Origin of the sequence: Bacillus sp. FSL L8-0358 (assembly GCF_038593095.1) — a bacterium.
GTDB classification, from domain to species: Bacteria; Bacillota; Bacilli; order Bacillales; family Bacillaceae; genus Bacillus; species Bacillus subtilis.
Map to the genome: position 1 here is coordinate 3,620,809 of NZ_CP151962.1, position 230,686 is coordinate 3,851,494.

A 230,686-nucleotide genomic window follows, 5' to 3' on the forward strand; every position below is an offset into this window, starting at 1 on the left:
CTTGGGAGTCCTGTTCGCTGGATACGGTAATTTTGTCATTCAGTTCTTGGGATGTCATCGACAGGCCCATTTCTTTAATGACTTCATCTAAGATGGCAGGGCTCTTAATGATGACATTGTACGTATTGATTAACTGAAGATTGGTTTGGACATCGTTAAATTGGACTTCTTTTCGTTCATTTTTCGATTGGTTGACCAGAATCTGAGTTGAATTTTCATAGATGGGTGTAAGTGCGAAGAAACTAATGAGTCCGCCGGCAGCAGTGGCAGCTGCGGTTACAATCATAATCAAAAGTATGCGTTTTGTTAACGTTGATAATATCTCTTTTAAGCTTGTAGATTCTCCCATGATACCTCCAAATCTCTTATAACATCCTTTTCCATCTACGATTATACAACGTTGAAACCGCATTTCTCCAGCTTTTCACGTGACATAATTCGACATTTTTTTACAATGCGTTATGTGAGTACTTTTTATGTAAGCGCTATATTTACTGTGTTGACAGCGCTGTCTCATTTTCTCTTATTCGTGCAGTCACGTCATCTCGCATAAAAAAATCCCGCTAAAGGCGTGCGGGATTTTTATGTTGCATATCCATTTTTAATATGAGAAATCAAATTTTCAAGCATTTCCTTCGTCGTCATCTCAGATGACTGCTCACCAATTTCATGTGCATGCATCAAAATTTTCAGAAATTCTTCTTGATTCAATTTCTTTTCACTCATCTTTTTTTTCCTTTCAGCTTCCATTAAGTTGAAAACACGATTATTATATGATGCTGGTTATCAATTTGCAATCTCTAATACATCATTCGACACATTCCATTTTTTATGTCCTTTTTTAGGAAAAACTTTTTAAGGCCGATGTGTTGCGATATAATAGAGAAATTGGATCTTTTTATTACGTGACTCGGTTAGGAGCGATAATCATGCTTCAGAATATGATTTCCAAAGACGATGTGCTGGCGTCTGCTGAACAGCTAAAAGAACTTCTTCCTTACAATGAGGAAAATGTTCAGCTGATCAAAAAAGCCCTTATTTTATATCGGCAGGATTCAGTCTATCGTTTACAAGCAGTGAGTCCGACGGAAGTTACGGCTTACGTGCAGGATGTTGTGCCTGTGCGGGTCACATTGAACTTGTTTGTCATAGTCAAAAGCGGCTGTTCATGTCCGTCCGGAAGAATCTGCCGCCATATGCTGGCTGTGTTTTTATATGTATATGCAATGTTCGAGCGAGTGGGTACTTTTACAGAGTATTGGCTGGAGAGGGAAAAGCTTGAGGAAAGCAAAGAGCTCGTCCGCCGCCAGTTTCAGGAAAAGGTGCTGCCTAATGAAGAATCGCTTTCAAGCTGGCTTGCTTTTTTTGATTCAGAGTTTTCTCTCTGGCAGGCACGTACGCCAGAAGGCAGCCAAAACATGCAGGGCCTCTATTACGGCTACCTGTCCGCATTAAAAAAACATGCGCCGAACAAGCCGGAGCTGAAAAGCCTATACCAGATTCATTCCGCGATTGCGGTTTGGCTTCGCATGTTCACATTGATTGAAGCGGGCAAGCTGAACCCCGAACAAGATTTTTATTCCCTCAATCCGTACGTTGAACAGCTGATGGATACAATCTACAGCTCTATTGATAAATTAAAAACATACGCGCTGTCTTTTGCGCTTGATCCGTTTTTGGATAAAACACCGGATGTTATCCGAAACTTGCTGTTGAAAGAAGAAATTTTTCAATATGAACGCATCCGCATCTTCGGTGAAATTTGGAGTGCACTTCTGCCACGGCCAAAATGGGTGGCGCGCGAACAGGAGATTTTGAAAAAAGAAGCCGGACGGCGTTTTTCTCCTGAATTACAATTCGGCCGCCTGCATTTGGAATTCCTGCAAAAGAATGATGACGTTATTTTTGCGGAAGCAGATCAATTCCCGCCAGAAGCGCTCCCTTATACATTCCAATGGCTGAGTGAAATGACTGCCAAGAAGGACTGGAAACGGCTTAAAACATGGTACCAGCAAATTGAGCCAATTGCGATGGGTTATACGAAGCTGGATAAGCCGTTTAAAGAGATTCGCGATGTGATCGGCGAGCTGTTCCTTCTGTTGAATGCCTATGTGAAGCAAACCAATGATCAAGCGCTGTTTGAGCGCTTTGCCGCGGGCTGTCTGCCGTATACGTTCACAGAATACAGCCATCATTTATATGAAAAAAAACGCTATGCCGAGTGGATTGAAATTCATAGCCTTGTCGGCTTTTCCATCAATGAAATGGATAAAATGATGCTCAAGGAAATTGCAGCGAGCGACCCTGAGGCGCTTATACCGGCTTACCATAGAGAAGTGGCTTTTTTCATTGATCAGAAGAACCGCAGCTCGTACAAGGAAGCCGCCCGGTATTTGAAAAAATTGCGCACCCTGTACAAAAAAGCGAAAAAGCAGAAGGTGTGGGAGCGGTATATTCAGCTGCTGAGCTCGCATTACAAGCGCCTGCGTGCGCTTCAAGAAGAACTGCAGAAAGGAAAGTTGATTGATGGCGAGTCTTAAAGAAATTCTCATCCACGTCGAACAAATGGAAGATGGGTCATTTACGCTCTCAGCCTTTGATGAAAATGAGCAGCCTCTTCCCTACAGCCATATGAAAAAGCATTTGTTCCAATGGCATGAATCCTCATTTTACGGAACCTTTCTAGAGGATGTCAGCTTCATCGGGACGACTGCTGTCCTGCTATCTCCATGGATGACTGTAGAGCTTCTCGGCAAAAACTCGTTCAACTCATTCAGCTCCGTGCAGCTTACAGAAGAAACGGAGCCGCTGATCGAGGCGGCATCGACCATCTATGAATTTATCGCGGACGGCGATTTTCTGCCTGACTATGACGCATGGACAAACGGTGTTTTTCGCTGGAAGGACCGCGATAATATACTGGAAGGCTTTACTGCGGAATGGTTTTCCGCTGCCGTACAGGATTACATCCAATACGACGATGACCTGCGGGAGAAATGGGAACATATCAAGGAGAAATCGCCTGCGGTTACGTCATTCCGCGGCCATTTTCTTGATGAAGAGGATTTTCTGGAAGGCATTGGCTGGATTGACGACCAATCTCCATTTACTGTCGGCTTGCGCTTAAATGAACCAGACTTTGACGGAGACGAATGGAAGATCGAGATGTTTTTACGCGATAAAAAGAGCGGCGCTGTAGAATTCTTTGACGGACTGAAAAGCCTCAAAAAATCGTGGCAGGCGTACAGCGATAAAATCGCGCGTGAGCAGGACCGCTTTCACAGAACGGTTCCATGGCTATCGTTTGATTCCGGGACAACGCTGATCTCAGAGGAAGAAGCCTGGATCTTCCTGTCAGAAGCAAGTGAGACGCTTGTCGATATGGGGGTAGAAATCCTCCTGCCGTCCTGGTGGCAGATTGTCAGAGACAGCAACATGATGCTGAAAGCAAAGGTGTCTTCCTCCCCGCGCGGCGAGTCATTTGTCGGCATGAATGCACTGCTTGATTTCAACTGGCGGTTTGCGACAAATGGAATTGAACTGACTGAGGCTGAATTTAATGAGCTTGTCGCCAGCAACAGGCGCCTTGTTAATATCCGCGGGCAATGGGTTAAAATCGATCCGCAGTTTATCAAACAGATGAAACGCCTGATGGAAAAAGCAGAATCAGAGGGACTCCACATGTCTGATATTCTGGCACGCGAGCTAATGGATCAGCAGGATGGCGGACTTGAGGATTCGGATCTGATTGATACATCCGCTTTTGCCGGCATTCAGTTTGATCTGTCTAAACAGCTCAGGTCACTGATTCGAAAGCTCACTGCCGCAGAAAACCTGCCGGAGCACGAAGTCAGTCCTTCTTTCAAAGGAACGCTCCGCCCTTATCAGAAATACGGCATGAACTGGCTGCTGTTTCTGCGGGAAAGCGGTTTTGGCGCCTGTCTGGCTGACGATATGGGGCTTGGGAAAACGATTCAAATGATCGCCTATTTCCTTCACGTGAAGGAAAGCGGCCGGCAAAAAACGCCTCATTTGATTATTGCGCCGACATCCGTACTTGGCAACTGGCAGCGGGAGCTTCAAACCTTTGCCCCTGATCTGTCTGTCGCGCTCCATTATGGGCCGCGACGGCCAAAGGGTGATGATTTCGCCGCGCATTATGAAAACGCAGACGTGGTGCTCACTTCATACGGTCTGTCACATGCCGATACTGAAGAGCTTTCTTCTGTGACATGGAACACGATCTGCCTTGATGAAGCGCAAAATATTAAAAACGCGCATACGAAGCAATCACGCGCAATCAGGAAGCTGAAGGGGCTTCACCATATCGCGCTGAGCGGCACGCCGATGGAAAACCGACTGACTGAGCTGTGGTCTATTTTTGACTTCATGAATAAAGGCTACCTCGGCAGTTTGACCGGCTTCCATAAACGCTATGTGCTGCCGATCGAAAAAGACCGGGACGAAAAGAGAATCGGACAGCTTCAGCAATTAATCCGGCCATTCCTTCTCCGCCGGACGAAACGGGATGAAGAGGTCGCGCTTAATCTTCCTGAGAAGCTGGAAGAAAAAGAATTTATCCCGCTGTCAGCCGAGCAGGCATCCCTTTATGAGCAGCTCGTCAAAGACACTTTTGACCATATGACATCCCTGACCGGCATGCAGCGAAAAGCGCTGATCCTCAGCATGCTTGGACGGCTCAAGCAAATATGCGATCATCCCGCGCTTTATTTAAAGGAAGAGCAAACCGAGCTGCTGGCCGGCAGATCAGTCAAGCTTGAAAAATTGCTGGAACTGATGACAGCGATCCGCGCCCAAAACGAAAGCTGCCTGATTTTCACGCAATACATTCAGATGGGGAACATGATGAAGCGGCTGCTTGAAAAAACGTTCGGGGAACCTGTGCAATTTTTAAATGGGAGTCTCTCCAAGCAAGAGCGGGATACACTTGTTGAGAAATTTCAGAGGAAAGAATATCCGACACTGATTCTTTCACTCAAAGCTGGAGGCACCGGACTTAATTTGACCGCCGCCAATCACGTCATCCATTATGACAGATGGTGGAACCCGGCGGTTGAAAATCAAGCGACTGACCGTGCATACCGCATAGGCCAGGAGCGCTTTGTCCACGTTCATAAAATGATTACGACGGGAACAATCGAAGAAAAAATTGATGTCATGCTTGAATCCAAGCAAACCCTGAACGATCAAATTATCCAAAGTGAAAACTGGATTACCGAGCTTTCCACACAGGAGCTCGAAGAACTGTTTACATTAAGCGCTACAGCGCAATAATCATGACTAAAAAAGCTGGCTCTAAAAGAGCCAGCTTTTTTCCGTTCATAGCCGTCACGCCGAACTTCCAAAAAATCCGTTACGCCGGTTATCAACAGGATGCGCTTTTGTGGCAGCACATATACTTACAACAAATGTTTCATCATATGTGCGACACCATGTTCGTCATTGGTTAAGGTGACAGCATCGGCTATCGATTTGATGTCTTCCCGGGCATTGCCCATCGCTACACCTTTTCCCGCAGCCTCCAGCATCGATTTGTCATTTAAACTATCACCTACAGCAGCGGTTTCCTCGAGCGGAATATTCAGCTGTTTTGCAAGCCTCTTCAGCGCCTGCCCCTTGGAAGCTTTGCGGGAAGAAAGCTCAAAGTTGTGCTCAGCCGAACTGACAAGCGTCAAATCTTCGGCATGCTCATATCTTTTCCAGCCTGCCTCAAGCTTTTCTTTAAAGAAAGAAAAGCCGAGAATATTATAAAAATCGATTGGCTGATCGGCTTCAAACAGCTCTTGAAAGGAGTTAATGTAAGCAAAGCCCGATTGGCTGTATTGCACCTCGGCCGCCTGCTTAAGGACAGAAAGATCCGCTTCCGGATTTGCGCTTCTGAATCTGTCCAGCTCAACATCAAGAAGTTCTCTGCCGTTTTGCGGAGTATAAATCGCTGAACCTGTGAATACCTCATAATAATAGTTTTCCGACTCAAGCCATGAGAGAATATCATACGCCCGTTTCTTATCAATCGTTTCGTGATGATAAAGCCTGCCGTCGGGATCGTGAATGACGGCGCCGTTTGCACTGATGACCCATGTTTTGATCCCCAGCGGTTCAAAAATTGACTTGACGTCAAAATGAGCGCGCCCAGTTGACACCACCACTTCAATGCCATCCCGCTGCGCCTGCCGCAGTGCGTTTTCATTTTCCAAGCTTACCTGATGCTTGCTGTTGAGTAAGGTTCCATCTAAGTCAATCGCAATTAATTTCACGTTTGTCAGTCCTTTCCTTCATCCTGCTCTGTCACGAGAAGCTCAACGCCGTTTCGGTCAAGCAAGTCACAAAATGCCTGATTCGGCAGCCTGTCTGTAATCAAGAGGTCGATTTCATTCAGTTCCGCATACTGATAAAAACTGGTGCTGCCCAGCTTCGAATGGTCTGCAAGCGCGATGACCTGCTTTGCCTGCTGTATCATTTTCCGCTTCACCATGCCATCCTCTTCATGCGCAATTGTAATGCCATGTTCGGAAATACCGACCACACCAATCAGCGCTTTATCAACATGGTAGCTTGAGAGTTTTTCAATCACAGAGGACCCGTACAGAAAGCGGTGCTCCTTTTCCAGCTTGCCTCCCAGCAGATAAATTTCAATTCCCTCTTTATCGGACAGCACATCCGCAAGATTAATCGAATTGGTGATTACCGTACAATCAACCGCATTCAAATGCTTTGCACATGCCTGAACAGTTGTAGAGGCGTCTAAAATCACCCGGTCACCATCATGAATAAGCGATGCTGCAAGCCTGCCGATTTTATTTTTTTCCTCAGACACTGTTTTCAGGCGGCCGGAATAGCTTTGAATTTTCTGATGCACAGTCGGCAAAATGGCGCCGCCTCTTGTGCGGATGATGGCATTCTGTTCCTCAAGTTTCACAAGATCTCGTCGCGCTGTATCCCTTGACACTTGCAGGAGCGTACAGATCTGCTCCGTTGTAATTCGGTTATGCTGTTTTAAAAAATCCAAAATCGCTACTAATCTTTCTTCTTGGTACACGCCCTCATTCCTTTTCTCAGCAATCATTTATAAGTGATTATAAGTTTTTATTTAATTTTATTCAACATTAATAAGTGATTTTAAGTAAAAATGCGTCGAGAGAACCAATTTTTCCTAAGTGGACAAAAAGAAAGAACCAGTCTGGTCGACTGGTCAATTTTGAGGGGATGATGCGAAGATCCGGATAATGGTGAATGGATAGATAACGGGAGGAGCAAGGGTTGTCAATCAGCAGCTTTTTCCCGGGGTTTAGGGTCCATAAAACGAACAGTGTCAGCCAACACTTCTGTTACATACACGTTAACGCCTTCCGCGTTTTCATAGCTTCTTGTCTGAATCCGTCCGCTTACGCCGATGAGAGAACCTTTTTGGCAATACAACGCCGTGTTTTCAGCTGTTTTTCTCCAAAGTGTGCAATTGACGTAATCAGCTTCGATTTCACCTGAAGCATTCTTGAAGCTGCGGTTCACCGCGAGCGTAACATGTGCAACTGCCGCACCGGCGGAAGTGTAGCGAAGATCAGGATCTTTTGTAAGACGTCCGACAAGCATGACCTGATTGAACATGCGATTCCTCCTCTCCTTGCGGTTGTATGTATTGTAAATGATGCAACAAGAAAAGAAAAACGCTTAAAAATGGCTTTCAGCCTCTGTTTTTATCTTTCGTTTTCATTTTTCCTTCAGCTAAAAACATCTTTTGCTTTTTTCCTTTGAAGAAATATGTACTTTTTAAAAATCGGAAAAAGATTTGCTTTGTCAGCCAGTTTTGCGTATTCATGCGCACATAGGAAGAGCCATCCCACGCAAACCACTGAAAGCTCAATTTTTTTTCCGGCATTGACAGCTTGATTTTATACTGCTCCATGCCATCTTGTGTTTCGTATAAAAAACTTATTCTTCCTTTTTTGTTCAGATGAACCTCAAACACTTCTTTACGGCTTAACATATATGTTACTTCCTTTTGAATCAAATGACTTTCAGAAGGAACGCCGTCAATATAAATTTCTTTTAAACGAAATTGATTCATACCACATCTCTCCGTAATCCATAGTCAGTTACAGTATAATGAAAAAATAGAAATTATTAAATGTTTCGCTCATACAAAATTCTTTAGCCCCAACATTGCAGGATTTTTTCCTCGAAAACGTTTATGTTATAATGGAAGGCAAGAAAACTTTGGAAGTAATCGGGGTGAGAAGAAATGAAAACCTTTAAACTGGTTGACCTGAATGTGGAACGAGTGGACAAGGAAGAACAATCAATTGAACAGTTTCCCCTTATTGACGGACTGATTATAAATAAAGAAGACGGTGAAAATCACTGGCTGATTGAGGCGCTTGTACAGAAAGAACATCTGTCTTTTTTTGAACAGCTTCAAAACAGCCAATCTGAAGCCAAAGTATTTGTAACGATCACGAAAAAAAGCAATCGCCCCGCCCAGCTGACAGCAGCAGTGAAAAATATCGTCAAGCTGGAAGAAAGCATCCAGGTTTTACTCTACGGACAAATGGTCACAAGAAAACAGCAGGGCACTGAAACCATTCTCGAGTCCCTTGTAAAAGAGGGCTATACAGGAACAAAACTCATTGAGGCATTTAAGCAAAAATTATAAATATGAGGGGGCATGTTCCCCAAAACAGACACAGAACCTAAGAGCATCACAACAGACATTTAGAATAGATATGTTCTGCATGAAAAAAGCTGCCGTTTTGAACGGCAGCTTTTCTCTTCCATATTTAATTTGTATGGCCAAAAGAATCAACCAATTCCCCTTTCACAACAAGGCGCCCTTCAGTTTTGACAGCCTTGTCACAGGTGATTAACGTAATCTCTTTTTTGTTTGTCTCCTCAATTACATCTGCATCCATTTCCGATATGATGTCTTTAGATGTTACAGAATAGATATAATCCTTTTTAAAATCCGTGATGACAATTTGGGCACCTGTTTTTATGTTTTCCAGAGGTCCGAACAGAAGACTCTTTTGCTTCAAATGATGGCCCGCCAACGGATAATTTCCCTCGCCCATTTTTTGATCCGGGCGCATCGTTGCCGCCCCTATCAAAAGATTTTCATTGGTTGTGCCTTTTACGATCGGAAGCTCCAGATCGACACTTTTAATTGTTATCCGACCGATAACCGCTTTTTGATCGTGATCAAAGCCGGCTTTTACAGCATCCATTAACTCAGGCGGCTCGATTGAATCAAATTGAAATTCCGCTTCTCTCTCATTATTTTTTTTCAGCTGCTCCACAGTTAAGGCCGATTCACTCTGGCTTTTGCTAAGATAAGCTATAATTCCACCTTTGATATAAGGAGAAGAGAGCAGCAGCAGTCCGAAAAGGATGAACACCGTAATGATCATTTTCTTGTACATGCAAAAAACCCTTTCTTATGCATCCTTCTAAAAACGCTTCGTATCACTTTTCAAAAAAGCACCTGATCGATTCTTCGATGATCAGGTGCCTTCAACTTTATCCTTTTCTTTGTTTCTTTCTTGAGGCAACAGCTAAGCCTCCGCCTGCCATAAGGAGCAGGATACCGATCATTGCTGTCAGCATGCTGTCTGTATCTCCGGTTTTTGGGAGGGTTTTGTCTGTGTTCGACTGACCATCCGAGCTGCCATCTGTACCATTGGTATTCGGATGATCTCCATCGTCTTTTCCATTTCCACCCGGTGCAGGTTTATCAGGATGATCATGCTTATCAGGCGTTGGTGTTTTCACTTTTTGATTAGAAACAACGATCTCAACAGCTTTTGACTGTCCTTTTTCAATTGTGAATTCAATCGGTGTTTCGTCAAGTTGGTAACCTTCGAGTGCCTTCGTTTCAATCAACTGGTAGCTTCCCGGCGCAAGGCCTTTTACAGTGAACTGCCCATTTTGATCTGTTTTCCAGAGTTTAGAAAGCTCTTTTCCATACCCGTCAGTTTTTACAGGCTTGCCGCTTTCATCCAATAACTTGAATTCAGCGCCCTCCAAAACGGTATTTTTATCGTCTTGATCCACTTTTTTCACATTTACGTCACCTGGTGCCAATATGTTTTCCGCAGTGATTTCGACTGGTTTCGTGTCTGTATTTGTGATCTTGAACGATATAGGAGTTTGGTCCAACTCATAATCCTTAGGCGCTTTTGTTTCGACAAACTGATAATCGCCAGCTTTGAGGCCATGCACTGTGATTTGTCCTTTGTCATCGGTAACCAAACCGGACTTCAGCACTTTGCCGTTGGCGTCTGTCAAATTGAACTCTGCGCCTTGCAGAACTTTATGTTGATCATGCTGATCCACTTTTGTGAGGACAACCCGGTTCTTCGTATTAACCGCTGTTACTTCAACTTGTTTAGGTTTGCCGCCGTTTTCTGCCTTAATGGTGAATGGCACAGGGATGGCGGATAATAGATACCCGTCTGGCGCCTGTTTTTCGATAAATTGATAGCTTCCCGGCGCTAACCCGTCAACTTCAATTTTGCCGCCTTCTTTTGAGACTAGATCGTCTCTCACTGTTTTCCCATTGCTGTCCGTGATTTTGAATACCGCGCCGGCTAAGCCTTTTCCATCTTGATCTTCCTTCGTCAGCTGAACCGATCCTTGATAGTTCACGACGATCCCGGCATCCGCGGATTTTGGCTTTCCTGCTGCTGATTCAGAAATGGTAAACTCTTTTTTCTCCGTGTTTAGCACATAACCGGATGGCGCTTTCGTTTCAACAAAGGCGTAACGTCCCGGCGCAAGGCCCGAAGCCTTTACTTTTCCATCTTTATCGGAAGTCAGCTCTTCTTGAACCGTATTTCCTTCCTCGTCGACAATGTTGAATACTGCACCTTCAAGCTTCTGGCCTTCAGCATTTTCCTTCGTCAACTCAACGGAGCCTTTATGATTAATGGCGATCCCGGCATCTGTAGCTTCAGGCTTTCCTTCAGAGGAATCAGAAATCTCAAACTCTATTTTCTCAGTGTTCAGCACATAACCGGATGGCGCTTTTGTTTCCACAAAAGCGTATTGTCCCGGTGCAAGGCCTGAAGCTGTGACTTTCCCGTTTTTATCTGAGGTCAGTCCTTCTTGAACCGTATTACCTTCCTTGTCGATAATCTTAAAGACGGCTCCTTCAAGCTTCTGGCCATCTGCATCTTCCTTCGTCAGCTCAACAGAGCCTTTATCGTTAACGGCGATTCCGGCATCTGCGGCTTCAGGCTTTCCTGCTGCTGATTCTGAGATGGTAAATTCTTTTTTCTTTGTATTCAGCACATAGCCGGCTGGCGCTTTTGTTTCCACAAAAGCGTAATGGCCCGGTGCAAGGCCCGAAGCCTCAATTTTTCCGTCTTTATCTGAAGTCAGCTTCTCTTGAACGATCTTTCCATCTTGATCGACAATGTTGAATACTGCGCCTTCAAGTTTCTGGCCTTCAGCATTTTCCTTCGTCAGAGAGACTTTTCCTTGATAATTGGTCATTGCCCCCAAATTGACGTCAGACACTTGATTCTTTTCATTCTTTGCGATTGAGAAGTGAATCGCTTTTGTATTTACGATAAAGCCTTCAGGAGCTTGTGTTTCTGTCAAGCGATAGTAGCCCGCCGGCAAACCGTTCATTTCTACTTTTCCGTCTTTATCAGATTTTATATCTGTTCGTATGAGAGTATAGGTGCCGTCATTTGACTTTTTCTCCAGCTTGAAAACAGCACCCGCCAAAGGATTGTTTTGTTCGTCTTGTTTGATAAGCGTCACCTTGTTCTGTTGATTTACGACTTTGTACAGCGCTTCTGGCTTGGAGGAGTTGCTGTCTATCTTTACAGAGACTCCTTTTGCATAAGCATCACTGATGGTATATCCGTCAGGCGCTTTTACTTCTTTTAATACATAGGAACCGTAGCGAATATTTCCGAATGTAAGCTTCCCGCCGGCATCCGTCGTACCAGTGCGGAGGAGCTGTTTGGAGTCCTCAGACCATAACTGGAATTCTGCTCCTTCAAGAGCTTTATCGTCCTCTCCAGTCTTAAAAATCGTCAGGCTTCCTTTTTCTCCGGATCCGGAACCGTCGCCGCTTGAAATGGCAACAAAGATCGAGCTGCTGTTTTCTTGAGTCTGCTCCTTCACATTTGTTCCTGAAATGGACACCTTATTTTTAACATGGCCGCTCGTGCCGGCTATGTTAATCAGAGACCGGTATTTGATCACATAAGCGCGGTCAATTTGTTTATAGCTGCCTATAAATGTCAGGACAAATGATTGTTCACCTGTTGTATTGTCCGTTTTGATGTCTAACGTGTAGTCTTTGTCTTTTTGAAGCTCGACATCTCCCGCGGTCAGATTTCCGCCGCTGTCTTTGACCACTCCGTTTTCATCATACTTTGCTTGATACACTTTAAAAGAATCCGCATCTAATATTTGATTTTCATCCGGCGTATCAGTAACTTTTACGTCATCCAGCGTTGATTGGCTGGAGTTGACATTGATGTTCCAATCGATGTAGCTTCCATTTTGTTTGCCGCCTTTAAAAACCAGGCTTCCTCCGTTCGTAACTGAAACAGAGCCTGTCAACGTGCGGTCTGCATAACCGTCATTATAGTATGTTGCCTTGTTTGTATACTGATTCTGATCAATGACCTGTCCTTTGAATGATGTCTTAAACTCAATCAGATATGGTACAGAATCGCCTGTTTTAAGGTGTACCGTCAGCGTGCGTTCATTTTTCGCAGAAGGCTCTTCGACATCATACTTGGAAGGATCAAGCGCGTCTCCTTCTGTGATCGAGCCGTTTTTATTGATCGTATAACTCTTAACGACAACGGAACCTGGCACAAATTGCTGAGGATCTGTTATGGCATCTTTGATATAAGGGTTTTTCGTCGGCTCGCCATTATAATTGACACCGATTTTCCACGTGATTTCCTTTGAAACCGCGTTGTATGAGCCGTTTTTGAAACCATTATTTGAAGTCTGATGATTCGGCGTAAAACCGCTTGATACCTTATTCGTGCGCTCAGTGCCGTTTTGATCAGTCCATGTCGACTGAGCTGTATTCTTAACGCTTTCGTTAGAATAATCGGCATTGAATGTTGTCGTATAAGTGATCTTAAATTGACTGTCTGTTTTTGCATAATCTCCGATCAATGCCAAAGTAAAGCCTTTATGATCAGGTTTTTTTGTTAACGTGTAGTCTTTGTCTTTCTGTAATGTTTTGTTGTTCGTTGTGTCTTGAAGCTTGAACGATTCATCAAGCAGAACCATTCCGCCGCTTTCAAATTGGTCATCTAAAGTCCAATTGTTCATCAAGTATTTATTTTTATTAACTGTAATCGTCCAATCAACCGTCTTCTTCTCATAATCAACGTTTGAATATCCTTTGATGAGATTCTGCTGAATGGCTATTCCAGAAGCCTCTTTTGAATCCCCTGTTCCGGTCACAACGCTATTGGTGTATGTTGTAGATTTATCAATGATCACTCCGCTGTTGACCTTTGTTTGATATATGATTTTGTAAGCGCTCGTTACGTTTTTATTAAATTTGACTTCAAATCCGCTTCCATTATCGATGAGCGTGTAGTCTTCGCCTTCCTTTAAAGGCGTGCCCGCTTGCTCACTGCCATTCTGACCAAAGGTAATAGGAATAACCTTCAAAGAATCTTTCACAAGATGCAAATCACCAGTTCCAAAAGAATCTTTAATACTGGCCTTGGATTGGTCGATCTGTTTCTCACCGTAGTTGTATGCAAGAGCCCAGCTGAATGTTTGAGATTCTCCATCATAGCCGGTCGATGATTTCGCGATCATTTTTCCATACTTGGCTGCAACAGTGGCTTCTGCAGAAATGGGTTCCAGGTTGTCTCCGCTGAATGCCGCCTTATTCGTCAGCGTTATATTTCCGCCTTCACTCGGCTTCGCACTATTGTCAATGTCGGTTTCGTATACAAGGCGGTAGGCTGAATCAATTGTCCCGTCAAATGTGACATTTCCTTTTGAATCAACACTGTAGCCGGAAGAAACTTCATTTCCTCTGCTGACAGAACCATCAATGTTCACATTGAGTTCATACACTTTAACTGAACGGTAGATTACGCCATCTGGAAGGCTTTCCGTGAGTTTGGCATTTTTGACTTGATCCAACTTTTTATTGACATCGACCGTCCATGTTACTTTACCAGGGTTGATGCCTTTATCCAGCACACCTGATTTATCAATGGTTTTACTCACATTGGGTTTAAAATAAACTGTTGTTTCAGGAGTATCGGAATTTACAGGGAATGGAATCTTTTGTGTTGTCGAACCCGTTATTTTTTTCTCGTTGAACTGCGTATTGATAACCAATGTGCCTTTGACATTAGAACTGTCTTTTACCTCGCCGTTAAATGTCATCACCACATGTCCGTTCGTATCAATAGAAAATGTCCCGTAGGTGGTGTCTCCGGCGCCTAACGGCAGGTTCACAATGTCATTATGCATAATAAATTCTTTAGGCAAATCAAATTCATATTTATCGCCGGCATTGATCGTTTTTCCTAAATCGTCAGGAATAGCCCAATCAATTGAAATTTTCACCGGAGAATTCGTATTGGCGCGATTGCCCTTGTCATATGGCTTTCCGTTTTCGTCCGTCAATGTCACGCCGGTTAAAATGTTTTGCGTGATTTGTTTTTCTTCAGTTTGCAAGCTTTTGAAAGCTGATTGACTTGAGGATGACACTTTTTTTGAATCATCACTCTTAGAGGATTCGCCGCTCTTAGAGTCTGACGGTTGCTGTTCTTCCTCTTTTTGATCCTTGCTGACTGAAGGTGCAGGTTTGTCATCTGTCCCTTCCTGATCACCCGCAGTATCAGAAGAGTCATTTTTTGGATCTTCCGCCTCGGCATCTGGTGTCTCCTCTTTCTTAACAGGGATGATCACCTGCTGGGTTTTGCCTCCCCCTAGCTGAAAAAGGGCTGCTGCTGTATGTTCATCGTCTTTTACATCTGCAGTAAATTTAGCTGACAATGTAATGGTCCCCTTGGCATCAGGAGAATCCGCAGATGCAGTTGTTAATTTTACCTTCATGGTGCTGCTGCCCGCCGGCACTTGATAGCTGCCGATGACCTGATCAGCAGATTTGATCTCACCTTCTGAACCTTTATCAAATGTAAAGCTTTTAGGTATCTCCACATTGATATCCTGTTCGCTATCTGCTTTTTTGTCTTTTTTCAATGACCATTCATATGTCAGTTTCACTTCGTCCCCCGGTGTTAGTGCCGGTTTGTTTCCTTTTGATCCGTCAACAATCTGGCCCTTGGCGTCCTTAACTGTTACCGAATCGAAGAATTGGCTGTCACTTGACGTTACGTCCACAGCCTGTGCTGTAAGAGTATAGCTGGCGATCTGGCTGAAGAAGAAAAAGATGGCAAGGCTTATGATCATAACGATCCGCCCGCTTTTTTTCAGCCCTAAGGGAAAACTCCTCGTTCTCAACTTTTCATTCCTCCCTTTCTTATCTATCTTTCACTTGCCGATTGATCCGCGAGACCATAACATCATGTCTCATCCCCCAAAAAGAACTGCTAATACCGAATGAGTTTCAAAACTAAGATTTGCCATCCGAACCAAACTACATTGTATGAAATGGAACTATACAATTTCTGTACAACTCAGAAATCATGTATGATTGAAGTGAATTGGAGAGAGTTGAAGTTTCACCCAGGAGACATATGGCGAGAGCCTTCCCTTTAAGTGCACAAAAAAACCAGTGTGCATCGAAAGGCAATCGACACATACTGGTTTGGAGTTCTTTAATTAATTTGATCCTTCATTTGTTTATAACGCTGATATTCTTTTATCGCCTCTTCTACCTTCCCGTTTTTGTTGAATAGCTGCAGCTTGTATTGCATAATTTTATGATCGCAAGGCTCAATTTTCTCCGCTTGCAGGCAAATGTCCATCGCTTGATGATCGTTCATTTCATGAATATGATAATCGATCAGTTCATAGGCCTTTCCAAGCCAAAGCTGGGAAAGACGCGTCTTTTCCGGTTCTGCCCAAAGATAACCGTGCTCCATTAGGTAATGATTTTGATAGGACATGAAAATATCCATGTGCAGAAGTAATGTAGCCGTATTGAGCGGCGGCGCCCCTTTTAGTGATTTTTCCCATTCGACAACATCGATTTTTGCGCCTGAAAGCCGAAGAATATATCCAGTATCAGTCTTCTCGATAGTTTGGCTGAAAGGGATCTGGCTGAATAATTTTCGTATTTGATAAATGGTTGAGTAAAGTTGGGTGCTTGCTTTTGAAACATCGTAATGAGGCCAAAAAAGATCGATTAGCATGTCTTTACTGACCACATGGCCTTGATTGTGAAGCAAAAATAAGTATATTTCACGTGCTTTCGACGTTCTCCACTTGACTGGAATGCTTGTTTTGACATCCTTTAAGGTTTGATGAAACTGCAAGCTCCCAAAACATTGGATGGAAAAATGCGCCTCGGTATTTTCTGCATTTTGTCTGAGCATATTATTCGTTTTGATTCGTTCAACAGTTGTCTCAAGCCGCTTGTATATGACAGGCTTCAGCAAATAATCAATGGCATTCAGCTCAAACGCTTTGATAGCAAACTCATTATAAGCCGTGATGAAAACGACTTGGATATTTTCATTCATCGATTGAATCGCCTCAGCAAGCTCAATGCCGTTTACCCCCGGCATTTCAATATCAAGAAACACCGCATCTACAGCAGGAGTCTCAGGATGCTCTAAGGCCTCAACCGGATCTTGATACGCCATAATAGATTGAAAGGCGTTTGTTCGTTCAAGCATTTTCTTAAAATGAAGCAATGCCAAGTGCTCATCATCAACAATTAACGCTTTCACAAAACATCCCACCCTATATGTAAAATCGAGATATCAGTAAATAACTTCTATTATATCATGACAAATAACCCCTTTATCTGGATTCTTTTTCTTTCTATTGTAGTTTTTGAAATTTTACACTTACAATATTTATAAAAAAGCAGGAATTTAGAATGATCCTATTTGAATAAAGGAGCCATGATATGAAAGAGAAATTGATCTTCACTTCGATTATTTTCGGTTATGCTGCATTCTTTATGGGCTTCATAGCCATTGACCATTTTTCCGGATCAACGCTTCCTGCGGCAAGGCATGGGGTCATGAACTTGGAGAATTGGGATTTTCAGAAGGATGGGAATGTACAGCTGAACGGAAAATGGACATTGTATCCAAATCAGATTCTGTCACCAAAAGAGATCGCTTCAGCAAAAGGAAAAGATTCTCTCTTCGTTGATGTCCCCAGCAATGTGAAGCTAGCCAAGCAGGGTATCAATGTGGATTACGGAACGTACAAGCTGACCATCAGATCAAAGCAAAACAATCAGGTTTTTGGGATCAGCACGTCGTTTATTTACAGTGCCAATCGCATCTATTTTAATGGACAATTCATTGGCCAAAGCGGCAGCCCTTCAGATAAACCTGATTTTGCGGCACAAAACCGCCCATATACGAGCTTTTTTACGCTTCACAAGGGTGACAATGAACTTGTCGTACAATTTTCGAACTTCGGAAAAACGCCGGGATGGGGAATCGCAAAGCCAATTACTTTTGGCACCCAGGAGCAAATAGTCCGGGAAAACAAAATTTCCTTTCTTAATGATACAATCATGATTACAGCTTTTTTCATTACCGGATTATATTTTCTGGGCTTTTTTCTGCAAAGAAAAAAAGATAAACATTTGTTGTTTTTTTCTGTTATGTGTCTTCTGTTTTCGTTCATTATTCTGATGATCGGAAAAGAGCGGATTATATTTCTCCTTTATCCGTCAATTTCATTTTCATTGCTAAATTCATTGAGGGCCATCTCTACAGTGCTTGTCAGCATTGCGGTTTTTCTTTATCTCTATTTTGCTTACAGAGAGATTGTTTCAAAGCGTTTTATTCGCATAGCCACCGTTTCTTCCGGGCTGGTCTTAGTCACAGATTTTTTAACTGTCGGTTTTATCGGCCATGCCTCGTACATCTTACATTCTGTGCTAGCCGTCTCGACCTTGGTTTATATTACATATATTTTTACGATTGCTGCGATCCGCAAAATGGAAGGAAGTCTGTATCTGACCATCGCCTCTATATCAATGAGTGCTTTTGTCATTTTAACCACCATTTCAGCTTACAGCGGCAAAACAGCCTTTTCTTTTAATTCGATTTATTCATTGCCAACAGTTATCGCTTTGCTGGCGATCGTTCTGCTGATGGCGCAGCAATTTGCCGGAGCATTCCGTGAAAATGAAGTGCTGTCGTGGAAATTGCTCAGAATTGACCGGCTAAAGGATGAATTTATTGCCAAAACATCACATGAATTTAAAACACCGCTGAACAGCATCATTAATATATGCCAGACCCTGCTGGCCGGCAAGGGAAAAAGAACGATAGAAGAAGAGAAAGAAAATATGCAGCTCGTCATCCGCATGGGCTACAGGCTGTCCAATCTGGTAAATGACATCCTGGATTTAGAAAAAATAAAGCAAGGCATGCTTCAAATCCACCCGGTTCCTGTTGATATTTATACTTTAGTTTGTTCGGAAATGAATTTCTACAACCTCTTATCGAGACATAAAAACTTAAATATCATGAACCATATCCCAGACGATCTTCCTTTGGTGCTCACAGATGAAAACCGCTTCCGCCAAATATTAACCAATTTAGTAGACAATGCAATCAAATATACAACAGAGGGCCAAATCACACTTTCTGCTTCAAGACTGAACGATAACATGATCAAAGTGACAGTAGCAGATACAGGAAGCGGCATTTCAGAAGCCGATCGCCAAACCATCTTTGAGTCTTTTCAGCAAGCCGAAAAGAATAAAGACGATGGTGCCGGTCTTGGCCTCAGCATTGTCAAACAGCTGGTTCAGCTCCAAAACGGAGATATTTGGGTCGAATCAGAAGAAGGAAAAGGTTCGGCATTCCATTTCACCTTCCCGATCGCCCAAAATGAATCACTCTCTGAAACAAAGAAACGTCTTCCTGAATTACAATCCGAGAGAGATCTATCAGATATCTCATTTAGCACGCCTTATTACTCTGAGAGTATTGACGCTCCAACCATTCTGATTGTCGATGATAACATTGACAGTTTAAAAATTTTAAACGATATGCTTGAAGGTGTGCCCTACAATGTGATTGCTGCGAAGAACGGAAAGGAAGCATTAGAAATCATCTCTTGCACGAAGCTTGATTTGGTTATTTTGGACTTGATGATGCCGGATATGACTGGTTTCGAAGTCTGTATGAAAATTCGCGAACGATTCAGCATGGTTGATCTTCCGGTTCTGATCATTACAGCTGCCATTATCGGCCATGACAAATACAAGGCTTTTCATGCCGGAGCGAATGACATTTTGCAAAAACCTTATCATTACTCTGAATTTATGGCGCGTATTCAAAATCTGATCATGATGAAACATACAGCAAATCAAGCCACAAGAATGGAAATGGCATTTCTCCAGTCGCAAATCAAGCCTCATTTTCTTTATAATGTATTAAACACAATTATTTCTCTCACTCATTTGGATATTGAAAAGGCCCGGGAGGTAACAGAGGAATTTACCAACTATTTAAGAATGAGTTTTGACTTTCAAAATACATCAGCCATCAGTTCCTTCAGACATGAGCTTTCGATTATCAATTCCTATCTTTCTATAGAAAAGACGCGATTCGGTAATCGGCTTGAGGTTCTTTTCGATATAGATGAAGATATTGACTTTATCCTTCCGCCTTTAATGATTCAGCCCTTGGTGGAAAATGCCGTTCTTCACGGTGTCAGCAAGAAAAGAGGCGGAGGATGGATCAAACTGACAGCTAAAAAACAATGCAAAAATGAGTATCACATCAAAGTAGAGGATAACGGTGCCGGGATGACTCCGGAAAAACAAAAAGACCTCTTATCAACGGATTTTGATCGCAGCGTCGGATTGAAAAATATCAATCAGCGGCTGAAACATTTTTGCGGCAGCGAGTTGATGATCAGCAGCACTCCGGATGCAGGCACCTCTGTCTCAATGCTCATTCATCTCGCTGAAACAACGGAAAGCCCCGCGGGACTGAAGGACATAGAACGAACTTAAACGAAAATTGAGATAAAAAAAGACGCCGTTTCTAACGGCATCTTTTTTATTCCGGCGACTTTGCTTGCTGCTTCAGCAGGTCTCTGATTTCTTTCAGCAGCTCCTCCTGCGCATCCACCGCTTCCTCCGCAGCCTCTTCTTCTGCTGCTTCTTTTTTGCGCCTTAACCCATTCAAAGTCCGAATGACGATAAAAATGGAGAACGATATAATTAAGAAGTTCACAATCGTCTGTATAAAGCTGCCATACTTCACTACAGCATCGCCAAACGTAAACGACAGGCCTGAAAAGTCAAGCCCTCCCAGCAGCAAACCGACCAAAGGCATAATGATATCATTTACTAGAGATGTGACGATCTTTCCGAAAGCGCCGCCTATCACAACACCAATCGCAAGGTCTACGATATTCCCCCGCATGGCAAAGGCTTTAAATTCATTCCACATACAATCACCTGCTTTTCTATATTTGTAAAGAAAAAAAGACAAATGTGCCGCTGGCCATCTGCCTTTTTTCAATTATTCTCCGAGGGCAAAAGTCAGTTCTACTTCGCAAACGACTTCGCCATCAACTGTGGCAACGCCTTTTCCGCGCCCGATTGTGCCGCGGGCACGAATGATTTCAACCTCAAGGTGAAGCTGGTCACCAGGCTTGACTTGTTTTTTAAAGCGGCAGTTATCAATTCCTGCAAAAAAAGCCAGTCTGCCGCGGTTTTCTTCTTTAATCAACATCGCAACAGCTCCGACTTGAGCGAGTGCTTCTACGATTAATACGCCGGGCATAACCGGGTACTGAGGAAAATGTCCGTTAAAGAACTCTTCATTAGCGGTTACATTTTTATAGCCTTTTGCCCGTTTGCCCTCTTCAACTTCCGTAATCCGATCCACAAGTAAAAACGGATAACGGTGAGGAATAATTTCTTTAATTTGCTGAGTATCAAGCATTGTCTTGACATCTCCTTCATCTGCATTAGTATGTATAGCAATCATCAAAGATCCAATCTGTACATTTGAAAAGTATATTATGAATTAATCTCTTTTTCAACCGCGCTAAAATGTAACCAACTGTCAATGAGAGCCGTCAAAAGTTATGATATGATAATTATAGATTTTACCAATAGCAAAGAGGTAGGAAAATGATTTCGAAGTTTATTGAAAAAAGAATGCTAAACATGTTAGACGAGTGGTATTCCGCAATGAGCAAACGCAAAATGAATCACGTTTGCACACTGAAAGAGAAAATTGATCAGCACCTTCCGAAGATCAAAAAGAACACAAAACTTTGGATGCGTTATCAATTGTTTCAGGCCCGCCATCAGCTGCTTTTTGAAAACCAGAACGGACTCGATTCATTGTTCGATGACCTATATGGCCTGGAAGACAAAATGGATGATGAATTGAAATATTATCTGTATTTTTTCTCTGGGTTATATGAGATGGTAAAAACAGCTCCGAAACATGCAGTACATCATTTTAAAAAAGCTGAACAGTACCTGGCCGCCATTCAAAATACGTTTGAAGCCGCTGATTTATATTATCAAACCGCCGGCGCCTATTACTTGATGAAATCACCGCCGCTTTCCATCCAATACGTCAAAAAAGCATTACACATCTATTTGCACCAATTCGGCTATATCAAAAAGGTAATCACCTGTAAGCTTTTGCTCGCCGTGAATTATATTGATCAAGAACGCTATGAAAAAGCTGAACAGCTTTTCAAAGAAATCATTAAGAAAACCCAGCAACTACATGACGAAAACCTGCTATGCCACGCTTATTATAACCTTGGCTTTTTAAAAGCGACCGAGAAAAAAGACCAGGAAGCGCTTCTTTACTTTAGAAAAGTATTAAAGAATCAAGAATTTGAAATGAATTCACCAGTCTCATATCTTCATTGTGTGTACGAGTCTGTCAGAGCGCTTTTTAAAACAGGAAACATCACAGAAGCTAAAGCCGTCCTTCAAAAAGGAAAAGAATTATCTGAAAAGGTAGACATTCAAACCATTTATTTAAAATTAAAAACGCTTGAAGCCCTCTACACATCAGCCGAAGACCCCTATGAGCAGCTGCTCGAATATGTGCTTGAATTAGAAAAAATCGAGGCGTGGGTGGATTTAGAAGTGCTGTTAGAAGATATTACGGAATACTACAAAAAAAAGGACGATTTCGAAAAAGCCGCTTTTTTTATCATGCGCGGCTGATTGAAAAACGCCCATTTTCTTATTATCTGACTGAATTGATTAAACCGAGCATTTGATCTCCCATTGTGATCGTTCTGCTGTTCAGCTGATATGAACGCTGGGACGTGATCAAATCTGTCATTTGTTCTGAAATATCGACATTGGACATCTCAAGTGAGCCCTGCTGCATGCCGATGTTTTGTCTATTAGCGCCGTTCAGCTCTTCAAAAGCTGCCGCATTATCAATAGAGAAAAGGTTATTCCCTTCGGATTTCAGCTCTTGAGGGTTATTCACTTGGACAACGCCAAGATTAAACCGCTGAACCGCGTTTCCGTCAGATGCGGTTAAGGTGCCGTTCTTATTGATGGTGATATTCTTCATTGAGCTGTTGATGTTCACTGTATTGCCGTTCTCATCAAGTACGGGATACCCATTTCCAGTGACGAGTTGCAGCTGGTTGGCATTCGCAGCGGACGGCGTTACATACAGCGCCCCGTCCCTCGTATACTGGCGGTTTCCATTTACATTTACCTGAAGATATTGGTATGGAGACGTAAATGCGATGTCCAGATCGCGATCCGTCTTCTGAATGCTCCCTTGATCAGAGACAAGGCGTGAATTCATCATCGCCCCGACGCCAAGGCGCAAGCCGGGCGGCGTTTTTCGGGCTTTTGCCACTTCCTCGTTTTTTTCATCAACCTGATCGAATTGCTGTCTGACAAGCTCAGAAAAATTCGTATCTTTTGCCTTATAGCCGGTTGTGTTGCTGTTTGAAAGGTTGCTGCTGATTGTGTCAATCTGCTGCTGCAGCTGGTTTAAGGTTGTTGATGCCGTTAGCATTGACCTGAGCATAGTTGATGTCCCCCGTTTTTTCTTCCGTTATCTTAAATTTTCCCAATTTCATTTGCTGCTTTATCCATACTTTTATCGTAAGCCTGAATAACCTTCTGATTCGCCTCAAACGATCTGTACGCTTCAGTCATTTCTGTATAGGCGCTTGTCACATCCACGTTTGAAAGCTCTGAGACGCCTTGTTTTAATGAATAGGATACCTGATTATTTCCGGCTGCGCTTGGCAGATCATTACCGTCCGCCGTGCTGTACAAATCATTTCCGTCCCGTTTGAGATTGCGGACATCTTCCGCCATTCTGACATCAATCTGGCCGGCTGTGCGTCCGTTCGTTGTCACAGTACCGTTTTCAGACACAGTGAAATTCTCATTATCAACAGTGATTGGCTGGCGATCCGTCGATAAAATAGGGCGTCCGTTGATCGTCAGCTGATTGTTCTCATTTAGTGAAAATGTGCTGCTTTTTGAATAACGGATTCCATCCGCTGTTTGAACCGGATAAAAAAGAGCAGCTTTTTCATTGGTTTCCGCATTCATCGGAACTTGATTTTCGATCAATGCAATGTCTGTAGGCTGGTCTGTGGACTTCAGGCTTCCCTGTGTAAAGAGAGGCTTGAGCTCCTGCATATATACTCCGGTATTCACGGAACCTATTTCCGTCCTTGATGTCCCGGCCGGAGATTTTGATTCTATTCTGCTGAGCAGCATCTCAGGGAACGCGCGCATAGAGCCTTGATCAGCTTTATATCCTGATGTATTTGCGTTAGCAATATTATTTGAAAGCATTTCCGTTCTTCGCTGCTGGGCAATCATTGCGGATGTTGCTGTATATAATCCTTTTAACAAATTTCCCACCTCTAAAAATGGCATTTTTTCCAGTTGTCATATAGGAACGTTCGTTCTATAATAAAAACTCAGTATTTTATCCTATTATCGTCATTTAACATCTTTTCGTGAAGGCTTTTTCATAAAAAAACCTCATTCTTTTTCAGAATGAGGTTTGTGAAATCAGCTTAGTTTGCGTTTAGGAAGCTTGTCCATATTATCAAGCATGACACCTGTGCCGATGGCTACGCAATCCATAGGATTTTCAGCAACGAGGACCGGTACCTTAAGCTCTTCGGCAAGCAGCTGGTCAAGGCCGTTTAAGAGTGCGCCTCCGCCGGTAATAATAACGCCGCGGTCAATAATATCAGCAGAAAGTTCAGGCGGTGTTCTTTCGAGCACTTGTTTCGCAGCCTGAACAATAACAGCGACAGACTCACGAAGGGCTTCTTCAACTTCTTTACTGTTGACTGTAATTGTTCTTGGAAGACCGGAAACCATATCCCGTCCGCGAATGGAAATTTCCTCGTGACGTGCGTCTGGGAAAACAGTTGCGACTTTAATCTTAATATCCTCCGCAGTACGTTCGCCGATCAGCAGCTTGTACTCGCGTTTGATATAATTTAAGATTTCCATATCAAACTTGTCCCCAGCCATTTTAATAGAAGAGGAGGTGACAATATCGCCCATTGAAATAACCGCGATATCCGTCGTCCCGCCTCCGATGTCTACAACCATGTTACCGCTTGGCTGGAATATTTCCATACCCGCGCCGATAGCGGCAACTTTAGGTTCTTCTTCAAGGTACACATGTTTCCCGCCGCTTTTTTCTGCAGCTTCTTTAATTGCTTTTTGCTCAACGGATGTAATATTCGTCGGGCAGCAAATGAGCATGCGCGGCTTTGAGAACAGGCCTTTTACATTCAGCTTGTTAATAAAATGTTTCAGCATTGCTTCTGTTACTTCAAAGTCAGCAATAACTCCGTCTTTCAGCGGGCGAATCGCAACAATATTCCCAGGTGTACGTCCAACCATTCGTCTTGCCTCTTCGCCAACCGCCAGCACTTTGCCGCTGTTTTTATCAAGTGCAACAACGGAAGGTTCATTCAGAACAATTCCTTTACCTTTAACATGGATCAGTACATTTGCAGTACCGAGGTCAATACCAATATCCCTTGCAAACATCTATTTATATCCTCCTTGAAAATCTGTTTCACAGTAAATATCCACATTGTGCCCTAATTATATATATTATCATAAAATATAGAAAAAAAGTTGGAAGCACAATAAGTTCTTTACAAATTTTTGCGGATGTTTTATGAACGATTTCAAGAAGGCAATGCCAGGTGATTACGATTGCTGAACAGGCTCTCCTTCGAGAATTTCATCTTTTTTATATTTGAGCTTTGTCGCTTCTCCTCCTCTTAAATGCCTGATGGATTTATGATAATCGAGTATTTCTTTCACTTCGTTTGCCAAGTCGGGGTTAATTTCAGGCAGACGCTCTGTTAAATCCTTGTGTACTGTACTTTTGGAAACACCAAATTCCTTCGCAATGACACGAACGGTTTTCTTTGTCTCCACGATGTACTTCCCTATCTTGATTGTTCGCTCTTTGATGTAATCGTGCACACCACTCGACCTCCCTAAAATGGATGTGAGAAGTGTGAAATGAGATCCGTATTCTGTAAAGAGTCGTTCATTATGCCGCTTCTTCGTTGTATGGTTTTAAAAGTAAGTTTGTGAAATATGCCCACGATCCCTCACCTCAAACACTCTCTTTGTTAGGTTTGTAACAGTGTATTAGCATTCTTTTGGGAATATGCTAAAAACTCAATAAGGACAAGGGGTGAAACGAACTTTTTCAGATTCAGCAAACTATTTCGCGTCACTAAATTTTCATCTTTACAACTATTGATCGCTCCTGTAAAATGAAATAAGCAATTAGTTACTTAGGTAAGTTTTTTAGAAGGAGACCGACATGTCCTACGTCAACAGACACCTCATTCATCAAATCAACCAAAGCGCCCGCCTGATTGCCAAGAAAGCCAATGAACAGCTAGAGCCATTCGGCCTTTATTCATCTCAATGGTCAGTTTTATATTGTTTGCGTACGATCGGACCAATGACTCAAAAAGAGATTTGGTCCTATTTAAATGTGGAAGCGCCGACTGTGACTCGGACGATCAAACGCCTGGAGGAGAACGGCTGGGTTCAGAGACGGCAAGGTGAAGACAAACGGGAAAAACTTGTTGTCCTCACAAAAGAAGCCGAGAAAAAATACGAAGAAATCAATGTGAAAATGCTGAAATTCGAGGAAGAGCTGCTTGCAGATTTCCGAGATGAAGATAAAGAAGCTTTTTCTCATTTATTCCGCATGTTTTTACAACAATGAAAATAAGGAAGTGACATACATTTGAAAAAAGCGGATGCGATATGGACCAAGGATTTTATTATGGTTCTGCTTGTCAATTTATTTGTGTTTGTGTTCTTTTATACATTTTTAACTGTATTGCCGATTTATACACTGCAAGAGCTTGGCGGCACAGAATCACAAGGCGGGCTTTTAATCAGCCTGTTCCTTCTGTCTGCGATCATTACACGGCCTTTCTCCGGAGCCATCGTTGAGCGTTTCGGGAAGAAAAGAATGGCGATTGTATCAATGGCGCTCTTCGCCCTATCATCTTTTCTGTATATGCCGATTCATAACTTTTCCCTGCTGCTCGGATTGCGGTTCTTCCAAGGGATTTGGTTCAGCATTTTAACGACTGTTACAGGTGCAATTGCCGCTGATATTATTCCAGCCAAACGGCGCGGTGAAGGGCTTGGATACTTTGCCATGTCTATGAACCTCGCTATGGCGATCGGGCCTTTCCTTGGTCTGAATTTGATGAGAGTGGTAAGCTTTCCTGTATTCTTTACAGCCTTTGCGCTGTTTATGGTTGCGGGCTTACTTGTTTCGTTCTTGATAAAAGTGCCGCAAAGTAAGGACAGCGGCACGACTGTATTCCGTTTTGCGTTCTCGGATATGTTTGAAAAGGGCGCACTCAAAATTGCGACGGTCGGTTTGTTTATTTCTTTCTGTTATTCAACTGTCACATCATATCTGTCTGTATTCGCCAAATCAGTTGACCTTTCGGATATCAGCGGATATTTCTTTGTTTGCTTTGCGGTGACAATGATGATTGCACGCCCGTTCACAGGGAAATTGTTCGACAAAGTCGGACCGGGCATTGTCATTTACCCATCAATCCTGATTTTCTCTGTTGGACTCTGCATGCTGTCCTTCACACATAGCGGCTTAATGCTTCTGCTTTCAGGGGCGGTTATCGGTCTTGGCTACGGATCAATCGTTCCTTGCATGCAAACATTGGCGATTCAAAAATCTCCGGCTCACCGCTCCGGTTTTGCAACGGCAACGTTCTTTACCTTCTTTGACAGCGGAATTGCTGTAGGATCGTATGTATTCGGATTGTTTGTAGCATCTGCCGGCTTCTCTGCCATTTATTTAACAGCGGGGCTGTTCGTTTTAATTGCCCTGCTTCTCTACACGTGGAGCCAGAAAAAACCTGCAGAGGCTGAAGGAAAAGTGTCTATTGCAGAATAAATTTCAGGCTGCCGGGAAATCCCGGCAGTCTTTTTTACATATAAAAAACGGCGTCCCTCTCGGTTGAACGAGAGAACGCCGCTTATGGCATATTATTCAATGACTTTCCGCGCAGGTGAATCAGGATCTAACGAAAAATCATAGGACGCTTCATCACGAAACATCGGATCGGCATAAATGGATTGCTGATCGTTTTTTGTTGCTTTTCGATACGAAGAAAATGAATCATATTCTTTCTTTTTCCACATCCATATGCCGTCTTGATCCGCTTCCTTGTGGTACACGTTATGATTGACCGTATTTCCTTCATTTTCTGTAAAATCGTTTCCGATAAATAATCTGGAATCACCGGCCGTCAATATATTCTTTTCAATTGTGTTGTTTTTCGTATCGTACTGCAGCAGCAGCTGTCCGCCGTACAGTCCCTTTGTGTCATTCCGGTACATAATATTACGGGCAATCAGAGAATTGCTGGTGCCGCCCCGCTTTTTGTCATATCCTCCGATTGAAATACCGGTGTAAGCATTGTTGTACACTTTGTTGTCTGTGATCTGAATGGCATTTGCATACTTTCCTTTGTGTTCAGACGTTGCTTCAATCCCAATATCGTTATCGTAAACTGTGTTGTTCTTAATTTCGATATCGTGTCCTCCATCGACATAAATCCCGCCCGCTGAGTATTCATCTCCATAAGCAGGATTGCCGTAAGTCGAGTTTTGATAAACTGTATTGTTTTCTACGACTCCGTTTCGTACATAATCGTTTTTATCCGCGGTTCCCTCATAACCAATAAGATCGATCCCGATGTTGTTATTGTTGCGGACCAGATTGCCTGCAACAGTGAACCCGTCGATATTACCGTTTAGCACAACTGCTTCACTCGCTCCAAGCGTCAGATTCTCAACTGTATTGTCCTCGATTTGGATGTCTTTCATGCTGCCAGTCCCATAAACTGCGATTCCGTGAGCATTTCCTTCATCCGCTGTTGTCTTAATACCCCGGATGTGATTATCCTTAATGGCGATATGACTGCTGGACCCTGATACATAAATCCCTATAGCAGTTGCTTCCTCAGATGAAACAGAAAGATCTTGAATTGTTAAACCGCTGATGGCAATGTCATGTTTATCGTGAATACGAATAAGAGGTGTTTCATATTCAGCGTCCGTAAGGGATTCACCGCTAATCACGACGTTTTCATTTTCATAGTTTCGGAATGTGATAGGCTTTCCGTCCCTACCGCTGTGCTTTACATCAAGGATTTCATGATACGTGCCCTCCCGAATCATGACAGTTGTGCCGGCAGCAGCCTTCTCAGATGCGTGTGCCAATGTACGAAACGGTTTTTCTTTTGTTCCTTCATTTTGATCACTGCCATTTGGAGAAACATATAAGCAGTCTTCGCATCCTTCCTCATTTGCCTTTGTCTTATCAAAAACACAAGCGAGGATGCCCAACGTTACAATACCTGCCAAAAGGATAAAATACCATTTTCTCATTTTCGATTCCCATTTCGTTTTAGAATAGATTTCTAAAACCATTATAAATGCTCTATTTATGGAAAACCATTTCAAAAATATGAAAATATACCGGCAGATACCTTATTCAGCCTGGCGGACCTGCGCGTGTTCAACCGTTTCAATCGCCGACGATGCAGGCGGGTGAACACGCATCAGAACAATATAGAAAAGAAAGGAAATCAGCACACCTACAAACCAAGAAATATCGTATAAGCTCTTCAATACAGGAACATACATGCCAATCAGCGAAATCAGCGCTCCTAACATTGTGGCTGCAAACGCACGGTAATTGTAGCCCTTCCAATACACATACCGTCCTGTTTCGGAATACAGGTCTTCTACCGAGAGCTCACGTTTGCGAATGATAAAATAGTCGGCCATCATCACGCCTGCCACCGGTCCAAGCATGCCGCCTATTAAGCCAAGAAACGCATACACGCTTGTCGCGCTCTCCATCAGCTTCCATGGAACCGTAAATAAAGCGAGCAACGCTGTGATAAAGCTGCCACGTTTGAAATTGATATATTTCGGAAGGGCATTCGCTATATCATAAGCGGGCGATACGATGTTCGCCGCGACATTTACAGAGATCGTGGCGATGCAGAGCGTGATCACGGACAAGACGATGACATAAGGATTATCAAACCGCGCCAAAATATCGACAACATCCCAAATCGGCTCTCCGAACGCGACCTGCGAGCCGGAGGTCACCGTAATACTTGCGAAGGCGAACAGCGCAAATGTTCCCGGCAAACCGTAAAATTGCCCTTTGATTTGCTCTTTTTGTGTTTCAGCAAACCGTGTAAAATCAGGTATATTTAAGATCAATGTCGCCCAGATGCCGATGATGCCAGTAACTCCGGCAGCAAACGGCCAGAATGTTTCTGAAAACGTATGAAACTTTCCTGGTTGAGAGTATATCGGGCCCAATCCTCCGGCAATATCAACGGCCCACCATACCATGCCGCCAAATACCAGATACACTAAAGGCCCTGCCCACACCTCAAAACGTTTAATCGACTCCATGCCGTGATGCAATACGAGTAAATGAATGGCCCAAAAGAATACAAAGGAAAGCAAACCAGATAAGTGAATGCCGAGAATGTTCCACTCGCCGCCAATTTCTCCCCAGCCCGGCCACATATTCAAAAGCAAAATGTTCAATGCCGTGCTACCCGCAAAGGTCTGGATGCCAAGCCACATGATAGCTGTAAACGCCCTTAGAAGCGCAGGGATATTCGCACCGTATATCCCGTAAGAAGCCCGAATGATCACTGGAAACGGCAGCCCGTATTTTGTCCCCGCATGGCCGTTTAAGGAAAGAGCGCCAAATAGGATAAGCGATGCCGTAATAATGATCGCCAGCACCTGCCAAGGCGAAAGGCCGATCGCAATTAATCCTCCCACCGTCGCGTAGGTCGGTATGTTATGTATACATCCCATCCAAATGGAGGCAAAGTTCATTGCTTTCCACGTCCGTTTTTCCTGTCCCAAAGGCACCAGATCTTCATTGCTCAGCCTGTTGGATTGCTGCTGACTCTCTTTTAATTTCATAGCCGGCTCCCCTTTCCATATTGTCTATATGTCGTCACACGTTATGTTTTTTGACATTAGATGTCACTTAATATAACTGAAGAGTCTGACAATAACACTGGCTATGATATACAATTTTCCCATTTGTATTTGAACAGCTTAAACAAGAAAAAGAGACAGACCTCAGAGTCTGTCTCTTTCTCAAGTTGCAGCTTTCATTAATGCAGCAAATCTAACAGCCATTAACAGGCTTGCTCCGCCCGCTATGATCATAATGATTCCCATCATATCAAAATGGGCTGCCGTGATTTCTTTACCAAAAAGAACGCCAAGGATCACCGAAGACAAAATCGATCCTAGGTAACGGCAGGTTTGAAACAGGCCTGAAGTCGTTCCTACCATGTTGGAAGGACTCGTTTCCAGCATCGCTGCCTGAAGCGCGACATTGCCCAGTCCGTAGCCTATACCCAAGAGCGACAGAATGAGGCCTTTACCGATGGTCTGGACATTGATAAAAAAGATGGTTAAGAGCACGGCTCCAGCCGTCATCAAAAGCGCTCCCGCAAAGATCGGCTTGACGACACCAGATCGGTCGATCCATTTGCCAGTTAAAGGTGACACAACGATGCTCATTCCAGACATAAACAGCATAAACAGGCCGCTCGTTTGAACAGAAAGATGCATTTCATCCTGAAAGTAACTTGGCAGACCAAAAAATAAACAATAGAAGAAAACATTCAATAAAATAAACTGAACATACACGGCTGACAGGTTACGTTGTGTTTTAAACAGACGGACATCAATAAATGGCTTATCCGTTTTCAGCTCGCGCCAGACAAACGCACAGAGCAGAAGCAAGCCAAGCACACCTTCAACCGCATGCGGCGACGTGCTGAACGACAGCAAAAAGGATAGAAGGAAAATGATTCCTCCGGCAAATAAAACAATTCCAAGAATGTCGAGCTGCCGAATAATGGTTTTGATTCCTGCCCCTTTTTTCTGATCTTTCGGGAACATATACAGGCCCAATAAGAAGCTGAGGATAATAAACGGCAAATTAACGATAAAGATCGCCGGCCAGCCTCCCCATACAATCAAAAACCCGCCGACTGTCGGCCCCAGCGCCGTCATGGCGGACGCAAAAATAGAGAGTACAGCCAAGGCTGAAGCTTGGCGCTCATGAATATGATTCCGAATCAAGCCAACACCTGACGGATAAATCGCACTGCTTCCCACCGATTGAAACAGCCGCATGACCAATAATGTCATAAACGTCGGCGCAAACGGCGCTCCGATGGCAGAAATCGCAACAAGAATAAGCCCGAATAAAAACAAGCGTTTCCGCCCAATCAAATCACCGAGCTTTCCCGTTACGGGCTGCGCTACGGCACTCGCCAAGTAAAACGAGGAAATCAGCCAGGAAACCGTTGTAAACGAGAGGTGAAACTCATGCTGGATGCTATGGAGCGCAAGAGAGATCATAGACGAGTTCAGCGGATTCAGCATTGTTCCCGAAGCCACCGCTGTTAAAAAAACAGCCCGGCTTTTTTTCGATAACATCATTTCACTTGTTCCAGAAACTCTTCCGTTGTCCGCGATTTACCGATTCTCGGGAAAATAAAGCGCAGTGTGGCTTCATGCTCTTCATCACTAAATGTGGACATGGCATCTGTAATAAAAATCTGCTGATAACCAAGCTGAAATGCCTCCCGTGCTGTGCTTTCCACCCCGATATTCGTTGCGATGCCGCACAATACAATCGTATCAATGCCGCGGCGTCTCAGCTGCAAGTCTAAATCTGTGCCAAAAAAAGCACCCCATTGCCGTTTTGTCACAGTATAATCGCCATCCTGCACACCGATTTCCGGAACAAATTCGGCCCAGTCCGCCGGCATTTCCCCTGAACCTCTCTGCGCAGGCTCATCCGTTTGCGGCTTCAGGGCGTCCGCTCCATCATGAAAGGCTACATTTACAAAGCTGATGAACCCGTTATGTTTCCGAAATTCATCTACGAGCTTTTTCGCGTTCGGGACAACCTGGCCGCTTTGATCAATCGGCACAATTCCCTTTTGTAAATCAATGATAATCAATGCTGTTTTTTGAAAATCAATGTTGAGTGTATTCATCATACGTCTCCTCCTGATACTGTTAGTGTTTCTCACATTGCATATTTTACTCTTCACACTGCCTAGGTTCTTTTATGATGCTTGTGAAATTCTCAGAAGGAGCGTTTTCTCATGATTTTTCTTTTATGTAGTAGTAACAGGTTGTGCATACGAACAAACCGGCCAGCACTGTAATCATAAGGGGCGTCATCGCTTCATCACCTGCCTGCTGTCTATCGGTTCCTGCCTGAAAATGCCTATGAATTTGCGGCGGTCCATCCAAAGCAGGATGAGACACATAACCATTAATATCGTGCTAAGATCCTGCACGCCAATATCAAAACAATAGTTAATCAAGACGATGTTCACAATAATGGGCATAAAAATAACCGCCCCTAATGCAGCTGTTCGCGGAATCAGTAATAAAACAGCTGCCAGGATTTCACCAAAACCTATAAACAGTTCATAGACATGAGAATAACCGAAAAATGTCCACGCGATCGTAAACCCCTTCCCGGCAGCCGCCTCGATTTCAGGCGTCACCTCGCCAAACTGGCCAATCACCACTTTCGCCAGACCGTACACGAAAAAATTAAAGGCTAAAAACAATCGGAACGTCGCGGGAATCGACTTGCGTACCGCTTTCCTCAGCCTGCCGCCTTTATTCATCTTACATCCCCCTCAGTGTATCATTTGATGTAGTACACTTAATACAGTATAGAGTATTCTAATTAATGTCAATTCCCTTTTCCGCTCATATGAATAGCTTCTTTTATAGATATAAAGTCTTATATCGTAAAAAATGCCGTTCTCCTTTCTTTCTATCCCTCGATAACACTCCTTAAAAACCATGTTAGGAAATCTTACATGAAAATGTTTTATCATTCTTTTTTCTCTATAATGAAGAAATATAATAATTGCTTTTTATTCTGAAAGATACGGAGGAATGAGACATGCAAATGGGCGATACAGTTTTTATGTTCTTTTGCGCTTTACTCGTGTGGCTGATGACCCCGGGATTAGCGTTATTTTATGGAGGAATGGTAAAGAGCAAAAATGTGCTGAGCACTGCCATGCACAGTTTCTCTTCCATTGCCATCGTTTCCATCGTTTGGGTGCTGTTCGGATATACACTTGCCTTCGCACCAGGCAATTCAATCATCGGCGGACTGGAGTGGGCCGGCCTCAAAGGGGTCGGATTTGATCCGGGAGATTACAGCGATACCATCCCCCACTCGTTATTTATGATGTTCCAAATGACGTTTGCCGTTCTGACTACAGCGATTATTTCCGGGGCTTTCGCAGAGCGGATGCGATTCGGCGCTTTTCTTTTATTCTCGGTTTTATGGGCCTCTTTGGTTTACACACCCGTAGCGCACTGGGTATGGGGCGGCGGCTGGATCGGCCAGCTTGGAGCGCTCGATTTCGCTGGCGGCAATGTTGTTCATATTTCCTCCGGTGTGGCAGGACTTGTTCTTGCTATTGTGCTTGGCAAACGGAAAGACGGCACAGCGTCTTCTCCGCATAACCTCATTTACACCTTCTTAGGAGGAGCTTTGATTTGGTTCGGCTGGTTCGGTTTTAACGTCGGCAGCGCTTTGACCTTAGATGGTGTAGCCATGTACGCCTTCATCAACACAAACACCGCGGCTGCAGCCGGGATCGCCGGCTGGATCTTAGTAGAATGGATCATTAACAAAAAACCGACAATGCTCGGAGCGGTATCTGGAGCAATCGCCGGGCTTGTCGCCATTACGCCGGCTGCCGGATTTGTCACACCGTTCGCTTCCATTATTATTGGCATCATCGGCGGGGCAGTTTGTTTCTGGGGAGTATTCTCGCTTAAAAAGAAATTCGGATACGACGACGCGCTTGACGCCTTTGGCCTGCACGGGATCGGAGGCACATGGGGCGGAATCGCAACAGGATTATTCGCAACAACCTCTGTTAACTCAGCGGGCGCAGATGGGTTATTTTACGGTGATGCAAGCTTAATCTGGAAACAAATCGTCGCCATCGCCGCCACTTATGTTTTTGTATTTATTGTCACTTTCGTTATTATTAAAATTGTAAGCCTCTTCCTTCCCCTTCGCGCAACTGAAGAAGAAGAGTCACTTGGGCTTGACTTAACGATGCACGGGGAAAAAGCATATCAAGATTCTATGTGAGGAGTGACGCTATGAGCGGTCAAATGTTCAAGGTAGAAATTGTAACGCGTCCGGCAAATTTTGAAAAGCTGAAGCAGGAACTCGGAAAAATCGGAGTGACCTCTCTGACTTTCTCCAATGTACACGGCTGCGGCCTTCAAAAAGCACATACGGAGCTCTATCGAGGGGTAAAAATAGAAAGCAATGTATACGAGCGTTTAAAAATAGAAATTGTGGTCAGCAAGGTTCCTGTTGATCAAGTGACTGAGACCGCTAAAAGGGTGCTGAAAACGGGATCACCGGGTGACGGTAAAATATTTGTCTATGAAATCAGCAATACGATCAACATCCGCACAGGCGAAGAAGGACCTGAAGCACTTTAATATCGGTACGAGATTCGGACACTCCGGATCTCTTTTTTTGTGCACAGAATCCCCCCAGAAACCGCGATTCCTCTTCGAATTCTCTTCAAGCGCCGTTATTTCAGACAATCTCTATTTTTATTTGAAACTTTTCATGAGTAAGATTAGTCTACTAAATATAAAAATGTAAAAGGTGATTATTTGAACTACGAAATTTTTAAAGCAATCCATGGACTATCTCATCACAATTCAGTTCTCGATTCCATTATGGTCTTCATCACGGAATATGCCATTGTCGCCTATGCCCTTATCCTATTGGCAATCTGGCTGTTCGGGAACACACAAAGCAGAAAACATGTGCTATACGCAGGCATCACAGGAATTGCAGGCCTTGTGATCAACTATTTGATTACGCTTGTTTATTTCGAACCGCGCCCGTTCGTTGCGCATACAGTGCATACACTGATTCCGCATGCTGCGGATGCTTCATTTCCAAGTGACCACACGACAGGTGCATTAGCGATTTCTATTGCGATGCTTTTCAGAAACCGCAAAATCGGCTGGCCGCTTGTCATTTTTGGGCTTTTGACAGGCTTTTCGAGAATTTGGGTGGGACATCACTATCCGGTAGATGTATTGGGCAGCCTCGTTGTCGCCATCATTATCGGGTTCCTTTTCTTTAGATTTTCAGATCTGCTTCGCCCGTTCGTCGATTTGGTCGTGAGGATCTATGAAGCCATTATCAATAAACTGACGAAAAAACCAACCGATCAAAATTTCTAAGAAAGACAAAAGCCGGCGTCTTTAACCAAGACAGCCGGCTTTAATATTTCTCATACATCTCTTGTTTTCTTCGCTTCGCCAACACATATAAACCATAAAACAACCCAATTCCAACAGCATCGATGAGCACATCCCGGATACAACCATTCCTGCTGAAGAAGAGCTGAAGAACTTCTGTGAAAAAAGCAAACGCGAATGAGCCGGCTGCAGCTGATCTTATGCTGCCCCGCTGTTTCCACAGCAAATATGTCAGCACAAAGAAGGAAAACGCATGTCCGATTTTTTGAATAAACGCTTCAGGTACAGTAAGCTCAGTAAAATCCATAACTAAAAATTGAGACAGATCAGGGTGCGGCTGAAAATGAAAAGCCACCGTTTGCGATACGACCATGCCGCTGAAGCTTTCCGTACAGACAGAAAGCAGGATAAAAAAGATCCAGCCTGCTAGCAATAGGCGGTTCATGACATAACCTCCTTTATAGCGGACGTGCCTACATGTAACTACATAGACGGTAAAACAAAGCAAAAAGTAACAGAAAAAAACGCCCATCACAAGGATAGACGTTTTCTTCATTAAGACTGTTCAGTGTCTTCTGTTGTGCTGCTTTCTTTGGAACCAGATTTGTCAGTTGAATCATCCTTTTTCTCACCGGATTTTTCTTCTGTTCCTTTTTCAGTTGATCCGTCCTTTTTCTCGGAAGATTGCTGAATGGATTCTTCTGTTTCTTGGGTGGCAGCTTTTTCTTCAGCAGCTGCTGCTTTTTCAATAGAAGAAACTGGTTTGTCCATAAAGTTTAACGGATTCATTGCGACCCCATCTTTACGGATTTCAAAGTGCACGTGGTTTCCGCTGTCTTCACTGTAAAGGTTCTTGCCAGATTTTCCGATCACTTGATTTTGTTTTACTTTGTCACCTTGCTCAACGCTTACTTCGGAAAGAGATTGATACACAGTCGATAAACCGTCGGCATGTTCTACTTCCACAACATATCCCAGCACTGGATCTTTTTCAGCTTTAACAACCGTACCGCTCAGAGAAGCAGAGACATCGAAATCTTTTCCGTCTTTCTCAGCTAAGTCAATTCCTTTGCTTAGGCTGTACGTGTTATTATAGGTAACGAGTGCTGCTTCTTTCTCTTCTTTTGCGGCATCGGTTTCATAGAACTTTTTCACAACAGAAACGTTTTCAGAATCAACAACCGGCATTGCGACATTTTCCATTGACTTTCCTACTTCAACTGCATCGTCGTTGTTGTCATATGCGGCGTTTCCGCCGTTATCAGCCAACTGATCCTTTACCTCATCATTTGATACTGATTGATACCAAAGGACAGCTGTTAAAATGACGGCCGCACTGACTAAGTAAATTGCAGGGAACACCCAGCGTTTACGAAAAAACTGCTGAAGTTTTTTGACTTGAGAAGTTTTCTTTTCTTCCTCTCTCATTGTTTCATCACCTCAGCAACATTCTGAACACTTTTCTGAAAATATATACACCTATCCAAAAAACTTTTTTAGATGTAGTTTGCGCAGACTGTTACGAAAATATGTCATTTTTTTTTGAGAGGAGTGCCAAAAACGTATGAACATGACATTGCGCCTTGCTGAAAATAAAGATCTGGAGGCTGTTGTTGCGATTTATAATTCAACGATTGCTTCTCGAATGGTAACAGCCGATACCGAACCGGTAACTCCTGAAGACCGGATGGAATGGTTTTTAGGACATACAGAGGCACGTCCGCTCTATGTGGCCGAGGACGAAAATGGAAACGTCGCTGCCTGGATCAGCTTTGAAACATTTTATGGAAGGCCAGCCTATAATAAAACAGCGGAGGTCAGCATATACATTGACGAAGCATGCCGCGGCAAAGGTGTTGGATCATATTTGCTTCAAGAAGCGCTCCGCATTGCCCCGAATCTTGGCATCCGCTCACTTATGGCCTTCATTTTCGGGCATAATAAACCAAGCCTGAAGCTGTTTGAAAAGCACGGGTTTGCAGAATGGGGACTATTCCCCGGCATCGCCGAAATGGACGGGAAAAGATACGATTTAAAAATTTTAGGGAGAGAGCTTTCATGATTAGTCTGGATAAAGATGAAAACGAAATTGAAAATCATAATGAAGAAAATAGCCTCGTTGAAGAGGAGACTGCACCTGTTGAGGAGACCCGCCAGCTGAGTGCCTCTGCTGTCAAGTCGCTATCCGACATTGCCAAGTGGGGCAAAATTTCTGGCATCTTGTTAATCATTATGGGATCGCTTGTCACTCTGACCGCCTTGATGACAGTGATTGGCGCCATCCCGGGCGTACTGCTCATTATATCAGGCGTATTTTTGATGCGCTCAGCAAAAGCAGCCGCGGAAGCCGAAGGAAATCTAGCCGGCAGCGCTGGCGAAAGCATGCTTGAAAATTACGGGACATTTATAAAAATGCAGCTGTTTTATGCAGCATCCAGTATCGTTACTGTCCTGATCGGGATTATTGTAGCCATTTTCGTGCTGGTGGTAATCGGCATTGCTGCTTTTGAGAACACGCCTTCGTATGATGATCCGGATTCTTATTATTATGAGGATGATCCGGTGTTTGAATAATGATGAAACAGGACAGGGCATGAGTTCCGGATCAAACGGAACCATGCCTTTTTTATTTGTCTATTTTCCGTAAAATTATCAGTCAAAGCAGGCTGGCATAAACACCAAGTCTTGAAGCAAGCATACAATCTATTAAAATGACTCGGTCTTTCAACTCGAAAGCGGCATCAGCAGGTTTGTCTCAATAAACATAAAGGAGTGGGACATTTGGAAAATAACAGCCCTTCGGAAAAAGTAAAAGTGATAGCTGAAATCGCAAACGCCCATCAAGGAAAAGAGGAGAACCTCAGAGCACTCATCAAGGCTGCAGCTGAAAGCGGAGCAGATGGTGTGAAATTTCAGTGGTTCAAATATGACTGTATTGCAACACCTTGTTTTTTTGCTTATGAGTCGTATATCGAGCTGTTTTTGAATGAAGACGTATGGAAAAATTGTGTCGCATATGGAAAAAGCCTTGGATTAGAAATATGGGTGGATATTTTCGATTTATGGGGAGCAGAGCTTTTTTCGCACCTTCAGCGTGACATTGACGGCATTAAGCTTCCAACAACCATCCTTCAATCCACGGAGATCATGAAAACGATAGGTATGACTGAGAAGCCTGTGCTCATCGGAGTTGGGGGATGGTATGAAGAAGAGATTGATCAGTTGATGCCGCTTGTAAAACAACATATGGACAATCAGCTCATACTCATGCACGGATTCCAAGGATATCCCACAACATTAGAGGATATTAACCTAAAACGGGTTCAACATCTAAAGGAAAGATACAAGGTTCAAATTGGATTTGCGGATCACATTGACGCAGAGCATCCGCTTGCAGCCGACCTTCCTGTCTATGCGTTTTTCTCAGGGGCCTCTGTTATTGAAAAACATATAACCCTAAACCGGGCAGCTAAAGGGTTTGATTATTATTCTTCACTAGAGCCAAACGAATTCAAACTAATGACAGAAAAGCTTAAGCAGGCCCAAATTGCAGCGGGGTCAACTGAAGTAAATGAATCTGAAAGAAAGTATTTGCACGATTCCTCTTTACGTGTGACTGCTAACCGGGATATAAAAAAAGGAGAAATTATAACGCTGGAAAAAACAAGTTACAAAAGATGCGGAAATGAAAATGCACTGATGCCTTTACAAGCCGAAGACGCTTTCCCTCAAGTCGCAACTGCTGATTTATCGTTAAACCAGCCTGTTACACCCAACGATATTAAAAAACCAAGAATTACGATTGCGGTAATATGCCGGCTAAAATCGACCCGTTTGCCAAAAAAAGCGTTGCTCCCGATTTATGGAATTCCATCTGTCGAGCGCTGTTTAATCAATTGTCTGGCTGTCCCTTCTGTTGACGAAGTTGTGTTGGCAACGTCAAATCTTCCTGATGACGATCCGCTTGAAGCTTTCACTCTAAATGGAAAGGTCAGAATCGTAAGGGGTTCCCCCGAAAATGTGGCAGAAAGAATGCTTGAAGCCGCGGCGTTAACAAAAGCCGATATCATTATCCGGGTGACCGGCGATTGCCCAGCGGTTTCACCTGAAGTGCTTCAATATTTAATTGAACAGCACTTGCAAAAAGGAGCAGATTATACTCAGGAACTTTCAAGTTCAGCAGGAATTTCCGGGAATATTATTACTGTTGAAGCTCTTCAGCGGCTTGTACAGCAGCCAAAACCGTTAACCCATACAGAATATCTTTCTTTTTATTTTGTAAACAATCCTTCCCTATTCACCATCAATCAAGTCAGCTTGCCGAAAGAACTCCATTATCCATCTTGGCGATTAACCCTAGATGAACCTAAAGACTTAGAATTGTTTGAACAAATATATCAAAACCTGGATGTCAAAAACGAACCGCTCTATTTCAGCCGGATAAGAGATTATTTAACAGAAAACCGGCACATTTCAAAGATCAATCAAGATGTGTCGACTAAATGGATCGATCAGGCATCATTAGTAGAGGAAATCAACAAAGCAACGCTGTTACCTTGAAATAAATAACAACTCGTGTCCGTATCCCAAGTCATACAAAAAAACACACCCGGATCGTCTGAAAAATCTCAACAATCCGGGTGCAGATCTTCTTTAATACATTTTTTTGCGTCTGTCTTCCTCAGTCAAAAATTCAACAAAACTCCGCATCGCAAAAGGCTCTTCCTTTATTTGTCGTGCGTAGGAGCTTTTCCGCTCTTCTGAAAGGATTTCGCTCTTTTTGATCCTGTTCAGCATATAGATGTGAACCGTTTTTTGGATTTGTTTATGCTGATAGCCTGCCTCTTTAAAAAATGCGAGCCCGAGCGCCGCCAAAAGGGCGAATATGCCTGCGCTGATCAGGGACTCCCTGTCAGCTGAAGCATGAAATAGAAAAGCAGCTAAATTAAAGAGAGAGAATGCAGCAAGCGGAATAGCAAGAAAACGGTAAATGACGGTTTTTTTCATGAAAGGCTGTACGGCCTTTTGAATTTTTTGCATTTCTGTTTTGATGAACCCCGGCATTTGTTCGACTCTGTAAAAGTTCATATAATCCTCCCCCTTTATTTGATGTTTCAAGCTTCACGAACGTTATCATATGTGTTTATTTTAACGCAGGTGCAAGCTGGTTTTAAAGAAATCTGCCCGTATTTTTCACGAAGAATCTGGATCGCCGCTCTTTATTCTTTTAAAATGTGAGTGTTATAATTTGTAATGGGAATCAGATCACTGTTATTCATGGAATACTAATGGCAATCTTCTTGATAAATATGAATGAGCGGGGTTACAAAGTGAGTATTTCTTCCATCCTTTTATCACTTTTTTTCATTTTAAATATTCTTTTGGCCATCATTGTCATCTTCAAAGAACGGCGCGATGCCAGTGCATCTTGGGCGTGGCTGCTTGTTCTTTTCTTTATTCCCGTTTTAGGCTTTATTTTATACTTATTATTCGGCCATAATCTCAGACGCAAGCATTTGTTTCAATGGGAAGACCGGAAAAAGATTGGAATTGAAAGGCTGCTGAAGCATCAGCTTGAAGATTTAGAAACCAAGCAATTTCAGTTTAACAACCGGGCAACCTTTGATAACAAAGATTTAATTTATATGCTGATTATGAATAACCATGCTGTGTTTACAGAGGATAATTCAGTTGACGTCATTACAGATGGACGGGATAAATTTCAGCGGCTGCTGAGTGACATTTCAAAGGCTAAGGATCATATCCATTTACAGTATTATATTTATAAAGGCGATGAATTAGGCAAAAAATTGCGCGACGCTCTCATCCAAAAGGCGAAAGAAGGTGTTCAGGTCAGAGTGCTTTATGATGAACTCGGGTCCAGAACGCTGAGAAAAAAGTTTTTTAAAGAGCTTCGCGAGGCTGGCGGGCATGTGGAGGTCTTTTTCCCGTCAAAGCTCAGGCCGATTAACCTGCGGCTGAATTACCGGAACCATCGAAAGCTTGTGATCATAGACGGTATGACCGGTTATGTCGGAGGTTTTAACGTCGGAGATGAGTATCTAGGGCTTAATCCGAAATTCGGTTATTGGCGGGATACGCATATCCGGCTGCAAGGAACGGCCGTGCACGCCATCCAAACACGGTTCATCCTTGACTGGAACCAAGCTTCTCATCACCATACGCTGACATATATTCCAAATCACTTTCCTGATTACGGCCCAAAAGGCAACGTCGGGATGCAGATTGTCACAAGCGGCCCTGATTCGGAATGGGAACAAATTAAAAATGGCTACATCAAAATGATTTCAAACGCCAAGCGTTCCATTTTGATACAAACACCTTATTTTATCCCAGATGCAAGCCTGCTGGATGCTTTAAGGATCGCTTGCCTTTCGGGCATTGACGTTAACATTATGATTCCGAACAAGCCCGATCACGCCTTTGTATACTGGGCGACACTTTCGTATATCGGCGATCTGCTGAAAGCCGGAGCCACTGTCTATATTTACGATAACGGCTTTATTCACGCGAAAACCATCGTGGTGGATGACGAAATCGCTTCAGTCGGCACAGCGAACATTGATGTCCGAAGCTTCAGGCTGAATTTTGAGGTTAATGCATTTATTTACGATATCACCATTGCTAAAAAACTGGTTTCAACTTTTAAAGAAGATTTGCTAGTATCCAGAAAATTCACCTATGAGGAGTATCTGCAGCGCCCGTTGTGGATTCGAATAAAAGAATCCGTCTCGCGGCTGTTGTCGCCGATCTTATAAGATGCGCCAAAAACCCCCGGCCTTTACGGCCGGGGGTTTTCCTGATGGTCACAGTAAATGATGATTGCCTCCCGCAAAAAAGCGGCAAGACCTTCTCCATATTGATTGATTGAATCGGTAAATCGCTCGTCAGTGATATACACTTCCCCGAGTCCTCTGAAAATGTCGAGTGTGCAATCGTAATGATATTGGCAAATATGATCGCGAAATGCCCCCACTGCGGCCTGAACCTCTGCATCATCGGGCCCATGCTTCATTCGCGCCGCAATTCGTCTGTAAATCGAATCAAATTCAGCCATGATCGTTCGCCAATCATCTGCCGAGTATGCAGATGTCCTTTTCTCTGTTTCTTCTGCGATTTCCTTTCCATACAGCTTTCTGACTTCATCAGCGTATGTCTGCTGGTGCTCTTCAATGTCTTTCATGCTTAATCCGGCAAATAAATCCCTCTTATTCATCGTTTCCCCTCCATCAACGGACAAAAGCGTCCTGTCAATTGTTTGAATCATCTCATCCATTCTTTGTTTTTTCTTCATCAATATCTCCTTTTGCGACTGAAGTGCCGCTTTCCGGTCAAAATTCGGATGATCCAGCATCTCTTTAATTTCATCCAAACGAAACCCGATTTCCTTGAAAAATAAAATCTGTTGCAGTCTTTCCAGGTCTGCGTCACTGTACAAACGATACCCAGCATCAGTAAGCGCTGAAGGATTCAGAAGCTCAATATTGTCATAGTGATGAAGCGTCCGAATGCTAACACCTGATATCTCCGCCACTTGTTTAACTTGATATTTCATACATAACACCTCCTCTTTTTTATCGTAAACAATCACGCAACGTTAGGGTCAATCCCCAAAATGTTATTTTCTATATACAAAACTTCTCACAAATAGTGTATAAAAGAAAAGTGAGTATTTTTTTGTAAAGGGGAGCCAGTATACATGAATCCTGAAACAATGAACAAAACCCTCATCAGCATTTCGAAATGGGGAAAAGCTACAGGCATTTTATTTATTATTATGGGCGCAATTACCGCGCTTTCAGGCGCGTTCATTTTTCTAATCGGTGCCGTGCCAGGCGTACTGCAAATTATTTCCGGTATCTTTTTGATGAGGTCAGCTAGGGAAGCAGGCCAAATGGCTGAACACAATAGCGGACAGTCTGAAGACTTAATGCTGGAGAATTACGCGAAATTCGTAAAGATGCAAGGGATTTATTTGATCGTAAGCATTGCTGTATCCATTCTTGCGATTATCGCCTTCTTCATCTTTTTAATGCTTGGGATTGCTGACGGCCTTTTCAGCGATACGTACAGCACTTATTAATGAGAAAAACCCGGAGCTGGCTCCGGGTTTTTTATTATTCCGCTTCGCTTACCACTGTGAAGCGTTCATTTTTGTGTTCAGGATGTTCAAGCTCATCCAACACGGCAATGGCATAATCTGCATAGCTGATATAGCTGTCGCCTTTTGCATTTACGATGACATTGTCTTTTCCTTTTTGGTAAGAGCCAGTCCGTTTTCCTGCTGGATCAAAAAATGCCGCAGGACTGAGGAACGTCCAGGAAATAGAGTCTGTCTGCTGCAAATCTTTCAGGTTCTCGCCTTGATTTGATGCAGTTGGCAAATATTCTTTTGGAAATTCCGGCGTATCCATTAAACGGGTTGTTTTGGCTTCATCAACAAACAGGCTTCCCGCTCCGCCAACAACAAGCAATCTTGTGTGCTTCGCGTCCTTTAAGATGCTGATGAGTGCTCTTCCTGCTTCAACATGAAGATGTTCTTGGCCGGGTGCTGCTCCAAAAGCGTTTACGACCGCGTCGAAAGACTTGATGTCTTCCGCAGTCAGTTCAAACACATCTTTTTCCAAAATCGCTACGTCCAGCTCCTGCACTTTTGAAGCGTTTCTGACGATGGCTGTCACTTCATGGCCTCTTGTTTTCGCTTCTTTCAAAATCTCGTTTCCCGCTTTCCCGCTTGCGCCTATAATACCAATTTTCATTTTTCATTTCCTCCTTATTTGTAACAATTTTAGTTACATGTTAGCGGTGAGAAGTCATCCCTTTTGATTAAAAGAGATGATTCATAACATCTTTTAATGACTTGCTTGCCAGTTCATTTTCCATCGCTCTTTGCACACTTTCAAACGTTTCATCCAGAGCGTTCTGAATTTTTTTCCCTACCGGACATTTCGGATTCGGGTTTTCATGAACCGCAAAGAGTTCTTCTTGCTTTTGGACAGCCCGATACACTTCTAAAAGAGAAATATCAGCAGGATCTTTTTTGAGGCTTGCACCCGGCACCCCGGCGCGTGATGTGAGAATATCAGCTTTTTTCAGCAGGCTGATCATTCTTCTCACAACTACCGGATTTGTGTTGACACTGTCAGCAATGATTTCTGAAGATGTTTTTTCATCCATCGAGATGAGGGATAAAATATGAATGGCAACAGCAAGACGGCTGTTAATCATGTTTTTTCACCACCGTTGTAACTATAATAGTTACATTTGATTCGTTTGTCAACATCTAATATACACTAAATACACTTGTTTTGTGCACCGTTTTTAGTCAATAGAACGGCCGGATGCACTCCGGCCGCGTCTTATCAGAATAAGAAATATCTTTGTCCAAGGGGGACATAATCGACAGGCTGGCAAGACAACTCCTCCCCGTCAGCAAAGACCTGATAGGTTTTTGGATCAATCTCAATCTTCGGCAAAGCCGAGTTCAGCTTCATATCCAGCTTGCTCAGCTTTCTGATATTTTTGACTGGAGAAATCCTTTTTTCCAGCCCTAAGCTTTCCGCTACACCACGCTCTATGCTTGCCTGAGACATAAATGTAATCGATGTTGAGCGGTTGGCTTTTCCGTAAGACGCATACATTTGGCGCATGAAAACCGGTTCAGGAGTCGGGATGGACGCGTTCGGATCTCCCATTTGCGCACGTGCAATCATGCCGCCCTTTAAGACCAGTTCCGGTTTTACGCCGAAAAATACCGGGTCCCACAGAACGAGATCAGCAAGCTTCCCTTTTTCCACCGAGCCGACCTCATGGCTGAGCCCGTGCGTAATTGCCGGATTAATCGTGTATTTGGCAATGTACCGTTTTGCGCGCACATTGTCATTCCCGTTTTCGCCGGCAAGAGCGCCGCGCTGTTTTTTCATTTTATCGGCTACCTGCCATGTTCGGATGATCACTTCACCGACCCGCCCCATCGCTTGGGAATCCGATGATGTCATGCTGATCGCACCGATATCATGGAGAATATCCTCCGCGGCAATCGTCGCCGCCCTGATTCTGGAATGGCTGAACGCCACATCTTCAGGCACTTTCGCATCTAAATGGTGGCAGACCATCATCATGTCAAGATGCTCATCCATCGTATTAACGGTATAAGGAATGGTTGGCGTTGTAGATGACGGCAGAATGTTCGCGTAAGAGGCGAGCTTCATAATATCCGGGGCATGGCCGCCGCCTGCCCCTTCTATGTGATAAGTATGAATGACCCGGTCCCCGATCGCGTCGAGCGTGTTTTCCAAAAAGCCCGCTTCGTTAATCGTATCGGTATGGATGGCAACTTGAATATCAGCCTCGTCCACAACTTCCATACACGTTTTAATGGCGCTTGGCGTCGTGCCCCAGTCTTCATGAAGCTTAAGGCCGATGGCGCCCGCTTCCACCTGCTCGATCAGCGGCGCTTTATCGGATGCATTCCCTTTTCCTAAGAAGCCGACATTGATCGGAAACTCCTCGGCCGCTTCCAGCATCCTCGCCATATACCACGCCCCGGACGTACATGTTGTCGCTTTGCTTCCTGTAGCGGGTCCTGTTCCGCCTCCCAAAAGGGTCGTCACACCTGAAGAAAGCGCAACTTCCATCTGCTGAGGACAAATAAAATGAATGTGCGTGTCCACTCCCCCAGCTGTTAAAATTTTGCCTTCACCGGAAATCACCTCTGTCCCCGCTCCGATGACCATGTGCGGATCGACTCCATCCATGATATCAGGATTTCCGCTTTTTCCGACACCGACAATCCGGCCGTCTTTCACACCGATATCCGCTTTGACAATGCCTGTGTAATCCAATAGCACGACGTTGGTGATAACCAAATCCAAAGCGCCGTCCTTCCCTGTGATTCTGCCGTTTTGGCCCATGCCGTCGCGGATTGTTTTTCCGCCGCCAAAGATCATTTCTTCACCATATACTGTGAAATCCTTTTCGACTTCGATCCATAAATCCGTGTCGCCCAATCTGATTTTATCGCCCGTTGTCGGGCCAAACAGTTCCGCATATTCCTCCCGTGACATTTTCATCGGATTACACCCTCCATCCAGCCTGCTTGTTTTAAGTTGGCCAACGTTTTTTCTTTGCCGCGTTCATCGATAAACGTGTCGGCCATTCCGTTCAGCCCTCTAATTGTCTTGCGCCCTCTAATTTCCACTAGTGAGACCGTTTTCTGCTCTCCCGGCTCAAAACGGACCGACGTGCCTGATGGAACATCAAGACGCATGCCAATCGCCAGCTCACGGTCAAATAATAAAGCCCCGTTGGCCTCCGCAAAATGAAAATGCGAACCGACTTGAATGGAGCGTGATCCGGTGTTTTTTACCGTTACCTCCCGTATCTCACGGCCTTCATTAATCGTAATGGTTCCCACAGCAATTTGAAATGCTCCCGGCTTCATGACTTCACCTCCGCAGAAATTGGCTGATGTACCGTAACAAGCTTTACTCCATCCGGAAATGTGGCCTCCACCTGAATGCTGTCCAGCATCTCAGGCACACCCTCCATCACATCTTTTTCCGTTAATACATGGCGGCCGGCTTCCATCAGCTCTGCTACTCCCTTCCCATCACGTGCGCCTTCCATAATAAAGCAGGTGATATAAGCAGCAGCCTCAGGATAGTTCAGCAGAACGCCCCGCGCCTTTCGCTGTTTGGCTAATTCCCCCGCTGCAAAAATGAGCAATTTTTCTTGTTCAACCGGTGTCAGTTTCATCTGTAATCCTCCTTCTTTTGTCATACAAAGCGGATGCGGTTACTACGAATTTGTGGAGCATGCAGGCGGGACATCACCTCCCTTTCTTCGAGAATGGGGGTCATACGGTAGGGTGCCTTTCAAAGCGGCATGCCGATTCTTCATCAGCCTTGCCATGGTCAACAACCGTTCCCCTGTCGATTACAGAAAGATAGTCAGCACAGATTAACGCGTTTTCCAGACTGTGCTCGACTAAGATAACAAATGTCTTTTTTTCTGGAAATTTCTATAATAACTTGTCTGACTAGTTCGACAATTGAAATCTGAATTCCTTCCAATGGTTAATCAAGTAAAATATTTTTCGGATTTACCATCAGCGCTCTGGCGATTGCAAGCTGCTGCTGTTGACCGCCTTTTCGTTTTGAACAAACGTTTGATTAAAACAAATAGCCCCCCTGTTTAGCCGGAAGCAGGCCTATGAAGTGGATTGGCCGACTCCATTTCGGCCTAATACAGCGACAATCTGCCCCGGGTGAACCTCCATGCTGAGGCTGTGCTAAACCATCGATTGATCATAACCAGACGTTACATTCCTGATGGCAGCCCGTTGTTTTGCTCCGCAACCGGAAGCATGGCATGGAGGCCAGTCTGAGGCGCCGTCCTCCACGATACCGAGAACCCGACTATTGCCATTTACTCCGCAGCATAGACGGTCACTTCGCTGATCGCCACCGTTCGGCTTAACGAGTGAAGAATCCCGACCTTCACTGAATCCCGCTTGTGTCGATATTAACTGTTTTTTCGCACTCCCGCTGGCTTCCGACACTTTCTTCGGTGCAGTACATTCCGTCATCAAAACCCCTTTGTTTGATTTCTCCAAATGATGTTATAAAACTTTACAACTTATGTCATTATTATATAGAAGAGGCCTATTAATTCAAAGAATATTTAAAAAATTTAGTTACCTTGACCAAATCAGTTTCTTTTTTTGTTATATTTATTCACATCAGAAAAAGCGAACAAAAAAAGACAAGAAACATTTCGTTTCCTGCCTCTTCCGTACGATTAATCTTTATCTGAAAATTTATCCTTGGCTTTCCCGATATCCTTTTGGATTTCGCCTTTCGCCTTATCTTTTTTGCCTTCAGCCTGCATGTCCGTTCTGTCAGCCATATCTCCGACTTTATCCTTCACTTCTCCTTTGGCTTTATTGAAGCCGCCCTTCATTTTGTCTTTTACACTATCGTTACCCATGTTAATTCTCCCCTCTCAATTATGTGTGTACTTGTTACCTTCCCGATCTGAGAGGCAATAAACATTCTAATGTTATTTATCGATTTCGTAGCGCTCTCCGTAACGGAGCACCTTGTATATCGCCAGCCCGTCTGATGACTTTTTCTCCGAATATCGGACCGGCAGCAGGGCAAAAAACACATAATACGTAGAAAAATAGACAAACTGATAGAAAAACACATTCGGCTTTAATACACTGTGTATAATCAGCAGATTGATTGCAAAAATCGTGATGAGGTTAAACAAGCAGCCCCCTGCATACACGAGTGCATGTGAGAATCGATTGTCAATTTTCAACTCCCCGTACCGGCAAAAAGAATCGATAAAATAAATCGTTCTGAACCGTATAGGTCCAATTTTAAGCAGCGTTTTTCCCATGCCTATATCCAACGATCCTTTTCCGCCAAAAATAAAAGCCATAAAGCTGTGCCCTGAAACATGTATAATCTGTACAAGCGGCAGAACAATGAGGAAAGACCACAGAAACTTCACCATATCATTAAAACCAAACATTGAATTCCCCCTCACGTGCAGATCTGCATCCCAAAACGGCTTTTGTTCAAAAAACAGTGCTGTAGCGATTTTTCCTGTTCTCCCCGGAAATAAACGTTCCGATGCTCCCCTTTTTTTGCATAAAAAAAACCATCTGCCAGCAGATGGTTTTGTCTCATACTTCATATAAGCAATCGTTCCTTTGAATCATCTCTCTCATGCTGACCGCTTTTTCATAAAAATACACCGCTTCTTTATATTGTTCGCGATGACTGAAATAGGAGGCAGCATCTAAAGCAAATTCTTCAATATATACGTACAGGCCCTTTTCTTCCATATAATTAAATACTTCTTGAATCATATCCAAATTGACAGATTCCACATATAAAGCCTGCAGAAATTTATATTTTGCCAGACTGAAGAAGTCGTTTCGTTTTTGGGCAATGGCAATCCCTTTTTCATAGTACCGCATCGCGGCTTCGCTATCTTGTTTTTTGAAAAGAACGCGAGTCAGGCTGAAGAGCGCTTTTGGAAGCTGTTCCAGCTGATAATCCTCGAAGACAGGAAGCGCTTTTTCAAAGGATTCGGCGGCCTGATCCAGCTCCCCCTTGTCATCATAGCAATTCCCAATATTATAAAGGGCTGATCCGATCAAACGGGGCTGTCCTTCCAATAAAGCAAGGCGATACGCGTCATCTAAATGTTCAAGCGCTTTTTCATAATTTCTGTAGTCAATGTAGTTTCCTGATATGACAAAATGACATTGAATTCTTCTGACTCTGTAAAAATCATTAGCCTTATACGTCTCCAGCGCCTGTACGGCGTGGTTCATGGAAAAGTGCGTCTGCTTCATAATATAAAAGACTTCCGCCACTTTAAAATGAAATTCCGCTCTTTCAATTTCATCTTCTACAAACGCAAGCATCTTCTCAGCTTTCCGATAAAAGGATATAGCCGAGATGTAATTGTTCTGTTCAAATTCGTACATTCCTCTAAACAAGTGAAAATAATACTCAGATAATCCGGAGATGCTGTCCTGATTGCTTTCCAGCGTTTTGATCAATTCACGATATTGAAGCTGAGATTCCTCGTGCAGGTCAGGCTTTACATAATCCAGCATAATTTGGTGCCGGTAGCTGATCAGCTGATAATACAGGAGAAGCAGCTGATCCTCTTCCATCTGTTCGATATCTAGATCAATTTCTTCTTTCAGCTTTACGGCATCAGCCACTTGAAATGCTAAAATGTGCTTATACCACTTATTGATTTTCACTCCTACTTGAGATGACGGGATCTCGTACGCGGCCATGCCCCTCCAACCCTTTCTATTTTCTAATTGGTTATATTTTATCATAATGTATGGCTTTGGAATTAAATTTTCTTACAATGATTCCTTCTTTATGCCTATCCTTATATATTTCGGTTTTTATACGTATTTTTTGCACTCGGATTCTAATAAAAAAAGCTTATCGGACAGTGCCGATAAGCTTTTGACTTCAAATTAACCGCCAATATAAGACATTTCCACTTTCTTTTTGCCAGATGCTTTTGATAGCGTACGATCGACTGAATACTGATCGATCCGATTTTTCCATACTGTCCCGATCATTTCTGATAGTTCGTCATCACTTAATTCCTGGCGAACCGGAGCTCTGAGGTCAAATCCGCTTGAAGCGAATAAGCAGGTAAACAGCTCTCCTCTCGCAGAAAGACGGGCTCTGTTGCAAGATCCGCAGAACGCATCAGATACAGATGATATGACGCCGATTTCTCCGGAGCCGTCCAAGTAGCGGAATCTGGAAGCCACTTCGCCTATATAATTAGGCGCTATCGGCTCAACCGGCATGTGTTCATTGATCAAATCTATGATTTCCGCCTTTGTCATGACGTCTTTCTTTTCCCATTGGTTGGTGTTGCCTACGTCCATAAATTCTATGAATCTCAGGATATGCCCTTTTTCTTTAAAATAACGGGCCATAGGCAGTATATCTTTTTCATTGACGCCCTTTTGAACGACCATATTGATTTTAACACCGAGCCCCGCTTGCTTCGCCGCTTCAATGCCTTCCAGCACCTTGCTGACAGAAACACCGCGCCCGTTTATCTTCTTAAAACGCTCGTCTTCTAAAGAATCAAGGCTGATCGTAACCCTTTTCAGCCCAGCCTCCTTGAGCCTCTTTGCATAAACAGGCAGCAGTGATCCGTTTGTCGTCATCGCGATGTCACGAATACCCGGTATGCGGGCCAGTTTTTTGATTAACTCCGGCATATCCTTTCTCATGAGGGGCTCTCCGCCGGTCAGGCGGATTTTTTCAACGCCAAATCTTGTGACAAACAATGTCGCAAGCCGTTCCAGCTCCTCAAATGAAAGCAGCTCCTCTTTCTTTAAAAAAGGATAATCCGGACCGAATAATTCGGCGGGCATACAGTACGTGCATCGGAAGTTGCAGCGGTCTGTAACAGAAATGCGAAGGTCTCTCAGCGGTCTGTTTCTTTTATCCAACATCTGACGCGACTCTGTAATCATAGCTACAGCCCCTTCCTATCCCCTGATTCTCTCAGGGTGTGTATATACATTAAATGATCCGTTTCTGACAAATCCAATCGCTGTGATATTCAATTCTTCAGCCATTTGAACCGCAAGCTCCGTCGGGGCCGATTTGGAAATGACAATCGACACGCCGATTTTGGCCGCTTTTAACAGGACCTCTGATGAGATTCTGCCGCTGAACACAATCAGTTTGTCACGTACGGACATCCCGTTTAGAAGGCAGTGTCCGTATAGTTTATCAAGTGCGTTGTGCCGACCGATATCTGTGCGCATCAACAGAAGCTTCTCTGTGTCGCAAAGCGCCGCATTATGGACGCCTCCCGTATCCTGAAACGTCCCGCTCCCTTGCTGCATGTCTTTCATAAGCGCCAAACATGCCTCAGGCGATATCTTGATTTGGCTGACAGCCGTCTTGGCTGTTTTGACATCCTGCTGAAAATAAAAATGACGGCCCTTTCCGCAACATGAGCCGATCACCCGTTTCGTATAATCCTTTTGATCCAATGTCTCAGGGTGAACGAGGTCGACATATACAAAACCGAGACTTTCATCTATTGTAAACCTTTTAATTTCTTTTTGAAATCGTATAACACCCTCTGATGCGAGAAATCCGATGACAAGCTCTTCGATATGCTCAGGCGTACAAACGAGCGTCACAAATTCACTGCCATTCAGTATCACTGTCAAAGGGAATTCCGTCACCATCCGGTCTTCTACTTTGCTTATTTCCCCTTGTTCATAGCGCCATACATCCCTGACCGCAGTTACTTTATCGTTCAATGTCTCTTCCCCTCCGCAATGTTCCTGCCTTTATATTTTTTCACACTCCTCGGATTTTGTCGAATTCTGAGACACAAAAAGAGCCCTCTATATAAAGGGCTTTCACAGGATGTGATGACGGCGGTGTTTAGGCAGGGCGCCTAAGCATTTAGCCGCCGTTCCTTTTATAACACGTGAGCACCAATGTGCATTGACAACGAACGCGGGGTTTGTCGACACGCTGAGACACCTCTGTATAAAGGACTCTATGTTTGATTATGCTGATTCTTTTTCAGAACCGTAAACAGCACAATAGCTGCGATCAAGGTGAGAATGCTGACAAAAAAGAAGGCTGCCAGTTTTAGAAGAACACCAAGCAATATGAATGCAACGGTGGCTATAAGAAAAATCATTCCGAATAATTTCATATGTTCAACCCCTTTTTAGGGTATCATTCCCGCCCAAACTGTTTTTAAACCAATAAAAAAAGGCGCCTGGGGGAGCGCCTGATCTTTAGGTTCCTTACTCAGTAAATTTTTGTGCTTCTTTTTCCCAAGCCTGTTCGAACTCATCCGCACTGTTCGCTGAAATATATTCTCCGCCGCCAGCGACAGCTGCTTGTTTCATCTCTTCATTACCCTTGACATCAAAGTTGAAGCCAATGATGTTTACAATCGTATCCACATTTGATGCACGGAGCTTTTCGATTTCTGCCGCAGGGTCTCCGCCGCACGTTTCTTCACCGTCAGTGATTAAATACACCACGTTTTTCCCGTCTGCGTCAAATGCTTCAAATTCTTTTCTTGTGTCTGCAAGTGCTTTGGCAATCGGTGTCCATCCAGTCGGCTTGAGCTCACTCAATGAATTGTCAAACAGAGACCCTTCATATGGATGAAGGCCGTAAATGGTTTCCGTCGTACTGCACGAAAGGGCTTTACCGGACAGTTTATTGTTCCCTGCATGCCCGAAAACGCGAAGCATAAGATTTGTATCCTTCGGAAGAAGTTCGGCAAAAGATTTTACTGATTTTTTGGCAATGTCTATTTTGCGCTCTCCTCCTGTTTTTTGAACCATGCTTCCGCTTCCGTCAAACAAAACAGCTACATTTGTATCAGCCTGTTTCTCAGCGGCAAAAGACGGGGAGGCAATGGAAACAGTCAACAATCCAATGATACCGGCAGCCAGCAACTTTTTCATATGATTACTTCCTTTCTTTTTCATATTTTCCAACTATATGTTGGATTCTTCTTTATGCTAGAATACGAAAATGCAAAAAGATATAGGACATGCTGCCTTTTGTGCTGCTTTCACGATCTGTCCAAAATCGCTTGAAATGCCGTTCATTTTTAGACATTTCCACCCAGAAAGCATAAACAGATTGTGTGATCATTCATTCTTTTTTCGCCTTGATTATGACAGAAAAACGGAAATCTGCTACTATGCTACAGGCTGACAGCTAATTAGTTTTGAAGTTTTTGTTACATACAAAAAGAGGCTGACCATCACCAGCCTCTTTTTTCTTATTTAGATAACATTAGTGATTGCTGAGTGAAAATTTTCTCAACATCTTTTTGGGTATAAGCCGGGAAGTATTCACCGCCGCCTACTTTCGCAATTGCGTTCAGCTGGCCTTTGTATCCCTCTTTATAATCAAAGCCGATCACATTAACAGTGATATTGTCTTTTTGCAGTTCCTTTGCTGTTTTAATCGGGTTTCCTCCGCACGTTTCCTCACCGTCTGTCAACAGATACACCACTTTTTCCCCTTTTGCATCAAGCTGGTCAAAAGAAGATTTCGCCTCGTTCAGCGCTTTGGCAATTGGCGTCCAGCCAGTCGGCCCAATTGTATTGAGAGAATTGAGGAAGCTTTGCTCGTTAAAGCTTTGGAAGCCGTATACGTTGCGAATGGCTTCACATGACTGAACTTTTCCGGAATTTTTATTGTTTCCTTCAGAGCCAAACACGCTCATTTTCACCTGAGTTCCTTCTGGCAGTGAGCTCGCAAACTTTGAAATTTCTTTTTTGGCTGAATTAAATTTAGATACACCGTCTATTCTTTTCGCCATACTTCCGCTGGCATCAAGCAAGACCGCCACGTTCGCCGGCGCTTTAGCCTCCGTTTCTGTCTTTTCAGCTGCAAAAGCAGGTGAAGTTAATCCAAAAAGCAATCCTGTCATCATGATCAGTGAAAATCTTTTCTTCATGTTCGTACCCCTTTACCAATTTGTTTCTGCGTGCAGATGTTCAACGCTGAACATAATCTATCGTAATCAACAAAAACCGAGAAATAAATAGGGCGGGCTTCCCCATTGCTGTTGTTTACTTTTGCATAGAAACCTATGTTTTTATTAGTGATTTCCACCCAACGCCCCTATGAAAAGAGAAGATTGTCCGCCTTTCGGCTTTCGTTATATGAGTCTGTCGAAGTCTGTCGACAAATGTGGATGACTTTACCACAATCTCAAAGCCTGAAATCAGGAAAAAAGGACTGATCCTTAAAGACGGTCAGAAGCTCCTCTAAACCGTTTCAGCTGCTCTTAGATAAAAGACATTCAGGAACAGAAAAAGACGCCCAAAGAGCGTCTTTTTCTATTTTTTCGCCATATATTTATTCAAAAACGCATCTGCCTCAGAAATTTGTGTGCCTTGGTAATAGTACTTTACAATGTCATCAACCGTTTTGCCTTCTTTGGCCATAAAATTCGCTCCGTATTGGCTCATCCCCACACCGTGGCCAAATCCTCTCGTCGTGACTGTAATTGTGTCTCCATTCCGCTTCCATTCAAAATCGGCGGAGTTGAGACCCAGCTTTTCACGTATGTCTCTTCCTTTCAGCGTCTTGCCGTTAATGACGGCAGTTGCGACCTGGTGGCCCGGTGTCTCGCCGGTAATCTTCCCTACTGCGCTAGATCCATCCAGCTTGACGCCAAGTTTTTGCTGAAATTCTGCCGCTGTAAAGGTTTTCGTTGCCATATATTTCGGAGACTTTTTATCCCAAGGGCTTTTGACGCTTTTTAAATATGGGATAGCACTTGTCCAATAAGCTTCTGCATTCTCTGTGTAGCCGTTGCTTGTGGAGAAAAAGGAGGCTTCAATCGGCTGGTTGTTGTACGTTAAGATTTTGCCTTGCGTACTGGCTACCGCAGCTGTGATTTTCTTCAGTTTTGTCTCATAGCTTGTGCCCCACTGTTTTTTCAGCTCCGCTTTGTTTTTATACACCTGGAACATCTGTGTATCATCCACCAATGAGCCTTTAGGAGCCTCAACCGCTGAATTCGACACCATCAGTCTGACAATAAATGTTCTGGCGGCGAGGGCCTGGGCTTTCAGTGCTTCAGATTCAAAGGTTGCCGGCATTTCGGAGGCGACGACTCCAATCACATACTCTTCAAGCGGAATGTCTTCTACGGATTGATTTGCGGTTCGATAGACGGGAATAGAAACAGGTGATGCTTTCAATGTTTCTGCTCCTTTCGATGCTGGTTTCGTGCTGACTGCTGTCTTTTCTGATTCTACGCTGGCCCCCGCTTCCTTATTATGCTGGAATGGTATAACCAAGAGTGTGGGAACCAAGAGAATCAATGCACATAGTACGGATAGTGTGATTGCGAATTGTTTCATATTCAGCTGCCTCCTGCTCGGGATTCGACTCTAGTCTAGTCTATGGGCAGGGACAAGCTAATATGACTCTCGTTTTGGACAGAAACTTTATTTGTCATTTACGTATTCTTTTTTGCTATTTTGCGCATAATGATGATAATACACAAAAAATAAAAAACCAGTATGCCAGAGTGACATACTGATTTTCAAGTAAGTTTATGCATTTAAGTCAGAAACGACTTCTTTATTCTCTTGCTCAGAAGCAGACTCATCATTTACACGTTCGATGTCTGCGCCCAGAGCGGCAAGCTTCTGATGGAAATCAACGTAACCGCGGTCTAAGTGCTTCAATTCAGTAACACGTGTGTGACCTTCAGCCACTAACCCCGCAAGAATCAGCGCTGCACCTGCACGCAAATCAGTCGCTGCAACTTCAGCTCCCTGAAGCTGTACAGGACCGTTAATGATGACAGAACGTCCTTCAATCTTGATATCACCATTCATACGGCGGAATTCTTCCGCATGCATAAAACGGTTTTCAAAAACGGTTTCTGTAATCATGCTTGTGCCGCTTGCACGAAGCAGAAGCGCCATCATTTGTGACTGCATATCAGTCGGGAAGCCCGGGTGAGGCATTGTTTTGATGTCAATCGGTTTAAGTTCTTTCGGGCCGATGACACGCAGACCTTCACCTTCATCCTTAATTGTTACACCCATCTCTTCCATTTTTGCAATTAAAGAGGTGAGGTGCTCAGGAACCGCTCCTTTTACTAATACGTTTCCTTCAGTGATTGCAGCAGCAACCATAAATGTGCCCGCTTCAATACGGTCAGGAATAATATGGTGTTTTACACCGTGAAGCTTTTCGACTCCTTCAATTTTGATGGTGCCGGTGCCAGCTCCGCGGATTTTTCCGCCCATGCCGTTGATATAGTTTGCTAAATCAACGATTTCGGGTTCTTTTGCCACGTTTTCCAGCGTTGTTGTTCCTTCAGCTAGAGCGGCTGCCATAATCAGGTTCTCTGTAGCTCCTACACTTGGGAAGTCCAGATAAATTTTTGCGCCTTGCAGTCGGCCTTTTACTTCAGCTTCAATGAAGCCATTACCGACTTTGATTTCTGCGCCCATTGCTTCAAAACCTTTTAAATGCTGATCAATCGGTCTGGAACCAATTGCGCATCCGCCCGGAAGTGCAACTCTTGCATGACCTGTACGCGCAAGAAGCGGCCCCATGACAAGCACAGACGCACGCATTTTACGAACATATTCAAAAGGTGCTTCAGTTTGCAAAGCGTATGAAGCATTTACAGTCACTTCATTATTTTCAAAATGCACATCTGCTCCTAAATGACGCAACACTTCGTTAATTGTATATACATCGGAGAGCGTAGGTACATCACAAATTACGCTTTTTTCTTCACTTGCTAATAAAGATGCAGCGATAACAGGTAAAACGGCATTTTTAGCGCCTTCAACTTTGACTGTGCCGTTTAACTTCTGACCGCCGCGGACGATGATTTTTTCCAAGGTATTCCCCTCCGCGTCCCTAAATTCTCTATATTAATATTCAGTCGTAACGATTGGTGTGCCAACCGTAACGGTATGTTTTCCGCCCATTCCTGCACTTCTAAGTGCAATTTGCAAATTCATTTTATGTTTCGAGGTCATAATGTACTCTTCCCACTCATCTGTAAACGCAGAAATAGAAACGAAATTTGGCTCAACTACATGTTCTACTGATCTTGCTTGAAATTCATTTAATAACTGATTTGCTTTTTTTTGCAAAACAATATTCATATTATCATCTAAGTGACCATTTAGACAAGTAAAAATAACTACTTTTTCTTGGAATATCCCAAGTGTCTCCCGTTCAAACTGTTCATATGTATCATTCCAGCTATCCGGTGTCTCTAGACTCATTTGCTCATATAATAAATACGAAGTTGGATTGTGTTTTTTGAGGGTTGTGACAAGCTGCAGTCTAAAAGAAGTACGATTTTTTTTGTCAGTATATGTGCCAATTGCCTTTACGACTTTATCTTCCTGTGCAATCGTCCAATCATATTGACGATACTCTGATTTTAAACGTTGCACTTTTTGATAAAATTCTTTTTCGGTCAGTGACATGTTTTGTTTTGCATGCAATGTCCACTTATCTATTGACACATCTTGGCGTTCCATCCCCTCTGCCATTTGTGCTAACGGCGTTAATTCACTCGCATGAATGGTATGGAAAACAGCAATGACGAAGCTTAACATGACGGAAATGATAATAGCGTGGCTTACTTGTTTTTTCTTCATGTTCATCTCTCCCCCTTATCCCCAGTTTTACCGGAGGCAAGAGGCGCCATACGTAAAAATCTTCGTCAAAACTCGAGCTATTCGCTTCAACCCGCTTCTCCCAACCATTTAATGATAATAATGTTCAAAACCTATTAAAATAGATAGGGAAGCTGCTGTGAATAATTGAGATAATCTAAAAAGAAATTGGCAACGGCCGTTCCAATGGCAATTGTCAGCAAAATCATCAGGAGTCTTGCCTGCACGACTTTGCCTTTTTTGATTAACGGATCTATATTGACGGCTTGCAACGCCCACCAAGTCACTGCTATAAAAATCAGGTGAACGACAATGCCGATTGCAGCCTGCTGTCCCAATACACTCATCTATTACACTCCTTTCTCTGCGTTCATACCCTTTCTTATTATATAAGAAGCACAGATAAAGATGATACATTTTATACAGAACGGAATAATCACCCAAATCTAGGGCTAATCCCCGCTTAAAGTGCGATTCTTTTACATGGTATACTTTATTGGAAAGGAGCTGGCAAATGTGAATCATTCTTTTTTTCAGCCTGAAAAGCAATATGGTGAGGACCTGCCAATTTTTGATCAGGAATGGGAAGCAATTGCATTCTATTATGATTATAGACAGTCACAGATTGAAGAACTGAATGAATTGTGTCAGTTTTTTAACATTTCTCTTACCTATACGAGAGAAAGCCTTGAAGAGCTTGAAAACCTTTATTTTCAAAGTATACAAGAGCTTTTGCTTGCTGATTGGAATCTTCCTATTGAAGAATTCGAGAAAATGATCAGTGTTTATCTTATAGATTGCGTGATTGCCCGCCATGAAGATGCTGAATGGGTTGTAAAACCTTATCCCTATAAAGACGGCGCTTATACACTTGGCTTTAGAAGACATCGCAAATCGTGGCATACAATGAATGCCTGTGATGGTTTATACCTGCGTCCAAAAGAGGATCGCCCGCTGTTATCGCTGTTTGATTCTCTTGTGCGTTCATAAAAAAATCCTTCTCATAAAGAGAAGGATTTTTTCTTATTTCCCTGCTACATCCAATCTGTTCAAAGCCCGCTGTAACGCAAGCTCAGCCCGACGAATGTCAGTATCATCTGATTGAGTATTCAAACGCTCCTGCGCCCGCTGGCGTGCAGCTTCAGCGCGCTCTTTATCGATGCCTTCTGCTGTCTCGGCAGCCTGGGCAAGGATGGTGACCTGATCAGGACGGACTTCGACAAATCCGCCGCTGACGGCAACCATTTCAGTCTGCCCGTCTTTTTTCAGACGGACAGCGCCGATTTTAAGAGGAGCCACGGTTGGAATATGGCCTGGCAAAATACCGAGATCGCCGCTTTCGGCTCTCACACTCACCATTTCGATATCCGCATCGTATACTGGGCCGTCGGGAGTAACGATATTGACTTTAACGGTCTTCATGCTTTTACCCTCCTAGGACCAGATTAAACTTCTACACCCATTTCTTTTGCTTTCTCAACAACTTCTTCGATACGGCCTACAAGACGGAACGCATCTTCTGGAAGATGGTCGTATTTACCGGCTAAGATTTCTTTGAAGCCTTGTACCGTCTCTTTTACAGGCACGTAAGAACCTTTTTGTCCAGTGAACTGTTCAGCCACGTGGAAGTTCTGAGAAAGGAAGAACTGGATACGGCGAGCGCGGTGAACGACAAGTTTGTCTTCCTCGCCTAATTCATCCATACCGAGAATCGCAATGATATCTTGAAGCTCTTTGTAACGCTGAAGCGTTGACTGTACTTCACGTGCAACCGCATAATGCTCTTCTCCGACAATTTCAGGAGCAAGGGCGCGTGATGTAGATGCCAACGGATCAACCGCAGGGTAAATACCCATTTCAGTTAATTTACGCTCAAGGTTTGTTGTCGCATCCAAGTGAGCGAACGTTGTCGCCGGCGCCGGGTCAGTGTAGTCATCGGCAGGCACGTAGATCGCCTGGATAGATGTAACTGATCCAACGTTCGTAGACGTGATACGCTCTTGGAGCTGACCCATCTCAGTTGCAAGCGTCGGCTGATAACCAACCGCTGAAGGCATACGGCCAAGAAGGGCTGAAACCTCTGAACCCGCTTGTGTGAAACGGAAAATGTTATCGATGAAGAACAGTACGTCCTGTCCTTGTACATCACGGAAGTGCTCAGCCATTGTAAGGCCTGTCAAAGCAACACGCATACGTGCGCCCGGCGGCTCGTTCATTTGTCCGAATACCATGGCTGTTTTGTTGATTACACCAGAGTCACTCATTTCGTAGAAAAGGTCGTTCCCTTCACGAGTACGCTCTCCTACGCCGGCGAATACAGAGATACCGCCGTGCTCTTGCGCGATGTTATTGATTAATTCCTGGATCAATACGGTTTTACCTACACCGGCACCACCGAACAATCCGATTTTACCGCCCTTAATGTAAGGAGCAAGCAAATCAACAACTTTAATACCTGTTTCAAGAATTTCAACTTCTGTTGAAAGCTGATCGAATGAAGGCGCCTGTCTGTGAATCGGATCCTTTTTCGCATCCGCAGGAACCGGCTCATTCAAATCAATATTTTCTCCGAGAACGTTAAATACACGTCCAAGTGTTACATCACCAACCGGTACTGAGATTGGCGCTCCTGTATCTACAGCTTCCATACCGCGCTGAACACCATCCGTAGATGCCATTGCGATTGTACGGACTGTATCATCACCTAAATGAAGAGCGACCTCAAGCGTCAAATCAATACCTACTTCGTTTTCACTTGCAGCTGGCTGTGAAATTTTAATCGCATTATAAATTTCAGGCAAGTGACCGTCTTCAAAACGCACATCGACGACCGGTCCTAATACCTGGCTAACGCGTCCTTTCTTCATCGCTATCCCTCCTGACAAAATCTTTCTATTCTAAAGCGGCTGCTCCGCCGACAATTTCCGTAATTTCTTGTGTGATGGCTGCTTGGCGAGCGCGGTTGTAAGAAAGCGAAAGTGAATCGATAAGTTCCTTCGCGTTGTCTGTCGCATTTTTCATCGCCGTCATTCTTGCAGCGTGCTCACTTGCTTTACTGTCAAGAAGCGCACCGAAGATTAAGCTTTCTGCATATTGAGGAAGCAAAACCTCCAGAACCTCCTCTTCAGATGGTTCAAATTCATAAGACGCCGTTCTTTTTCCGCCGCCGCTGCCCAAATCAGATAACGGCAGAAGTTTTTTCTCCGTTACTTCTTGAGTTATGGCGCTGACAAAATGGTTATAAACAAGGTGCAATTCATCAAACGCACCGTCTATAAACATTTGGATCGTTTGACGGGCAAGATCTTTAATTTCTGTAAACGTTACTTCATCCCCAAGTCCTGTTAACTCGGAAATGATCGGAATCTCACGTTTTTTAAAGAAATCACGGCCCACTCTTCCGATGGCAATCACCGCATACTCATCCTTAGACTGATGGCGTTCTTGCATGGCCTGATAAGCACTCCGTAAAACCGAACTGTTAAAAGCGCCGGCAAGACCGCGGTCAGACGTAATGACAAGGTATGCCGTTTTTTTCACTTCTCTGCTGAGAAGCATCGGGTGCTTCACGTTGCCGGAAACTCTTCCGACGTTTGACACAACCTCTTGGATTTTATCCATATATGGCACAAATGATTTTGCATTGTTTTCAGCACGATTCAGCTTAGCCGCAGATACCATCTGCATGGCTTTTGTAATCTGACTTGTTTTTTTCGTTGACGTGATCCTTGACTTAATATCGCGTAATGAGGCCAAAGATTTCACCACCTTTTCTCTTCATCTGCGTAAAAAGAGAGAAAAAGAGAACCTTTTTCTCTCATCAGCATTCGAGTTAGTTGCTTGGTGCAAATGTGCGTTTGAAGCCTTCGAGTGCAGCTTTGAAGTCTTCATCAGCAGGAAGGTTTCCTGTTTTCGCAATTCCGTCAAGCAGGTCTTTATGGTTTTGGTCAAGGTACATGTAGTACTCTTCTTCAAAACGTCTGATATCCGCCACAGGAATATCATCGAGATATCCTTTTGTCAGCGCATAAAGAATGGCTACTTGCTTTTCAACCGGAAGCGGCTTGTTCAGATCCTGCTTCAGCACTTCAACTGTACGCGCACCGCGGTTCAGTTTTGCCTGAGTCGCTTGGTCGAGGTCAGAACCGAATTGAGCGAATGCTTCCAGCTCACGGTATGACGCAAGGTCAAGACGCAAAGTACCTGATACTTTTTTCATCGCTTTGATTTGCGCTGAGCCGCCGACACGGGATACAGACAATCCGGCGTTGATCGCTGGACGTACGCCTGAGAAGAACAAATCAGATTGCAGGAAGATCTGTCCGTCAGTGATGGAAATGACGTTCGTCGGAATATAAGCAGAGATATCTCCGGCTTGTGTTTCTACGAACGGCAGAGCTGTAATTGATCCTGCGCCTTTCGCGTCGCTAAGCTTTGCTGCACGCTCAAGCAGACGGGAATGAAGATAGAATACATCCCCAGGGAACGCTTCACGGCCTGGCGGACGGCGAAGAAGCAAGGACAGCTCACGGTAAGCAGCCGCTTGTTTAGAAAGATCATCGTATACAACAAGAACGTGCTTGCCGCTGTACATAAATTCTTCTGCCATTGTAACCCCAGCATACGGTGCCAGGTACAGAAGCGGTGCCGGCTGTGACGCAGACGCCGTTACAACAATTGTATAATCAAGCGCGCCGTGTTTACGCAATGTTTCTACTACGCCGCGGACTGTTGATTCTTTTTGACCGATCGCAACATATACGCAGATCATGTCTTGGTCTTTTTGGTTCAGGATCGCATCGATCGCAACAGATGTTTTACCTGTTTGACGGTCACCGATGATCAGCTCACGCTGGCCGCGGCCGATTGGAATCAGTGCATCAATTGCTTTGATACCGGTTTGAAGCGGTTCATGAACGGATTTACGGTCCATAACGCCTGGTGCAGGGCTTTCAATCGGGCGAGTTTTGCTTGTAAGGATCGGGCCAAGTCCGTCTACCGGCTGGCCTAACGGATTTACAATACGGCCGATTAACTCTTCACCAACAGGAACCTCCATGATGCGGCCTGTTCTTTTTACTTCGTCTCCCTCACGGATCTCACTGAAAGGTCCTAAGATGACGATACCTACGTTTGATTCTTCAAGGTTTTGAGCCATACCCAAAACACCGTTTGAAAATTCGACAAGTTCACCGGCCATACAGTTGTCAAGGCCGTGCACACGAGCAATACCGTCACCGACTTGGATGACTGTACCTACGTCTTGAACTTCAATATCAGATTGATAATTTTGTATTTGCTGTTTTATCAGCGTGCTAATCTCTTCAGCTTTGATGCTCACTTAGGTTTCACCCCTTCTATCGATTTTCCCCGGCTAATTGACGTTCAATGCGCTGAAGCTTCCCGCTTACGCTGCCGTCATAAATCCGGTTTCCAATGCGGACTTTAATGCCGCCTATTAAATCCGTCTGCACTTCATTTCTGATTCTCAGTGAAGCGACTCCGGCTTTTTTGGCAAACACTTGTGATAATGGTAACATTTCCGCATCCGTCAGCGGTTTCACTGAATATACGATTGCGTCTTCTGTTTGACGGGCCTCGTTTGCGAGTTTGATAAACTCATCTGTGAGCTCAGGCACAATCGCGGCACGATGGCGGTCAATCAAAAGAAAAATCGTATTAAGGACGGGCTGTGACAAAGAGCCAAATGCATTTTGAATCAGCTCTTTTTTCTTCGCAGCCGGCACCTTCGGATGGTTCAACACATCATTAAGCGCTTTTTCATTTTGAAATACTTGTTTTACAACAGTTAGCTCTTCTTCTACTTGATTCAGCTGAGCGGACTCATTGGCTATATCAAAAAGAGCTGATGCATATCGTTTAGAGACAGCTGATCCACTCATCGGCTTTCTCCTACCTCTTTAAGATAGTCCTGGATCAATTTCTCTTGAGCTTGTTCATCCAGTTCTTTTTCGATCACTTTCGACGCAATCATGACAGAAAGAGACGCTACTTGCTCACGGAGAGCAGAAACCGCCTGTTCTTTTTCCTTCACGATTTCAGTTCTTGCTGCTTCTTTCAGACGTTCAGATTCTGCACGTGCAGCCTGAATAATCTCTTCTTTTTGCTTCTCTCCCAGTTTCTTTGCGTTTTCGATAAGAGTTTGGGATTCCTGTCTTGCTTCTTTTAAAAGAACGCGCTGCTCTTCAATCAGCTGCTGCGCTTCTTTATTTTTTTCTTCAGCAGACGTAATTTCTCCAGCGATGTGGTCTTCACGCTGTTTCATTATGTTTAATAGCGGCCCTAAAGCGTATTTCTTCAGAAGCGCTAATAAGATTAACATAGCTAACAGTTGGAACAGGATATCTCCGCCGTTAAACGACAATCCTAGTTCAAGTGGTAATTGAGACATCTACTACGGCAACTCCCTTCTGCAGGTTTTTCTTTGCTGATCCAGCAGCCGCACTTGTCTCTTTTCAGCCGGCAAGGCGGGGTGCTTATCAGACATAAAGCAATGGCGAAGGTTCTCTTGGAATGATCTTCGCCATTTTTAGTTCATATAAGGCTTTTATGCTTAGCCAAAGAACGCTAAGAATGCGATAACGACAGCGATAATAGGAAGGGCTTCAACTAATGCGATACCCATGAACATAAGAGTTCTCAGTTCTTTACCTGCTTCCGGCTGACGGGCAATCCCCTCTACCGTACGTGAAACAATCAAACCGTTACCAATACCTGCACCAAGTGCGCCTAAACCAATTGCAATCGCAGCTGCTATTAAATTCATGAAAAAGTTCCTCCTTTAAAATGTTATCCGTTTGGATATAATGTTTTAATGATCATGACTGATTTTATGAGACATGTACACCATCGTCAGCATTGTAAAGATAAATGCCTGGATAGCACCAATAAATAAACTGAATGCTTGCCATGCCAGCATCGGCAGAATGGCACCGATTGTACCGACAAGACCGAGAGCCACGCTTTGCGAATAATGGCTTGTTGCTAATCCCGCAAGCAGGCCGAGAAGAATCTCACCGGCGAAGATGTTACCATACAGCCGCAAACCTAGAGTCAGCGTATTCGCAAACTCTTCGATGATTTTCATCGGGAGCATGAATGGAACAGGTCTTAAATAGTCTTTGGAATATTCCTTGAGCCCTTTCATCTTCACACCATAGTAGTGGGTTAAAGCAACAACCATCACGGCTAGCGTTAATGTAATGGCAGGATCGGCTGTCGGAGACTTCCACCAGAGCTCATGTCCGATTGTAATAGAGAACGGCAGCCCCAGCATATTCGACACAAATATGTACATCAGCAATGTGACACCAAGTGCCAAGAAGTTAGCCCCTGTTTTTAAATCCATTGTACTGCCAATAATATTGCGGACGAAATCAACAATCCATTCCATAAAGTTCTGGGCTTTTCCGGGACGGATCGAAAGCGTTCTTGTCGTCAATATAGCAATCAATAAAACAATCACACTCGCCACAGTAATCATCAGAATGTTTGTCAGATTAAAAGTAAGACCTAGAAATTCTATAGTTCTGTAACCATGATTCAAAGGGTTTTCACCTCTCTTCCATTGATGAACGTTTAAGCTGGATAAAGGAATCTATCATAATGACAGGGTATATTGTCATTAATCCAATAACTGTACTTGCCATATGAAAGTATTCGGGATTTTTATAGGCAACAGCCACAGCAAGAATCGCATTGCACCACCGCGCTGCGCTCCCGAGAGATCGTATGGACTTTCCTTTCTCAACAGCTCTGTCAAAAGCATTCATTCTTCTGACGAGCAGTAAAAAATTAAACAAACTGAAAACAGTTCCCAGAATAAGGCCTAAAAAAACGGTTTTATACGCTGTTAAACCATAACCCAGTACATACACTGCCAAAATGAACAATAAATATTTGCGTTGTCTGCTAAATGTAAGCTTGGGATCGTCCATCAATTATCTGTCTCCTGATGAAAAAATAATGTATAGCTTGGATACGGCAAAAATCAGCGGTTAACCCTTAGTAGAAGACCTTTTTTGACCGGCAAAACGGGCCTGTTCGAAAAAATCATTCATCCGCAAGCCTTGCAGGGATGCTGTTTCATTCGCTTAAATAAATCCTCATAATACGGGTTTGCTGAGAGGATTTACATTGAGGATGAGGACTATAATGAAAGCTATGAAAACCTTCTCATAATACCCTCGTTTAGCATACAATAGCCCCTAACATGTGTCAATCTGTTTAAAGTTAAAAAACTTTTTATACTTTACGTCTCCACAGAATGTTCACATTTTCACCTATAATTGTATACAGATTCACCGAATAGCAAAAAACTGGATAAAAAAATGAAACCCCCTTTTGGGGATTTCATTTTTTATTTTGTTCCAAACATGCGGTCACCCGCATCTCCGAGACCTGGAACAATATAACCTTTTTCGTTTAATTTTTCATCTAGCGCCGCAATGTAAATATCAACGTCTGAATGATGCTTCTGCAATTCTTCCACACCCTCCGGCGCTGCTACAAGACACATGAAACGTATATTTTTCGCACCGCGTTTTTTAAGGCTGTGAATGGCTTCAACTGCGGAACCGCCTGTAGCGAGCATCGGGTCAACCACGATGAATTCACGCTCTTCCACATCAGAAGGAAGCTTGACATAGTATTCCACGGGTTTTAAGGTTTCTGGATCACGGTAAAGGCCGACATGTCCCACTTTTGCCGCAGGAATCAGCTTTAAAATGCCGTCAACCATTCCCAGTCCTGCTCTGAGGATAGGAACCACTCCGAGTTTTTTCCCCGAGATGACTTTCGATTTCGCAGCCTGAACCGGTGTATTGATATCCACTTCTTCCAGAGGAAGATCGCGGGTAATTTCAAATGCCATGAGTGTAGCCACTTCATCTACTAACTCTCTAAAATCCTTCGTACCTGTATTTTCATTCCGTATATATGTCAGCTTGTGCTGAATTAAAGGATGATCAAATACATAAACCTTTCCCATACTGTGTTTCAGCTCCTTTTTTATTGTCCCATCAACAATTACACACTTCTATTGATTCTACAAAAAAAGACATTGAGTTTCAAGAACATCGTCAAAAAACCCGCCGGGCATAAGCCCAAGCGGGTTTTAGGATCTTAATAATCTAATTCTTTATATAAAGGAAACTTATCAGTCAGAGCAGCTACACGCTGTCTTGCTTCTTCAAGTTTTCCTTCATCTTCGTGGTTTTTCAATGCAAGCGCAATGATAGCACCGACTTCTTCTAATGCGTCTCCGTCAAAACCGCGGCTAGTTACAGCAGCTGTACCAAGACGGATGCCGCTTGTTACGAAAGGTTTTTCAGGATCATATGGAATCGCGTTTTTGTTAGACGTAATACCGATTTCATCAAGTACATGCTCCGCAACCTTACCAGTCAGTCCGAGCGAACGAAGGTCAACAAGGATAAGGTGGTTGTCTGTTCCGCCTGAAACGAGCTGGATGCCCTCTTTCGTTAAAGCTTCAGCCAGACGCTTCGCATTTGAAATGACGTTTTGTGCATATGTTTTGAAATCGTCCTGCAATACTTCACCGAATGAAACAGCTTTTGCGGCAATAACGTGCATCAGCGGGCCGCCTTGAATTCCAGGGAAGATCGATTTATCAATTTTCTTGCCAAACTCTTCACGGCAAAGGATCATACCGCCTCGAGGACCGCGAAGTGTTTTATGTGTTGTTGTTGTAACGAAATCAGCGTAAGGAACCGGGTTTGGATGAAGGCCTGCCGCAACAAGTCCTGCGATATGTGCCATATCCACCATGAAGTAAGCGCCGACTTCATCAGCAATTTCACGGAATTTCTTAAAGTCGATTGTACGAGGATACGCACTTGCTCCTGCTACGATAAGCTTCGGTTTATGAGCGAGGGCTTTTTCACGCACGTCATCGTAATCAATATATTGAGTTTCTTTATCTACGCCGTACTCAACAAAGTTATATTGAACACCGCTGAAGTTGACTGGGCTTCCGTGTGTTAAATGGCCGCCGTGGGAGAGGTTCATCCCAAGTACAGTATCGCCTTGCTCCAAAATCGTGAAGTACACGGCCATGTTTGCTTGTGCGCCTGAATGAGGCTGAACGTTTACATGCTCCGCTCCAAAGATTTCCTTCGCGCGGTCACGGGCGATATCTTCAACGACATCGACGTGCTCGCATCCGCCGTAGTAGCGTTTGCCCGGATATCCTTCTGCGTACTTATTTGTCAAAACAGATCCTTGTGCTTCCATAACCGCTTCACTTACAAAGTTCTCAGAAGCAATCAATTCGATCTTAGTCTGTTGGCGTTCACGCTCATTTTTAATGGCGTTAAACACTTGTTCGTCTTGCGCAGGTAAATGTTTCATCAGCGAGATCCTCTCCTATCCGTATCCTGTTCTTTGTTTTTACCATCACTATTGTACATGGTTTTTAAGGCCGATGTAAAAGATTATTTTTAAAAAATCTAAATTTTTATTGGTAAAAACGAATATTAATAACTTAAATTTAATTTAAAGTTCGGAATTTATTTCACTGTCTTAAAATAAAAGAAAAGACTGGCTATGCAGTCCTTTCATTCGCACTCATAAACCGCCCGCACTCCGCCGATTAGTTTCGGCCGTGTACGCGCCAATGTCACATGAGCTGAACCGAGGCTGTTTTGAGAGACACGCACAGGGACAGCCACCGGCTTCAGATGCATGCCGATAAACGTATCGCCTATATCAATTCCAGCGTCAGCCTGAATGGTTTCAACAAGAACAGGAGACTTCATCTGCTTAAACGCATAAGACGCCATCGCGCCGCCCGCTTTTGGAACGGGCACGGCAGAAACGGTTGGAAGCCTGAACAGCTTGGCTGTTTCTGCTTCGACGACAAGCGCTCTGTTCAAATGCTCGCAGCATTGAAACGCCAGATGGATTCCCGTTTTTTCCCGAAGCTCGGCAAGTCCGCTGTAGATGCTTTCAGCGATATCTACACTGCCCGATGTGCCGATCCGGCTGCCGGCCACTTCGCTCGTGCTGCATCCAAGGACGAAGAGCTGATCTTGTTTCAATTCCGCTTGGTCCTGAAACTCAGACAGCATCGTCTTCCACGTTTGTTTCAACTCATTCATTAAACAGCACCCCTACAGGTTTTTCTCTTCATAATCTGAGATTTTTCCAATACGCGTTTGGTGTCTTCCCCCGGTAAACTCAGTAGTCAGCCAGATTTTTGCGATTTCCCGAGCCAAACCAGGTCCGATCACCCGTTCACCCATCGCAAGGATGTTTGTGTCATTATGCTCCCGCGTCGCCTTCGCGCTGAAGGTATCGTGCGCCAGCGCGCAGCGAATCCCTTTTACTTTATTAGCGGAAATGCTCATGCCGATGCCTGTCCCGCAAATTAAAATGCCTCTGTCAACTTCGCCGCTAACCACTTTTTCGGCCACCGGAAAAGCATAATCCGGATAATCGACAGAGCCGCTGCCGCAGTCACAGCCCATATCAATATATTCAATTTGCAATTCGTCCATTAACTCTTTGATTTCATTTCGAATGTGAACGCCGCCATGATCCGATGCAATGGCTACTTTCATCTGCTTTTCCTCCCAGCGTGTGTGATGCGGCCCGCCCGCTTTATTGACCGCGCAGCCTGTCCGCTCTTTGATTCACACCATATGATGTGCTTTTCACTATATTCTACTCCTTCACGCAGGATTTGCAAATGACCTGTTTGCAGATTTTCTGACAACTTATCTGCGGTCTTTTTTCAGCTGTTTTGCCAGCTGCCGAAGAAGCTCTTCAAGCTCATCTCGCGTTTGTTTATAGATGTCAATTGAGCCGCCGAACGGATCGATGACATCACCATGGCTGCCTGTGACATATTCTTTTAACGTAAACACTTTATCACGATAACGTCCAAATTGGCTGGCAATGATCTGTTTGTGCTGATGGGTCATAGCCAGAACCAAATCAGCGGATTCCATATGTTCTTCAGTTAATGGAGAAGACACATGATTAAGGGCAATGTGTTTTTCAAACAGCGCTTCGACTGCATGAGGCGTCGCTTTCCCATTAGGCGAAGCAAACAAGCCTGCCGAGCGGACATTGACATTCAACCCTTCCATTTCTGCAATTGATTTAAAAAGCGCCTCAGCCATTGGGCTGCGGCACGTATTTCCAGTACAGACAAAAATAATATCCATGTCAGTCACCCCTTATTTTTCTCTATTATATATGAAGAAAAAAGAAACGGCGACTTCGTTTCTTTTATTGGTATATTAAATTGGCAAAAGCAGCTTTAGTCCAAACACGATTAATATGATGCCCCCGAGCGCTTCGCTGTATGTGCCAAGCCAAGACTGCACTTGTTTTCCGACCAGCAGGCCCAGCCATGTCAACATCATGCTGAACAGCCCGAACAGGGTAATTGTGAGGAGCGGATGCGAGCCGTATATCCCCAAACTCAAGCCGACGGAAAAGCTGTCAAGGCTGACGCCGATGGCAAACAGCAATAAGCCCGGCCCTGCCGGTGACATGAATCGTTCTTCTGACTGTTTAAAAGAGGCCATAAGCATTTGAACCCCAAGAACAAAAAGCAGCGCCCCACCGATATAAACCGCTAACACGCCGAGGAGCCCTGACAGCATGTTACCGGCCGCCATCCCTGCAAGAGGCATGATGACGTGAAAGAGGCCGATGATGAAACCAATATAGAATATCTGCTTCTTTCTAAGTTTGACCATGCCCATTCCAAGGCCGACAGAAAAAGCATCCATCCCTAAAGCAAACGCCATGATGCTTAATGTAATCAGTTCGCCTATAAACAAATCCGACATACATAAATAACCCCCTTGGACACGCCCCGCTTTTTTAGCCTATGCGTGTCCAAAAAGGGTTAGAACATCTGACTGCTTTCAGCGAATCACTCTTCCTCCGGCGGCTTTCATCAGCCTGTTCATAATAGCAAGACCGACACCTGTATCCGGAAAGGATTCCGCTATAATGAAATCCACCTTATTCTCATCAAAGCTGCGCAAAGCATCATACAGCCCTGCCGCAACAGTCTCAAGCTGAGCCCGTCTTCCGCAGCTCTTCACATAATCAGCGGAATAAACGCCCGCGTTTTCTTCTGTCGTCAGGACACCGACCCGTCTTCCGCCCTGTTGATATTCTTGAATGAGGTGCTGAATGCGCTCTGGGCTGCCTTCGCAAATGGCAAGAGGCGCTGTCGGCGCATAATGTGTATATTTCATCCCTGGAGAAATCGGCTTCTCGTTTTGGTCGCTGAGCCCTTTATCCACATGGATCGGCCCGATCACCGCTTCAATTTGTTCCTTCGTAATGCCGCCAGGACGCAAGAGAACAGGGATGTCGTCCGCACATGAAAGCACGGTTGATTCGACCCCGATTCCGGTAGGGCCTCCATCCATAATACCGGCTATGCGGCCATCCAAGTCGTGAGCCACATGCTCTGCTTTTGTGGGACTTGGCTTGCCTGATAGATTGGCGCTCGGTGCTGCAATCGGCAGTCCCGATTCGCGAATCAATGCAAGGGCAAGCGGATGATCCGGCATTCTAATGGCAACCGTTTCAAGACCTGCCGTTACACGAGGTGAAAGCGCATCAGGTTTGCAAGGCAGAATGAGCGTAAGTGCTCCCGGCCAAAACCGTTTCATCAATGTTTTCGCCTTTTCCGGCGCTGGGCCCGTTAAATCCTCAAGCTGGCTGATATCCGCAATGTGGACAATCAGGGGATTATCGCTCGGCCGCCCTTTCGCCTCATATATTTTTTTGACGGCATCCGTATTTTTTGCGTTTGCGCCTAGGCCATATACTGTTTCTGTCGGAAAGGCAACGACCTCATTTTCTCGGAGCAAAGCGGCTGCTTGTGCAATTTGTGGATCATTTGTGGATAACTCGTCAGTTACATCCACAAACCATCTTTTCGTTTTCATTTCTGACCAAACTCCTTATTCACAACAATAAAACGATTGTTTTACGCGTGTAATCCTTTTGAAAGTATAAAAGATGTCCTGTAATAAAACAAGCGTTATCCACAAATTGTGGACAACGCTAATAAAGAAGTGGATAAGTATGTGTATAAACTGCACTTATCCAGACGCTTTTTTCATCAAAACGGCTCCTTCTGTTTGCCGCGATTCACAGAAGTGATCAGAAGAAAACAGCTCCTCCGGTACACTCTCAGCTCTTTCAAAACCCATGGCCGTCAGAAAGTCCGCAGAGGAATGCTGATTTGCTACTAGGTACACGGTTTTGATCTGATGCTTTTCGCACAGCACCTCCATGCTTTGAAAAAGCGTGACAATGTGGCCTTGGTGAAGCTTGTCCGATATGACAAGTGATCGCAGCAGCCCCTGGTCACAGCTTATTTTTTCAATACCGAGGCATCCGGCAATGTTTTTCTCACTGTCCTCCAGCATAAGAAATTGAGTGAAGCCTTCTTTCACGCCTTCATAGCTGGTTTTTGCCTGTTTTAAAAATGCCTCGAGCACATCTCCGTCTTTTTCCCTTGCCACCCGCAGTTGATAAAACATCCGTTCACCCCGTTTTTGCGTTCTTTCTTCCAATCTATGAGGCAAATCTATTTTTAGACCAGATGATTAGGAAAAAAGGTCGGAAATCCATTCGACTAAAAAGAATTTCACTTCTGTGCCGTCGTCTTCTTTTTCTTCGTTCTCTTCTTTTTTGGCTTTTTCCGCTTTAGCGGTTACGTCCTCAAGCACTTTTTCAGTCTGCTTTTTTGAGGCTTCTTTATCTTCTTGTTCTTTGACGGCTTCCCCGTTAGAAAAATCGAGAAAGCAGAGGGGCGGGAACAGCACACACCACCAGTTGGCGCCGTCTCCGTTTCCAAGCGTAATCAAAATCGCTTCATACTCACCGGCAGGATATACCATGTTGCCGTAAAGCTTTGTCGGAAACGAGATTTTGTCAAAATCAACGGATATCGACTGATTCGCTCCTTCTTTCTCCATTGTTTCCTTTGCAATTGCTTTGATTTCAGGCAGCTTTGAACGAATCACGCGACGCGCTTCTTCAATAGAAGTAATATCCTTTACCCAAGTTGTGATTTCTTTATTCACCGCGTCTCTTATATGACGTTTTAATTGCTGGTCTTGATCACTATCGCTGTTTGCCAATATTCTCAAACGAATCGCCTGATCCGGTATGACCACCGGCTGATTTTCCGATTTTTGTGCCGTCTCTTCTTTTGCCAGCCCTACGAGCGCTCCAGATAATAAAAGAAAGATATATATACAAATGATTACTGTTTTTTTCATCGGTCCCCACCGTTCCTCTCCGTGCTTTGTTTCTAGCCCTATTATGGACAAGGAGAGCCGGGGGTAAACGTGCAGGGTGAAAAAAATCTAGCAAGCTGTTAATCTTATTTATGGTACGATAGTGTTTTAGGAGGTTTAAGATGAAATACAATTATACAGTGCTGTTATCAGCATTCACGATGTCCGTTCTTTATTCAGTAATTTATATTCATTCATTTATCATTGCCGCTCTCATCACAATGGCATTTTATTTTCTGTTTCCTTATTTGATCTTCGCACTGCCGCTTCAAATCATGATGAATAAAAAGCCGAAACGGTTCAGCCCTTTGTATCTGCTGTATTACCTTGCCGCTGCTTTTATTGCCAACGCGATCATTTTCGGCGTGCTTCAGCCTTCGGGACAATCTTTGTTTCAAAATACAGCCTTCTATCTTTTCGCTGTATTAACAGCTCTTATCTATTGGATATGGGACTCTGTTTTACTGCAAAAAAAGGAAGCCTAAGAGGCTTCCTTTTTTATTAAAACAAAATCGTCAGCAAATAACATAGAATGGAAGGTATCGCCGCAACAAAGAAAGCGGCCGCCATTTTCATGCGAGATGTACGGCCTTCTTTGGTTTCTGAATGGTAGTTTGCCCGCTGATCGCTTCCGCTTACAGCCAAACCCGATGTAATGATCGCGAGCCCCACTAAAACGAGAGACGCAACGCCAAAAATCGCTTCATATGAAAGAGCCTGCGGAAAAATGGTGCCAATCATGCTCTCAATCGCAATGAGCAGGATTCCTGCTGTCAGGGCCTTTTTCATGTTTACATCCCCTTTGCTGGTGTTAAACAGCTTGATCCATTCACTCGCCAGCAAGCTGCTTATTTATTTTTATGAATCAGAGCGCATATGGTTCTGTCTTTTCCATTAATATCTTTCAGCACTTCCACTTCCGCTCCCTTAAACGCCTTGAGGATCAGGTCTTTGACCGCCGCTCCCTGTTTCCACCCGATTTCAAAAACGACAAATACTTTATCCTTCATGACAAGCGGAATGTCTTCCATAAACCGCTTATAAAATTTCAGCCCGTCTCCGCCATCGGTGAGCGCGTGCAGCGGCTCATGAAAACGGACAATTTCCGATAGATCAGCCATTTCTTCCTCTGATATATATGGCGGGTTTGAGACAATGATATCCGCTTTTTTTCCCGCCTTAATAAAAGGCTCAAGCAGATCGCCCTGATAAAAGCGCACATTTGCTCCGAGTTTTTCTGCATTGGCAGAGGCGACTTGCAGCGCCTCTTTCGAAATATCGACCGCCGACACAGAAAAGTTTTGGTTTTCAAGCGCAAGCGTGACGGCTATTGCGCCGCTCCCTGTACCAACGTCAACAACTTCGAGCTTGCCGTCTTCAGAAAAGACACTCCGATATTTTTCAAGCAAATGAAAGACAACTTCTTCAGTTTCCGGCCGCGGGATCAGCACATCATCATTCACCATAAATTCCCGTCCATAAAAAAACTCTTTTCCTATAATGTATTGAACCGGCACGCCCTCTTTATGCATCTCAACGTGACGCTTAAAGCGATACAGCTCGTCTTCACCAATCGGTTCCTGTAAGCTTGCGAGCAGTTTGCTTCTCTCCATTCCGGTATCATAAAGCAATAGGAGCTCGGCAGCATTTTCTTCTCTTCCCGCTTCGGTTAAATAAGAAGAAGCCCATTTCAGGGCTTCGAATATCGTCTTCATCTTAACCTTCCGACTGCTGAAGCTTGCTTGCCTGATCTTCAACAATCAGCGCTTCAACCACTTCGTCAAGTTTTCCTTCAAGAATCTGATCAAGCTTTTGAATCGTCAAACCGATTCTGTGATCCGTCACACGGTTTTGCGGGAAGTTGTATGTGCGGATACGTTCAGAGCGGTCACCAGATCCGACTGCTGATTTCCGTGTTTGATCATATTCAGCCTGGGCTTCCTGCTGAAATTTATCATAGATTCTGGCACGGAGAACCTTCATTGCTTTTTCTTTGTTCTTAATTTGAGATTTTTCATCCTGGCATGATACAACTACACCTGTCGGCAAGTGAGTCAGACGAACCGCAGACATTGTTGTGTTAACGCTTTGTCCGCCCGGTCCGCTTGAAGCAAACGTATCGACACGGATATCCTTCTCATGGATGTCAACCTCTACCTCTTCTGCCTCAGGAAGACATGCTACTGTTGCAGTGGATGTATGGATGCGTCCGCCTGATTCTGTTTCCGGAACACGCTGTACGCGGTGGGCGCCGTTTTCATATTTGAGTTTAGAATACGCGCCGCTTCCCGTAATCATAAAGATGATCTCTTTGTAGCCGCCTGTTCCGGTTACATTCGCTTCCATGACCTCTGTTTTCCAGCCCTGAAGCTCGGCATAACGGGAATACATTCTGTACAGGTTGCCCGCGAATAAAGCGGCTTCCTCGCCTCCCGCGGCTCCGCGGATCTCCATAATAACGTTTTTATCATCATTAGGATCTTTCGGGATCAAGAGCACTTTCAGCCGTTCTGACAGTGTTTCCGTTTCCTTCTGAAGTTCAGAAATCTCTTCCTTCACCATGTCGCGCATCTCAGCGTCCAGCTTCTCTTCAAGCATCGCTTTTGCATCAGCCAGCTGTTCTGACGCATCTCTGTATTGTCTATATACGTCAACTGTTTCTTGTATATCAGATTGCTCTTTTGAATATTCTCTTAGCTTTTTCGGATCGTTGACTACTTCTGGATCGCTCAAAAGCTCATTTAATTTCTCGTATCGTTCTTCAATTGATTTTAAACGGTCTAACACGGTCTTCACCTCTGTTTTCCTGTGCGTAACATTCTCATTATAGTATAGTGATTAACCCCAGTCAAAAGCATTTCAATCCCAGCTGGAAAAGCCCCCTCTGCTATACTGGAATTCGAGGAGGGATGATGTTGCTGAAATCCATACATCATATTGCAATCATATGTTCAGATTACGAAAAGTCGAAAGCTTTCTACGTACATAAGCTTGGTTTTCAGGTGATTCAAGAAACGTACCGCGAAGAGCGCGGCTCCTATAAGCTTGATTTGTCGCTTAACGGCTCGTATGTCATTGAGCTGTTCTCGTTTCCCGATCCGCCCGAACGACAAACCCGGCCTGAAGCCGCAGGCCTGCGCCACCTCGCCTTTACAGTCAGCAGCTTGGATAAGGCGGTTCAGGAGCTTCATGAAAAAGGAATCGAAACAGAGCCAATCAGAACAGACCCGCTGACCGGCAAACGTTTCACCTTCTTTTTTGATCCTGACCAGCTTCCATTAGAACTGTATGAACAATAACAGTTTTTGAAGAAAAAAAGGAGATACCCACTTTCTTTGCCGAATCTTTTCTTGTTTTGTCTAACGGGAAGGGAACCGCATTCTATGGTCGAATACCTAGCTTAAAAGGAGGTATGGGATCATGAATACAAATATGGTAGCAAGTGAACTCGGCGTCTCCGCAAAAACGGTGCAGCGGTGGGTGAAGCAGCTGAATCTTCCAGCCGAACGCAATGAGCTCGGACACTATTCGTTCACGGCAGAAGACGTGAAGGTTCTAAAATCCGTTCAAAAACAAATCTCTGAAGGCACGGCGATTCAGGATATTCATCTGCCGAAAAGCGCTAAAAAGCGCACAGGCTTCCTTGTCCAAAAAACAAATAGCGACACAGAACGAAGAATCGAGCAGCTTGAACAAAAGCTGGACACCCTTTTACAGCAAAGGCAGGACGAAAGTGAATTGATGGCAAGAATGTCGGAACTGGAACGCCAGCTGAAACAAAAAGCCGATGAAGGTGTATCTTACCAGCTGCTTCAGCACCGCAGAGAAATCGATGATATTCTTGCAGATCTGCAATCACTGACCTCACAAATGAAAGAATTCACCGCTCAGCCGATCCCCGAGACTGCTGCTGCTTCTGAAAAAACCAAAACAAGAAAAAAACCGCTGCTGTCACTGTTCAAATTTCAAACCTAAAGCAAAAAGCTCCCGTAAAGGGAGCTTTTTTTGTTACGCAGTAAGCGCGATAATGATTGGAAGTGAAATCAATGACAGAATCGCACTGACCACAAACGCAGTTGCAGTTTCTTCTTCTTGTTTCTCAAAACGAGTCGCAATCATGGCTGCAACGGCAGAACCAGGGAATGCAACAAGAAGGATTGCTTTTGTTGTTTGGTCAGCCGGAAGTCCGATAGCAAGAGCAATCAGGAACATTAATGCAGGCTGAACCGCAACTTTTAGTAACGCAATACCGATAGCCGGCATACTGAGTTTAATTTTACGAATACCAACGGTAACACCGACAGCAAAGAGAGCAACACCAGATGTTGTGCTTCCAAGCTGATCAAGCATTTTAACACCCAGCTCAGGAAGAGTGAAATTGAAAACCAGCACTAAGATCATACTGATTAACGGAGCAGCTGCAAGCGGCTCACAAAGACCATGCAGGATTGATTTTCCTGTCATCTTCCAGAAGCTGTCGCCACTCTCTTCGTTTTTCTTAGAAGACTCACCAACAGTAGCGATAATGATCGCGAGCGGATCAAGAATCGCGTTAACCACGATACCTGTGACCGCGATCGGAATCGCAACTTCATTCGCTCCGAATAAGCTTCCCAATACCGGGATACCCATAAATGCGAATGTCGGCTGTGCAGAGTTCAAAGAAAATACAGATGAGTTCGTTAAATCATACTTGAAAATAAATCTGCAAACCAAAAGAATGATGATATAGAAACCAACAATCCCAATAATTAAAGAAATCATTAAAGGTACTTGTGATAAAAATTCACTTCTGGAAGTTGTCAAAATACCAGCGATAAAGTGAGCTGGAAGTGCGTATTTCGTTACTAACGTACTTACCCCTTTTGCCGACTTGGCATCATAACTTCCAAAATGTCCTGCAAACCAACCCAGCACGATAACAAAGAAAATCGGCGCCAGGAGGATTAAGATATCTAAGATGCTCAAAATATTCTCCTCCAAATCCTATGTCCGTATACTTTAGCTTTACAAAAAGCTTTCCCTCGGACGAAAAAATTTACTCGCTAATTATTTCGCGATGACTTTTTTGTATTCAGGTGTCCACATTGCATCAAGTACCGCTTGTTTCACATCTTCAGGCTGACGATTTGCCACGCCATCTTTAATTGCTGCTTCAGCAACGGCAATCGCAACTTGGATAGAAACCTCTTGAAGCTTATCAATGCTTGGAAGCAATCCTGCTCCAGGTGTTTCAAGATCAACCATTTCAGCAATCGCATCAGCAGTTGCAGCAAACATAGCAGGCGTAATGATACGCGCTTCAGCTACAATTGAACCAAGTCCAAGACCAGGGAACGCGAATGCGTTATTAGATTGTCCGATTTCATAAGAAACACCGTTGTATTCTACATTGTCAAATGGGCTTCCTGTTGCAATAAGCACTTTTCCGTCAGTCCATTTGAACAGATCTTCAGGAACAGCTTCAGCAAGGTGAGTCGGGTTAGACATCGGCATGATAACCGGACGGTCTACGTGAGATGCCATTTCTTTTACAATTTCCTCTGTGAATGCACCTGAAACCCCTGAAGTACCAATCAAGATCGTTGGTTTCGCTTGACGAACAACTTCATCGAATGGAATTTGACCTTTTTCATCGCGCTTCCAGTCTTTCACTTCATCCGCATTGCGAAGGTAAGGTTTTTGGAAATCAAGGATGCCTTCGATGTCTTCAGTCAGCAAGCCTCTGTAATCAAGTGTGTAGAAACGTTTGTTAGCTTCTTCTTCAGATAATCCGGCTAGCACCATTGTGTCACGGATTTGGTCAGCAATACCGATACCAGCAGAACCAGCACCGAAGATAACAACACGCTGATCTTTAATAGAAGCGCCGGTTTTCTTCATAGCGGCAAGCACACCTGCAAGTGTAATCGCGCCAGTACCTTGAATATCATCATTAAATGTCAGGATTTCATGATTGTATTTTTTCATGATGTTGCGTGCATTTTTGTTGCCAAGGTCTTCCCAGTGAAGAAGCGCTTTAGGGAAGAATTTCAATGCAGCTTTTACATAAGCGTCAATGAAAGCTTCGTAGCGTTCACCTTGAACACGTTCATGCTTGTTACCAATATATAAAGGATCGTTTAGAAGTTTTTCGTTGTTCGTACCGACATCAAGCACAACCGGGATAACACGGCTAGGGTCAATACCAGCTGCAGCAGTGTAAACAGCCAATTTACCGATTGCGATATTAATACCGCCTACACCCCAGTCACCGATACCGAGAATGCTTTCGGAGTCAGTAGCAACGATAAGATCAATATCGCCTGCTGTAGCATGAAGGTTTTCAAACGCTTTTTCAATACCGTCAATGTTATCGATTGACAAGTAGATTCCTTGAGGTCTTCTATATTCATGGCTGTATTCCTGAATCGCTTCACCAACTGTTGGCGTGTACACAACAGGAAGCATTTCGCGAAGATGGCTTTTCAGCAATTTATAGAAAAGAACTTCGTTACGGTTTGCAAGATCACTTAAGTAAACATTTTGACGAAGGCGGTCAGGCTGCGCTTGGAACTGCTCGTACGCGCGTTGTGCTTGTTGATCAAGAGAGAGTACAGTTGGCGGGAGAAGCCCTTCTAAGCCAAGTTCTTGTCTTTCTTCTAGTGAAAAAGCAACGCCTTTATTTAAAGTAGGAATAGATAAAACTTCTTTTCCTCTAAGAGTTGTTTCTAAGTGGCCTTCTTTGGTTTTTTTTATGTTATTCAAGCAAATCTCCTTCTTTCTTGAAATAGTTAACCAAGTTAAGTAATAACCCATCTAAAATATGACCGATCATAATCTTTATGCGACTTTGTGACAATTATTCGAACAATGTCTCAAAACTATTTACATTACGTAAGCTATTGTATGCCTGTCAAAATCAAAATTCAAGGGAAGAAAATTACTTAATTTTTTAATATACTTAATTAAATTTTTTAATTGGATATTATCAGAATATAAAAAAAACACCGGTGTTTTAGCCGGTGCATTCTATCTTTATACCCTTGTTTTGGACTATTTTTTAGATTTTCCTGGGACTTCGTGATGATGTCTGCATCTTGCTTCATATGATTCAGATGCACCAACCAAAATGACCGGATCATCGTAAGAAGCAGGTTTGCCGTCAATGAGGCGCTGTGTTCTGCTCGCCGGTGATCCGCAAACAGAACAGACGGCTTGCAGCTTTGTCACACTTTCCGCAATCGCCATGATATTCGGGACGACACCGAACGGCTCTCCCCTAAAATCCATATCAAGGCCTGCTGCTATCACACGGTAGCCTTTATCGGCAAGAGATGATAAAACCTCAACTATTTCCTGATCAAAAAACTGCACTTCATCAACCGCAATCACATCTGTACTTTCACTGATGTGATCCCAAATGTCCGCAGCAGACGAAATGGCATAGCTCGTCATCGATGTTCCATTATGGGAGACAACAGCAGCTTCGCTGTATCGGTTATCAATTACAGGCTTAAATACCCTGACTTCCTGCTTGGCGTAAGTTGCTCTCTTCACTCTTCTGATCAGCTCTTCAGATTTCCCCGAGAACATGCTGCCGCAAATCAGCTCAAGCCACCCGCTTTGTTTCATTATGTACATAGGCTTCGCTCCCCTCTCTCTGCCAGCTGTGTTTTAGACAATATAAAAAACAGGCAAGACTGCTGCTTGCCTGTTGAGAAATCTATTATTACTTAAGACCGTATTTTTTGTTAAAGCGATCAACACGACCATCAGCAGAAGCGAATTTTTGACGGCCAGTGTAGAATGGGTGGCATTCAGAGCAAATCTCAACGCGTACCTCTTCTTTTACTGAGCCTGTTTCAAATTCATTTCCGCAAGCGCATTTAACTGTTGCTTTTTTGAAATTAGGATGAATTCCTGCTTTCATTGTATCCATCTCCTTCCGCCCTGAATCCCGTGTGGAAACAGAGTTATTATTTCGGAGCATTGTCCGAAACGCATATGAGAAAATTATATCAGTGATTTACTTCTTTTGCAAATACAATTTACCTTCTTGCAGATGATAGATTTGCCTGTTTCCATTCTTGATTGAGAATATCGAAAAATTCCTGGTTTGTTTTGGTTTTTTTCATTTTTCTCATGAACTTTTCGGCGAAATCAGGTGAATCAGACATCGTTTTGCGGATAGACCATAAACGATCAAGATGCTCTTTAGGCACAAGCAGCTCTTCTTTGCGCGTTCCTGAACGGCGGATATCGATGGCAGGGAAGATGCGGCGCTCGGCAAGAGAGCGGTCAAGATGGAGTTCCATGTTGCCTGTTCCCTTGAATTCTTCATAAATGACATCATCCATACGTGAACCTGTATCGACCAGAGCCGTAGCAAGGATGGTTAAGCTGCCGCCTTCTTCGATATTTCTCGCAGCCCCGAAGAAGCGTTTCGGACGGTGGAACGCCGCTGGGTCAATCCCCCCGGAAAGCGTTCTTCCACTTGGCGGAATCACTAAGTTGTAGGCGCGGGCAAGCCGTGTGATGCTGTCCATCAGGATAATGACGTCTTTTTTGTGTTCCACGAGACGCATCGCACGTTCAAGCACAAGCTCGGCCACTTTGATATGGTTTTCCGGCACTTCATCAAACGTTGAGCTGACGACATCCCCAGCTACAGAGCGCTCGATATCGGTTACTTCCTCAGGTCTTTCGTCAATTAAAAGCACGATCAGCTCTGCTTCAGGCTGGTTCGCTGTAATGCTGTTGGCAATTTCCTTCAGCAGCATCGTTTTTCCGGCTTTCGGCGGCGCAACAATCAATCCGCGCTGTCCAAATCCAACCGGCGCCATCATGTCCATAATTCTTGTAGACAAGAAGTTCGGCTTTGTTTCAAGCACCATTTGGCGATCTGGATAAAGTGGCGTAAGAGCCGGGAAATGCACACGCTCTTTTGCAGATTCGGGATCATCCCCATTTACTGCTTCAACGTGCAAAAGTCCATAGTAACGCTCATTTTCTTTTGGCGGGCGAACCTTGCCTGATACTTTGTCTCCGTTCCGCAAATCGAAACGGCGGATTTGTGAAGCTGAGATGTAAATGTCTTCTGAGCTTGGAGAGTAGTTGATCGGTCTCAGGAAGCCGAAACCTTCAGACTGGATGATCTCGAGAACGCCTTCCATAAACAGCAGATCTTCCTGTTCTGCATTCGCTTTCAGAATGGCGAAAATGAGTTCTTTTTTTGTCAGTTTGCTGTAATAGGAGATTTTATAATGTCTTGCAAGTTCATAAAGCTCTTTCAATTTCATATTTTCCAAAGAGGAAATAGATACGTCTTTCATAAAAACACCACGCTTTTCATAGTCAATATCTTACTCTGAACATGTCATCTGCTGCTTTTGCACAACATCCGCCAAAGCACATTCTTTTTTTAACATAAAGGAACTTCTATCGGTAACACTTCCACCCATGATCGGCGCTTTTGTTAAAAGGATTGTCTTAATGAGTTTTGAAGGAAGCGAGGACAAAAACATGAGAAGATCAATACTTATATCGTCTGTATGCGGTAGAAATTGAAACTTTCCTAGTGCTTAAAAGAAGGTATTACGCAGTAAAATTCGCAGCACTCTTTATTTTTACCTTATTTCAAAAAATTATTCAACTGAAATAAGGTTTTGACACGGAATTGATAGAGTTGACGCTTTTCTGCAAAAGTTAAAGCGGGCTCACACCCGCTTTTTCTGTTTGTTATGGACGGATTACAAGATTTGGTTTCTTTTTCAAGCTGTGTCTGCCGTCAACGAAACGAACAGTGCCCGATTTTGCACGGATAACTAAGCTTTCAGTTGTACCGACAGAGCCTTTGAATTGAACTCCTTTTAACAGCTCGCCGTCAGTAACCCCTGTAGCTGCAAAAATCGCGTCATCACCCTTCACAAGGTCTTCCATGCGAAGGACTTTGCTTAAATCAAGGCCCATTTTGTGACAGCGAGTGATTTCTTCTTCGCTTTGCGGAAGAAGTTTACCAATGATTTCTCCGCCGAGTGCTTTTAGCGCAACAGCGGAAAGCACACCCTCAGGAGCGCCGCCTGATCCGAACAGGATATCAACGCCCGTGTGGTCGAAAGCCGTGTTGATGGCGCCTGCGACATCGCCGTCATTGATCAATTTGATTCTGGCGCCGGCCTCACGAAGCTCGGAAATGATTTTTTCGTGTCTTTCACGATTTAAAATTGTGGCAACGACGTCCTCAACGTCCTTGTTTTTCGCTTTTGCCACCGCTTTAAGGTTGTCAATGACAGGTGCTTCGATGTCAATGCAGCCCACCGCTTCCGGACCGACTGCGATTTTTTGCATATACATGTCAGGAGCATTCAGAAGCGTGCCATGGTCTGCGACCGCGATCACCGTCAGCGCGTTCCAGCCGCCGCTTGCTAAGATGTTTGTGCCTTCAAGAGGGTCAACTGCGACATCAACGCGAGGGCCGTACCCGTTTCCGAGTTTTTCCCCGATATACAGCATCGGCGCTTCGTCCATTTCCCCTTCACCGATTACAACGGTCCCTTTCATCGGCACTGTATCAAAAACGTCTCTCATTGCACTTGTTGCCGCTTCATCAGCCTCATCTTTTTTTCCCCGGCCCATCCATCTTGCTGATGCCAATGCCGCAGCCTCGGTTACACGTACCAATTCCATTGATAAACTTCTTTCCATTTCAACACGATCTCCTCTCACAAGAAACCATTATGAATTTTGAAGCTGTTCTATTTCTTCGTCAGTCATTCTTTCACGCCAAATTGTCGCTCCAAGCCCCTCAAGCTTCTTCTCAAGGCTGCTGTATCCGCGGTCAATATGCTCCAGTCCCGTAATTTCCGTGACGCCATCAGCCATCAGTCCGGCTACCACCAAGCAGGCTCCGGCACGCAGATCACTCGCCTTCACTTTTGCGCCTTGAAGCTCGACAGGACCTGTGATGATGGCAGATCTGCCTTCCACTTTCATATTGGCACCCATTCGTCTCAGCTCATCAATGTGCTTGAATCTTGCCGAGTAGATGGTGTCTGTGACGACACTCGTCCCTTTCGCCCTTGTCAGGAGCGCCGTCATCGGCTGCTGTAAATCAGTCGGAAACCCCGGGTATACGAGGGTTTTGACGTCAACCGGCTTTAAGTTCTTCTGCCCGCCGACAATGAGGAGCTGGTCGTCACTTGTTTCGATATGATAGCCCATTTCTCTCAGCTTTGCCGTTAACGACTCAAGATGAGTGGGAATGACGTTATCGATAATGACTTCCTTGCCCATTGCAGCCCCTGCAATCATAAATGTCCCGGCTTCAATTCTGTCCGGAATGATCGTATGCTTGCAGCCGTGCAGTTCCTTCACGCCGTCGATTCGAATCACATTGGTGCCCGCACCTTTGATTTTGGCGCCCATGCTGGTAAGCAATGTCGCGACGTCAATGATCTCAGGCTCCTTGGCAGCGTTTTCGATGATCGTTTTCCCTTCTGCCAAAACAGCGGCGAGCATAATGTTAATCGTTGCCCCAACGCTTACGACATCTAAATAAATCCTTGCGCCTCTCAGCCTTTCAGCTCGCAAATAAATGGCGCCTTGTTCATTGGTTACTTCAGCTCCGAGTGCTTCAAAGCCTTTGATATGCTGATCAATCGGACGGGGCCCTAAGTGACAGCCGCCAGGCAATCCAATGACCGCCTGCTTGAAGCGGCCGAGCATCGCCCCCATTAAATAATATGACGCGCGAAGCTTTTTTACTTTCCCGTTAGGAAGCGGCATGCTGATCATCGACGTAGGGTCAACAACCATTTCCCCATTCTCAAAATGCACGTTGCCGCCAATTTCCTTTAACAGGTCACGCAGCGTTTCAATATCTGAAATCTCTGGAAGCCCTTCAATTGTCACCTCGGAATTTGCCAAAATGGTTGCAGGTATTAACGCAACAGCGCTGTTTTTAGCGCCGCTGATATGTACTGTACCGTTTAACGAGTCACCGCCGGCAATATTCAACTTTTCCATGATAGTCTCCTTCCATAAGAAGATAGCTGCGGAGCTAAATAAAATGTCATTTTATTCTGTCTCTGCAAATAAAGCTCATGTCCAAAATCTAGCCAATTCGAAGAGAAAGAATACAACACATTGTAAAATATCAGGAAGAAAATAGCGAAGCTTTGGGGGGTACAGGTTTCAAAAGATGCACAGAGACCCGCCGGCTCGAGAGACATCGTCGTCATCCGGCAAAAGCAGTACGCATACCCTTCATTCCGATATCAGCTTCTGCAGCCCAATGATTCCTTCTCTGTAAAGCGGCGTCAGCATCTGAAGATCCGCTGTATCAGGTCGGTGAAATACAAAGGCCGCGGCAAACAGGCATAAAGCTGTTTGCCGCCCCTTTTATTATTTGTTCCAGTCTGCCAGGAATTGTTCGATTCCTTTGTCTGTTAACGGGTGTTTAGTGAGCGCATGAATGACTTTCAGCGGCATTGTGCCGATATGAGCCCCTCTAAGAGCGGCTTCTGTCACGTGCTGCGGATGGCGGATTGACGCTGCAATGATTTGCGTGTCAAGGCCGTGAATGTCAAAAATCTGTTTAACTTCTGAAATCAGGTCAAGCCCGTTGTGGCCGATGTCATCTAAACGTCCCAGGAATGGAGATACATATGTTGCACCCGCTCTGGCAGCAAGAAGCGCCTGGTTGGCATTGAAGATCAATGTAACGTTTGTTTTGATGCCTAAGTCAGTAAGTGCTCTTACCGCTTTTAAACCGTCAGACGTCATTGGGATTTTCACCGTGATGTTCGGAGCGATCTTCGCCAGTTCTTTTCCTTCCTCGATCATTTCCTCAGCTTTCAAAGAAATAACCTCTGCGCTTACAGACCCTTTCACGACGTCTGTGATCTCGCGAAGACGGTCGTGGAATGATACGTTAGCTTCCTTTGCTACTAAACTAGGATTCGTCGTTACACCGGCGAGAATTCCTAATTCATTCGCTTCTCTAATTTCATCGATATTGGCTGTATCAACAAAGAATAACATTTTCAAAAAGCCTCCCTGATTAAGAAATTTTCTGAACTGCGAATATGATTGCGCTTTCTAAAGATAGACGGAAAACCGCCTGTCAAGCTGTCAGGCGGCTATAAAAAGTTCCAATTGAATTAAGCTTGGTTTGAAGAACCAAATTCACGCATTTTACCGATAACTGTTTCTTTGATCGCTTCACGAGCTGGTCCAAGGTATTTACGTGGATCGTACTCGTCAGGCTTAGCTGCCAATGTTTCGCGAACAGCTTTTGCAGAAGAAATTTGGTTTTCAGTATTCACGTTGATTTTAGCTGTACCAAGTGAAATTGATTTTTTGATGTCAGCAGTCGGAATTCCAGTACCGCCGTGAAGAACTAATGGAAGACCAGTTGATTTTCCGATCTCTTCCATTTCTTTGAAGCCAAGGTTTGGCTCACCTTTGTAAGGGCCGTGAACAGAACCTAATGCAGGTGCAAGGCAGTCGATGCCAGTGCGCTCAACAAGCTCTTGGCACTCTTTAGGATCAGCGTAGATTACGCCTTCAGCGATAACGTCATCTTCTTGTCCGCCTACTGTTCCAAGCTCAGCTTCTACAGATACTCCGTGGAAATGAGCAAGCTCAACAACTTTAGCAGTTGTTGCTACGTTTTCTTCAAATGGATGGTGAGAAGCGTCGATCATTACAGATGTGAAACCTGCATGAATCGCTTTCGCACAAGATTCAAAGCTTGAACCGTGGTCTAAGTGAATCGCAACAGGAACTGTCACTTTGTACTCTTCCATAAGTGCTTTTACCATAGCAACGACTGTTTTGAAGCCGCCCATGTAGCGTCCCGCACCTTCGGAAACACCAAGGATCACTGGAGATTTTTCTTCTTCAGCTGCTTGTAAAATCGCTTGAGTAAACTCAAGGTTGTTTAAGTTAAATTGTCCTACAGCGTACCCTTTTTCTTTAGCTGTATTCAACATTTCCGTCATAGAAACTAAAGGCATGTCGAATGTCCTCCTTATGTAGCCTGATTGTCTTCTAGCGAAAAAAGCTTTCCACCCTAGCATGACCCATATATTGCTGTCATATGTAAATACTCAGATCGCTTTTTCTCCATAACTAGGATACCAACTTTTCGACAAATCGGCAACATAATGACATGATTCATTTGTTTCTTCTTTTTGTCAGTTAGACTTCAGGGGCAGATATTTTTTGACGGCGTCTCTGATTTCGTCGATGTCAAACGGCTTGGCAAAGTGCGTCAGAGCGCCCAATTCCTTCGATTCTTGGATCATGTCGAGCTCTCCGTATGCCGTCATGATAATGACCCGGATGTTTTCGTCAATGACCTTCATCCGTTTTAAGATTTCGATTCCGTCCATGCCGGGAATTTTCATGTCCAAAAGCACAAGGTCGGGCCGTTCTTTTGTCACAATGTCAAGCGCCTGCAGGCCGTTCGCAGCCTGAAACGTCTGGTAGCCTTCTTTATTGAACACTTCATTTAGCAAAATACGAATGCCGTATTGATCATCAACGATTAAAATTTTTTCATTCATCATTTTACACCCCAATATTATGATTTTCGTCAAAAGTAAGCAGTATTGTATGTATTCTGTTTGATTTTCCTATTTCCTTTAATTATAATAGTCTACTTTACGACATTTTCTGAGCATTTTCTCTTTTGTTGTATACTGATATTGTACGTTATAAAGGAGGATTCACTTATGTTGAAAATATTCACGACGCAGTTAACAGGTATTTTTTCCCGCATTCAGGATAAGGAATCTGACGCGATTGAAGATGGGGCGCGGCTGCTTGCTCAAGCGGTGATCAGCGGGCATTCGATTTATTTATACGGAGCGAATGAGCTTCAGGGCGTCTTTTTTGAGGCCACTGAAAGCAAAGAACCCTTCCCATCTGTCAAAGCCTTTCCAGAAAGCGCTGAGGAAGTGACAGAAAGCGACAGGGTGCTGATGTTTTGCTCAGGGACGGGCACAGCCGAAGAGCAGGCGCTCGCAAAAGAGCTGTATGAAAAAGGTGCGGGAGTCGTATGCGTATCGCCCGCAGCCAAAGACAGTGCGGGAATAGAACAGTATTGTGATGTGCATATTGATTCTAAATTAAAAATGCCGCTTGTTCCCGATGAAGACGGCACCCGTTACGGGTTTCCCTCTTTAATGACAGCACTGTATGTCTATCACGCTTTATCGTTTACACTAAAAGAAATTCTGCAAGAGTATGCATAATATCTTATTGTACATGCTGGAACTTGCCGGAAACAAATAAAAAAGACTTGCCCGCTTTTGACAAACGGCAAGTCTTTTTTATTACTTCTGATTTGCAGCTTCGACAGACGCTCCGATAAAGCCTTTGAATAGAGGCTGAGGTCTTGTCGGTCTTGACTTGAACTCTGGGTGGAACTGAGAAGCCACGAACCAAGGGTGGTCTTTCAGCTCGATGATTTCAACAAGGCGTCCATCAGGGCTTGTGCCTGAGAATACGAAGCCTTGCTCTTCCATTTGCTGTCTGAATTCATTGTTAAACTCATAGCGGTGGCGGTGGCGCTCGTACACCACTTCATCCTGATACACTTCAAAGGCTTTCGTGCCTTCTTCAAGCTTACAAGGGTAAAGGCCGAGACGAAGCGTTCCTCCGAGATCCTCCACATCCTTCTGTTCAGGAAGAAGATCAATGATCGGGTATTGAGTTGACGGATCAATTTCCGCTGAGTGAGCGCCTTTTAAGCCCAATACATTTCGTGCGTATTCAATAGACGCCACCTGCATGCCCAAGCAAATGCCCAAGAACGGAATGTTGTTTTCGCGCGCGTATTTTGTCGCGACGATTTTGCCTTCAACACCGCGGTCTCCGAATCCGCCCGGCACAATGATGCCGTCTGTTCCGCTTGTGAGTTCTGCGATATTGTTTTCTGTCACTTCTTCCGCGTTGATCCACTTCACTTTTACATCTGTGTCAAACGCATAGCCCGCATGGCGGAGAGACTCGACAACAGAAATGTATGCGTCAGGAAGCTCAACGTATTTGCCGACAAGGCCGATTGTAATCGTTTGAGACAGGTTGCTGACTTTGTTAACAAGCTCTTTCCACTCGGACATTTCCGCTTCTTTGCATGCCAATTTCATGTGCTCGCAAACAAGCTTATCAAGCCCTTGTTTTTGAAGCTCCAGCGGAATGGAGTAAAGGTTGTCCGCATCTTCACATTCAATAACCGCTTTTGTATCGATGTCGCAGAAAAGCGCGATTTTATCTTTCATATCTTGAGAAATCGGCATTTCTGTACGAACGACGATGATGTTTGGCTGAATGCCCAAGCTGCGCAATTCTTTTACGCTGTGCTGTGTCGGTTTTGTTTTTAATTCGCCAGCAGCTTTAATGTAAGGTACAAGCGTACAGTGGATGTACATTACGTTTTCACGGCCGATATCGCTCTTCATTTGGCGGATCGCTTCAAGGAATGGCAGTGATTCGATGTCTCCGACAGTACCGCCGATTTCTGTAATGACAACATCTGCGTTTGTCTCTTTCCCTGCGCGGTAAACACGGTCTTTCAATTCGTTTGTGATGTGCGGAATGACCTGTACGGTTCCGCCAAGGTAATCTCCGCGGCGTTCTTTTTTAAGAACTGTTGAATAGATTTTACCTGTTGTCACGTTGCTGAATTTATTCAGGTTAATGTCGATAAAACGCTCATAGTGACCAAGGTCCAAGTCTGTTTCAGCGCCGTCATCCGTTACGAATACTTCACCGTGCTGGTACGGGCTCATTGTTCCCGGGTCAACGTTGATGTATGGATCGAATTTCTGAATCGTTACGTTCAGTCCGCGGTTTTTCAGCAAACGTCCTAATGAAGCTGCTACAATACCCTTTCCAAGTGAGGATACAACTCCCCCGGTTACAAAAATATATTTCGTCATTTCGTTTGCTCCTCTCTTCGCTCTTAGCTACATTTTTAAAATGTACTATTTTATAAAAAATCATTTAGCCTTTTAAATGATTTATAAGAAAAATGAGGGGTGAAAATAAGAAAGCTCCCTTTCAATTTCTTGAAAGGGAGCATAACGTACTATGTTCTCTCTTCGTTTTTGAAGAGCCCAAAATACATACTACATAGTTCGACTATGAAAGTCAAGATCGTTTTGAAGATGAAATCTGATACTATTTAATTTCCTCTTCTTCATCATCATAGTCTTCATCATCTTCATCAATAATATCTTCTTCGATCTCAAGATCATCGTCGTCTTCATCAAGATCTTCATCGTCAAAATCGTCTGCTTCAAGATCGAGTTCTTCCTCAACTTCATCCAAATCAAGGTCGTCTTCGTCGATCTCTTCAAACTCGTCAAGATCAAGATCTTCTTCGACTGCTTTCTTCGCTTTTTTCTTTTTCGCCTTGACTGTCGGCTGAGTTTCTTCATCAAGCTGATCATACGGATACCAGCTGCGAAGCCCCCACGTCTGGTCAGAAAGCGCCAGGAAGCGGCCGTCAATGTTTAAATCTGTATAAAATTGAGCGATGCGGTCTCCAAGCTCTTCTTTTTTCACGCCGAGCAAAGATGCGATTTCATTTAAAAGCTCCTGAAAAGGAACTGGTTTTTTATGTTCTTCAAATAATTCGTGAGCGATTTCAACTAAAGCCATTTCCTTTAGCTCTTCCTGTGAATATTGTTTGATACCCAAGGTCGGACACTCCCTTTCTATTACTTATATGTATCTGTTTTATCAATAATGAAAGCGATTTTGTATCGTTCTTATACAAACCATACCTCTCATTATAAACAAAATAAAACAGAATATGCTACCCTTAACAGCGTTAATTTAAATAATTTTACAAGAGTGATCCGACTGAGAGATGTTTTCCGTTAATCCGCGAGCATTCTGGAGATGACCAGTCTTTGAATTTCTTGAGTGCCTTCATAGATTTGCGTGATTTTTGCATCACGCATATAGCGTTCTACCGGATAATCTTTTGTATAGCCGTAGCCGCCGAAGATCTGCACGGCTTCGGTCGTCACCTTCATCGCCGTATCCCCAGCCACCAGTTTGGACATGGCGGAAGCTTTTCCATATGGAAGGCCCGATGATTCTAACCACGCAGCCTGATAGGTCAATAGCCTTGAAGCTTCTATCATTGTCGCCATATCCGCGAGTTTAAAAGCGATGCCCTGCTGCTCGGCGATCGATTTTCCGAATTGCTTTCGCTCTTTTGCATATTGAAGCGCCGCATCAAGCGCTCCTTGGGCGATGCCTACGGCTTGTGCAGCTATGCCGTTTCTGCCTCCGTCAAGCGTCTTCATCGCGATTTTGAAGCCTTCTCCTTCTTCTCCGAGACGCTTTGATGCGGGCACCACACAATCTTCGAACATGATTTCCGTTGTCGGTGAAGAACGGATGCCCAGCTTCTTTTCTTTCTTGCCTGTAAAAAATCCTTCAAAATCCTTTTCTACTATAAAAGCGGTAATGCCTTTTTTCTTTTTCTCGGGATCGGTGACGGCAAAAACAATGTAAATATCAGCAACGCCGCCGTTTGTGATAAACACTTTGGAACCATTTAACACATAGTCATCGCCGATTCGTTCAGCAGTTGTTTTCATGCTGCCGGCGTCAGAGCCAGACCCTGCTTCGGTCAAAGCGAATGCGCCGATTTTCTCTCCGAGGGCCAGCTGTGTTAAGTACTCTGTCTTCTGCTCCTCCGTCCCAAAGGCAAACAGCGGCCAGCTGCAAAGAGAGATATGGGCGGAAAGCGTAACACCGGTGGAGGCGCACACTTTTGACAGCTCCTCCACCGCGATGACATAGGCTAAATAGTCACTTCCGATTCCGCCGTAATCTTCAGGCCACGGAATTCCCGTCAGCCCCAGATTTGCCATTTCCCGAAACAGCTCGCGATCGAAGCGTTCTTGTTCGTCTCGTTCTGCCGCTGTCGGGGCCACCTCATGCTTCGCAAAATCGCGCACCAATTTTCGTATCATCTCATGTTCTTCTGATAATGAAAAATTCATTGCTTCTCCCCCATTTTCAGATCAGCGCCTAAAACGGATTGAGCCAGAAGCTCGACGACGTCATACGTTTTGACTTGGTCTTCGGCTTCCTTCGCCTTTGTGCCGTCCCCAAGCATTGTGAGACAGTACGGACAGCCGGAACTGATCACCGATGGGTTGACTGCGAGCGCTTGCTCTGTCCTGGCGACGTTAATCCTGTTTCCTGTTTCTTCCTCCATCCACATTAATCCCCCGCCAGCTCCGCAGCACATGCCGGTTTCCCGGTTTCTCTCCATTTCAACAAGCTGCACGCCCGGAATGGCTTTCAAAATCTCTCTCGGCGGATCATAGACTTCATTGTACCGGCCCAAATAGCACGAATCATGGAAGGTAATCGTCTCATGAAGCGGGTGCTGCGGCTTTAATTTTCCGTTTTTCACAAGCTCGGCCAGCACTTCTGTATGATGATAAACCGCGCCTTCAAATCCGAAATCCGGATATTCGTTTTTAAATAAATTGTATGCATGGGGATCGATTGTAACGATTTTTTTGACATCATTTTTTTCAAATTCAGAAATATTCTTCTCAGCCAGCTCTTGGAACAAAAATTCATTTCCGAGGCGGCGCGGCGTGTCTCCTGAATTTTTTTCTTTATTGCCGAGAATCGCGAAGGACACGCCTGCGTGATTGAGCAGCTTGGCAAAGGAAATCGCGATTTTCTGGCTTCTGTTGTCGTAGGACCCCATTGAGCCTACCCAGAAAAGGTACTCAAATTCTTTTCCTTCTTTTTTCATTTCTTTTACAGTCGGAATCTCAGCATCCGGCGCCTCGTCACGCCAGTTTTCGCGTTCCTTGCGGTTGAGTCCCCACGGATTCCCCTGCCGCTCAATACTTGTCATTGCGCGCTGGGCGTCACTGTCCATTTTTCCTTCTGTCAGTACGAGGTAGCGGCGGAGATCGATGATTTTATCCACGTGCTCATTCATGACCGGGCATTGATCCTCACAGTTCCGGCAAGTGGTGCATGCCCAAATTTCTTCCTCTGTGATGACGTCGCCGATCAAGCTTGGATTGTAATCAAGCGCCGCTGCGGCTTCCTGCGATCCGCTGCCCGCTGACGCCGCAGCCAGCTGATTGCCTCTCGTATGCCGAAACGCTGCTGCGGGCACCCATGGGGAGCGCGAGGTGACGGCAGCGCCTTTTTCCGTGAGATGGTCTCTGAGACGCAAAATCAAGTCCATCGGAGAAAGCATTTTTCCGGTGCCTGTTGCAGGACACATATTGGTACAGCGGCCGCACTCGACACACGCGTACAGATCAAGCAGCTGAGACTGTCTGAAATCCTCAATTTTTCCCGCTCCGTAGCTTTCTTTCGTTTCGTCGGTAAAATCAATTTTTTCAAGTTTTCCGGCAGATTCCATTCTATTGAAAAAGACGTTTGCCGGGCCGGCGATTAAATGGGCATGCTTCGACTGAGGCACGTACACTAAAAAGCTAAGCAAGAATAGGAGATGGATCCACCATGCGATATAGAAAATCACCGCCGCGCCTGTTTTCCCGACACCGCTAAGCATAAACGCAATACATGAGGCAATTGGCTCGCTCCAAGAAAGCCCATGCTCATGCCAAATCAGATTCATCCCGTTCCCAAGCAGAACGGTCAGCATTAATCCTCCGATAAAAATGAGAACGAGTCCGGCTTTGAAACCGCGTTTCAGCCTCACGAGCTTTTCGATATAACGTCTGTAGAATGCCCACCCAACAGCAATTAAAATGAGAAACGTAACAATTTCCTGAAAAAAGGTGAAGGCGGGATAGACCGGGCCAAGCGGCAGATTCCGGCCGGGAGCCAGTCCTTTGATGATAAAGTCAATTGCTCCGAACTGAACCAATATAAATCCGTAGAAAAACATGACGTGAATGATTCCGCTTTTCTTGTCCTTGAGCAGTTTTTTCTGTCCGAATACATTCACCCATATGGCGTGAAGCCGTTCCTTGAACCGTTGATCAAATTGTTCTTTCTGGCCGAGCTTGATGTAGGCCAGTCTCGTTTTGACCAAGTACACAAACAAATAGACAGCGTAAGCGGTTACAATCAGAAATAATAATGCATTTGCGATGAGAAAGCCGCTCATTCCAATTCCCCCTTTTTACTGATAAAGACCGCGATCCCCTACCCCCGAATCTGTATAAGATTATCTTTATGATAAATAATGAATGAGTGTTCAGTCAATAATTAAATTCCTGCTGTTCGGGCACACTACCTTTACTACGGAAAGGAGTGCCGGTATGAAGGTATTTATCGTGATTATGATCATTGTCGTTATTTTCTTTGCCTTGATTCTGCTTGATATCTTCATGGGCCGTGCCGGATACAGAAAAAAGGCGTACGAGCCTGTTTTTTCAAAAAAGAAGAGTGACATCGAATTGATCCACTGCGGCGCTGATCTCGTTGAGCGGATGATGAATGATATTCGCCAGGCCGCCTCTTCTGTTCACATGATGTTTTTTATTATGAAAAATGATGAGGTCAGCCACAATATGTATACCTTGCTGAAAACAAAAGCCCAAGCTGGCGTCTCCGTTTATTTGCTTCTGGATTGGGCGGGCTGCCGGGCAATTAAAAAAACGGCGCTGCAGACGATGAAAAATGCCGGCGTCCATGTCCATGTGATGAATCGTCCCCGTTTTCCTTTTTTCTTTTTTCACATGCAAAAACGGAATCACCGGAAGATTACGGTGATAGACGGAAAAATCGGTTATATCGGCGGGTTTAACATCGCCGAAGAATATCTTGGAAAGAAGGCGAAGTTCGGCAATTGGGAGGATTATCATCTGCGCATGATGGGAGAAGGCGTACATGATCTTCAAACGCTTTTTGCTTCTGATCTAAAACGAAATACCGGAATCGTTCTGGGTTCGGATGTTTGGCCAAAGCTTCAGCAAGGGACTATTTCTCACAAGATATATGCGACTGACGGTTATTCCCTTGAAAACATATACTTGGCCAACATTGCCCAAGCGAAGAATCGCCTTACGGTTTGCACGCCTTATTACATTCCATCAAAACCGCTTCAAGAGGCCCTTATTAACGCAAGAAAAAACGGCGTATCCGTGAGAATCATTGTACCGATGAAATCAGACCATCCGCTGGTACGAGAAGCGGCTTTTACGTATTATTCGGAGCTCTTGGATGCCGGCTGTCTTATTTATCGTTATTATCAAGGGTTTTATCATGTAAAAGCCCTCATCATAGACGACCATCTTAGCATTATCGGAACAGCCAACTTCGATAAACGAAGCCTGTTTTTAAATGAAGAGGTGAATGTCGAAATTGATGACGAAGCGTTTACAAGTGAAGTCTATGCCACGATTGAGGAGGATATGAAAAAGTCGGAGCGGCTGACCATGGAGGATTTCAGCAAGCGCACATTCAGGCAGCGTCCGGCGGAATGGCTCGGCAAGGCATTATCTTATTTCTTATAAAGGAGAGTTCCTATGATTTTCAGATTCGGGTTCGTTTCAAATGCGATGAGCCTTTGGGATGCGTCTCCCGCTAAAACATTGACATTTGCGCGTTATTCAAAGCTTTCAAAGACTGAAAGAAAAGAAGCGCTTCTGACTGTGACAAAAGCCAATTTGCGCAATACGATGAGAACCCTTCACTATATCATCGGCCACGGCATTCCTTTGTACCGTTTTTCCAGTTCGATTGTGCCGCTGGCTACGCATCCCGACGTGATGTGGGATTTTGTAACACCGTTTCAAAAAGAGTTTCGGGAGATTGGAGAGCTTGTTAAAACACATCAACTGCGAACAAGCTTTCATCCAAATCAATTCACTCTGTTTACGAGCCCGAAGGAATCCCTCACAAAAAATGCGGTAACCGATATGGCGTATCACTACCGCATGCTTGAAGCCATGGGCATTGCTGATCGCTCCGTTATCAACATTCATATTGGCGGCGCTTACGGAAATAAAGACACCGCCACTGCACAATTTCATCAAAATATAAAACAGCTGCCGCAGGAGATCAAAGAGCGGATGACACTTGAAAATGATGATAAAACATATACAACGGAAGAAACGCTTCAGGTCTGTGAGCAGGAGGATGTTCCGTTTGTCTTTGACTTTCATCATTTTTACGCCAATCCAGACGATCACGCCGACCTGAATGTAGCACTGCCCCGCATGATCAAAACGTGGGAGCGGATCGGCCTTCAGCCAAAGGTTCACTTGTCTTCCCCAAAATCGGAGCAAGCGATACGCAGCCACGCCGATTATGTTGACGCCAACTTTTTGCTGCCGCTGTTGGAACGCTTTAGGCAATGGGGAACGAATATTGATTTCATGATTGAAGCAAAGCAGAAAGACAAGGCGCTTCTCCGCTTGATGGATGAATTAAGCTCCATCCGCGGTGTCAAACGCATCGGGGGCGGTGCGCTGCAATGGAAGTCATAAATGTGCAAAAATAGGTTTACGACTTGTCAGCTTTGGGAACTTAGGCTATATAAGACAACAATCGATGGAGGAGAAAGATCATGAAAAATATCAAGTCTCTGAAAGTAGCCGCACAGGCCTTTACTTTAAGAAATTTGATTCATCTTTATAAAATGTGCCATTCCGGAAGCCACGAGGTTTATATTTATTCAAAGAAAACGATGTGCAAAATCAAAAGCTTAATTGAGCTTGAAACATTCCGCATGGCTCATAATGAAAAGGAATATTTGATCGTAGTTGAAGGAACAAAAGCATCACAGCTCATTGAAAAATTCCAAAATCTCATCGAGCCTGTTGAGAGAGAAGCGCTCTAACTTACATACAAAAAAGGATAGACATCTGTCTATCCTTTTTCTTATGCTCTTACATAATGGAGCTGAACCGCTTGTCCAAATTGTTTTGTCCCTTTTAACCGCAGTTTTGTTTCATTTGTTAGTTCGTGAAACAGCGGGATGCCGCTTCCTAAAACGACGGGAATAACAGTGATGATGAATTCATCGATGGCATCTTCTTTCATAAAGGCATTCACCAGCTCTGCCCCGCCAGCTATCCAGATGTTTGAGCCTTTTTCCTGTTTCAAACGGGCAGTGAAGGCTCTGGCTCCCTCATTGATAAACGTCACATGTTCACCTTGATAACTGTCGGGCGATCCTGTAAAAACATAGCAGGTTTTATCCTGATACGGGAAAACCGGTGTTAGCACTTTAACGTGCTCATATGTGCTCCGCCCTAAAATGACTGTATCAACAGTCTGATAAAAATCACTGTAGCCGTTGTCACCTTCACCTTCAAATTCATCCAGCCAATCGATGCTTCCATCTTCTTTTGCGATCATCCCGTCCAATGAAACAGCAATGTACAGCACAGTTTTTCTTTCCATGTTCTCCTCCTATCGATGCACCATTTGCCCGAATTGCGCTTGATGCAGCCTGCTGTATAGGCCTCCGGCTTCGATCAGGTCTTGATGACGGCCTTGTTCTTCAATACCGTTGTTTGTGACGACTACAATTCTGTCCGCGTCTTTGATCGTCGCCAGCCTGTGGGCGATGACAAGCGTCGTACGCCCCTCAGACAACTCTTGAAGCGCCTTTTGGATCGCCGCTTCCGTCTCTGTATCAAGGGCTGAGGTGGCTTCGTCGAGAATCAAGATCGACGGATTTTTCAAGAACATCCTTGCAATTGACAGACGCTGTTTTTGCCCGCCGGAAAGCTTCACGCCGCGTTCGCCAATCATAGTATCCAACCCATCGGACATGTTATGGACGAGCTCTTCCAGATGCGCCTGCTTCACAGCTTGCCAAATGTCTTCTTCTGATGCGCCTAATCGGCCGTAGGCGATATTTTCTCTAAGCGTGCCCGAGAATAAGAAAACGTCCTGCTGCACGACGCCAATCTGCCCGCGCAACGAAGAAAGCGTCATGTCTTTTATACTGATGCCGTCAATCGTAATGTCACCCTCCGATGCTTCATAAAAACGCGGAAGCAGACTGCAAAGCGTTGATTTCCCCGCACCTGACGGACCGACGAACGCCACCGTTTCCCCCGCTTGAATGGATAGGTTGATGTCATTGAGGACATTGTGATGGCCATCATAGCCAAACGAAACATGTTTATAGCGGATATTGCCCTTCAGGCCGGAAACATCTCTCGCATCAGGTGAATCCTGAATGTCCGGCTCTGTCTCCATGAGCTCCATATAGCTTTTGAAACCCGCGATCCCCCTCGGATACATTTCAATAATGGCATTAATTTTGTCAATAGGCCTGAACAGCACATTTGTCAGGAGCACAAACGCCACGAATTCCCCGTACGATAAGGAGCCGCGAATGACAAACCACGTCCCGCACAAAAGGACAAACAGCGTGACAAACCGGGTCAGCATATAGCTGATTGAACCGTTTTTCGCCATGATTTTGTAGGAAGAAAGCTTTGTGACACGAAAACGCTGGTTGTTGACGGCGAAGCGTTCTTTTTCAAACGCTTCATTTCCGAACGCCTGCACAAGCCGGATGCCGCCGATGTTATTTTCTACACGCGCGCTGAAGTCTCCGATATCCTTGTTCAGCGTGGTAAATGCTTTGGTCATTTTTTTGTTGAAATAAAGCGCTAGCCAAATGACGATCGGCATAATGATAAACGTTAATAAAGCAAGCTGCCAGTTAATAAACAGCATCACTCCGAACGCCCCGAGAATGGTCATGACCGCAATGAATAAGTCTTCCGGACCGTGATGGGCGACTTCACCGATATACATTAAATCGTTCGTGAGCTTCGACATCAGCGTTCCCGTCTTGTTGTTGTCGTAAAATTTGAACGAGAGCTTTTGCAAATGGTCAAAAAGCGACTTTCTCATATCAGTCTCAATATTGATACCAAGCATGTGTCCCCAGTAGGTCACGATATACTGAAGAGCCGAGCTGAGCGCGTACACCGCAAATAACCCGATTGAGGTCGCGATGATCAGTCCCCAGTCCCTGCTCGGCAGCAAGGTATCAATAAAATAATTGACGATCAAAGGAAAACTCAGCTCCATTAAACCTCCCGCGATCGCTGAGAAAAAGTCGAGAAAGAACAACGTTTTATATGGTTTATAATATGAAAAAAATTGCCGCAGCACCCTATCTTCCCCCAATGTATAAATAACTGATAATATTTCTCAATTATACTATACACGGGCTGTTTTGAAAGATCAGATTTCTTTTTTCTTACAGAACACCTGAAAACAGGCGGGCAAATGACTCTTTTGTCCGGTCAGCCACGCCTCTTTTATAAAAGCCGACAGGGCTGAGCTTTTCACTTTCCTGCATATCCTCTTCAAAATGGGCCTCAAGGGTTCGGATCGCTTCGGCATCCGTGAAGAACACATTCACTTCAAAGTTGAGCTGAAAGCTGCGCATGTCCATATTCGCGGTACCGACGGAGGCGAGATCGCCATCAATGATCATGACTTTTTGATGCATGAAGCCTTTTTGGTAGGAGTACACTTCAATGCCCTCAAGGAGCAGCTCCGGGAAATAGGACCTCGACGCGTATTGGGTCAAAAAGCTGTCGTTCTTCTCCGGCACCATAACCCTTACCTCTACCCCCTTTGTCGCCGCTGCTTTTAGCGCCGTGCGAATGGATTCATTGGGGACAAAATAGGGCGTGGCGATCCATATTGATTTCTGTGCTGAAGAAATCATTTCATAATAAAGGTCGCTCATGCTTTCTTTCATGTCAGGGCCTGTCGCGACAATTTGATAAATGCCTCCTCCTTCCACGGGAACCGGGGTATTGTACTCCTCTTGATCAATTAGCACTTCATTGGAGACGTATTCCCAATCCAGCATAAAGATAGCGTGGAGCGTTTGCACAATTTCCCCCTCAAGCCGCAGGTGTGTATCTCTCCAAAATCCGATGTGCGGATCTCTGCTGATATATTCCTTCCCAACATTTAATCCGCCCACAAAACCGGTTTTCCCATCGATGATCACGATTTTTCGGTGATTTCTGAAATTCAGCTTCTGGTTGAAAAACCCGTATTTCAGCGGAGAAAACGGGACGATGTCCACCCCCGCTTGTTTCATTCTCATAATATCTCTTCTTGCCAGCTTCATGCTTCCTGCCGCATCGTATAAAAACCTCACCTCGACACCCTGGCGCGCTTTCTCCATCATAATATCCATCATGCCGCGTCCGAGCATGTCTGATTTAAACATGTAGTATTCAATATGTATGTAAGATTCCGCTTTTCTCATTGCTTTGAAAATGTCCGGGAAGGTTTCTTCGCCGTTTTTCAGCACTTTGATGTTGCTTTTCGTATTGATATTCATATGGGCAGCCCTGATGGAATATGTAAAGAACCTCTCTTGATTGTCCTTCAGCCCTGTTACTTCGGGCGTTTCCTCCTTGTCAAACAGCTTCCTGAGCTTTTCCCTGTTGTACATTCGTTTTGTCTTAAATAGCTTTCCCTTTACATAAAGCTGTCCCGAAAACAGATAAAACACGTAGCCGGCGATTGGAAAAAAGACAAGAATATGGATCCATAGCAGCGTGTGCTGCGAGGTGCGGTTTTCAAGAATTAATGAATAGATGCTGAACAAAATAATGCTTATATAGCAAAGCAATCCTCCGTAAAACTCAAGCCTGGAAACCGGAAAAAACCAGATGACATATGCCCCGATGAGCATCATATATAAAAAGAAAAATTCCAGTCTCCTTTTCAGCATCCTGATTCTCTCCAATCTGATTCAATTACCTCTGTATTACCTCTTTTTTCTAATCGATAAACCTTGTAAGTAAAAAACCTCTCCGCCAAAGGAGGAGAGGTTTAGAGAAAACTAACTGTCACGGAATTCATCCGCATCGTTTCTGCAGAAATAAAGCAAGACTATTGGCAACGCCGAGTGACAACATGAGCGGCAGGCCGAACCCGCTCAGCACTCCGGCAAGCGCCGAAAAAGAGGCGGCGCTGTGACTGCAAATACGGTGGATAGAGTGAATTTGATGCCCACTCTGATGAGAGAAAATATATAAAACGGGATATTGATCAGAAAGATATAAGGAGTTAGTCAGGCTGAGTCATAATCTGCTGTTCCGCCGGTTTAAAATGAGTAAAATCCGTTTTATTCTTGATGTTATTTCCAAATACAAACACAACAGGATTCCCGGCCGCCCAGCCATTACCTTGGCAGAAGATATCTTATGTTTTCATCAAGATAAAAAAATCCCCCTCTTTCAAGGGGGATTTTCACGAGCGTTTCCGATATACAACGTAGCTGCGGGTCAGATACTTGAGCGGCAGACTGAACACATGAACCAATCTCGTAAACGGCCACAGGATAAAAACGACGTATCCTATCACAATATGAAACTTAAACCATAGCGGGACACTCTCCATCAAAGAGGCGTCAGGCCTGAACAAAACGATTTCCCTGAACCAGGGCCCGACTGTGGTCCGGTAATCAAATCCTTTCGAATCAATGTTGAGAAACGTGGCCGCAACGCCTGACAGCATCATGAACAGCAGCAGGAGGAGCGTCAGGATATCGGATGGCGAGCTCGTTTTGCGGATTCTTTTGTCAAACAGCCTTCTGTACGTCAGGATGACAAGTCCGGTACATGCCGCAATGCCCGCCGGCAAGCCAGCGCCAATCGCCATTTTGTGATACATATGCTCTGAAATGCCAAGGGAAGCATACACGCCTTCTGGGATCAGAATCCCCATGACATGCCCGCCGACAACGCACAGCAGTCCCCAGTGAAAAAGTGTGCTGCCCGCCGCAAGTTTTTTCTTTTCTAACAGCTCGCTTGATTTCGCCGTCCAGCCAAATTGGTCATGCTGGTAGCGGTAAATATGGCCGCCGATAAAGATCGTCAATACAATGTATGGCATAATACCCCAGAGGATCTGCCCGCTCATGCCTGAACAGCCCCTTCAACGCTTTCACGTACGCCGATGGTTTCAAGCGCGGCCAGCAGCACGTGCAGCAGTTCAGCGTATATACTGTCATTTTTTTCGAGACGGGATGCCAGCTCCCTCACATTGGACAGATATTTCTCAAACACGCTTCTCGCTGCTTCAATTTCTGCAGCCGCAGCAAATTCCAGCATCAGCGGCAGATAATCAGGCAGCTCTTTCTCTGTCGGCAGAAAACCGGATTGCTCGTATGTGTTTTTTAAATGCAGCAATTCAATGCCGCGTTCCCTTTGCTCACCCGAGTTAAAGTAGGTGACATACATATTTGTTTTTTTTCCAAAGTCGAACGTATAGACATAGTGTTCAATCAGCGCTTCCGGTGAAAAGCTGGCTGACGCCTCGAAAAAGTGCAGCAGCTTCTCCCGGATTTGCCGGTTGCTGATTTCATGGATAAGAGCCTTCCATTCGGGAATCTCGGCTCTCCACTCTTCATCTGGATAAGAGAGAAGAGAAGAAAGAGCGGAGAACGTAATTTGCCGGTCTGTGGTGTTCATCTTGTTACACCTCATTTATCAAAAGTTAGAAACAGGAGCCGGGGCCGCCTGAAAATGATAAGCCGCAGCTCCCTTGTTCAGCATATAAATCTGAAACTTCTTCTCGATGACTGCTCGGTATCACAAAGCGGTCATCATATTTGGCAATCGCAAGCAGCCGATACATATCTTCAATTTGCTGTTCTGTTAAGCCGACACTGGAGATCAGTTCCGGGTCGATTGATTTATTCGTCTGGATCGCTCTCATATACTGGCGCATGACAGACATTTTCTTTAACGTTGACCGAATATGATCCGTATCACCGGCCGTTAACAGCTGCGCCAAATAGTCTATCGGTATTCTCATTTGGTCGATAGCCGGAAAAATATCTTCCGCGGATTGCCGGCTGCCTTTTCCTTCAAAGAGATTCATAATCGGACTGAGCGGCGGAATGTACCACACCATTGGCAGCGTGCGGTACTCAGGATGAAGCGGCAGCGCAATCTTCCAGTCAATGATCATTTTATAGATCGGCGATTGCTGCGCAGCCTCTATCCATTCAGCCGGAATGCCTTGTTCTTTTGCCAGTTTGGCAACCTCAGGATCATTTGGATCAAGAAAAACGTCCAATTGGGAATGGTAGAGATCCTTTTCATTTTCAACAGATGCCGCTTCCTCCACTTTGTCCGCGTCGTACAGCATGACGCCGAGGTAGCGAATTCTGCCAACACACGTCTCAGAGCAGATGGTCGGCAGTCCCGCCTCCAAACGCGGAAAGCAGAGTGTGCATTTTTCCGCTTTGTTCGTTTGCCAGTTAAAATAGACTTTTTTATAAGGACAGGATGAGACGCAATATCTCCATGAACGGCATGCGTTTTGATCCACAAGCACAATGCCGTCCTCCTCGCGTTTGTACATGGCGCCGGATGGACAGGATGAGACGCACGCCGGGTTGATGCAGTGCTCGCAAATACGGGGCAAATACATCATAAAGACCTCATCGAATTCTGTTTTGATCGATTCCTCCATCTTTTGTACGTTGGGATCTTCAAGTCCCGTTATGTGGCCGCCCGCGAGATCGTCCTCCCAGTTCGGTCCCCATTCGATATTCATGAAATCCCCCGTCAAGGACGATTTCGGGCGTGCTACCGGCTGGTGTTTTTTCTGCGGGCTGTTCGTTAATGTTTCATAATCATAGTTCCAGGGCTCATAGTAATCATCAATCGACGGCTGATTCGGATTATAGAAAAGGCCTGCAAGCCGATTGGTTTTCGAGCCCGATTTCAGCTCGAGCTTTCCTTTTTTCAATGTCCAGCCGCCTTTATATTTGTCCTGGTCCTCCCATTGCTTCGGGTAGCCGATGCCCGGCTTTGTTTCTACATTATTGAAGTACATATATTCCGCACCGGAACGGTTTGTCCACGTGTTTTTGCAGGTGACGCTGCACGTGTGGCAGCCGATGCATTTATCCAAGTTCATGACCATACCGATTTGCGCTTTAATCTTCAAGCCAATCGACCTCCTTCAGCTTGCGGATGACGACGTTCAGGTCGCGCTGATTCCCTGTTGGCCCATAATAATTAAAGCCGTAGCTGAGCTGGGCATAGCCCCCAATCATCTGGGTCGGCTTGACGTGTATCCTTGTCGGGCTGTTATGGGTGCCTCCGCGGTTATTTGTCAGCTTTGTGCCGGGCACGTTGATGTGGCGGTCCTGGGCATGGTGCATAAACGCCATTCCTTTAGGAATCCGATGAGACAAAACGGCTCTCGCGACGACAACACCGTTTCGGTTAAAGCATTCAATCCAATCGTTGTCTTTGATATCCGTGTCCTCTGCATCATCTTTATTCATCCACACGGTCGGCCCGCCGCGGAACAGCGTCAGCATCGGCAGAGAATCAAAATACATGCTGTGGACAGACCATTTATTATGCGGCGTCAAATAATTGAGGACGATTTCTTTTCCCTCTTGATCAGGCCGCTTGCTCAGAAACGGGCGATGCTGGAGGATCGGTTTGAATGTCGCCATCGTTTCACCGAATTCCATCATCAGTTCATGATCGACATAATAGGATTGTCTGCCGGTCAGCGTCCGCCACGGGATTAATTTTTCAACATTCGTCGTAAACGGCGAATACCTGCGCCCTCCTTTTTCAGAGCCGGAAAACGCTGGAGACGTGATCACCGTTTTCGGCTGGGCTGTAATTTGTTCGAACGTAAAGCATTCTTCCTCGCGTTCTTCCGCCAGGTCTTTCAGCTTCAGGTTCGTAATGTTTTCAAGTGATTCCCATGCTTTGACGGCGACCTTTCCATTCGAAGTGGATGATAGGGTTAAAATCGCTTCTGCTGCCTGCTTTGCTTCACTTATATTTGGACATCCCTTTGCGACACTGTCCGAGGTGATTTCTCCCAATCTCTGTTTGAGTGATTCATATTCATCGGCTATTGACCAGCTCATCCCTTTTGTTCCGCTCGGCTTTAAAGCAACGTTCGGACCAAGTGCAGTCATTTTATGAAAAATGTGTTTGTAATCCCGTTCAACGACTTGGATGTTCGGCATCGTTTTTCCCGGAATGGCTTCACATTCGCCTTTGCTCCAGTCATTGATTTTGCCGAATGGCTGGGCCAATTCCTGCATGGTGTCATGGAGGAGCGGCGTCGCAACCACTTCTTTCACCGGCTCCATATCGACTTCTTCTGCCAGATCGGAAACGGCTTTTGACAGCGCCTTGAAAATATCCCAGTCTGACTTCGATTCCCACGGAGCCGAGATCGCAGGAGCAAATGGATGAATGAACGGATGCATATCTGTGCTGCTGAGATCGTGTTTTTCATACCATGTCGCCGCCGGCAGCACGATATCGGAATACAGCGCCGTACCGGCCATTCGGAAGTCCAGATTGATTAACAAGTCGAGCTTTCCTTCCGGGGCCTGCTCCCGCCATTTGATTTCTTCAGGGCGGATGCTGTCGCTATCGTCATTCATTAAACCGTTCGTCGTCCCCAGCAAATGCTTGAGAAAATATTCATGCCCTTTTCCTGAGCTTGAGATCAGATTTGCGCGCCATACGAAAAGATTTCTTGGGAAATTCACTTCATTATCAGGATCTTCAATCGCGAATTTCAGTTTTTTCTCTTGGAGCTGTGAGGCCACGTACGCACCTACGTCTTCGGGTGTTACGGCCCCTGCTTTTTCAGCTTCTTTATACAGATCGATGCCATTTTGATTGAAAGTCGGGTAAGACGGAAGCCACCCCAGCCGTGCCGCCAGCACATTGTAATCAGCGTGGTGCTTGTAGCGGGATGACGCAGCAATCGGTGATGCCAAATCACTGATCGGCTGGTCCTCATAACGCCACTGATCTGTCGCAAAGTAGAAAAATGAGGTGCCGTTTTGCAGCTTGGGCACGCCTTCCCAGTCCTTTGCAGTTGCAATCGTCTGCCACCCTTCAGCAGGTCTGAGCTTTTCCTGCCCCACGTAATGGGCCCAGCCTCCGCCGTTTACGCCTTGGGCGCCTACAAGCAAAACAAGATTTAACACCGCTCGGTAGATCGTGTCGGAGTTGAACCAGTGGTTAATGCCGGCCCCTACGATAATCATGGACCGGCCGTCTGTATCGATCGCATTTTGGGCAAACTCTCTGGCAATCTTAACAACAGCTTCTTTTTTGATTCCTGTCATTTGTTCCTGCCAGGCAGGCGTAAACGGCTCAGGATCATCATAGGAGACAGCCGATCGTTCGCCGATACCCCGGTTCACGCCGTAGTTAGCCAGTATCAAGTCAAACACGGTCGTGATGTACGTTTCTTCACCGTTCAGGTTCATTTTTTTAATAGGTAGATCCCGCTCGAGCACTTTGTTTCCGTCATTTGAAAAATACGGGATGCGCACCGTGCCGATTTCGTCCTCTATTCCCAGCACAGAGAGACGGGGTTCAATCGGTTCCCCGGTTTCTTCATCAATCATGTGCAGGTTCCATTTCTGCTGCCCGTCCCAGCGCGAGCCCATTGTCCCTTGGGGTATGGCAAATGAACTTGTTTGTTCATCCCAAACCGCAGGCTTCCACTGATCATGCTTTGTCTGCCGCCCGATGTCCTTCGCATGCAGAAACCGTCCCGCTGTGTATACGCCATTTTCTTTTGACAGGGTGACGAGAAATGGAAAATCAGTGTATTGCTTCGCGTACTCAATAAAACGTTCAGTTTCTTGGTTCACGTAAAATTCCTGCAGAATGACGTGACCCATCGCCATCGCAAGCGCCCCGTCAGTCCCTTGGCGAATACTCAGCCAGTCATCCGCGAACTTTGAGGATTCCGCAAAATCCGGACTGATCGAAATGACCTTAGCGCCTTTATAGCGGGCCTCCGCCAAAAAATGCGCGTCAGGCGTTCTCGTTAACGGAACGTTGGAGCCCCATGTGATAATATAGCCGGAATTGTACCAATCACTGCTTTCCGGAACGTCCGTCTGGTCACCCCAAATTTGCGGGGATGCTGGTGGAAGATCCGCATACCAGTCATAAAAACTGAGCATAGGGCCTCCGATTAACGACATAAACCGGGAGCCTGATGCATGGCTGATCATGGACATGGCCGGAATCGGAGAAAAACCGACGTTTCTGTCAGGCCCGTATTTCATCACTGTATACAGCAGAGAGGCTGAAATCAGCTTCAGCACCTCCGGCCATTCAGCACGCACAAAACCGCCTTTCCCTCTCGCCTGTTTATAGGACTTCGCTTTTTCAGGGTTTTCGACGATCGATTTCCAGGCTTCCAATGGATTTTGATGTTCTTGCAGTGCCTCCCGCCATAAATTAATCAGTACACCGCGCACGTATGGATATTTCACACGCAGCGGGCTGTAGATATACCATGAAAAACTGGCCCCCCGCGGGCAGCCTCTCGGTTCAAAATCAGGCATATCCGGGCCTGTTGAAGGATAATTCAAATTTTGCCCTTCCCACGTGACAATTCCGTTTTTCACATAAATATTCCAGCTGCAAGACCCTGTACAGTTAACGCCGTGGGTGGAGCGAACGACTTTGTCGTACTGCCATCTGTTTCTGTATACATTCTCCCAATCGCGATCTTCGCGGGTGGTTTGGCTATGTTTATTTGAATGGTGTTCGATAGGAGAGAAATAATTCAATCTCCTAAACAACGGACTCCTTTTCTTTTTCTTCATGAGAGTTCACTCCTTCCGAGTCAGGTGATGCTAAGTTCACTATAAACAGAGACAGCGTGTTTCCTTGTGAACTATGTCACACACTCTGCTTTTTTCACAAAATGTTCACACAAAGGAGAAGGAAGGCTTTTCACAGGATGTGAGGAAGGCTGCGTTCAGGCAGAACGCTTGGGTCATTAGCTGCCTTTCATTCAAAGATCAAAAAAAACCGGCTCTATTTAAGAACCGGGCTCGGCGTTTTCATCCTGTGATGTATGCAGATACCGCAAAAATAATTGATAGGAACAAAAAACATTTTGCTGAAGCATAGCCAAAAAATTCATTTGCAGCTGCGGATGATAAGACATCATTTTCTTAAATATGTAATATGGGATGTTGAGAATCAGAATGTCTGAAGTGGCATTGACTGAGATAAAGGGCGATAAATAAAGCCCGCCTTTTTCATCAATCGGAAACACATCGCCTTTTTCCCACAGCGCAACGGTTTTCGACCCTTCAGGGAGCCTGCTGTCCATGAAACGGACACTGCCTTTTAATACAATATAAACAGATTGAGAATGAAGAAAAGATGGAGACTGATCACATGAGCCGCGGATAAACGTGCCGTTTTTCAGCAAGGTTTCGACAATGGATAGAGGCACTTCATTAAACATAGGAAGTTGTTTCAAAAATAATAAATAGTCACACTGATTCATAGGAAAACCTCCTGTGCTAAGGATAGCTTTAGTGTAGCTCGACTGAGCCTGTACAGCAGTGATGTATTTCACAGCCTGTATGATGAATGTCACTTATCAGGAGGGTGACTGCATTTATAATGAAAGAAAAAAGGAGGATTTCGATGAAGGCGCTGATTCCGAAGCAACACGGCGCGTGGGCGATGCTGCTGATCCCATTTTTACTCGGCATGGTCAAGGGAGGCCCCGTTATTTGGCATATTCCGCTCTTCCTAGGCTGGCTTTTCCTATACTTAGCGGTTTATCCCGTTACGCTTGCCTTAAAAAAGAAACAAAGCAAACCATATCAAAAATGGATGTGTTATTACGGTTTTCCCGCCTGCTGCTTTTTGATGATCTCGGTCTTTCATAAACCGCCTCTCATCTGGGTGGGCGTTTCTTTACTGCCGCTGTTTTTCATACATATGTATTTTGCCCGCCGAAAAAACGAACGGGCCCTATTGAATGATGTTGCAGGTGTCTTGTTCTTTTGTTCGGGCGGGTTTGCGAGCTGCTGGCTGGGGATGGGAACCCTCGACGGCTGGGCTTGGTTTATTTTCTTGCAGTCTGCTTTATTTTTTATCGGGAGTTCCTTTTATGTGAAATCGGTGATTCGTGAAAGAAAAAACAGGACATTTGCATACTGGTCATGGGGATATCACCTGCTGCTCCCCTTTTTATCCGCTCTTTTCGGAGCAGGATGGGCGTTTCTCGCTTTTATCCCGAGCAGCTTGCGGGCATGGTTTTTTCATGGAAGGGATTGGCCCGTAAAAACGATTGGCATTCTGGAAATCGTGAATGCCTGCTTCTTTTTTGCCGTCATGTGCCTGTTTATCACAAGGTAAAAAAAACAAGGACACCGCTGTCCTTGTTTTTTTCAGTCAATATTGCAAATCTCCAGCGGGCAATTTTCACACTCAATCTCACATCGTAAATAGTCCCGCTTGTGTAAAATAATTTTTCCGGATTCGTCTATCGAAATAACCCCTTTTTTGCGGAGATCTCCGAGCATACGATTGACGCTTTCCCGTGCAGCCGCGCAAAACTTTGCCAAATCCTGATTTGTCAGGACAATGTTAATCAGAATGCCGTCGCTTCGCTCCACTCCGTAGCTGTTTGATAAGCGGATAAGGGTGGAATAGAGCGCCCCCTTTTTGCCATGAAGAAGCAGATCCCTGATTTTGGACTGAATCTTCCGGAGGTGCGTGCTCATCCATTTCATGAACTCAAATGTCAAAGCGCCGTTTTGGATTAATTCTTTTTCCAGCTTATTTTTATTAATGACGAGCACCTCGCCATCCTCTAGCACTTTTGCACTGAGCATATACCTCGGTTCTTCAGTGAAAAGTGTTAATTCACCGACGATATCATGCTTTTGACAGATTCTAAGCGTCAGGTCTTTTCCGTCAGATGTCAGCTTGCCGATTTCAATGAGTCCTGATTGAATCAGATAAAGCTCTTCTGCATCCATTCCTTCTCGAAACAAATACGTGTGTTTTTCCATTTTTCTTTTCGTGCTGATCGATTCCAGCAATTCATGCAGATCGCTGGAAATAAGATCACTATCAGATGGTCGAACAGAGAGAAAATTCATGAGCTCACCTCGAAGAAAGTCACGTTGTGTGTTTATTGTAACGTGAATTGATTTGTACCCATCGAGAAAAAACTAACAATCTTGTGAATGCCCCAGTGTTAGTTGATGCTCTGGCTGTTTCTCTCCGTGTGTGTTTTCATTCTTTCCTGCCAATACATCCATATGACAAGGACAAAACTGGCTAATGCCACCTCTGAAAGCGCCATAAACCCGATCGCGTACTGGCCTGTTGCCTGAAATACACTCGCCAATATGAGCGGAGGAAAAAAGCCGCCTAATCCGCCCATGGCAGACACAATCCCATTGGCAATCCCCGCTTGCTTCGAAAAATAGAAAGGCACCAGTTTAAAAACAGTCCCGTTTCCTATGCCTGAGCAGACGGCCACGGTTAATGATCCAAACGTATAAAGCCCGATTGTCGGCGAGAACGATAGGATAATGCCTGATAATGTAAGCCCGGCAAAAACAAACATCAAGATGCGGAGCGGGCTCATTTTATCAGCCAGGAATCCGCCCGCAGGCCTGAGCAGCGTAGAAACCGCAATAAAGCCAGCCGTCCGCAAGCCGGCATCTGCAGGATTCAGCCCAAAATGCTCCACCAGAAAGTTCGGCAGATAGATAGTGAAGGCGACAAAGGCACCGAACGTAATAAAATAAAATAGGCTCAGAAACCATAGCACATGATTTCGGTAAACGGCTTTGATTTGAGTCTTAACAGAAACTTTGACCTTCTTCTCATGCCTGTCGCCAAACAAAACGTGCAGTAAGGCAAAGACAGCCAGCAAAACCAGATACATCTGCACGGTTGATTTCCACCCGACGGCTTGAGCGATAACCGGCGCTGCAAATGTCGTAACGGCTGTCCCGATATTTCCTGCACCGTAAATCCCATTGACGACACCGTGCTTTTCTTTCGGGTAATATTTCGGGAGGGAGGTCACTCCAATGGAAAACACCGCTCCCCCGATCCCTAAGAAAAAGCCCCCTGCGATTAAATCAAACAGAGAATCCGCGATACTGATCCAAAATACAGGAAATAAAAGCAGGATGAAGCTGACCATAAACATGAGCCGCGCGCCAAACCTGTTCGTTAAATACCCTAAAGGAATGCGGAGAAGCGATCCGAGGATCACAGGAATCGCCGTCACCAAAGAAATCTCACCCTTGCTTAAATGAATATCTAATGTGATTTGGGAAATGAGTGATGAAATCAGCACCCAAACCATAAACCCTGCCACCAAGCTTAATGACTGTAACGATAATTGAATGTGTTGACGGTTGATCATTTGGCTTGCCCCTTTCAATGATTCAATAATCAGTCTTATCATACAAAAACTCGGCAAACAGGATTGTGAATTACATCACACGTTTTTCTCATAAAAAAAGGACAAAGCCCGAAGACTTTGTCCTTTTGATCGTGATTACATTTTTTCCGGAGCCGATACGCCGATCAGCTGAAGCGCATTGTTCAGCGTAATTTGCGTTGCCTTCATTAAAGCCAGGCGCGCGCGGCTCTTCTCTTCATTTTCAGGGTCGATGACTTTCTCTGCGTTGTAGAAGCTGTGCAGAGCAGAAGCCAGATCATAAATATAGTTTGTGACACGGTGCGGAATTCGTTTTTCCGCTGCTTCCGCCACTGCCTCTGGGAAGCCGCCGATCGTTTTCAGCAGATCGTATTCTTTTTCTGATTGAATATGGCTGAAATCAAGATCTGCCGCCGGTTTAAGTCCCTGCTCTTCCCCTTGGCGAAGCATGCTGCAAATACGGGCATGCGCGTATTGTGCATAATACACAGGGTTTTCGTTAGATGTTGATACAGCAAGATCTAAGTCAAAATCCATATGGGTGTCCGCACTGCGCATCGCAAAGAAGTAACGAACGGCATCCAAGCCGACTTCTTCAATCAGGTCACGCATCGTTACGGCTTTACCGGTCCGTTTGCTCATTTTCATTTTCTCGCCGTTTTTGTAAAGGTGAACGAGCTGAATGATTTCTACTTCAAGCGTTCCTTTTTCATAGCCCAGCGCTTCGATTGCCGCTTTCATACGCGGGATGTAGCCGTGGTGATCGGCACCCCAAACGTTGATCAGCTTATCAAAGCCGCGGTCAAGCTTGTCCTTATGATACGCGATATCAGGAAGCAGGTACGTGTACGTGCCGTCCTTCTTGATCAATACGCGGTCTTTATCATCGCCGAACGTCGTGGAACGGAACCAAGTTGCGCCGTCTTCTTCATAGACGTGGCCTTTTTCACGGAGCGCTTCAAGCGCCTTGTCGATTTTTCCATTTTGGTACAGTGAAGTTTCTGAATACCACACATCAAACGGCACACGGAAGTTTTCCAAGTCCTTACGAAGCTTTTCCAGCTCGTATTTCAGGCCGTATTCACGGAAAAACGCGAGGCGTTCACTTTCCTCTTCGTTAACGAAACGATCACCGTATTCCTCAGCGAGACGCTTTCCGATCGCAATGATATCCTCGCCGCGGTAGCCATCCTCCGGCATCGGTTTTTCCAATCCGAGTGCTTCAAAGTAACGGACTTCAACAGAAAGCGCCAGATTGTTGATTTGGTTTCCCGCATCGTTAATGTAGTATTCGCGGCTTACATCGTAACCCGCTTTTGAAAGCACGTTGCACAAGGAATCGCCGACAGCCGCCCCGCGCGCATGCCCGAGGTGAAGGTCTCCCGTCGGATTCGCTGATACGAATTCTACCTGAACTCGTTCACCGTTTCCGATGTTCGTTTCCCCGTATGCTTCCCCTGCTTCCAGTACAGACGGAATCAGCTTTGTTAAATATTGATTGTTCATATAGAAATTGATAAAACCCGGGCCGGCGATATCCAGTTTTTCAATCGAAGCCTTTCCTTTATCAAAATGAGCGACAATCTCTTCAGCGATTTGACGCGGCGCTTTTTTTGCCACTCTTGCCAGCTGCATCGCCATATTCGTTGAGTAGTCTCCATGTGTTTTATCTTTCGGTGTTTCTAAAACAACATTGGGAATCTGGCTTTCTTCAGCCAGTCCCGCTTTCAGAACGGCCGCTTTAATTTCTTCTTTCAGCACGTCCTTCATTTGTTCCGCAATGTTCATGCGTGAGTTCCTCCCTCATACGTGATCGTCATATTATGTAAATGCTCCTGCTCGTCTCCGACATGCATGTCATATGCGATGCTGATACGGCCTTTTTCTTCATCGAGATCAGATTGAATCGATTTTGTGCTTGTTTTCAGCTCAAGCTCACCAAATGACATTTTATATTTAGCAATTGTGGAAGCTCCCGTTACGAAACGCTGATTCATTTTGACAGCGCCTGACCTCATGACCAGGACTTCGCCTTCGCTTACTTTCACAATCGTTTTGACTTTGCCTAAGTCGTGTTCTTCATAATAAGATAGATACACTTTATTTTGTTTTACATAGTAAAATCCGGTGGTGCGGAATTCGATGACTTCTTGGTTTCCGTCATCCTCGATCACAGACTTCACATGGAGTGTTATCGGTGTCTCTTGCTTCATTCTGACACGTCCTTTTCATCATTCCACTTTGACTTGAATAGTATAATCATTCGGTTTGTAAACTTCAACTGCTTCTATCTTACCATCATTGCTCATCAGATTTGAAGATAAACCTCATAAAAAGCATTTCCTTATATAGAAGAGAAAATCATATCACTAATTACCTTTAGTAAATGTTACATTTTTCCGAAATCTATCATTTCCTTTTCACATTTTTTTCAAAATATATGTATTGAATTAGTAATTTGATAGTTTTAAGATAAAAGTACAACATAGATCTGCTAGAAAAACAAAAAAAGGGAGGATTCAATTATGAAAAAAGCTGTCATTGTAGAAAACAAAGGTTGTGCAACATGCTCGATCGGAGCCGCTTGTCTAGTGGACGGTCCTATCCCTGATTTTGAAATTGCCGGTGCAACAGGTCTATTCGGTCTATGGGGGTAAGGATCTCCCAAAAGGGCATAGTCATTCTACTATGCCCTTTTTAAGTAAATTACAATTTTTAACTAAAATCTACCTCTTGGATATACATACACAATCGCTTTTCATTTGAATCATATGTATAGGGGATGGTATTTTGTTTATAGAGCAGATGTTTCCATTTATTAATGAAAGTGTAAGAGTTCACCAGCTTCCTGAGGGCGGCGTGTTAGAAATCGACTACTTGCGCGATAATGTCTCCATTTCTGACTTTGAGTACTTGGATCTCAACAAAACGGCTTACGAGCTTTGCATGCGCATGGATGGCCAAAAAACAGCTGAGCAGATTTTAGCTGAGCAATGTGCAGTGTATGATGAATCACCGGAAGACCATAAAGATTGGTATTACGACATGCTCAACATGCTCCAGAACAAGCAGGTTATCCAGCTTGGAAACCGGGCCAGCCACCATACAATCACCACGAGCGGAAGCAATGAATTTCCGATGCCCCTGCACGCCACCTTTGAACTGACGCACCGCTGTAATTTGAAATGCGCCCACTGTTATTTGGAAAGCTCACCTGAAGCGCTCGGCACCGTGTCGATTGAGCAATTCAAAAAAACGGCTGATATGCTGTTTGATAATGGTGTATTGACATGCGAAATCACGGGCGGGGAAATTTTTGTCCATCCAAATGCCAATGAGATTCTTGACTATGTGTGTAAAAAGTTCAAAAAAGTCGCTGTCTTAACAAACGGAACACTCATGCGAAAAGAGAGCCTGGAGCTTTTGAAGACTTACAAGCAAAAAATCATCGTCGGCATTTCTCTTGATAGTGTCAATTCCGAGGTCCATGACTCCTTTAGAGGGAGAAAAGGCTCTTTTGCCCAAACTTGTAAAACGATAAAATTGTTGAGTGACCACGGTATATTTGTCAGAGTCGCCATGTCTGTCTTCGAAAAAAACATGTGGGAAATCCACGATATGGCCCAAAAGGTTCGGGATCTCGGGGCGAAGGCGTTTTCTTACAATTGGGTTGACGATTTCGGAAGAGGCAGGGATATTGTCCATCCAACGAAAGACGCCGAGCAGCACCGCAAGTTTATGGAATACGAGCAAAATGTGATTGATGAGTTTAAAGACCTGATTCCGATTATTCCCTATGAGAGAAAACGCGCGGCAAATTGCGGCGCTGGCTGGAAGTCCATTGTGATCAGCCCGTTCGGCGAAGTACGTCCTTGCGCCCTCTTTCCAAAGGAATTTTCATTGGGAAATATTTTTCAAGATTCCTATGAAAGCATCTTTAACTCCCCTCTCGTCCATAAACTGTGGCAAGCGCAAGCGCCGCGGTTCAGCGAACATTGCATGAAAGACAAATGCCCGTTCAGCGGCTATTGCGGAGGCTGTTACTTAAAAGGGCTGAACTCTAACAAATATCACCGAAAAAACATTTGCTCTTGGGCGAAAAATGAACAATTAGAAGACGTGGTCCAGCTTATTTAGGAGGGAAACGATTTGTCACCAGCACAAAGAAGAATTTTACTGTATATCCTTTCATTTATCTTTGTCATCGGCGCAGTCGTCTATTTTGTCAAAAGCGATTATCTGTTTACGCTGATTTTCATTGCCATTGCCATTCTGTTCGGGATGCGCGCGCGGAAGGCTGACTCGCGATGAGCATTTTGGATATACACGATGTATCCGTTTGGTATGAACGGGACAACGTCATCTTAGAACAAGTGGATTTACATTTAGAAAAAGGCGCCGTTTACGGGCTGCTTGGGGTAAACGGCGCCGGAAAAACGACACTGATTAATACGCTGACAGGCGTGAACCGCAATTTCAGCGGGCGCTTTACACTGTGCGGAATTGAAGCGGAGGCCGGCATGCCGCAGAAAACATCAGATCAGCTGAAGACTCACCGTTACTTCGCCGCCGATTACCCGCTGCTATTTACAGAAATTACGGCGAAGGACTATGTGTCTTTCGTCCATTCGCTTTATCAAAAGGATTTTTCAGAGCAGCAGTTTGCCAGTTTGGCCGAGGCCTTTCATTTTTCGAAATACATCAACAGGAGAATTTCAGAGCTGTCCTTGGGGAACAGGCAAAAGGTTGTATTGATGACAGGCTTATTGCTGCGCGCTCCCCTGTTTATTTTGGATGAGCCGCTCGTCGGTTTGGATGTGGAATCGATAGAGGTCTTTTATCAAAAAATGCGTGAGTACTGTGAAGAAGGCGGGACCATTTTGTTTTCTTCTCATCTGCTCGATGTCGTGCAAAGATTTTGTGATTATGCGGCCATTCTTCACAACAAACAGATCCAAAAGGTCATTCCGATTGGAGAGGAGACCGATCTGCGGCGGGAATTTTTCGAGGTGATCGGCCATGAATAACATAATCCCCATCATGTCTTTGCTGTTCAAACAGCTTTACAGCCGGCAAGGGAAAAAGGACGCCATCCGCATTGCCGCAGGCCTTGTCATTCTCGCCGTGTTTGAAATCGGGCTGATCCGCCAGGCCGGCATTGATGAATCGGTGTTGCGCAAAACGTATATCATACTCGCGCTTCTCTTAATGAACGCATATATGGTGTTTCTTTCTGTGACATCTCAATGGAAGGAATCTTATATGAAACTGAGCTGCCTGCTGCCGATTTCTTCACGGAGCTTTTGGCTCGCCCAGAGTGTCGTTTTGTTTGTCGATACCTGTTTGAGAAGAACTTTATTCTTTTTTATTTTACCGCTGTTCTTATTTGGAAACGGAACGCTGTTAGGGGCGCAAACATTGTTTTGGCTCGGCAGGTTTTCGTTTTTTACCGTTTACTCCATTATTTTCGGAGTTGTGCTAAGCAACCATTTCGTCAAAAAGAAAAACTTGATGTTTCTGCTGCATGCGGCGATATTCGCCTGTGTATGTCTCAGCGCCGCTTTGATGCCGGCCGCCACGCTTCCGCTTTGCGCGGTGCATATGCTGTGGGCGGTGATCATTGACTTTCCTGTCTTTCTACAGGCGCCTCCGCAGCAGAGCAAGATGCATTCATTTATGCGGCGATCTAAATTTTCGTTTTACAAAAGAGAATGGAACCGATTTATCTCTTCTAAAGCGATGCTGTTAAATTACGCGGTAATGGCGGCGTTCAGCGGCTTCTTTTCGTTCCAGATGATGAATACCGGCATCTTCAATCAGCAAGTGATTTATATCGTGATTTCCGCGCTTTTGCTCATCTGCTCGCCGATCGCCCTTTTGTACTCGATTGAAAAAAATGACCGGATGCTGCTCATCACGCTTCCGATCAAGCGGAAAACGATGTTTTGGGCGAAATATCGCTTTTATTCAGGCCTATTGGCAGGCGGATTTCTCCTTGTCGTGATGATTGTGGGTTTCATCAGCGGCCGTCCGATTTCAGTTCTCACTTTTTTGCAGTGCATTGAGTTGCTGCTGGCGGGAGCGTATATCAGGTTAACTGCGGATGAAAAAAGGCCCTCCTTCAGCTGGCAGACGGAGCAGCAGCTATGGAGCGGTTTCTCAAAATATCGGTCTTATCTGTTTTGTCTTCCCCTATTCTTAGCCACATTAGCCGGCACCGCTGTATCCTTGGCGGTCATTCCGATAGCCGGTCTGGTCATAGTCTATTACCTGCAAAAACAGGATGGTGGTTTCTTTGATACAAGCAAAAGAGAACGGCTTGGAAGTTAACCTGCTGAAGACTCATCAATTTTCAACTATTTCAATCGCCGCGAGCTTTCTGAAACCAATCGAAAGCGCGGCGGAACCTGAGGAAGAAACGATTTATTTTTACGGCGCCGCTGCATACCTGAAGGAGCAGATGATTGACGCTTTTGGTTATGCTGCCGGCAGCCGTTTCATGTACTCAGCGAATCTCTTTTTTGATCAGCAGCTGAAAACCTGCGGGACCCGTTTGATTCACCCATTATATAACGGGAATCTTCATGTTGACGCCCTGATGAAAACTTTTGCAGACTTGTCTTTCCCTTCTTCTCTTTCATTCGAAGCAGTTGAAAAGGCCAGGAATGAGCTGCTGCTGAGAATCGAAAAGAAATTCACTGATCCCTTCTCCTACTCGGCGGCGCGCTTGGCTGAGGAGGTCTTCGGAAACCCGATGTACGGCACAGGCATGTTTGGCCGGAGAGACAGGATAAAGGCGATTCATCCTAAACGGTTTCTCGACGCAACGGACTTTATCGTTGATTTAGGGTCCCAGCAAAAACAGCTGAACATATTGGGACAAGCACAAGCATGTGATGTTCGGGGACATGCCCCGCAAACGTCCGCTGTAACGTCCGGAAGAATACCCGTAAACCGGCATGTTTTTGAAACAGAGACACGCAGCGCTGCAGGTCCTTCCGTCTTGACACTCGGATTTGACTGCGGAGAGATGAAAGATGCCAGCGATTATATCAAAATACAGCTAATAGACGGATTACTGGGAAAGTACGGCCATTCCGCTTTATTCAAGCACTTCAGAGAGAAGGATCTGGCAGTCTATCACGTTATCACCCGTTACGATGTCATGAACAATTTGCTGCTTGTTTCAATATGTACAGATCAGCTTCATGAGAAAGACATTCCCCCGCGCGTTTTGGAAGCTGTTTCAGCTTTTCATACAGATGAGAGGGAACTAGAACAGGCAAAGCAGTTTTTACGCAATGAATTGCTGCTGCAATTCGATTCTCCCGAAGGTCTATTGGCCTATATGGGGATCCTGCGCCGCTTCTCCTGCACGAAAGAAGCCTTGCTGGATGGCATCTCAGCGGTTACATGCGGTGATGTATTGCAATTCATAGCGACCATCAATTATATCGGAGCTCATGTAGTAAGGGGATGAAGAGATGGAAAAGAAAGCCTTTTTTCAACAGCTGGATGAACGAACCGATATCAGATACACAGACAGCGGACTAAAAATATTCAGATTGAAATTCCCCCGCGCCCACCTGCGGCTGTGCAATGTAAAAATCAATTTTGGAAGCCGGGATGTATGTATACGGGCAGAATCCGGTGATACACTGCTTCCGTATGGCACAGCGCATTTTTTAGAGCATCTTCTCTTCTGGCATAACGGCCGCAATCTGTACAGTGATTTTTTTGCGCATGGCGCGCTTTTAAACGCATTCACTACCTACACCGATACCAATTTCATGTTTACCTCATTACCGGATCGGCTCAGACAAACGATCCCCATCCTGCTTGATGCTTTATGGAACCACTCATTTGACAAGAAGATTATCGCTCAGGAAAAAGCTGTGATTACAAGCGAAATTCAAACAGCACACCTTAACCATCAGCTCTCATATCATTATCAGCTGATCAGCATGCTTTCTCCCTCATCACCAGCTGCCGTTTTCCCCGCAGGCAGAATCGAAGATATTGAGGCGCTGGACATCAGTGATTTACAAAAAGCCTATAAGGCTGCCTACCAAGCCCATCGGATGACGCTGTTTTTGATTGGGGGCTCAGAAAATACAGAAACGCTTTTGCCTCCTCACCTCCAGCTGGAAAAGCGTCCGGATTATCATGCTGAAAGAAAAATCATCCCGGCATGCCCTCCAGCCCTCTCACAAAAAATGGTGCTGGGTGATGAGGAGCGGATGAATGATACATGGACCGGATTACAGATCGGCGCACTTCCCGGGCAAAACGATCTGTTGTCGATAAAGCTTTATTGGGATATCGCGGCTCGTATTCTATTTCAATTAGATTCACCGTTTTTTCAAGAGATTCAGCAAACGTACCGTCTGGAAATCGATCGCTTGTCCGCCGAGACTTATATATATGAGGATGGCGGTTTCTTGATCCTTCACAGTCAAGGGACCCATTCTTCAGCTTATATCGATGTGGCTTCATACTATGTCACACAGAAGAAAGAACAGGTTGCCGCCTGGCTTCAATACGGCAAGGACTCTTTGACTTACGCGATCATTTATGACAGCGATTATGTGCGTAAATGCTTCGAGTGGGCAGCCGAGTGTGACAGGTGCGATTGCTCGTTTCTTGACATGTACCACATCATTCAAGATATGGATACGCAGGTTTTCTTGTCTCTCATTGATGCAATGGCATCTTCTAACAAAGCGATCATTCACGTTTCTCAGAAAGAGGCGATCAGACAATGAAGAAAAACACTGTCTTTACCCTTTCATTGCTGCTTATAGGTATGGCGGCTTATTCCTTCGGCTGGGTTCAGGCCGTTGCCGAAGCCGCCGCCCAATATGTACAGATGATCAACAATGATGCTGTGCGGCTCGGACTGCTGGCTTGTACCGCTGCCCTCCTGATGCTGCCTGCTTTTCTCTATCTTCATTATGTCACCCAATCCGTGAAAAACATGACAGCAGCTTTTCAGAAACTCACACAGTCTCATCAAAGCTGCTGTGACTTTCAGCAACACAACTTGTGCAGCCGATATGCAGAAGACGTCAAATCGCTGCGTGACAGCTATAAAAACGTCCGCCAAACATACGTGATGGCTGCCGTGTTGTGCCAAGTCATCATATTCGGCTGCATGTTCGAAATCGTTAAAGCCGTCCCTTTCCGCCTTCACACGCCCCCTGCCCTTTCAATGGGACTTGCGATGCTACTGATCCTGTATTTATTGTTTTGCATGCGAACGTATTTGCGGCAGCTTTTCCGGCACGGCAGCCTGTTCAGAAAAGTGTTTGCGGGAGTGCTGGCAGCAGCCGGGCTTTGGTGGATGCTCAGTTTCTCTATAAGTGAACTGCTGTTTCTGATTATCCTGGCTGCCATCCAGCAAATCGGATCATTTATTTATAAACGATTCTCTTATCGCAGCACCGCTTCTCTTGATCTATAAAATAGCTACATCGCAATCGCAGACGGACCCGCGCCAACCGGAATCACCGTCACGGCTGTATAATCACTTGTGCGGTACACGGTCACAGCATTGTCGTTGGGCTGTGCCGCATAAATATACTGTTTGTCCGGCGTTACGGCGAGGTCAAAAGCGCCGGGGAGAGACACGTTTGCAATGATCCTCTGTCTGGCCGTATTAACTACGTATAAGTTATTAATGAGAAACGGTTCACTATATGGCTCTAGAAAATAAGCTCTAGTACTATCGAGAGAAAATACAATCGTCCTCAGCGTTTCAAATAAACGGCTGAAGTCCCCTCCCCTGCTTAATGGTGACAAACTAATCTCCGTTACACCTTTCGGCCACAGCTCACCATTCAACACGTACGCAAAATTTCCAGCGTAAGGAGTTGCAATTAAACTGGGAAATTCAAATGTATCTATGATACTTTCTACCAACTGCCCAGTATTTACATCATATTTATCAACCGACCAACTGCTTCCATTAGCGGTATAGACATACTGTCCATTCGGATCAAGAGCAAAGTCTAAAGCGCCGGGTATCGGAATGACATCAATGACCGATTGAGAGGCCGTGTTAATCATATATATAGATCCGGCTGCCATCACGTACGCGAACTCATCTGTTGGATCAAATTCAATCTTTCTCGGCCCTCCTCCAACAGTGATAGTATTTATGATGGTTAATGTTTTATTATCAATCACTGAGACAAGGTTGGTATTCCCATGGAGAACATACGTGAATGCTTTATCGAAAGTAACGCCTAGATTAGTTGGCACAGCAGAAAACGGGATTGTTTTTACAATAGTGTTTAAATCTGCATCAATGACCGAAACCATGCTGTCTCCAGTATTGGCAGTAAACACATACGATTGAGGGTCTGGCGATGGCGGTAAAACAAGTGTCCCGGCCACCGTGAGCGGACTGCCGTAGAAAGGCGGCACGATGAGAAGATCTTCCACTGTCATTTGATTAAAATCAGGACAGCGGTCAGACTGTGCTGCATAATAAACAACTTGATCAATCTCTTCAGTATGAATCACAGAAACAGCCCCGTCCCCTTGTCCATATTGATTTCGTACAGGCGACACACTGACAAGAAGCGTAATGGTCCCTTGTACTCTCACGGCATATCGAACACCGATATCTGGTTCCGGCCCAGTCTGGATTAAGCAAGGCTCACTGATACAGGACAAATTGTCTGTACTCCATGTAACAGCCGCTGACGCTTCGGCCGAATCAACCTTGAAGCCCTCAGGGATATCTATCGGCACTTGAAACGGCGCTTCCCGGCTAATTTCCTCATCACAAAAACAGAAACAATTTTCCTGTAAAGCAGAAAGATCATTCTTTTTCATGATTTCACGTCCTTTTAGAAATGCACCACACATAGTTGATTAAATCGCAATAGCTCCCGGTGAAACCCCAAGAGATATGACAGTCTCCACGGAGTAATCCTCCGTGTTGTAAACAGTGATGCTCTGTTCTAGAACATGAGTTGCATACAGAAATTCGCCATTCGGGGTAAACGCAAAGTCTCTTGCCGACTGCGGAACATTTCCTATAACGCCTGCTCCATTTGGACTGACAGAATATAAATTGCCAGTGAAGCCGTCATATAAATACACCTCTGCTCCACTCGTAAACATTCGATATTCCCCTTCATACTCCAGCTCTTGGGTGCTGCTGATGGTAAACGTATTTAAATCAATAACCGTCAAATAATTAAAAAAGAATTCTTGTTCTAATACATAGGCATACCGCTCCGGCCAATTTGTTTCTATGGTTGATACGATAAGCTCTCGTTCAATTGTCCCTGTGACTTCACCGGTAGTTAGGTCCACTTTTTGCACAATGCCAAAATTTAGAACATAGGCGAATAACCCATTGGGATCGATTGCAACATCATACCCTTCTACAGGAATCGACCTATCCACAGTTAACGTATCAATTCCAATCACATAAACCGCAGTACCGGTGAAAACATAAGCAAACTCATGATTAGGGATAAATCTAATCAATCGAGGCGGCTGATCCAGCAATATAGTTGCTGTCACTGTTAATGTGTCATAATCGATGACAGAAATCACATTATTGTTGGGATGTAAGACAAACACAGCGCTTTTATCTGGCGTAATTTCAATACCTGCCGGATTGTACGGAAGAGCAATCGTTTTCACAACAGTATGGGTGTTTGTATCAATCACAGAAACTGATTGATCATTTGGATTCGCTGTAAACGCGTAGACGGGTTCCGGCTCCGGTACAAGCACAATCGTCCCCGTCACCGATAAAGGACTACCGTAAAACGGCGGAACAACAACAAGGTTCTCAATCGTGATGTCACTGATATCCGGGCAATCATCCGGTTCATCGGAATAATAGACGACTTGATCGATTTCTGCATTGTGAATGACGGAAACAGCCCCGTCCCCTTGTCCATATTGATTTCGCACAGGTGAGACACTGACGAGTAGCGTAACGGTTCCCTGCAGGCGCACTGCAAATTGAACACCGACCTCATCAGGCTCTGGCCCCGTTTGAATTAAGCAACGGTCACTGACACAAGAAAGGCTGTCTGCATTCCACGTCACGTTTGCAACAGCTTCAGCCGGATCAACGACAAATCCTTCAGGTAATTCAATCGGCGCTTGAAACATGGCTTCTCGGCTTGCTTCTCCCTCACAAAAACATAAGCACTCTTCTTGTTCTGCTCCTGCTTTTTCTTTAAAGGAAAGCTTATTTTTTCTCATTCCTTCACTTCCTTTTCAGACATACACTGCTCACGCAGATATAACAGAATATGGAAGAGTAACGTGTTTGCTTGTACAAATTACTGAGGGTAAAAGCTTCTTTTTGAAAATATATCTCCAAACATGCGGTGTAACGAAAGAAAAAATTGCGGTTTTTTTGCGCTTCTCACAAGAATGTTGATGATAAAATATGACATATATAGAATTATGAAGGGAGGGATTTGCAAACGTGACAGGTGTCATATCTTCTTCTTCCATCGGAGAAAAGATTAACGAATGGTATATGTACATACGCCGATTTAGCATACCCGATGCAGAATATTTGCGACGAGAAATCAAGCAAGAGCTGGATCACATGGAAGAAGATCAAGACCTTCATTTGTACTATTCACTGATGGAGTTTCGGCACAACCTGATGCTTGAGTACCTTGAACCGTTAGAAAAAATGAGGATTGAGGAACAGCCGAGACTGTCTGATCTGCTGCTTGAGATTGATAAAAAACAGGCTCGTTTAACTGGTCTGCTTGAGTACTATTTTAATTTCTTCAGAGGCATGTATGAGCTGGACCAGCGGGAATATCTGTCGGCTATTAAATTTTTCAAAAAGGCCGAAAGCAAGCTGATATTCGTTAAGGATCTGATAGAGAAAGCTGAGTTTTTCTTTAAGATGTCTGAATCTTATTACTATATGAAACAAACGTATTTTTCAATGGACTATGCACGGCAAGCATATGAAATATACAAAGAACATGAAGCTTATAATATAAGATTGCTGCAGTGTCATTCTTTATTTGCCACCAATTTTTTAGATTTAAAACAGTATGAGGATGCCATCTCACATTTTCAAAAAGCTTATTCTATGGCAGAAGCTGAAAAGCAGCCCCAATTAATGGGAAGAACTTTGTACAATATCGGGCTTTGTAAAAACAGCCAAAGCCAATATGAGGATGCCATAACTTATTTCAAAAGAGCAATAGCTGTTTTTGAAGAATCAAATATTCTTCCTTCCTTACCTCAAGCGTATTTTTTAATTACACAGATCCATTATAAATTAGGAAAAATGGATAAAGCTCATGAATATCATAGTAAGGGAATGGCTTATTCACAAAAGGCCGGAGATGTAATATATTTATCAGAGTTTGAATTTTTGAAATCTTTATACTTATCAGGCCCGGATGAAGAAGCAATTCAAGGATTTTTTAATTTTCTCGAAAGTAAAATGTTGTATGCTGATCTTGAAGATTTCGCTATTGATGTGGCAAAATATTATCATGAACGTAAAAATTTTCAAAAAGCTTCTGCTTATTTTTTGAAGGTGGAACAAGTAAGGCAACTTATTCAAGGAGGAGTGAGTTTGTATGAAATTGAAGTCTAAACTATTACTCTCTTGTCTGGCTCTAAGCACTGTGTTCGTGGCAACAACTATTGCAAATGCACCTACACACCAAATTGAAGTTGCACAACGAGGAATGATCTAAACCGCCGTCCATCGGCGGTTTTTTTGTCCCCTCTTACCCAATCTCCCAATTCATGCTACGATTTTTTCAATAATCTTGAAGATAGTGGAAATGCATCATATTTCTGGAAAGTGTGAGAACCCACTTTACACAGTGGAATCGAGAAAATGATGTGACGGAGTTCGAAACGTCGAGCGCGACAGTGTTGAACAGGCAGCTGAGACGATTGGCGTAAGCCCGACTAGAATCGCCAAGACCCTGTCCTTCAGAGGGGAAGGAGATCAGGCGATTCTGATTGTGGCAGCCGGCGATGCCAATTAATAACAAAAAGTTCAGGCAAACATTTGGCTTTAAAGCAAAAATGCTCTCTCCTAATGAGGTACTGGAGCAGACAGGCCATGAAATTGGAGGTGTTTGCCCATTTGGGTTGGCTCATGATCTTGAGGTTTATCTAGATGTATCGCTGAAACGGTTTGAGACTGTTTTCCCCGCATGCGGCAGCAGAAACTCCGCTATTGAGGAGAATTATCCGAATTTTCTTTCTCAAAAGCATGGATTGATGTTTGTAAAGACTGAGAATAAAAAAACATCCAGACATCGTCTGGATGTTTACTTATTTCACAAACCCAAGCAGCATTTCACGGATGATTTTGCTGGCTGTGTTTGCCGTTTGCTCTGAGTGGTCATACACCGGTGCGACTTCCACTAAATCAGCGCCCTTTACGTTTACCTCTGAACGCGCAATTTCATGGACGGATGCAAGCAGTTCTTTAGACGTGATGCCGCCGGCGTCAACCGTTCCTGTACCCGGTGCGTGTGCAGGGTCTAATACGTCAATGTCAATTGTGACATAAACCGGACGGCCCGCCAGCTTCGGAAGCACCTCTTTCAGCGGTTCAAGCACTTCAAATTTTGAGATGTGCATGCCGTTTTCCTTCGCCCATTCAAACTCTTCTTTCATGCCGGAACGGATTCCGAATGAATACACATTGTGCGGTCCGATCAATTCTGCCGCCTTACGGATCGGCGTGGAGTGAGAAAGCGGTTCTCCCTCATAATCAACACGAAGATCTGTATGTGCGTCAAAATGGATAATCGCAAGGTCTGGGTATTTCTTGTACATTGCTTTAATGACAGGCCATGACACGAGGTGCTCCCCGCCCATACCCATTGGGAACTTCCCTTTTTCTAAAATGCTGTCCACGTACTCTTCAATCATATCCAGGCTTCGCTGCGGATTTCCGAACGGCAGCGGAATGTCGCCGGCGTCAAAGAAGTTCAAGTCAGCCAGATCGCGGTCTAAATATGGGCTGTATTCCTCAAGGCCGATTGACACCTCACGGATTCTGCTTGGACCAAAGCGTGAGCCCGGGCGATAGCTGACTGTCCAGTCCATCGGCATGCCGTAAAGAATGGCGTCCGCCTCTTCCCACTCGGGACGGCTCGCGATAAATACTTTTCCTGAATAAGCTTCATCAAATCTCATCTATAATACCCTCGCTTTCCTGTAAAAAAGCGCAAGATTCGCTCCTGCGCCATACCTTCATTATTTAATCAGGTCACTCACAAATTTCGGCAGAACAAACGCCGCTTTATGAATATCTTTTGTGTAATATTTCGTCTCAATATCGAAGAAACGGCTGTCTTCCACTGCAAGCGGATCATATTTTTTCGAGCCAATTGTAAATGTCCACAAACCGCTTGGATATGTCGGAATGTTCGCCGTATACAGCTTCGTAATCGGGAAGATTTCCTTCACGTCGCGCTGTACATTTGTGATTAATTCCGGTGTAAACCATGGGTTGTCCGTCTGCGCAACGAAAATACCGTCTTCTTTCAGCGCTTTTGCGATTCCTGCGTAGAATCCTTTTGTAAACAGGTTTACAGCCGGTCCGACTGGTTCAGTTGAATCTACCATAATGACGTCGTATTGATTTTCAGATTTTGCAATGTGCATAAATCCGTCATCTACCTGCACGTCAACGCGCGGATCATCCAGTTTGCCTGCGATAGAAGGAAGGAACTTTTTAGAGTATTCGATCACCTTGCCGTCAATATCTACAAGTGTCGCTTTTTTCACGCTTGGATGCTTCAGGATTTCTCTGATAACGCCGCCATCACCGCCGCCGACTACAAGAACGTGCTCCGGATTTGGGTGCGTAAATAATGGCACATGCGCCACCATTTCGTGATAAACGAATTCGTCTTTTTCAGATGTCATCACCATGCCGTCCAAAAACAGCATGTTGCCGAACTCTTCTGTTTCCACCATTTCTAAATGCTGAAACTCCGTTTGTTCTGTATGTAACGTCTTGTTAACCTTCATCGTAATGCCAAAGTTTTTCGTCTGCTTCTCTGTGTACCAAAGTTCGCTCAATTGTCATCTCCCTTTCGAGGCTGTATTCATTTATTGTAAGCGTCTTATCAGCTTTTATTCTCGGTTGAAATCTCATTTTCACCTAAGGAAAAAGTATAGAGGATGGCGGGGAAAAAGTAAAGATGCGTCCTGTTCTGCGATGTTTAAAAACGATCTTTTTTTCTCATAATAGTAGAAACATAAAAAAAGGGGGAACCCGTTGTGGATGCAATGACAAATAAACGGCTGAGACTGACGCTGAAAACCGTTCGCGCCTTTATCTTTTTAGGGGCTTTTGCGGCCTTGGCGGCAGCTGCCGTGTTTATGACTGTCATTTTGATAGCCAAATACCAGGGCGCTCCCTCGGTGCAAGTGCCGCAATCCACGATTTTGTATGCGAGTGACGGCTCAAAGCTCGGGGAAACGAACTACGGCGAAAAGCGCTATTGGGTCCCCTTAAAGGACATGAATCCGACGATCGTAAAAGCGACAGTGGCGATTGAAGACCAGAATTTCTACGATCATCACGGCTTTGATTATAAACGCATGGCCGGCGCGGCGCTTGCTGACCTGAAAGCATTTGCCAAGGTTCAGGGTGCAAGCACCATCACCCAGCAATATGCGAGAAACTTATACCTTGAACACGACAAAACGTGGAAACGGAAATGGAATGAGGCGTTCTACACGATCCGTCTGGAACAAAACTATTCTAAGGACGAGATATTAGAAGGCTATTTAAATACGATTTACTACGGACACGGCGCCTACGGCATTGAAGCAGCTTCCCGCCTGTATTTCGGCAAGCATGCCAAAAACCTGACGGATGCGGAGGCGGCGCTTTTGGCAGGAATCCCGAAAGGCCCTTCCGGCTATTCACCGTATGTAAATGAGACGAAGGCCAAGGAACGCCAGAAAACGATTGTGCGGATGATGGAAAAGCAGCAGATGATCAGTCAAAAGAAAGCGGATGAATTGATCAAGGAACCTCTTTCCTATCAGCCTTTGAATAAGCAAGTTTCCAAGAGAAAGGCTCCTTACTTCTATGACAATGCGATGAGAGAGCTGGAAAAAAAGCTCGGCATGACACGGGAGCAAATTGAAACGAGCGGGTTAAACGTCTATACAACGGTAGATAAACGGATGCAGCGCATCGCCGAGGAGACCATTACCGAAACGGTTAACGCGGGATCTGATATTCAAGTCGGGTTTTCAGCCATTGATCCCCGCACCGGAAACGTTCTCGCCCTTGTCGGCGGCAGGGATTATCAAAAAAGCCCGTTTGACCGGACGACACAGGCGAAGCGCCAGCCTGCTTCGACGATCAAGCCGCTGCTGTACTATAAAGCGATTCAGAGCGGATTTACGCCAGTCACTTTGATGAAAAGCGAAGAAACCGAGTTTCAAATTGACGCAAAGGGAGAAACCTATTCTCCAAGCAACTATAACGGATACTATGCCAACAAGCCGATTACGCTTCTGCAGGCGCTGGCGCTTTCCGACAATATCTACGCTGTGAAAACGCATCTTTTTCTCGGCACGAACAAACTTGTAAAGACGGCAAAGGAATTTGGCATTACCGCCCATCTTCAAGCACTGCCGTCTCTGGCACTCGGCACCGAACCCGTACGCCCGATTGAGATGGTCAACGCCTATGCCATGCTCGCAAATGGCGGAAAGAAAATCGAACCGACTTTTATTTCAAGGGTAACGGACGCAGCCGGCCACGTGCTGTACGAAAACCCGAATCAGCATAAACAGGTGCTTGATGAAAAAGCCGCTTTTGTCACAGCGAGTATGATGACAGGCATGTTTGATACCGATTTAAATGGATATACGTCGGTTACGGGGCGAACGATAGCCAACCGCCTGACAAGAACGTATGCCGGAAAATCAGGAACCACCAGCGCAGACAGCTGGATGATCGGCTTCAATCCGAAGCTGGCCGCAGGTGTTTGGACCGGCTATGACAAAAACAGCACCATCGACTCGGTCGAAGAAAAAAGCTATGCTAAAACCATTTGGGCGGACTTCATGGAGGACGCGCTCAAAGGCGAACCGGAAACCGCGTTCAAGCCGCCAAAAGGCGTAACCGGTGTGTACATTGATCCGGAAACAGGCTACTCATCAGGTCCCGGCTGCGCCGCTAAGCATTACACATATTTTGTGAAAGGCACAGAACCAGCAAACGTGTGCTACGGGGCAGAACCCGCAAAACAAACAAAAGGCCGGCTTCCATCCAAAGAAAAGCCCGCTTCCGAGAAAAAGTGGTGGGACAAATGGCTGGGGCGACATCATTGAAAATAACCCGGCTCCTCGGAGGCCGGGTTATTCGTATGGTTGGTCAATGACCCATGGAAGAAGCGTAACACAATCGAGCTGAATAATTGGTTTTGGAAAACCCTTAGGAATGTAAATTTGGTATTGCGGCACTGAAAATGAAATATGCCACGAGAAATCAATCTTTTTCGGATTCCATTCTTGTTTTCCTTCAACAATACGGCCTACTATAAAATAACTCGCTATATAAAAGTGCAGATGAACTTTTACCCCATGATAATTTATATCTGTGCATTTGGACGGAATGAGGCCGAAACTTTCTAATACTTGTGCTTTTTGGACTGGCAGTTCATTCACTGCCTCGTAATAGTTAAGACAGTTACCGCATTCACACATTTCCTCTATATCTTTCTCATATTGCTTTCTCGTTTCTTCCACATCGGCTTTTATCAACCAATCGCCGACTCGAATGGTTTCGTACATCATATCCCCCTAAAAATGAAAAACCCCGAGTCTTGTTTCGGCTCGGGATTTTCCATGTCCTATTTCTGTATCACCAGTTTACTCAATGTTTACGAAAAATATCTCAAATACTTTAAAAGTTCACAGAAAATTCACAAATTAATTATCTTCCGGAAGCAGGCTTGTTTTTAATTCATCTGATGAACGGTCCCATAGGCCCTGATCATGCTTTTTCAGAAATTCGCCTAGTACACGCTTCGAGCTGTCGTCCATTTTATCAACGATGATTTTCCGTTTCATGGATTTATCCATCAAATTCACATGCTCAGGCAGCGACTTGTAGCCTCTTCTGATGCTTCTGTCGACCGTCATTTCACAGGCTGTCACACCAGCGTAATAAGGCCCCTCTTCTTTTCTGTCAATCGTTACCCACACAAGCCAGTATGGTTTTCCGTTCGGAACTTCTTCTTTATTCGGGAGAAATTTAATTCCTTTTTCAACGGTGCTGCGGGCATGCATGGCGCCGATGTCTACGAACGCTTCTTTTTCCTCTACATCAACGAATACGGGAGAAATGTTATCAAGGCTGAGTGCCCCTACGCCAAAACCGCCGTGTCCGTCTGTCGGATCACTTTTGATAATATTAAACCCGATTGATTTTTTCTTTTTTTCTTCCATGAAGTTCTACCTCCTACAAAAGCGGTTGAAATATCGCTGAAAACAGCTTTAAAATCGAATCTCTTCCTGCATTGAGCATCGGCCACAGCACGTAAGATCCGAGCGGTGTCACAAACAGCACCAAAAATACGATAAAGCCGTAGCTCTCCGCCTGCGTCATTTTGGCACGCACGCCTGACGGAACGAGATCTTCTATAATTCGATAGCCATCGAGTGGAGGAAGCGGCAGCAGATTAAATAAAAACAAGACAAGATTCAGCTGTATCCAAATAGAAAAAAACTGATCCAGCCCCGTGCTGAACGCCGCAAGCATTTCCATTCCGTACGCATGCATCAACACTAACAAAAAGAAACCAATAAACGCAAGAATCAGGTTACTGACGGGCCCGGCTATAGATACGAGCACACCGGCAAGCCGGGGTTTCTTAAAGAAGCGGCGATTCACGGGAATGGGGCGCGCCCACCCGAAGCCGGCCACCAAAATCAAAATGGTTCCGAACGGATCAAGGTGTTTAATGGGATTCAGCGTCAGTCTTCCTTGTTTTTTCGCCGTATCGTCACCGAATTTGTATGCGACATAAGCGTGGGCAAGCTCGTGCATCGTAAACGACACAATTAGCGTGATGACGAGGTATGGCATTAAAGATAACGGATAATATAAAAAACGGTCCAAGTGAGATATCCCTCTTTCTCAAAATGCAAGAATTTACTTTATTCAGTATACTATAAGAAGCCTCTTTTTCTAAAGAGAGGAAACGAGATAAAGGAGGATTCAGCACCCATGCCATACGTAACTGTCAAAATGCTCGAAGGCCGTACAGACGAGCAAAAACGCAATCTTGTCGAGAAAGTAACAGAAGCCGTAAAGGAAACAACCGGTGCTTCTGAAGAAAAAATTGTTGTCTTTATAGAAGAAATGAGAAAAGACCATTATGCCGTCGCAGGCAAACGCCTGAGCGATATGGAATAATCTCTATAAAGCCGGCGCTTCGCGCACCGGCTTTTATTATCCCTATTGAGCCAACTTCGCAATAATCGCCAAGAACGTCTCTTTCTCTTCGGCTGTTAAACGTTCAAACATGCCGTCAATCAGCTGCTGGCGGTTTTCGATCATTTGTTCAGCCGCTCCCCGGCCCGATTCAGAAAGCGTAATCCATACAGTGCGGCGGTCATTGTTATTTCTGGATCTCTCAATAAACCCTTCCTGCTCTAAATGATTCAGAGCTGTGGTCGTGGCAGAGGGAGACAGTGTGACCTCCTTCAAAATATCCTTTATGGTGCAGCTCCCATGTCTGTATATGATCCGCAGAATAAAACCTCTTACATTATTCACGTGTTTCGGAACGGTGGCTTCATCTAATTGCTTCGTGCTTTTCAAATATTTTGTAAGTGCGTGATCCAGCAAATTTGCTTCCAGTTTGTCATGGTCCATGTCAATTTCCCCATTTCGAGATGCATTCATAACATACGAACGATATGATTTACTTATTATTTTACTGATTCCGAATAGGGAAAGTCAAAAAAGCAAAATGTGAATTCACAGCTTTTATCCTACATGCCTCGATTTTCCACCTGTTTCACAAGCTCATCTTTAAATGTCTGAAAAGGAACGTGTTCATTCTGCTGATGTCCGAATCGGCGGACGTTTACCGCATCCTCCTGCTCCTCATGATCTCCAAGCACCAGCACGTACGGGATTTTCTGCACCTGCGATTCTCTGATTTTATAGCCCAGCTTCTCATTGCGATCATCAATGCCGGCTCTTATCCCCACCTGCTTCAGCTCCGCCTGCACTTTTCTGCAATAGTCTAAGTGAACGTGCGAAACCGGTATGATTTGAACCTGGATCGGTGCGAGCCAGACTGGAAAAGCCCCGCCGTAATGCTCGATCAAAATGCCGAAGAAACGGTCGATTGAGCCGAAAACCGCTCTGTGGATGACAACGGGACGAACCTTCTCATTGAGTTCGTTGATATATGTTAAATCAAATTTTTCCGGCATTTGAAAATCAAGCTGAATTGTCGCGCATTGGTGGCTCCGTTTCAGGGCATCTTTTATGTGGAAATCAATTTTCGGCCCGTAAAACGCCCCATCACCTTCATTGATCTCATAAGAGAGGCCAAGCTCCTCAAGGACGCGTGCTAAGGCACATTCCGACGCTTCCCAAAGGCTGTCATCGCCTAATGAATCCTCCGGGCGAGTCGAAAGCTCAACTGAATACTCGAAACCAAATGTCCGATATACCTCATCAATCAGCCGAATCGCTTCTTTGATCTCACTCTCAATCTGATCCTCCCGAACGAAAATATGGGCGTCATCCTGACAGAACGTCCGAACGCGAAGCATTCCGTTTAAAGCGCCGCTGTATTCATGGCGGTGCACCTGTCCGAATTCCGCCATGCGAATCGGCAGATCCCGATAAGAATACAGGCTGTTTTTAAAGATGAGCATGTGGCCGGGACAATTCATCGGCTTCATTGCGAACCTTGTATCATCCACTTCTGAAAAGTACATATTGTCGCGATAATGGTCCCAATGGCCTGACTGCTCCCATAACCGCTGATTCATCATAAACGGCGTACGCACCTCATCGTAGCCGGCATTTGTTTGCAGCTCACGCGAGAAGCGCTCCAGCTCATTGCGGACAATCTGCCCTTTCGGCAAATAAAACGGCATCCCCGGCGCTTCTTCAGAAAACATAAACAGCCCTAACTGTTTGCCGAGCTTGCGATGGTCTCGTTTTGCCGCTTCTTCCAGCATATGCAGGTGCGCATCCAAATCTTTTTTCTTTTGAAACGCAACCCCGTACACCCGCTGCAGGACTTCATTTTTGCTGTCTCCGCGCCAATAAGCGCCTGATACTCTTGTCAGTTTGAACGCCTTGATCATTCCTGTAGAAGGGAGGTGCGGCCCGCGGCACAGGTCAACGAATTCCCCTTGCTGGTACAGTGTGATATCCTCCCCACGCGGAATATCCTTTAAAATCTCAAGCTTGAGCCGCTCGTTTTTTTGTGCAAACAGCTCTTCAGCCTCTTCGTAAGAAACCTCCATACGTTTGATTTCAAGGTTTTCATTTATTATGTTTTTCATTTCTTTTTCGATGGCCTCTAAGTCTCCTGATGCCAAGCTTTTCCCCAGCTTCATGTCATAGTAGAAGCCGTCTAAAATCACAGGCCCTACCCCCAATGACACTTCGCCGTACAGCCGTTTTACTGCTTGGGCCAGCACGTGCGCTGTTGTGTGGCGAAGCACCTGCAAGCCTTCTTGTGAATCGAGTGTGACAATCGAAAGCTCAGCATCTTCCTCCAGCTTGAAACTGAGATCAACAAGCTTGCCGTTGACCTGACCTGCGGCCGCTTTCTTTTGCAGACTGGAACTGATAGAACCAGCCGCTTCTTTGATTGTGATGCCTTTCGGATATTCCTGGATCTGTCCGTCCGGAAGCTGAATGTGTACATGTTTACTCATTTTAGAACACTCCTTATTCATTGTTGTATATAAAAAAACACACCCGTCCCGCAGATAGGGACGAGTGTGTGATTAACCCGTGGTTCCACCCAAGTTCCCGACAAATACTATGTTGTCGGCTCGGTGCTGTAACGCAGCATAGACGGCATTGGTTACTTCAGTTCCCCAATGCTGCTCCAAGGCGGTAAATGATATTCCTAAGCTGGGAAGCTCTCACCTTTCCTTCCCTCTCTGAAAACCGTAACTATCATTCGTGTCCTTTTCATCGCATGTATTCAATTCATAAAAAAACACACCCGTCCCACAGATAGGGACGAGTGTGTGATTAACCCGTGGTTCCACCCAAGTTCCCGACAAATACTATATTGTCGGCTCGGTGCTGTAACGCAGCATAGACGGCATTGGATACTTCAGTTCCCCAATGCTGCTCCAAGGCGGTAAATGATATTCCTAAGCTGGGAAGCTCTCACCTTTCCTTCCCTCTCTGAAAACCGTAACTATCATTCGTGTCCTTTTCAACGCATTTATGTAGTTCATATAAAAAAACACACCCGTCCCTCTAAAAGGGACGAATGTGTTGATTATCCGTGGTTCCACCCAAATTCCCGATCAATTACACATGGTGATCGGCTTGAAGATGCTGTAACGCAGCATGACGGTATCAGATACTTGTTTTCCCCGATACGGCTCAAAGGCGGTAAGCTGCTTTCCCTGCGTTAGGAAGATCTCAGCTGTCCTTCCCTCTCTGGAAACCGTAAAAAGCATCTCGTGTCCTTATCAGTGCCTGTTGTTTCAATAATTTTTTATATCTTACTATATATTCCCACAAAGCGCAATCAGTGATTTACATTTTTTTCTGACGCAGCAGTTCCGTTATGGGCAGCCAGAAACAGCCATACAAGCAATGCAGCGAGGCTGTATGCCGCTCCCATCATCAAAAACGTAAACCCGGCACCGGCATACCAAGTGGCGGACAGATGAATGATCACCCCGGTTATCGCTACGCCGACCAAGGCTCCGATTTGCCGGTTTGCATTTAACGCCGCACCGGCGATATTCGCATGTCTTTGCCCGGCAGCCTGCATGATCACAGTTGTCATGGCAGGAACTGTAATACCGGTACAGAGGTTCATAACAGACATCAATACCGCCAGCTGCCAATAAGGAAAATCCGGGGAAATCAGCACAAACAACAGCAATGCAATGATACAGCTGACCGCCATTGATACAAACATAAGCTGCCCGGCTTCAAACCGATTCGCCAGACGGGCAAACAGCAGATTGCCGATCACGAAGACCGCCATCATCGGCAGCAGCTCCACTCCAGCCATAAAGGAACTTGCATCTCCTGCTTCCTGCAAAAAAAGGCTGAGCATAAACATGCCGCCAAAAAGGGCGAAATTCAGCAAAAACCCGATAAATTGGGCAGCTGAGAAGCGGCCGTTTTTGTATAAGGACGCCGGCAGGATGGGTGCTTTTGCAGAAATTTCCCGCAGCAAAAACAGCACAAATGCCAAAATCGCTGCAGTAAATGCTACAAGAATCACTGGCGAGCGCCAGCCCGCTGAAGGCCCCTGTATCAAAGCATAGGAAAGAAACCCGAGAGCCATCATGCCAAGCAGATGCCCAACGATGTTCACGCGGCTGCTTTTTCCCGGAACGCGGCTAAGGATTCGGTAAGCTGAAATGAGCGCAGCAGCCCCTATTGGCACATTGATCAGAAAAATACTCTGCCAGCCCGCCAACTGTACCAGCACTCCCCCGATAAAGGGCCCAAGGCCTGAAGCGGCGGAAACAAGCGCGGCCCACAGCCCAAACATTCTCGCCCGCACCCGCTCATCAGGATAAGAGGCAGCCAAAAGGCTGAGTGAGCTTGGCATAAACAAAGCTGCTCCAATTCCCTGTATGAGACGTCCGGCAATCAGCATCTGCCCATTTATAGATGCAGCGCATACACAGGAGGCCAGAACAAAAACGGCTAGACCTAAGATATAGATCGTCTTCGAGCCGAAACGGTCAGCCAAGGCTCCGCCCGCCAGCAGAAGCGACGCAAAAGTAAGAATGTACCCGTCCACAACCCACGTTACACCTGAAAGTGACATTGAAAGAGTGTTTTTCATATCCGCCATCGCCACATTCACAACGGTCACATCAAGAGTTGCCATGAGGAAACCAAGTGCGAGCACGATCAGCACGGATATGCCTGTTGATGATGTTGATTCTTGTATAGACCCGCTATTTTTCATTACAATTGCCCTTTCACTTGCTTGATTACCCAATCATCTATTTTTTCAAGATCATACAATTCCCCGACTCTGTCCATGACATGCTGCAAGGATTCTTCTCTCATGAGATTGGCCCATTTATCCTCGATTTCCCCCATGACTGTCTCCAGCACACAGTGACTTTCTCCCTCAAATACAGATTGCAGCAGGCCTTTCCCCTGATACATCGAACCTCTGCCTTCGACCGCTTGATAAACATCATAAAGCGTAATGTCAGCCAAAGGCTTCGTCAGGGTAAAACCGCCCTTCGTCCCTGGTAAGGATTCTGCCAAACCGGCTTGAACTAATGTTCTCATCAGCTTCTTCAAGTAAGACGGAGACACACGCAATCGCTGGCTTATAGCCTCTGACGTCAAAGAAGCCTGTACCGGCAGCCGTGACAGTAACAGCAGCACAGAAACCGCCTGCTCCATTCCTGATTTCATTTTCATCCTATTCACTCCTGATTCATTATGGATAACTATTATCCATAATGAATCTCTTAGCAGATTTTGTCAATAAAAAAAGCAAAAGAAACGGATCATTTCTTTTGCTTGGTATGGTTAACAAATCTGCTTCAGTTCCTCTATGTATTGAAGCGCTTCGTCATATTCTTCATTTGTATATTTTTGCTTGCTTTTGATTGTAAAGACTTTTTCTTTCTTTTCCTCATCCTCAAGCCCGTCAAAGTAAAGGATCGTGGAAACAAGCTCTAAAAACCGTGATGAACGGCTGTTTACACTGTCAATGTAGCCTTTCATATCCGGCATGTCCAGATCAGCATGGTCTAAAAATGCGGAGCCTGTCTCAGTCAGCGAATACCGGTATTGAAAGTAGCCGCCCTTTTTTTCCTTCACCTCATGCAGAAATCCAAGGTTGCACAGCTCTTCAATCTGGAGCGTCAGTTCCTCTGAATATGGTCCGTAAAAGTGAAAATCATATTTCTCATAGAAAGGAAACTGCATTTTCTTGGCGATATAAATCATTTTCTGCAGCTTCTTTCGCCCGATGATTTCTCCAGAATCCGAGAACACCTTCATCAGTTTTGCATGTTCTTTCAACAAATTCCCGACATCTCCTTTTTCCTTCTTTCCAATTTCTATGTCAGTCCCAGCAGCTGCCGGATTTTCATTTTCGCTTCCGGATGTTTAGAGCCGTCACAAATCAAGTCCTTCGGATAGTACAGCTTGTGGTCCGTCCGCCGTTTACCTGAGATGGATTCCACAATAGCCGACTGCCTGGACAGCTCTTTAATTTGGCCGTTTTGCGTCAAGAGATGGATCGGCAGACGCTCCTCTTCCTCTCCCGGCCGGTAAAAATCGTATGGCAGATCTGATGAAGAATCAACGACCAAATAATAGCTCGGATCGATCCCCGCCTCTTTGAACAATGAAGTCAGCTCAAAATAAGCCGACATTTCTTCATTCGGATTGAATTCAACGTATTGGAACAGCTGGCGGTTAATGAATCTGCGGCACAAGTCGGATAAAATCGCGTCTTCTTCCTCCTCCCAGGCCTGGAAGTAATACAAAATAATAGATTCATCCAGCTTTACATAATCCTCCAGTGTCAATTTCCCTTCAAAAATAGAATAGAAATGAACCGGAGCGTGAGTGAAGACATAGCCTTCATCGTGCAGCTGCTTCGCCCTGTGAAGAATCTTCGTTAAAATGACCTCTGCACTTCTAGTCACAGGATGGAAGTAGACCTGCCAGTACATTTGGTAACGGCTCATGATATAGTCTTCGACAGCGTGCATTCCGCTTTCTTTAATGACGATCTGATCCTCGCGCGGCCGCATCACCCGAAGAATCCGCTCCATATCAAAATGGCCGTAGCTGACGCCCGTATAATATGCGTCGCGCTGGAGGTAATCCATGCGGTCTGCGTCAATCTGACTCGAAATCAGGCTGACCACTTGCTTGTTTTTATATGTTTTGGCAATGACTTCAGCAACATCCTGAGGGAAACCCGGGCTCACCTTTCTGAGCACCTGATTAACCTCCGTGTCTCCCAAAATGATATCTCTTGTAAAATCCTCGTGGTCAAGGTGAAAGACCTTTTCAAATGAATGCGAGAACGGCCCGTGCCCGAGGTCATGAAGCAGCGCCGCGGCCAAACAGAGTTCGCGCTCACTGTCATCCCATTCAGGGCGGCCTTTAAAGACGTCATCAACCATTCTTCTGACAATTTCATAGACACCGAGAGAATGGTTGAACCGGCTGTGCTCAGCCCCATGGAACGTCAAATAGGTCGTGCCGAGCTGCTTAATTCTGCGGAGACGCTGAAATTCACGGGTTCCGATTAAATCCCATATCAGCTTGTCCCGAACATGAACATAGCGGTGCACCGGATCTTTAAACACTTTTTCTTCTGATAATTTTCCATTTGGATACGCCATCGTCATTCCCTCTTTTTTTTAGCCGTGTTTCTATTATATCGACTCTATTCTTTGAAAACATCCTTGAATTTGCCCGGCGATTTGTTCCATCTTCATGAAAAACACATCTTGTGAAGCAAAAAAGCCTGACCTGATGGCCGAGGCTAAGAAAAAATATGTTTTACTTTTTTATTTTCTTTTTTACTTTGTCAATCAGCTCATCCTCTGTCGGAGCTGACAGCGGGCGATTGTTCACAAAAGCAAATGATTTTTTCCGTCCGGGCCCGCAATAAGATTGGCATCCTACCTCAACCTTTGCGTCCGGGTCCACTTCTTTCAAACGCGGCAGCAATGTTTTGATATTAGTGGCTTGGCAATCATCACACACTCGAAATTCATTAGCCATGACGTACGCTTCCCTTCATTTCTATGTTCATCTATGTGAATAACCTAAAATCGCTTTTAAAAAAAAATCACATCACTCTTCATTTTACAAGGATTCGACTGTTCCTGCAAGCCGCTCCATCCTTCGTATCTCCTATTCTTTCAGCCGATTTGTATAAATATTTTCCAACCTGGACATTCTAATACCATGAAAAGAAAAATGGGAGTTGAGATAAATGACAAAACAGCGACAAGACGCTTGGTCAGAGGAAAACGATCTGCTTTTAGCCGAAACAGTGCTTCGGCATGTGAGAGAGGGCAGCACTCAGCTGAACGCCTTTGAAGAAGTCGGCGATAAATTAAACCGGACATCCGCAGCCTGCGGATTCAGATGGAACGCAGTGGTCCGCCATCAATATGAAAAAGCGCTTCAGCTTGCAAAAAAACAACGAAAGCAGCGGATGAGAGCGCTCGGAAACGGGCAGCCTGCGAAAAAAAGATTATTATATCAGCCTCCTGCCGTTGATCCTGAAATCACTCAAGAAACCGCTGGAGAAGAGCCGGTTAAAACGGAAACACCATCTGTCGAAAATGAGCAACCTTTAATGTCTGGCGAACATATGCCTTTTGTCGATGAAAGCTTTAAGGAAGAGTTAGCTAGTCTATCACACTTATTGTCTCCTCAAACGCCTGCAGCTGCGCCTGAGATGACGATGAATGATGTGATCCGCTTCCTGCAGAATTACGAAGGCAATAACGAGCAATCATCAGCATTAAAAATGGAAAACGAGCGTTTAAAGAAAGAAAATCAGGAATTGCAAAACAAAACAGAGCAGCTTGAGGCAGAAGTTAAAAAGCTTGAAAAAGACCAAAAAACGATCCAAGAAGATTATGAAACCTTGGTGAAAATTATGAACAGAGCCAGAAAGCTAGTTTTATTTGAAGAAGATGAACATGCCTCTCCGTCCTTCAAAATGGACCGGAACGGCAATTTAGAAAAATTAGCGGAATGACATAGAAAAATCCCAAAACGGGCAGCTGTTTTGGGATTTTCGCCATGTGCAAAATTCCCTTTTCTATTGAGAAAAGAGAATTCCCTCATTTTGCAGCCGGATCAGCTATTCTTGTAAAATGAGGCCAAGCTTATGTGAATCTATTAAGACATGTGAGCTGCCTCGGCCGTTTTTTGTTTCCGAGGCGCAGCAGAAATGACCAAAAGACCCAGCATCATAAGCGCAATGCCCAGCCACGAGGAAGGCGAAAGCATTTCCCCTATGAAAAACACGCCAAGCAATGAAGCCGTCAGCGGTTCAGCTAAAGACAGCGTGACCGCCGCCGAAGCCGGAACCCCTGTAAGCCCTTTCGCAAACAAAAAGTATGCGGAGCATGTTGCAATTAACCCGATGTAAAGGCTTGTTCCCAGTCCTCTAGGGGTCAATATCCACGAGATATCTGACTGCCATAGTAGCGGCGTCAGCAAGATGGCGCTGATCATAAAGACAACAGCGGAGGTCGCTCGCGGAGGCTGGGTTATCATCATCGCTTTACTGATGAGCGTATAGCCCGCAAAAGAAGCACCAGCTCCAAGCGCCATAAGAACACCAGCCACATCAATCCGAACATTGGAACTGTCGGAAAACAGAAGCCAGCAACCCGCTAAAGCCAGCACAGTCGCAATCCACCAGGAGTTTCGCGGGCGTTTCTTCAATACGGCCCACTCGAGGGTCCCGGCAATGATAGGCGCACTGCCGATGGCAATCACAGTTCCCACCGCAATTCCCGTTTCTTTAACAGCTGTGAAAAACAGCGGCTGGTAACACGCCATACAAACAGCGGCTAAAAATACGAGCGGCCATGACCAATTTTTCACGTGAAGCTCCCGGCTGATCCAAACCGCAAGCAGCATGGCGCTTCCTCCTATTAATAACCTGAACGCTCCAAATGCCAGCGGTGTGGCGCTTTCTGGAGCCAACGCCTGAACGGTTCCCGTGGTCCCCCAGAAAAAAGCCGCAATCAATACAAAAAGGCTGTAAATATTCCCTTTCATCTGCCTCTCCCCTTTAATATGGATGCTGATGTCATTTTATCGTTTTTCTTTTTGTCGTGGTTATCTTTATGTAAGAAGGATTTATCTGAAAATAAGATTATTGGGGTAAATGCCGCTTGAAATAAAAAATGCATGCCGGCATATACAGCCGGCATGCGAAGAACGTTCACCCAAATACCTTTGCATTCCGCTCAGCCATCCGCACGAGGTTTTTCTCAAATTCCATTTCCTCATCAATGGACAGTCCAGCTGAATAAAGATGGGTGCTTAACACTTTTAATTCCGTCAATAAAGCGAACATTAAGTCTTGTACGGAGATGTCTTTTTGCAGAAGCTCACTTAAGGACGCCATCGTTTCCGGACGTATTTCAGGATAGACGCCTTTTTTATCGTTTTGTTTGTCTTTCAGCGCCGCTTGATAGAATCGTCTGATCAAGTCGGCCCTTTCACTGCCGCTTTTATCCGCACAGAGATAAATTTGAACAGCGACTCCGCCGCGAACGCGTCTCTGAGAGATGCCGGCGAACTTTTTGCCATTTATACTGAGGTCATAGCTGCCGGGACAATAAGACCCTTCAATTTCATAGGCTTCGATCTTTGCGTTGTACGGTCTCAGCATTCGCCTCATCAGCTCAACCATCGCTTCATATCCTTTGTCTATATCGATGCCTTTCTTTTCGTCCTCGAATATGAGAGAGATATTTAAAACACCGTCATCCAATACGACGGCAAGACCGCCGGAATTGCGTACGATCACACGGTATCCTTCACTCTCCAGCAAGGAGATGCCATCCTGCAAAAACGGGAGGCGTGTATCCTGTATTCCAAGGACAATTGTATCGTGGTGCACCCATGAGCGCGCTGTCGCCGGCGACACGCCTTTTCCGACGGACATGCACAGCGTATCATCCATTGCGAAGGATTGCTTCGCATCAAATAAAGGGCCGAGGCTGGATTGGTCAATGACTCTCCATTTCGGCTGCATCAGTAAATCAATCGGTTGGTTTGCCATCTATGTAAAACCCTTTCATGTTAGGCTTATTGAACGAAAACTATTATATCATTTCAGCAGCTGTGATTGATAATTGCTTTTCAGCATCGTAATAAAAATTTCTTTATTTTTTGTATTCTCCATGAGAGGAGAATGAATGTAAGACAGCTTGCGCTTTAACGAGAAATCTTTAATATGCAGAATTGAAATTTCGCGGTGGATCAAATCCTTATGCAGCACGCTTCTGGATAGAACCGAAAGTCCCATGCCGTTGATCACCGCTTCCTTTACACCTTGATTGCTGCTGATGGTGAACATTGATTTCGGCCGAAGTCCATTTGAACTGAGTACATGATCGAGATATTCTCTCGTCCCGGAGCCTTTCTCTCTTGTCACCCACGCTTCGTTCTGCAAATCGCTGATCGAAATCTCTTTCCGCCCGGCGAGCGGATGCTGATTTGGAGCGGCAATGCACATTTCATCCTCCATGAACGGTTCAATTTCCAGCTCATTCTCGTTTGTATGTCCTTCAATCAGCCCGATATCAGCCTGAAGCATCCGCACACGCTCGCTGACCTCCTCTGTATTGCCAATCATGACATCTAGATTCAGCTCTGGATACAGCTTTTGCAGCTGGGCCAATAGCGGCGGAAGAATATACTCACCGATTGTAAAGCTTGCAGCTATTTTCAATTCGCCCTTCACATAGTGATGATGCGCATAGATTTCAGCCTTGGCTTGTTCGTAGAGAAACACCATTTGCTTTGCTCTTTGATATAAAATGTCTCCTGTCGGCGTTGTCGTAAAGTGTTTTGGCGACCTGTTCAGAAGAGCCGTTTGAAATTCTTTCTCAAGATTTTTGATATGCAGACTGACGCTGGGCTGGGAGATCATCAGCTTTTCTGCCGCTTTTGTGAAGTTTTTTTCTTCTACCACCGCTATAAACGTTTTCAGCACGTCGTAATACAAAAACCCCACCCCTGTCATTAATGAAATATATGGTTATGATTAGTTTTCTTTATTGTACTCATATCATCCGTCTTGGTAAAGAAGGCTATACGGAAGCGCAAAAAAGGCAGCCCTCGGTCGAGAGCTGCCATCGTCTTCATTTTTATTACAGTGCTTGCGCCGCTGTAATTAATGCGAGATTGTAAACATCTTCAGCGTTACATCCTCTTGAAAGGTCGTTTACAGGCATATTTAAACCTTGCAGGATTGGTCCTACCGCTTCAAAGTTGCCCAAACGCTGAGCGATTTTATAGCCGATGTTTCCTGCTTCAAGGCTTGGGAATACGAATACGTTAGCGTCCCCTTTGATCTCGGAATCCGGCGCTTTTTTCTCAGCTACAGATGGAACAAATGCAGCATCAAATTGGAATTCGCCGTCAAGTGTCAGTTCAGGCGCTTTTTCTTTCGCGATTTTCACTGCATCCGCTACTTTTTCTGTTTCATCAGATTTTGCTGAGCCTTTTGTAGAGAAGCTGAGCATTGCCACGCGAGGCTCAATGTCGAACATTTTTGCCGTATTGGCACTTTCGATCGCAATCTCGGCAAGGTCTTGGCTGTCAGGCGCAATGTTGATCGCGCAATCTGCGAATACGTATTGCTCTTCCCCGCGAGCCATGATGAACACGCCTGAAGTCTTTTTCACGCCTTCTTTTGTTTTGATGATTTGAAGAGCCGGGCGGACAGTGTCAGCTGTCGAGTGAGCAGCTCCGCTTACGAGTCCGTCTGCAAGGCCTTTATACACCAGCATTGTACCGAAGTAGTTCTCGTCTAATAACGCTTTGCGAGCCTGTTCTTCTGTCGCTTTGCCTTTGCGGCGTTCTACGAATGCTTGTACAAGGTCTTCCATGCCTTCATATGTATGAGGATCATAAATCTTAACGCCATCCAGCGTAAGGTTCAATTCTTTTGCTTTTGCTTGGATCTCATTTTCATTGCCGATCACAATCGGATTCAGCACTTTGTTTCCTGCAAGCTTGCTGACCGCTTCTAAAATACGCTCGTCTAAGCCTTCAGGAAATACAATTTTAACGTCTTTTCCAGCTACTTTTTCTTGCACTGTTGAAAATAAATCTGCCACAATAAAACCTCCTCAAAAAGTTACAAAAACGCTTTCTTTTACTAGCATACTCTTCTTCCAATCAAATTCAAACAGCCAACTTTCATTATAGCGCTTTCATAAAAAAATCTTATTTTTCTAACTAATTTAAGTGACTCAATCTACCCTTATAGGTTCTTCTATTTTGATGGAGTTATACGGAAGGGATGTTCAAGGTTTCTCCACAGTAGAATCGGATAAACTATGGTATAGTGAAGGCAATCATGAAAAGATAATGGGAGTGAAGATAAATGAGTGAACAGCAAATGACAAATGAAGCGGCAAAAACGCTTGACGGCTGGTATGCGCTTCATGATTTCCGCACAATGGATTGGACTTCCTGGAAGCTGCTGTCCAGTGATGAGCGCCAATCTATCATACATGAATTCACCGGGTTGCTTGAAAAATGGGGCGTAGCCCAAAAAGAAGGAAAAGGATCGCAAACTCTTTACAGCATCGTCGGCCAAAAAGCTGATTTTATGCTGATGATCCTTCGTCCTACAATGGAAGAATTAAATCAAATTGAGCTTGAATTCAACAAATCAAGACTTGCTGAGTTCACCATTCCGGCATACTCCTACGTTTCAGTGGTAGAGCTGAGCAACTACTTGGCAAGCGGTGACGGCGATCCTTATGAAAATCCGCATGTGCGCGCTCGCCTTTACCCTGAACTGCCCGAATCAAAATATGTATGCTTCTATCCAATGGATAAAAGAAGATCCGGCAATGACAACTGGTACATGCTTTCAATGGAAGAACGCAGAAACTTGATGAGAAGCCACGGTTTAATCGGCCGCAGCTATGCGGGCAAAGTCAAACAGATCATCACCGGCTCTGTCGGCTTTGACGATTACGAGTGGGGCGTTACATTATTCAGCGATGATGTCCTTCAATTCAAGAAGTTAGTGTATGAAATGCGTTTTGACGAAGTCAGCGCTCGCTATGGCGAATTTGGTTCATTCTTTGTCGGCAATCACCTTTCGCTTGATACACTTCCTCAATTCCTATATGTATAATATCCCCTCCCGCCCTATCCGGCGGGAGTTTTTCAAACCCCATTTATCAGAATTTAAATAAAATTTGCTATTTTCTTCGTTTTTTCTTACGATGTAGATAATAATCCAATTTTTTCAAAGGGGTGCAGTTATTTGTCAAAACGAACCGCATTTGTTATGGGAGCCAGTCAAGGGATCGGGAAAGCAATCGCTCTGAAATTAGCAGACCAGCATTTTTCCCTCGTCATTAATTCGCGAAATTTGGATAATATTGAATCTGTCAAAGAAGACATTTTGGCCAAGCATCCTGAGGCGAGCGTCATTGTCCTTGCGGGAGATATGTCTGACCGGCATACGAGAGCGGGCATTTTTCAGGAAATCGAATCTCAATGCGGACGGCTTGATGTTCTGATTAATAATATCCCGGGCGGCGCGCCTGATACATTTGATAACTGCAATATAGACGATATGACGGCCACGTTCACTCAAAAGACCGTTGCCTATATTGACGCAATCAAGCGTGCTTCCTCACTGATGAAACAAAACGAGTTTGGCAGAATCATCAACATTGTCGGAAATCTGTGGAAGGAACCCGGCGCCAACATGTTCACAAACAGTATGATGAATGCCGCTTTAATTAACGCCAGTAAAAATATTTCCATCCAGCTTGCTCCTCACAACATTACTGTCAACTGTCTGAATCCTGGTTTTATCGCTACAGACCGTTATCATCAATTTGTGGAAAATGTGATGAAAAAGAACAGCATATCCAAACAGAAAGCAGAGGAACAGATTGCTTCCGGGATTCCGATGAAACGGGTCGGATCAGCCGAAGAAACCGCAGCGCTCGCCGCGTTTCTTGCCTCTGAGGAAGCCTCCTACATCACGGGACAGCAAATTTCCGCTGATGGCGGCAGCATGAAAAGCATATAAAAAACATCCCGCTTTTTAGCGGGATGTTTCTTGTAATGACCCGAACGGCAGGTTCAGCTTTTGAATCCGCATGACAAATTTCCTCAGATCCTCCTGCTTCGACACCATTGATATTCTGACATGTCTTTTTCCGTTGCTTCCAAAAATTTCGCCCGGTGTGACTACGACATGGGCATGCTCCAGCAAGTAATCGGAAAATTGGTGAGATGTCTCAAACGTATTCGGAATTTCAGCCCATACGTAAAAGGTTCCTTTTGGCTTTTCCATCTTCCAGCCCAGTTCCTTTTCGCAAAGCTCCGTAAAAAAGTCAATTCGTTCCTTATAAATTCGTTTCAACGATTCCGTATGCTCCGGATCTCCAGAAAGCGCCACACTCGCTGCCTGCTGCAGCCCGCCGAACATGCCGACAAATACATGATCCTGAAATTCATTGACGGCCTGAATGATCTTTTCGTTCCCAACCGCAAACGCCATTCTCCAGCCGGCCATGTTAAATGTTTTTGAAAATGAATAAAGCTCTGCTCCGACAATTTTGGCATCCTCTGCCTCAAGAAAGCTGGCCGGTTTTTGATCGAATTCAAACGCTCCGTATGCAAAATCATGAATCAAATGGATGTTATGCTCTTTCGCAAAAGCAGCAGCTCTTGCATAAAAAGCCGCATCAGCCACAGCTCCAGTGGGGTTGTTCGGATAGTTTAAAAACATAAGCTTCGCTTTTTCCAGCACGGCTGGATCAATCTTTTCAAAATCCGGCAGATAGCCATTTTCTTCATACAGCGGCATTTCGTAAAGCTCAGCTCGCGCCATCGTAATCCCTGATAAATATTCAGGGTAGCCTGGATTCGGGACTAAAGCGATGTCTCCCGGATTGAGCAGGCATTGTGTCAGCACATACAAGCCTGCTTTCCCGCCTCCGAAAAGCGCGACCTCCGTTTCAGGATTGATTGTCACTCCGTATTCCCTTTTATAGAAAGCAGCGATCGCTTCCTTTAAAAAAGGATAGCCCCTGAAAGGGCCGTATCCATGAAACGAAGGATTCAGAGAAGCCTCCCGCAAAGCCTCCACAATATGCGGCGGAGTGGGAAGGTCAGAGTTCCCCTGTCCGAGATTAATGATGTGGGCCCCCGTTTTTTCCAATTCCTTTACCTTTTGAAAAACGAGAGAAAACTCCTGCCTTGGAAGTGTCTTGATGACATCGGACGGTGTTATTTCCATCTAAAAGACTCCTTTTTGCTCCGTTTTGTTATCCCGTTCCAAAAACGATTTGTTGACGAGCTTCGTATGCAGAAACAAACCGCATACGATCACGACAATCAGCCCCATAATGACCGGAGCGCTTAGGATGTTAATGAACATTGAACCAATAGAAATGCATAATCCGATAGACGCTTCGGCCACTGAAAAAATACGCCCTTGAATCTGGTTTGCCGCATTTTCCTGAACCTTCACTTTTGCAAGCACTTCCCCGTATTCCATCGCGATGAAAAAGAGGATCGCCGCGATGACAGAAACAGCGAAAATCGGCGTGAATAAAAACAGCGCCAGTGAGACAATGGATAAAACGGTAAAGTACGTAAGGCCTCTATTGTTGTTAAAGCCCCATTTGCTGACAAGCGCCGCTCCGATGAACCCGCCGAAGCCGATGCAGAATGTGAGGATAAAGTTGCCGATTTCCCCGTCACCCAGAAAGCGGCTGACAATCGGAAAATAGCTGTACACGACTCCCCACAGCAAAGCCATTGTAATCATCGTAAACATGGCGTTTAATACGAATGCATTGGTTTTGATTTCCTTGAGCCCTTCCTTAAAAGACTGAAAGGCCTCTTTTATGTTTTCAGGTTGAATCGGCACAAATTGCAGCTTGATACGGCTGATAAAAAATGCCGAAACCAGGTATGTCACACCGTTAAAGGCAACAGCCAGCTCTACAGATCCGCCTAACAGAAAGAGCCCTCCGGCAGCCGCCCCGACGATAATGGAGATGGTTGTCGCTTTTGCAAATAACGTGTTGATGCTTTTAATATCTGATTCCAAGGACGACATGACAGCGAGACGGGCGGGATTAAAAAACACGCCGCTTCCATAAGAAATAAACAGCAGGGCCAGAAAAATCAGCGGATACTCGCCTTTTGGAAGAAATGTGAGCCCCAAAAAGATGATACCTCTGATGATATCCGTCCACAGCATGATCTTAATTCTGTCTAACCGGTCGACCAGAACCCCCAAAAACGGCTGAAACACCATCGGAATGCTTCTGACCACAATGACCCCGGACGTCACCCAATAATCGTGATAATATGTAGACAAAATGAGCAGGGCAGGGAGAACACAATAGTCTCCCATGAACGATAGCGCCTGCCCGTAAAGCAAGTATTTAGAGTTGGGTTTCAGCTGTTTCATACTGGCAGCACATACTTTGCCGTCAGCTTCGCATGCTGCTGAATTTGTCTGATTGATTCAGCCACATCCTGTGAATTACTGCCTTTCAGTTCAAATGCAGCAATGGAATTGAAAGCTTCAAACAATGTCAAATCAACTGAAGTGCCTGGTGCTGCGGCCGAAAAAGAAACGATTTCAGTATTCCCTTTTAAAAGTCCGTCCGGAATATCGATCGCTTCAATGACCAAATCCTCAGCAGTTTCAGGAATCTGGCCATTTTGTTTGAAATGCTGCGGGTACAAATGGCAGTCGGCAACATAGTAAGGCTCTTGATCCAATAATCCGTCCGGCAGATCGGCGTCTTTTCCGAAACAGAGGACATCTAATAATAATTGCGCCATATCAAGGCCGAAAACCTTTTTAATGTTAGGGATCATATTCCAGCCTGCGAATCTGGCTGCCGACTCTATTAAACCCGGTTCTCTGTTTTTCATTAGCTTGATCTCTGTATGTGTTGCGCAATTTTGCAGTCCAAGCCCTTCATTTGCCTTTTTGGCAGCTTCGACAATTTTCTTTTTTGCCTCTTCATCCAGAATGGACGGCGTAATGTGGGATGTCTCTGTAAACCCGATTTGCGGCGTTTTATCATGAATGGCGATCGGGAAATACTCACCGTCAGCCATGATGCCTTCTATACTGATATAGTCGGAGTACCCTTCTGTTTGATACCAGTCTCCGTACTCACCCTGTAAAAATTCTTCAGCGATAAACGGCGCTTCAAACGTAACCGCCTTTGGCACGTTAATTGATTTCAGATAGTCATTGACTCTGTTAAATTCATCTTCTGCCGTCTCAGTGTCCGTAATCAGCGTTACACCGATTGAACTCGCTAAGTATGTAGGCTTTAAGATAAGAGGTGTGCCGATCTCTTCAAGAGCAGCACGGAAATCTTCAAGAGTTGTGACTCGTTTGTTTTTGATCGATTTGACTCCGGCCTTATTAAAAGCGTCCCTCATTTTATTTTTATCTCTGGCATTTTCGGCTGCCTGCACGCCGGCACCTCTCAGGCCCAGACGTTCACAGGCTTTCGCCATCGGAGCAATGAATAATTCATTGTTTGTTGTGATGGCATCCGCCCCAAACATTTCGGCAACCTTGACGATTTGCTCGACGACCTCTTCCTCAGGCTTGTTATGATCCTCATGCGCCCAATAAATGGAATCAGGATGCTCAAAATCAGCTAAACTCTTAAAATAGTCTTTATCTTTTATGACCGCGACCGAGTATTTTTCAATTAATGCTGCATGAGAGGCTGTAATTGCAAAAGGTCTTGGAATAAAGCTGACCAGGTTATATTTTTCAGCAGCGCTTTTATAAAACATGTGCGGCGGGCAGCCTCCAAGATCAGCGATGACCAATACTGTTTTTCTCTCCATATGTAAAACACTCCTTCTCTATTGTGCGGTGTATCCTCCGTCTGCGGTGATGGCGCTTCCGGTCATATAGCTTGATAAATCCGAGGCTAAAAACAGCATCACGTTTGCGATTTCTTCAGGTTTCCCAAGCCTCAGCAGCGGATTTACCTTCGCCTTTTCTTTTTTGATCTCTTCAAGTGTGCCTTCGTTATTTTCAAGGAATGATTTTTCATTCAGCGGTGTGTCGATGATCCCCGGGCATACGCAGTTCACGCGAATTTGATGCTTCGCATAATCAACGGCCATTGATTTAGTCAGCTGCAAAACCCCGCCTTTGCTGGCGTTATAGGCAGGAATATCAGGCCATGCCACGAGTCCGCCGACAGAGCACGTATTAATGATGTTGCCCTTGCCGGCAGCCAGCATATGCTTGAGTGCATGTTTGCTCATTAAAAACATGCCGGTCAAATTGACTTGCAGCACCTTGTTCCAATCGCTGAGCTCCATCTCGTGAATGGGCGCCACGATTTCGATGCCTGCATTATTAATCAAGACATCGAGTCCGCCAAATGTATGAACCGCCGATTCAACTGCGTGCCGGCAGGCAGCTTCGTCTGTGATGTCCGTTTGCACAAAGTGCAACCTGTCATTATTTTCTTTTCTTACCATTGCTTCTCCCTGCGCTTCATCAATATCCGCCACAACCACATTGGCCTGCTGGCCCAAAAAAGCCTGAACCGCAGCATAACCAATGCCTGATGCGCCTCCTGTTATGAGGACGGTTTTATCGGTGAGGTTCATGATCATTCATTCGCCTTCATTTTTTTTGCTTTTGCTCTGTTGTAGCGCGGCGGGAAGAAGATATTAATCGATTTTGATTCTTTTTCCGAACGGTTGATGGCACCGTGATCTTCACGAGGCTCACAGAAATAGGCTGTGCCGAATTTCATCTCGACTGTGCAGCCTTCGACCGTCATGTCATAGCCGCCGCCGATGCAGATGCCGATTTGTTCATTCCGATGTTTATGGAAAGGCATTTCTCCGCCATTTCCAGGGATTTTGGCAAGCATAATTTCTACCCAATCCTCAACAAAGAACGTGACTTCCATGCCTGGCAGCAGGTCTCTTGTTTTGAAAATATCCAAAAAGTAGTCCTCAGGACTTGTATATGTTTCATCAGCTTTCAGCCGCTTGATATCAATAGCAATCACTTCTTGGTCTGTGTCGTTTCTTGCCCCGTGAGGCACATGCGGCGGCGCGATATAGGCAGATTCCAAGGCTGTCATTTTTCTTGTCACATCTCCGACAGTCATCATCAGCTCGCCAGAAACGACCATGCCGATTTGGACCTCCTTATGCTGATGGGGTTCAACATTGGTATGCGGCGGGACGTAAGACATTAATACTTCAGTATCCCCTCGTACGGTTGAATACTGCCTCACTCCGTTTTCCCATTCAATTAATTTCGGTGTCGGGAAATAAAGCTCCTGCATATCTTCTTTAGTTTTCATCATCAACGTCTCCTTTTCCAAATAATGACCAGCTCATTGGAATGCTTTTGAATGTTTTTACAAAGGTTAGCCCGTACTTTTGCCGTGCAAGCTCATTGGTTAAGGCAATGTCATACAAACCTACTTTTACTTTTCTTGCGGCTTGACTGGTTGAATTGACTAGTTTGAAACGAACATCTTTGCGGGTAAAATATTTGATTAAATTAATAGGTGAAGGATGTGAAACAATAACAGATGTATCAAGCATATCGTCTCTGAATTCAAAATCAGGACGAACAGCCAGGCCGTACATCGGTGTATCGCACCTGAAGATCTGCAATAGCTGCAAATCCGGCCTCATGTAGAAATGCTTAATACCATCGTAAGCATGTGGGACGATGGTATATTCCAGCGGGCTTTGGAGCGTCCTTTCGATGCATGATTCAAAAGTATCATGCAAGGACAATTTACTGTTCAGCCCTTGTAGAAGAGTAAAATTGGAAATGAAATGCTTTGCTGCGTACTCACTGCTTGTCCCCTCAGGGCCGAGCGTGTTGACTGTAATGAGTTTGGATAGTGAATCAGTTCTTTTTTTTGTCTGAATGCTATTATCCAATATAATCATGAGCACCAACCAATCTTTTAAAATTTTAAGTAAATTTTATCCAGCGGCAATTGAACTGTCAATGTTTTTTGAAAATATTGATAATTATTCCCATACAAACAAAAAAAACCCTTTATAAAGGGTTTTTAATTATAGGAATTTAGAAACTTTGTTTATTGAGATAAGGACTGATCGGCCTTCTGCTCAAGTTTGCCGTACTTTTTATATGCGAATATACTGAGCACAAATCCGAGGACTGTGATGGCTGCGCAAATCAATCCGACAGCTGCATAGCCGTATGCCACATAGACGGGTCCCATTAAAGCAGAACCTAATGTCACGGCCAGATTCGAGGCGAGGCTGTAAAACACCATGACTTTTCCGCGATGACGCTCTGAGCAGTCACTCAAAATGGTGCTGAGCAGCGTCACCGTCAAACTTTGCATTAATCCCCAAATAAATAGGCTGACGATTAACAGAAACATTGACGCCGGCGCATATGGTAAACACGCCAGCAGAACGCTGATGACCCCCAGCGCAATCAAAAGGGAGCGCATTTTTCCGATGCGGTCGGCTATCTTTCCTGTAATCACACTCATGGAAAACCCGATTCCATAAATCATGATAAATAAGCCCGCAGCCGTGTTTCCTCCGGTAAAAACGTCCTGAAGATAGGTGCCTAAAAAGGAATACATACCGTAAAAACCAATCATATTACAAAAGGTTATCGTGATATAAACAGGTACACGAGGGACTTTCAGCGCATCCCGGAATGTTCCTGCCGGCTCTTCTATTTCTTCCTTGCCGCTGTTTTTATGTTGGGCATGGCGGCGCATTTCAAGGAGAATCAGCAGGACAACTAAAACGCCCATCAAGGCGAAAATCCAAAACGTCCATCTCCAATGCAGGACGCCGCCGGTAAATGATCCGAGCGGCACTCCCAAAATCAGCGCCAGCGACCAGCTTGAAACGATCAGTCCCATCACCTTGCCCCGGTATGTATAAGGAACACGATCACCGACAACTGCGTAAGCGGTCGGAACAAACGCTCCCGCAGCCAATCCCGAAAGCGCCCGGCCTAAAAAGAAGAAAAAAATATTTTGAGCCAAAGCGCATATCACCGTTCCTATGATAAAGATCATAAGCCCGGCCAATAAGCTCAGTTCTCTGGAGTATTTATCGCCTAATGGAACCAAAAGCGGCGCACCGATAAAAATCATAATGCCGTAAATACTGATAGATAATGCAAGGACACTGACATCTGAGCTGAAGGCTTTTGCTAAATCCGGCAGCAGCGGTGAGATCACAAGCTCTTCAGATCCGGCTGCAAATACCCCCATCGTTAAAGCCAGTGCCAACAATAACGGAAAATGATGTTTTGTTTTGATGTCATTGTTTTGATTGCTGTTCATTCTTTCTCAAACACCTCTTCCATAATCTTCTTATCATAAAAGTTGTATTATAGTTTAGCATTGTTTTTTCACTATTTACAATTCGAACGAAATATTTATAAGTTTTATTATTTTCATTTAAATCCCATTATATATTTCTATATTTCATTCTAAAAATACACGAGGATGTAACGCGTAAAAAAGCTCTCCGGCCTCCCGGAGAGCTTTTTCTATTGCGCCTCTGTCTGCTTTTTTTCAATAAGTTCATGATTTATACGCTTTTTGATGCTTAGATGATAGTATGCATAGCAGAAAATAATGATCGGCACACCGCAGTACAAGCCGATTCTTTGATCCGGAATGAAAATAAGGCTGATCAACACGCAGCCATATAAACAAAATCCGAGAATCGGGACTAGCGGATAAAGCGGCGTTCTGAACTCCAGATCATTCACATTTCCGCCTTCAGCAAGGAAACGTCTGCGAAAGAAAAATTGCGACGCACAAATGGACATCCACGCGACAACTGTCACCATGCCCGAGATTGAGATACACCATAAATACACTGTTTCTGCGGCCATGACACTTGTCAGCAGCGAACAGCCTGAAATGCCTAGCGTAATCAGCAGGGCATTCATCGGCACGCCTTTTTTTGTCAGTCTGGTGAGAAAGGATGGACCCATTTGATTTGATGAAAGTGACCACATCATACGAGACGCCGCATACAATCCCGAATTAGCAACAGATAAAATGGCCGTTAAGATGACAAAGTTCATGATATCTGCCGAAAATGGGATGCCGATTTGATCGAGTACCGCTACAAACGGGCTTTCAATCACCCCCGCCGTTTTGTACGGAAGGATGGCAACCAAGACGAACATAGCGAGCACAAAGAAAAACAGCGTGCGCCAAATGACATTTCGAATGGACTTTGGCAGTGTTTTTTCCGGGCTTTCACTTTCCCCTGCCGCAATGCCGACAAGCTCCGTTCCCTGGAACGAGAAGTTCACCATGACCAGCGTAAACATAACGGCCAGCACCCCATTAGGGAAAAGTCCTCTATCAGTCATAAAGTTAGACAAAAAGGGTGTCTCCTGTCCGCCTTTAAAGTCAATCAAGCCAAACACAGCGGCTCCGCCAATCACAATAAATAATATGATCGCCGCCACTTTGATGCTTGAAAACCAAAATTCCATTTCTGCAAAGCTTCTGACAGAGAGCGCATTAATCAAAAAGATAACGATGCCGAACACGAGGCACCATATCCAGATCGGAACGGAGGGCAGCCATCTTTGCATCAAAATGCCTGCTGACGTCAACTCTAATCCCACTGTATTCGCCCAGCTGAACCAATACAGCCAGCCAATCATAAAGCCTGTCGACGGTCCCAGAAATTTAGTGGCGTAGGCCTGAAACGATCCGGCCACCGGCATGGCAACAGCCAATTCTCCTAAACAAAGCATGACGAGATACATTAAAAATCCGCCGATGATATACGCGGCAATGGCGCCGAGCGGTCCCGCCTGGCTAATGGTAAAGCCAGAGCCTAGAAACAGCCCAGTGCCAATCACCCCTCCCAAAGCAATCATAAACAAATGCCTGCTTTTCATGCTGCGCTGCAATTCATTTTTATGATTCTGCATCATCCTTCCCCCTTTGGTTCTTTTGCCGTGATGGTCATCCGGTAGCTCTGCAAAAGGTGAACGGTGGTTTGCTGTATGAGGAGAGGCAACACATGAAATGTGTACGGTTTATAGACTCGTTCTGTACATTTATGGCCGTCTTTTCCGTACACACCCATATTAATGGATGGAATATTCAGCTTGCGTATGTCTTTGAACGGAATGGTCCCAATCCTATTCCACCCAGGGAAGTTCCTGATAAAAGAATCAATTTCGCCATCGGTTTCGTGCAGTGATAAAAAACTGCCGTCTGCCAAGTAGGGGAAAAACTTTTTGAAGACAAATGTTTCGCCTGTCGATTCAGCGGTTTTGTCAGCCGCTTCTTTAATCACATGCTGCAAAAGCTGATCTCTTGCGCTATCTTCTTTCAAATAGTTATGCGGCAGGTAAGGAGGTGCGTAAAATAGAATGACTTTTGCGCCTTGATCGGGGTCAAGCTTTTGAAGCTCTTCGATTGCCTGAAAGCATCTCATGCGAAGTTCAAGGTGCTCGTTGGCTTTGAATGTCTGCTCGATACACTGCTCAGGATCTATCCCCCGGTTTCTCAGCTTTTCTAAGTATTGTTCCAGGCTATACACTTGAATGCCCCATGATAAATGTTTCTTTGGCAGGTTGGCTCTTTTTACATATTCTTCATAATAATCTGATAATTTTCGTTCTGTCTCTCGGCATGCTTCCTCAGTGACTGCAATAAGCAAATCCATCATTTCTTTTGCTGTTCTTTCATAAATAAAACAATTGAAATACAAGCTGGTGCTGACAGCCGTTTGCACATTATAGGATTCCTTGTTATCACGCTGATACAAACAGGATGGTGGCAGAACCAACTCCCCTTCAACCTTTTCTGCCAGATGGATGTTATTGTGGAGACGGCTTGTGATTTCAGATGAAATGAAATTTGGGTCAATCCCTGCCAGTGTATCGCCAACATGGACTTCACGCCCGTAAATGTAAAAGCAAGGCAGCAGTTTTCCCGCGGCTCCGGTATAGATATATCTTGTCTGATCACCATCGTAAAGCGGGGTAATAAAATCCGTATTAATAGCAGCCAAATAGTGAAGCTGTTTTTCTTTTTTTAGCCGGTTCAGCTCTGAAATGCTGGCGAGAATGCCCGAATGCTGGCTCTCCTCATCGGGATTGGCCATAAACAATACATTTCCCGGCAACGTCTCAAGGTTCTCCGAAAAATGCAGGAGATTGGCTAAATGCACGGCGATGCCGCTTTGCATATCGACAGATCCTCTTCCGAACATCCAATCGCCTGATTCGGCATCCCGCTGAACCTCCTGATCGAACTCATAGCGGCTGAAATACTCGGCCAATTTCTCACAATCAAAAGCGAAATCCTTTAAAGGGCCGAAATCTTCAATTCCAACTGTATCCAGATGGGCATGGTAAATGACTGTATTACGGCTTTCTCCATGTCCTTTAATAAACGCAAAAATATTTTTGCGATTGTATGGGTCATTGGGAATGGCCTGTTCCCACACATGACTGGGGTTTTCCTGAAAATAAGGATAGCTCGTGATCACTTCTTTGATGAAATCTGCTTTTGTCCCTTCTCCAACAGTACCGTTCACGCTGCTGAGGCTGACCAGAGATGCTGTCAGCGCCTCCACTCTTTCAGCCGGATTCATGTGACTGATTTTTGTATACTGCATAAATTGTCCTCCTGATCAAAAAGTTGAAATCGTGCGATCCGCTAAAGAATCGCACGATTTTATTTCTCTCAAATCAAAAAGCTTCGGACGTTGTTTTGGCTTGCATATGAAGAATTAAGTAATCGGGACCGCCTGCTTTTGAGTCTGTTCCTGACATATTAAAACCGCCGAACGGCTGATAGCCGACAATTGCTCCGGTACATCCTCTGTTAAAATATAGGTTTCCGACATGGAAATCCTCGCGCGCCCGTTCAATGTGCGCACGGTTTTTCGTCAGAAGCGCACCTGTTAATCCGTATTCCGTGTTATTTGCAATCTCCAGCATATGATCGAAATCACGCCCTTTGCAAATCGCAACAACCGGGCCGAAAATTTCTTCCTGCATCAAGCGGGCGTTTTCATCAACATCTGCAAAGATCGTCGGCTGAATAAAGTAGCCTTTTGAATCATCGCCTTCTCCGCCGGCCAATAGCTTGCCTTCAGATTTGCCGATTTCAATGTATTTCATCACTTTGTTGTAGGATGCTTCATGAATCACGGGACCCATATACGTATCTGGATCTTCTGGATTGCCGACAGTCAGCGTTTTGGTCAGCGCCACAGCTTTTTCCACCACTTCATCATAAACATCCTGATGGATAACCGCGCGGGAGCCCGCAGAACACTTCTGTCCTGAATATCCAAATGCTGAGTACACGATAGAGGATGCAGCAAGGTCAAGATCAGCGTCCTTGTCAACAAGCACTGTGTCTTTTCCGCCCATCTCAGCAATTACCCGTTTGAGCCATTTTTGGCCCGGCTGCACTTTGGCGGCTCGCTCATAAATCCGGCAGCCGACTGCACGGGAACCTGTAAATGAGACAAACCGTGTTTTCGGATGCTCAACTAAGAAATCACCGATCTCCGCTCCATCTCCCGGAATGTAATTCAGAACGCCGTTTGGCAGACCCGCTTCCTCCATGACCTCGACAAATTTTGCTGCCACTACCGGGGCTGCGTCAGCCGGTTTTAAGAGAATCGTATTTCCTGTCACAATCGCTGCCGCCGCTGTTCCCGCCATAATCGCGAGCGGGAAGTTAAATGGAGAAATGACGATGCCGACGCCAAGCGCTTCGTAATGATATTGATTGAACTCGCCAGCACGGCTCTTCACCGGAGCCCCTTCCTTGAGCTTTAACATTTGGCGCGCATAGAACTCTAAAAAGTCTATCGCTTCAGCCGTGTCCGCATCTGCTTCCTTCCACGGTTTTCCCGCTTCCTTCACAAGATAGCTTGAAAATTCATGCTTTCTTCTGCGCAAAATAGCCGCTGCCTTAAAGAGAATATTCGCGCGGTGCTCCGGTCTTTGTTTTTTCCAGGAATCAAATGCCTGCAATGCGGCTTGCATCGCTTTTTCAGCAAGCTCTTGATCCGCTGTAGACGCGTACCCAATGATCTCTTCTTTATTTGCCGGGTTAATAGAAATGATTTTGCGGTCCGTTTCAATTTTTTCTCCATTTATGACAAGCGGATAATGCTTGCCGAGCTGAGTGTTTACAAAGGCCAATGACTCCCCAAATGCAGTTTTATTCTTTGCTTCCGTAAAATCGGTAAATGGTTCGTGCGCGTATGTGACTGTCATATGTAGTCCCCCTCGTGTTATGAAATATATCTTCGCATATGAATAAAAATGCAAGAATCATGCCATTTTCTTGTCTTTTACTGAAAAAACTTGTTGAATCGAACAGAAATTTGTCTAACAGGTGATCACCTGTCTCTTTTTCCGATCTTGAACGCAAATTTTTTTTGCGATTTTTGCTCTTTAGGCAAAAAACAAACGCAAAATTATTTTGCGGAGGCTTCTCAAATTAGACCCATCCGCGGAATCGCGATGCTTCTGCCGATTTTCTGATGCCCGTCATGTAAGCCGCCAAACGCATATCCACTTTATGTGTTGCCGCTGTTTGATAAATTGTTTCGAACGAGCTGACCATGACGCTTCTCAGTTTTTCTGCAACCTCTTCTTCCGACCAATAATATCCTTGGTTGTTTTGCACCCATTCAAAATAAGAAACCGTGACGCCGCCAGCACTCGCCAGGATATCCGGCACAAGCAGCACGCCTCTTTCATTCAGGATCTTAGTGGCATCAATGGTTGTCGGTCCGTTCGCCGCTTCAACGACGATTGACGCCTGAATGTTATGTGCGTTTTTGGCTGTGATTTGATTGGAGATCGCGGCAGGCACTAAAATATCGCAATCCTTTTCAAGCAGCTCCTCATTTGTGATGACGTCAGTAAATAAATTGGTGACCATACCGAAGCTGTCCCGTTTATCGAGCAAATAAGGGATATCAAGGCCGTCTGGGTTGTAGAGCCCGCCATTGGCATCAGAAATCCCGATCACCTTCGCGCCCGCATCGTGCATGAATTTGGCCAGGAAGCTACCCGCGTTTCCAAAGCCCAGTATGATGATGCGCGCGTTTTGCAGCTTGATCCCTTTTTTCTTCACCGCCTCTTCAATACAAATCGTGACGCCCTGTGCCGTCGCCGTTTCCCGTCCTTGCGATCCTCCCAAAACAAGCGGTTTACCTGTAATAAAGCCCGGAGAATCGAATTCCCGCAGCCGGCTGTACTCATCCATCATCCACGCCATAATCTGCGAATTTGTGTATACATCTGGAGCTGGAATATCCTTTGTCGGACCGACGATCTGGCTGATGGCACGGACATACCCCCTGCTCAGCCTTTCCAGTTCTCCAAATGACATTGTCCGCGGATCACAAATAATACCGCCCTTCCCGCCGCCGTAAGGAAGATTGGCAATCCCGCATTTGAGTGTCATCCAAATGGATAATGCCTTTACTTCCTCTTCATTAACTTCTGGATGGAAGCGAACGCCCCCCTTTGTCGGACCGACAGCATCATTGTGCTGTGACCGGTAGCCTGTGAACACTTTGACGCTCCCATTGTCCATTTTGACCGGAATGCGGACAGTGAGCATTCTCTGCGGTTCTTTCATGAGTTCATACATATCTCCCGGATAACCCAGCTTCCGAAGGGCTTCCTTAATGATTGTTTGGGTAGACAGAAATAAGTTAAGAGCTTCTTTTTCTTCATCTTTCGAGACTTGCTTTGCTGACATCTTTTTCACCTCATTGTTTTTTTGACCGGCTGCAATGTAAGCGCTTTAAAAAATCAGCCCGCCAATTCCTTTCTGCATTGGATTCACCCTTATCATCATGCAAGATCCGTACCAGCTTTTGAATCCACAAAAAAAGAGACTGAAAACATCTCAGTCTCTGACTACAAATCTATTGATTAACGGGGATCAATCACCAGCTGCGTTTCAGCATAAAAACTGCCGATTCCCAAACCGTTTACTACATCGCCTTTAATCGTGTAAGTGCCTGCGCGAGGAAGCGTTTTGCGCACCATGACGAGGTCAAATTCGGATGCGCCTAACAAATCAAGCGTAAGCGGGAGTCTGACTGTTTTTCCATCGTTTAAAATCTGTGTTTCTTTCAGTGTTCTTCCATTCACTGAATCTCTTGTCGTAGCATGAAACCCGTCAGGAAATTGAAATTCTACCGCTCCGAGAGAAAGCACCGCATTTGGTTTATATGTCACTTCAATATCAGAAGTGGTCCACTCTTTCGTGCTGTTAATTGTTTTTGCCTCGATTGATGCAGACTGTGCATGAGCTTGGCCCGAAGGAAGTAAGATTGATAGTAAAACAGCTGAACTGATGAATAATGAAGATACGAATGAAGTTCTTTTTAGCATGACATTTCCCCCTAATTGATTGTTGAAATTTGGCCAGAGCGTCCTCTGCAGAAAAAGCGCTTTTTCATAATTCGCGAATTACCAGTTCTTTTTCTTAAAAATTAATCTATCATCATTTTCCATGGAAGTAAATGTTTTTTAAGGAATATTAACACTTGGAATTCAATGAGAATTCCTTCCTGTTTATACAAGGTTCAAATGGACGATTTCTCTCTCTTTTTCTAGTAACATCCGCCTGGCATTTTCTATCTTTTATCCTATTTTAAAAAAGGGCAAAAAAAGTCGAAGATGCCTCTGCTCTTCGATTGATCACGTTCCTATTTTTATCTGAATTCAGTGTTCCAGTTAAAACCGATCGTCTCATCATTCCACGGAATTCTTTTTTCATCAGGCTGATCCGGGTTATACGACATGGTGGTAAAATAGATAATTGTCAGCGGCGTCTCTCCCAGCACTCTATATCCGTGAGCCACCCCTTTTGGGATTAATAACAGCATCGGGTTGTCTTCGCCCATATAATAGACGTCCGTTTCTCCTTTTGTCTTTGAATCCTCTCGAAGATCGTATAGGACAACCTGAGCGTGGCCGGTTGGGAAGAACCAGAGATCATCCTGCTTCTCATGATAATGAAATGCCTTAATCACACCCGGATAGCTTTTCGACCAAGAAGCCTGCCCAAAATGCTCAAGGAGATTCTCATCGTCCCGGACCAGCTCAGCAAAAAAGCCTCTGTCATCGCTATGCTTCGTCAATTTTTTCACCTTGACTCCATCAATCACATGCACTGCTCCTTTCCTGCAAATACTCTCGTAACGCTTCCCGCCAGTGGCGGGGGCGGATGCCGGCTTCTTCAATGGCCCGATGGCTCAGCACAGAGTATGCCGGGCGGGGCGTTTTGTTCCCGTATTCCTCTGTCGTTACAGGCAAAATGGCTGTTTCCAGCCCGCTTTCTTCCATAATTGCCGTCGCAAACTCATACCAGCTGCATATGCCTGAATTGCTGACATGATAGATGCCCGGCGGATGGCTGAACAGCTTGATGACCGCTTCTGCTAAATCCTTCGTATAAGTCGGCGAACCAATTTGATCGCTGACAACCCGAAGCTCTTGTTTCGTTTCAGCAAACTTCAGCATGGTTTCAACGAAATTACTGCCGCCATGTCCGTACACCCACGATGTTCTGATGATCGTGCTGTCTTTTGTCGTTAATCGTATCAGTTCTTCTCCGAGCCTTTTGCTTTTGCCATAAATGGTTTTCGGATCGAGGGGATCGTCTTCCCTATATGGCTGGGTTCCTTTCCCATTGAATACATAGTCCGTGCTGATATGAACATATTGAGCTCCGATGCGGGTTGACTCAAGCGCTGTATAATAAGCGCCGATTCCGTTAATCAAGTACGCTTTATCAAGCTCTTTCTCGCATTGATCAACCGACGTAAACGCGGCGCTATTGACCACGATATCCGGCTGATAATGGCCAAACGAATGCCGTACTGAGCGCTGGTCAGTAATGTTCATCATCTTCTTTGTTAACGCAATGACCTCATATCCGGATTGCTTCAGCTGGCGGCATAGTTCCAAGCCAAGCTGTCCTCCCGCCCCAGTCACCAATACCTTTGTCAATCAGATCACCTTCTCATCGGTCATTGTCTGTATACCACTGAATCGTACGCGCAATGCCTTCTTCAAACGTCACTTCCTGCCGCCAGCCCAGTTCGTTTTTCAGCTTTGATGCATTGATCGCATAGCGCCGGTCATGCCCTTTTCGGTCTTCCACGTGGGCGAACAATTCCTCACAGCCCAGATGCTTCAAAATGGCACTCGCCAGCTCTTTATTCGTGCGTTCATTTCCGCCGCCGATGTTATACACCTCGCCGTCGGTTCCTTTTTCTAAAATCAGCTTGATCGCGCGGCAATGATCCTCCGCAAACAGCCAGTCTCGGATCTGGAGTCCATCGCCATACAGCGGAACAGGCAGGCCCTGCTTCGCATGACGGATAATCGTCGGAATCATTTTTTCGCTGTGCTGATAAGGTCCGTAATTGTTGCTGCATCGTGTAATGATGGCCGGAAGCTTGTGGGTTTTCACATAAGACAACACGAGCAAATCTGAGCTTGCTTTGCTGGCTGAGTATGGGTTATTAGGAGAAAGCGGCGTCGTTTCTGTAAACGCGGGATCATCCGCTTTTAAATCCCCGTATACCTCATCTGTTGAAATATGAATCAGCTTCATGGCTTTTCCTTTCAAGACCGCTTCCGCCAATCGGTATGTCCCCATGACATTTGTGGTGATAAACGGCTCCGCTTGGGAAATGCTTCTGTCCACATGCGATTCTGCTGCGAAGTGAATGACGCCATCGTAGGTCTCGTCAAACGCCCGGTCGATATCCTCCTGAACGCTGATGTCCCCTTTTACAAAGCGAAATCGGCTGTTTCGATTTAATTTTTCCATTTCCTCCGGGTGGCTGGCGTACGTCAGTTTATCTAAAACGGTAATGCGCGCATCGGTTTCCCTTAGCATGAGCTTTGTAAACGTGAGCCCGATGAAGCCGGCCCCGCCTGTAATTAAATATGATTTTGCCATCACTTTTCGTCCTGTCCTTTCCGTAAAGCCTGGTGTACAAGCTGGGAAGCGAGATAAAGCGATTCGTGAGTTCCGGCATCTACCCACCAGCCTGATAACACATCATACGTAAGCTGGCTGTTTTCGATGTATAGATTATTCACATCGGTGATTTCCAGCTCGCCGCGCTTTGATGGTGATATTTGTTCAATATACGAAAACACCTCTGCATCATACATATAAATGCCGGTAACACAAAGGTTAGTCGGTGGCTGTTCGGGCTTTTCGATGATGGAACGAATCCGCTTGTTTTTCTCATCAATCTCAGCAATCCCGAAACGTTCCGGGTCATCAACTTCTTTCAGAAGCACTTTTGCTCCTTTCCCCTGCTGTTCAAAGCGTTCTGTATAAGGCTTTAATGAATCTTCAAATATATTATCACCTAATAATAAAATGAAAGACTCTTTTTTCGTAAAGCGCTTTGCATAAGACAGCCCATCCGAAATGCCCGATGCTGCCGGCTGTACTTGATAAGTGATAGTAACGCCAAGCTCTTCCCCGTTCCCAAGCAGTTTGTAAAATTGCGGCATATGCTCCTTTTGGCTGATGAGTAAAATGTCTTTTATTCCGGCTTCCTCCAGCTTCATAATCGACCAGTATATCATCGGGTACGGGCCTACAGGAAGCAAATGCTTGTTGACGGCTTTCGTTAAGGGCATAAGGCGTGAGCCGTTTCCTCCGGCTAAAATAACACCTTTCACATTAACACTTCCTTACATGCATTTTTATATCTCTTGTTCATATAAATCTTGAAGAATAGCTGTTACCCGTATAATGCCTTTGCCATCCACGAGCGGCCTTCCTCCCTTGTGCAAAGAAAGGCGAAGAGGATAGCTGCTCATAATGCGCGACATCTGATAGATGAGTGTTTCATCCGGTACAAGCTCACCCAAACCAAGATCAAGAGCGGCGCCTTGGCCAGCAAATGTTTTTGCTGTTGCCGTTTGATGCTCAACCTGAGAAAGAACAAGGCACGGCACGCCGATGCAAATGGCTTCATATAGAGAGATGCCGCCGGCGACAATGGCTGCGTCCGCTTGTTTCATCAAACCTGCCATATCATTTGTCTGTTCGATCATCTTGTACTGCGGCTTCTTTTCGATCCGCCTTCGGACTGCCTCCTGATGCGGTGAAGCGCTCCCCATCACAAACATCATGTTTTTGTCTTTTATGTCGGGGACTTGATCAGCGGCAGCCAGCACTTTAAAAATAAGCTGCTTCGGATCACTTCCTCCTAATGCAACAAGGATATTGCGGCAGTCTTTCTTAAGTGTGTAATCCTCTCTTGCGGCCTGAAAGGCGGGGTGAAGAATAAGATAGTCCGGACCTTCATAGATGCGTGTGTTTCCCTGAACGTACACCCTGCTTCTGATGTCACTGTAAATTCCGTTAATGACTGCGTCACTATATTGAATCGATTTACCGTTTTTCTCTTCAAAAAGAACAATTTTCGCATCTGTCTCCGTCTTTATTTTCTTTAACAGCTCTGCAGGCGCGCCTAGAATATCAAACAAAAGCAAATCAAGCTTCTTGCTTTTTATTTCCCGGAGAATAAATTCGTGCTGCTGCAGCTCCGGCTTTACGATGACACGCCAATGCTCTTCATGAAGAAACGCTTCAGACTCCTGATTCGTGTAAAACGTAATCAAGCAGCTCTGTTTGAGTTCTTCCGCAAGTCTCTTCATCCGGACAACATGGCCCATTCCCTTTTCATAGCCGCCGTCTGCGAAGATCCCAACATGCATGGCTAGTCAGCCTCTCGTTCGGTTGCCGCATCGGGGTTCCGGTTCAGAAGGGTGATAAGCTCTGAGGCGGATACATCGGGGCGCTCGCCTGCTTTTTGATAGAGGGCCTTTATCGATTCATAGTCTTCCTTTGTATCAATGGTCAGCCGATATTGAGGGGCGCGAAATCGTTCCGGCGCCTCTAAAAACTGAACACGATAAAGAGCTGGATGATTCCTTATATATAACGTGACATGCTCCTGATATTGATCCTCCAAAGCCTGAATACGGCTGATGTCAATTAACAGGTTGGCGTTGACCACTTCGCCGCAAATCCCTAATGGGGCATTCAGGATATACGTATAATCCGAGCCTTGATCAAAATGCGCCTTAATCATTACATCGAGCAGCTCCGGATCGACAAACGGGTTATCACCCGTTAACCGGATGATGACTGACGGTTTAACAGCTTCTATGACCTTCACAAACCTATCGAGGACACGTTCTTCGCTCCCGCGGAAAACACGAAAGCCTTGTTTGATACAGTGCGCCTCTAATATGTCGTCAGTTTCTTTGTCAGACGTGGCGATGACAAGATTATCCCGATTCTTTTGGTAAAACGCGCTTTGCCGGACACGGTGAACGAGAATGTCAAGTAAACGATTCGATCCGAGCGGCCGAAGCACTTTTCCCGGAAGCCTTGTTGAACCCATTCTCGCTTGGATGATAAAGAGAATATCATTCATGAAACGGGCTGTCCTTCATTAAAATGTCATCCCAGACAATGCCTGTGTCGGCCGGAATGTCTCTTACAGCCCGAACCCCGCTGGTCAGCAGTTCAAAAAATCTCGGGTGCAGCCCCTGCGGCTTTTGTCCGGGCCGAAGCACTGCGATATTGTCTTCACTAAAGGCTTCACCTTTTTGAATCGGAACTGTTGTAAAAATGCCTCTGTATGCAAAATTTCTGATTTCTCCTTCGATGGAGGTTGTTGTTTTGTATGAACTGCCAAGCAGTTTTTCAGAGACCGGCTTTGTGATCCCCTGTTTCAGCTCAGCTTCCGTTTTCCTGATGCCATCGACCATTTCTTTCAATTCATACGGATTTAATGCAAACGAGTGGTCGGCACCCGGCAGATTTTTATCGATCGTAAAATGCTTTTCTATCAGTTTTGCTCCGAGCCGAACCGCGGCACACGGCGCTTCTGTCGGATGCTCGCTATGATCGGAGAAGCCGATTACCGCCTCAGGAAAAGCGGCGGCAAGCATCGGAATGACGCTGAGGTTGCTGTACTCCGGCGGTGCTGGGTATTTCGCCACACAATGCATTATGGCAATTTGATTGTTTCCCTCTGCCCTGATGGTGCGCCAAGCTTCGTGAACATCAGAGATTTCAGCTCCGGCTGTAGAGAAAATCATCGGCCTGTTCAGCCGGGCGACATATTTGAGCAGCGGGAGATGGTTAATTTCATAGGATGCGATTTTAAAAGCGCTCGGCGAGGTAGACTGAAGCAGATCAGCTGACCCCTCGTCACATACCGTACTTAAAAAGATCACCTGCTTTTCGCGGCAGTAATCCAATAGCGGTAAAATCCACTCAGCAGGCATTTCCATAGATTGAACCAAAGAAAAAATAGAGACGTCCTTGCCCGCTGCCGTCTTGTACAAACCAGGATCCTTCTGGTACATCCTATCAGCTTGGAACATTTGAAATTTCACGGCATCCGCTCCCGCTTCCGCCGCGGCGTCTATCAGCGCAAAAGCCTGATCAAGCTTCCCGTCATGATTAATCCCCGCCTCAGCAATAATAAAAACAGGAGCGTCTTTGCCTACAGTTTTATTCGCGATCTGAAACGCTGCCATTATTTCGCCTCCTTGCCCGGCCAAATATGATAATAGTAATACGATTGTTCAGCGGTGAAGCCCATTCGTTCATAAAGGCGGATCGCCCTTACATTGTGAAGCTGCGTCCCCGCTGTTACCGTTCTATGCTTCTGGGTCTCCGGTTGTTCTATGAGATTCGCCAATAAATGAAACGCAATACGTTTCCCTTCAAATCCCGGCTTTACAGCCATCAAATCGAGAATGCATTCATCATCTCTTGATAAGCCCTGAAGATAGCCGATGACCTCGCCATTGTGTTTAGCGACAATATTGACCGCCGCCCTTCCATTCAGATTGTTTCGTGTCCACTCCTGAAATATTTTGTTTGCTGCATCGCGGCTGAGATGAGGATCCTGAAAATATCTGCTTTTTGTAAACGAGTCTCGGGCCAGCTCACATATCGCTTCTGTGTCTCCGGGCTCAGGCGGGCCCAGTTCAAAAAATGGCGGTGTTTTGTCATAAAAAGACGGAGGCATCGCCAGCTTCAGCAAACTCCCGACAAAGTAAGAGGATGGCTGCTGTTGTATCACATGCGCGGCTCCGATATCTTCAGCCGGAACACGGACAAAGATAAAATCCGTTTCATCCATTTGGCGTACAGTATAAAAAGCTTCAAACAGCCTCTTTAGCTGCCCGGTACTATTTGCCGCCAGAAGTTTGACGTTCATGACTTTCTTCTGAAGCACCTTACTTTCCCACAAAGAATCTTCGTAAAGCAATACGCCTTGGAGCCTGCTGTTTTCAAAAAGGCCGAGGGAAAATTGATACGGAACATCCAGTGTAAGCTTTCTGCTTTGGAGAAATTCCTCAATCAACTCTTTGGAGACATTTTCTTTTACCGTATACACTTAATCAGCCCCTTTTACGATATCCCGCACAGCTTCAATGACATCATCTACATCGTCGTCAGACATTGATGGATAGAGCGGGAGAGAAAGGGTTCGTTTATAGTAATTCATGGCATTCGGAAAGTCCGCTTCCTTATATCCAAATTGCTTTTGATAATACGGATGAATGTGTACTGGAATAAAATGAACGCTAGTGCCGATATTGTACTCATCCTTTAAAGCCGTAATCATTTCATTGCGCGTAACCCCGGCCTTTTTTTCATCAACTTGCAGAACATATAGATGCCAGGCGTGCCTGCCGTCATCATGGACAAACGGCGTGATCAGCCCAGGAATCTGCTGAAAAGCGGTTTGATAACGGCTGGCAATCTTTTCTCTCCGTTTCTGCATATCATCCAGCCGTTTCAGCTGATGAAGTCCGAGGGCCGCCTGCAAATCAAACATATTCATCTTATAGCCGGGCGATTCGACTTCATAGTACCAGCTGCCATTTGAAGAATAACGGTTCCATGCGGCTTTACTCATGCCGTGAAGGCTTAGCACCCGGATCTTATCGGCAAGCTCCTCATCATCAGTCGTCAGCATGCCGCCTTCCCCTGTCGCGAGGTTTTTGGTGGCGTAAAAGCTGAATGCCGTTGCATCCCCGATAGAACCGATCATTCTTTGCTTATAAGTCGTATATACCGCATGCGCCGCATCCTCCAGCACGAATAAACCATGATTTTGGGCAATAGCCAATATTGCATCCATATCGCAGGACTGCCCGCCAAAGTGGACGGGCACAACTGCTTTCGTTCGCGGTGTGACGGCCGCCTCAAGCTTTACCGGGTCAATATTGAGCGTGTTTTCGTCAATATCCGCAAACACAGGCGTCGCTCCCGTATGAATAATCGTATTGGCGGTCGAGCTGAACGTAAGCGGAGAGGTAATGACCTCGTCCCCGGGCCCGATCCCTTTTGCTTTCAAAGCCAAAAATAAAGCTGCGGTACATGAATTCACCGCCACGGCGTGCTTCGCCCCGACAAACGCGGCAAACTCTTTTTCAAACTGCTGAACCTTCGGGCCTTTAGAGAGCCATCCCGATTCAAGCGTTTCTGTAACCTCCTGAATTTCTTCCTTACCGATTAACGGCAATGAGTAAGGGAGAAAATGATTTCTCTTTTGCACCATTTCTTTGCGCTCCTATCATTTTATTCAGTATCTTCCCGCCTGTAATCAACTCCTGTTTTGGCTTTCAGTTCCGCAAATAAAGCATTTGTTGATTCTGCCACCGGATAATTAGCCGCTATGAATGCCAAGCGCGCCTCTTCTGCTTTTTGATGCACGTCTGGACTTCGAAGAACCTCAACCAAGGTCTGCGCAAGTTCATCCGGCTGGTCAAACATAAAATCGCCAAGAGACTCATAATACGGATACGAGCGATTTCCGGACGATTTTCCGATCAGCACAGGCTTTTGAAACAGCATGGCTTCAAGACCGACTGTCGAGGTTTGCGTCACTGCGGCATCAGCATACGGCAGCAAATCATAAAGCTCCAGCTCCTTTTTGATGACTCTGCATGCTTTATGTTTTTTCGCCGCCTCGTGATACAGATCAAGCTTGTTTTTTCCGATTTCCCACGGGTGGGGTTTGATAATAATCTGCAGCTGCTTCTGATCAGAAAGCCCCTGCAGCACACCGGAATAAAAATCTTCTGAAAAGGGCTGAGTGGCAATGAGCACAATTTTTTTAGTCGGCTGAAAAGCAAGTTTTCGATAGAATATGGACATATCCATAGGCGTTCTGTTAAAAATCTGATCGAAGCGGGGATGTCCCGTTACGAGAATCTGCTCGGGTTTACAGCCTTTTCGCATGAACCACTCTGCTTCATAAGCACCAAAAACAGCTTGATAGCTTGTAAAAACAGGAATGAAGGCTTCATCTCCCATCAATGCGCCATGCTGAAGACAAATACTGACGGCCCCTTTTCTTTGACACATGAGAGCGAGCACCCTGCTGTAAATGTCTTCTGCCGTTCCGACAATAACAGCTGAAATCTTTTCCTGTTCAAACAGCGCATCAACTGTATCAATGGCCTCTATAAATAAAGGAATATCTTTGAAAAGCCGGTCGCGAAACGCTTGATCACCAAATGCCGGGTGATCATCATAAGGGGCAAGAAGCGAACAGGCTGTTTCGAGATACTGCTTCGAATCGCCTTTTTGGCATGAATCCGCAATCTCCCGCTTGCTAATTACAGGCAGATCACAATAATCCGGCAAACTCCATCTGGCCAAAACAGCCGTTTTTTCAGGATCAAATTGATAGTAATTTTCGTTTGAAAAACGCAGGTAATCAAAGTGCAAAATGACTTTCCCTTTAACAGGTTCGTCATTTGTTTTTACGATTTTTTGGATTCTTTCTTCAAAAAACGGCTGAATCTGTCCCTCATCGATATGCTGATCCACCGATCCGAATAATTCCGGTTCTTCTTCCATCATCACCCTCAGCTCAGGACTGATGTATTGATAAAAATTACTGATAAGCCCAAGCGGAATCCCTTTGTAGCGAAGTTTGTCAAAAAGCTCCACGTACTTCCGGTACAGCACCCAATAATTGCTTAAATAGGCCGACAAGCTCTCACCCCATTCCAAGCTTTTTTAATGATTCACGCAGTTCTCGGCAATTTCGCTGCGGAGGAAGGTTCCTGACAAATTCATTTTTTTCTGATTCAAACAGCTGAAAGTGAATCGATTGGTCGGTAATATAATTCAGGTCCAGCTCCTCATCCAGCGGGTAAAACGGATAAAAATGATTGACTCTCCAAAAGAACCGGGCATCTCCTATACGGTAAAACGCCGGGCTTTCATCCCAATAGGAGCCAAACTTCTCCTTTACCTTCTCAAGCACCGAATACCTGTGCATAACCGAGCAATGATCGATTGCGCACGGCGCGTTCCATGTCACTTGAGCGGCAGGCCTGACAGTTTCTTTTACAATGTCGCGATTCTCGTTTAAATGATAGGTTTTGGAGGCTGAGTAAATCACAGCCTTTTCAGGATGGGTATCGAGCTCCCGCACCATTTTCAGGAGGCGGTCCGGCATATAGATGTTGTCATCCGTCGCATAGGTGATATATTCACCCTCCGCCATATCAATCGCCTGATTGATCAGTGCAGCGTATCTCGTTTTTTCTGTTCTTTCCTTCACTCCAGATACATCGCTTTGATAAAAACGCACTCGGTTATCATTCAAAAAAGGACGGATTACATTCAGCGTCTCTTCATTGGAGTTGTCATCCATAATAAACAATTCAAAATCTGAAAACGTTTGTGAGAGTATGCTAGAAATGGACTTTGCCACATAATCGCTTTTGTTATAGCTCGTCATAATGACTGATACTTTAGGCAAATCCTACACCTCCTTCTTGGAACTTCACACCTGAAACTATCGTTATCTTATGTTGCTTATGCTCGAGTTGCGCTAGGGATACAAACCAATATGCGAAAAGTTTGTGTATGTCTCTGAAAAACAGCGGCTGCCCAGAGCGAAATCTGATCGGTCCGCTGTTCTTTTTCAGCATAATCCAAGCATCAGCCTCATAAGGTGAAAGAGATAAAAATCGCACCAGCGACTAAGATCGTTTTCCATCGGAGGTGAGTCATCGCGGAGCGTTCACCTATACATCCAGAACATGTTTTGAATGGTTTTCATAAAAAGGAGGAACGATATGAAACCGAAAAAAAATCAATATCAGCAAATGCAGGGATTTGATAATATGCAGGGGTATCAGCCTCAGTTTGGCGCCAACCCGTACCCGCAGCAAGGCCAAGGCTCACAAATGCAGACAATGGGGATGCAGCCAATGATGCCAATGCAGCAGGGACAGCAAGGACAACAAGGACAGCAGGGATTTGGATTCCCGGGCCAGCAGCAGGGCGGCGGTTTTCAAATTCCATCGGGGCCTACACCGTCAGGACCGGGCCAAAGCGTTCCCGGCATGCTGCCTGTTGAGGAATCTTACATCGAGAATATTTTGCGCCTGAATCGGGGAAAAACGGCCACCATTTATATGACATTTGAAAACAGCAAGGAATGGGGCTCGAAGATTTTTCGCGGCGTCATCGAAGCTGCGGGCCGGGATCACATTATTATCAGCGACCCGAAATCAGGAACACGCTACCTGCTCCTGACAATCTACCTCGATTACATTACATTTGATGAAGAAATTGCTTATACGTATCCATATTCCATGGCGTCCTATTCGCCAAGATAAGAAAAAAGCCAATCACTCATATGATGAGGATTGGCTTTTTTGTTTATAGATATTTGACGGCTGCGACAACGATCATAATCCAAGAAATAATAAACGCCACACCGCCGAGCGGGGTGATCGCTCCAAGAATGGAGATTTGCGTCACACTTAGAATATATAAGCTTCCGGAAAACAGCACAATTCCCGCAAACATCAGCCAGCCGGCTGTCGTGACACTGCCTATGCCGGATAATTTATCAGCCAGAAACGCGACAACGAATAGCCCAAGGGCGTGATACATATGATACTGCACGCCTGTGTGCCAAACCTGAAGATATTTATCAGGTATTTTCCCTTCTAATCCGTGAGCGCCGAATGCTCCGAGTCCCACGGCAAGCAGGGCGTTAATGGCCCCTAATATGATAAAAACTTTCATCTATCTCTCCCGCCTTTTCGTTAAACTCATATCATTTATCTTATCGCACCTGCACCAAAATTCAATGTTTGTTCTCTGTTGACACGAGATTGTCGGATTTTCTCCTGCGCCAAAGCTGGAACTGGTCAGCTGCTATTGCAGCAAGCGTCCCTAATACGAGCCCGTTGCTTAATAGAGAAATAAATACCGGATGCAATCCCTTTAACGCAGTTTCAGGAACAAACATGATACCGACCCCTGTCAGCAGCGAGATGCCGATGATAGACCTCACCCTTTTTGATTCTTCTTTCTCATATGAATCAAATTCGGCAAAGGCCAGACCGCCCATTGCGGAGAACACAACAAAATTCACCGCAAATCCAACGGGTGACGGCAGGCTCGCAAACGTATTCATAAAAAACGGGATCACGCTGATCACGATAACCAGAATACTGCCGAGCATAAACGGTTTTTTAGAAGGCATTTTGGTCGTTTCAATAAAACCCGCGGCTCCCGAAATCGGAACAGGCGCAATAGCTCCCGTCAAACCGCTAAGCAGATGGCTGAATGAAGCGGCAAAACCGGCATGGCGTTCATGATGCTTTCCATCAGGCTGTTTGCTGAATTTTTTCACGGCGATGTCCACGACCTTCATGCTCGCCAGCATATTCACGATCAGCAAGATGGTAATAAAAATAGAAGTGATGATCAGGCCACTGTTAAATAACGGGGTCCCAAAAGGAAACAGGGAAGGCAGCTGAAACAGCCGGTCCGGCATTTCAATCGGCTTTGCCGCTCCGGCAGCCGCAAACAGCACCCACCCGCCGAACAAGGCTAATAAAATAGAATATTGCTTAAAAAACATGATGTTCGAATTTGTCATTATAAAGGCGGCAGCGATCACAACAAGCGCCAGGCCAAATACAAGACCGTCCACCCCGTCCTGTCGATAACCGATTCCGAGAATTCCTTTTATAATGGGCTGACTCAGCTGCATGACAAGAAGCAATAAATAGACGCCCGTTACAACCGGAGTAAACAATTTTGCAAGTCTGTCAATGACCTTGAAAACACTTAACAAAAAGAAACATACAGCGCTTACAAGAAGAGCTCCCTGCAACCCCCGCAGTGTGTCTCCATATGTCGCAAACACAGTTCCCGTCAGCCCTGCGTAGATCGTATACACTCCCCACCACAAGCCGGCTGGGCTTTCATTAATCGGCAGTCTGTGGCCTTTCAAACACTGAATGACGGCGGCAATTCCCAGTACAAAAAAAGTGCTTTGAATCAATCTTGCAGAATCTGAGTGATTCAGATGGAACGACTGGGCAACCGCCACCGGAACAACTATCGCCGCAGCAATAATAAACGCTGTCCATTGCAGCGCGCCAAGAACCAATTTCACGTAAGCTCAACCTCTCTCTTTAAAAATCAAATAAAGACTCTCCGTTTCCATCCTCTTCCTGCTTCTCTTTTTCTTGCTTTCGATATTTGTTTAATCCCGCGCTCCCCATCATTTTTTCCATCATCAGCTGGTCTGTCGATGGCGGCGCGGCAGGACTTGTCGTAACGCTCGGCTGTATGCGAGGCCCGCTCGCGTTCTCCGGCTGATCAAGCACGACATCACACAGAGAACGGACAACCGCTACATAACGCTTCAGCTCCTCATCCCGTTCAGCTGTTTTTGCTTTTTTCAGCTCCTCTTCCATCTTTTGAATTAATGCAGATATATGAATGTTCATGAAGCACCCTCCAAAAAAATAAATGTTGTCTTCCTGCATTTTATCAAATTCCTGCTGTAAACGCAGATATGAGTTTGTTATTTTTTCTGACAAACCTTGCGATTGACAAGCAGAAGAGATTTTTCACATAATAAATCACCATACCTTACAAAAAGGAGAGACGGAATGAACAGCATCCCCTCTATCATCAGCAAGCATAAAGCCTATTTTGCGGCGGGACATACGAGACCGCTTGAATCGAGACTGAACATTTTGCGGAAGCTGAAACAAGCCGTCAGAACTCATGAAGCCGATCTCATAGCCGCTCTCTACCAGGATCTCCACAAATCCGAGCAAGAAGCATACTCAACAGAAATCGGAATCGTCTTGGAGGAAATCAGCTTTGTCATGAAACGGCTGAGAAAATGGTCCATGCCGAAACGAGTCAAAACGCCGCTGACTCATCTAGGCTCTAAAAGCATCATCATTCCTGAGCCGTATGGAACCGTTTTGGTGATTGCGCCTTGGAACTATCCCTTGCAGCTGGCGCTTTCTCCGTTGATTGGAGCCATTGCGGCGGGGAACACGGTCGTTCTCAAGCCATCAGAATATACGCCGGCTGTTTCTGCTATTCTTTCCAAACTCATCAGCAGCGTTTTTCCGACCGATTATGTCGCTATGGCAGAAGGCGGGCCCGACGTCAGCACAGCATTATTACAGCAGCCCTTTGACTACATTTTCTTTACAGGCAGTGTAGCTGTAGGAAAAATCGTCATGGAGGCCGCCGCTAAACAATTAATTCCCGTAACCTTGGAGCTCGGCGGCAAAAGCCCCTGCATCGTCCATAAAGATGCTGACATTCAGCTTGCCGCCAAACGCATCGTCTTCGGGAAATTTACAAATGCGGGACAAACCTGCATCGCACCGGATTATTTATTTGTACACGAGGACATCAAAACGAAGCTCACAGAAGAAATGAAGCGTGCGATCATAGAATTTTACGGCCCTCAGCCGGAACAGAATCCGCAGTATGGCAAAATCGTCAGTGAGCGCCACTATCAGCGGCTGCTCAGCTTTCTGAATGACGGCATCCCACTCACAGGCGGACAATCTGATCCCAATCATCACAAAATTGCGCCGACCATTCTCGAACAAGTGAGAGATGACTCTCCAGTGATGCAGGAGGAGATTTTCGGGCCGATTCTTCCGCTCTTTACATACCGCAATATCGGGGAAGTCATTGAAAAAGTCCAATCGCGCCCTAAGCCGCTCGCCCTGTATCTCTTCACCATAAACAAAGAAATTGAGCGCGCTGTTTTAGGAAATCTGTCGTTTGGCGGGGGCTGTGTCAATGATACTTTAATGCATGTGGCGACGCCGTATTTGCCATTCGGCGGCGTCGGGGAAAGCGGCATCGGCAGCTATCACGGGTTTGACAGTTTTAACACATTCACGCACAAAAAAAGCGTCGTCAAACAAACGAACCGCTTCGACTTCGCATTTCGTTATCCTTCCTCCAAAAACGGGCTACGAATGATTCGAAAAATACTCAAATAAAAAAGCGCAGATAACCTGCGCTTTTTACAAATCCTTAATACACCAATCAATCGGCGCCTCTCCCATTTTCTCCAAATAGGCATTCGCCCGGGAAAACGGTCTGCTCCCGAAAAATCCGTCTCTCGCCGAAAACGGGCTGGGATGCGTCGATTCAATGATAAAATGCTTGGAGGTGTCGATCCGTTCTTTTTTCATTTGAGCATGCCGTCCCCATAAAATAAAGATAACCGGCCGCTCCCTTTCATTCAGCACGTCAATAATTCGGTCCGTCAGTCGCTCCCAGCCTTTACCCTTATGGGAATTCGCCTGTCCGCGCCTTACTGTCAGCACAGTATTCAGCAAAAGAACCCCTTGCTTTGCCCAGCTCACAAGCGATCCGTGATTTGGGATGCTGCACCCGATGTCCTGCTGCAGCTCAAGAAAAATATTTTTTAACGAAGGCGGCTGCTTTACACCCGGCTTTACGGAGAAGCTTAAACCTTGAGCCTGTCCCGGCCCGTGATACGGATCTTGTCCCAGAATGACGACCTTGACATCATCATATGATGTATAATGCAGCGCATTGAAAATATCCCGGCTGTCCGGATAAATCGTTTGCTCCGCGTATTCCCGCTTCAGCATTTCTCTGAGCTCTTGATAATACGGTTTCTCAAACTCTTCCTTTAGCTGATTCCACCAGCTGTCTTGTAAAAGCTGTTTCAAGATTCAGGCCCCCTTACGAACGATGAAGTCTGGAATAGACAGGCTCGCCATCCCAAACCATTTCACTTTTTGCTTCCCGCCTCTTCATCTCAGGCTCTTCAAGCAGGACGGCAAAGTTTTTCGTCGGCAGCTCCCCGAGTCCGTGCTTTTCACTTAAACGATCCAAATATTGCTTCCGCTTGGCGCCAAGGTCCGCAGACTGATTGTCTCCCGCGTCACTGAAGGCATAAATCACACTGGCGCAAGGGACACGCTTCACCCGGTAATCCTTGGCCACACGTAAATAAAAATCCCAATCCCAGTAATTGTGCACATCAGCATCGAAATACCCGATTTCATCATGCAGAAAACGTCTGTACATGCTGCCCGACGGCACGTATGTAGAAAACACTCTCATATCCTCATAGTCAGCGGTATAAGCAAACAATTTCCGTGACACTGGATATCTTGTTCCGTTTTTCTCTTCAAACGAAACTATTTCCGCATCAGAATGAACGAAGTCTGCCGTTTCTATTTCCTTTGCCATTTTCTCGATATGCCCTGGCGTAAAGAAATCATCGTCATCACACAGCATAATGCAATCCCCAGACGCCTCTTTTACACCGGCATTTCTCGCAGCCACATGCCCCGAGTTCTTTTCTAAATTGATGACAGCAATCGGCAGCTCCGGATACAGTGCTTTGACCGGCACGACCGATTCCCCGGCATCATTCACAATAATAATTTCATACGGCTTCAAGGTCTGGCGGGAAATCGACTCCAAAAGCTCACACAAAGCCGGAATCCGATTATAGGTCACAATTACGATAGAAATCTTCATGATGCTCTCCTTCTCATTTTCATAGTCATGTACTATTAAAACATATATTGGACGGGAGATCAGTGGGAATATCCTACTGAAACAGGATAAGGTGCTAATGAAAATACTAGATGAATTGCTAAGCCTTCTATATTGTGATACAGAGAAAATCTAACTATAATGAAAGACAAAACACGATGGAGGTTCAAGACATGTCTATGCACAAAGCACTCACCATTGCCGGCTCAGATTCCAGCGGCGGTGCTGGGATTCAAGCTGATTTAAAAACATTTCAAGAAAAAAACGTATACGGGATGACCGCCTTAACGGTGATCGTTGCGATGGACCCAAACAACAGCTGGGACCATAAGGTATTCCCGATCGATACTGATACAATCCGCGCCCAGCTTGCAACAATTACGGACGGCATCGGTGTGGACGCCATGAAAACAGGAATGCTGCCAACCGTTGATATTATCGAGCTTGCGGCAAAAACGATCAAAGAAAAACAATTAAAAAATGTGGTAATTGACCCGGTTATGGTTTGCAAAGGTGCTAATGAAGTCCTTTATCCGGAGCACGCCCAAGCCCTGCGTGAGCAATTGGCTCCGCTAGCCACTGTCATTACGCCAAACTTGTTTGAAGCCAGCCAGCTCAGCGGCATGGATGAACTAAAAACAGTTGACGATATGATCGAAGCCGCGAAAAAAATTCACGCACTCGGCGCTCAATATGTCGTCATTACAGGCGGAGGCAAACTCAAACACGAGAAAGCCGTTGATGTTCTCTATGATGGAGAAACAGCGGAAGTCCTTGAAAGCGAAATGATCGATACGCCTTATACACATGGCGCAGGCTGTACATTCTCAGCAGCCGTGACAGCGGAGCTTGCCAAAGGTGCGGAAGTCAAAGAAGCCATTTACGCAGCGAAAGAATTCATCACAGCAGCCATTAAAGAATCCTTCCCGCTAAACCAGTATGTTGGTCCTACGAAGCATTCTGCACTGCGCCTGAATCAACAATCATAAAAAAAGGGGCTGCCTTACAGAGAGGCAGCCCTTTTTAAATCACCGAAGACTTTTCACAGAAAAAACTGCCGATCCCATCGGCAGCCTGTTTATTTGATTTTTAAATTGTTTGCAGATTTCCTCAAAAATGTTTCTATCGACTGAACAAAAAGTGCATATTCCTTCATTTGTTCATATGCCCGTGTGAGAATTTCCGCCGTTTCACTGTGCGGCGTTGTTCCGCCAAGCATTTTTTTCAGCTGAAGCAGCACATCCTTATATTCTTCTCGCTTATCTTCAACTTGGTTAGCAGCCTTTTCCAAACATTCCGGTGTTATCTTCTGTTCATGTATATTCAAGAAAACAACTCCTTTTACAGAAAAAAATAGTAGGTTATCGTTGAAGAATAGCACAGATGGCTCAGATTTCACATAAGAAAATAGAAGGATTTTCTACATAAGTGTCCAAATTCCGACATTCATTTCAGATTTCCCGGTCGCACTGGCTGTTACTTCATGATTTCCCGGGAAAGGAAAATATCTCGCACTAAAGACCTCTTCTCCGTTATTTATAAAGATTTCCACAGATGACGCGTCGAGAAACATGTGTACGGTATGCAAATCCTTGATGCGGCAATGTCTCGCTTCTGTTCTTTTTCCGTCAAAGCTCTTTCGTTCCAGCGTAACAATCCCCTCGTCTTTATGGAAGGAAAACGTAGCCGTTCCGCGGATACTGATTGAAAAGCCAGACTCCGTATGAATGTCTTCCAGCAGAATCTCAGTTCTTTCAGGTTTTTCCACCGGAAGCGCACCAGATGATCCATGCATGTTGATGTGTATTTTTTTCTCATTTCTGCGCATGGCTTTTAGCTCAGGCAGCGGCTGCTGAATCAGCTTCTGGCCTGAAAGCGTCAGCTGTCTCGGCAGCGTCATGCAGTGAATCCAGTGGCAGTCAATGGTCGGATGGGACCCTTCATCCTGATCAGGCACCGCCATCCATGCAAACAAAATCCGCCTTCCCTGATCGTCTTCAAGTGTTTGCGGCGCGTAAAAATCAAAACCTTGATCAAGCTCCGTAAATTCACCATGCTTCAGTTCAGGCTTGTTATAATCGAGACGGCCGACAAAATAACCTGATTGATATACGTTCTGATAACGAAAACCGTCAGCCTCAAGCCCTTGAGGCGAAACAATCAGCACATCCGATCCTTGAAGGGAAAACAAATCAGGGCATTCCCACATGTATCCAAAATCGTCCAGCCCGTTGAAGCCCGCGCCGGTTATCGGGCCAAGAAATCTCCACTCTGTCAGGTTATCAGAAGCAAACAATACAGCCTGCCCTTTCAAATTCTCTGTTTGCGCACCAATCACCATATACCATGTGCCTTCATGCTCCCATACCTTCGGATCGCGAAAATGCGCCGTATATCCTTCCGGAAGGCGGGCGACAACACCCTTTTTCTCAAAGGACAGCCCGTCGTCAGAAACAGCAAGGCATTGATACGTTTCCCGATTTCCATCCTGATCCCTGACATTTCCTGTGTAAAACAGATAGAGCCGATCGTCTTTCGTGACAGCGCTGCCCGAGTAGCAGCCGTTTTTATCAAACCAATCACTCGGAGCCAGCGCAATCTCTTCCCGCTTCCAATTCACAACATCCTGTGTCGTATAATGCCCCCAAAATTTTGCGCCGTGCCCTGTCTGAAACGGCTGCCACTGAAAGAATATATGATAGATGCCCTTCCAATAAATCACGCCATTCGGGTCATTCAGCAGCCCAACCGGCGGCATGATGTGAAAATGCTGGCGGTACGGATCGCTGTTAGCGATGGGCTCTTTTTTCTCCACTTCTTCATAAGCCCGGCGACGAAGCTCCTGATCATGTGCTGTCATTTTTTCCTCTCCTCATCCTCATTAATCTTCATGACAAATGCTGCAATGAACGCTGACACTGCTGCAATCGCCATGCCAATCAGATAGTGAATCAAGTTGCTGAAGCCAAACGGAGCCGCAATGGCGATCATCGGAATTCCCGTTAAACCGTAAGCGTTTGCAGCTACATGTGTAAAGACGACATATGCCCCACCCAATGCGCCTCCGATCATCGCGGCGATAAACGGTTTTCGGTAGCGAAGATTGACTCCGAATATGACGGGCTCAGTAATGCCGAGAAAAGCGGAAAATGCTGCTGGAAGCGCGATTTCTTTTGTCTTTGCCTTTTTCGCCATAAAGAAGACGGCAAGACCTGCCCCGCCCTGTGCGACATTCGCCATTGACCAGATCGGCAGCAAGTAGTTTTTGCCTATATCTGCAATTAGCCCCGCCTCAATCGCATGGAAGCTGTGATGAACACCTGTCAGCACGATGAGTGAATACGTGCCCCCGAAAATCAAACCTGCCACAAAACCGGCATGGTCATATACATAAGTTAAAGCAACCGTAATGCCGGAGCCAAGCGCCCTGCCCAGAGGGCCAATCGCGATAAAAGCAACAAACCCGGTGACAATCACAGTAACAAATGGTGTAACAAGCAAATCTACCGCATGTGGAACCACTTTTCTCGTCCATTTCTCTACCTTGCTCATCACATATACCGCAAGCAGGACAGGGATAACAGTTCCCTGGTAGCCGAGAAGCGCGATATCAAATCCGAAAAGATGCATATAATCAGGTGTCGCTTCAGCCAAACCCCATGGATTCAAAAGGTTTGGATGAATCATGATTCCCCCAATGACCGCTCCCAAGTACGGGTTGCTGCCAAATTCTTTTGAAGCGCTGACCCCGATTAGAATCGGCAAGAAAATGAATGCTGCACTTGAAAACATATCAAGCAGCTGCAAAAGCGCAGAATCCTTGCTCATCCAATGAAACGCATTGATCATACCCAGCAATCCCATTAATAGGCCGCTGGCTACAATAGCCGGGATGATTGGAACAAAAATATTAGAAAGCGTTTTCGCAAATCTCGCGGCGGGATTCAGCTTTTCTTTTGCCGCATCCTGATGATTGACGTGTTCTTCACGCTCAATATCAGCTTCTTTAGAAAAGGCATCGAATACTTTATTCACAAGGCCTGTTCCGAAAATGATCTGGTACTGGCCAGAGCTGCTGAAAGCCCCTTTGACGCCATCAAGCTCTTCTACTTGTGCTTGATCTATCTTTGATTCATCTTTCATCACTAAACGCAGTCTTGTTGCACAATGAGCCGCGCTGATAATATTTTCTTTCCCTCCGAGAAGCTCAATGAGGCGTTTTGCAGTCTCTTTGTAATCCATCTATTTCTCCCCCTTTTATTTAAACAAAAAAGACCTAAAATTCGCCAACGAATAAAGGACACAGCGATCCTTTTTCATTTACGCAAATTTTAGGTCTTGCCTGCTTTACCAGTCACAATCCCGCTTATTCAGATTAAGAATACGCTTTCATCATAAATCATGACAGCGTTTTCGTCAACTATTTTTTTAGTTAAATAGTTTGATAAAACATCTAGACAAAAATTCGTAAAAATTAATTGTGAAATACTTCACAATATCATGCTATACTATGCTCAATCATGAAAGAAAGCAGGAAAAGACAATGGAAACTCAAGCATTGCAAAAGGTTGAACAGTATGCTTTGAAAAAACAAAACATATTCGCTTCAAGCAAAATCCGTTATGTGCTTCGGTCCATTTTGGCCAGTATGTTTATTGGTTTTGGCATTACAGCCGCAAGCAAAACAGGCAGCTATTTCTTTATGGCTGATTCTCCGTTTGCCTTTCCGGCAGCTGCTGTCACTTTCGGGGCCGCTATTCTGCTGATTGCTTACGGAGGCGGAGATTTATTTACCGGCAACACCTTTTATTTCACCTACACCGCGCTCCGGAAAAAAATCAGCTGGCGCGACACCCTATACTTGTGGATGTCAAGCTATGCCGGCAATTTAATCGGTGCCATTCTGTTTGCCATCCTGATCAGCGCGACGGGACTTTTTGAGGAGCCTTCTGTTCATTCCTTTTTTATTCATTTGGCAGAGCACAAAATGGAACCCCCGGCTTCCGAATTGTTTTTCAGAGGAATGCTATGCAATTGGCTTGTGTGCCTCGCCTTTTTCATTCCAATGTCTCTCAAAGGGGAAGGAGCAAAGCTTTTTACCATGATGCTATTCGTTTTCTGCTTCTTTATTTCCGGCTTTGAACACAGCATTGCCAATATGTGCACATTCGCCATCTCGCTTTTGATCGAGCACCCTGATACAGTGACACTGATGGGAGCAGTCAGAAACTTAATCCCCGTTACGCTCGGCAATCTGACCGCGGGAATAGTTATGATGGGCTGGATGTACTACACACTGAATCCTGATCAATAAAAAAACTTCCAGAGATCACTCCCTGCAAGTCAAAGCGGTTATTCCGAGAGATCTTGAAGACGCTGGACATGCAGCGTGATATAGCCGGCCTCGGATTCCGGCAAATGTAATTGATATTCATTTTTCAAAAACTCCGCCAGCTCCAGCGCACATTGATAGGCGAATGAATACTTTTTTTGGATGAAATAAAGCATCTCCTCGTCCATACGATGGAGCGCTTCATTTGATTCCAACCGGCTGACCGCGTATCGCAAATGCGTGACAAGGCGTTGATAGGAAATGCTGTTTTCATCCACCTTTCGATTAAAGTATTGTTCTATTTTCTCTATCATTTCTTTGATCATGGTCGTATGCTTCAGCGCTGAATACATGCTCTCCGCATCCATCTTCGCCGTATGGATGTGAAGGGCAATATAACCCGCTTCATCTTCGGGCAGAGACACGCTCAATGTCTCTTTTACATGTCCGATCGCCCACAGGCCGATCTCGTATTCTTTTTTATAGAGCGCCTTTATCTCATGCAGCAATTTATTCTGCACAAGCAGCCCATTTTGAATCCTTTCGATCGCAAAGGACAAATGGTCGGAAAGCGCGATATGAATGTGATCGCTCAGCGGCGCCGCGAGCTCTCCTTCCGCATAGCTGATGATATCCTCAGCTATTTCTATATGCTCCTCCGGCAGTGTTTGCAGGATTTGTTTGAACTTTTCATTCTCGTCGCGCACAACAAAGATCTTTTCCACTTTATTCATAGGGATGAGATCATTTTTCTTTTTTTGAAAAGCGATTCCCGGCCCCATCACGATTTTTTCCTGATCATCCTCTTTTATTAAAGCCGCATTGTTGTTTAATACTTTATAGATTTTCAAGAGGTTATCTCTCCCGCCAATTTGCTTTTGACTGGGATTTTACCTCCTTTTGACCGCCATGTAAAGATGCGGGCCCGCTCTCTCCTGCTTTGGCGATTCCTTGAAAGCTTGCAAACATCTTCTTTTATAAAGCGCGGCGGCTTTCGCTTTCTGCTTTTCTTCCTCATTCACAGCCATCCGCCATTCATAAAACGAAACGAGTCCTGCGGCCTGCACAGCCGCCTTTCTTTGGTATGTACGCTGAGCCGAATAGACCGCGGCAGCCGCAGTTTTTCTGTCCGGCGTCACCCAGTTCATCAAAAAGACCATCCACACCCGTAAAGATACAAGCAAACGTTTCATAGAAAAACATCCCTCCGCTTCTTTTTGGCAGGCAGCCTTTTTAGCAGCCCGTTTTCTCAGCCGCAGCCCGCAAGAAAAGACGGCCGATTTCTTTTCTCGCAAACTAGCGGCTCTAGCAAAACTCATGACTCTATGATAGACCGTGGAAAGAGAATTCTTTGTCACAATATGAGTGAAAAAACCAACTAGTTTTTAGAAGTTTTGTTGAAAGCTGAAAGAATTGAAATGAAAATTGGAGAACCGCTTTGAAAACTTTATACACAAGTTATCCCAAAGATAAGAACAACTTAATCACAAGAGATATCCACATGTCCACAAACTCTATCTATATTTTGTATACGAACGTATATTCCTAACTATATATATACACAGGTTTATTCACTTATACACAGGGTTCTGTGTATAACTCCTTCGTTATACACAAATAAAATCCAATAAATGGTCCAAATGACACAAGGATTTTTTTGAATTTTCAAGAAATATATACTAGATCTTTCACATTTTTTCTAAATACAAAGGGGGAAACACATTGAAAAAGGGGATCATTCGCTTTCTGCTTGTAAGTTTCGTCTTATTTTTTGCGTTATCCACAGGTATTACGGGCGTCCAGGCAGCTCCGGCTTCTTCAAAAACGTCGGCTGATCTGGAAAAAGCCGAGGTATTCGGTGATATCGACATGACGACAAGCAAAAAAACAACCGTTATTGTGGAATTAAAAGAAAAATCCTTGGCAGAAGCGAAGGAAGCGGGAGAAAGCCCATCGAAAAGCAAGCTGAAAACCGCTCGCACCAAAGCAAAAAACAAAGCAATCAAAGCGGTGAAACACGGAAAAGTAAACCGGGAATATGAGCAGGTTTTCTCAGGCTTCTCTATGAAGCTTCCAGCTAATGAGATTCCAAAACTTCTCGCGGTAAAAGACGTGAAGGCAGTGTACCCGAACGTCACATATAAAACAGACAATATGAAGGATAAAGACGTCACAATCTCCGAAGATGCCGTATCTCCGCAAATGGATGACAGTGCGCCTTATATCGGAGCAAACGATGCATGGGATTTAGGCTACACAGGAAAAGGCATCAAGGTGGCGATTATTGACACTGGGGTTGAATACAATCACCCAGATCTGAAGAAAAACTTTGGACAATATAAAGGATACGATTTTGTGGACAATGATTACGATCCAAAAGAAACACCAACAGGCGATCCGAGGGGCGGAGCGACTGACCACGGCACACACGTAGCCGGAACTGTGGCTGCAAACGGAACAATTAAAGGCGTAGCGCCTGATGCCACACTTCTTGCTTATCGTGTGTTAGGGCCTGGCGGAAGCGGCACAACGGAAAACGTCATCGCCGGTGTGGAACGTGCAGTACAGGACGGGGCAGATGTGATGAACCTGTCTCTCGGAAACTCTTTAAACAACCCGGACTGGGCGACAAGCACAGCGCTTGACTGGGCCATGTCAGAAGGCGTTGTCGCTGTTACCTCAAACGGCAACAGCGGACCGAACGGCTGGACAGTCGGATCGCCGGGCACATCAAGAGAAGCGATTTCTGTCGGTGCGACTCAGCTGCCGCTCAATGAATACGCAGTCACTTTCGGCTCCTATTCTTCAGCAAAAGTAATGGGCTATAACAAAGAGGACGACGTCAAAGCGCTCAATAACAAAGAAATTGAGCTTGTCGAAGCGGGAATCGGCGAAGAAAAGGATTTTGAAGGGAAAGACCTGACAGGCAAAGTCGCCGTTGTCAAACGAGGCAGCATTGCATTTGTGGATAAAGCGGATAACGCTAAAAAAGCCGGTGCAATCGGCATGGTTGTGTATAACAACCTCTCAGGAGAAATTGAAGCCAATGTGCCAGGCATGTCTGTCCCAACGATTAAACTTTCATTAGAAGACGGCGAAAAACTCGTCAGCGCCCTGAAAGCTGGTGAGACAAAAACAACATTCAAGTTGACGGTCTCAAAAGCGCTCGGTGAACAAGTGGCTGATTTCTCATCACGCGGCCCTGTTATGGATACGTGGATGATTAAGCCTGATATTTCGGCGCCAGGGGTCAATATCGTGAGCACGATCCCAACACACGATCCTGGCCATCCATACGGCTACGGATCAAAACAAGGAACAAGCATGGCATCGCCTCATATTGCCGGAGCGGTTGCCGTTATTAAACAAGCCAAACCAAAATGGAGCGTTGAACAGATTAAAGCCGCCATCATGAATACCGCTGTCACTTTAAAGGATGGCGATGGGGAAGTATATCCGCATAACGCTCAAGGCGCAGGCAGCGCAAGAATCATGAACGCGATCAAAGCCGATTCGCTCGTCTCACCTGGAAGCTATTCATACGGCACGTTCTTGAAAGAAAACGGAAACGAAACGAAAAAAGAAACGTTTACGATTGAAAATCAATCTTCCATTAGAAAATCATACACACTGGAATACTCATTTAATGGCAGCGGCATCTCCACATCCGGCACAAGCCGTGTTGTGATTCCGGCACATCAAACCGGGAAAGCCACTGCTAAAGTAAAGGTCAATACGAAGAAAACAAAAGCTGGCACCTATGAAGGAACGGTTATCGTCAGAGAAGGCGGAAAAACGGTCGCTAAGGTACCTACATTACTGATTGTGAAAGAGCCCGATTATCCGAGAGTTACATCTGTCTCTGTCAGCGAAGGGTCTGTACAAGGTACCTATCAAATTGAAACCTACCTTCCTGCGGGAGCGGAAGAGCTGGCGTTCCTCGTCTATGACAGCAACCTTGATTTCGCAGGCCAAGCCGGCATTTATAAAAACCAAGATAAAGGTTACCAGTACTTTGACTGGGACGGCACGATTAATGACGGAACCAAACTTCCGGCCGGAGAGTATTACTTGCTCGCATATGCCGCGAACAAAGGCAAGTCAAGCCAGGTTTTGACCGAAGAACCTTTCACTGTTGAATAAGAAAAAGCCCTGCCGAATCGGCAGGGCTTTTTAAAGATCAGTCAGCAAACGCCTCCTGCAATAAGCGATACGATCGGAGCTTGTCTTCAAAATGATGTGTAATGGTCACCACCATGATTTCCTCTGTTTCATACGCTTTACTCAAAGCTAGCAGCTGCTCCTTAACCTGTTCTTTCGTACCAACAATCATTCGATTTCGATTATCAGCAATTCGTCTCTGTTCATAAGGGGAATACGTATTTTTCCGAACAGCTTCATACGAAGGAACTCCCTCTAAAGGAATACCCTGCTCCCCTGCCAAAAGCGTAAAATCGAGCACAGCCCCAAGCTCCTCTGCCTTCTCCTCCGTGTCAGCACAAAGAACAAAAACAGCAACTGCCGCTCGGGGCGTATCCCCTAACACAGACGGTTTGAATCGTCTCTTATACTGTCTGACAGTACCCTCTCCGCCCTCTCCATTGATAAAATGGGCAAACATATAGCCAGCGCCAGATTCCGCGGCGAGCAGCGCGCTTTCTCCAGATGAGCCGAGCAGCCACACATCCGGAGCCGTTGAAATATGCGGCGCAGCCGTCAGATTCGGAAAACGGTGTTTATCATCCGCCAAATCATGCAAATACATGGTCAGCTCCTTGATTTGCTGCGGATACTGATCAGCATTGCGCTTACCGCCGTCATTCAGCGCCCATGATGCAATCGGCATTCCCCCCGGTGCTCTGCCAAGCCCTAGGTCAATTCTTCCTGGTGTCAGCCCCTCCAGAACACGAAAGTTTTCAGCTACTTTATAAGCACTGTAATGCGGCAGCATGACTCCTCCTGATCCAACACGAATTCGCTTTGTTTTCGCCGCTATATGACTGATCAGCACCTCAGGACTGGACCCTGCCAGCCGTTTTGAAAAGTGATGCTCAGAAACCCAAAATCTCTTATATCCAAGGTCCTCAGCAGCTTGGGCAAGCGTAACGGTTTGCTGTAAGGCCGTTTCTGCATTGCTGCCCTCTGATACTGGAGATTGATCTAATATACTTAATGAAACCATCCCTACCACCTCATCCTCATCGTATCACTGATCTCCTATTTTTTCTCCAAAGCCGCTCACACTGCTTATCAGTGTCCCCTATCATTCGCCATTTATTTGTGAAAGCCTGTCCCTATTTGTCGGAATATGTTACACGTGAAACATAAAAACCCCTCCAGACGGAGAGGTTTGCTTTAGTTTTTATTAAAGCCCTTTTCTTTCACGTAGTCATTTAAATACGTACGCGGCTTTTGCTTCATAAAGTTCAGTATTTGATCGGACCACGTTTCTTCCCGCTGCCCGTTTGTTCTTTCTCTATAGTAATCAGAAATGGTTTTGTCATACGTATTCATAGTATGACGGAAATCGTCTTTGTTCACATTATACGTATTCTCATGATAAACAGCCTGCTTTGGCAATCTCGGTTTTTTGCCAGAAAGGTTCGCAGGATGGCCTACCGCCAGTCCGAAAAGCGGGAGCACATGGTCAGGCGTTTGCAGCACCTCTGTCACCTTGTCCAGCTCATTCCGAATGCCGCCGATATAGCAAATGCCAAGCCCCATAGATTCAGCGGCAATGCTCATATTTTGCGCTGCCAGCGCCGCATCAATCAAGCTAACCATAAACATTTCTGTATTCTCGAGCAGCTCAGAAATATGTTCACCTTTTTCCTCAGCCAGTTGTTGATGGCGGTACAAATCCGCACAAAATACAAAAAAGTGTCCGTTCTTCTCAACGTAAGGCTGATTCCCAGCAAGCACGGACAGCTCACGTTTTTTCTCAGGATCAGAAACCCCGATAATCGAATATGCCTGCACATAGCTGGATGTAGACGCAGCCTGCGCACTTTTCACTAATGTATCAATTTCTTCAGCTGTCAAAAGCTGATCAGTAAAAGACCGGATTGACCGATGGTTCAAAATGGTTTCGATTGTGTTATTCATCACAAAAACCTCCTTATCACTTTTTATCATATCCGAAAAAAAGTGATCTCAAAAGTGAAATGCTCTGCACAAAAAAAGACAGCCTCTGTAAAGGCTGTCTACATATTAAGAATTAAAAAGATAACTTCTGTATTTCGTCAGCTGCACACTTGCATTATATACAATCCCGAAACCGATTAACGTGGAAAGTGTCGAGCTTCCCCCATAGCTGACAAACAGCAGCGGAATCCCGGTAACAGGCATAATGCCGATGTTCATTCCGATATTCTGGAATGTGTGGATCACAATTAACGCCGTATAGCCAACGCAAAAGAAAGAAGCGAAACGGTTAAACGGATGTATTTTGTCTATCAGAACGACAAGCCTGTAGATTAAAAAGAAGAACATGATGACAACAATTGCACAGCCTATAAAGCCAAAAGACTCACCTATTATAGAAAAGATAAAGTCAGTCGTACTCTCTGGAACATAAACCTTCAAATTAGAAATACCATTACCTAAAATACCACCAGATCCTATTGCCATGATGGCCTGGTCAACTTGCCAGCTGTCATTTGAATCTTCCTGTGTCTCATTTGAAGCAGACACCCAAGAAGTGACCCGCTTAATTTGATAGTCCTGTATTCCAACTGATTTAGCAACGTCAGGAAAGTTTATCATTACTAATAAAATTAATGAAATGAGTAAGATACCTGAACCAGCTATGATCGCAATCAATTTCCAATTTATCCCTGACATAAAAACCATTACAAGAACGATAAACATACATATTCCCGCAGTCCCAGCATCCTGCATCAAGATAAGACCTACAGGAATAACTGCGACACCCGCAATCTTTAATAACAAGTGGATATCATCCCTAAGCGTCCGAACTCCTTTAGGATTTGCTTTTCCAATAACTGAAGCAAGCATCATAATCAAACCAACCTTCATAAACTCTGACGGCTGTATTGTTATTCTACCGATCCTAAACCAACTTTTTGCCCCTTTAATAACAGGTGCAATAGACTCGGGACTGATTTTAAGAACAATCAAAGATAAAATACCAATAATAAAAATATATAAACTTAACTTTTCAAGCTGTTCTAAATCAAAGTACAAAAGAACTGTAATGGCAACAGCCCCCAAAAGATAAAACACAATTTGCTGAATCCAATCCGTGTTCCCATACTGCCCAAACTGACCGGCAGCATAAATTGATACTACGCTTATAATAAAAAACACACCAAATATAAAAATCAAATCCCCCTGGTAAAAGGGGCTTTGCTGTTTCTTATATCGACTCATTCTATCCCGCCTTACATTTTCATCGGAAAATCACTAATGTTTATTATACATGAACCACGTTCAAGATGACACGTGAAGCTCGCTTCCTTTTATGTTTTTTCAGCATTTGCGGCGCTTTTTCAGCTACACGAAATATGACGTATCATAAACCGAAATGTTTCGATTGACACAAAACTTTTCAAATGAAAAAAACGCCATACCAAAAGAATTTGTTAAAAAACGAATGCGATAATGTGTTATGTTCCCAAATAATGTGATACCTCATATAGAATTTAGAGCCCCATGCCCATACATTCTCCTAGCACATTGAACGAAAAAAATAAGACGATAGATCCAGTCCATTTCTGCAAAAACACGTATCAATTTCTGGAAAACATGGTATAATAATTGTAACAGAATGTTCAAAAAACAATCACAAAACAGACACAACTCAGTTCCTCTATTTCATTTTTGTAAACGTTATCACAAAATGAAAGGAGACGGGTATGATGGACATGTTTTTTGCTTACTTACTGGTTGCTAGCGCAACGCCTCTCTTTATTTGGCTTGATAACAAAAAAGTCGCACTCTCAGCTATTCCGCCAATCATTTTAATGTGGGTATTCTTCTTCTTTTACGCAACAGAAAGCCTTTCTCCACTTGGACACACTCTCATGATTATCTTGTTTGCCGTCAACGTCATTGTCGCTCATATCGCTGCATTTATCATTTACGGCCTTCCGTATCTTCGCAGAAAGCGAAGCAGCTGAAGACAGCAAAAAACCCTCTTCCAATGAAGAGGGTTTTTGTATTATTCGTTATGGCCTGAATGCTCTGAGTGTTCAGCGCCTCCAGGAGGATTTCCGTCCATATGGTCACCATGGTGATAGTGAGCCGCGAAAATCCAGATGGATCCAAGTACGATAACGATCGCGCCAAAGAATCCGAACAGCGTGTTTCCGACTTGGATCGTGCCGTTTTCGCTCTCTGTCATGTGCATGAACATGAGAAGCTGGAGCGCCGCCTGGATGAAGGCGAAGCCGAAAATGATCCAAAGTTTTGCTGATGAGCTTAGGTCAGTATACACTGCAACCCATAGAGCCAGCAGGGTCAAAACGATAGACAGTGCAAAACCTACAATGTGCTTCCATGGAAAGTGACTGTGTTCAGCAGATTTGTTTGCCATTTTACAGACCCCCCAATCCCATGAGATAGACACCTGTGAAGATGAAAATCCATACAACATCTAAGAAGTGCCAGTACAAGCTTGAGATAAAGATTTTAGATGAAGTTTGCGGAGTTAAGCCGCGTTTCTTCAACTGAATCAGAATTCCTGTGATCCAGAAAATCCCGATTGTTACGTGAGTTCCGTGAGTTCCAAGTAAAACAAAGAATCCAGACCAGAACGCACTTGTACCGAGAGATGCTCCTTCATGTACATAGTGGACAAACTCGTTGATCTCGCACCCGACGAAGCCGGCACCGAGAAGAAGAGTGATAATTGTCCAAATGACTACGCCTTTTAAACTTCCGCGGCGCATTTCATGAACAGCGATCCCGCAGGTAAAGCTGCTGATCAGCAGCAAGAACGTCATAATCATTACCAGATTGACTTCAAATAGTTCGTCTGGCAAGACACCTCCAGCTGTTCTGTTTTTAAGAACGAAGAAGGTTGCAAATAGTGTTGAGAACAACACAATTTCTGCCCCTAAAAAGATCCAAAACCCGAGAATATTAAGTCTGCCGGTTTCAGATTGATATTCCATAGGCGCGTTAGAATTGCCGTGTTCTGCATGTTCCATAACTCACGCCTCCTTATTCGGAAATCTTTCTTTCCGTCTCTTTTATTTCATCAACACTAATGTAGTAGCCGTTGTCGTATTCGAATGAACGCAGAACCATGCAGAGCAGGACTCCGATCAATCCGACTACGCCCATCCAGTACCATTCAAATACCAGTCCAAAGCCAGCGAGACCGAAGGCAACAGACATAAAGAACGGTCTGCCTGAGTTGCTTGGCATATGGATTTTTTTGAATTTGCTTTCAGGGTATAATTCAGTTTTTTCTTCTTTCATATGCAGGAATGCATCTTGAGATTTGACTTCAGGAAGCACCGCAAAGTTGTAATGCGGCGGAATCGCAGAAGAAGTCGCCCAATCAAGCGTACGTCCCACACCCCATGAATCTCCGCTGATTTCACGAGTAGAGTAACGGAAGCTGTAGTAGATGTTATAGCAAAGGATTAAGAATCCTACACCCATCATGAAAGCTCCGACAGTTGAGATAAAGTTCAATGTTGTCCAGCCGTCGTTCGGTCCGTATGTGTAAATACGGCGAGGCATGCCTTGTAACCCCAAGAAATATTGCGGGAAGAAACAAATATTGAACCCGATCATAAAGATCCAGAAGAACCATTTTCCGATTCTTTCGTTCAGCTTGTGGCCGAACATTTTTGGATACCAGAAAATAAATCCGGCGAAACAAGCAAATACAGTACCCGCGATCAGCACATAGTGGAAGTGAGATACAAGGAAGTACGTATTATGGTATTGATAATCCGCTGCTGCCATCGCAAGCATAACCCCTGTAACCCCGCCGATAACGAAGTTAGGAATAAACGCAAGCGCCCACAGCATAGGTGTTGTAAAGCTGATTCGGCCTTTATACATTGTAAAGAGCCAGTTAAAGATTTTAACCCCGGTTGGGATTGAGATTGCCATTGTCGTAATTGAGAAGAATGAGTTAACGGACGCACTGTTCCCCATTGTGAAGAAGTGGTGAGTCCAAACTAAGAAACTCAATACAGAGATGGCGATAATAGAACCAACCATCGCTTTGTAACCAAACAATTGTTTTCTTGCAAAGCTTGAGATGATTTCTGAGAAAATACCAAACGCCGGAAGAATAACGATATATACTTCAGGATGTCCCCAAATCCAGAACAAGTTAGCCCAAAGCATCGGCATACCGCCTGCTTCCAATGTGAAAAAGTGAGCGCCAAACAAACGATCAAATGATAAAAGTGCTAATGCTACTGTAAGTACAGGGAACGCAAACACGATAATAACCATTGTGATCAGTGTTGTCCATGTGAACATTGGCATACGCATTAATGTCATGCCTTTTGTTCTCATTTTTAAGATTGTTACCATAAAGTTGATCCCTGTCATCAGGGTACCGATACCGGCAATCTGAAGTCCGAGGAGGTAGTAGTTCTCACCCGGCCCAGGGCTCATGTCGTTACTTGCAAGCGGCATATAACTCGTCCAGCCTGCGTTCGGAGAACCTCCGATAACGAAAGAAATATTGAAAAGCATCGCCCCTACAAAGAACGTCCAGAAGCTCAGGTTGTTCAAGTAAGGGAACGCAACGTCGCGGGCACCGATTTGAAGAGGCACAACAACGTTGATAAGACCGATTAAGAACGGCATCGCCATGAAGATGATCATGATTGTACCGTGAGTTGTAAAAATTTCATTATAGTGGTTTGAGTCTAAAAAACTGTTATTCGGAAGCGCTAGCTGGGCACGCATCATCAGACCGTCGACACCGCCGCGGAATAACATAATTACAGCAGATATAATGTACATGATTCCGAGTTTTTTATGGTCAACAGTAGTTATCCATTCAGACCACAGCCATTTCCACTTTTTGAAGTAAGTCAGTACAAAAATAATGGCAATGGTTGAAAGCGCAATGGAAACTTGTGCGCCCAGAATTAATGGGTCACCAGTTACGAAAAATTCGTCCCATTTGAATTTCATGCAGGCTTCCTCCTTTCCTGATCAATATCATTCTTCTGTATCATCAGACTTCTTAAATTCGTTTTTCTTTACGTTTTCAAACGGATCTGTTTTAGAGTGCGGTGAAACGGCTTGATAGCCAAGGCGTTTGCGCGCCTCCATCGCGTACTCAGCGTCTTGTCCGTGATCAACGTATTTCAAGTGAGTAGAAGAGAACGTTAATTCGTCCACATTTTCAGGAAGCATCAATTCATCATACTTCTCTTTTGTCAGCTTAGGAGCCTCGTTCTGAGTCTTTTTCACCCAGCTGTTAAAGTCTTTTTCTGTGACTGCATTCACATCAAACTCTTGGTCCGCAAAATGTTCACCTGTGAAGTTCGCATTGCGGCCTTCGTAAGTACCCACTTTGTCAGCCTGTAAGTATTGATCCATCAGCATTCCTGCCATCGCATATTTTTGTCCTCCAAGCTGAGGAATCCATAGCGAAGCCATTGAATCTGCAGATGAGATTTTGAACAAGATCGGGCGGTCGACAGGAATGTTTAAGTAGTTGACCGTTTCAATATCCTGTTCAGGGTAGCTGAATACCCATTTCCAGTCTACCGAAGTAGCATAAACAACAAGAGGCTCTTTGTCTTTTGTTGCTTCAGGAGCTTTTTCTAACGAATATATCGTCTGTACGGTTGGCACAGAAAGTGCAATGACGATTAAAATTGGGATCACTGTCCAGACTACTTCTAAAAACGTGTTACCGTGAATTTCTGGGTTATAAGATCCATTATCTTTGCCTTTACGGTCGCGGTATTTTACTAAAATAATGGTAAATAGAACAAAGACGACCCCGACGATAAACAGCATAAATCCGATAGATAACAGGATTAAATCACTTTGCTGTTCAGCTACAGGTCCTTTCGGATCTAGTACTGAAGCATTGCTGCATCCCCCAAGGACGAAAACCACAGTTAACAGCGCTAATACAAGCAACGGTTTTAATGCTCTGAACAAGAAGATCACCATCCTTCCTATTGATGTAATAAATCTGAAGTGCATACTTCCTCAAAATCTTTTCTCTACTTTGTTATGCTATCAAAAACTTCACATATTAGCTTTATTTTTTTATAAACTTCATCCCATTTTCGCTTAAATGTCATAAAATCGACAAAAATCGCTCCAACTTTATTCACATCTATCGCTTAAGATGAAAAGTTTCTAGTTATTTCCGCATATAAGTAAGAAAAGATGATGAAGAACTAATTCTGACAAATAAAGGTTTACCACAATAAAAAACTTAGGTCAATCAAAAATTTCATTTTGTTAAACTTTCTAGATAGGAATTATTTTTTCCTTGTCTAGCATCTTTTCACACGGTTACCATTTTAACGCATCAAATATTGAAAGAAAAGGCGCAATGAAGAGCCAATATGCTCTGAATTGTCCGTATTTTTTAATGAGAGCATCCAGTTGTTTATCTTATACAAAAAAGAGGAATGATATAAGCAAATAAATAAAAAATAGGATGTGTTGCATGATGAGTTTTCTTATTTCACTTATCGTCGCTATTATTATCGGATGGCTTGGAAGCCTGTTTGTAAAAGGAGATATGCCCGGAGGAATTATCGGGTCTATGATCGCAGGTCTTATAGGCGCCTGGATCGGACACGGGCTGCTTGGAACATGGGGGCCGCACCTAGCCGGATTTGCCATTATTCCAGCGGTAATCGGCGCAGCCATTGTTGTCTTTCTAGTAAGCCTGTTAACCAGAAAAAGAGGATAAAGCAGCACCCAAAGCGTCAGCGCTTTGGGTGTTTGTTTTGCCATAAAAATCGAAAAAGCCTCAACCCTAGCGGTTGAGGCTTTTGACTGGTTTGACGCCCAACTGGTCGATAAACCTTCTGAAGGTCTGTTTTCCTTCCGTTGTCTGTTTAAACACACCGGCGTGTTCAAGAATGCGAGCGAATACATGTCCCAGCTCTTCTTTTATGACTAGATCTGCATTCTCTTTTGTTATGGTTCTTTTTTCCATCATCCGAATAGCCCACTCACTATGTTTTGCCGTGAGCGGATTTTGTTCTAAAGCTGTTTTCGGATCAGCAGAGCATAGCGCCGCTGCTGTTTCTTTCATTTCCTCCTGTAAGCGGCCCGGCAATATCGCCAATCCCATGACCTCAATCAGGCCGATATTTTCTTTTTTAATATGGTGAACTTCCTTATGGGGATGAAATATCCCTAAGGGATGCTCCTCATCCGTCCGGTTGTTCCTCAGTACGATATCGAGTTCGTACAAGTCTCCCCTGCGCCGCGCAATCGGTGTGACCGTATTATGGGGCGTATCGCCTGTATAGGCGGCAATGCCGGCTTTTTCATCGGAATACGTCTGCCACGTGCGGAAGATATGGTCAGCAGCTTCGGCGACATGACCCGGTTCGTCTCCTTGGAGCCTGAGCACAGACATCGGCCACTTCACTAAGCCCAGCGACACGCCGGGATAATCATTTAATTCATAAACGTCTTCCGCTTCTGCACGTGCCATTGGAAAATCATGCGCGCCGCCTTGGAAATGATCATGGCTTAGGATGCTGCCGCCGACAATCGGCAGATCCGCGTTTGAACCGATAAAATAATGCGGATATTGGCCAAGAAATGACAGCAGCCTTTCAAATGTTTTTTTGCTGATCTCCATCGGTTCATGTTCACCTTTTAAGACAATACAGTGCTCTGGATAATAGACATATGGCGAGAATTGCAGGAACCATTGTTCGTCCTCAAGGATGACCGGAATGATTCTGTGATTTTGCCGGGCTGGATGATTCACGCTTCCCTCGAACCCGACATTTTCTTTACACAGCAAACACATCGGATAATTTGTCTGTTCCTGCTCTTTTGCAGCCGCAATCGCTTTCGGGTCCTTTTCAGGCTTTGATAGGTTAATGGTCATTTCCAGCTCGCCATATTCGGTCGGCACCGTCCAATGAACATTTTTGGCGATTCTGTCAGTCCGTATATAATAGACATCCTCTGAATATTGATAGAATTCCTTTGTCGCCTGTTTTGGGCCGTATAATGCTTTTGTCTCTTCAAATTTGCGAATGACCTCGGACGGGGCAGGTACAAAACAGCCCATCAGCTTTGCGCTGAGCAGGTCACGGTACGTATCTGTATCCGCTTCCATTCGGCCGGTTTCGGCAGCCCATTTATAGATGGGAGCAAGCAAGTCCGGCAGGCTTTGTGACTGCTTGATGCTGGTCCCGGAGACCGGCTCGGGATGTGTGATGCCCAGCGCTTCATAAAGACGGTTTCTCGTATATTCCCGATCCCAGATCGAGATCAATTTTCGTTCCAGGCCATACTCAAGCAGCTGTTCCAGATGTTCAATAATACTCATATGTCACTCCCCCTTTAGTTCTCTCGCTCCCTCTCCGATATCCGCGACATAAAAGTCCGCTCGGAGCCCTGTTTTTTCTTGATATCTGTCTCCAACCTTCTGAATAAAATCATCAACGAACTCATCTTTTACAATGCTGATGGTGCATCCGCCAAAGCCTGCTCCCGTCATTCTTGATCCAATTACACCTTCGTGATCCCATGCCGCAAACACAAGCTCATCAAGTTCAGGGCATGTTACTTCATAGTCATCCTTCAATGAAAGGTGGGATTCCTTCATTAACTGCCCGATTTCATCTATATTGTTCTCTTTGAACATATGGGCCGTCTTAATAGCACGATGATTTTCGTATACAGCGTGCTTTGCCCGGCGTCTGTTCGTTTCATTTTGGATCAGGCTGGAATGCGCATCGAAATCAGAAGGCTTGATGTCGCCCAGTGCTGCAATATCGAGGCCTTTTTTCAGATCAAGCAATGCATCATTGCATTCTTGGCGTCTCGTATTGTAGCTTGAGTCAGCCAATGTCCTTTTTTTGTTCGTGTTCGCGATGACCAGCGCGAGGCCTGAGACATTGAGTTTGCTATATTCATAGTCAAGCGTGTCGCAGTTCAGCAGCATCGCATGATGTTTTTTCCCCATTCCAATTGCAAATTGGTCCATAATTCCGCAATTGACGCCGATAAAATGGTTTTCCGCATGCTGCGCCATTTTCACAAGCTCAAGCGCATCTACTTCAGGATGTAAATAGCTTTGGAGCACGACCCCCATCAGCAGTTCAATAGAAGCGGAAGACGACAGCCCCGCCCCGTTTGGAATATTCCCTGAAAATACAATGTCAAAGCCATGGGGAACTGCATATCCCCTCTGTTGAAATTCATAAATCACGCCTTTTGGGTAGTTCGCCCAGTCGTCTTCTTTTTGATAGCGAATATCGTCAAGGCTGCATTCCTTGATGCCTGCGTTTTTAAAATTATCTGAATACATCCGGACAAGCCCGTCTTTTCTTTCTGCAACAGCAGCATATGTACCCATTGTCAGCGCGCACGGAAAGACATGCCCGCCGTTATAGTCTGTATGTTCTCCAATCAGATTCACTCTTCCAGGTGCGAAAAAAAACCGTAATCCCTCTTTTTCTCCGAATACACTTGCAAATATCCCCTTTAGCTCTTCCCGCATGTGCAATCACCTTTCTGGTTTTTATTTTTTATTCCCCTTATTTCTCCATAGAAAACGGCAGATCATATGCTGCAGTCCTCTCATACCCCTTCTTCTTTTGTTTTTTTAAAGACGAGCCATTTGCTCGCAACATAGTTGACGACAACAATGACCGCGTTGTCGAGTATTTTGGCCAAGGTTTCATTTGTATTGAACTGGCCGACAAGAATGATCATCATGCCTAAATCTATGCCGAGAGACAGGACCCGAACGCTGAAAAAAGCAGTGAGCTCTTTCAGCAGGCTCTGCAGATCATGTGTTTTTTGCTGAAACACATATAATTTATTTGTTATGTAAGCAAACAGCACGGACAAAATCCAAGCGGCAACAGTGGCGGCTTTGTAATCCACATTCATGATCTCTACCAATATATAAAAGCTGGCGATATTCACAATGGTTGTGAAAACCCCCATAATGATATACATAATTATTTCTCTATACTTCACTGATGTTCCTCGCTTTCTGAAAAACTTTTCAAAATTCTTGGCCTCTCGTGCTCTCTGTCTAAAGTGAAAAATACCGAGAGTGCGTCTAAAAAGCTGCGGAAGGTGGCTGGCTGGCCCAATACATATGATTGTTTGATGATTCCGTCGAGGACTGCACATATTATTTTAGCCGTATATTCCGGATCAATACAGGCGTCAATCAGCTTTCTCTCCTTCAGCCACTTAATATATAACACATTTTCTTCCACCCACAATTCGTACAGCCGGACATAGGCCTTGCATTTCTTTAAGACTTTATATGTCGGCATGTTCATGGCAAACGAGGTGATGTCCCACGACGGCTTATTTATGTAATAGGAATAAAGCAGTTCTGCAGCGTGTTTTGCAGCCTCGTCCAATGTCAGCGATTTCACTGACTCCCGCTCCATTTGATCAAGATACCCTATAATGATCTTTTTTTTCATCTGACGTTTTTCGAGAAGATACAGCAGAAAATCGTCTTTGCTGACAAAATGAACATAAAATGCTCCTTTGCTGTATCCGGCGGCTCTGCTGATATCTTCTACAGAAACTGGATCATACGCTCGGTCAATCAACAAATTCACGCCAGCGTCTATAAAACTTTCAAATGTTGCTTCTCTTTTAATTTGAAATTTGTTTTTTTTCATATTTTTCTCCTGGCGGTAATGATTACCCTTATCTTACACCGGATCAATCTTTAGCGGTATTTATTTCTTTGAACGGTTATGCTATTCGGTTTCCCAGGGGTCATTTTTAATAGGCTAAATGATTTATTTTCATTTACATACTATCCAGTCAGTATTTAATTGTTTATTATTATAAATAAGGTCCATTGGTTATATTAGTCATTTTTTTAGGGAATAGGTAGGTGGTTTTTCCTTCAGTTTGTGAACACCGAGCAACTATGTGTGAAATTTGTTGTACTCGCCTCATCATCGCGCTGGCTTGTCTTTTATTGCCCGCATGTTGCAGGAAAACATTTTATACAATTGGAGGTTACTATGAAAACTCATGTTAAAAAAGATTTGGACAAAGGTTGGCATATGTTAATTCAAGAAGCTAGATCCATTGGATTAGGCATTCATGATGTGAGGCAGTTTTTAGAATCTGAGACAGCATCGAGAAAGAAAAACCACAAAAAAACCGTCCGGCAAGACTAGTCCGAACAGGCGGATCTATGTACCTCTGGCTTTTCTATCACCTGATCTGAGTTTTCACCATATCCTCTATTCAAAAGCAAATCGCTGCGCTGAGCTTGAGGACAAACGGTGTGTCAGCTAACTACGACAGACAGCCGGTGATGCGATCACCTCTTGGCACATGCATTGTCATAAAGAGGTGATGCGAACATGATAACCGTGCTCTGGTAAACAGCAGCTTTGCTGAGAACAAGCTGCATTCGGTGAGGTTTTGAAAGCAAACTCGTTTATACACGGCCGAGCTTGAAAACCTTCGCCTGTCTTTAGACCACTGTGTTCACCTCTTCACGACTTCCTTCTTTTTTCATCCTCCAGATATTGTTCAACGCATAAATCGGACTTTCAGTACATACCTATTGGTGTACCTTTTTGCTTACGTTTAGCGAATAAAAGGAGGAAAGCCATGTACAAAGCTGATTATAAACAGATTGCTGCAACGCCGTCTTTTCAAGCTTTTTTAAAGCAGAAACGCGCTTTTATTGTTCCTTCTGCGATTTTCTTTTTTGTCTTTTATTTTTCACTCCCTGTTTTGACATCTTATTTCACCTTTTTGAATGCACCGGCCATTGGAGCTGTTTCATGGGCTTGGCTGTTCGCCATCGCCCAATTCGCTATGACCTGGATACTGAGTACTGTGTATTCCCGGAGAGCCGCTCATTTCGATCGGTATGTAAGCGCTTTAAAAGAGGATCTGAAGGGTGAACAGACATGAATATGACTGCTTTTTTATTATTTTTGGCGATTGTTGGTCTGACGCTTATTATCACGTATTTTGCCGCGAAGCGGACGAAAACGACGAGTGAGTTTTATACGGCGGGCGGCGGGCTCACCGGTGTTCAGAATGGACTGGCAATTGCCGGTGACTACATGTCTGCCGCCTCGTTTCTCGGGATTGCCGGAATGATTGCGTTATATGGATTTGATGGCTTCTTTTACAGCATCGGTTTTCTGGTGGCTTATCTCGTTGTCTTGTACATCGTGGCGGAGCCGCTTCGGAATCTCGGAAAGTACACGATGGCAGACATGATTGCCGCTCGCTTTAAAGAAAAGAAAATCCGCGGTGTCGCGGCTCTCAATACCATTGCCATCTCTACTTTTTATATGATCGCCCAGCTCGTGGGGGCGGGAGCGCTGATCAAACTGCTTCTAGGGCTGGATTATACCGCGGCTGTCCTCATCGTCGGAGTGCTGATGACCATTTATGTCGTGTTTGGCGGCATGATCGCGACAAGCTGGGTTCAAATTATTAAAGCCGTTTTGCTGATGGCCGGCACACTCGTGATTTCGATTATCGTGTTTTCGAAATTCGGCTTTAGCCTTAATACCATGTTTGAACAGATGAAAACGACTACTCCGCTGGGCGCTGATTTTTTGAATCCCGGAAATAAATACAAGGTGCCGCTTGAGACCTTGTCGTTAAACTTGGCGCTCGTGCTGGGAACCGCCGGGCTTCCGCATATATTGATCCGGTTTTATACCGTTAAGGATGCCAAGACGGCCCGTACATCCGTTGTGTCAGCGACATGGATTATCGGTGTGTTTTATATTATGACAGTGTTTCTCGGCTTTGGTGCCGCGGCATTTGTCGGTTTTGACGCGATTACGGCGGCTGATCAAGCGGGAAATATGGCGGCTCCGCTTTTAGCAAAAGCACTCGGAGGAGACTTTCTGTTCGCGTTTGTATCAGCCATCGCCTTTGCCACCATTTTGGCTGTTGTGACAGGGTTGGTGCTGTCTGCCGCCTCAGCATTTGCCCATGATATTTACAGCCAGATCATCAGAAAGGGAGAAGCAACTGAAAAAGAACAGATGAAAGCGGCCAGATGGGCTTCTGTCGCCGTGTCAGTACTCTCGATTCTCCTTGCGATTTTTGCACAATCCTTAAATGTGGCGTTCCTTGTTGCACTCGCGTTTGCGGTAGCCGCTAGCGCAAACCTTCCGCTGATTGTGTTTACTGTCTTCTGGAAACGATTCAATGCCTCAGGCGCTTTATGGGGCAGCCTGACAGGCCTGATCAGCGCGCTTGTGCTGGTGTCAATGAGCCCTAGTGTGTGGGACCCGGCCGGAGGTGCTATTTTTACCGGTGATCCGCTCATTCCGCTGTCTAATCCAGGGATTATTTCCATCCCGCTCGGCTTTCTCGGCGCGTGGCTCGGAACGGTGCTGTCGTCTGATAAAACAATTGATGAAGATACGTTTGCAGAAATACAGGTGAAGGCGCATACTGGCGTCCATATGGAACAGGATTAAAAAAAGCTCTCTTTATAGAGAGCTTTTTCCTTGTCTTTTCTTCTGTTCGTCAGAAATCGCTTTTTCAAATACATCCTTGCCGGCAGCACCTGGAATTACAGTGTCGCCGATAATAAAGGTTGGAACGGCTGTGATGTCAGCCTCTTCATAGGCATGCTTCAAAGCTTGGCGCTGCACGTCCTGATATGTTCTTGTTTCCAGTGCTGATTTGAATGATGCACCGTCTAATCCCACTTCCTCGGCGATCTTCGTCAAGATGTCAATGTCGCCGATATTTTGGCCCTCCTGGAAAAACGCCTGAAAGACACGGGTGTTGTATTCATGTCCTTTATTGTATTCCTTCGCAAAATGGAAGCCTTCAAACGCGAGGTCTGTATACGGATGGGGCGAGACGTTTGGAAAATTGATCTCGACTCCTAATTTCTCCGCCATTGGCTGAATTGATGTCTGCCACATGTACTGTTTGGAAGGATCATTGACCGGATCAAGCTGAGGAGATGGGCTTGGACGCAGTTCAAACGGCATCCACTCGACTTCAACATCCTTTCCTTTTATCGCTTCTTCAAAAGCGGCTTTTCCAACGAAACAAAATGGGCAGACGTAATCTGAATAAACTTTAATGTGTACTGTCATGATAATCTCCTTTCGTATAAATTGATTTTAAACTGTAACAATCAAAGTTACAACTGTTTTTTAAATAAAGAAGCCGATTTAGGCTTCTTTTATGATTCCAGCAAACGCTGGGCAATATATTCTCCTTTTTTGCAGCCGCCTGGGCATGCATATAAAGCAGAACCGATTGTTTGTGTATATTCGTTTAACGCATCCTTTGCTGAAAGAGCCTTCAGCATCGGGATAAACTGATTGTCGGGATTTTTTTGAAAACTGATAAACAGAAGACCTGCATCCATATAGCCGGTTTTCGGATCAAGTCCTTCTGTGTAAGAGAAAGCTCTTCGCAAAATTTGTTTTCCCGTAGATTTCGCTAGACTGACGTGCGAATTAGACGGAATTTGATTCAGCTTCACGGGATCTGTTTCCTTTTTCTGCCCAAAAGGCGCCCCTGAGCTTTTTCTGCGGCCGAAGGTATCCTCTTGGTCCTTAAGGGAAGAGCGATCCCATATCTCAAGGAACATTTTGATTTTCCGAAAAGCCATATAGGTGCCGCCCGTCATCCAGTCAGGCTCACCGGACTGAATCCACACGATCGAGTTCATCAAGCTGTCATCCTCCGTGCTCTGGTTGCCTGTTCCATCTTTGAACCCGAAGAGGTTGCGCGGCGTTTCACCATTTTTTCCTCCGCTTAAAAAGCCTTTGTTCACAAAGCGGACCTCACAAGTGCCGACCGCTTGATTTAGCAGGTTACGCAGCGCGTGAAACGCCACTTGCTCGTCGTCTGCACAAACTTGAATGCAGATGTCCCCGCCTCCCTGCTTTTCATCCAGGTTGTCATTGGGCATCGGTGGAAGAGCGGCCAGGTGCTTCGGTTTTTTGCTTTTCAACCCGAAGCGGTCCTTCCCGTCTTTTTCAAAAAAGCCAGGCCCGAATCCGAATGTGACCGTTAAGTTGGAAGGGGATAAATCAGCAGACTCACCTGTATCCTGCGGCGGCAGATATTGATTTCTCTGCTCAGCTGACATTTTCTTTCCAGACGTCAGCATCTGTGTGAGACTTGTCCAGTTTCTAAATAACGTAATGATGTCGCTTTTGTCTTTTGCTGTTACATCCAGTGCAGCAAAATAGACATACGTCTGATGGGCAGTTGTGATTCCGGCCTGATGCTTTCCGTAAAACGGAACAATCTGTTCCTCCTCTTTTTCATCCTTTTTCGATGGCTTAGCCGCAGTCTGAACAAGCGGAGCGAGACCGCCTAGACCGCTGGCACCGATCGCAACGGCTGCCCCCGCCATCGCTCCCCATTTTAAAATGTCCCGTCTGTGAATTTGTTCTGGCTTTTTTTGTTCATCGCTCATGCTGTTACAAAACTCCTTTTATAGCACATTCGCAATCTTCGACATGGTTTCAGAAAGAGTCGTCAGCTTTGTGCTCAGCTCTCTGATTTGCTTTTCACTTAATTTATCATAAGACGTATAGGACTGATCATTTGTTTTGTATTTTGCCATTAAAACTTCAAATTCGCTGAACTCCGTATCCAGTTTTTCCGTCAAGTTGGAGTGATCTTTTACAAGCGCGCTTTTCACTGTTTGATAAACGGCTTCGGAGCCTTCCACATTTGCCATAAGGTCAACTAAATCAATTCGTGAGTAGCGCTCTTCTTCTCCCGTGATTTTCGAAATTCCGGCTTCGTTCAGAAGCTCCATCGCGCCTGCAACAATTTGTTCAGGTGTTAATTTCAGTGATTGAATTGAACCGTCAAGCTCTTTTACATCCTTGAGAAGCTGGTCAGCTGTTGCTTTTTCCCAGGAAATATCTTGATCCTTCCAAATGGCCTTCTCAAGCTTATGGAAGCCTGTCCATTTGTCTCCTTCTTCAACATCGTTTTCTCGCGCATCAATTTTCGGGTCAAGATCTCCAAGGCTTTCAGCGATCGGTTCGATTCGCTCGTAATAAACACGCGCTTTCGCATATAACGTTTTAGATTTTTCGATATCGCCGGATTTCACAGCGCTTGTAAATGCTTCAGTCGCTTTGACAAGCTGGCCACTCTGCTTTTTGACATAGCCTTTATACTCATCCGCTGCTTTTGCCAGCTGATCGCTAGCCTTTTTGCCGCTCTTCTTCGCTTCTGTCAGGTCTTCTAAGGACGCTTTCAGGGACTCGGATTCTGTCTTGATTTTTGCTGTATCCGGTTTGTCTTTTTGCGCTTCTGTGTAGATTGGCTGAAGATGTTTTTCGATTTCTGTATATTCGAATGGATAGTCGCTGCGAATGTCGTTTTCAAAGGAAAGCCAGTAGCTGTTTAACTCTTTCCCCTTCTTTTCAATCTCTTTTTGGTCTCCTTTTTCCGCTGAGTCATTCAGCTTGGAAATGATGGTTTCCATTTTATTTACGGATGCGGTGATTTCTTTAGTGACCCCGCTTTTTTCAGATGAAGCTTTTTCTTTGGTTGAAGATGTGTCGTTGGCTCCGCAGCCTGCGCACAGCGCAAGGATGCATCCGGCTGATACAGCGATTTTTGTGAAATTCATTTTGTCAGTTCCTTTCTGTTTGTAAAATGTTTTGCCGCTTCTGAAACAAGCGCAATCAGTAAAAAGAGTAAAATCAGCATTTGCGGAATCGTGCTGTACACAGACGGATAAATTCCTAGCACCGATACAGACGGCAGCCAGCTTTCTGCATCAGACGGAAGAATGCCCGCCAGTTGAAGGCTGTGAACGCCGGTTCCGAGAAATTTCACGCACATATACAGGACAACCGCCATTGATAGAAGAAAAAACGGCTTCAATGGAATGCGCATTCCGAGCTTGATCATCAGAACACCGACGATGACGAGAACGATAAGCCCTGCGGCAGTTCCGCCGATCAGTTCAGTGAGCGGGAGCTTCCCGACAAGCCCGATGAAAAAGATGACCGTTTCGAGACCTTCTCTTACAACTGCCAGAAATGCAATGAGCGCAAAGGAAAGCAGGCTTCGTTTTTTTAGTGCCTGTGACTTCTGGATATTGATTTTTTCTCTCCATTTATCCATTGAGGCGTTTCTGTGCAGCCACACCCCGACATACAAAAGCATGACAGCGGACAGTACGCCGGTAACGCCGCCAAGCAAGAAATTGTTTTCTCCGAATACACTGGAGGAGAACAGAACCGTGACACCGATGCCGGCTGCTAAGGAAACAGCCATGCCGGCGGACGCCCCGCCCCAGATCCATGTCGAGGAACGCGTAACCCGCGCTTTTTTTGTCATGGTTAATAGCGCTCCGATGACAAGGAGGGCCTCCATTCCTTCACGAACCGGGATCAGCGCCGCATCCCACCAGCTGTAGCTGCTTGAAGCGATCGGCTCGAGCAATTGAATCATTTCGTCAATTTGCTTTGATACCTTTTCAGGATGGCTGCCGATCTCCGCCTTCATCAGCGCCAGATTTTCCTCCGATGTCGTATAGGCTTCTTTCGATTGGGAAACGACGTCTCCCTCAACAGCGAGCCAGGATGTAACTAAATTGTCGATTGCGGATGACGCTTCATCCATTTGTTTTTTTTCTATGAACTGTTTTGTGTCTTTCAAGCTTTGTATATAGGCTGTTAAGGACGCCCTTGATTGACCTGAGGATGTCTTTTTCAGCACGACAGCCTGCTGGTAGGTTTCTAAATGAGATGAAAGCTCTTCAAGCTGTGATTTGAGCTTGCCTGCGTCTTGATTGATAAAAGAAAGAGAAATCATCGCGATATTCGCGTCCATTTCACTGTGAGAAGAAAGGTTTTCTTTCTTAATAGAAGGTTCTTCTTTTTTCCACTTCGCTTTGAAGGTGTCAAACGTTTGTTGTGCCGAATCCATATCCCCGTCTTTTACGGATTTGATCATTTGCTTGTTTAATTGAATTAATGCGGCGATCGGATCATCTTCCGCATGTGCCGCAGAACCGAAAACCATCAACAAGCTGAATAGAATAAGTGCCAGCCCCCGAGCCATCATGTTCCTCCTATAATTGAAAATGATTATCATTGTATAACATAATCATAGCCAGTTCCTGTCCTTTGTCAATTAAAATTTGAAGGTCTGAAAACCTTGATGGACAGCAAAAAAGCTGTCCTTTTACAGAACAGCCCTTTGAAGGAAAATGAACGATTATCTTCCTGTTTTATACGTTTGAATTTCCTCACGAAACTTGCGTGCAGCACTCTCAGGATCCTCCGCCTGACTGATGGCGCTGATCATACTGACACCATCGGCCCCCGCTTGGATAACAGGTGCGGCATTATCTATTGTGATTCCGCCGATGCCGACAATTGGAATGCTGATGCCTTGGCGGCGCACTGCTTCGATAAGAGATACACCCTGTACCGCTCTCGTATCCTTTTTCGTTTCAGTCGGATAGATCGGCCCAAGCCCGACATAATCCGCTCCGTCTTCTTCGGCTTGCTTCACCTCAGACATCGTATGGGCAGAAACGCCGAGAATCATATCACCTATGGCAGCTCTTACCTCTTTCGCATTTGCGTCTTCCTGGCCGATGTGGATACCGTCAGCTTTCAGCTTCAGAGCCAATTCCACATCATCATTGACAATGAACGGAACACCAGCTTCACGGCAAGCTGCCTGCGCTTTTTCAGCAAATTTAATCCGAGCCTCTCCTGTCAGCGCATCCCCGCCTTTTTCACGGAACTGGTACAGGGTGGCACCGCCTTTTAACGCTTTTTGTACAACTGTAACAGGATCGGCTTTCGTATTGTTTGACCCCATAATGAAGTAAACAGATAATAACTCTTTCATCATTTCCCGAGAAATACGAGTCATGAGACAGTCACCCTTTCTATAGTCGCCCATTCTTGGACGTCTTGTTCAGTAACAGTTGAAAGCTTGTTCAGCAATTCAATCTGAAAGCTTCCAGGGCCTTTGTCAGCCGTCTGCTGTGCGGCAAGCTGAGCGGCGACCCCATACGAAGAAATGGCCGCAATAGCAGCAAACAATGGATTTTCTTCCACAGCGCAAAACGCACCGACGACGGAAGTCAGCAGGCAACCGGCGCCTGTCACTTTTGTCAGCAGCTTGTGGCCGTTATGAAGGGTGTATACATGTGACGTGTCGGCTATGACATCAACTTCACCAGTAATCGCAATGACCGTGTTTAGCTTTTGTGCCGCTTGCTGAGCCAGCCGGATGATGTCGCCTCCGCCTTCACCCGCATCAACACCTTTGATCAGCCAATCCGTCACACCGACGGTATGGGCAATTTCCGCCGCATTTCCTCTGATTGCAGCAAGGCGAACCTCACGAATGATGTCACGTGCCGATTCAGTTCGGAACGGTGTTGCTCCGGCACCGACAGGATCAAGAATGACGGGAACGCCATGTTCATTAGCTGATTTTCCCGCGATGATCATCGCTTCGACTGACTCCTTGCTCAGTGTTCCGATATTTAAAACGAGTGCACCCGCAATCTTCGCCATATCGGCGACCTCTTCTTTTGCGTACGCCATAACGGGCGATGCGCCGAGCGCGAGCAGGCCGTTTGCTGTGAAATTCGTTACGACATTGTTGGTTATGCTATGCACCAGTGGGCTATGCCGGCGGACAGCAGTAAGACATTTTGCTGCTGATTGTGCATCCATGTTTGCATCATCCTTTACTATCTTTTTTCGGGTCCCATAAATACGATTTCGTATGTTCGAGCCAAGCTCTGGCCGCAAAGGGCAAGTAACGGTCCTTTCTCCAAATAATGGCGAGGTGCCAAGGGATGACCGGATCGACAAGCGGAATGACTTTCACTTTTTCAGGGTCAAGGCCGCGGCAGATCCGTTCCGGCAGAAGCCCGATCCCAAGGTTGGCTGATACCATCTCACTAATAAAATCCCATTGTGATGTTTCATAAATGATATGGGGCCGGAACCCAGCCTTGATACATTCCGTCATAATTCGGTTGTGCAGGACAAAATCCTCTCTGAAGAAAATAAAAGGCTCGTCCTTCAACTCACGCAGCTGACATTCTTTCTCATCAGCCAGCCGGTGGGAAGGGTGAACGACAAGCATTAAGGTTTCTTTTACGATTGTAAACGAATGAAAGGTATCTTCGTTTGCGGGAAGGACCACAACGCCGATATCAAGAGAGCCGTCCCCGACACCTTCTTGGACTTTTATAGAACCGTCTTCGACTAGCTGAAAGGTGACATTCGGATAGTTTTCACGGAAATCGCCGAGCACTCTCGGGAAAAACCCCGATCCGATCATCGGCGGCAGTCCAATCCGTACGTGCCCTTTCTTGACTTCCATAATATCATTTAATTCTGACGTCAGGTTTTGAAATGATTTAATGATTTCCTGCGCCTGCACATACATGCTATGACCGGCATCAGTCAGTTCCACCTGCCTGCCGTTTCGGTAAAACAGTTCAATTCCGAGCTCTTCTTCTAAATTTTTGATCATTTTTGATATCGTCGGCTGAGAAACATAAAGGGATTGGGAAGCCTTCGTAAAACTTTTTAAACGGGCGACTTCCAAGAAATATGTTAAATGGCGGATATCCATGTGCTTCACCCTTTCTATAGACAAAAGGAATACTTCTTATTCTTAATATATATTTTACCTATAGAGAGACCTTATGTACAATAAGTATATAAGGGAGGCATCAATATGAAAAAACTGTTGCTAACCGTTATTCAAATCGCTCTGTTATTTATATTTGCTCGGCTGATTAATTGGGTGACAGCCCTTCTTCATATAAATATTCCCGGCAGTATAATAGGGATTGTGATTCTTTTCACATTATTGCACTTTAACATTATCAAGCTTGAATGGATCGAGCTTGGTGCAGCGTGGCTTCTCGGGGAGCTGCTTTTATTTTTTATCCCGTCTGCCGTCGGAGTGATTGAATACGGAGACATTATGTCGAAATTTGGTGTCAGCATTCTGCTTGTTGTCATCATCAGCACGTTTGTCGTGATGGTGTCTACAGGAACGCTTACACAACTCATCGCAAAGAGAAAGGAGAAAAAGCATACGTGTTCATCGGAATTGTAAGTTTGTTTTTAACGGTTTTGGTGTATTTAGGGGCAAAAAAGGTATATCAACGCTTTCCGCGTGTTTATACGTCGCCGCTATTGGTGACGCCCGCTGTGTTAGTCGGTCTGCTGCTGCTGGTGAATGTCCCGTACGAGTCCTATAATCTCGGCGGCGGATTGCTGACCGATATGCTACAGCCGGCCACCGTGGCATTCGCGATCCCGTTATATAAATATTTCCCTGTTTTAAAGAAATACGCAGTGGAAATTATTTTGAATGTGGCCGTCGGTTCATGCATCGCGATTATTTCTACCGCTCTTATTGCGAAATGGCTTCACCTCGGCACCGGCTTAATTGACAGCCTCGTCCCGAGATCAGTGACAACGCCGATCGCGATGAACGTATCTGAAATGATCGGCGGAATGCCTGCCGTCACAGCCGTGTTTGTGATTTTAACCGCTTTGCTCGGCACAGTGATCGGCCCGATGGTCATCCGCTATTTCCGTATTGATAACGAAATCGCGCGGGGCGTGCTGCTTGGCACAAGCGCGCACGGAGCGGGAACGTCAAAGGCATTTGAGCTTAGCTCTGTGTCCGGCACGATTTCCAGTGTGTCGATGATCTTAGCTGCGATTATGACGCTTTGCGCGGCGCCGTTTTTACTTTCATTTATGTAAAAAACTGTCCTCTCGAGGGCAGTTTTTTTATGTGCTTCCCCTTATTGAAAAGCTGGCGAATTCCAATATAATGTATTTGTGGATACCAAAGGAGGCACCCTGATGCACAACTTGCAGGTGAGGCGGCATTACGCCGCGTTAAAAGGATTTTATTTGTTTGCTTTTCTCGGTACGGGCAGCATAATTCCCTTACTCAGTATGTATTTAACGAAGGAACAGCATTTAAGCGGATCACAGGTCGGCTTGATCATGTCGCTGGGCCCGATTGTGATGATTTTCTTTCAGCCGTTTTGGGGCATGCTGAGCGACTATACGCAAAAAACGAAAGGCCTGCTGGCGGTTTGCACATCAATCACAGGCATCATTGGATTAGCCTATATTGCATTTGACAGTTTCCCTCTGTTTATTTTGATTGCGGCCTGTTTTGCAGCCTTTCAAAGCACGATTATTCCACTTTCGGACAGCATTTCACTAAGGTACACACAAGAAACAAACGGCAACTACGGCGGAATCCGCCTGTTTGGTTCTCTCGGCTTCGGTGTCGCGGTGTTTGCCATGGGACAGGTGACGAACCAGCTGTACCCCATTCACGTGATCTTTATCTTTGGCTGTGCCTTTCTGTGCATTGCTGCCATATTAGCTTCACAAATGCCCGGCCAGCAGAAAACAACAACAAAGGTCAATATCCGCAAAGGATTCCGGGAGCTTATCAGCAACAAAACTTTCCTCATCTTTATGATCATCACCTTTACGACATTTGCTCCAAACTTAGCGAACAATACGTATTTCAGTCTTTTTCTGGACAAAAGCGGCGCATCTCTTTCCGCTATTGGCATTTTATTTTTCATTGGTGTCATTTCAGAAATTCCATTTATGCGATTCGCCCAAACATTTATAGATAAAATGGGGCTGCTCAACGTCATTATGCTGTCAGGCGGGGTTTCATTATTTAGGTGGGCACTCTATTTCACGGCGCCTTCATTATGGATCATTTATGCGACAGTCTTTCTTCAGGGAGTGGCCATCGGTTTATTTATCCCGGCGGCGCTTCGATATGTGAAAAAGATTACCCCAAGACACGTTGAAGCGACGGCACTGACCATGTACGCCGCCATCGGCAATGGATTCGGCAACTGGTTCTGCACATTTGCAGGCGGGTACATTTTTGACTACGTATCGATCTTCGCAGTCTACTTGCTTTTTGGCATTCTGAGCATAGCAGGCTTTGGCCTGACATTATATTTAATGAAGGCTGAAAAAAACAAAAATACACTTCATCAGCCGGCTGTTACTTTTAAACCATAATGACTATAATGAACAAAAGAAAGGATGTGCGTTATGAACGGGCAAGAGCGAAACAGCATTTCGAAAGGGTTGCAAGTTGATATTGTATTGAAAGCAGATCAAAAAACAGGAAAACTGACGAGAGGGACAGTGAAGGATATTTTGACGAAATCAAGCTTTCATCCGCATGGCATTAAAGTCCGTCTTGAAGATGGCCGCATCGGCCGCGTCCAGCAGATCATTTCTACATAAAAAAAGCTGCCCCTGAACAGGGCAGCTTTTTCATTATTTTTTCTGCAGAAGGACCACTTTCAAGTAGTTGCCTTCCGGAAATGCCGAAATCGTTTTGAAATCCTCCGGCAGCGTAAATTCCTCAATGATGGTGTAGCGTTCGTTTGTTTCTTTAAATGCGGCATCGATAAAGCCTTTGAATTTCTTCATGCCAAAGGCGCTGCTGTTTGTAGAGGCAACAATGACACCCTTGTCAGCAGTGATGGCAATCGTTTCCTTCAGCAGGTTTTTATAATCCTTGGCCGCGCTGAAGGTGCGTTTTTTTGTGCGCGCAAAGGAAGGCGGATCGAGAATAATCAGATCAAAGCGCAAATCCTTTTTTGCAGCATATGAAAAATAGTTAAACACGTCCATCACTTTAATGTCGTGCGCTTCGTAATCCAGTTTGTTCACGCTGAATTGCTCGATCGTTTTGGCCAGGCTTCGGTTTGCCACGTCGACGCTTGTTGTTTTCTCTGCTCCGCCAAGCGCCGCTGCCACGGAGAATGCACCCGTATAAGAAAACGTATTTAAAACGGTTTTCCCTTTTGCATAGCGGTCTCTGATCGCCTTGCGCACATGTCTCTGATCCAAAAAGATGCCCGTCATGGCGCCTTCATTCAGATCCACCGCGTATTGAATGCCATTCTCCTGGATGATGATCGGGAACTCGCCCCTTCTCCCTTTCACGAAGTCATCATCTTCAACGTATTGTCCAGCTGTGTCGAAGCGTTTCTTCTCGTAAATCGCTTTATAGTCAAGATCCATCTCATCCAATGCGGAAATCAGCATGTCTTTAAAGGTGTAAATCCCCTTGCTGTACCATTGAATCAGCAGGTAGCCGTCATAATAGTCGATGGTGACGCCGCCGACACCGTCGCCCTCACCGTTGAACAGGCGGAAAGCTGTTGTATCTTGAGCCTCAAATAGTTTGGCGCGCGCTTGGGCCGCTTTTGTTAATTTGGTGAGAAAAAATGCCTGGTCAACCTGTTCATGTTTATTGCGGGTAAGCGTCCAGCCGACCCCTTTGTTTTGCAGGCCATAATAGCCCCGCGCGAGAAACTCGCCGCTCTCAGACACGATATCAACGAGGTCTCCTTCTTTCATGTGCCCCGCACTCCCTGCGAGAGCTTCTTTTTCAATAAGGGGATAGCCCTTTTTTATTTTGGCAGCATGTGCTTTTTTTAGGGTCAGTAGCTTCATATATGTCGTCCTCTTTCCGTTTGCTTTCTCTTATCGTACCACAAAACACCAAGATGTCTGCATTGACAGAAAGGAAAGGTTTTTCTACGATAGACAAAAAGAGTTACGAGGAGGAGCAGCATGCCAAAACGAATTGACCATACAGGCATCATGGTAAGAGATATTAACGCGTCCATCACATTTTATGAAGAGGTACTCGGCATGAAATTGAAGGATCGCATCACACACACGAACGGTGTAATCGAGCTTGCTTTTCTCGGCTTTGAAGACGGCCCGGAAACAGAAATTGAACTGATTCAAGGCTACAGCAGTGAGCTTCCCGCTGAAGGAAAAGTGCACCACATTGCCCTGCTGACGGATGACATCGCGGCTGAATATACAAAAGCGGAAAGAATGAACGCGAAATTTATTGACGAGGAGATCACAACACTTCCAAACGGATACCGTTATTTCTATATCGAAGGTCCTGACGGTGAGTGGATTGAGTTCTTTCAGCGATAAAAATAAAGAACGTACATTTTGTGATGTACGTTTAGATTGTTGATAAAATCATAAAATGGTTTTCATTTTATGATTTTGTCATCTATTCAGCGTGATTGAAAACCCTTGAAGTCTAGGAAGGACGAGCATCGGAGCACAGCGAATGTTCTAATTCGTGAGCACCGACGCGCAGGCCTGACAACGAATGCGAGGGTTTGTCGATACGCTGAACGTACATTTTGTGATGTACGTTCTTTTTTTATCTATACCAACTGATATACGTTGACTCATCGCAAATCATAGCTTCCCAGCCCATACGTTCAACCAATTCATGGATGTTTTCATCTTTGGCTAAAAAGACATTAATGAATGAGTCATATACACTCATAAACACAAAGTCCATTTTCTCATCAGTCAAAACGAGCTCTGCTGCGGCTTCATCAAGAACCGTCCGCAAGTTGGCCTCAGTTATGTCCAAAACGCCGCGGTTTTCCACAATCGGTTCTGCGTAATAAAACCGATTGGATCCGTTCACACCTAACACCTTTACCAAACTCGGAATATGAAAATTTGAAATAGGATCCTCACTGGGATAATAGAGGTCTCCATTTATGTTTTCATGTAACACCTCAGCCAAATCCTCTCTTGCGCACTCGTCCCTTACAGCGCCTATCGACGTCATTAAAGCCAGCGCCAGCTCAGCATGTGTTTGAAAGCCGCAAGAAGACATAACCTTCTTCCAGGAAACAGCCTTGCCTTTTCCTCTTATTTCATCATCGTTTGGATAAATATGCTCATAATCATTTTTTCTTTTTCCTTTCTCCCATCCTTCAGGCATTTGGATAAAAGGAGAAAAGATAATAGCGGTAGATGAGTATTCAACTGGTACTTGTTGTAAGATCGGTGATTCGTCATCTAACCATATATAATCTAGCATGCGCACCTCCTTTACATATTCTAACATTCCCTTTCATTTGAAAGAAGATGATCAGCCTATGACAGGCTGATCATCTATCACATCACATTTTTATCACCAGATTCAACCGCACTCTCTTCCCGCCATTTTTGATGATCCCATATTCTGAAAAACGGATAGTAGATGGCACAGGTGATCAGCAGATTCACCAGCTGCATAACGGCGCCCGACACCTTTCCGCCTGTCGCCAGGTAACCTGATATGAGCGGCGGCATCGTCCATGGCACCGCGATTCCGGCCGGTCTTGCCACCAGCCCGGTGCTCATGCCGATATAAGTCGCGGTAATCGTGAGGAGCGGTGCGATGATAAATGGGACAATAAGGAGCGGATTCATGACAATCGGCATGCCGAAAATGATCGGCTCGTTGATATTAAATAGCGCAGGGCCGATTCCTAATCGTCCAAGCTGCTTCATTTGTTTGCTCCGGGAGCGCACAAGCATCGTCAGGACAAGCGCCAGCGTCGCCCCGCTCCCGCCGACATTGATCCAAATTTGAAAGAACTGAGTCGTAAAAATACTCGGCAGCGCCTCGCCCGCTTGGAAGGCAAGACGGTTGGCATCCATCGCGCCATACCAAATCGGCGCCATGATTCCGCCAATGATGGAAGCCCCGTGAATCCCGCACGACCAAAGCAGCATCTGCACAAATTCAGCGATCAGGCTTCCGCCGAGACTGCCGCCAAGGATGGAAAGCGGTGTGCCAAGCAGGTCTCCTACGACATTGTGCAGACTCTGAAAAGGTGTCATTTCAATCAGAAGGCGCGCCAGCCACACGAGAAACACAATGATAAAGCCGGGAATCAGCGCGACAAACGATTTGCTTACCGCAGGCGGCACACCGTCTGGCATTTTGAAGACGATATTTTTTTGAATAATGTACCGATAGATTTCGGTTGAAAACAAGGCGATCAGCATGGCGACAAATAGGCCCTTGCTGCCAAGCAGCGTGATCGGGATTCCGCCCTCTACCATGATGGGTTCCGTTGAGCCACCCGGTGTAAACGGCACCTCAAACGGCGTTGCCAGCAGAAATGCGGCAATTGAAATCGCTCCGGCAGAAAGGGCATCGACACCATAGCTTTCTGCCAGCCGATAGGCGATCCCAAAAGCGGCAATCATCGCCATAATATCAAACGAAGCGTTAACAGGATATCCGAGCTTATCGGCCCACTCGTTCCCAAACACACTCGCCATGAAATCAGCATACCCCGGAATCGGCAGGCTCGTTAAAATCAAGAAGACAGACCCGATAATAATCAGCGGCATGGTCAGGATAATTCCGTCACGCAAAGCGCTGAGATGCCGCTGCCCGGCAATTTTCCCGGCGACAGGCATTATTTTTTCCTCCATCACCCGAGTGAATGTGCTCATCTTAAAAGCCCCCTTTTCTCATTGCTTTGTGAACAACCTCCGCAATGTTTTCTTTATCTTATTTTGAAAACGCTTACAAATTCATTTGGAAAATTTCCTCTTCATGCGGAAAAAATCTGCATTTTGCTAAACAACCCTGCCCATGAAAAATTTTTTCCTTCTTACTATCAATCTCTCTTTTTTTCTCCGATATATATATCAAACATCATAGAAAAAGGAGATGAATCATGAAAAACATGTCTTGCAAACTTGTTGTATCAGTCACTCTGTTTTTCAGTTTTCTCACCATAGGCCCTCTCGCTCATGCGCAAAACAACAGTGAGAAAGAGGTTATTGTGGTTTATAAAAACAAGGCCGGAAAGGAAACCATCCTGGACAGTGATGCTGATGTTGAACAGCAGTATAAGCATCTTCCCGCGGTAGCGGTCACAGCAGACCAGGAGACAGTAAAAGAATTAAAGCAGGATCCTGATATTTTGTATGTAGAAAACAACGTATCATTTACCGCAGCAGACAGCACGGATTTCAAAGTGCTGTCAGACGGCACTGACACCTCTGACAACTTTGAGCAATGGAACCTTGAGCCCATTCAGGTGAAACAGGCTTGGAAGGCAGGACTGACAGGAAAAAATATCAAAATTGCCGTCATTGACAGCGGGATCTCCCCCCACGATGACCTGTCGATTGCCGGCGGGTATTCAGCTGTCAGTTATACCTCTTCTTACAAAGATGATAACGGCCACGGAACACATGTCGCAGGGATTATCGGAGCCAAGCATAACGGCTACGGAATTGACGGCATCGCACCGGAAGCACAAATATACGCGGTTAAAGCGCTTGATCAGAACGGCTCGGGGGATCTTCAAAGCCTTCTCCAAGGAATTGACTGGTCGATCGCAAACAGGATGGACATCGTCAATATGAGCCTTGGCACGACGTCAGACAGCAAAATACTTCATGACGCCGTGAACAAAGCATATGAACAAGGCGTTCTGCTTGTTGCCGCAAGCGGTAACGACGGAAACGGCAAGCCAGTGAATTATCCGGCGGCATACAGCAGTGTCGTTGCGGTTTCAGCAACAAACGAAAAAAATCAGCTTGCCTCCTTTTCAACAACTGGAGATGAAGTTGAATTTTCAGCGCCGGGGACAAACATCACAAGCACTTACTTAAACCAGTATTATGCAACGGGAAGCGGAACATCCCAAGCGACACCGCACGCCGCTGCCATGTTTGCCTTGTTAAAACAGCGTGATCCTGCCGAGACAAACGTCCAGCTTCGCGAGGAAATGCGGGAAAACATCGTTGATCTTGGTACCGCAGGCCGCGATCAGCAATTTGGCTACGGCTTAATCCAGTATAAAGCACAGGCAACAGATTCAGCGTACGCGGCAGCAGAGCAAGCGGTGAAAAAAGCGGAACAAACAAAAGCACAAATCGATATCAACAAAGCGCGAGAACTCGTTAGACAGCTGCCGGGCTCCGACGCCAAAACTGCCCTGCAAAAAAGACTGGATAAAGTACAGTCATACAGAAATGTAAAAGATGCGAAAGACAAAGTCGCAAAGGCAGAAAAATATAAAACACAGCAAACCGTTGATACAGCACAAACTACCGTCAACAAGCTGTCGAACGGAACAGACAAAAAGAACCTTCAAAAACGCTTAGACCAAGTAAAACGCTACATCGCGTCAAAGCAAGCGAAAGACAAAGTTGCGAAAGCGGAAAATAGCAAAAAGAAAACAGATGTGGACAACGCACAATCAGCAATTGGCAAGCTGCCTGCAAGTTCAGAAAAAACGTCCCTGCAGAAACGTCTTAACAAAGTGAAGAGCACCAATTTGAAGACGGCACAGCAATCCGTATCTGCGGCTGAAAAGAAATCAACTGATGCAAATGCGGCAAAAGCACAATCAGCCGTCAATCAGCTTCAAGCAGGCAAGGACAAAACGGCATTGCAAAAACGGTTAGACAAAGTGAAGAAAAAGGTGGCGGCGGCTGAAGCAAAAAAAGTCGAAACTGCCAAGGCAAAAGTGAAGAAAGCGGAAAAAGACAAAACAAAGAAATCAAAGACATCCGCTCAGTCTGCAGTGAATCAATTAAAAGCATCCAATGAAAAAACAAAGCTGCAAAAACGGCTGAACGCCGTCAAACCGAAAAAGTAACCAAAAACCTTTAAGACTTGCATTCCAGGTCTTAAAGGTTTTTTTTACATTCTAAGAACACCACACACAACCTTTTTCCCATCCATTGTACAGGCTTTTCATACTATTGCTATACAGCCATGAACAGCATAAAATGAACGTTATTACAGTTATCACCACATATGGCGGGATTGTGACTGGGCAGGCAGGCAAGACCCAATGATGCAAAGGGAGTATTAGTGCCTAAAAAGCAGGGCATTTTAACTCTTCTTTTCGTGTTGGGCTCATAACGGCGCCTTGGACAACCCCTATTCTCATGCTCCGTCGTCGACGCGGGCATTTTTGTCATTTTCAGCCGGTATTTCTCACTTTTTTCATTTTGATTGTCAACTTTTCATTTGATACGATGAACAAGCCGACTTTTCTTCAGCAAAGGAGGTTTTGATTGCTTGCATAAAGAGATTGCAAAAGAATTACTGCTGCTCGCAGGAGGAAAAAACAATATTATCAGCATCAGCCATTGTACGACCCGTCTTCGTTTTGATGTAAAGGACGAGACGAAAATTGATATACATGCCATTGAGAATCTGCAAGGTGTGCAGGGCACCTTTTTCCGCTATGGCCTTTTCCAGATTATCTTCGGAGCAGGCGTCGTCAACAAAATATATAAAGAAGTCGTTCATGTATGGGAGACCGCGCCTTCAGAAGAGCCTGTCCACCAGAAAAAAGCCTGCCGGAAGCTGAACCCTGCCGCAGCTTTTGCGAAAACACTGTCCGATATTTTTGTGCCGATTATTCCGGCAATAACAGCAAGCGGCCTGCTCATGGGGCTGATCGGCATGATTAAGGTGTTTCATTGGTTCGCTGCCGGCAGCCCATGGATTAAAATGCTCGACCTCGTGTCCAGCACAGCCTTTATTTTACTGCCAATTTTAGTTGGCTTCAGTGCCGCACGGCAATTTGGCAGCAACCCATACCTAGGGGCAGTGATTGCAGGGCTTTTGACGCATCCTGATCTGCTGGACCCGTCTATGCTCGGCAGCAAAACCCCGTCTTCTTTAGACATATGGGGGCTTCATATCCCAATGATGGGCTATCAGGGTTCCATGATACCGATTCTTCTTTCCGTTTTTGTCATGAGCAAAATTGAGAAGCTATTAAAATCGATTGTGCCGAAGTCGCTTGATGTCGTGATCATTCCCTTTATTACGGTCATGGTGACAGGATGCCTCGCGCTGATTGTGATGAATCCCGCCGCGTCCATCATCGGCCAGATCATGACACAATCGATCGTCTATATTTATGATCACGCCGGCATTGCCGCCGGAGCCCTTTTCGGCGGCATCTACTCTACCATCGTCCTATCTGGATTGCATCATAGCTTTTATGCAATTGAGGCAACGCTGCTTGCTAATCCGCATGTCGGTGTCAACTTTTTAGTGCCGATATGGTCGATGGCGAATGTGGCCCAAGGCGGAGCGGGGCTTGCGGTATTCCTCAAAACGAAACAATCAAGCCTGAAGAAAATTGCGCTCCCCGCTTCTCTGACCGCGTTTTTAGGCATTGTTGAGCCGATTGTATTCGGGGTAAATCTCAAACTGATCCGTCCCTTTATCGGAGCAGCCATCGGCGGTGCTATTGGCGGAGCATACGTGGTTGCGGTACAAGTTGTGGCAAATTCATACGGGCTGACAGGCATTCCGATGATTTCAATTGTGCTGCCGTTTGGCGCCGCGAATTTTGTTCATTATATGATCGGTTTCTTGATCGCAGCCGTCTCTGCTTTTATAGCTACATTGTTTCTCGGGTTTAAAGAAGAGACAGAATAACTGGATTTATTCGATTTCATTCATAAAACGGGGGATGAAAGGACAAAAAAGCTATGAAAATTAAAAGAATCTTAAATCATAATGCTATCGTCGTAAAGGATCAAAATGAAGAGAAGATTCTCTTGGGTGCAGGAATTGCGTTTAACAAAAAGAAGAATGACATTGTCGATCCGTCAAAAATAGAAAAAACCTTTATCAGAAAAGATACACCTGACTATAAGCAGTTCGAAGAGATTTTAGAAACATTGCCTGAAGACCACATTCAGATTTCTGAGCAAATTATCTCTCATGCCGAAAAAGAGCTGAACATCAAAATCAACGAGCGCATTCATGTCGCTTTTTCAGACCATCTTTCTTTTGCAATTGAACGCCTGAGCAATGGGATGGTTATCAAAAATCCGCTGCTGAATGAAATCAAAGTCCTTTATCCAAAGGAGTTCCAGATCGGCTTATGGGCCAGAACACTGATTAAAGATAAACTGGGGATTCACATTCCTGATGATGAAATCGGCAATATCGCCATGCATATCCACACAGCAAGAAACAATGCCGGCGATATGACACAAACGCTTGATATTACAACCATGATCCGTGATATTATCGAGATTATCGAAATTCAACTGTCTATTAATATCGTTGAAGATACCATCTCTTATGAACGGCTTGTGACCCATCTCCGCTTTGCCATTCAGCATATCAAAGCAGGCGAATCCATTTACGAGCTGGACGCAGAAATGATCGACATCATTAAAGAGAAGTTTAAGGATGCCTTCCTGTGTGCCCTAAGCATCGGCACCTTTGTGAAGAAGGAATACGGCTTTGAGTTTCCTGAAAAAGAATTGTGCTACATCGCCATGCATATTCAGCGGTTCTACCAACGATCAGTCGCACGCTGAGACAAACAAAAAACGCTTTTGATCATCTCAAAAGCGTTTTTTTATATCTGTATTATTGGTTGATCGCCGGATTCCCAATCGTATTCCACTTCGTATAGGACATGTAATGGAAATACTCATCGCGATACGGATGTTTTGTATTGGAGTTCCAAGGCTTTTCTCCGCCGCAGAAGTGCACGATTGCCGGGTTTTCTCTTGTTTCATTATATTGCTTCCGCCCTAACAGAGTCGATGGGGTTTTCAGCTTTAACATGATATAGGTTTGAGCGTTCCAGCGCGGATGAAGTTCATACCACTGATCATACAAGATCGCATTCAGTGCATCTTGGTCATGCAGCACAAGAAAGTCTTCGTCTGGGTGTTCATTGATAAAGTTGATGACTTTTTCTGTGATGTTTTGCTTTCTCCAAGACTCAAAATCAATAATCATGATACCTGAGTTAAAATACTTCCCTGTATCAGTGACGTTCATTTCTTTCAGGCGTTCATGCTGCCCCGCATCCTCAACAGCGGCTACGGTGTATGGCGCAATGTCTAAGTCCCATAGCTTAGAAATATCCTCTAGGACAAGCGCATCACAATCGATGTAAATCATTCGTTTGATGCTTTCATCCTTAATTAAGTCGGGAATCGAAATGCGGTAATACGCGGCTTTTGTAATATGACTGCTCTCTACCGCATGTTCATACATTTTGGTATCCACTTCTAAAAACTCAATCGGCACTCCGAATTTCAAAGTGGTTTCTTCCAGTCTTTTTTTGTTATCAGGCTTAATTCCGCCATCAATGACGTATAATTTTGCCTCTCTCTCCTGATCCATGTTAGTCAATAAAGAAACGAACATCCCACCTAAATGACGAGCATAATTATCATCTGCGCATGATACGATATGCATGATTTCATCTTTCCTCAATGGTATTCATCTCCCTTTTTGTTGTACAAGTTACATACCCTTTTTCAAAAAAATAAACACGTTCTCCGACATTTTTTTAAACAGAATGTGTGATACAACAAAAAAGGTGTCATTTTTTGAAGATGCGATAAAGCCAATAAAGAATGAAAAAGCTTGCGATTGTGATGGCTTCAGCCGAGACGATATACCACGGCCATGGCCCGAGAACATCTAAGAGAGAGGATCCGCCCGGTTTTTTCGTCAAATACATATAATTCGCGCCAAGCCAGCGATCAATCAGGAAAATACAGACGCCGTACACATTAACAAGCAGGACTGTCACCCATAACGAGCGCTGGCCCATTCTGTAGGTGCCAATCACAGCCATCAGCAGACAGGATAAAAACACAGACCCGTGAGAAATAAAAAAGAGGATATATCGGATATGCGGAAATGAAAACATACCAAGGTCAGGAGTGGCAAGAGCCTGAATCGAACTGCCGATGCCGACAAAAAACAAAAACACAAACAGCTTTCTGCTTTTTGTCACTAACATAATAGCTGACAAATACACCGACAGGTCACTAAGCTGGAGAGGCAATGAAGTGCGCACCGACCACCTGCCCGTGGCGACCATCCATATTTGATAGCCGATTTGCGAACCAAGCAAAAGAAACACAAACAGAGAACGCAAAAACCGGCTGGCCCTCGGCTGCTTGACCCCATCTTGGAACAAAAACAACAGAATGGCCAAAAGGGCGATAATCGCTAACGTCACTACGTGCTCTGTCGAAAACAGATGAAACGGATCATGCTTATAGACGGATTGAACATATTTTTGCAAAACTGCACCCCCGTTTGCGGGTTTTTGTTTATTTTGGCGTTGTTTGGGCTTTTTTTATTCAACCGATATATGGGCTTGAAGTTCACATCAGACTCTGTTACAATTCGTTTCATAGCTAATGATTCTGATAATTTAAGGCAGGCCTAAAAAATGGAACGTTCACATCAACATCAGCAGCTTCGGAAGGAAGAACACGATACACTTTCTAAGCTCAAACAAATGCCCGTCGAGTCACTCAACCTGGAAGCCATTTCGATCGCTACGAATCTGTATCGGTCTGCACAAAGGCTCCGTGTCAAAATGGAGACTGAGGTTCTTTCTTCCTATAACCTTTCTTGGACCGCTTTCTCCATTCTTTATGATCTATGGGTATGGGGAGCGCTCGAAACGAGAAAAATTGCTGAGCTGTCAGGCATTTCAACAGCTACAGCAAGCAACGTGATCAAAACGCTCGAAAAAAAGAATTTTTGCCGTAAAAGCATCGACACAAGAGATCGGCGACTCGTGTTTGTCTCTATCACCGATTCCGGCAAACAAGCGATCGAAGAACTCTACCCGGAGTTTCACAAAGGGGAAACAGAGCTCATTGCGGGAATGACGAAGGACGAACAGAAAATATTGACAGGGCTGCTTAGAAAGGTAGCTGACAATCTTCATACAACATAAGCTTTGACGGGAATCCAGTAGCGGTTTGTCTCCCTGTTTCAGAGAGCCGGCGGAAGGTGCGAGCCGGCACACAGCAAACGTGAATTACCTCCCCGAGCTTTCTTTGTGAACCTTAAAAGTAGCAAAGAACGGGAAACCGTTATTTGAATGAGCGGAAGACAATGTCTTCAACCAGGGTGGTACCGCGTGCATTGAGCCACGTCCCTTATTGGGATGGGCTCTTTTTTGTGTTTGTAAAAAAGGAGGAAAAATGATGAGAACATTTGAGCAGCTCACAGCGTCACAGCAAAAAGAGGTAGAAAGACAGCTTCAGCTATACATGACAGGCGCCCACGAAGTCATACCGCCGGAGGAATTAAAGGCAAAGCTCGTGAAATCAATTTCCACGGGCACGCCGCTTAAAATTAAGCTCGGATTAGATCCGTCTGCACCGGATGTACATTTGGGCCATACGGTTGTGTTAAATAAGCTTCGCCAATTTCAAGAAAACGGCCACATTGTCCAGCTGTTAATTGGGGATTTCACAGGAAAAATTGGTGATCCGACCGGAAAATCGGCAGCCAGAAAGCAACTGACTGATGAAGAAGTTCAGCACAATGCCAAAACCTACTTTGAGCAATTCGGAAAAGTGCTTGATCCAGAAAAAGTCGAGCTTCACTACAACTCGAAATGGCTGAAAACATTGAATCTGGAAGATGTCATTGAATTAGCAGGGAAAATAACGGTAGCCCGCCTGATGGAGCGCGACGACTTTGAAGAACGCATCGCCATGCAAAAACCAATCTCACTGCATGAATTCTTTTACCCATTGATGCAGGGATATGATTCTGTCGTTCTCGAAAGTGATATTGAATTAGGCGGAACGGATCAGCATTTCAATGTCCTCATGGGACGGCATTTTCAAGAACGATACAACAAAGAAAAACAAGTCGTCATCCTTATGCCGCTCTTGGAAGGCTTGGATGGCGTCGAGAAAATGTCGAAGTCGAAACACAACTACATTGGCATTAACGAACATCCAAACGACATGTACGGAAAAACGATGTCACTGCCCGACAGCCTGATGAAAAAATACATCCACTTGGCGACAGACTTAGAGCTTGAAGAGAAAAAACAGCTCGTAAAAGACTTAGAAACCGGCGCCGTTCATCCGCGTGATGCTAAAATGCTTTTAGCCAAAACAATCGTCCGAATGTATCACGGAGAGAAAGCAGCAGAAGCTGCCGAACACTCGTTTAAAACAGTCTTTCAGGAAAACAGCCTGCCGGAAGATATACCGGCCGTAAACTGGAAAGGCGAGAAAACGATAGCGATGATTGATCTGCTCGTCAAGCTGGAGCTCCTCTCTTCGAAGAGCGAGGCGCGCCGCATGATTCAAAACGGCGGTGTACGCATCGACGGAGAGAAAATAACAGATGTTCACGCCAAAGCAGAGATAAGAGAGAATATGATCATCCAAGTCGGCAAACGCAAGTTTTTAAAGCTCCAATAGTTTGATATTCCGAAACGCTTATGACCCTTCATTCATAAGCGTTTTTTTGCAGGTATAAAGCACTGTCTTTTCAAAAACGCTCTCCATCTTGCAGGAAACTCCTTTAGCATCCCGAAATATTCCCCAACCATACATTTAGGGGAGGTTTATTTTTGATGAAAAAGCTTTTGACTGTCATGACGATGGCTGTTTTAACTGCCGGCACACTGCTCTTGCCGGCACAGAGTGTCACCCCTGCCGCGCACGCTGTACAAATATCAAATAGCGAGCGCGAGCTTCCATTCAAAGCAAAGCATGCGTACTCTACCATTTCTCAGCTAAGTGAAGCAATCGGCCCCAGAATAGCTGGAACTGCAGCTGAAAAAAAGAGTGCCCTATTGATCGCCTCATCAATGAGAAAATTAAAGCTTGATGTGAAGGTTCAACGATTCAACATTCCTGACCGGCTTGAGGGAACACTGTCTTCAGCAGGACGCGATATTCTTCTCCAAGCGGCGTCCGGTTCAGCTCCGACTGAGGAACAAGGGCTGACGGCCCCGCTTTACAATGCGGGATTGGGCTATCAAAAGGACTTTACCGCTGACGCCAAGGGCAAAATCGCCTTAATTTCCAGAGGAGACCTGACTTATTACGAGAAAGCCAAAAATGCCGAAGCCGCCGGAGCAAAAGCTGTCATCATTTATAACAACAAAGAAAGCCTCGTGCCTATGACACCAAACCTGTCGGGAAATAAAGTCGGCATTCCGGTCGTCGGCATTAAGAAAGAAGACGGCGAAGCGCTTACCCAGCACAAAGAAGCCACCTTAAAACTAAAAGCATTCACAAACCAAACCTCCCAGAATATCATCGGAATCAAAAAACCAAAGAACATCAAACATCCAGACATTGTGTACGTGACGGCCCATTACGACAGTGTTCCTTTTTCGCCCGGAGCAAATGACAACGGCTCAGGAACCTCTGTTATGCTGGAGATGGCGCGTGTCTTAAAAAGCGTTCCATCTGATAAAGAAATCCGCTTTATCGCTTTCGGCGCCGAAGAGCTCGGCCTGCTCGGCTCCTCTCACTATGTAGATCATCTATCGGAAAAAGAGCTGAAACGAAGCGAAGTGAACTTCAACTTAGATATGGTAGGCACAAGCTGGGAAAAAGCGTCTGAGCTGTATGTCAACACATTGGACGGCCAATCTAACTATGTTTGGGAATCCAGCCATACGGCTGCTGAAAAAATTGGGTTTGACAGCCTGTCTCTGACACAGGGAGGATCATCTGATCATGTGCCGTTCCACGAAGCCGGCATTGATTCCGCCAACTTTATTTGGGGAGACCCGGAAACAGAAGAAGTTGAGCCATGGTATCATACCCCCGAAGACTCGATCGAACATATCAGCAAAGAACGCCTCCAGCAAGCAGGCGATCTTGTGACAGCCGCTGTCTATGAGGCTGTGAATAAAGAGAAGAAACCAAAAACCATTAAGAAACAACTGAAGGCCAAAGCAACTGACATTTTTGAAGATATCAAATAAAAAAAGACGGCACTTGGGTGCCGTCTTTTTTTAATCCACTTCTTTCTTAATCCCCAGCATTTTCTCATCTAGATAATGGGCAATCTCCGCGGCTTCCTTCAGCTCATCTGTTAATTGCTTTGGAACGTCATTGTTCAATTTATAGTAAATTTTATGTTCAAGGCTCGCCCAGAAATCCATCGCGATTGTCCGGATTTGAATTTCTGCTTTGACGTATTCCACACGGTTCGTTAAATTCACAGGCATCTCAATGATTAAATGCAGGCTTCGATAGCCATTCGGTTTGGGTGTCTGGATATAATCCTTTACCTTTACGATTCTCAAATCTTCATGCTGCTTCAACACATTCACGACATTATAAATGTCAGAAATAAAGGAACAGATGATGCGCACACCCGCAATGTCGTGAATATGCTCCTTCATTTCCTTCGTCGTAATTTCGCAGCCCTTTCTCATTAACTTATTCACGATGCTTTCAAAGCTTTTGACACGGGATTTTGTATGTTCAATCGGGTTGTGTCCGTGAATGAGGTTATATTCCTGGCTGATAATTGAGAACTTTGTATCGAGCGCATCTAGCGCAAATTTATAAACTAATAATTCATTTTTCCAATCTTCCATTACTGTTTTTAAATCGTCCATATGTGTTACAGATAAATCCATTTTCGTCATCTCCTTTAACGGAACTTTATCCGCTGTCCATGTACTAGACGTCCCTGTCTACTGCAAGGTTCTATGAATTTTTTTACAAAATGCGGTCGATTGTAACAAAAAAAGACCGCACGAAACGAGCGGTCTTTTTTATTATCGGAAATAGCTGATCAATAATCCGATCGAGAGCAGGAATCCGAAAAATGTATTTGTTTGGGCTGTTGATTTCATTGCGACAATCATATTCATCGGCATTTCTTTCTGGACGAAGCCCTTCACTGCCTGAACCGGCTTAGGCACGCTCAAAAAGACGACAAACAGCCACGGGCTTGCGGCACCGGTAATAACCAAGCCGACAACCCAGATATAAGCGACAGCAAACGACGCAGCTAACAGAGTAACAGCTCCCTTATGCCCCATCAAAATCGCCAATGTTTTGCGGCCGCCTTTTTTGTCCTCTTCAATATCACGAATGTTGTTCGACAGGTTAATCGCGCCGACAAGAATCGCAATCGGGATGGAAATCAAAATGCTTTGCGTGTTGATCATATCTGTCTGAATGAAAAATGAAATCAGCACAAACACCGAACCCATGCAAATGCCTGAGAATAATTCACCGAACGGCGTGTACGCGATCGGCAGCGGCCCGCCTGTATACAGGTAGCCGATCGCCATGCCAACGAGGCCGATCAAAGCGAGCCACCAGCTGCTGCTCGCACAAATATAGACACCGAGCAAAATGGCAATCCCGTATGAGGCAAGAGCTAATTGCAAAATCGTTTTAGGCTTCATTCCGTGGCGTACAATTGCCCCTCCGATTCCGACTGATTCTGCTGTATCTAACCCGCGTTTAAAATCATAGTATTCATTAAATAAGTTCGTCGCGATCTGGATCCATAGGCAAGAAAACAGCATAGCCAAAAACAGCAGCAGATCAACCTTCACATAAAACATCGCCAAAACGGTTCCGAGCAGCACAGGCACAAACGATGCGGTTAACGTATGAGGACGGGTTAACTGCCAAAGGATCTGCCCCATGCTTTCTTTTTGCGGCGCTGTCTGACCCTCACCCTTATTTGTTTGGTTCATCTTCCTCTTCCTTTCTATTAAAAGGCTTACTTTTTTCAGCCGGCAGCTTGTTAAAAACTCTTTTTTTTGCTTCCTTATCTATCATAATGACTTCTCCCCTATTTCACAAGATACCGCAAGAAGGCGTTTTCTTTCTTATTATACGCTTCCGCCCCGATTTCATTAGGTTTCTGCTTCCACTTGATCGAACAGGTACAGAAAATTTTTTTTAAGTACATTACACTTTTTAAAAGTTAAAAAGATCTTTTGACTCCAGGTATCTTTTCCTTTATTATGAATCAGCTCGAAACATTCCATTCTTGCCCTTGCAGGTATAAAGATTCATTTTCAAAAACATACGCCGATATATTAATTTGAGGGAGATTAGGGAAAAAATGAAACTTTTTGAGCATCTGATCGTCAAATACTCATGTGATTGTCGAAAAAACGGGAAGGGAATTTTTGATATGCTGCAATTAATGAAACAGCTGTATGAAAAACCCGCTGTCAAGTGGACATGTCATACAGGCTTTTATTTGATGATACTGCTTGTTTTGTTTTTTATGTATGGTTTTCACACCGCGAATACCGGTTCATATATTTATAACGATTTCTAATTGGAGAGAGAATAACTATGAAACTTTTACATGCTATTCAAACACATGCGGAAACTTATCCGCAAACCGATGCCTTCCGCTCTCAAGGCCAGTCGCTCACGTATCAGGAATTATGGGAGCAGTCTGACCGCGCGGCTGCCGCGATCCAAAAACGCATTTCTGGGGAAAAGAAATCTCCTATCCTTGTGTACGGCCACATGGAGCCGCACATGATCGTTTCCTTCTTGGGAAGTGTCAAAGCGGGACATCCTTATATTCCGGTTGACCTGTCCATTCCGTCCGAACGGATTGCGAAAATTATCGAAAGCTCTGGAGCAGAATTGCTGATCCATGCAACAGGACTCTCAATTGATGCAGTCGGCCAGCAGATTCAGACAGTTTCTGCGGAAGAACTGCTGGAAAACGAAGGCAGCTCTGTCAGCCAAGATCAATGGGTCAAAGAACACGAAACGTTTTATATCATTTACACTTCCGGAAGCACAGGAAATCCGAAAGGCGTGCAGATTTCCGCTGCGAACCTTCAAAGCTTCACAGACTGGATTTGTGCAGACTTTCCAGTCAGCGGAGGAAAAATATTTTTAAACCAAGCACCGTTCTCATTTGATTTGTCTGTCATGGACCTATATCCGTGCCTTCAATCAGGCGGGACTTTACATTGCGTGACAAAGGATGCTGTGAACAAGCCGAAAGTCTTATTTGAAGAGCTGAAGAAGTCCGGGCTGAATGTGTGGACATCAACGCCTTCCTTTGTGCAAATGTGCCTGATGGATCCGGGTTTTTCACAGGATCTGCTGCCTCATGCGGACACATTTATGTTTTGCGGAGAGGTTCTTCCGGTTTCTGTGGCAAAAGCGCTGCTT

At 45.0% G+C, this 230,686-nt stretch carries 233 protein-coding genes, 5 pseudogenes and 4 other annotated features (2 of these 242 running past the window's edge); of the genes and pseudogenes, 65 read left to right on the forward strand and 173 right to left on the reverse strand.

Annotated elements, in window-relative coordinates:
• Together tkmA and NYE49_RS18590 are read right to left on the reverse strand one after the other, a co-directional pair.
• Positions 1 to 349 carry the start of a protein-tyrosine kinase activator TkmA gene (tkmA, locus tag NYE49_RS18585; protein ID WP_047183315.1) on the reverse strand. 398 nt of this gene lie to the left of the window's left edge, so only the first 349 of its 747 coding nucleotides appear in the window; the start codon lies at positions 347 to 349; its stop codon lies off the left edge, out of view.
• 233 nt (positions 350 to 582) lie between these two features.
• Complete coding sequence (locus NYE49_RS18590) at positions 583 to 726, reverse strand: hypothetical protein (protein WP_003242876.1); 144 nt, start codon at positions 724 to 726, stop codon at positions 583 to 585.
• Positions 727 to 929: 203 nt separating this feature from the next.
• Here NYE49_RS18590 and NYE49_RS18595 point away from each other — a divergent pair, with 203 nt between their 5' ends.
• Positions 930 to 2,540, forward strand: a complete 1,611-nt coding sequence (locus NYE49_RS18595) for an SWIM zinc finger family protein (RefSeq protein WP_123373678.1) — start codon at positions 930 to 932, stop codon at positions 2,538 to 2,540.
• Positions 2,527 to 5,295 carry a DEAD/DEAH box helicase gene (locus NYE49_RS18600; protein WP_212082545.1) on the forward strand — a complete coding sequence of 923 codons (2,769 nt, stop codon included), beginning with the start codon at positions 2,527 to 2,529 and terminating at the stop codon, positions 5,293 to 5,295. The genes NYE49_RS18595 and NYE49_RS18600 overlap by 14 nt, the downstream gene beginning before the upstream one ends.
• A gap of 125 nt (positions 5,296 to 5,420) precedes the next feature.
• On the opposite strand, the gene ywpJ is transcribed toward NYE49_RS18600, so the two are convergent.
• The 4 genes from ywpJ to ywpG form a co-directional block, all read right to left on the reverse strand.
• On the reverse strand, positions 5,421 to 6,278 hold the full coding sequence (ywpJ, locus tag NYE49_RS18605; protein ID WP_015384856.1) for a phosphatase YwpJ: 858 nt from the start codon (positions 6,276 to 6,278) through the stop codon (positions 5,421 to 5,423).
• A 5-nt stretch (positions 6,279 to 6,283) separates the two neighbouring features.
• Entirely contained in the window at positions 6,284 to 7,060 is a 777-nt protein-coding gene (glcR, locus tag NYE49_RS18610; RefSeq protein ID WP_003244075.1) for a transcriptional regulator GlcR, read from the reverse strand.
• 224 nt (positions 7,061 to 7,284) lie between these two features.
• A complete protein-coding gene (ssbB, locus tag NYE49_RS18615; protein WP_015384858.1) occupies positions 7,285 to 7,626 on the reverse strand; it encodes a single-stranded DNA-binding protein SsbB in 342 nt (113 codons plus the stop codon).
• A 76-nt stretch (positions 7,627 to 7,702) separates the two neighbouring features.
• On the reverse strand, positions 7,703 to 8,086 hold the full coding sequence (gene ywpG / locus NYE49_RS18620) for a DynA interaction protein YwpG (protein WP_003227796.1): 384 nt from the start codon (positions 8,084 to 8,086) through the stop codon (positions 7,703 to 7,705).
• A 174-nt stretch (positions 8,087 to 8,260) separates the two neighbouring features.
• On the opposite strand from ywpG, the gene NYE49_RS18625 reads away from it, so the two are divergent.
• On the forward strand, positions 8,261 to 8,671 hold the full coding sequence (locus tag NYE49_RS18625) for a YwpF-like family protein (RefSeq protein ID WP_003227794.1): 411 nt from the start codon (positions 8,261 to 8,263) through the stop codon (positions 8,669 to 8,671).
• 124 nt (positions 8,672 to 8,795) lie between these two features.
• Here NYE49_RS18625 and NYE49_RS18630 read toward each other — a convergent pair whose 3' ends face one another.
• The 3 genes from NYE49_RS18630 to NYE49_RS18640 all read right to left on the reverse strand — a co-directional run bounded on the left by NYE49_RS18630 (position 8,796) and on the right by NYE49_RS18640 (position 16,886).
• The gene (locus tag NYE49_RS18630; RefSeq protein WP_047183318.1) at positions 8,796 to 9,434 is read right to left on the reverse strand and encodes a class A sortase; all 639 of its coding nucleotides are present in this window, start codon (positions 9,432 to 9,434) and stop codon (positions 8,796 to 8,798) included.
• A gap of 97 nt (positions 9,435 to 9,531) precedes the next feature.
• Positions 9,532 to 15,492, reverse strand: coding sequence for a SpaA isopeptide-forming pilin-related protein (locus NYE49_RS18635; protein ID WP_174616663.1), 5,961 nt, complete (start codon positions 15,490 to 15,492; stop codon positions 9,532 to 9,534).
• 317 nt (positions 15,493 to 15,809) lie between these two features.
• Positions 15,810 to 16,886, reverse strand: coding sequence for a response regulator (locus NYE49_RS18640; protein ID WP_047183320.1), 1,077 nt, complete (start codon positions 16,884 to 16,886; stop codon positions 15,810 to 15,812).
• 806 nt (positions 16,887 to 17,692) lie between these two features.
• Between NYE49_RS18640 and NYE49_RS18645 the strand changes: the two are divergent.
• Positions 17,693 to 19,006: pseudogene (locus NYE49_RS18645) on the forward strand (sensor histidine kinase); the annotation flags it as partial.
• A 177-nt stretch (positions 19,007 to 19,183) separates the two neighbouring features.
• The gene (locus NYE49_RS18650; RefSeq protein ID WP_236822454.1) at positions 19,184 to 20,155 is read left to right on the forward strand and encodes a histidine kinase; all 972 of its coding nucleotides are present in this window, start codon (positions 19,184 to 19,186) and stop codon (positions 20,153 to 20,155) included.
• Between the two features lie 46 nt (positions 20,156 to 20,201).
• Here NYE49_RS18650 and mscL read toward each other — a convergent pair whose 3' ends face one another.
• The gene (mscL, locus tag NYE49_RS18655) at positions 20,202 to 20,597 is read right to left on the reverse strand and encodes a large conductance mechanosensitive channel protein MscL (RefSeq protein ID WP_021445844.1); all 396 of its coding nucleotides are present in this window, start codon (positions 20,595 to 20,597) and stop codon (positions 20,202 to 20,204) included.
• A gap of 72 nt (positions 20,598 to 20,669) precedes the next feature.
• Positions 20,670 to 21,095 (reverse strand): 3-hydroxyacyl-ACP dehydratase FabZ, encoded by a 426-nt coding sequence (gene fabZ, locus NYE49_RS18660; RefSeq protein ID WP_003221796.1) that lies wholly within the window; start codon positions 21,093 to 21,095, stop codon positions 20,670 to 20,672.
• Between the two features lie 191 nt (positions 21,096 to 21,286).
• Between fabZ and rapD the strand changes: the two genes are divergently transcribed.
• A complete protein-coding gene (rapD, locus tag NYE49_RS18665) occupies positions 21,287 to 22,351 on the forward strand; it encodes an aspartate phosphatase RapD (protein WP_014478211.1) in 1,065 nt (354 codons plus the stop codon).
• A 22-nt stretch (positions 22,352 to 22,373) separates the two neighbouring features.
• Here rapD and flhP read toward each other — a convergent pair whose 3' ends face one another.
• The 5 genes from flhP to NYE49_RS18690 form a co-directional block, all read right to left on the reverse strand.
• Positions 22,374 to 23,183, reverse strand: coding sequence for a flagellar hook-basal body complex protein FlhP (flhP, locus tag NYE49_RS18670; RefSeq protein WP_047183322.1), 810 nt, complete (start codon positions 23,181 to 23,183; stop codon positions 22,374 to 22,376).
• Between the two features lie 32 nt (positions 23,184 to 23,215).
• Positions 23,216 to 24,028 (reverse strand): flagellar hook-basal body complex protein FlhO, encoded by an 813-nt coding sequence (gene flhO / locus NYE49_RS18675; RefSeq protein WP_015251036.1) that lies wholly within the window; start codon positions 24,026 to 24,028, stop codon positions 23,216 to 23,218.
• 162 nt (positions 24,029 to 24,190) lie between these two features.
• Positions 24,191 to 25,192, reverse strand: coding sequence for a cell shape-determining protein Mbl (mbl, locus tag NYE49_RS18680; RefSeq protein WP_003227776.1), 1,002 nt, complete (start codon positions 25,190 to 25,192; stop codon positions 24,191 to 24,193).
• A 165-nt stretch (positions 25,193 to 25,357) separates the two neighbouring features.
• Positions 25,358 to 25,639 carry a sporulation transcriptional regulator SpoIIID gene (gene spoIIID, locus NYE49_RS18685; protein WP_003221804.1) on the reverse strand — a complete coding sequence of 94 codons (282 nt, stop codon included), beginning with the start codon at positions 25,637 to 25,639 and terminating at the stop codon, positions 25,358 to 25,360.
• 14 nt (positions 25,640 to 25,653) lie between these two features.
• Positions 25,654 to 25,764 carry a protein usd gene (locus NYE49_RS18690; protein WP_010886628.1) on the reverse strand — a complete coding sequence of 37 codons (111 nt, stop codon included), beginning with the start codon at positions 25,762 to 25,764 and terminating at the stop codon, positions 25,654 to 25,656.
• A gap of 224 nt (positions 25,765 to 25,988) precedes the next feature.
• On the opposite strand from NYE49_RS18690, the gene NYE49_RS18695 reads away from it, so the two are divergent.
• Both NYE49_RS18695 and NYE49_RS18700 read left to right on the forward strand, forming a co-directional pair.
• On the forward strand, positions 25,989 to 26,402 hold the full coding sequence (locus NYE49_RS18695; RefSeq protein WP_003227771.1) for a MarR family transcriptional regulator: 414 nt from the start codon (positions 25,989 to 25,991) through the stop codon (positions 26,400 to 26,402).
• A gap of 21 nt (positions 26,403 to 26,423) precedes the next feature.
• Positions 26,424 to 27,614 carry an MFS transporter gene (locus tag NYE49_RS18700; RefSeq protein ID WP_003227769.1) on the forward strand — a complete coding sequence of 397 codons (1,191 nt, stop codon included), beginning with the start codon at positions 26,424 to 26,426 and terminating at the stop codon, positions 27,612 to 27,614.
• A 92-nt stretch (positions 27,615 to 27,706) separates the two neighbouring features.
• On the opposite strand, the gene NYE49_RS18705 is transcribed toward NYE49_RS18700, so the two are convergent.
• The 5 genes from NYE49_RS18705 to NYE49_RS18725 all read right to left on the reverse strand — a co-directional run bounded on the left by NYE49_RS18705 (position 27,707) and on the right by NYE49_RS18725 (position 33,441).
• On the reverse strand, positions 27,707 to 29,113 hold the full coding sequence (locus tag NYE49_RS18705; protein ID WP_047183592.1) for a right-handed parallel beta-helix repeat-containing protein: 1,407 nt from the start codon (positions 29,111 to 29,113) through the stop codon (positions 27,707 to 27,709).
• A 102-nt stretch (positions 29,114 to 29,215) separates the two neighbouring features.
• On the reverse strand, positions 29,216 to 30,688 hold the full coding sequence (gene pucI / locus NYE49_RS18710; protein ID WP_047183323.1) for an allantoin permease: 1,473 nt from the start codon (positions 30,686 to 30,688) through the stop codon (positions 29,216 to 29,218).
• A 180-nt stretch (positions 30,689 to 30,868) separates the two neighbouring features.
• Positions 30,869 to 32,227, reverse strand: coding sequence for an MFS transporter (locus tag NYE49_RS18715; protein WP_047183593.1), 1,359 nt, complete (start codon positions 32,225 to 32,227; stop codon positions 30,869 to 30,871).
• Positions 32,227 to 32,796: an isochorismatase family protein gene (locus NYE49_RS18720; protein ID WP_174616662.1), complete on the reverse strand. Its 570-nt coding sequence runs from the start codon at positions 32,794 to 32,796 to the stop codon at positions 32,227 to 32,229. Before NYE49_RS18720 ends, NYE49_RS18715 begins: the two co-directional genes overlap by 1 nt.
• A 183-nt stretch (positions 32,797 to 32,979) precedes the next feature.
• On the reverse strand, positions 32,980 to 33,441 hold the full coding sequence (locus NYE49_RS18725) for a hypothetical protein (RefSeq protein ID WP_046160942.1): 462 nt from the start codon (positions 33,439 to 33,441) through the stop codon (positions 32,980 to 32,982).
• Positions 33,442 to 33,725: 284 nt separating this feature from the next.
• Here NYE49_RS18725 and amtB point away from each other — a divergent pair, with 284 nt between their 5' ends.
• The 3 genes from amtB to bcrC all read left to right on the forward strand — a co-directional run bounded on the left by amtB (position 33,726) and on the right by bcrC (position 36,064).
• A complete protein-coding gene (gene amtB, locus NYE49_RS18730; protein ID WP_003227757.1) occupies positions 33,726 to 34,940 on the forward strand; it encodes an ammonium transporter AmtB in 1,215 nt (404 codons plus the stop codon).
• An 11-nt stretch (positions 34,941 to 34,951) separates the two neighbouring features.
• Positions 34,952 to 35,302, forward strand: coding sequence for a P-II family nitrogen regulator (locus NYE49_RS18735; protein ID WP_003221829.1), 351 nt, complete (start codon positions 34,952 to 34,954; stop codon positions 35,300 to 35,302).
• A 180-nt stretch (positions 35,303 to 35,482) separates the two neighbouring features.
• Positions 35,483 to 36,064 (forward strand): undecaprenyl-diphosphate phosphatase BcrC, encoded by a 582-nt coding sequence (gene bcrC, locus NYE49_RS18740; RefSeq protein ID WP_003243362.1) that lies wholly within the window; start codon positions 35,483 to 35,485, stop codon positions 36,062 to 36,064.
• Between the two features lie 40 nt (positions 36,065 to 36,104).
• On the opposite strand, the gene NYE49_RS18745 is transcribed toward bcrC, so the two are convergent.
• Complete coding sequence (locus NYE49_RS18745; RefSeq protein ID WP_003227753.1) at positions 36,105 to 36,527, reverse strand: VanZ family protein; 423 nt, start codon at positions 36,525 to 36,527, stop codon at positions 36,105 to 36,107.
• A 110-nt stretch (positions 36,528 to 36,637) separates the two neighbouring features.
• Positions 36,638 to 37,510 carry a stage II sporulation protein spoIIQ gene (spoIIQ, locus tag NYE49_RS18750; RefSeq protein WP_047183325.1) on the reverse strand — a complete coding sequence of 291 codons (873 nt, stop codon included), beginning with the start codon at positions 37,508 to 37,510 and terminating at the stop codon, positions 36,638 to 36,640.
• Between the two features lie 142 nt (positions 37,511 to 37,652).
• On the opposite strand from spoIIQ, the gene NYE49_RS18755 reads away from it, so the two are divergent.
• The 3 genes from NYE49_RS18755 (at position 37,653) to NYE49_RS18765 (ending at position 40,642) form a co-directional block, all read left to right on the forward strand.
• Positions 37,653 to 38,144, forward strand: a complete 492-nt coding sequence (locus NYE49_RS18755) for a GNAT family N-acetyltransferase (protein ID WP_080030753.1) — start codon at positions 37,653 to 37,655, stop codon at positions 38,142 to 38,144.
• Positions 38,141 to 38,656, forward strand: coding sequence for a DUF5362 family protein (locus tag NYE49_RS18760; protein ID WP_047183326.1), 516 nt, complete (start codon positions 38,141 to 38,143; stop codon positions 38,654 to 38,656). The genes NYE49_RS18755 and NYE49_RS18760 overlap by 4 nt, the downstream gene beginning before the upstream one ends.
• 207 nt (positions 38,657 to 38,863) lie before the next feature.
• Positions 38,864 to 40,642, forward strand: a complete 1,779-nt coding sequence (locus NYE49_RS18765; RefSeq protein ID WP_080344235.1) for an N-acetylneuraminate synthase family protein — start codon at positions 38,864 to 38,866, stop codon at positions 40,640 to 40,642.
• 93 nt (positions 40,643 to 40,735) lie between these two features.
• On the opposite strand, the gene NYE49_RS18770 is transcribed toward NYE49_RS18765, so the two are convergent.
• Positions 40,736 to 41,170, reverse strand: a complete 435-nt coding sequence (locus NYE49_RS18770; protein WP_003244359.1) for a DUF5392 family protein — start codon at positions 41,168 to 41,170, stop codon at positions 40,736 to 40,738.
• A 242-nt stretch (positions 41,171 to 41,412) separates the two neighbouring features.
• Here NYE49_RS18770 and cls (NYE49_RS18775) point away from each other — a divergent pair, with 242 nt between their 5' ends.
• Entirely contained in the window at positions 41,413 to 42,861 is a 1,449-nt protein-coding gene (gene cls, locus NYE49_RS18775) for a cardiolipin synthase (protein ID WP_003243311.1), read from the forward strand.
• Between the two features lie 23 nt (positions 42,862 to 42,884).
• Here cls (NYE49_RS18775) and mta read toward each other — a convergent pair whose 3' ends face one another.
• Positions 42,885 to 43,658 (reverse strand): transcriptional activator Mta, encoded by a 774-nt coding sequence (mta, locus tag NYE49_RS18780; protein WP_015483809.1) that lies wholly within the window; start codon positions 43,656 to 43,658, stop codon positions 42,885 to 42,887.
• Positions 43,659 to 43,802: 144 nt separating this feature from the next.
• Here mta and NYE49_RS18785 point away from each other — a divergent pair, with 144 nt between their 5' ends.
• Positions 43,803 to 44,186, forward strand: a complete 384-nt coding sequence (locus NYE49_RS18785; protein WP_014478231.1) for a DUF5362 family protein — start codon at positions 43,803 to 43,805, stop codon at positions 44,184 to 44,186.
• Between the two features lie 34 nt (positions 44,187 to 44,220).
• Here the strand turns inward: NYE49_RS18785 and NYE49_RS18790 are convergent, their stop codons facing one another.
• The 21 genes and pseudogenes from NYE49_RS18790 to NYE49_RS18890 all read right to left on the reverse strand — a co-directional run bounded on the left by NYE49_RS18790 (position 44,221) and on the right by NYE49_RS18890 (position 59,200).
• Positions 44,221 to 44,862, reverse strand: coding sequence for an NAD(P)-dependent oxidoreductase (locus tag NYE49_RS18790; RefSeq protein WP_047183327.1), 642 nt, complete (start codon positions 44,860 to 44,862; stop codon positions 44,221 to 44,223).
• 67 nt (positions 44,863 to 44,929) lie between these two features.
• Positions 44,930 to 45,331, reverse strand: coding sequence for an Rrf2 family transcriptional regulator (locus NYE49_RS18795; protein WP_003227734.1), 402 nt, complete (start codon positions 45,329 to 45,331; stop codon positions 44,930 to 44,932).
• Positions 45,332 to 45,465: 134 nt separating this feature from the next.
• Positions 45,466 to 47,175, reverse strand: a complete 1,710-nt coding sequence (gene ureC / locus NYE49_RS18800) for an urease subunit alpha (RefSeq protein ID WP_047183328.1) — start codon at positions 47,173 to 47,175, stop codon at positions 45,466 to 45,468.
• On the reverse strand, positions 47,172 to 47,546 hold the full coding sequence (gene ureB, locus NYE49_RS18805; protein ID WP_015384879.1) for an urease subunit beta: 375 nt from the start codon (positions 47,544 to 47,546) through the stop codon (positions 47,172 to 47,174). The genes ureC and ureB overlap by 4 nt, the downstream gene beginning before the upstream one ends.
• The gene (gene ureA / locus NYE49_RS18810; protein ID WP_003227724.1) at positions 47,543 to 47,860 is read right to left on the reverse strand and encodes an urease subunit gamma; all 318 of its coding nucleotides are present in this window, start codon (positions 47,858 to 47,860) and stop codon (positions 47,543 to 47,545) included. Before ureA ends, ureB begins: the two co-directional genes overlap by 4 nt.
• A gap of 194 nt (positions 47,861 to 48,054) precedes the next feature.
• A complete protein-coding gene (locus NYE49_RS18815) occupies positions 48,055 to 48,177 on the reverse strand; it encodes a hypothetical protein (RefSeq protein WP_250540415.1) in 123 nt (40 codons plus the stop codon).
• 137 nt (positions 48,178 to 48,314) lie between these two features.
• Positions 48,315 to 48,383, reverse strand: a complete 69-nt coding sequence (locus NYE49_RS18820) for a hypothetical protein (RefSeq protein ID WP_144486809.1) — start codon at positions 48,381 to 48,383, stop codon at positions 48,315 to 48,317.
• 152 nt (positions 48,384 to 48,535) lie between these two features.
• Positions 48,536 to 48,692, reverse strand: a pseudogene (locus NYE49_RS18825) (urea ABC transporter substrate-binding protein); the annotation flags it as partial.
• A gap of 212 nt (positions 48,693 to 48,904) precedes the next feature.
• The gene (gene csbD, locus NYE49_RS18830; protein WP_003227718.1) at positions 48,905 to 49,093 is read right to left on the reverse strand and encodes a stress response protein CsbD; all 189 of its coding nucleotides are present in this window, start codon (positions 49,091 to 49,093) and stop codon (positions 48,905 to 48,907) included.
• A gap of 72 nt (positions 49,094 to 49,165) precedes the next feature.
• Positions 49,166 to 49,645 (reverse strand): hypothetical protein, encoded by a 480-nt coding sequence (locus NYE49_RS18835; RefSeq protein ID WP_026113664.1) that lies wholly within the window; start codon positions 49,643 to 49,645, stop codon positions 49,166 to 49,168.
• Positions 49,646 to 49,799: 154 nt separating this feature from the next.
• Positions 49,800 to 50,933 carry a response regulator aspartate phosphatase RapB gene (rapB, locus tag NYE49_RS18840; protein WP_047183329.1) on the reverse strand — a complete coding sequence of 378 codons (1,134 nt, stop codon included), beginning with the start codon at positions 50,931 to 50,933 and terminating at the stop codon, positions 49,800 to 49,802.
• Between the two features lie 192 nt (positions 50,934 to 51,125).
• On the reverse strand, positions 51,126 to 52,151 hold the full coding sequence (gene moaA, locus NYE49_RS18845) for a GTP 3',8-cyclase MoaA (RefSeq protein ID WP_015483814.1): 1,026 nt from the start codon (positions 52,149 to 52,151) through the stop codon (positions 51,126 to 51,128).
• A 15-nt stretch (positions 52,152 to 52,166) separates the two neighbouring features.
• A complete protein-coding gene (gene fdhD / locus NYE49_RS18850; protein ID WP_047183330.1) occupies positions 52,167 to 52,955 on the reverse strand; it encodes a formate dehydrogenase accessory sulfurtransferase FdhD in 789 nt (262 codons plus the stop codon).
• 245 nt (positions 52,956 to 53,200) lie between these two features.
• Positions 53,201 to 53,362 carry a hypothetical protein gene (locus NYE49_RS18855; RefSeq protein ID WP_003227706.1) on the reverse strand — a complete coding sequence of 54 codons (162 nt, stop codon included), beginning with the start codon at positions 53,360 to 53,362 and terminating at the stop codon, positions 53,201 to 53,203.
• A gap of 94 nt (positions 53,363 to 53,456) precedes the next feature.
• Positions 53,457 to 54,131, reverse strand: a complete 675-nt coding sequence (locus tag NYE49_RS18860) for a VWA domain-containing protein (protein ID WP_003243553.1) — start codon at positions 54,129 to 54,131, stop codon at positions 53,457 to 53,459.
• Positions 54,132 to 54,183: 52 nt separating this feature from the next.
• Positions 54,184 to 54,324, reverse strand: coding sequence for a hypothetical protein (locus NYE49_RS18865; RefSeq protein ID WP_144413664.1), 141 nt, complete (start codon positions 54,322 to 54,324; stop codon positions 54,184 to 54,186).
• A gap of 130 nt (positions 54,325 to 54,454) precedes the next feature.
• Complete coding sequence (locus tag NYE49_RS18870; protein WP_003227700.1) at positions 54,455 to 55,138, reverse strand: VWA domain-containing protein; 684 nt, start codon at positions 55,136 to 55,138, stop codon at positions 54,455 to 54,457.
• A gap of 385 nt (positions 55,139 to 55,523) precedes the next feature.
• Entirely contained in the window at positions 55,524 to 56,555 is a 1,032-nt protein-coding gene (gene spoIID, locus NYE49_RS18875) for a stage II sporulation protein D (protein WP_015384888.1), read from the reverse strand.
• 195 nt (positions 56,556 to 56,750) lie between these two features.
• Positions 56,751 to 58,061, reverse strand: coding sequence for a UDP-N-acetylglucosamine 1-carboxyvinyltransferase (murA, locus tag NYE49_RS18880; RefSeq protein WP_003227695.1), 1,311 nt, complete (start codon positions 58,059 to 58,061; stop codon positions 56,751 to 56,753).
• A 33-nt stretch (positions 58,062 to 58,094) separates the two neighbouring features.
• Entirely contained in the window at positions 58,095 to 58,835 is a 741-nt protein-coding gene (locus tag NYE49_RS18885) for a YwmB family TATA-box binding protein (RefSeq protein ID WP_019712590.1), read from the reverse strand.
• A 134-nt stretch (positions 58,836 to 58,969) separates the two neighbouring features.
• Complete coding sequence (locus tag NYE49_RS18890; protein ID WP_003227691.1) at positions 58,970 to 59,200, reverse strand: DUF1146 family protein; 231 nt, start codon at positions 59,198 to 59,200, stop codon at positions 58,970 to 58,972.
• A gap of 169 nt (positions 59,201 to 59,369) precedes the next feature.
• Between NYE49_RS18890 and NYE49_RS18895 the strand changes: the two genes are divergently transcribed.
• Complete coding sequence (locus tag NYE49_RS18895) at positions 59,370 to 59,843, forward strand: hypothetical protein (RefSeq protein ID WP_003243900.1); 474 nt, start codon at positions 59,370 to 59,372, stop codon at positions 59,841 to 59,843.
• A 33-nt stretch (positions 59,844 to 59,876) separates the two neighbouring features.
• Here the strand turns inward: NYE49_RS18895 and NYE49_RS18900 are convergent, their stop codons facing one another.
• The 18 genes from NYE49_RS18900 to spoIIR form a co-directional block, all read right to left on the reverse strand.
• Entirely contained in the window at positions 59,877 to 60,275 is a 399-nt protein-coding gene (locus NYE49_RS18900) for a F0F1 ATP synthase subunit epsilon (protein WP_021480810.1), read from the reverse strand.
• A 23-nt stretch (positions 60,276 to 60,298) separates the two neighbouring features.
• On the reverse strand, positions 60,299 to 61,720 hold the full coding sequence (gene atpD, locus NYE49_RS18905) for a F0F1 ATP synthase subunit beta (RefSeq protein WP_003227686.1): 1,422 nt from the start codon (positions 61,718 to 61,720) through the stop codon (positions 60,299 to 60,301).
• Positions 61,721 to 61,745: 25 nt separating this feature from the next.
• On the reverse strand, positions 61,746 to 62,609 hold the full coding sequence (gene atpG, locus NYE49_RS18910; RefSeq protein WP_003244388.1) for an ATP synthase F1 subunit gamma: 864 nt from the start codon (positions 62,607 to 62,609) through the stop codon (positions 61,746 to 61,748).
• A gap of 76 nt (positions 62,610 to 62,685) precedes the next feature.
• Positions 62,686 to 64,194: a F0F1 ATP synthase subunit alpha gene (atpA, locus tag NYE49_RS18915; protein WP_015384895.1), complete on the reverse strand. Its 1,509-nt coding sequence runs from the start codon at positions 64,192 to 64,194 to the stop codon at positions 62,686 to 62,688.
• 16 nt (positions 64,195 to 64,210) lie between these two features.
• The gene (locus NYE49_RS18920; protein ID WP_047183331.1) at positions 64,211 to 64,756 is read right to left on the reverse strand and encodes a F0F1 ATP synthase subunit delta; all 546 of its coding nucleotides are present in this window, start codon (positions 64,754 to 64,756) and stop codon (positions 64,211 to 64,213) included.
• Positions 64,753 to 65,265, reverse strand: a complete 513-nt coding sequence (gene atpF / locus NYE49_RS18925) for a F0F1 ATP synthase subunit B (protein ID WP_003244051.1) — start codon at positions 65,263 to 65,265, stop codon at positions 64,753 to 64,755. Before atpF ends, NYE49_RS18920 begins: the two co-directional genes overlap by 4 nt.
• A gap of 162 nt (positions 65,266 to 65,427) precedes the next feature.
• Positions 65,428 to 65,640 (reverse strand): F0F1 ATP synthase subunit C, encoded by a 213-nt coding sequence (gene atpE / locus NYE49_RS18930; protein WP_003151167.1) that lies wholly within the window; start codon positions 65,638 to 65,640, stop codon positions 65,428 to 65,430.
• 45 nt (positions 65,641 to 65,685) lie between these two features.
• Entirely contained in the window at positions 65,686 to 66,420 is a 735-nt protein-coding gene (gene atpB, locus NYE49_RS18935; RefSeq protein WP_003242621.1) for a F0F1 ATP synthase subunit A, read from the reverse strand.
• A 7-nt stretch (positions 66,421 to 66,427) separates the two neighbouring features.
• A complete protein-coding gene (gene atpI, locus NYE49_RS18940) occupies positions 66,428 to 66,811 on the reverse strand; it encodes an ATP synthase subunit I (protein WP_003243159.1) in 384 nt (127 codons plus the stop codon).
• Between the two features lie 422 nt (positions 66,812 to 67,233).
• Positions 67,234 to 67,863, reverse strand: a complete 630-nt coding sequence (upp, locus tag NYE49_RS18945; RefSeq protein WP_003227670.1) for a uracil phosphoribosyltransferase — start codon at positions 67,861 to 67,863, stop codon at positions 67,234 to 67,236.
• Between the two features lie 134 nt (positions 67,864 to 67,997).
• Complete coding sequence (glyA, locus tag NYE49_RS18950) at positions 67,998 to 69,245, reverse strand: serine hydroxymethyltransferase (protein ID WP_003227669.1); 1,248 nt, start codon at positions 69,243 to 69,245, stop codon at positions 67,998 to 68,000.
• A gap of 206 nt (positions 69,246 to 69,451) precedes the next feature.
• A complete protein-coding gene (locus tag NYE49_RS18955) occupies positions 69,452 to 69,994 on the reverse strand; it encodes a TIGR01440 family protein (protein WP_003227667.1) in 543 nt (180 codons plus the stop codon).
• A 12-nt stretch (positions 69,995 to 70,006) separates the two neighbouring features.
• Entirely contained in the window at positions 70,007 to 70,456 is a 450-nt protein-coding gene (rpiB, locus tag NYE49_RS18960; protein ID WP_003221910.1) for a ribose 5-phosphate isomerase B, read from the reverse strand.
• 156 nt (positions 70,457 to 70,612) lie between these two features.
• Positions 70,613 to 71,065, reverse strand: coding sequence for a protein arginine phosphatase PrpB (gene prpB, locus NYE49_RS18965; protein ID WP_342410603.1), 453 nt, complete (start codon positions 71,063 to 71,065; stop codon positions 70,613 to 70,615).
• Between the two features lie 75 nt (positions 71,066 to 71,140).
• Complete coding sequence (locus NYE49_RS18970; RefSeq protein ID WP_003227661.1) at positions 71,141 to 71,698, reverse strand: manganese efflux pump MntP family protein; 558 nt, start codon at positions 71,696 to 71,698, stop codon at positions 71,141 to 71,143.
• A 78-nt stretch (positions 71,699 to 71,776) separates the two neighbouring features.
• Positions 71,777 to 72,817: an L-threonylcarbamoyladenylate synthase gene (locus tag NYE49_RS18975; RefSeq protein WP_019712588.1), complete on the reverse strand. Its 1,041-nt coding sequence runs from the start codon at positions 72,815 to 72,817 to the stop codon at positions 71,777 to 71,779.
• 156 nt (positions 72,818 to 72,973) lie between these two features.
• Entirely contained in the window at positions 72,974 to 73,417 is a 444-nt protein-coding gene (locus tag NYE49_RS18980) for a hypothetical protein (RefSeq protein ID WP_003244265.1), read from the reverse strand.
• A gap of 66 nt (positions 73,418 to 73,483) precedes the next feature.
• A complete protein-coding gene (gene spoIIR / locus NYE49_RS18985) occupies positions 73,484 to 74,161 on the reverse strand; it encodes a stage II sporulation protein R (RefSeq protein WP_342410605.1) in 678 nt (225 codons plus the stop codon).
• Between the two features lie 140 nt (positions 74,162 to 74,301).
• On the opposite strand from spoIIR, the gene NYE49_RS18990 reads away from it, so the two are divergent.
• Positions 74,302 to 74,664 (forward strand): UPF0715 family protein, encoded by a 363-nt coding sequence (locus NYE49_RS18990; RefSeq protein ID WP_014478265.1) that lies wholly within the window; start codon positions 74,302 to 74,304, stop codon positions 74,662 to 74,664.
• A 16-nt stretch (positions 74,665 to 74,680) separates the two neighbouring features.
• Here NYE49_RS18990 and NYE49_RS18995 read toward each other — a convergent pair whose 3' ends face one another.
• From NYE49_RS18995 to prfA, 3 genes are read right to left on the reverse strand one after another with little or no spacing between them, the layout of a single operon-like run.
• On the reverse strand, positions 74,681 to 74,968 hold the full coding sequence (locus NYE49_RS18995; RefSeq protein ID WP_003244050.1) for a DUF5316 family protein: 288 nt from the start codon (positions 74,966 to 74,968) through the stop codon (positions 74,681 to 74,683).
• Between the two features lie 59 nt (positions 74,969 to 75,027).
• Positions 75,028 to 75,894, reverse strand: a complete 867-nt coding sequence (gene prmC, locus NYE49_RS19000) for a peptide chain release factor N(5)-glutamine methyltransferase (RefSeq protein WP_041850424.1) — start codon at positions 75,892 to 75,894, stop codon at positions 75,028 to 75,030.
• Between the two features lies 1 nt (position 75,895).
• Positions 75,896 to 76,966, reverse strand: a complete 1,071-nt coding sequence (gene prfA, locus NYE49_RS19005) for a peptide chain release factor 1 (protein WP_003227645.1) — start codon at positions 76,964 to 76,966, stop codon at positions 75,896 to 75,898.
• A 125-nt stretch (positions 76,967 to 77,091) separates the two neighbouring features.
• Here prfA and NYE49_RS19010 point away from each other — a divergent pair, with 125 nt between their 5' ends.
• Positions 77,092 to 77,478: a VOC family protein gene (locus tag NYE49_RS19010; RefSeq protein WP_021480816.1), complete on the forward strand. Its 387-nt coding sequence runs from the start codon at positions 77,092 to 77,094 to the stop codon at positions 77,476 to 77,478.
• Positions 77,479 to 77,599: 121 nt separating this feature from the next.
• Positions 77,600 to 78,154, forward strand: coding sequence for a chromosome-anchoring protein RacA (gene racA / locus NYE49_RS19015; RefSeq protein WP_021480817.1), 555 nt, complete (start codon positions 77,600 to 77,602; stop codon positions 78,152 to 78,154).
• Positions 78,155 to 78,187: 33 nt separating this feature from the next.
• Here racA and NYE49_RS19020 read toward each other — a convergent pair whose 3' ends face one another.
• The 11 genes from NYE49_RS19020 to spo0F form a co-directional block, all read right to left on the reverse strand.
• The gene (locus NYE49_RS19020) at positions 78,188 to 79,147 is read right to left on the reverse strand and encodes an AEC family transporter (protein ID WP_003242497.1); all 960 of its coding nucleotides are present in this window, start codon (positions 79,145 to 79,147) and stop codon (positions 78,188 to 78,190) included.
• Positions 79,148 to 79,228: 81 nt separating this feature from the next.
• Positions 79,229 to 80,926 carry an oxaloacetate-decarboxylating malate dehydrogenase gene (gene malS / locus NYE49_RS19025; RefSeq protein WP_342410608.1) on the reverse strand — a complete coding sequence of 566 codons (1,698 nt, stop codon included), beginning with the start codon at positions 80,924 to 80,926 and terminating at the stop codon, positions 79,229 to 79,231.
• A gap of 288 nt (positions 80,927 to 81,214) precedes the next feature.
• Positions 81,215 to 81,802 (reverse strand): thymidine kinase, encoded by a 588-nt coding sequence (locus tag NYE49_RS19030; RefSeq protein WP_014478269.1) that lies wholly within the window; start codon positions 81,800 to 81,802, stop codon positions 81,215 to 81,217.
• A gap of 88 nt (positions 81,803 to 81,890) precedes the next feature.
• Positions 81,891 to 82,091, reverse strand: coding sequence for a 50S ribosomal protein L31 (gene rpmE / locus NYE49_RS19035; protein ID WP_003151132.1), 201 nt, complete (start codon positions 82,089 to 82,091; stop codon positions 81,891 to 81,893).
• A 118-nt stretch (positions 82,092 to 82,209) separates the two neighbouring features.
• Complete coding sequence (gene rho / locus NYE49_RS19040; protein ID WP_003221939.1) at positions 82,210 to 83,493, reverse strand: transcription termination factor Rho; 1,284 nt, start codon at positions 83,491 to 83,493, stop codon at positions 82,210 to 82,212.
• 30 nt (positions 83,494 to 83,523) lie between these two features.
• On the reverse strand, positions 83,524 to 83,685 hold the full coding sequence (locus NYE49_RS19045; RefSeq protein ID WP_003227632.1) for a hypothetical protein: 162 nt from the start codon (positions 83,683 to 83,685) through the stop codon (positions 83,524 to 83,526).
• A 214-nt stretch (positions 83,686 to 83,899) separates the two neighbouring features.
• Entirely contained in the window at positions 83,900 to 84,865 is a 966-nt protein-coding gene (glpX, locus tag NYE49_RS19050; RefSeq protein ID WP_014481197.1) for a class II fructose-bisphosphatase, read from the reverse strand.
• 30 nt (positions 84,866 to 84,895) lie between these two features.
• Positions 84,896 to 86,185: a UDP-N-acetylglucosamine 1-carboxyvinyltransferase gene (locus NYE49_RS19055; protein WP_003227628.1), complete on the reverse strand. Its 1,290-nt coding sequence runs from the start codon at positions 86,183 to 86,185 to the stop codon at positions 84,896 to 84,898.
• A 378-nt stretch (positions 86,186 to 86,563) separates the two neighbouring features.
• The gene (gene fsa / locus NYE49_RS19060) at positions 86,564 to 87,202 is read right to left on the reverse strand and encodes a fructose-6-phosphate aldolase (RefSeq protein WP_003227626.1); all 639 of its coding nucleotides are present in this window, start codon (positions 87,200 to 87,202) and stop codon (positions 86,564 to 86,566) included.
• Between the two features lie 119 nt (positions 87,203 to 87,321).
• Positions 87,322 to 88,179, reverse strand: coding sequence for a class II fructose-bisphosphate aldolase (locus tag NYE49_RS19065; protein WP_003243339.1), 858 nt, complete (start codon positions 88,177 to 88,179; stop codon positions 87,322 to 87,324).
• A gap of 180 nt (positions 88,180 to 88,359) precedes the next feature.
• Complete coding sequence (gene spo0F, locus NYE49_RS19070; RefSeq protein WP_003227621.1) at positions 88,360 to 88,734, reverse strand: sporulation initiation phosphotransferase Spo0F; 375 nt, start codon at positions 88,732 to 88,734, stop codon at positions 88,360 to 88,362.
• 165 nt (positions 88,735 to 88,899) lie between these two features.
• On the opposite strand from spo0F, the gene NYE49_RS19075 reads away from it, so the two are divergent.
• Positions 88,900 to 89,421, forward strand: a complete 522-nt coding sequence (locus NYE49_RS19075; RefSeq protein WP_014481199.1) for a DUF2529 domain-containing protein — start codon at positions 88,900 to 88,902, stop codon at positions 89,419 to 89,421.
• An 81-nt stretch (positions 89,422 to 89,502) separates the two neighbouring features.
• Here the strand turns inward: NYE49_RS19075 and pyrG are convergent, their stop codons facing one another.
• The 4 genes from pyrG to NYE49_RS19095 all read right to left on the reverse strand — a co-directional run bounded on the left by pyrG (position 89,503) and on the right by NYE49_RS19095 (position 95,309).
• Complete coding sequence (gene pyrG, locus NYE49_RS19080; RefSeq protein WP_003227612.1) at positions 89,503 to 91,110, reverse strand: CTP synthase (glutamine hydrolyzing); 1,608 nt, start codon at positions 91,108 to 91,110, stop codon at positions 89,503 to 89,505.
• Positions 91,111 to 91,351: 241 nt separating this feature from the next.
• On the reverse strand, positions 91,352 to 91,873 hold the full coding sequence (gene rpoE, locus NYE49_RS19085; RefSeq protein ID WP_003227609.1) for a DNA-directed RNA polymerase subunit delta: 522 nt from the start codon (positions 91,871 to 91,873) through the stop codon (positions 91,352 to 91,354).
• A 182-nt stretch (positions 91,874 to 92,055) separates the two neighbouring features.
• Complete coding sequence (acdA, locus tag NYE49_RS19090; protein ID WP_327846349.1) at positions 92,056 to 93,195, reverse strand: acyl-CoA dehydrogenase AcdA; 1,140 nt, start codon at positions 93,193 to 93,195, stop codon at positions 92,056 to 92,058.
• Positions 93,192 to 95,309 (reverse strand): heterodisulfide reductase-related iron-sulfur binding cluster, encoded by a 2,118-nt coding sequence (locus tag NYE49_RS19095; RefSeq protein ID WP_327846350.1) that lies wholly within the window; start codon positions 95,307 to 95,309, stop codon positions 93,192 to 93,194. Before NYE49_RS19095 ends, acdA begins: the two co-directional genes overlap by 4 nt.
• A gap of 154 nt (positions 95,310 to 95,463) precedes the next feature.
• On the opposite strand from NYE49_RS19095, the gene cls (NYE49_RS19100) reads away from it, so the two are divergent.
• From cls (NYE49_RS19100) to NYE49_RS19110, 3 genes are all read left to right on the forward strand, one after another.
• Positions 95,464 to 96,660 (forward strand): cardiolipin synthase, encoded by a 1,197-nt coding sequence (cls, locus tag NYE49_RS19100; protein WP_342410617.1) that lies wholly within the window; start codon positions 95,464 to 95,466, stop codon positions 96,658 to 96,660.
• A gap of 12 nt (positions 96,661 to 96,672) precedes the next feature.
• Positions 96,673 to 97,635: a UV DNA damage repair endonuclease UvsE gene (gene uvsE / locus NYE49_RS19105; protein WP_038829825.1), complete on the forward strand. Its 963-nt coding sequence runs from the start codon at positions 96,673 to 96,675 to the stop codon at positions 97,633 to 97,635.
• Between the two features lie 80 nt (positions 97,636 to 97,715).
• Positions 97,716 to 97,988, forward strand: coding sequence for a hypothetical protein (locus NYE49_RS19110; RefSeq protein WP_123373650.1), 273 nt, complete (start codon positions 97,716 to 97,718; stop codon positions 97,986 to 97,988).
• 41 nt (positions 97,989 to 98,029) lie between these two features.
• Here the strand turns inward: NYE49_RS19110 and NYE49_RS19115 are convergent, their stop codons facing one another.
• The 9 genes and pseudogenes from NYE49_RS19115 to arfM form a co-directional block, all read right to left on the reverse strand.
• The gene (locus NYE49_RS19115; protein ID WP_326208761.1) at positions 98,030 to 98,554 is read right to left on the reverse strand and encodes a dihydrofolate reductase family protein; all 525 of its coding nucleotides are present in this window, start codon (positions 98,552 to 98,554) and stop codon (positions 98,030 to 98,032) included.
• A 9-nt stretch (positions 98,555 to 98,563) separates the two neighbouring features.
• Complete coding sequence (locus NYE49_RS19120) at positions 98,564 to 100,291, reverse strand: ABC transporter ATP-binding protein (RefSeq protein WP_342410618.1); 1,728 nt, start codon at positions 100,289 to 100,291, stop codon at positions 98,564 to 98,566.
• Between the two features lie 88 nt (positions 100,292 to 100,379).
• Complete coding sequence (cls, locus tag NYE49_RS19125) at positions 100,380 to 101,882, reverse strand: cardiolipin synthase (RefSeq protein WP_072175623.1); 1,503 nt, start codon at positions 101,880 to 101,882, stop codon at positions 100,380 to 100,382.
• Between the two features lie 130 nt (positions 101,883 to 102,012).
• Positions 102,013 to 102,209, reverse strand: a pseudogene (locus tag NYE49_RS19130) (YitT family protein); the annotation flags it as partial.
• Positions 102,210 to 102,403: 194 nt separating this feature from the next.
• The gene (narI, locus tag NYE49_RS19135) at positions 102,404 to 103,075 is read right to left on the reverse strand and encodes a respiratory nitrate reductase subunit gamma (protein WP_003242665.1); all 672 of its coding nucleotides are present in this window, start codon (positions 103,073 to 103,075) and stop codon (positions 102,404 to 102,406) included.
• Complete coding sequence (narJ, locus tag NYE49_RS19140; RefSeq protein WP_123374477.1) at positions 103,072 to 103,626, reverse strand: nitrate reductase molybdenum cofactor assembly chaperone; 555 nt, start codon at positions 103,624 to 103,626, stop codon at positions 103,072 to 103,074. The genes narI and narJ overlap by 4 nt, the downstream gene beginning before the upstream one ends.
• A gap of 25 nt (positions 103,627 to 103,651) precedes the next feature.
• The gene (narH, locus tag NYE49_RS19145) at positions 103,652 to 105,115 is read right to left on the reverse strand and encodes a nitrate reductase subunit beta (protein ID WP_014481212.1); all 1,464 of its coding nucleotides are present in this window, start codon (positions 105,113 to 105,115) and stop codon (positions 103,652 to 103,654) included.
• On the reverse strand, positions 105,105 to 108,791 hold the full coding sequence (locus NYE49_RS19150; RefSeq protein ID WP_342410622.1) for a nitrate reductase subunit alpha: 3,687 nt from the start codon (positions 108,789 to 108,791) through the stop codon (positions 105,105 to 105,107). The genes narH and NYE49_RS19150 overlap by 11 nt, the downstream gene beginning before the upstream one ends.
• 218 nt (positions 108,792 to 109,009) lie before the next feature.
• Positions 109,010 to 109,486, reverse strand: a complete 477-nt coding sequence (gene arfM, locus NYE49_RS19155) for a Crp/Fnr family transcriptional regulator ArfM (RefSeq protein ID WP_014478284.1) — start codon at positions 109,484 to 109,486, stop codon at positions 109,010 to 109,012.
• A 143-nt stretch (positions 109,487 to 109,629) separates the two neighbouring features.
• Here arfM and NYE49_RS19160 point away from each other — a divergent pair, with 143 nt between their 5' ends.
• A complete protein-coding gene (locus NYE49_RS19160) occupies positions 109,630 to 110,349 on the forward strand; it encodes a YwiC-like family protein (RefSeq protein ID WP_342410624.1) in 720 nt (239 codons plus the stop codon).
• A gap of 32 nt (positions 110,350 to 110,381) precedes the next feature.
• Here NYE49_RS19160 and fnr read toward each other — a convergent pair whose 3' ends face one another.
• The 4 genes from fnr to NYE49_RS19180 form a co-directional block, all read right to left on the reverse strand.
• Entirely contained in the window at positions 110,382 to 111,098 is a 717-nt protein-coding gene (gene fnr, locus NYE49_RS19165) for a fumarate/nitrate reduction transcriptional regulator Fnr (RefSeq protein ID WP_003227573.1), read from the reverse strand.
• A gap of 98 nt (positions 111,099 to 111,196) precedes the next feature.
• Positions 111,197 to 112,384, reverse strand: a complete 1,188-nt coding sequence (narK, locus tag NYE49_RS19170; RefSeq protein ID WP_014478287.1) for a nitrate transporter NarK — start codon at positions 112,382 to 112,384, stop codon at positions 111,197 to 111,199.
• A gap of 135 nt (positions 112,385 to 112,519) precedes the next feature.
• On the reverse strand, positions 112,520 to 114,190 hold the full coding sequence (gene argS / locus NYE49_RS19175; RefSeq protein WP_003227570.1) for an arginine--tRNA ligase: 1,671 nt from the start codon (positions 114,188 to 114,190) through the stop codon (positions 112,520 to 112,522).
• Positions 114,187 to 114,615: a DUF1934 domain-containing protein gene (locus NYE49_RS19180; RefSeq protein WP_003243604.1), complete on the reverse strand. Its 429-nt coding sequence runs from the start codon at positions 114,613 to 114,615 to the stop codon at positions 114,187 to 114,189. Before NYE49_RS19180 ends, argS begins: the two co-directional genes overlap by 4 nt.
• 312 nt (positions 114,616 to 114,927) lie before the next feature.
• Between NYE49_RS19180 and sboA the strand changes: the two genes are divergently transcribed.
• The 9 genes from sboA to albG are packed head-to-tail and all read left to right on the forward strand — an operon-like array spanning position 114,928 to position 121,865.
• Complete coding sequence (sboA, locus tag NYE49_RS19185) at positions 114,928 to 115,059, forward strand: subtilosin A (RefSeq protein ID WP_003222002.1); 132 nt, start codon at positions 114,928 to 114,930, stop codon at positions 115,057 to 115,059.
• Positions 115,016 to 115,168, forward strand: coding sequence for a bacteriocin-like protein SboX (gene sboX, locus NYE49_RS19190; RefSeq protein WP_080344237.1), 153 nt, complete (start codon positions 115,016 to 115,018; stop codon positions 115,166 to 115,168). Before sboA ends, sboX begins: the two co-directional genes overlap by 44 nt.
• A 24-nt stretch (positions 115,169 to 115,192) precedes the next feature.
• Positions 115,193 to 116,539, forward strand: a complete 1,347-nt coding sequence (albA, locus tag NYE49_RS19195; RefSeq protein ID WP_047183344.1) for a subtilosin maturase AlbA — start codon at positions 115,193 to 115,195, stop codon at positions 116,537 to 116,539.
• Positions 116,540 to 116,551: 12 nt separating this feature from the next.
• Positions 116,552 to 116,713, forward strand: a complete 162-nt coding sequence (albB, locus tag NYE49_RS19200; RefSeq protein WP_003222006.1) for an antilisterial bacteriocin subtilosin biosynthesis protein AlbB — start codon at positions 116,552 to 116,554, stop codon at positions 116,711 to 116,713.
• A complete protein-coding gene (locus tag NYE49_RS19205) occupies positions 116,710 to 117,429 on the forward strand; it encodes an ABC transporter ATP-binding protein (RefSeq protein WP_015384927.1) in 720 nt (239 codons plus the stop codon). Before albB ends, NYE49_RS19205 begins: the two co-directional genes overlap by 4 nt.
• Entirely contained in the window at positions 117,422 to 118,732 is a 1,311-nt protein-coding gene (gene albD, locus NYE49_RS19210; RefSeq protein WP_041518103.1) for an antilisterial bacteriocin subtilosin biosynthesis protein AlbD, read from the forward strand. Before NYE49_RS19205 ends, albD begins: the two co-directional genes overlap by 8 nt.
• On the forward strand, positions 118,722 to 119,882 hold the full coding sequence (albE, locus tag NYE49_RS19215) for an antilisterial bacteriocin subtilosin biosynthesis protein AlbE (RefSeq protein ID WP_080344291.1): 1,161 nt from the start codon (positions 118,722 to 118,724) through the stop codon (positions 119,880 to 119,882). The genes albD and albE overlap by 11 nt, the downstream gene beginning before the upstream one ends.
• 4 nt (positions 119,883 to 119,886) lie before the next feature.
• Positions 119,887 to 121,167 carry a pitrilysin family protein gene (locus NYE49_RS19220; RefSeq protein WP_015483836.1) on the forward strand — a complete coding sequence of 427 codons (1,281 nt, stop codon included), beginning with the start codon at positions 119,887 to 119,889 and terminating at the stop codon, positions 121,165 to 121,167.
• Positions 121,164 to 121,865, forward strand: a complete 702-nt coding sequence (albG, locus tag NYE49_RS19225; RefSeq protein WP_015384931.1) for an antilisterial bacteriocin subtilosin biosynthesis protein AlbG — start codon at positions 121,164 to 121,166, stop codon at positions 121,863 to 121,865. Before NYE49_RS19220 ends, albG begins: the two co-directional genes overlap by 4 nt.
• Before the next feature lie 5 nt (positions 121,866 to 121,870).
• On the opposite strand, the gene NYE49_RS19230 is transcribed toward albG, so the two are convergent.
• The 3 genes and pseudogenes from NYE49_RS19230 to NYE49_RS19240 form a co-directional block, all read right to left on the reverse strand.
• On the reverse strand, positions 121,871 to 123,244 hold the full coding sequence (locus tag NYE49_RS19230; protein WP_047183346.1) for a YncE family protein: 1,374 nt from the start codon (positions 123,242 to 123,244) through the stop codon (positions 121,871 to 121,873).
• 39 nt (positions 123,245 to 123,283) lie between these two features.
• Positions 123,284 to 124,639: a YncE family protein gene (locus NYE49_RS19235; protein ID WP_342410638.1), complete on the reverse strand. Its 1,356-nt coding sequence runs from the start codon at positions 124,637 to 124,639 to the stop codon at positions 123,284 to 123,286.
• Positions 124,636 to 124,866, reverse strand: a pseudogene (locus NYE49_RS19240) (hypothetical protein). The gene NYE49_RS19235 and the pseudogene NYE49_RS19240 overlap by 4 nt, the downstream one beginning before the upstream one ends.
• 2 nt (positions 124,867 to 124,868) lie before the next feature.
• Here NYE49_RS19240 and rapF point away from each other — a divergent pair.
• From rapF to NYE49_RS19255, 3 genes and pseudogenes are all read left to right on the forward strand, one after another.
• Positions 124,869 to 126,014 (forward strand): response regulator aspartate phosphatase RapF, encoded by a 1,146-nt coding sequence (rapF, locus tag NYE49_RS19245; protein ID WP_342410640.1) that lies wholly within the window; start codon positions 124,869 to 124,871, stop codon positions 126,012 to 126,014.
• The gene (phrF, locus tag NYE49_RS19250; protein ID WP_009968329.1) at positions 125,998 to 126,117 is read left to right on the forward strand and encodes a phosphatase RapF inhibitor PhrF; all 120 of its coding nucleotides are present in this window, start codon (positions 125,998 to 126,000) and stop codon (positions 126,115 to 126,117) included. Before rapF ends, phrF begins: the two co-directional genes overlap by 17 nt.
• A gap of 97 nt (positions 126,118 to 126,214) precedes the next feature.
• Positions 126,215 to 126,672: pseudogene (locus tag NYE49_RS19255) on the forward strand (YbaK/EbsC family protein).
• Positions 126,673 to 126,709: 37 nt separating this feature from the next.
• Here the strand turns inward: NYE49_RS19255 and speB are convergent.
• Both speB and speE read right to left on the reverse strand, forming a co-directional pair.
• Positions 126,710 to 127,582, reverse strand: a complete 873-nt coding sequence (gene speB / locus NYE49_RS19260; protein WP_003227545.1) for an agmatinase — start codon at positions 127,580 to 127,582, stop codon at positions 126,710 to 126,712.
• A gap of 60 nt (positions 127,583 to 127,642) precedes the next feature.
• Positions 127,643 to 128,473, reverse strand: a complete 831-nt coding sequence (gene speE, locus NYE49_RS19265) for a spermidine synthase (protein ID WP_003227543.1) — start codon at positions 128,471 to 128,473, stop codon at positions 127,643 to 127,645.
• 201 nt (positions 128,474 to 128,674) lie between these two features.
• Between speE and NYE49_RS19270 the strand changes: the two genes are divergently transcribed.
• Entirely contained in the window at positions 128,675 to 130,750 is a 2,076-nt protein-coding gene (locus NYE49_RS19270; protein ID WP_047183351.1) for a transglycosylase domain-containing protein, read from the forward strand.
• Between the two features lie 27 nt (positions 130,751 to 130,777).
• Here the strand turns inward: NYE49_RS19270 and NYE49_RS19275 are convergent, their stop codons facing one another.
• The 3 genes from NYE49_RS19275 to NYE49_RS19285 all read right to left on the reverse strand — a co-directional run bounded on the left by NYE49_RS19275 (position 130,778) and on the right by NYE49_RS19285 (position 132,542).
• The gene (locus NYE49_RS19275; RefSeq protein ID WP_342410646.1) at positions 130,778 to 131,215 is read right to left on the reverse strand and encodes a hypothetical protein; all 438 of its coding nucleotides are present in this window, start codon (positions 131,213 to 131,215) and stop codon (positions 130,778 to 130,780) included.
• A 135-nt stretch (positions 131,216 to 131,350) separates the two neighbouring features.
• Positions 131,351 to 131,869, reverse strand: a complete 519-nt coding sequence (locus NYE49_RS19280) for a YwhD family protein (protein ID WP_015250981.1) — start codon at positions 131,867 to 131,869, stop codon at positions 131,351 to 131,353.
• Positions 131,870 to 131,882: 13 nt separating this feature from the next.
• On the reverse strand, positions 131,883 to 132,542 hold the full coding sequence (locus NYE49_RS19285; protein ID WP_047183353.1) for a site-2 protease family protein: 660 nt from the start codon (positions 132,540 to 132,542) through the stop codon (positions 131,883 to 131,885).
• Between the two features lie 108 nt (positions 132,543 to 132,650).
• Between NYE49_RS19285 and NYE49_RS19290 the strand changes: the two genes are divergently transcribed.
• Complete coding sequence (locus tag NYE49_RS19290) at positions 132,651 to 132,839, forward strand: 2-hydroxymuconate tautomerase (protein ID WP_003222038.1); 189 nt, start codon at positions 132,651 to 132,653, stop codon at positions 132,837 to 132,839.
• 42 nt (positions 132,840 to 132,881) lie between these two features.
• Here NYE49_RS19290 and NYE49_RS19295 read toward each other — a convergent pair whose 3' ends face one another.
• From NYE49_RS19295 to NYE49_RS19325, 7 genes are all read right to left on the reverse strand, one after another.
• A complete protein-coding gene (locus NYE49_RS19295; protein WP_003227535.1) occupies positions 132,882 to 133,301 on the reverse strand; it encodes a MarR family transcriptional regulator in 420 nt (139 codons plus the stop codon).
• A 119-nt stretch (positions 133,302 to 133,420) separates the two neighbouring features.
• On the reverse strand, positions 133,421 to 135,337 hold the full coding sequence (gene thrS / locus NYE49_RS19300) for a threonine--tRNA ligase (protein WP_047183354.1): 1,917 nt from the start codon (positions 135,335 to 135,337) through the stop codon (positions 133,421 to 133,423).
• A 53-nt stretch (positions 135,338 to 135,390) separates the two neighbouring features.
• Positions 135,391 to 135,612: a binding site (T-box leader), on the reverse strand.
• A gap of 31 nt (positions 135,613 to 135,643) precedes the next feature.
• Positions 135,644 to 135,865, reverse strand: a binding site (T-box leader).
• Between the two features lie 33 nt (positions 135,866 to 135,898).
• Positions 135,899 to 136,127, reverse strand: a binding site (T-box leader).
• A 46-nt stretch (positions 136,128 to 136,173) separates the two neighbouring features.
• The gene (locus tag NYE49_RS19305; protein WP_047183355.1) at positions 136,174 to 137,583 is read right to left on the reverse strand and encodes an MFS transporter; all 1,410 of its coding nucleotides are present in this window, start codon (positions 137,581 to 137,583) and stop codon (positions 136,174 to 136,176) included.
• Positions 137,583 to 138,053: an Rrf2 family transcriptional regulator gene (locus tag NYE49_RS19310; protein WP_014478304.1), complete on the reverse strand. Its 471-nt coding sequence runs from the start codon at positions 138,051 to 138,053 to the stop codon at positions 137,583 to 137,585. The genes NYE49_RS19305 and NYE49_RS19310 overlap by 1 nt, the downstream gene beginning before the upstream one ends.
• Before the next feature lie 111 nt (positions 138,054 to 138,164).
• Complete coding sequence (locus NYE49_RS19315; protein ID WP_003227524.1) at positions 138,165 to 138,665, reverse strand: YwgA family protein; 501 nt, start codon at positions 138,663 to 138,665, stop codon at positions 138,165 to 138,167.
• 35 nt (positions 138,666 to 138,700) lie between these two features.
• Positions 138,701 to 140,002 carry an HD domain-containing protein gene (locus NYE49_RS19320; RefSeq protein WP_015483845.1) on the reverse strand — a complete coding sequence of 434 codons (1,302 nt, stop codon included), beginning with the start codon at positions 140,000 to 140,002 and terminating at the stop codon, positions 138,701 to 138,703.
• Positions 140,003 to 140,162: 160 nt separating this feature from the next.
• Positions 140,163 to 140,387 carry a DUF1450 domain-containing protein gene (locus tag NYE49_RS19325; RefSeq protein WP_003222050.1) on the reverse strand — a complete coding sequence of 75 codons (225 nt, stop codon included), beginning with the start codon at positions 140,385 to 140,387 and terminating at the stop codon, positions 140,163 to 140,165.
• A gap of 214 nt (positions 140,388 to 140,601) precedes the next feature.
• Between NYE49_RS19325 and rsfA the strand changes: the two genes are divergently transcribed.
• The gene (gene rsfA, locus NYE49_RS19330; protein WP_047183356.1) at positions 140,602 to 141,378 is read left to right on the forward strand and encodes a prespore-specific transcription regulator RsfA; all 777 of its coding nucleotides are present in this window, start codon (positions 140,602 to 140,604) and stop codon (positions 141,376 to 141,378) included.
• 143 nt (positions 141,379 to 141,521) lie between these two features.
• On the opposite strand, the gene NYE49_RS19335 is transcribed toward rsfA, so the two are convergent.
• The 4 genes from NYE49_RS19335 to pta form a co-directional block, all read right to left on the reverse strand.
• Entirely contained in the window at positions 141,522 to 142,412 is an 891-nt protein-coding gene (locus NYE49_RS19335) for a carboxylate/amino acid/amine transporter (RefSeq protein WP_015384949.1), read from the reverse strand.
• 166 nt (positions 142,413 to 142,578) lie between these two features.
• Entirely contained in the window at positions 142,579 to 143,424 is an 846-nt protein-coding gene (gene ywfL / locus NYE49_RS19340; protein WP_015483847.1) for an octanoyl-[GcvH]:protein N-octanoyltransferase, read from the reverse strand.
• A 48-nt stretch (positions 143,425 to 143,472) separates the two neighbouring features.
• On the reverse strand, positions 143,473 to 144,372 hold the full coding sequence (gene cysL / locus NYE49_RS19345; RefSeq protein WP_014481233.1) for a cysJI operon transcriptional regulator CysL: 900 nt from the start codon (positions 144,370 to 144,372) through the stop codon (positions 143,473 to 143,475).
• Positions 144,373 to 144,517: 145 nt separating this feature from the next.
• Positions 144,518 to 145,489, reverse strand: coding sequence for a phosphate acetyltransferase (gene pta / locus NYE49_RS19350; protein WP_003235941.1), 972 nt, complete (start codon positions 145,487 to 145,489; stop codon positions 144,518 to 144,520).
• A gap of 269 nt (positions 145,490 to 145,758) precedes the next feature.
• Here pta and hemQ point away from each other — a divergent pair, with 269 nt between their 5' ends.
• Together hemQ and bacG are read left to right on the forward strand one after the other, a co-directional pair.
• Entirely contained in the window at positions 145,759 to 146,523 is a 765-nt protein-coding gene (hemQ, locus tag NYE49_RS19355) for a hydrogen peroxide-dependent heme synthase (RefSeq protein ID WP_003227507.1), read from the forward strand.
• Positions 146,524 to 146,655: 132 nt separating this feature from the next.
• Positions 146,656 to 147,435, forward strand: a complete 780-nt coding sequence (gene bacG, locus NYE49_RS19360) for an NADPH-dependent reductase BacG (RefSeq protein ID WP_029726228.1) — start codon at positions 146,656 to 146,658, stop codon at positions 147,433 to 147,435.
• Positions 147,436 to 147,450: 15 nt separating this feature from the next.
• On the opposite strand, the gene bacF is transcribed toward bacG, so the two are convergent.
• From bacF to spsA, 23 genes are all read right to left on the reverse strand, one after another.
• Positions 147,451 to 148,650: a transaminase BacF gene (gene bacF / locus NYE49_RS19365; protein WP_174616694.1), complete on the reverse strand. Its 1,200-nt coding sequence runs from the start codon at positions 148,648 to 148,650 to the stop codon at positions 147,451 to 147,453.
• A complete protein-coding gene (bacE, locus tag NYE49_RS19370) occupies positions 148,651 to 149,835 on the reverse strand; it encodes a bacilysin exporter BacE (RefSeq protein WP_015384956.1) in 1,185 nt (394 codons plus the stop codon).
• Entirely contained in the window at positions 149,832 to 151,250 is a 1,419-nt protein-coding gene (gene bacD / locus NYE49_RS19375) for an alanine--anticapsin ligase (RefSeq protein WP_047183358.1), read from the reverse strand. The genes bacE and bacD overlap by 4 nt, the downstream gene beginning before the upstream one ends.
• Before the next feature lie 18 nt (positions 151,251 to 151,268).
• Complete coding sequence (bacC, locus tag NYE49_RS19380) at positions 151,269 to 152,030, reverse strand: dihydroanticapsin 7-dehydrogenase (RefSeq protein WP_047183594.1); 762 nt, start codon at positions 152,028 to 152,030, stop codon at positions 151,269 to 151,271.
• Positions 152,031 to 152,032: 2 nt separating this feature from the next.
• Complete coding sequence (gene bacB / locus NYE49_RS19385) at positions 152,033 to 152,740, reverse strand: 3-((4R)-4-hydroxycyclohexa-1,5-dien-1-yl)-2-oxopropanoate isomerase (RefSeq protein ID WP_041850399.1); 708 nt, start codon at positions 152,738 to 152,740, stop codon at positions 152,033 to 152,035.
• A complete protein-coding gene (gene bacA / locus NYE49_RS19390; RefSeq protein ID WP_047183360.1) occupies positions 152,730 to 153,344 on the reverse strand; it encodes a prephenate decarboxylase in 615 nt (204 codons plus the stop codon). The genes bacB and bacA overlap by 11 nt, the downstream gene beginning before the upstream one ends.
• Before the next feature lie 152 nt (positions 153,345 to 153,496).
• A complete protein-coding gene (locus tag NYE49_RS19395; RefSeq protein ID WP_174616693.1) occupies positions 153,497 to 154,735 on the reverse strand; it encodes an MFS transporter in 1,239 nt (412 codons plus the stop codon).
• 209 nt (positions 154,736 to 154,944) lie between these two features.
• Entirely contained in the window at positions 154,945 to 156,357 is a 1,413-nt protein-coding gene (locus tag NYE49_RS19400; protein ID WP_047183362.1) for an amino acid permease, read from the reverse strand.
• Positions 156,357 to 158,057: a M20/M25/M40 family metallo-hydrolase gene (locus NYE49_RS19405; protein WP_047183363.1), complete on the reverse strand. Its 1,701-nt coding sequence runs from the start codon at positions 158,055 to 158,057 to the stop codon at positions 156,357 to 156,359. Before NYE49_RS19405 ends, NYE49_RS19400 begins: the two co-directional genes overlap by 1 nt.
• A gap of 73 nt (positions 158,058 to 158,130) precedes the next feature.
• Positions 158,131 to 159,678 carry an L-glutamate gamma-semialdehyde dehydrogenase gene (gene pruA / locus NYE49_RS19410; RefSeq protein ID WP_015384963.1) on the reverse strand — a complete coding sequence of 516 codons (1,548 nt, stop codon included), beginning with the start codon at positions 159,676 to 159,678 and terminating at the stop codon, positions 158,131 to 158,133.
• Between the two features lie 226 nt (positions 159,679 to 159,904).
• Positions 159,905 to 161,179, reverse strand: a complete 1,275-nt coding sequence (rocG, locus tag NYE49_RS19415; protein ID WP_047183364.1) for a glutamate dehydrogenase — start codon at positions 161,177 to 161,179, stop codon at positions 159,905 to 159,907.
• A gap of 176 nt (positions 161,180 to 161,355) precedes the next feature.
• On the reverse strand, positions 161,356 to 161,820 hold the full coding sequence (bslB, locus tag NYE49_RS19420; protein ID WP_003227472.1) for a biofilm surface layer hydrophobin BslB: 465 nt from the start codon (positions 161,818 to 161,820) through the stop codon (positions 161,356 to 161,358).
• 323 nt (positions 161,821 to 162,143) lie between these two features.
• A complete protein-coding gene (locus NYE49_RS19425) occupies positions 162,144 to 162,599 on the reverse strand; it encodes a dTDP-4-dehydrorhamnose 3,5-epimerase family protein (protein ID WP_003222100.1) in 456 nt (151 codons plus the stop codon).
• Positions 162,592 to 163,443, reverse strand: a complete 852-nt coding sequence (gene rfbD, locus NYE49_RS19430) for a dTDP-4-dehydrorhamnose reductase (protein ID WP_046340278.1) — start codon at positions 163,441 to 163,443, stop codon at positions 162,592 to 162,594. The genes NYE49_RS19425 and rfbD overlap by 8 nt, the downstream gene beginning before the upstream one ends.
• A gap of 13 nt (positions 163,444 to 163,456) precedes the next feature.
• Positions 163,457 to 164,404: a dTDP-glucose 4,6-dehydratase gene (rfbB, locus tag NYE49_RS19435; protein ID WP_047183365.1), complete on the reverse strand. Its 948-nt coding sequence runs from the start codon at positions 164,402 to 164,404 to the stop codon at positions 163,457 to 163,459.
• Complete coding sequence (locus tag NYE49_RS19440) at positions 164,404 to 165,144, reverse strand: sugar phosphate nucleotidyltransferase (RefSeq protein ID WP_014478328.1); 741 nt, start codon at positions 165,142 to 165,144, stop codon at positions 164,404 to 164,406. The genes rfbB and NYE49_RS19440 overlap by 1 nt, the downstream gene beginning before the upstream one ends.
• A 24-nt stretch (positions 165,145 to 165,168) precedes the next feature.
• Entirely contained in the window at positions 165,169 to 166,188 is a 1,020-nt protein-coding gene (locus NYE49_RS19445; protein WP_047183366.1) for a PseG/SpsG family protein, read from the reverse strand.
• A gap of 2 nt (positions 166,189 to 166,190) precedes the next feature.
• Positions 166,191 to 166,913 (reverse strand): spore coat protein, encoded by a 723-nt coding sequence (locus NYE49_RS19450; protein WP_047183367.1) that lies wholly within the window; start codon positions 166,911 to 166,913, stop codon positions 166,191 to 166,193.
• Positions 166,906 to 168,027: an N-acetylneuraminate synthase family protein gene (locus NYE49_RS19455; protein ID WP_047183368.1), complete on the reverse strand. Its 1,122-nt coding sequence runs from the start codon at positions 168,025 to 168,027 to the stop codon at positions 166,906 to 166,908. Before NYE49_RS19455 ends, NYE49_RS19450 begins: the two co-directional genes overlap by 8 nt.
• Entirely contained in the window at positions 168,027 to 168,896 is an 870-nt protein-coding gene (locus NYE49_RS19460) for a GNAT family N-acetyltransferase (RefSeq protein ID WP_047183369.1), read from the reverse strand. The genes NYE49_RS19455 and NYE49_RS19460 overlap by 1 nt, the downstream gene beginning before the upstream one ends.
• Entirely contained in the window at positions 168,897 to 170,066 is a 1,170-nt protein-coding gene (locus tag NYE49_RS19465; RefSeq protein ID WP_342410654.1) for a DegT/DnrJ/EryC1/StrS family aminotransferase, read from the reverse strand.
• A gap of 20 nt (positions 170,067 to 170,086) precedes the next feature.
• Positions 170,087 to 171,511, reverse strand: coding sequence for a CDP-glycerol glycerophosphotransferase family protein (locus NYE49_RS19470; RefSeq protein ID WP_047183371.1), 1,425 nt, complete (start codon positions 171,509 to 171,511; stop codon positions 170,087 to 170,089).
• 4 nt (positions 171,512 to 171,515) lie between these two features.
• Positions 171,516 to 172,286 carry a spore coat dTDP-glycosyltransferase SpsA gene (gene spsA, locus NYE49_RS19475; RefSeq protein WP_047183372.1) on the reverse strand — a complete coding sequence of 257 codons (771 nt, stop codon included), beginning with the start codon at positions 172,284 to 172,286 and terminating at the stop codon, positions 171,516 to 171,518.
• Between the two features lie 319 nt (positions 172,287 to 172,605).
• On the opposite strand from spsA, the gene gerQ reads away from it, so the two are divergent.
• Positions 172,606 to 173,151 carry a spore coat protein GerQ gene (gene gerQ, locus NYE49_RS19480; RefSeq protein WP_014478336.1) on the forward strand — a complete coding sequence of 182 codons (546 nt, stop codon included), beginning with the start codon at positions 172,606 to 172,608 and terminating at the stop codon, positions 173,149 to 173,151.
• 43 nt (positions 173,152 to 173,194) lie between these two features.
• On the opposite strand, the gene NYE49_RS19485 is transcribed toward gerQ, so the two are convergent.
• The 3 genes from NYE49_RS19485 to NYE49_RS19495 all read right to left on the reverse strand — a co-directional run bounded on the left by NYE49_RS19485 (position 173,195) and on the right by NYE49_RS19495 (position 175,287).
• A complete protein-coding gene (locus tag NYE49_RS19485) occupies positions 173,195 to 173,566 on the reverse strand; it encodes a DUF423 domain-containing protein (protein ID WP_003227446.1) in 372 nt (123 codons plus the stop codon).
• A 61-nt stretch (positions 173,567 to 173,627) separates the two neighbouring features.
• Complete coding sequence (locus tag NYE49_RS19490; RefSeq protein ID WP_021480922.1) at positions 173,628 to 174,950, reverse strand: purine/pyrimidine permease; 1,323 nt, start codon at positions 174,948 to 174,950, stop codon at positions 173,628 to 173,630.
• 19 nt (positions 174,951 to 174,969) lie between these two features.
• Positions 174,970 to 175,287, reverse strand: coding sequence for a YwdI family protein (locus NYE49_RS19495; protein ID WP_015483860.1), 318 nt, complete (start codon positions 175,285 to 175,287; stop codon positions 174,970 to 174,972).
• A gap of 165 nt (positions 175,288 to 175,452) precedes the next feature.
• Between NYE49_RS19495 and NYE49_RS19500 the strand changes: the two genes are divergently transcribed.
• The gene (locus tag NYE49_RS19500; protein ID WP_047183373.1) at positions 175,453 to 176,823 is read left to right on the forward strand and encodes an aldehyde dehydrogenase; all 1,371 of its coding nucleotides are present in this window, start codon (positions 175,453 to 175,455) and stop codon (positions 176,821 to 176,823) included.
• Positions 176,824 to 176,847: 24 nt separating this feature from the next.
• On the opposite strand, the gene NYE49_RS19505 is transcribed toward NYE49_RS19500, so the two are convergent.
• Complete coding sequence (locus tag NYE49_RS19505; protein WP_047183374.1) at positions 176,848 to 177,525, reverse strand: uracil-DNA glycosylase; 678 nt, start codon at positions 177,523 to 177,525, stop codon at positions 176,848 to 176,850.
• 13 nt (positions 177,526 to 177,538) lie between these two features.
• The gene (locus tag NYE49_RS19510) at positions 177,539 to 178,345 is read right to left on the reverse strand and encodes a glycosyltransferase family 2 protein (RefSeq protein ID WP_069703977.1); all 807 of its coding nucleotides are present in this window, start codon (positions 178,343 to 178,345) and stop codon (positions 177,539 to 177,541) included.
• 191 nt (positions 178,346 to 178,536) lie between these two features.
• On the opposite strand from NYE49_RS19510, the gene NYE49_RS19515 reads away from it, so the two are divergent.
• Entirely contained in the window at positions 178,537 to 179,352 is an 816-nt protein-coding gene (locus NYE49_RS19515; RefSeq protein WP_123374228.1) for a bifunctional hydroxymethylpyrimidine kinase/phosphomethylpyrimidine kinase, read from the forward strand.
• An 89-nt stretch (positions 179,353 to 179,441) separates the two neighbouring features.
• Here the strand turns inward: NYE49_RS19515 and NYE49_RS19520 are convergent, their stop codons facing one another.
• From NYE49_RS19520 to scrA, 3 genes are all read right to left on the reverse strand, one after another.
• The gene (locus NYE49_RS19520) at positions 179,442 to 179,690 is read right to left on the reverse strand and encodes a hypothetical protein (RefSeq protein WP_003243437.1); all 249 of its coding nucleotides are present in this window, start codon (positions 179,688 to 179,690) and stop codon (positions 179,442 to 179,444) included.
• Positions 179,691 to 179,783: 93 nt separating this feature from the next.
• Entirely contained in the window at positions 179,784 to 181,223 is a 1,440-nt protein-coding gene (gene sacA, locus NYE49_RS19525) for a sucrose-6-phosphate hydrolase (protein WP_268555993.1), read from the reverse strand.
• Positions 181,220 to 182,605, reverse strand: a complete 1,386-nt coding sequence (gene scrA / locus NYE49_RS19530; RefSeq protein ID WP_003227426.1) for a PTS system sucrose transporter subunit IIBC — start codon at positions 182,603 to 182,605, stop codon at positions 181,220 to 181,222. The genes sacA and scrA overlap by 4 nt, the downstream gene beginning before the upstream one ends.
• 301 nt (positions 182,606 to 182,906) lie before the next feature.
• On the opposite strand from scrA, the gene NYE49_RS19535 reads away from it, so the two are divergent.
• A complete protein-coding gene (locus NYE49_RS19535) occupies positions 182,907 to 183,677 on the forward strand; it encodes a formate/nitrite transporter family protein (RefSeq protein WP_123374230.1) in 771 nt (256 codons plus the stop codon).
• Positions 183,678 to 183,715: 38 nt separating this feature from the next.
• On the opposite strand, the gene sacT is transcribed toward NYE49_RS19535, so the two are convergent.
• Together sacT and NYE49_RS19545 are read right to left on the reverse strand one after the other, a co-directional pair.
• Positions 183,716 to 184,546 carry a sac operon transcriptional antiterminator SacT gene (gene sacT / locus NYE49_RS19540; protein WP_123374231.1) on the reverse strand — a complete coding sequence of 277 codons (831 nt, stop codon included), beginning with the start codon at positions 184,544 to 184,546 and terminating at the stop codon, positions 183,716 to 183,718.
• A gap of 39 nt (positions 184,547 to 184,585) precedes the next feature.
• On the reverse strand, positions 184,586 to 184,888 hold the full coding sequence (locus NYE49_RS19545) for a hypothetical protein (protein ID WP_003222155.1): 303 nt from the start codon (positions 184,886 to 184,888) through the stop codon (positions 184,586 to 184,588).
• A gap of 529 nt (positions 184,889 to 185,417) precedes the next feature.
• Between NYE49_RS19545 and vpr the strand changes: the two genes are divergently transcribed.
• Positions 185,418 to 187,838, forward strand: a complete 2,421-nt coding sequence (vpr, locus tag NYE49_RS19550) for a serine protease Vpr (protein ID WP_342410662.1) — start codon at positions 185,418 to 185,420, stop codon at positions 187,836 to 187,838.
• Between the two features lie 37 nt (positions 187,839 to 187,875).
• Here vpr and NYE49_RS19555 read toward each other — a convergent pair whose 3' ends face one another.
• The 3 genes from NYE49_RS19555 to rodA all read right to left on the reverse strand — a co-directional run bounded on the left by NYE49_RS19555 (position 187,876) and on the right by rodA (position 191,087).
• Entirely contained in the window at positions 187,876 to 188,877 is a 1,002-nt protein-coding gene (locus tag NYE49_RS19555; RefSeq protein WP_047183380.1) for an LLM class flavin-dependent oxidoreductase, read from the reverse strand.
• 173 nt (positions 188,878 to 189,050) lie between these two features.
• On the reverse strand, positions 189,051 to 189,800 hold the full coding sequence (gene nfsA, locus NYE49_RS19560; RefSeq protein ID WP_043858905.1) for an oxygen-insensitive NADPH nitroreductase: 750 nt from the start codon (positions 189,798 to 189,800) through the stop codon (positions 189,051 to 189,053).
• Between the two features lie 105 nt (positions 189,801 to 189,905).
• On the reverse strand, positions 189,906 to 191,087 hold the full coding sequence (gene rodA / locus NYE49_RS19565) for a cell shape-determining peptidoglycan glycosyltransferase RodA (protein ID WP_015384988.1): 1,182 nt from the start codon (positions 191,085 to 191,087) through the stop codon (positions 189,906 to 189,908).
• A 485-nt stretch (positions 191,088 to 191,572) separates the two neighbouring features.
• Between rodA and ywcE the strand changes: the two genes are divergently transcribed.
• Positions 191,573 to 191,836 carry a spore morphogenesis/germination protein YwcE gene (ywcE, locus tag NYE49_RS19570; RefSeq protein WP_003227411.1) on the forward strand — a complete coding sequence of 88 codons (264 nt, stop codon included), beginning with the start codon at positions 191,573 to 191,575 and terminating at the stop codon, positions 191,834 to 191,836.
• A 41-nt stretch (positions 191,837 to 191,877) separates the two neighbouring features.
• Here ywcE and qoxD read toward each other — a convergent pair whose 3' ends face one another.
• From qoxD to qoxA, 4 genes are read right to left on the reverse strand one after another with little or no spacing between them, the layout of a single operon-like run.
• Positions 191,878 to 192,252, reverse strand: coding sequence for a cytochrome aa3 quinol oxidase subunit IV (qoxD, locus tag NYE49_RS19575; RefSeq protein WP_015384989.1), 375 nt, complete (start codon positions 192,250 to 192,252; stop codon positions 191,878 to 191,880).
• A gap of 1 nt (position 192,253) precedes the next feature.
• Positions 192,254 to 192,868, reverse strand: coding sequence for a cytochrome aa3 quinol oxidase subunit III (qoxC, locus tag NYE49_RS19580; protein WP_015384990.1), 615 nt, complete (start codon positions 192,866 to 192,868; stop codon positions 192,254 to 192,256).
• Between the two features lie 13 nt (positions 192,869 to 192,881).
• Positions 192,882 to 194,831 (reverse strand): cytochrome aa3 quinol oxidase subunit I, encoded by a 1,950-nt coding sequence (qoxB, locus tag NYE49_RS19585; RefSeq protein WP_003227407.1) that lies wholly within the window; start codon positions 194,829 to 194,831, stop codon positions 192,882 to 192,884.
• Positions 194,832 to 194,858: 27 nt separating this feature from the next.
• Positions 194,859 to 195,824 carry a cytochrome aa3 quinol oxidase subunit II gene (qoxA, locus tag NYE49_RS19590; protein ID WP_010886637.1) on the reverse strand — a complete coding sequence of 322 codons (966 nt, stop codon included), beginning with the start codon at positions 195,822 to 195,824 and terminating at the stop codon, positions 194,859 to 194,861.
• Positions 195,825 to 196,338: 514 nt separating this feature from the next.
• Between qoxA and NYE49_RS19595 the strand changes: the two genes are divergently transcribed.
• A complete protein-coding gene (locus NYE49_RS19595) occupies positions 196,339 to 196,584 on the forward strand; it encodes a GlsB/YeaQ/YmgE family stress response membrane protein (RefSeq protein ID WP_009968363.1) in 246 nt (81 codons plus the stop codon).
• A gap of 66 nt (positions 196,585 to 196,650) precedes the next feature.
• On the opposite strand, the gene galT is transcribed toward NYE49_RS19595, so the two are convergent.
• From galT to slrC, 4 genes are all read right to left on the reverse strand, one after another.
• Entirely contained in the window at positions 196,651 to 198,192 is a 1,542-nt protein-coding gene (gene galT, locus NYE49_RS19600) for a UDP-glucose--hexose-1-phosphate uridylyltransferase (RefSeq protein WP_047183381.1), read from the reverse strand.
• A 3-nt stretch (positions 198,193 to 198,195) separates the two neighbouring features.
• Complete coding sequence (locus NYE49_RS19605; RefSeq protein WP_015384993.1) at positions 198,196 to 199,368, reverse strand: galactokinase; 1,173 nt, start codon at positions 199,366 to 199,368, stop codon at positions 198,196 to 198,198.
• A gap of 80 nt (positions 199,369 to 199,448) precedes the next feature.
• The gene (locus NYE49_RS19610; RefSeq protein ID WP_003227398.1) at positions 199,449 to 199,832 is read right to left on the reverse strand and encodes a GtrA family protein; all 384 of its coding nucleotides are present in this window, start codon (positions 199,830 to 199,832) and stop codon (positions 199,449 to 199,451) included.
• A 17-nt stretch (positions 199,833 to 199,849) separates the two neighbouring features.
• On the reverse strand, positions 199,850 to 200,521 hold the full coding sequence (slrC, locus tag NYE49_RS19615) for a transcriptional regulator SlrC (protein ID WP_003227396.1): 672 nt from the start codon (positions 200,519 to 200,521) through the stop codon (positions 199,850 to 199,852).
• 354 nt (positions 200,522 to 200,875) lie between these two features.
• Here slrC and slrA point away from each other — a divergent pair, with 354 nt between their 5' ends.
• The 3 genes from slrA (at position 200,876) to NYE49_RS19630 (ending at position 203,323) form a co-directional block, all read left to right on the forward strand.
• Positions 200,876 to 201,034 carry a transcriptional regulator SlrA gene (gene slrA / locus NYE49_RS19620; RefSeq protein WP_003243648.1) on the forward strand — a complete coding sequence of 53 codons (159 nt, stop codon included), beginning with the start codon at positions 200,876 to 200,878 and terminating at the stop codon, positions 201,032 to 201,034.
• Positions 201,035 to 201,476: 442 nt separating this feature from the next.
• The gene (locus NYE49_RS19625; protein WP_003222190.1) at positions 201,477 to 201,785 is read left to right on the forward strand and encodes a DUF485 domain-containing protein; all 309 of its coding nucleotides are present in this window, start codon (positions 201,477 to 201,479) and stop codon (positions 201,783 to 201,785) included.
• Positions 201,782 to 203,323, forward strand: coding sequence for a cation acetate symporter (locus tag NYE49_RS19630; protein ID WP_047183382.1), 1,542 nt, complete (start codon positions 201,782 to 201,784; stop codon positions 203,321 to 203,323). The genes NYE49_RS19625 and NYE49_RS19630 overlap by 4 nt, the downstream gene beginning before the upstream one ends.
• Before the next feature lie 12 nt (positions 203,324 to 203,335).
• Here NYE49_RS19630 and NYE49_RS19635 read toward each other — a convergent pair whose 3' ends face one another.
• From NYE49_RS19635 to NYE49_RS19665, 7 genes are all read right to left on the reverse strand, one after another.
• On the reverse strand, positions 203,336 to 203,956 hold the full coding sequence (locus NYE49_RS19635; protein WP_174616690.1) for a DsbA family protein: 621 nt from the start codon (positions 203,954 to 203,956) through the stop codon (positions 203,336 to 203,338).
• 89 nt (positions 203,957 to 204,045) lie between these two features.
• Entirely contained in the window at positions 204,046 to 205,296 is a 1,251-nt protein-coding gene (gene efeB, locus NYE49_RS19640; RefSeq protein ID WP_015384996.1) for an iron uptake transporter deferrochelatase/peroxidase subunit, read from the reverse strand.
• Positions 205,297 to 205,314: 18 nt separating this feature from the next.
• Entirely contained in the window at positions 205,315 to 206,472 is a 1,158-nt protein-coding gene (efeM, locus tag NYE49_RS19645; RefSeq protein WP_047183384.1) for an iron uptake system lipoprotein EfeM, read from the reverse strand.
• Positions 206,469 to 207,914, reverse strand: a complete 1,446-nt coding sequence (efeU, locus tag NYE49_RS19650) for a ferrous ion permease EfeU (protein ID WP_174616689.1) — start codon at positions 207,912 to 207,914, stop codon at positions 206,469 to 206,471. Before efeU ends, efeM begins: the two co-directional genes overlap by 4 nt.
• A gap of 156 nt (positions 207,915 to 208,070) precedes the next feature.
• Positions 208,071 to 208,739 carry a thiamine phosphate synthase gene (gene thiE / locus NYE49_RS19655; protein ID WP_015483872.1) on the reverse strand — a complete coding sequence of 223 codons (669 nt, stop codon included), beginning with the start codon at positions 208,737 to 208,739 and terminating at the stop codon, positions 208,071 to 208,073.
• Positions 208,736 to 209,554 (reverse strand): hydroxyethylthiazole kinase, encoded by an 819-nt coding sequence (thiM, locus tag NYE49_RS19660; RefSeq protein ID WP_003244274.1) that lies wholly within the window; start codon positions 209,552 to 209,554, stop codon positions 208,736 to 208,738. Before thiM ends, thiE begins: the two co-directional genes overlap by 4 nt.
• Positions 209,555 to 209,561: 7 nt before the next feature.
• Positions 209,562 to 210,467: a LysR family transcriptional regulator gene (locus NYE49_RS19665; RefSeq protein ID WP_015483874.1), complete on the reverse strand. Its 906-nt coding sequence runs from the start codon at positions 210,465 to 210,467 to the stop codon at positions 209,562 to 209,564.
• Between the two features lie 105 nt (positions 210,468 to 210,572).
• Here NYE49_RS19665 and NYE49_RS19670 point away from each other — a divergent pair, with 105 nt between their 5' ends.
• From NYE49_RS19670 to NYE49_RS19685, 4 genes are all read left to right on the forward strand, one after another.
• A complete protein-coding gene (locus NYE49_RS19670) occupies positions 210,573 to 210,959 on the forward strand; it encodes a CidA/LrgA family holin-like protein (RefSeq protein ID WP_003227375.1) in 387 nt (128 codons plus the stop codon).
• A complete protein-coding gene (locus tag NYE49_RS19675; RefSeq protein ID WP_003227371.1) occupies positions 210,941 to 211,618 on the forward strand; it encodes a CidB/LrgB family autolysis modulator in 678 nt (225 codons plus the stop codon). The genes NYE49_RS19670 and NYE49_RS19675 overlap by 19 nt, the downstream gene beginning before the upstream one ends.
• Before the next feature lie 102 nt (positions 211,619 to 211,720).
• Positions 211,721 to 212,923: a major facilitator superfamily domain-containing protein 6 gene (locus NYE49_RS19680; protein ID WP_015483875.1), complete on the forward strand. Its 1,203-nt coding sequence runs from the start codon at positions 211,721 to 211,723 to the stop codon at positions 212,921 to 212,923.
• A 33-nt stretch (positions 212,924 to 212,956) separates the two neighbouring features.
• The gene (locus NYE49_RS19685; RefSeq protein ID WP_015385004.1) at positions 212,957 to 213,154 is read left to right on the forward strand and encodes a YwbE family protein; all 198 of its coding nucleotides are present in this window, start codon (positions 212,957 to 212,959) and stop codon (positions 213,152 to 213,154) included.
• A gap of 33 nt (positions 213,155 to 213,187) precedes the next feature.
• On the opposite strand, the gene NYE49_RS19690 is transcribed toward NYE49_RS19685, so the two are convergent.
• The gene (locus NYE49_RS19690; RefSeq protein ID WP_015385005.1) at positions 213,188 to 214,375 is read right to left on the reverse strand and encodes a class I SAM-dependent rRNA methyltransferase; all 1,188 of its coding nucleotides are present in this window, start codon (positions 214,373 to 214,375) and stop codon (positions 213,188 to 213,190) included.
• A 120-nt stretch (positions 214,376 to 214,495) separates the two neighbouring features.
• On the opposite strand from NYE49_RS19690, the gene glxA reads away from it, so the two are divergent.
• Positions 214,496 to 214,876 (forward strand): glyoxalase GlxA, encoded by a 381-nt coding sequence (gene glxA / locus NYE49_RS19695; RefSeq protein ID WP_015385006.1) that lies wholly within the window; start codon positions 214,496 to 214,498, stop codon positions 214,874 to 214,876.
• 238 nt (positions 214,877 to 215,114) lie between these two features.
• Here glxA and NYE49_RS19700 read toward each other — a convergent pair whose 3' ends face one another.
• Positions 215,115 to 215,792, reverse strand: a complete 678-nt coding sequence (locus tag NYE49_RS19700) for a DUF2711 domain-containing protein (RefSeq protein ID WP_047183386.1) — start codon at positions 215,790 to 215,792, stop codon at positions 215,115 to 215,117.
• Positions 215,793 to 215,869: 77 nt separating this feature from the next.
• Entirely contained in the window at positions 215,870 to 217,204 is a 1,335-nt protein-coding gene (gene celB, locus NYE49_RS19705; RefSeq protein ID WP_047183387.1) for a PTS cellobiose transporter subunit IIC, read from the reverse strand.
• A gap of 227 nt (positions 217,205 to 217,431) precedes the next feature.
• Here celB and epr point away from each other — a divergent pair, with 227 nt between their 5' ends.
• From epr to sacY, 3 genes are all read left to right on the forward strand, one after another.
• Positions 217,432 to 219,369: a minor protease Epr gene (gene epr / locus NYE49_RS19710; protein WP_047183388.1), complete on the forward strand. Its 1,938-nt coding sequence runs from the start codon at positions 217,432 to 217,434 to the stop codon at positions 219,367 to 219,369.
• A 428-nt stretch (positions 219,370 to 219,797) separates the two neighbouring features.
• Positions 219,798 to 221,177 carry a SacY negative regulator SacX gene (sacX, locus tag NYE49_RS19715; RefSeq protein ID WP_100505965.1) on the forward strand — a complete coding sequence of 460 codons (1,380 nt, stop codon included), beginning with the start codon at positions 219,798 to 219,800 and terminating at the stop codon, positions 221,175 to 221,177.
• Between the two features lie 53 nt (positions 221,178 to 221,230).
• Positions 221,231 to 222,073 (forward strand): transcription antiterminator SacY, encoded by an 843-nt coding sequence (sacY, locus tag NYE49_RS19720; RefSeq protein WP_003227349.1) that lies wholly within the window; start codon positions 221,231 to 221,233, stop codon positions 222,071 to 222,073.
• 52 nt (positions 222,074 to 222,125) lie between these two features.
• Here sacY and NYE49_RS19725 read toward each other — a convergent pair whose 3' ends face one another.
• Both NYE49_RS19725 and NYE49_RS19730 read right to left on the reverse strand, forming a co-directional pair.
• Complete coding sequence (locus NYE49_RS19725; RefSeq protein ID WP_047183390.1) at positions 222,126 to 222,986, reverse strand: glycosyltransferase family 8 protein; 861 nt, start codon at positions 222,984 to 222,986, stop codon at positions 222,126 to 222,128.
• 109 nt (positions 222,987 to 223,095) lie between these two features.
• On the reverse strand, positions 223,096 to 223,809 hold the full coding sequence (locus NYE49_RS19730; RefSeq protein ID WP_015483879.1) for a TIGR02206 family membrane protein: 714 nt from the start codon (positions 223,807 to 223,809) through the stop codon (positions 223,096 to 223,098).
• A gap of 150 nt (positions 223,810 to 223,959) precedes the next feature.
• Between NYE49_RS19730 and ywaE the strand changes: the two genes are divergently transcribed.
• The 3 genes from ywaE to ywaD all read left to right on the forward strand — a co-directional run bounded on the left by ywaE (position 223,960) and on the right by ywaD (position 227,490).
• Complete coding sequence (ywaE, locus tag NYE49_RS19735) at positions 223,960 to 224,475, forward strand: tyrZ transcriptional regulator YwaE (RefSeq protein WP_019712840.1); 516 nt, start codon at positions 223,960 to 223,962, stop codon at positions 224,473 to 224,475.
• Positions 224,470 to 224,684: a binding site (T-box leader), on the forward strand. Its footprint overlaps the gene before it by 6 nt.
• A gap of 41 nt (positions 224,685 to 224,725) precedes the next feature.
• A complete protein-coding gene (tyrS, locus tag NYE49_RS19740; RefSeq protein WP_080344239.1) occupies positions 224,726 to 225,967 on the forward strand; it encodes a tyrosine--tRNA ligase in 1,242 nt (413 codons plus the stop codon).
• Positions 225,968 to 226,122: 155 nt separating this feature from the next.
• A complete protein-coding gene (gene ywaD / locus NYE49_RS19745) occupies positions 226,123 to 227,490 on the forward strand; it encodes an aminopeptidase YwaD (protein WP_047183392.1) in 1,368 nt (455 codons plus the stop codon).
• 30 nt (positions 227,491 to 227,520) lie between these two features.
• Here the strand turns inward: ywaD and ywaC are convergent, their stop codons facing one another.
• The 3 genes from ywaC to NYE49_RS19760 form a co-directional block, all read right to left on the reverse strand.
• On the reverse strand, positions 227,521 to 228,153 hold the full coding sequence (gene ywaC / locus NYE49_RS19750) for a GTP pyrophosphokinase YwaC (RefSeq protein WP_003244564.1): 633 nt from the start codon (positions 228,151 to 228,153) through the stop codon (positions 227,521 to 227,523).
• 141 nt (positions 228,154 to 228,294) lie between these two features.
• On the reverse strand, positions 228,295 to 229,230 hold the full coding sequence (locus tag NYE49_RS19755) for a 1,4-dihydroxy-2-naphthoate polyprenyltransferase (protein ID WP_015250916.1): 936 nt from the start codon (positions 229,228 to 229,230) through the stop codon (positions 228,295 to 228,297).
• Positions 229,231 to 229,392: 162 nt separating this feature from the next.
• The gene (locus NYE49_RS19760) at positions 229,393 to 229,527 is read right to left on the reverse strand and encodes a hypothetical protein (protein ID WP_047183393.1); all 135 of its coding nucleotides are present in this window, start codon (positions 229,525 to 229,527) and stop codon (positions 229,393 to 229,395) included.
• Between the two features lie 149 nt (positions 229,528 to 229,676).
• Between NYE49_RS19760 and NYE49_RS19765 the strand changes: the two genes are divergently transcribed.
• Together NYE49_RS19765 and dltA are read left to right on the forward strand one after the other, a co-directional pair.
• On the forward strand, positions 229,677 to 229,826 hold the full coding sequence (locus NYE49_RS19765; RefSeq protein WP_003227330.1) for a teichoic acid D-Ala incorporation-associated protein DltX: 150 nt from the start codon (positions 229,677 to 229,679) through the stop codon (positions 229,824 to 229,826).
• A 17-nt stretch (positions 229,827 to 229,843) separates the two neighbouring features.
• Positions 229,844 to 230,686: the 5' portion of a D-alanine--poly(phosphoribitol) ligase subunit DltA gene (gene dltA / locus NYE49_RS19770; protein ID WP_047183394.1), read on the forward strand. Its footprint extends 669 nt past the window's final position; only the first 843 of its 1,512 coding nucleotides appear in the window; it begins with the start codon at positions 229,844 to 229,846; the stop codon falls past the right edge of the window.

Excerpts from the sequence above, each read along its gene's own strand:
- NYE49_RS18590 (WP_003242876.1), bottom strand. The coding sequence starts at position 726 with ATGAGTGAAAAGAAATTGAATCAAGAAGAATTTCTGAAAATTTTGATG.
- NYE49_RS18595 (WP_123373678.1), top strand. The coding sequence starts at position 930 with ATGCTTCAGAATATGATTTCCAAAGACGATGTGCTGGCGTCTGCTGAA.
- NYE49_RS18600 (WP_212082545.1), top strand. The coding sequence starts at position 2,527 with ATGGCGAGTCTTAAAGAAATTCTCATCCACGTCGAACAAATGGAAGAT.
- ssbB (WP_015384858.1), bottom strand. The coding sequence starts at position 7,626 with ATGTTCAATCAGGTCATGCTTGTCGGACGTCTTACAAAAGATCCTGAT.
- ywpG (WP_003227796.1), bottom strand. The coding sequence starts at position 8,086 with ATGAATCAATTTCGTTTAAAAGAAATTTATATTGACGGCGTTCCTTCT.
- NYE49_RS18625 (WP_003227794.1), top strand. The coding sequence starts at position 8,261 with ATGAAAACCTTTAAACTGGTTGACCTGAATGTGGAACGAGTGGACAAG.
- NYE49_RS18630 (WP_047183318.1), bottom strand. The coding sequence starts at position 9,434 with ATGTACAAGAAAATGATCATTACGGTGTTCATCCTTTTCGGACTGCTG.
- NYE49_RS18650 (WP_236822454.1), top strand. The coding sequence starts at position 19,184 with ATGCTTGAAGGTGTGCCCTACAATGTGATTGCTGCGAAGAACGGAAAG.
- mscL (WP_021445844.1), bottom strand. The coding sequence starts at position 20,597 with ATGTGGAATGAATTTAAAGCCTTTGCCATGCGGGGGAATATCGTAGAC.
- fabZ (WP_003221796.1), bottom strand. The coding sequence starts at position 21,095 with ATGCTTGATACTCAGCAAATTAAAGAAATTATTCCTCACCGTTATCCG.
- rapD (WP_014478211.1), top strand. The coding sequence starts at position 21,287 with ATGATTTCGAAGTTTATTGAAAAAAGAATGCTAAACATGTTAGACGAG.
- flhP (WP_047183322.1), bottom strand. The coding sequence starts at position 23,183 with ATGCTCAGGTCAATGCTAACGGCATCAACAACCTTAAACCAGCTGCAG.
- mbl (WP_003227776.1), bottom strand. The coding sequence starts at position 25,192 with ATGTTTGCAAGGGATATTGGTATTGACCTCGGTACTGCAAATGTACTG.
- NYE49_RS18695 (WP_003227771.1), top strand. The coding sequence starts at position 25,989 with ATGTCCTACGTCAACAGACACCTCATTCATCAAATCAACCAAAGCGCC.
- NYE49_RS18705 (WP_047183592.1), bottom strand. The coding sequence starts at position 29,113 with ATGAGAAAATGGTATTTTATCCTTTTGGCAGGTATTGTAACGTTGGGC.
- pucI (WP_047183323.1), bottom strand. The coding sequence starts at position 30,688 with ATGAAATTAAAAGAGAGTCAGCAGCAATCCAACAGGCTGAGCAATGAA.
- NYE49_RS18715 (WP_047183593.1), bottom strand. The coding sequence starts at position 32,227 with ATGTTATCGAAAAAAAGCCGGGCTGTTTTTTTAACAGCGGTGGCTTCG.
- NYE49_RS18720 (WP_174616662.1), bottom strand. The coding sequence starts at position 32,796 with ATGATGAATACACTCAACATTGATTTTCAAAAAACAGCATTGATTATC.
- NYE49_RS18725 (WP_046160942.1), bottom strand. The coding sequence starts at position 33,441 with ATGAATAAAGGCGGCAGGCTGAGGAAAGCGGTACGCAAGTCGATTCCC.
- amtB (WP_003227757.1), top strand. The coding sequence starts at position 33,726 with ATGCAAATGGGCGATACAGTTTTTATGTTCTTTTGCGCTTTACTCGTG.
- NYE49_RS18735 (WP_003221829.1), top strand. The coding sequence starts at position 34,952 with ATGAGCGGTCAAATGTTCAAGGTAGAAATTGTAACGCGTCCGGCAAAT.
- NYE49_RS18745 (WP_003227753.1), bottom strand. The coding sequence starts at position 36,527 with ATGAACCGCCTATTGCTAGCAGGCTGGATCTTTTTTATCCTGCTTTCT.
- spoIIQ (WP_047183325.1), bottom strand. The coding sequence starts at position 37,510 with ATGAGAGAGGAAGAAAAGAAAACTTCTCAAGTCAAAAAACTTCAGCAG.
- NYE49_RS18755 (WP_080030753.1), top strand. The coding sequence starts at position 37,653 with ATGACATTGCGCCTTGCTGAAAATAAAGATCTGGAGGCTGTTGTTGCG.
- NYE49_RS18760 (WP_047183326.1), top strand. The coding sequence starts at position 38,141 with ATGATTAGTCTGGATAAAGATGAAAACGAAATTGAAAATCATAATGAA.
- NYE49_RS18770 (WP_003244359.1), bottom strand. The coding sequence starts at position 41,170 with ATGAACTTTTACAGAGTCGAACAAATGCCGGGGTTCATCAAAACAGAA.
- mta (WP_015483809.1), bottom strand. The coding sequence starts at position 43,658 with ATGAAATATCAAGTTAAACAAGTGGCGGAGATATCAGGTGTTAGCATT.
- NYE49_RS18785 (WP_014478231.1), top strand. The coding sequence starts at position 43,803 with ATGAATCCTGAAACAATGAACAAAACCCTCATCAGCATTTCGAAATGG.
- NYE49_RS18790 (WP_047183327.1), bottom strand. The coding sequence starts at position 44,862 with ATGAAAATTGGTATTATAGGCGCAAGCGGGAAAGCGGGAAACGAGATT.
- NYE49_RS18795 (WP_003227734.1), bottom strand. The coding sequence starts at position 45,331 with ATGATTAACAGCCGTCTTGCTGTTGCCATTCATATTTTATCCCTCATC.
- ureC (WP_047183328.1), bottom strand. The coding sequence starts at position 47,175 with ATGAAAATGTCACGGGAGGAATATGCGGAACTGTTTGGCCCGACAACG.
- ureB (WP_015384879.1), bottom strand. The coding sequence starts at position 47,546 with ATGAAGCCGGGAGCATTTCAAATTGCTGTGGGAACCATTACGATTAAT.
- ureA (WP_003227724.1), bottom strand. The coding sequence starts at position 47,860 with ATGAAACTGACACCGGTTGAACAAGAAAAATTGCTCATTTTTGCAGCG.
- csbD (WP_003227718.1), bottom strand. The coding sequence starts at position 49,093 with ATGGGTAACGATAGTGTAAAAGACAAAATGAAGGGCGGCTTCAATAAA.
- NYE49_RS18835 (WP_026113664.1), bottom strand. The coding sequence starts at position 49,645 with ATGTTTGGTTTTAATGATATGGTGAAGTTTCTGTGGTCTTTCCTCATT.
- rapB (WP_047183329.1), bottom strand. The coding sequence starts at position 50,933 with ATGGCCGCGTACGAGATCCCGTCATCTCAAGTAGGAGTGAAAATCAAT.
- moaA (WP_015483814.1), bottom strand. The coding sequence starts at position 52,151 with ATGATTACAGAGTCGCGTCAGATGTTGGATAAAAGAAACAGACCGCTG.
- NYE49_RS18855 (WP_003227706.1), bottom strand. The coding sequence starts at position 53,362 with ATGAAATTATTCGGAATGATTTTTCTTATAGCCACCGTTGCATTCATA.
- NYE49_RS18860 (WP_003243553.1), bottom strand. The coding sequence starts at position 54,131 with ATGAAAAAGTTGCTGGCTGCCGGTATCATTGGATTGTTGACTGTTTCC.
- NYE49_RS18865 (WP_144413664.1), bottom strand. The coding sequence starts at position 54,324 with ATGATCACACAATCTGTTTATGCTTTCTGGGTGGAAATGTCTAAAAAT.
- NYE49_RS18870 (WP_003227700.1), bottom strand. The coding sequence starts at position 55,138 with ATGAAGAAAAGATTTTCACTGATCATGATGACAGGATTGCTTTTTGGA.
- spoIID (WP_015384888.1), bottom strand. The coding sequence starts at position 56,555 with ATGAAACAATTCGCAATCACACTATCCGTACTATGTGCATTGATTCTC.
- NYE49_RS18885 (WP_019712590.1), bottom strand. The coding sequence starts at position 58,835 with ATGAAGAAAAAACAAGTAAGCCACGCTATTATCATTTCCGTCATGTTA.
- NYE49_RS18890 (WP_003227691.1), bottom strand. The coding sequence starts at position 59,200 with ATGAGTGTATTGGGACAGCAGGCTGCAATCGGCATTGTCGTTCACCTG.
- NYE49_RS18900 (WP_021480810.1), bottom strand. The coding sequence starts at position 60,275 with ATGAAGACCGTTAAAGTCAATATCGTTACTCCCGACGGCCCAGTATAC.
- atpD (WP_003227686.1), bottom strand. The coding sequence starts at position 61,720 with ATGAAGAAAGGACGCGTTAGCCAGGTATTAGGACCGGTCGTCGATGTG.
- NYE49_RS18920 (WP_047183331.1), bottom strand. The coding sequence starts at position 64,756 with ATGAGTGGATCAGCTGTCTCTAAACGATATGCATCAGCTCTTTTTGAT.
- atpF (WP_003244051.1), bottom strand. The coding sequence starts at position 65,265 with ATGTCTCAATTACCACTTGAACTAGGATTGTCGTTTAACGGCGGAGAT.
- atpE (WP_003151167.1), bottom strand. The coding sequence starts at position 65,640 with ATGAATTTAATAGCAGCTGCGATTGCAATTGGTTTAGGCGCACTTGGT.
- atpI (WP_003243159.1), bottom strand. The coding sequence starts at position 66,811 with ATGGACGATCCCAAGCTTACATTTAGCAGACAACGCAAATATTTATTG.
- upp (WP_003227670.1), bottom strand. The coding sequence starts at position 67,863 with ATGGGAAAGGTTTATGTATTTGATCATCCTTTAATTCAGCACAAGCTG.
- glyA (WP_003227669.1), bottom strand. The coding sequence starts at position 69,245 with ATGAAACATTTACCTGCGCAAGACGAACAAGTGTTTAACGCCATTAAA.
- NYE49_RS18955 (WP_003227667.1), bottom strand. The coding sequence starts at position 69,994 with ATGAATGAGTTGAAACAAACGTGGAAGACGATGCTGTCTGAGTTTCAG.
- rpiB (WP_003221910.1), bottom strand. The coding sequence starts at position 70,456 with ATGAAAGTAGCCATTGCATCGGATCATGGCGGCGTTCACATTCGAAAT.
- prpB (WP_342410603.1), bottom strand. The coding sequence starts at position 71,065 with ATGGATATTATTTTTGTCTGTACTGGAAATACGTGCCGCAGCCCAATG.
- NYE49_RS18970 (WP_003227661.1), bottom strand. The coding sequence starts at position 71,698 with ATGTCGGATTTGTTTATAGGCGAACTGATTACATTAAGCATCATGGCG.
- NYE49_RS18975 (WP_019712588.1), bottom strand. The coding sequence starts at position 72,817 with ATGAAAACGAAAAGATGGTTTGTGGATGTAACTGACGAGTTATCCACA.
- NYE49_RS18980 (WP_003244265.1), bottom strand. The coding sequence starts at position 73,417 with ATGTTTTATCAACTGCGGGTGGCAAGGGAAAAAGACGGAGATGTGCTC.
- spoIIR (WP_342410605.1), bottom strand. The coding sequence starts at position 74,161 with ATGAAAAAAACAGTAATCATTTGTATATATATCTTTCTTTTATTATCT.
- NYE49_RS18990 (WP_014478265.1), top strand. The coding sequence starts at position 74,302 with ATGAAATACAATTATACAGTGCTGTTATCAGCATTCACGATGTCCGTT.
- NYE49_RS18995 (WP_003244050.1), bottom strand. The coding sequence starts at position 74,968 with ATGAAAAAGGCCCTGACAGCAGGAATCCTGCTCATTGCGATTGAGAGC.
- prmC (WP_041850424.1), bottom strand. The coding sequence starts at position 75,894 with ATGAAGACGATATTCGAAGCCCTGAAATGGGCTTCTTCTTATTTAACC.
- NYE49_RS19010 (WP_021480816.1), top strand. The coding sequence starts at position 77,092 with ATGTTGCTGAAATCCATACATCATATTGCAATCATATGTTCAGATTAC.
- racA (WP_021480817.1), top strand. The coding sequence starts at position 77,600 with ATGAATACAAATATGGTAGCAAGTGAACTCGGCGTCTCCGCAAAAACG.
- NYE49_RS19030 (WP_014478269.1), bottom strand. The coding sequence starts at position 81,802 with ATGTACATAATGAAACAAAGCGGGTGGCTTGAGCTGATTTGCGGCAGC.
- rpmE (WP_003151132.1), bottom strand. The coding sequence starts at position 82,091 with ATGAAAGCAGGAATTCATCCTAATTTCAAAAAAGCAACAGTTAAATGC.
- rho (WP_003221939.1), bottom strand. The coding sequence starts at position 83,493 with ATGAAAGACGTATCTATTTCCTCTTTGGAAAATATGAAATTGAAAGAG.
- NYE49_RS19045 (WP_003227632.1), bottom strand. The coding sequence starts at position 83,685 with ATGTTTTTGTCCTCGCTTCCTTCAAAACTCATTAAGACAATCCTTTTA.
- glpX (WP_014481197.1), bottom strand. The coding sequence starts at position 84,865 with ATGGAAAGAAGTTTATCAATGGAATTGGTACGTGTAACCGAGGCTGCG.
- NYE49_RS19055 (WP_003227628.1), bottom strand. The coding sequence starts at position 86,185 with ATGGAAAAGTTGAATATTGCCGGCGGTGACTCGTTAAACGGTACAGTA.
- fsa (WP_003227626.1), bottom strand. The coding sequence starts at position 87,202 with ATGTTATTCTTTGTTGATACAGCCAATATCGATGAAATTAGAGAAGCG.
- NYE49_RS19065 (WP_003243339.1), bottom strand. The coding sequence starts at position 88,179 with ATGCCTTTAGTTTCTATGACGGAAATGTTGAATACAGCTAAAGAAAAA.
- spo0F (WP_003227621.1), bottom strand. The coding sequence starts at position 88,734 with ATGATGAATGAAAAAATTTTAATCGTTGATGATCAATACGGCATTCGT.
- NYE49_RS19075 (WP_014481199.1), top strand. The coding sequence starts at position 88,900 with ATGTTGAAAATATTCACGACGCAGTTAACAGGTATTTTTTCCCGCATT.
- pyrG (WP_003227612.1), bottom strand. The coding sequence starts at position 91,110 with ATGACGAAATATATTTTTGTAACCGGGGGAGTTGTATCCTCACTTGGA.
- acdA (WP_327846349.1), bottom strand. The coding sequence starts at position 93,195 with ATGAATTTTTCATTATCAGAAGAACATGAGATGATACGAAAATTGGTG.
- NYE49_RS19095 (WP_327846350.1), bottom strand. The coding sequence starts at position 95,309 with ATGAGCGGCTTTCTCATCGCAAATGCATTATTATTTCTGATTGTAACC.
- cls (WP_342410617.1), top strand. The coding sequence starts at position 95,464 with ATGAAGGTATTTATCGTGATTATGATCATTGTCGTTATTTTCTTTGCC.
- uvsE (WP_038829825.1), top strand. The coding sequence starts at position 96,673 with ATGATTTTCAGATTCGGGTTCGTTTCAAATGCGATGAGCCTTTGGGAT.
- NYE49_RS19110 (WP_123373650.1), top strand. The coding sequence starts at position 97,716 with ATGAAAAATATCAAGTCTCTGAAAGTAGCCGCACAGGCCTTTACTTTA.
- NYE49_RS19115 (WP_326208761.1), bottom strand. The coding sequence starts at position 98,554 with ATGGAAAGAAAAACTGTGCTGTACATTGCTGTTTCATTGGACGGGATG.
- cls (WP_072175623.1), bottom strand. The coding sequence starts at position 101,882 with ATGCTGAAAAGGAGACTGGAATTTTTCTTTTTATATATGATGCTCATC.
- narI (WP_003242665.1), bottom strand. The coding sequence starts at position 103,075 with ATGAGCGGGCAGATCCTCTGGGGTATTATGCCATACATTGTATTGACG.
- narJ (WP_123374477.1), bottom strand. The coding sequence starts at position 103,626 with ATGAACACCACAGACCGGCAAATTACGTTCTCCGCTCTTTCTTCTCTT.
- NYE49_RS19150 (WP_342410622.1), bottom strand. The coding sequence starts at position 108,791 with ATGAAGAAAAAGAAAAGGAGTCCGTTGTTTAGGAGATTGAATTATTTC.
- arfM (WP_014478284.1), bottom strand. The coding sequence starts at position 109,486 with ATGAATCAGTGTGACTATTTATTATTTTTGAAACAACTTCCTATGTTT.
- NYE49_RS19160 (WP_342410624.1), top strand. The coding sequence starts at position 109,630 with ATGAAGGCGCTGATTCCGAAGCAACACGGCGCGTGGGCGATGCTGCTG.
- fnr (WP_003227573.1), bottom strand. The coding sequence starts at position 111,098 with ATGAATTTTCTCTCTGTTCGACCATCTGATAGTGATCTTATTTCCAGC.
- narK (WP_014478287.1), bottom strand. The coding sequence starts at position 112,384 with ATGATCAACCGTCAACACATTCAATTATCGTTACAGTCATTAAGCTTG.
- argS (WP_003227570.1), bottom strand. The coding sequence starts at position 114,190 with ATGAACATTGCGGAACAAATGAAGGACGTGCTGAAAGAAGAAATTAAA.
- NYE49_RS19180 (WP_003243604.1), bottom strand. The coding sequence starts at position 114,615 with ATGAAGCAAGAGACACCGATAACACTCCATGTGAAGTCTGTGATCGAG.
- sboA (WP_003222002.1), top strand. The coding sequence starts at position 114,928 with ATGAAAAAAGCTGTCATTGTAGAAAACAAAGGTTGTGCAACATGCTCG.
- NYE49_RS19205 (WP_015384927.1), top strand. The coding sequence starts at position 116,710 with ATGAGCATTTTGGATATACACGATGTATCCGTTTGGTATGAACGGGAC.
- albD (WP_041518103.1), top strand. The coding sequence starts at position 117,422 with ATGAATAACATAATCCCCATCATGTCTTTGCTGTTCAAACAGCTTTAC.
- NYE49_RS19220 (WP_015483836.1), top strand. The coding sequence starts at position 119,887 with ATGGAAAAGAAAGCCTTTTTTCAACAGCTGGATGAACGAACCGATATC.
- albG (WP_015384931.1), top strand. The coding sequence starts at position 121,164 with ATGAAGAAAAACACTGTCTTTACCCTTTCATTGCTGCTTATAGGTATG.
- NYE49_RS19230 (WP_047183346.1), bottom strand. The coding sequence starts at position 123,244 with ATGAAAAAGAATGATCTTTCTGCTTTACAGGAAAATTGTTTCTGTTTT.
- NYE49_RS19235 (WP_342410638.1), bottom strand. The coding sequence starts at position 124,639 with ATGAGAAAAAATAAGCTTTCCTTTAAAGAAAAAGCAGGAGCAGAACAA.
- phrF (WP_009968329.1), top strand. The coding sequence starts at position 125,998 with ATGAAATTGAAGTCTAAACTATTACTCTCTTGTCTGGCTCTAAGCACT.
- speB (WP_003227545.1), bottom strand. The coding sequence starts at position 127,582 with ATGAGATTTGATGAAGCTTATTCAGGAAAAGTATTTATCGCGAGCCGT.
- NYE49_RS19275 (WP_342410646.1), bottom strand. The coding sequence starts at position 131,215 with ATGATGTACGAAACCATTCGAGTCGGCGATTGGTTGATAAAAGCCGAT.
- NYE49_RS19280 (WP_015250981.1), bottom strand. The coding sequence starts at position 131,869 with ATGGAAGAAAAAAAGAAAAAATCAATCGGGTTTAATATTATCAAAAGT.
- NYE49_RS19290 (WP_003222038.1), top strand. The coding sequence starts at position 132,651 with ATGCCATACGTAACTGTCAAAATGCTCGAAGGCCGTACAGACGAGCAA.
- NYE49_RS19295 (WP_003227535.1), bottom strand. The coding sequence starts at position 133,301 with ATGGACCATGACAAACTGGAAGCAAATTTGCTGGATCACGCACTTACA.
- thrS (WP_047183354.1), bottom strand. The coding sequence starts at position 135,337 with ATGAGTAAACATGTACACATTCAGCTTCCGGACGGACAGATCCAGGAA.
- NYE49_RS19305 (WP_047183355.1), bottom strand. The coding sequence starts at position 137,583 with ATGAAAAATAGCGGGTCTATACAAGAATCAACATCATCAACAGGCATA.
- NYE49_RS19310 (WP_014478304.1), bottom strand. The coding sequence starts at position 138,053 with ATGAAAATGAAATCAGGAATGGAGCAGGCGGTTTCTGTGCTGCTGTTA.
- NYE49_RS19320 (WP_015483845.1), bottom strand. The coding sequence starts at position 140,002 with ATGGCGTATCCAAATGGAAAATTATCAGAAGAAAAAGTGTTTAAAGAT.
- NYE49_RS19325 (WP_003222050.1), bottom strand. The coding sequence starts at position 140,387 with ATGGCTAATGAATTTCGAGTGTGTGATGATTGCCAAGCCACTAATATC.
- rsfA (WP_047183356.1), top strand. The coding sequence starts at position 140,602 with ATGACAAAACAGCGACAAGACGCTTGGTCAGAGGAAAACGATCTGCTT.
- NYE49_RS19335 (WP_015384949.1), bottom strand. The coding sequence starts at position 142,412 with ATGAAAGGGAATATTTACAGCCTTTTTGTATTGATTGCGGCTTTTTTC.
- ywfL (WP_015483847.1), bottom strand. The coding sequence starts at position 143,424 with ATGGCAAACCAACCGATTGATTTACTGATGCAGCCGAAATGGAGAGTC.
- hemQ (WP_003227507.1), top strand. The coding sequence starts at position 145,759 with ATGAGTGAACAGCAAATGACAAATGAAGCGGCAAAAACGCTTGACGGC.
- bacF (WP_174616694.1), bottom strand. The coding sequence starts at position 148,650 with ATGGAAATAACACCGTCCGATGTCATCAAGACACTTCCAAGGCAGGAG.
- bacE (WP_015384956.1), bottom strand. The coding sequence starts at position 149,835 with ATGAAACAGCTGAAACCCAACTCTAAATACTTGCTTTACGGGCAGGCG.
- bacD (WP_047183358.1), bottom strand. The coding sequence starts at position 151,250 with ATGGAGAGAAAAACAGTATTGGTCATCGCTGATCTTGGAGGCTGCCCG.
- bacC (WP_047183594.1), bottom strand. The coding sequence starts at position 152,030 with ATGAACCTCACCGATAAAACCGTCCTCATAACAGGAGGCGCATCAGGC.
- bacB (WP_041850399.1), bottom strand. The coding sequence starts at position 152,740 with ATGAAAACTAAAGAAGATATGCAGGAGCTTTATTTCCCGACACCGAAA.
- bacA (WP_047183360.1), bottom strand. The coding sequence starts at position 153,344 with ATGATTATATTGGATAATAGCATTCAGACAAAAAAAAGAACTGATTCA.
- NYE49_RS19395 (WP_174616693.1), bottom strand. The coding sequence starts at position 154,735 with ATGAACAGCAATCAAAACAATGACATCAAAACAAAACATCATTTTCCG.
- NYE49_RS19400 (WP_047183362.1), bottom strand. The coding sequence starts at position 156,357 with ATGCAGAATCATAAAAATGAATTGCAGCGCAGCATGAAAAGCAGGCAT.
- NYE49_RS19405 (WP_047183363.1), bottom strand. The coding sequence starts at position 158,057 with ATGCAGTATACAAAAATCAGTCACATGAATCCGGCTGAAAGAGTGGAG.
- pruA (WP_015384963.1), bottom strand. The coding sequence starts at position 159,678 with ATGACAGTCACATACGCGCACGAACCATTTACCGATTTTACGGAAGCA.
- rocG (WP_047183364.1), bottom strand. The coding sequence starts at position 161,179 with ATGTCAGCAAAGCAAGTCTCGAAAGATGAAGAAAAAGAAGCTCTTAAC.
- bslB (WP_003227472.1), bottom strand. The coding sequence starts at position 161,820 with ATGCTAAAAAGAACTTCATTCGTATCTTCATTATTCATCAGTTCAGCT.
- rfbB (WP_047183365.1), bottom strand. The coding sequence starts at position 164,404 with ATGGCAAAATCATATTTAATTACAGGCGGGGCCGGCTTCATCGGGCTC.
- NYE49_RS19445 (WP_047183366.1), bottom strand. The coding sequence starts at position 166,188 with ATGCATGTTGGGATCTTCGCAGACGGCGGCTATGAAAAGGGAATGGGC.
- NYE49_RS19450 (WP_047183367.1), bottom strand. The coding sequence starts at position 166,913 with ATGAATGATATTCTCTTTATCATCCAAGCGAGAATGGGTTCAACAAGG.
- NYE49_RS19455 (WP_047183368.1), bottom strand. The coding sequence starts at position 168,027 with ATGGCAGCGTTTCAGATCGCGAATAAAACTGTAGGCAAAGACGCTCCT.
- NYE49_RS19465 (WP_342410654.1), bottom strand. The coding sequence starts at position 170,066 with ATGGTGCAAAAGAGAAATCATTTTCTCCCTTACTCATTGCCGTTAATC.
- gerQ (WP_014478336.1), top strand. The coding sequence starts at position 172,606 with ATGAAACCGAAAAAAAATCAATATCAGCAAATGCAGGGATTTGATAAT.
- NYE49_RS19485 (WP_003227446.1), bottom strand. The coding sequence starts at position 173,566 with ATGAAAGTTTTTATCATATTAGGGGCCATTAACGCCCTGCTTGCCGTG.
- NYE49_RS19495 (WP_015483860.1), bottom strand. The coding sequence starts at position 175,287 with ATGAACATTCATATATCTGCATTAATTCAAAAGATGGAAGAGGAGCTG.
- NYE49_RS19500 (WP_047183373.1), top strand. The coding sequence starts at position 175,453 with ATGAACAGCATCCCCTCTATCATCAGCAAGCATAAAGCCTATTTTGCG.
- NYE49_RS19510 (WP_069703977.1), bottom strand. The coding sequence starts at position 178,345 with ATGAAGATTTCTATCGTAATTGTGACCTATAATCGGATTCCGGCTTTG.
- NYE49_RS19515 (WP_123374228.1), top strand. The coding sequence starts at position 178,537 with ATGTCTATGCACAAAGCACTCACCATTGCCGGCTCAGATTCCAGCGGC.
- sacA (WP_268555993.1), bottom strand. The coding sequence starts at position 181,223 with ATGACAGCACATGATCAGGAGCTTCGTCGCCGGGCTTATGAAGAAGTG.
- scrA (WP_003227426.1), bottom strand. The coding sequence starts at position 182,605 with ATGGATTACAAAGAGACTGCAAAACGCCTCATTGAGCTTCTCGGAGGG.
- NYE49_RS19535 (WP_123374230.1), top strand. The coding sequence starts at position 182,907 with ATGGAAACTCAAGCATTGCAAAAGGTTGAACAGTATGCTTTGAAAAAA.
- NYE49_RS19545 (WP_003222155.1), bottom strand. The coding sequence starts at position 184,888 with ATGAAACGTTTGCTTGTATCTTTACGGGTGTGGATGGTCTTTTTGATG.
- NYE49_RS19555 (WP_047183380.1), bottom strand. The coding sequence starts at position 188,877 with ATGGTTTCATTAAGTATATTAGATCAATCTCCAGTATCAGAGGGCAGC.
- nfsA (WP_043858905.1), bottom strand. The coding sequence starts at position 189,800 with ATGAATAACACAATCGAAACCATTTTGAACCATCGGTCAATCCGGTCT.
- rodA (WP_015384988.1), bottom strand. The coding sequence starts at position 191,087 with ATGAGTCGATATAAGAAACAGCAAAGCCCCTTTTACCAGGGGGATTTG.
- ywcE (WP_003227411.1), top strand. The coding sequence starts at position 191,573 with ATGATGGACATGTTTTTTGCTTACTTACTGGTTGCTAGCGCAACGCCT.
- qoxD (WP_015384989.1), bottom strand. The coding sequence starts at position 192,252 with ATGGCAAACAAATCTGCTGAACACAGTCACTTTCCATGGAAGCACATT.
- qoxC (WP_015384990.1), bottom strand. The coding sequence starts at position 192,868 with ATGGAACATGCAGAACACGGCAATTCTAACGCGCCTATGGAATATCAA.
- qoxB (WP_003227407.1), bottom strand. The coding sequence starts at position 194,831 with ATGAAATTCAAATGGGACGAATTTTTCGTAACTGGTGACCCATTAATT.
- NYE49_RS19595 (WP_009968363.1), top strand. The coding sequence starts at position 196,339 with ATGAGTTTTCTTATTTCACTTATCGTCGCTATTATTATCGGATGGCTT.
- galT (WP_047183381.1), bottom strand. The coding sequence starts at position 198,192 with ATGAGTATTATTGAACATCTGGAACAGCTGCTTGAGTATGGCCTGGAA.
- NYE49_RS19605 (WP_015384993.1), bottom strand. The coding sequence starts at position 199,368 with ATGCGGGAAGAGCTAAAGGGGATATTTGCAAGTGTATTCGGAGAAAAA.
- NYE49_RS19610 (WP_003227398.1), bottom strand. The coding sequence starts at position 199,832 with ATGTATATCATTATGGGGGTTTTCACAACCATTGTGAATATCGCCAGC.
- slrC (WP_003227396.1), bottom strand. The coding sequence starts at position 200,521 with ATGAAAAAAAACAAATTTCAAATTAAAAGAGAAGCAACATTTGAAAGT.
- slrA (WP_003243648.1), top strand. The coding sequence starts at position 200,876 with ATGAAAACTCATGTTAAAAAAGATTTGGACAAAGGTTGGCATATGTTA.
- NYE49_RS19625 (WP_003222190.1), top strand. The coding sequence starts at position 201,477 with ATGTACAAAGCTGATTATAAACAGATTGCTGCAACGCCGTCTTTTCAA.
- NYE49_RS19630 (WP_047183382.1), top strand. The coding sequence starts at position 201,782 with ATGAATATGACTGCTTTTTTATTATTTTTGGCGATTGTTGGTCTGACG.
- NYE49_RS19635 (WP_174616690.1), bottom strand. The coding sequence starts at position 203,956 with ATGACAGTACACATTAAAGTTTATTCAGATTACGTCTGCCCATTTTGT.
- efeB (WP_015384996.1), bottom strand. The coding sequence starts at position 205,296 with ATGAGCGATGAACAAAAAAAGCCAGAACAAATTCACAGACGGGACATT.
- efeM (WP_047183384.1), bottom strand. The coding sequence starts at position 206,472 with ATGAATTTCACAAAAATCGCTGTATCAGCCGGATGCATCCTTGCGCTG.
- efeU (WP_174616689.1), bottom strand. The coding sequence starts at position 207,914 with ATGGCTCGGGGGCTGGCACTTATTCTATTCAGCTTGTTGATGGTTTTC.
- thiE (WP_015483872.1), bottom strand. The coding sequence starts at position 208,739 with ATGACTCGTATTTCTCGGGAAATGATGAAAGAGTTATTATCTGTTTAC.
- thiM (WP_003244274.1), bottom strand. The coding sequence starts at position 209,554 with ATGGATGCACAATCAGCAGCAAAATGTCTTACTGCTGTCCGCCGGCAT.
- NYE49_RS19665 (WP_015483874.1), bottom strand. The coding sequence starts at position 210,467 with ATGGATATCCGCCATTTAACATATTTCTTGGAAGTCGCCCGTTTAAAA.
- NYE49_RS19670 (WP_003227375.1), top strand. The coding sequence starts at position 210,573 with ATGAAAAAACTGTTGCTAACCGTTATTCAAATCGCTCTGTTATTTATA.
- NYE49_RS19680 (WP_015483875.1), top strand. The coding sequence starts at position 211,721 with ATGCACAACTTGCAGGTGAGGCGGCATTACGCCGCGTTAAAAGGATTT.
- NYE49_RS19685 (WP_015385004.1), top strand. The coding sequence starts at position 212,957 with ATGAACGGGCAAGAGCGAAACAGCATTTCGAAAGGGTTGCAAGTTGAT.
- NYE49_RS19690 (WP_015385005.1), bottom strand. The coding sequence starts at position 214,375 with ATGAAGCTACTGACCCTAAAAAAAGCACATGCTGCCAAAATAAAAAAG.
- glxA (WP_015385006.1), top strand. The coding sequence starts at position 214,496 with ATGCCAAAACGAATTGACCATACAGGCATCATGGTAAGAGATATTAAC.
- NYE49_RS19700 (WP_047183386.1), bottom strand. The coding sequence starts at position 215,792 with ATGCTAGATTATATATGGTTAGATGACGAATCACCGATCTTACAACAA.
- celB (WP_047183387.1), bottom strand. The coding sequence starts at position 217,204 with ATGAGCACATTCACTCGGGTGATGGAGGAAAAAATAATGCCTGTCGCC.
- epr (WP_047183388.1), top strand. The coding sequence starts at position 217,432 with ATGAAAAACATGTCTTGCAAACTTGTTGTATCAGTCACTCTGTTTTTC.
- sacY (WP_003227349.1), top strand. The coding sequence starts at position 221,231 with ATGAAAATTAAAAGAATCTTAAATCATAATGCTATCGTCGTAAAGGAT.
- ywaE (WP_019712840.1), top strand. The coding sequence starts at position 223,960 with ATGGAACGTTCACATCAACATCAGCAGCTTCGGAAGGAAGAACACGAT.
- tyrS (WP_080344239.1), top strand. The coding sequence starts at position 224,726 with ATGATGAGAACATTTGAGCAGCTCACAGCGTCACAGCAAAAAGAGGTA.
- ywaD (WP_047183392.1), top strand. The coding sequence starts at position 226,123 with ATGAAAAAGCTTTTGACTGTCATGACGATGGCTGTTTTAACTGCCGGC.
- ywaC (WP_003244564.1), bottom strand. The coding sequence starts at position 228,153 with ATGGATTTATCTGTAACACATATGGACGATTTAAAAACAGTAATGGAA.
- NYE49_RS19755 (WP_015250916.1), bottom strand. The coding sequence starts at position 229,230 with ATGAACCAAACAAATAAGGGTGAGGGTCAGACAGCGCCGCAAAAAGAA.
- NYE49_RS19760 (WP_047183393.1), bottom strand. The coding sequence starts at position 229,527 with ATGGAATGTTTCGAGCTGATTCATAATAAAGGAAAAGATACCTGGAGT.
- NYE49_RS19765 (WP_003227330.1), top strand. The coding sequence starts at position 229,677 with ATGCTGCAATTAATGAAACAGCTGTATGAAAAACCCGCTGTCAAGTGG.